The sequence below is a fragment of the Thalassospira sp. CH_XMU1448-2 genome (assembly GCF_037027285.1).
In the GTDB taxonomy this organism is placed as follows: Bacteria; Pseudomonadota; Alphaproteobacteria; order Rhodospirillales; family Thalassospiraceae; genus Thalassospira; species Thalassospira profundimaris_C.
Genome location: NZ_JAYMEA010000002.1, coordinates 170,591 through 391,365, shown reverse-complemented (window position 1 = coordinate 391,365; position 220,775 = coordinate 170,591). Strand labels below are relative to the sequence as shown.

195 protein-coding genes, 9 tRNA genes, 1 other RNA gene and 1 pseudogene (1 of these 206 cut by a window edge) are annotated in these 220,775 nt (G+C 53.9%); 87 read left to right on the top strand and 119 right to left on the bottom strand.

Features of this window, described 5'->3' with window-relative positions; translation table 11 throughout:
- Position 1: 1 nt before the first annotated feature.
- The 7 genes from WA318_RS09155 to WA318_RS09125 all read right to left on the bottom strand — a co-directional run bounded on the left by WA318_RS09155 (position 2) and on the right by WA318_RS09125 (position 4,424).
- Positions 2-77: transfer RNA gene (locus WA318_RS09155), tRNA-Glu, on the bottom strand.
- Positions 78-116: 39 nt separating this feature from the next.
- Positions 117-192, bottom strand: a tRNA-Glu gene (locus WA318_RS09150).
- Positions 193-224: 32 nt separating this feature from the next.
- Positions 225-300 (bottom strand) — tRNA-Glu (locus WA318_RS09145).
- Positions 301-332: 32 nt separating this feature from the next.
- Positions 333-408: transfer RNA gene (locus WA318_RS09140), tRNA-Glu, on the bottom strand.
- A 236-nt stretch (positions 409-644) separates the two neighbouring features.
- A complete protein-coding gene (locus WA318_RS09135) occupies positions 645-1,895 on the bottom strand; it encodes an MFS transporter (protein ID WP_114097765.1) in 1,251 nt (416 codons plus the stop codon).
- Between the two features lie 119 nt (positions 1,896-2,014).
- Complete coding sequence (gene recJ / locus WA318_RS09130) at positions 2,015-3,775, bottom strand: single-stranded-DNA-specific exonuclease RecJ (protein WP_336080664.1); 1,761 nt, start codon at positions 3,773-3,775, stop codon at positions 2,015-2,017.
- Positions 3,776-3,887: 112 nt separating this feature from the next.
- Complete coding sequence (locus WA318_RS09125; protein ID WP_336080663.1) at positions 3,888-4,424, bottom strand: peroxiredoxin; 537 nt, start codon at positions 4,422-4,424, stop codon at positions 3,888-3,890.
- A gap of 203 nt (positions 4,425-4,627) precedes the next feature.
- Between WA318_RS09125 and WA318_RS09120 the strand changes: the two genes are divergently transcribed.
- Positions 4,628-4,945 carry a hypothetical protein gene (locus WA318_RS09120; protein ID WP_258548652.1) on the top strand — a complete coding sequence of 106 codons (318 nt, stop codon included), beginning with the start codon at positions 4,628-4,630 and terminating at the stop codon, positions 4,943-4,945.
- Here WA318_RS09120 and WA318_RS09115 read toward each other — a convergent pair whose 3' ends face one another.
- From WA318_RS09115 to WA318_RS09090, 6 genes are all read right to left on the bottom strand, one after another.
- Positions 4,946-6,238: an Hsp70 family protein gene (locus tag WA318_RS09115; protein ID WP_114097762.1), complete on the bottom strand. Its 1,293-nt coding sequence runs from the start codon at positions 6,236-6,238 to the stop codon at positions 4,946-4,948.
- 79 nt (positions 6,239-6,317) lie between these two features.
- A complete protein-coding gene (locus WA318_RS09110) occupies positions 6,318-6,710 on the bottom strand; it encodes a hypothetical protein (protein ID WP_336080662.1) in 393 nt (130 codons plus the stop codon).
- 86 nt (positions 6,711-6,796) lie between these two features.
- Positions 6,797-7,756 carry a class II fructose-bisphosphatase gene (gene glpX / locus WA318_RS09105; RefSeq protein ID WP_336080661.1) on the bottom strand — a complete coding sequence of 320 codons (960 nt, stop codon included), beginning with the start codon at positions 7,754-7,756 and terminating at the stop codon, positions 6,797-6,799.
- 145 nt (positions 7,757-7,901) lie between these two features.
- Positions 7,902-9,206 carry a homoserine dehydrogenase gene (locus WA318_RS09100; RefSeq protein WP_336080660.1) on the bottom strand — a complete coding sequence of 435 codons (1,305 nt, stop codon included), beginning with the start codon at positions 9,204-9,206 and terminating at the stop codon, positions 7,902-7,904.
- Between the two features lie 123 nt (positions 9,207-9,329).
- Positions 9,330-10,571: an LL-diaminopimelate aminotransferase gene (locus WA318_RS09095; protein WP_114097574.1), complete on the bottom strand. Its 1,242-nt coding sequence runs from the start codon at positions 10,569-10,571 to the stop codon at positions 9,330-9,332.
- Positions 10,572-10,947: 376 nt separating this feature from the next.
- Positions 10,948-12,246, bottom strand: coding sequence for an OmpA family protein (locus tag WA318_RS09090; protein ID WP_258548651.1), 1,299 nt, complete (start codon positions 12,244-12,246; stop codon positions 10,948-10,950).
- Positions 12,247-12,573: 327 nt separating this feature from the next.
- Here WA318_RS09090 and WA318_RS09085 point away from each other — a divergent pair, with 327 nt between their 5' ends.
- Positions 12,574-14,376 (top strand): PHA/PHB synthase family protein, encoded by a 1,803-nt coding sequence (locus WA318_RS09085; protein WP_114097572.1) that lies wholly within the window; start codon positions 12,574-12,576, stop codon positions 14,374-14,376.
- A gap of 40 nt (positions 14,377-14,416) precedes the next feature.
- On the opposite strand, the gene WA318_RS09080 is transcribed toward WA318_RS09085, so the two are convergent.
- Positions 14,417-15,040: a hypothetical protein gene (locus WA318_RS09080; RefSeq protein WP_336080659.1), complete on the bottom strand. Its 624-nt coding sequence runs from the start codon at positions 15,038-15,040 to the stop codon at positions 14,417-14,419.
- A gap of 289 nt (positions 15,041-15,329) precedes the next feature.
- Between WA318_RS09080 and WA318_RS09075 the strand changes: the two genes are divergently transcribed.
- The gene (locus WA318_RS09075; RefSeq protein WP_336080658.1) at positions 15,330-16,202 is read left to right on the top strand and encodes an NAD(P)-dependent oxidoreductase; all 873 of its coding nucleotides are present in this window, start codon (positions 15,330-15,332) and stop codon (positions 16,200-16,202) included.
- Here WA318_RS09075 and WA318_RS09070 read toward each other — a convergent pair.
- From WA318_RS09070 to WA318_RS09055, 4 genes are all read right to left on the bottom strand, one after another.
- On the bottom strand, positions 16,199-17,458 hold the full coding sequence (locus WA318_RS09070) for a cytochrome-c peroxidase (RefSeq protein ID WP_336080657.1): 1,260 nt from the start codon (positions 17,456-17,458) through the stop codon (positions 16,199-16,201). The genes WA318_RS09075 and WA318_RS09070 overlap by 4 nt on opposite strands.
- Positions 17,459-17,632: 174 nt before the next feature.
- Positions 17,633-18,532 (bottom strand): DMT family transporter, encoded by a 900-nt coding sequence (locus WA318_RS09065; RefSeq protein WP_336080656.1) that lies wholly within the window; start codon positions 18,530-18,532, stop codon positions 17,633-17,635.
- 152 nt (positions 18,533-18,684) lie between these two features.
- Positions 18,685-19,473, bottom strand: coding sequence for a substrate-binding periplasmic protein (locus tag WA318_RS09060; RefSeq protein WP_336080655.1), 789 nt, complete (start codon positions 19,471-19,473; stop codon positions 18,685-18,687).
- Between the two features lie 211 nt (positions 19,474-19,684).
- On the bottom strand, positions 19,685-20,212 hold the full coding sequence (locus WA318_RS09055; protein ID WP_114097567.1) for a gamma carbonic anhydrase family protein: 528 nt from the start codon (positions 20,210-20,212) through the stop codon (positions 19,685-19,687).
- Positions 20,213-20,363: 151 nt separating this feature from the next.
- On the opposite strand from WA318_RS09055, the gene WA318_RS09050 reads away from it, so the two are divergent.
- Entirely contained in the window at positions 20,364-21,239 is an 876-nt protein-coding gene (locus WA318_RS09050) for a substrate-binding periplasmic protein (protein WP_181850182.1), read from the top strand.
- 12 nt (positions 21,240-21,251) lie between these two features.
- On the opposite strand, the gene WA318_RS09045 is transcribed toward WA318_RS09050, so the two are convergent.
- Positions 21,252-22,124, bottom strand: coding sequence for a DMT family transporter (locus tag WA318_RS09045; protein WP_336080654.1), 873 nt, complete (start codon positions 22,122-22,124; stop codon positions 21,252-21,254).
- Between the two features lie 109 nt (positions 22,125-22,233).
- On the opposite strand from WA318_RS09045, the gene WA318_RS09040 reads away from it, so the two are divergent.
- Positions 22,234-23,649 carry an aminotransferase-like domain-containing protein gene (locus tag WA318_RS09040; RefSeq protein ID WP_443082637.1) on the top strand — a complete coding sequence of 472 codons (1,416 nt, stop codon included), beginning with the start codon at positions 22,234-22,236 and terminating at the stop codon, positions 23,647-23,649.
- A gap of 69 nt (positions 23,650-23,718) precedes the next feature.
- On the opposite strand, the gene argC is transcribed toward WA318_RS09040, so the two are convergent.
- The 8 genes from argC to WA318_RS09000 form a co-directional block, all read right to left on the bottom strand.
- On the bottom strand, positions 23,719-24,765 hold the full coding sequence (gene argC / locus WA318_RS09035) for an N-acetyl-gamma-glutamyl-phosphate reductase (protein WP_336080653.1): 1,047 nt from the start codon (positions 24,763-24,765) through the stop codon (positions 23,719-23,721).
- Between the two features lie 186 nt (positions 24,766-24,951).
- Positions 24,952-26,244: a hypothetical protein gene (locus WA318_RS09030; protein ID WP_336080652.1), complete on the bottom strand. Its 1,293-nt coding sequence runs from the start codon at positions 26,242-26,244 to the stop codon at positions 24,952-24,954.
- Between the two features lie 77 nt (positions 26,245-26,321).
- On the bottom strand, positions 26,322-27,221 hold the full coding sequence (locus WA318_RS09025) for a GNAT family N-acetyltransferase (protein WP_336080651.1): 900 nt from the start codon (positions 27,219-27,221) through the stop codon (positions 26,322-26,324).
- Between the two features lie 131 nt (positions 27,222-27,352).
- A complete protein-coding gene (rpsI, locus tag WA318_RS09020) occupies positions 27,353-27,838 on the bottom strand; it encodes a 30S ribosomal protein S9 (protein WP_114097560.1) in 486 nt (161 codons plus the stop codon).
- A complete protein-coding gene (gene rplM, locus WA318_RS09015) occupies positions 27,838-28,305 on the bottom strand; it encodes a 50S ribosomal protein L13 (RefSeq protein ID WP_114097559.1) in 468 nt (155 codons plus the stop codon). Before rplM ends, rpsI begins: the two co-directional genes overlap by 1 nt.
- Positions 28,306-28,460: 155 nt before the next feature.
- Entirely contained in the window at positions 28,461-28,901 is a 441-nt protein-coding gene (locus tag WA318_RS09010) for a PaaI family thioesterase (protein ID WP_114097558.1), read from the bottom strand.
- A gap of 170 nt (positions 28,902-29,071) precedes the next feature.
- The gene (locus WA318_RS09005) at positions 29,072-29,359 is read right to left on the bottom strand and encodes a hypothetical protein (RefSeq protein ID WP_114097557.1); all 288 of its coding nucleotides are present in this window, start codon (positions 29,357-29,359) and stop codon (positions 29,072-29,074) included.
- Positions 29,360-29,612: 253 nt separating this feature from the next.
- Positions 29,613-30,389, bottom strand: coding sequence for a hypothetical protein (locus WA318_RS09000; protein WP_336080650.1), 777 nt, complete (start codon positions 30,387-30,389; stop codon positions 29,613-29,615).
- A 301-nt stretch (positions 30,390-30,690) separates the two neighbouring features.
- Between WA318_RS09000 and WA318_RS08995 the strand changes: the two genes are divergently transcribed.
- Together WA318_RS08995 and WA318_RS08990 are read left to right on the top strand one after the other, a co-directional pair.
- A complete protein-coding gene (locus tag WA318_RS08995) occupies positions 30,691-31,485 on the top strand; it encodes an enoyl-CoA hydratase (RefSeq protein ID WP_336080649.1) in 795 nt (264 codons plus the stop codon).
- 96 nt (positions 31,486-31,581) lie between these two features.
- Positions 31,582-32,217 (top strand): LysE family translocator, encoded by a 636-nt coding sequence (locus WA318_RS08990; RefSeq protein ID WP_114097554.1) that lies wholly within the window; start codon positions 31,582-31,584, stop codon positions 32,215-32,217.
- Here WA318_RS08990 and WA318_RS08985 read toward each other — a convergent pair.
- Positions 32,189-33,070 (bottom strand): sulfite oxidase heme-binding subunit YedZ, encoded by an 882-nt coding sequence (locus WA318_RS08985; RefSeq protein WP_336080648.1) that lies wholly within the window; start codon positions 33,068-33,070, stop codon positions 32,189-32,191. The genes WA318_RS08990 and WA318_RS08985 overlap by 29 nt on opposite strands.
- 196 nt (positions 33,071-33,266) lie before the next feature.
- Between WA318_RS08985 and WA318_RS08980 the strand changes: the two genes are divergently transcribed.
- Positions 33,267-33,689: a CoA-binding protein gene (locus WA318_RS08980; protein ID WP_336080647.1), complete on the top strand. Its 423-nt coding sequence runs from the start codon at positions 33,267-33,269 to the stop codon at positions 33,687-33,689.
- A gap of 95 nt (positions 33,690-33,784) precedes the next feature.
- On the opposite strand, the gene WA318_RS08975 is transcribed toward WA318_RS08980, so the two are convergent.
- Positions 33,785-34,429: a hypothetical protein gene (locus tag WA318_RS08975; protein ID WP_336080646.1), complete on the bottom strand. Its 645-nt coding sequence runs from the start codon at positions 34,427-34,429 to the stop codon at positions 33,785-33,787.
- Positions 34,430-34,602: 173 nt separating this feature from the next.
- Positions 34,603-35,502 carry an OmpA family protein gene (locus tag WA318_RS08970; protein ID WP_336080645.1) on the bottom strand — a complete coding sequence of 300 codons (900 nt, stop codon included), beginning with the start codon at positions 35,500-35,502 and terminating at the stop codon, positions 34,603-34,605.
- A 226-nt stretch (positions 35,503-35,728) separates the two neighbouring features.
- Here WA318_RS08970 and WA318_RS08965 point away from each other — a divergent pair, with 226 nt between their 5' ends.
- The 3 genes from WA318_RS08965 to WA318_RS08955 all read left to right on the top strand — a co-directional run bounded on the left by WA318_RS08965 (position 35,729) and on the right by WA318_RS08955 (position 37,947).
- On the top strand, positions 35,729-36,697 hold the full coding sequence (locus tag WA318_RS08965) for a mechanosensitive ion channel family protein (protein ID WP_336080644.1): 969 nt from the start codon (positions 35,729-35,731) through the stop codon (positions 36,695-36,697).
- Between the two features lie 193 nt (positions 36,698-36,890).
- A complete protein-coding gene (locus WA318_RS08960; protein ID WP_114097549.1) occupies positions 36,891-37,472 on the top strand; it encodes a DJ-1/PfpI family protein in 582 nt (193 codons plus the stop codon).
- Positions 37,473-37,632: 160 nt separating this feature from the next.
- Positions 37,633-37,947, top strand: a complete 315-nt coding sequence (locus WA318_RS08955) for a ribbon-helix-helix domain-containing protein (protein WP_114097548.1) — start codon at positions 37,633-37,635, stop codon at positions 37,945-37,947.
- A 37-nt stretch (positions 37,948-37,984) separates the two neighbouring features.
- Here WA318_RS08955 and WA318_RS08950 read toward each other — a convergent pair whose 3' ends face one another.
- The 3 genes from WA318_RS08950 to pyk form a co-directional block, all read right to left on the bottom strand.
- Positions 37,985-38,941: a hypothetical protein gene (locus WA318_RS08950; RefSeq protein ID WP_336080643.1), complete on the bottom strand. Its 957-nt coding sequence runs from the start codon at positions 38,939-38,941 to the stop codon at positions 37,985-37,987.
- Between the two features lie 5 nt (positions 38,942-38,946).
- The gene (locus WA318_RS08945; protein ID WP_336080642.1) at positions 38,947-40,461 is read right to left on the bottom strand and encodes a DUF2336 domain-containing protein; all 1,515 of its coding nucleotides are present in this window, start codon (positions 40,459-40,461) and stop codon (positions 38,947-38,949) included.
- A 420-nt stretch (positions 40,462-40,881) separates the two neighbouring features.
- Positions 40,882-42,300 (bottom strand): pyruvate kinase, encoded by a 1,419-nt coding sequence (gene pyk, locus WA318_RS08940; protein ID WP_114097545.1) that lies wholly within the window; start codon positions 42,298-42,300, stop codon positions 40,882-40,884.
- A gap of 276 nt (positions 42,301-42,576) precedes the next feature.
- On the opposite strand from pyk, the gene WA318_RS08935 reads away from it, so the two are divergent.
- The 12 genes from WA318_RS08935 (at position 42,577) to WA318_RS08880 (ending at position 52,085) form a co-directional block, all read left to right on the top strand.
- On the top strand, positions 42,577-43,050 hold the full coding sequence (locus WA318_RS08935; RefSeq protein ID WP_114097758.1) for a deoxycytidylate deaminase: 474 nt from the start codon (positions 42,577-42,579) through the stop codon (positions 43,048-43,050).
- Between the two features lie 280 nt (positions 43,051-43,330).
- Positions 43,331-43,825, top strand: coding sequence for a response regulator (locus WA318_RS08930; RefSeq protein WP_068519226.1), 495 nt, complete (start codon positions 43,331-43,333; stop codon positions 43,823-43,825).
- Positions 43,822-44,376 (top strand): transcriptional regulator, encoded by a 555-nt coding sequence (locus tag WA318_RS08925; RefSeq protein ID WP_114097544.1) that lies wholly within the window; start codon positions 43,822-43,824, stop codon positions 44,374-44,376. The genes WA318_RS08930 and WA318_RS08925 overlap by 4 nt, the downstream gene beginning before the upstream one ends.
- A 287-nt stretch (positions 44,377-44,663) precedes the next feature.
- A tRNA-Asp gene (locus WA318_RS08920) sits at positions 44,664-44,740 on the top strand.
- Positions 44,741-45,064: 324 nt separating this feature from the next.
- Positions 45,065-45,141 (top strand) — tRNA-Asp (locus WA318_RS08915).
- Positions 45,142-45,324: 183 nt separating this feature from the next.
- Positions 45,325-45,401 (top strand) — tRNA-Asp (locus WA318_RS08910).
- 423 nt (positions 45,402-45,824) lie between these two features.
- Positions 45,825-47,414, top strand: coding sequence for an ABC transporter substrate-binding protein (locus WA318_RS08905; RefSeq protein WP_336080641.1), 1,590 nt, complete (start codon positions 45,825-45,827; stop codon positions 47,412-47,414).
- A gap of 16 nt (positions 47,415-47,430) precedes the next feature.
- The gene (locus WA318_RS08900; protein ID WP_114099992.1) at positions 47,431-48,498 is read left to right on the top strand and encodes an ABC transporter permease; all 1,068 of its coding nucleotides are present in this window, start codon (positions 47,431-47,433) and stop codon (positions 48,496-48,498) included.
- Between the two features lie 2 nt (positions 48,499-48,500).
- Positions 48,501-49,424: a nickel transporter permease gene (gene nikC / locus WA318_RS08895; RefSeq protein ID WP_336080640.1), complete on the top strand. Its 924-nt coding sequence runs from the start codon at positions 48,501-48,503 to the stop codon at positions 49,422-49,424.
- A gap of 2 nt (positions 49,425-49,426) precedes the next feature.
- Positions 49,427-50,269, top strand: a complete 843-nt coding sequence (locus WA318_RS08890; RefSeq protein ID WP_114099994.1) for an ABC transporter ATP-binding protein — start codon at positions 49,427-49,429, stop codon at positions 50,267-50,269.
- Positions 50,270-50,273: 4 nt separating this feature from the next.
- Positions 50,274-51,038, top strand: a complete 765-nt coding sequence (locus WA318_RS08885) for an ABC transporter ATP-binding protein (protein ID WP_114099995.1) — start codon at positions 50,274-50,276, stop codon at positions 51,036-51,038.
- 39 nt (positions 51,039-51,077) lie between these two features.
- Positions 51,078-52,085 (top strand): dipeptidase, encoded by a 1,008-nt coding sequence (locus WA318_RS08880; protein WP_336080639.1) that lies wholly within the window; start codon positions 51,078-51,080, stop codon positions 52,083-52,085.
- 81 nt (positions 52,086-52,166) lie between these two features.
- Here the strand turns inward: WA318_RS08880 and WA318_RS08875 are convergent, their stop codons facing one another.
- Together WA318_RS08875 and WA318_RS08870 are read right to left on the bottom strand one after the other, a co-directional pair.
- Complete coding sequence (locus tag WA318_RS08875; RefSeq protein ID WP_336080638.1) at positions 52,167-52,568, bottom strand: hypothetical protein; 402 nt, start codon at positions 52,566-52,568, stop codon at positions 52,167-52,169.
- Positions 52,569-52,606: 38 nt separating this feature from the next.
- Positions 52,607-53,032 carry an acyl-CoA thioesterase gene (locus WA318_RS08870; protein ID WP_336080637.1) on the bottom strand — a complete coding sequence of 142 codons (426 nt, stop codon included), beginning with the start codon at positions 53,030-53,032 and terminating at the stop codon, positions 52,607-52,609.
- Positions 53,033-53,325: 293 nt separating this feature from the next.
- Between WA318_RS08870 and parE the strand changes: the two genes are divergently transcribed.
- Together parE and WA318_RS08860 are read left to right on the top strand one after the other, a co-directional pair.
- Positions 53,326-55,308, top strand: a complete 1,983-nt coding sequence (gene parE / locus WA318_RS08865; RefSeq protein WP_114100007.1) for a DNA topoisomerase IV subunit B — start codon at positions 53,326-53,328, stop codon at positions 55,306-55,308.
- Between the two features lie 203 nt (positions 55,309-55,511).
- Positions 55,512-56,096, top strand: coding sequence for a hypothetical protein (locus tag WA318_RS08860; RefSeq protein WP_336080636.1), 585 nt, complete (start codon positions 55,512-55,514; stop codon positions 56,094-56,096).
- 86 nt (positions 56,097-56,182) lie between these two features.
- Here WA318_RS08860 and WA318_RS08855 read toward each other — a convergent pair.
- Positions 56,183-56,662: pseudogene (locus WA318_RS08855) on the bottom strand (dihydrofolate reductase family protein); the annotation flags it as partial.
- A 48-nt stretch (positions 56,663-56,710) separates the two neighbouring features.
- Here WA318_RS08855 and WA318_RS08850 point away from each other — a divergent pair.
- The gene (locus WA318_RS08850) at positions 56,711-57,268 is read left to right on the top strand and encodes a hypothetical protein (protein ID WP_336080634.1); all 558 of its coding nucleotides are present in this window, start codon (positions 56,711-56,713) and stop codon (positions 57,266-57,268) included.
- 11 nt (positions 57,269-57,279) lie between these two features.
- On the opposite strand, the gene WA318_RS08845 is transcribed toward WA318_RS08850, so the two are convergent.
- Complete coding sequence (locus WA318_RS08845; protein ID WP_336080633.1) at positions 57,280-58,041, bottom strand: alpha/beta fold hydrolase; 762 nt, start codon at positions 58,039-58,041, stop codon at positions 57,280-57,282.
- Positions 58,038-58,598 carry a hydrolase gene (locus WA318_RS08840; protein ID WP_114100013.1) on the bottom strand — a complete coding sequence of 187 codons (561 nt, stop codon included), beginning with the start codon at positions 58,596-58,598 and terminating at the stop codon, positions 58,038-58,040. Before WA318_RS08840 ends, WA318_RS08845 begins: the two co-directional genes overlap by 4 nt.
- A gap of 211 nt (positions 58,599-58,809) precedes the next feature.
- On the opposite strand from WA318_RS08840, the gene WA318_RS08835 reads away from it, so the two are divergent.
- A complete protein-coding gene (locus WA318_RS08835) occupies positions 58,810-60,654 on the top strand; it encodes a DEAD/DEAH box helicase (protein ID WP_114100014.1) in 1,845 nt (614 codons plus the stop codon).
- Between the two features lie 93 nt (positions 60,655-60,747).
- On the opposite strand, the gene WA318_RS08830 is transcribed toward WA318_RS08835, so the two are convergent.
- Together WA318_RS08830 and WA318_RS08825 are read right to left on the bottom strand one after the other, a co-directional pair.
- Positions 60,748-61,194, bottom strand: a complete 447-nt coding sequence (locus tag WA318_RS08830; protein WP_114100015.1) for an Rrf2 family transcriptional regulator — start codon at positions 61,192-61,194, stop codon at positions 60,748-60,750.
- 3 nt (positions 61,195-61,197) lie between these two features.
- Entirely contained in the window at positions 61,198-61,695 is a 498-nt protein-coding gene (locus tag WA318_RS08825) for a GNAT family N-acetyltransferase (RefSeq protein WP_114100016.1), read from the bottom strand.
- A gap of 455 nt (positions 61,696-62,150) precedes the next feature.
- On the opposite strand from WA318_RS08825, the gene WA318_RS08820 reads away from it, so the two are divergent.
- Positions 62,151-62,630 carry an Lrp/AsnC family transcriptional regulator gene (locus tag WA318_RS08820; protein WP_114100017.1) on the top strand — a complete coding sequence of 160 codons (480 nt, stop codon included), beginning with the start codon at positions 62,151-62,153 and terminating at the stop codon, positions 62,628-62,630.
- Between the two features lie 245 nt (positions 62,631-62,875).
- Here WA318_RS08820 and WA318_RS08815 read toward each other — a convergent pair whose 3' ends face one another.
- Complete coding sequence (locus WA318_RS08815) at positions 62,876-64,213, bottom strand: MATE family efflux transporter (RefSeq protein WP_336080632.1); 1,338 nt, start codon at positions 64,211-64,213, stop codon at positions 62,876-62,878.
- A gap of 537 nt (positions 64,214-64,750) precedes the next feature.
- Here WA318_RS08815 and WA318_RS08810 point away from each other — a divergent pair.
- The 4 genes from WA318_RS08810 (at position 64,751) to WA318_RS08795 (ending at position 70,267) form a co-directional block, all read left to right on the top strand.
- Positions 64,751-65,449 carry an alpha/beta hydrolase gene (locus WA318_RS08810; RefSeq protein WP_336080631.1) on the top strand — a complete coding sequence of 233 codons (699 nt, stop codon included), beginning with the start codon at positions 64,751-64,753 and terminating at the stop codon, positions 65,447-65,449.
- A gap of 322 nt (positions 65,450-65,771) precedes the next feature.
- Positions 65,772-67,472 carry a methyl-accepting chemotaxis protein gene (locus WA318_RS08805; RefSeq protein WP_336080630.1) on the top strand — a complete coding sequence of 567 codons (1,701 nt, stop codon included), beginning with the start codon at positions 65,772-65,774 and terminating at the stop codon, positions 67,470-67,472.
- Between the two features lie 258 nt (positions 67,473-67,730).
- Entirely contained in the window at positions 67,731-69,437 is a 1,707-nt protein-coding gene (locus tag WA318_RS08800; RefSeq protein ID WP_336080629.1) for a methyl-accepting chemotaxis protein, read from the top strand.
- Between the two features lie 107 nt (positions 69,438-69,544).
- On the top strand, positions 69,545-70,267 hold the full coding sequence (locus tag WA318_RS08795) for a glycoside hydrolase family 25 protein (RefSeq protein WP_336080628.1): 723 nt from the start codon (positions 69,545-69,547) through the stop codon (positions 70,265-70,267).
- A gap of 81 nt (positions 70,268-70,348) precedes the next feature.
- Here the strand turns inward: WA318_RS08795 and WA318_RS08790 are convergent, their stop codons facing one another.
- The 7 genes from WA318_RS08790 to WA318_RS08760 form a co-directional block, all read right to left on the bottom strand.
- Positions 70,349-70,930: a YceI family protein gene (locus WA318_RS08790; RefSeq protein ID WP_336080627.1), complete on the bottom strand. Its 582-nt coding sequence runs from the start codon at positions 70,928-70,930 to the stop codon at positions 70,349-70,351.
- A complete protein-coding gene (locus WA318_RS08785) occupies positions 70,930-71,523 on the bottom strand; it encodes a cytochrome b (RefSeq protein WP_336080626.1) in 594 nt (197 codons plus the stop codon). The genes WA318_RS08790 and WA318_RS08785 overlap by 1 nt, the downstream gene beginning before the upstream one ends.
- Before the next feature lie 80 nt (positions 71,524-71,603).
- Entirely contained in the window at positions 71,604-72,197 is a 594-nt protein-coding gene (locus WA318_RS08780; RefSeq protein ID WP_114100025.1) for a YceI family protein, read from the bottom strand.
- A 341-nt stretch (positions 72,198-72,538) separates the two neighbouring features.
- Positions 72,539-72,985 (bottom strand): DUF2155 domain-containing protein, encoded by a 447-nt coding sequence (locus tag WA318_RS08775; protein ID WP_336080625.1) that lies wholly within the window; start codon positions 72,983-72,985, stop codon positions 72,539-72,541.
- Between the two features lie 8 nt (positions 72,986-72,993).
- Positions 72,994-73,236 (bottom strand): hypothetical protein, encoded by a 243-nt coding sequence (locus tag WA318_RS08770; protein WP_114100027.1) that lies wholly within the window; start codon positions 73,234-73,236, stop codon positions 72,994-72,996.
- 149 nt (positions 73,237-73,385) lie between these two features.
- Positions 73,386-73,838, bottom strand: a complete 453-nt coding sequence (gene mlaD, locus WA318_RS08765; RefSeq protein WP_114100028.1) for an outer membrane lipid asymmetry maintenance protein MlaD — start codon at positions 73,836-73,838, stop codon at positions 73,386-73,388.
- A gap of 155 nt (positions 73,839-73,993) precedes the next feature.
- Positions 73,994-74,356, bottom strand: a complete 363-nt coding sequence (locus tag WA318_RS08760) for an NADH:ubiquinone oxidoreductase subunit NDUFA12 (protein WP_114100029.1) — start codon at positions 74,354-74,356, stop codon at positions 73,994-73,996.
- Between the two features lie 938 nt (positions 74,357-75,294).
- Between WA318_RS08760 and WA318_RS08755 the strand changes: the two genes are divergently transcribed.
- From WA318_RS08755 to WA318_RS08730, 6 genes are all read left to right on the top strand, one after another.
- Positions 75,295-79,008, top strand: a complete 3,714-nt coding sequence (locus tag WA318_RS08755; protein ID WP_336080624.1) for a vitamin B12-dependent ribonucleotide reductase — start codon at positions 75,295-75,297, stop codon at positions 79,006-79,008.
- A 109-nt stretch (positions 79,009-79,117) separates the two neighbouring features.
- Positions 79,118-79,510 (top strand): DUF3010 family protein, encoded by a 393-nt coding sequence (locus tag WA318_RS08750; RefSeq protein WP_336080623.1) that lies wholly within the window; start codon positions 79,118-79,120, stop codon positions 79,508-79,510.
- Positions 79,511-79,513: 3 nt separating this feature from the next.
- Entirely contained in the window at positions 79,514-80,590 is a 1,077-nt protein-coding gene (locus WA318_RS08745; RefSeq protein WP_336080622.1) for a protein kinase domain-containing protein, read from the top strand.
- Positions 80,591-80,607: 17 nt separating this feature from the next.
- Positions 80,608-81,162 carry an isochorismatase family protein gene (locus WA318_RS08740; RefSeq protein WP_336080621.1) on the top strand — a complete coding sequence of 185 codons (555 nt, stop codon included), beginning with the start codon at positions 80,608-80,610 and terminating at the stop codon, positions 81,160-81,162.
- A gap of 372 nt (positions 81,163-81,534) precedes the next feature.
- The gene (locus WA318_RS08735) at positions 81,535-83,226 is read left to right on the top strand and encodes an autotransporter outer membrane beta-barrel domain-containing protein (RefSeq protein ID WP_336080620.1); all 1,692 of its coding nucleotides are present in this window, start codon (positions 81,535-81,537) and stop codon (positions 83,224-83,226) included.
- Between the two features lie 324 nt (positions 83,227-83,550).
- A complete protein-coding gene (locus WA318_RS08730; RefSeq protein WP_336080619.1) occupies positions 83,551-84,378 on the top strand; it encodes a DODA-type extradiol aromatic ring-opening family dioxygenase in 828 nt (275 codons plus the stop codon).
- Between the two features lie 62 nt (positions 84,379-84,440).
- On the opposite strand, the gene WA318_RS08725 is transcribed toward WA318_RS08730, so the two are convergent.
- From WA318_RS08725 to WA318_RS08710, 4 genes are all read right to left on the bottom strand, one after another.
- Positions 84,441-85,163 carry a copper resistance protein B gene (locus tag WA318_RS08725; protein WP_114100035.1) on the bottom strand — a complete coding sequence of 241 codons (723 nt, stop codon included), beginning with the start codon at positions 85,161-85,163 and terminating at the stop codon, positions 84,441-84,443.
- Positions 85,164-85,169: 6 nt separating this feature from the next.
- Complete coding sequence (locus tag WA318_RS08720; RefSeq protein ID WP_336080618.1) at positions 85,170-86,879, bottom strand: copper resistance system multicopper oxidase; 1,710 nt, start codon at positions 86,877-86,879, stop codon at positions 85,170-85,172.
- A 78-nt stretch (positions 86,880-86,957) separates the two neighbouring features.
- Complete coding sequence (locus tag WA318_RS08715) at positions 86,958-87,515, bottom strand: cupredoxin domain-containing protein (RefSeq protein ID WP_336080617.1); 558 nt, start codon at positions 87,513-87,515, stop codon at positions 86,958-86,960.
- 126 nt (positions 87,516-87,641) lie between these two features.
- Positions 87,642-87,962 carry a hypothetical protein gene (locus tag WA318_RS08710; protein WP_336080616.1) on the bottom strand — a complete coding sequence of 107 codons (321 nt, stop codon included), beginning with the start codon at positions 87,960-87,962 and terminating at the stop codon, positions 87,642-87,644.
- Between the two features lie 202 nt (positions 87,963-88,164).
- On the opposite strand from WA318_RS08710, the gene WA318_RS08705 reads away from it, so the two are divergent.
- Positions 88,165-88,587: a secondary thiamine-phosphate synthase enzyme YjbQ gene (locus tag WA318_RS08705; protein ID WP_336080615.1), complete on the top strand. Its 423-nt coding sequence runs from the start codon at positions 88,165-88,167 to the stop codon at positions 88,585-88,587.
- Between the two features lie 9 nt (positions 88,588-88,596).
- On the opposite strand, the gene WA318_RS08700 is transcribed toward WA318_RS08705, so the two are convergent.
- The 3 genes from WA318_RS08700 to WA318_RS08690 form a co-directional block, all read right to left on the bottom strand.
- Positions 88,597-89,217 carry a TetR/AcrR family transcriptional regulator gene (locus tag WA318_RS08700; RefSeq protein ID WP_114099906.1) on the bottom strand — a complete coding sequence of 207 codons (621 nt, stop codon included), beginning with the start codon at positions 89,215-89,217 and terminating at the stop codon, positions 88,597-88,599.
- Positions 89,218-89,283: 66 nt separating this feature from the next.
- Complete coding sequence (locus WA318_RS08695; protein ID WP_336080614.1) at positions 89,284-90,975, bottom strand: phosphoethanolamine transferase; 1,692 nt, start codon at positions 90,973-90,975, stop codon at positions 89,284-89,286.
- A gap of 171 nt (positions 90,976-91,146) precedes the next feature.
- Positions 91,147-92,046 carry a DMT family transporter gene (locus tag WA318_RS08690; protein ID WP_336080613.1) on the bottom strand — a complete coding sequence of 300 codons (900 nt, stop codon included), beginning with the start codon at positions 92,044-92,046 and terminating at the stop codon, positions 91,147-91,149.
- Between the two features lie 295 nt (positions 92,047-92,341).
- On the opposite strand from WA318_RS08690, the gene WA318_RS08685 reads away from it, so the two are divergent.
- Positions 92,342-92,806: a RidA family protein gene (locus tag WA318_RS08685; protein WP_336080612.1), complete on the top strand. Its 465-nt coding sequence runs from the start codon at positions 92,342-92,344 to the stop codon at positions 92,804-92,806.
- 136 nt (positions 92,807-92,942) lie between these two features.
- Complete coding sequence (locus tag WA318_RS08680; RefSeq protein WP_336080611.1) at positions 92,943-93,863, top strand: NAD-dependent epimerase/dehydratase family protein; 921 nt, start codon at positions 92,943-92,945, stop codon at positions 93,861-93,863.
- Here the strand turns inward: WA318_RS08680 and WA318_RS08675 are convergent.
- On the bottom strand, positions 93,860-94,186 hold the full coding sequence (locus tag WA318_RS08675) for a DMT family transporter (protein WP_114099902.1): 327 nt from the start codon (positions 94,184-94,186) through the stop codon (positions 93,860-93,862). The genes WA318_RS08680 and WA318_RS08675 overlap by 4 nt on opposite strands.
- A gap of 292 nt (positions 94,187-94,478) precedes the next feature.
- Between WA318_RS08675 and WA318_RS08670 the strand changes: the two genes are divergently transcribed.
- Positions 94,479-95,669, top strand: coding sequence for an FAD-dependent oxidoreductase (locus WA318_RS08670; protein ID WP_336080610.1), 1,191 nt, complete (start codon positions 94,479-94,481; stop codon positions 95,667-95,669).
- An 81-nt stretch (positions 95,670-95,750) separates the two neighbouring features.
- On the opposite strand, the gene WA318_RS08665 is transcribed toward WA318_RS08670, so the two are convergent.
- Together WA318_RS08665 and WA318_RS08660 are read right to left on the bottom strand one after the other, a co-directional pair.
- Positions 95,751-97,130, bottom strand: a complete 1,380-nt coding sequence (locus WA318_RS08665) for a HAMP domain-containing sensor histidine kinase (RefSeq protein ID WP_336080609.1) — start codon at positions 97,128-97,130, stop codon at positions 95,751-95,753.
- A gap of 67 nt (positions 97,131-97,197) precedes the next feature.
- Entirely contained in the window at positions 97,198-97,857 is a 660-nt protein-coding gene (locus WA318_RS08660) for a response regulator (protein ID WP_114099900.1), read from the bottom strand.
- Positions 97,858-98,065: 208 nt separating this feature from the next.
- Between WA318_RS08660 and WA318_RS08655 the strand changes: the two genes are divergently transcribed.
- The 3 genes from WA318_RS08655 (at position 98,066) to WA318_RS08645 (ending at position 99,868) form a co-directional block, all read left to right on the top strand.
- Positions 98,066-98,386 carry a PepSY domain-containing protein gene (locus WA318_RS08655; protein WP_336080608.1) on the top strand — a complete coding sequence of 107 codons (321 nt, stop codon included), beginning with the start codon at positions 98,066-98,068 and terminating at the stop codon, positions 98,384-98,386.
- A gap of 93 nt (positions 98,387-98,479) precedes the next feature.
- On the top strand, positions 98,480-99,013 hold the full coding sequence (locus WA318_RS08650; protein WP_336080607.1) for a cytochrome b/b6 domain-containing protein: 534 nt from the start codon (positions 98,480-98,482) through the stop codon (positions 99,011-99,013).
- Positions 99,014-99,256: 243 nt separating this feature from the next.
- Positions 99,257-99,868, top strand: coding sequence for a hypothetical protein (locus WA318_RS08645; protein WP_336080606.1), 612 nt, complete (start codon positions 99,257-99,259; stop codon positions 99,866-99,868).
- A 138-nt stretch (positions 99,869-100,006) separates the two neighbouring features.
- Here the strand turns inward: WA318_RS08645 and WA318_RS08640 are convergent, their stop codons facing one another.
- The 8 genes from WA318_RS08640 to WA318_RS08605 form a co-directional block, all read right to left on the bottom strand.
- Positions 100,007-100,561 (bottom strand): sugar O-acetyltransferase, encoded by a 555-nt coding sequence (locus WA318_RS08640; protein ID WP_336080605.1) that lies wholly within the window; start codon positions 100,559-100,561, stop codon positions 100,007-100,009.
- 88 nt (positions 100,562-100,649) lie between these two features.
- Positions 100,650-101,750 (bottom strand): patatin-like phospholipase family protein, encoded by a 1,101-nt coding sequence (locus WA318_RS08635; RefSeq protein WP_336080604.1) that lies wholly within the window; start codon positions 101,748-101,750, stop codon positions 100,650-100,652.
- Positions 101,751-101,861: 111 nt separating this feature from the next.
- Entirely contained in the window at positions 101,862-102,692 is an 831-nt protein-coding gene (locus WA318_RS08630) for a phosphodiesterase (protein WP_336080603.1), read from the bottom strand.
- Positions 102,693-102,731: 39 nt separating this feature from the next.
- On the bottom strand, positions 102,732-103,913 hold the full coding sequence (locus WA318_RS08625) for an ABC transporter ATP-binding protein (protein ID WP_336080602.1): 1,182 nt from the start codon (positions 103,911-103,913) through the stop codon (positions 102,732-102,734).
- Positions 103,913-104,728, bottom strand: coding sequence for an ABC transporter permease (locus WA318_RS08620; protein ID WP_336080601.1), 816 nt, complete (start codon positions 104,726-104,728; stop codon positions 103,913-103,915). Before WA318_RS08620 ends, WA318_RS08625 begins: the two co-directional genes overlap by 1 nt.
- On the bottom strand, positions 104,725-105,552 hold the full coding sequence (locus tag WA318_RS08615; protein WP_114099894.1) for an ABC transporter permease: 828 nt from the start codon (positions 105,550-105,552) through the stop codon (positions 104,725-104,727). The genes WA318_RS08620 and WA318_RS08615 overlap by 4 nt, the downstream gene beginning before the upstream one ends.
- A 76-nt stretch (positions 105,553-105,628) precedes the next feature.
- Positions 105,629-106,633, bottom strand: a complete 1,005-nt coding sequence (locus WA318_RS08610; protein ID WP_114099893.1) for an ABC transporter substrate-binding protein — start codon at positions 106,631-106,633, stop codon at positions 105,629-105,631.
- 11 nt (positions 106,634-106,644) lie between these two features.
- Positions 106,645-107,676 carry a LacI family DNA-binding transcriptional regulator gene (locus tag WA318_RS08605; protein WP_336080600.1) on the bottom strand — a complete coding sequence of 344 codons (1,032 nt, stop codon included), beginning with the start codon at positions 107,674-107,676 and terminating at the stop codon, positions 106,645-106,647.
- Positions 107,677-108,097: 421 nt separating this feature from the next.
- On the opposite strand from WA318_RS08605, the gene WA318_RS08600 reads away from it, so the two are divergent.
- Positions 108,098-109,669 (top strand): hypothetical protein, encoded by a 1,572-nt coding sequence (locus tag WA318_RS08600; protein ID WP_336080599.1) that lies wholly within the window; start codon positions 108,098-108,100, stop codon positions 109,667-109,669.
- A gap of 34 nt (positions 109,670-109,703) precedes the next feature.
- Here the strand turns inward: WA318_RS08600 and WA318_RS08595 are convergent, their stop codons facing one another.
- Complete coding sequence (locus WA318_RS08595; RefSeq protein WP_336080598.1) at positions 109,704-110,693, bottom strand: alpha/beta hydrolase family protein; 990 nt, start codon at positions 110,691-110,693, stop codon at positions 109,704-109,706.
- A gap of 214 nt (positions 110,694-110,907) precedes the next feature.
- Between WA318_RS08595 and WA318_RS08590 the strand changes: the two genes are divergently transcribed.
- Positions 110,908-111,495 carry a TetR/AcrR family transcriptional regulator gene (locus tag WA318_RS08590; protein WP_336080597.1) on the top strand — a complete coding sequence of 196 codons (588 nt, stop codon included), beginning with the start codon at positions 110,908-110,910 and terminating at the stop codon, positions 111,493-111,495.
- A 105-nt stretch (positions 111,496-111,600) separates the two neighbouring features.
- Here the strand turns inward: WA318_RS08590 and WA318_RS08585 are convergent, their stop codons facing one another.
- Together WA318_RS08585 and WA318_RS08580 are read right to left on the bottom strand one after the other, a co-directional pair.
- Positions 111,601-112,818, bottom strand: a complete 1,218-nt coding sequence (locus WA318_RS08585) for a hypothetical protein (RefSeq protein WP_336080596.1) — start codon at positions 112,816-112,818, stop codon at positions 111,601-111,603.
- A gap of 37 nt (positions 112,819-112,855) precedes the next feature.
- Positions 112,856-114,004: a LysR family transcriptional regulator gene (locus WA318_RS08580; protein WP_336080595.1), complete on the bottom strand. Its 1,149-nt coding sequence runs from the start codon at positions 114,002-114,004 to the stop codon at positions 112,856-112,858.
- A gap of 578 nt (positions 114,005-114,582) precedes the next feature.
- Here WA318_RS08580 and WA318_RS08575 point away from each other — a divergent pair.
- Entirely contained in the window at positions 114,583-117,630 is a 3,048-nt protein-coding gene (locus WA318_RS08575) for an FAD-binding and (Fe-S)-binding domain-containing protein (protein WP_336080594.1), read from the top strand.
- Between the two features lie 8 nt (positions 117,631-117,638).
- Positions 117,639-117,959: a Dabb family protein gene (locus WA318_RS08570; RefSeq protein ID WP_336080593.1), complete on the top strand. Its 321-nt coding sequence runs from the start codon at positions 117,639-117,641 to the stop codon at positions 117,957-117,959.
- 148 nt (positions 117,960-118,107) lie between these two features.
- Here WA318_RS08570 and WA318_RS08565 read toward each other — a convergent pair whose 3' ends face one another.
- The 7 genes from WA318_RS08565 to WA318_RS08535 all read right to left on the bottom strand — a co-directional run bounded on the left by WA318_RS08565 (position 118,108) and on the right by WA318_RS08535 (position 127,597).
- Positions 118,108-120,180 (bottom strand): ATP-dependent helicase, encoded by a 2,073-nt coding sequence (locus tag WA318_RS08565; RefSeq protein ID WP_336080592.1) that lies wholly within the window; start codon positions 120,178-120,180, stop codon positions 118,108-118,110.
- Positions 120,162-122,210, bottom strand: coding sequence for an ATP-dependent nuclease (locus WA318_RS08560; RefSeq protein WP_336080591.1), 2,049 nt, complete (start codon positions 122,208-122,210; stop codon positions 120,162-120,164). The genes WA318_RS08565 and WA318_RS08560 overlap by 19 nt, the downstream gene beginning before the upstream one ends.
- 364 nt (positions 122,211-122,574) lie before the next feature.
- Positions 122,575-123,990, bottom strand: coding sequence for a dihydropyrimidinase (hydA, locus tag WA318_RS08555; RefSeq protein ID WP_336080590.1), 1,416 nt, complete (start codon positions 123,988-123,990; stop codon positions 122,575-122,577).
- 17 nt (positions 123,991-124,007) lie between these two features.
- Positions 124,008-125,258 carry a cysteine desulfurase-like protein gene (locus WA318_RS08550; protein ID WP_336080589.1) on the bottom strand — a complete coding sequence of 417 codons (1,251 nt, stop codon included), beginning with the start codon at positions 125,256-125,258 and terminating at the stop codon, positions 124,008-124,010.
- Between the two features lie 33 nt (positions 125,259-125,291).
- Positions 125,292-126,032 (bottom strand): amino acid ABC transporter ATP-binding protein, encoded by a 741-nt coding sequence (locus tag WA318_RS08545; protein WP_114099913.1) that lies wholly within the window; start codon positions 126,030-126,032, stop codon positions 125,292-125,294.
- Complete coding sequence (locus WA318_RS08540; RefSeq protein ID WP_114099880.1) at positions 126,032-126,703, bottom strand: amino acid ABC transporter permease; 672 nt, start codon at positions 126,701-126,703, stop codon at positions 126,032-126,034. The genes WA318_RS08545 and WA318_RS08540 overlap by 1 nt, the downstream gene beginning before the upstream one ends.
- 96 nt (positions 126,704-126,799) lie before the next feature.
- The gene (locus WA318_RS08535; protein WP_336080588.1) at positions 126,800-127,597 is read right to left on the bottom strand and encodes an ABC transporter substrate-binding protein; all 798 of its coding nucleotides are present in this window, start codon (positions 127,595-127,597) and stop codon (positions 126,800-126,802) included.
- A gap of 175 nt (positions 127,598-127,772) precedes the next feature.
- On the opposite strand from WA318_RS08535, the gene WA318_RS08530 reads away from it, so the two are divergent.
- Complete coding sequence (locus WA318_RS08530; RefSeq protein ID WP_114099878.1) at positions 127,773-128,462, top strand: FadR/GntR family transcriptional regulator; 690 nt, start codon at positions 127,773-127,775, stop codon at positions 128,460-128,462.
- An 11-nt stretch (positions 128,463-128,473) separates the two neighbouring features.
- Here WA318_RS08530 and WA318_RS08525 read toward each other — a convergent pair whose 3' ends face one another.
- Positions 128,474-129,388: a LysR family transcriptional regulator gene (locus WA318_RS08525; protein ID WP_336080587.1), complete on the bottom strand. Its 915-nt coding sequence runs from the start codon at positions 129,386-129,388 to the stop codon at positions 128,474-128,476.
- A 120-nt stretch (positions 129,389-129,508) separates the two neighbouring features.
- Between WA318_RS08525 and WA318_RS08520 the strand changes: the two genes are divergently transcribed.
- The 6 genes from WA318_RS08520 to WA318_RS08495 all read left to right on the top strand — a co-directional run bounded on the left by WA318_RS08520 (position 129,509) and on the right by WA318_RS08495 (position 137,059).
- On the top strand, positions 129,509-130,813 hold the full coding sequence (locus WA318_RS08520; protein ID WP_336080586.1) for an aspartate aminotransferase family protein: 1,305 nt from the start codon (positions 129,509-129,511) through the stop codon (positions 130,811-130,813).
- 36 nt (positions 130,814-130,849) lie between these two features.
- Positions 130,850-131,206 carry a Dabb family protein gene (locus WA318_RS08515; RefSeq protein ID WP_336080585.1) on the top strand — a complete coding sequence of 119 codons (357 nt, stop codon included), beginning with the start codon at positions 130,850-130,852 and terminating at the stop codon, positions 131,204-131,206.
- Between the two features lie 92 nt (positions 131,207-131,298).
- A complete protein-coding gene (locus tag WA318_RS08510; RefSeq protein ID WP_336080584.1) occupies positions 131,299-131,925 on the top strand; it encodes a hypothetical protein in 627 nt (208 codons plus the stop codon).
- Between the two features lie 205 nt (positions 131,926-132,130).
- The gene (locus WA318_RS08505) at positions 132,131-133,141 is read left to right on the top strand and encodes an HlyD family secretion protein (protein WP_336080583.1); all 1,011 of its coding nucleotides are present in this window, start codon (positions 132,131-132,133) and stop codon (positions 133,139-133,141) included.
- Positions 133,141-135,912 carry a ribosome-associated ATPase/putative transporter RbbA gene (rbbA, locus tag WA318_RS08500; protein ID WP_336080582.1) on the top strand — a complete coding sequence of 924 codons (2,772 nt, stop codon included), beginning with the start codon at positions 133,141-133,143 and terminating at the stop codon, positions 135,910-135,912. Before WA318_RS08505 ends, rbbA begins: the two co-directional genes overlap by 1 nt.
- Positions 135,913-135,916: 4 nt before the next feature.
- Entirely contained in the window at positions 135,917-137,059 is a 1,143-nt protein-coding gene (locus WA318_RS08495) for an ABC transporter permease (protein ID WP_336080581.1), read from the top strand.
- Between the two features lie 85 nt (positions 137,060-137,144).
- Here WA318_RS08495 and WA318_RS08490 read toward each other — a convergent pair whose 3' ends face one another.
- The 3 genes from WA318_RS08490 to WA318_RS08480 all read right to left on the bottom strand — a co-directional run bounded on the left by WA318_RS08490 (position 137,145) and on the right by WA318_RS08480 (position 138,667).
- Positions 137,145-138,323 (bottom strand): hypothetical protein, encoded by a 1,179-nt coding sequence (locus WA318_RS08490; RefSeq protein ID WP_336080580.1) that lies wholly within the window; start codon positions 138,321-138,323, stop codon positions 137,145-137,147.
- Between the two features lie 174 nt (positions 138,324-138,497).
- Positions 138,498-138,574, bottom strand: a tRNA-Val gene (locus tag WA318_RS08485).
- 16 nt (positions 138,575-138,590) lie between these two features.
- A tRNA-Val gene (locus WA318_RS08480) sits at positions 138,591-138,667 on the bottom strand.
- A 259-nt stretch (positions 138,668-138,926) separates the two neighbouring features.
- Here WA318_RS08480 and WA318_RS08475 point away from each other — a divergent pair.
- Both WA318_RS08475 and WA318_RS08470 read left to right on the top strand, forming a co-directional pair.
- Positions 138,927-139,793, top strand: a complete 867-nt coding sequence (locus WA318_RS08475) for an N-formylglutamate amidohydrolase (protein WP_336080579.1) — start codon at positions 138,927-138,929, stop codon at positions 139,791-139,793.
- Positions 139,793-140,368, top strand: coding sequence for a GNAT family N-acetyltransferase (locus tag WA318_RS08470; protein WP_114099872.1), 576 nt, complete (start codon positions 139,793-139,795; stop codon positions 140,366-140,368). Before WA318_RS08475 ends, WA318_RS08470 begins: the two co-directional genes overlap by 1 nt.
- A gap of 807 nt (positions 140,369-141,175) precedes the next feature.
- Here WA318_RS08470 and WA318_RS08465 read toward each other — a convergent pair.
- From WA318_RS08465 to dgcN, 3 genes are all read right to left on the bottom strand, one after another.
- Positions 141,176-142,147: a GGDEF domain-containing protein gene (locus tag WA318_RS08465; protein WP_258548805.1), complete on the bottom strand. Its 972-nt coding sequence runs from the start codon at positions 142,145-142,147 to the stop codon at positions 141,176-141,178.
- A gap of 601 nt (positions 142,148-142,748) precedes the next feature.
- Positions 142,749-143,729, bottom strand: a complete 981-nt coding sequence (dgcA, locus tag WA318_RS08460) for an N-acetyl-D-Glu racemase DgcA (RefSeq protein WP_336080578.1) — start codon at positions 143,727-143,729, stop codon at positions 142,749-142,751.
- A 1-nt stretch (position 143,730) separates the two neighbouring features.
- Positions 143,731-144,735 (bottom strand): N-acetyltransferase DgcN, encoded by a 1,005-nt coding sequence (gene dgcN / locus WA318_RS08455; RefSeq protein WP_114099869.1) that lies wholly within the window; start codon positions 144,733-144,735, stop codon positions 143,731-143,733.
- A 270-nt stretch (positions 144,736-145,005) separates the two neighbouring features.
- On the opposite strand from dgcN, the gene WA318_RS08450 reads away from it, so the two are divergent.
- The 5 genes from WA318_RS08450 to WA318_RS08430 all read left to right on the top strand — a co-directional run bounded on the left by WA318_RS08450 (position 145,006) and on the right by WA318_RS08430 (position 151,002).
- Positions 145,006-146,355, top strand: coding sequence for a glutamine synthetase family protein (locus WA318_RS08450; protein ID WP_114099910.1), 1,350 nt, complete (start codon positions 145,006-145,008; stop codon positions 146,353-146,355).
- 224 nt (positions 146,356-146,579) lie between these two features.
- Positions 146,580-147,680 carry a polyamine ABC transporter substrate-binding protein gene (locus WA318_RS08445; RefSeq protein WP_336080577.1) on the top strand — a complete coding sequence of 367 codons (1,101 nt, stop codon included), beginning with the start codon at positions 146,580-146,582 and terminating at the stop codon, positions 147,678-147,680.
- Between the two features lie 399 nt (positions 147,681-148,079).
- Positions 148,080-149,246, top strand: a complete 1,167-nt coding sequence (locus WA318_RS08440; protein ID WP_114099867.1) for an ABC transporter ATP-binding protein — start codon at positions 148,080-148,082, stop codon at positions 149,244-149,246.
- Positions 149,243-150,172, top strand: coding sequence for an ABC transporter permease subunit (locus WA318_RS08435; protein ID WP_336080576.1), 930 nt, complete (start codon positions 149,243-149,245; stop codon positions 150,170-150,172). The genes WA318_RS08440 and WA318_RS08435 overlap by 4 nt, the downstream gene beginning before the upstream one ends.
- Positions 150,169-151,002, top strand: coding sequence for an ABC transporter permease subunit (locus WA318_RS08430; protein WP_114099865.1), 834 nt, complete (start codon positions 150,169-150,171; stop codon positions 151,000-151,002). Before WA318_RS08435 ends, WA318_RS08430 begins: the two co-directional genes overlap by 4 nt.
- Before the next feature lie 98 nt (positions 151,003-151,100).
- Here the strand turns inward: WA318_RS08430 and WA318_RS08425 are convergent, their stop codons facing one another.
- Both WA318_RS08425 and WA318_RS08420 read right to left on the bottom strand, forming a co-directional pair.
- A complete protein-coding gene (locus tag WA318_RS08425; protein WP_114099864.1) occupies positions 151,101-151,814 on the bottom strand; it encodes a TetR family transcriptional regulator in 714 nt (237 codons plus the stop codon).
- Between the two features lie 351 nt (positions 151,815-152,165).
- Positions 152,166-152,624, bottom strand: coding sequence for an Lrp/AsnC family transcriptional regulator (locus WA318_RS08420; protein WP_114099863.1), 459 nt, complete (start codon positions 152,622-152,624; stop codon positions 152,166-152,168).
- Positions 152,625-152,828: 204 nt separating this feature from the next.
- Between WA318_RS08420 and ald the strand changes: the two genes are divergently transcribed.
- A complete protein-coding gene (ald, locus tag WA318_RS08415; protein WP_336080575.1) occupies positions 152,829-153,944 on the top strand; it encodes an alanine dehydrogenase in 1,116 nt (371 codons plus the stop codon).
- Positions 153,945-154,019: 75 nt separating this feature from the next.
- Here ald and ilvD read toward each other — a convergent pair whose 3' ends face one another.
- Positions 154,020-155,873, bottom strand: coding sequence for a dihydroxy-acid dehydratase (gene ilvD / locus WA318_RS08410; RefSeq protein ID WP_114099861.1), 1,854 nt, complete (start codon positions 155,871-155,873; stop codon positions 154,020-154,022).
- 503 nt (positions 155,874-156,376) lie between these two features.
- On the opposite strand from ilvD, the gene WA318_RS08405 reads away from it, so the two are divergent.
- Positions 156,377-158,449, top strand: coding sequence for an O-linked N-acetylglucosamine transferase, SPINDLY family protein (locus WA318_RS08405; protein ID WP_336080574.1), 2,073 nt, complete (start codon positions 156,377-156,379; stop codon positions 158,447-158,449).
- Between the two features lie 19 nt (positions 158,450-158,468).
- Here the strand turns inward: WA318_RS08405 and WA318_RS08400 are convergent, their stop codons facing one another.
- The gene (locus WA318_RS08400; RefSeq protein ID WP_114099859.1) at positions 158,469-159,110 is read right to left on the bottom strand and encodes a D-glycero-alpha-D-manno-heptose-1,7-bisphosphate 7-phosphatase; all 642 of its coding nucleotides are present in this window, start codon (positions 159,108-159,110) and stop codon (positions 158,469-158,471) included.
- Between the two features lie 193 nt (positions 159,111-159,303).
- Between WA318_RS08400 and WA318_RS08395 the strand changes: the two genes are divergently transcribed.
- Entirely contained in the window at positions 159,304-160,179 is an 876-nt protein-coding gene (locus WA318_RS08395; protein WP_114099858.1) for an AEC family transporter, read from the top strand.
- 3 nt (positions 160,180-160,182) lie between these two features.
- On the opposite strand, the gene WA318_RS08390 is transcribed toward WA318_RS08395, so the two are convergent.
- From WA318_RS08390 to glmM, 4 genes are all read right to left on the bottom strand, one after another.
- Positions 160,183-160,530 carry a hypothetical protein gene (locus WA318_RS08390; protein ID WP_336080573.1) on the bottom strand — a complete coding sequence of 116 codons (348 nt, stop codon included), beginning with the start codon at positions 160,528-160,530 and terminating at the stop codon, positions 160,183-160,185.
- A gap of 21 nt (positions 160,531-160,551) precedes the next feature.
- Positions 160,552-161,094 (bottom strand): DinB family protein, encoded by a 543-nt coding sequence (locus WA318_RS08385; RefSeq protein ID WP_336080572.1) that lies wholly within the window; start codon positions 161,092-161,094, stop codon positions 160,552-160,554.
- A 49-nt stretch (positions 161,095-161,143) separates the two neighbouring features.
- Complete coding sequence (thiD, locus tag WA318_RS08380) at positions 161,144-161,941, bottom strand: bifunctional hydroxymethylpyrimidine kinase/phosphomethylpyrimidine kinase (protein ID WP_336080571.1); 798 nt, start codon at positions 161,939-161,941, stop codon at positions 161,144-161,146.
- Between the two features lie 63 nt (positions 161,942-162,004).
- Entirely contained in the window at positions 162,005-163,354 is a 1,350-nt protein-coding gene (gene glmM, locus WA318_RS08375; RefSeq protein ID WP_336080570.1) for a phosphoglucosamine mutase, read from the bottom strand.
- A gap of 245 nt (positions 163,355-163,599) precedes the next feature.
- On the opposite strand from glmM, the gene WA318_RS08370 reads away from it, so the two are divergent.
- Together WA318_RS08370 and WA318_RS08365 are read left to right on the top strand one after the other, a co-directional pair.
- Positions 163,600-165,639, top strand: a complete 2,040-nt coding sequence (locus WA318_RS08370; protein ID WP_336080569.1) for a sensor histidine kinase — start codon at positions 163,600-163,602, stop codon at positions 165,637-165,639.
- Positions 165,640-165,697: 58 nt separating this feature from the next.
- Positions 165,698-167,650 (top strand): sensor histidine kinase, encoded by a 1,953-nt coding sequence (locus tag WA318_RS08365; protein WP_336080568.1) that lies wholly within the window; start codon positions 165,698-165,700, stop codon positions 167,648-167,650.
- 36 nt (positions 167,651-167,686) lie between these two features.
- On the opposite strand, the gene WA318_RS08360 is transcribed toward WA318_RS08365, so the two are convergent.
- The 15 genes from WA318_RS08360 to WA318_RS08290 all read right to left on the bottom strand — a co-directional run bounded on the left by WA318_RS08360 (position 167,687) and on the right by WA318_RS08290 (position 182,468).
- The gene (locus WA318_RS08360) at positions 167,687-168,391 is read right to left on the bottom strand and encodes a response regulator transcription factor (RefSeq protein WP_336080567.1); all 705 of its coding nucleotides are present in this window, start codon (positions 168,389-168,391) and stop codon (positions 167,687-167,689) included.
- Between the two features lie 350 nt (positions 168,392-168,741).
- Positions 168,742-169,857: a dihydropteroate synthase gene (gene folP, locus WA318_RS08355; RefSeq protein ID WP_336080566.1), complete on the bottom strand. Its 1,116-nt coding sequence runs from the start codon at positions 169,855-169,857 to the stop codon at positions 168,742-168,744.
- A 12-nt stretch (positions 169,858-169,869) separates the two neighbouring features.
- On the bottom strand, positions 169,870-171,813 hold the full coding sequence (gene ftsH, locus WA318_RS08350) for an ATP-dependent zinc metalloprotease FtsH (protein ID WP_114099850.1): 1,944 nt from the start codon (positions 171,811-171,813) through the stop codon (positions 169,870-169,872).
- Positions 171,814-171,897: 84 nt separating this feature from the next.
- Complete coding sequence (gene tilS / locus WA318_RS08345) at positions 171,898-173,349, bottom strand: tRNA lysidine(34) synthetase TilS (RefSeq protein ID WP_336080565.1); 1,452 nt, start codon at positions 173,347-173,349, stop codon at positions 171,898-171,900.
- A 21-nt stretch (positions 173,350-173,370) separates the two neighbouring features.
- Positions 173,371-174,501 (bottom strand): tol-pal system protein YbgF, encoded by a 1,131-nt coding sequence (gene ybgF, locus WA318_RS08340; protein ID WP_336080564.1) that lies wholly within the window; start codon positions 174,499-174,501, stop codon positions 173,371-173,373.
- A 153-nt stretch (positions 174,502-174,654) separates the two neighbouring features.
- Positions 174,655-175,149, bottom strand: coding sequence for a peptidoglycan-associated lipoprotein Pal (pal, locus tag WA318_RS08335; RefSeq protein ID WP_068518111.1), 495 nt, complete (start codon positions 175,147-175,149; stop codon positions 174,655-174,657).
- 129 nt (positions 175,150-175,278) lie between these two features.
- On the bottom strand, positions 175,279-176,649 hold the full coding sequence (gene tolB, locus WA318_RS08330) for a Tol-Pal system beta propeller repeat protein TolB (RefSeq protein ID WP_114099847.1): 1,371 nt from the start codon (positions 176,647-176,649) through the stop codon (positions 175,279-175,281).
- Between the two features lie 40 nt (positions 176,650-176,689).
- Positions 176,690-177,646: an energy transducer TonB gene (locus WA318_RS08325; protein WP_336080563.1), complete on the bottom strand. Its 957-nt coding sequence runs from the start codon at positions 177,644-177,646 to the stop codon at positions 176,690-176,692.
- A 6-nt stretch (positions 177,647-177,652) separates the two neighbouring features.
- A complete protein-coding gene (gene tolR, locus WA318_RS08320; protein ID WP_114099845.1) occupies positions 177,653-178,105 on the bottom strand; it encodes a protein TolR in 453 nt (150 codons plus the stop codon).
- A 2-nt stretch (positions 178,106-178,107) separates the two neighbouring features.
- Positions 178,108-178,839, bottom strand: coding sequence for a protein TolQ (tolQ, locus tag WA318_RS08315; RefSeq protein ID WP_114099844.1), 732 nt, complete (start codon positions 178,837-178,839; stop codon positions 178,108-178,110).
- 7 nt (positions 178,840-178,846) lie between these two features.
- Positions 178,847-179,308, bottom strand: a complete 462-nt coding sequence (locus WA318_RS08310) for a YbgC/FadM family acyl-CoA thioesterase (protein ID WP_336080562.1) — start codon at positions 179,306-179,308, stop codon at positions 178,847-178,849.
- Positions 179,308-180,381 (bottom strand): Holliday junction branch migration DNA helicase RuvB, encoded by a 1,074-nt coding sequence (ruvB, locus tag WA318_RS08305; protein ID WP_114099842.1) that lies wholly within the window; start codon positions 180,379-180,381, stop codon positions 179,308-179,310. Before ruvB ends, WA318_RS08310 begins: the two co-directional genes overlap by 1 nt.
- Positions 180,378-181,064, bottom strand: coding sequence for a Holliday junction branch migration protein RuvA (ruvA, locus tag WA318_RS08300; protein ID WP_336080561.1), 687 nt, complete (start codon positions 181,062-181,064; stop codon positions 180,378-180,380). The genes ruvB and ruvA overlap by 4 nt, the downstream gene beginning before the upstream one ends.
- Positions 181,061-181,591, bottom strand: coding sequence for a crossover junction endodeoxyribonuclease RuvC (gene ruvC / locus WA318_RS08295; protein ID WP_114099840.1), 531 nt, complete (start codon positions 181,589-181,591; stop codon positions 181,061-181,063). The genes ruvA and ruvC overlap by 4 nt, the downstream gene beginning before the upstream one ends.
- Before the next feature lie 130 nt (positions 181,592-181,721).
- Positions 181,722-182,468, bottom strand: coding sequence for a YebC/PmpR family DNA-binding transcriptional regulator (locus WA318_RS08290; protein WP_114099839.1), 747 nt, complete (start codon positions 182,466-182,468; stop codon positions 181,722-181,724).
- A 485-nt stretch (positions 182,469-182,953) separates the two neighbouring features.
- Between WA318_RS08290 and WA318_RS08285 the strand changes: the two genes are divergently transcribed.
- From WA318_RS08285 to WA318_RS08275, 3 genes are all read left to right on the top strand, one after another.
- Positions 182,954-185,128 (top strand): HAMP domain-containing methyl-accepting chemotaxis protein, encoded by a 2,175-nt coding sequence (locus WA318_RS08285; RefSeq protein ID WP_336080560.1) that lies wholly within the window; start codon positions 182,954-182,956, stop codon positions 185,126-185,128.
- A 362-nt stretch (positions 185,129-185,490) separates the two neighbouring features.
- The gene (locus WA318_RS08280) at positions 185,491-187,713 is read left to right on the top strand and encodes a methyl-accepting chemotaxis protein (RefSeq protein ID WP_336080559.1); all 2,223 of its coding nucleotides are present in this window, start codon (positions 185,491-185,493) and stop codon (positions 187,711-187,713) included.
- 369 nt (positions 187,714-188,082) lie between these two features.
- Complete coding sequence (locus WA318_RS08275) at positions 188,083-190,305, top strand: methyl-accepting chemotaxis protein (protein ID WP_336080558.1); 2,223 nt, start codon at positions 188,083-188,085, stop codon at positions 190,303-190,305.
- Between the two features lie 81 nt (positions 190,306-190,386).
- On the opposite strand, the gene WA318_RS08270 is transcribed toward WA318_RS08275, so the two are convergent.
- The 4 genes from WA318_RS08270 to WA318_RS08255 form a co-directional block, all read right to left on the bottom strand.
- Complete coding sequence (locus WA318_RS08270) at positions 190,387-191,202, bottom strand: TIGR00282 family metallophosphoesterase (RefSeq protein ID WP_336080557.1); 816 nt, start codon at positions 191,200-191,202, stop codon at positions 190,387-190,389.
- 133 nt (positions 191,203-191,335) lie between these two features.
- Positions 191,336-191,496: non-coding RNA, 6S RNA (gene ssrS / locus WA318_RS08265), on the bottom strand.
- A gap of 167 nt (positions 191,497-191,663) precedes the next feature.
- Positions 191,664-192,002 carry a cell division protein ZapA gene (locus WA318_RS08260; RefSeq protein ID WP_336080556.1) on the bottom strand — a complete coding sequence of 113 codons (339 nt, stop codon included), beginning with the start codon at positions 192,000-192,002 and terminating at the stop codon, positions 191,664-191,666.
- A 3-nt stretch (positions 192,003-192,005) separates the two neighbouring features.
- Positions 192,006-192,272 carry a hypothetical protein gene (locus WA318_RS08255; RefSeq protein WP_114098693.1) on the bottom strand — a complete coding sequence of 89 codons (267 nt, stop codon included), beginning with the start codon at positions 192,270-192,272 and terminating at the stop codon, positions 192,006-192,008.
- Between the two features lie 424 nt (positions 192,273-192,696).
- Here WA318_RS08255 and tkt point away from each other — a divergent pair, with 424 nt between their 5' ends.
- From tkt to WA318_RS08200, 11 genes are all read left to right on the top strand, one after another.
- Entirely contained in the window at positions 192,697-194,679 is a 1,983-nt protein-coding gene (gene tkt / locus WA318_RS08250; RefSeq protein ID WP_114098695.1) for a transketolase, read from the top strand.
- 113 nt (positions 194,680-194,792) lie between these two features.
- Positions 194,793-195,800, top strand: coding sequence for a type I glyceraldehyde-3-phosphate dehydrogenase (gene gap / locus WA318_RS08245; RefSeq protein WP_114098696.1), 1,008 nt, complete (start codon positions 194,793-194,795; stop codon positions 195,798-195,800).
- Positions 195,801-195,924: 124 nt separating this feature from the next.
- Positions 195,925-196,647, top strand: a complete 723-nt coding sequence (locus WA318_RS08240) for a spermidine synthase (RefSeq protein ID WP_336080555.1) — start codon at positions 195,925-195,927, stop codon at positions 196,645-196,647.
- 12 nt (positions 196,648-196,659) lie between these two features.
- Positions 196,660-197,088, top strand: coding sequence for a hypothetical protein (locus WA318_RS08235; RefSeq protein WP_336080554.1), 429 nt, complete (start codon positions 196,660-196,662; stop codon positions 197,086-197,088).
- Positions 197,089-197,165: 77 nt separating this feature from the next.
- The gene (thiE, locus tag WA318_RS08230) at positions 197,166-197,807 is read left to right on the top strand and encodes a thiamine phosphate synthase (RefSeq protein WP_114098700.1); all 642 of its coding nucleotides are present in this window, start codon (positions 197,166-197,168) and stop codon (positions 197,805-197,807) included.
- A 196-nt stretch (positions 197,808-198,003) separates the two neighbouring features.
- A complete protein-coding gene (gene efp, locus WA318_RS08225; RefSeq protein ID WP_114098701.1) occupies positions 198,004-198,570 on the top strand; it encodes an elongation factor P in 567 nt (188 codons plus the stop codon).
- A gap of 67 nt (positions 198,571-198,637) precedes the next feature.
- Positions 198,638-199,447 (top strand): inositol monophosphatase family protein, encoded by an 810-nt coding sequence (locus WA318_RS08220; RefSeq protein WP_220150324.1) that lies wholly within the window; start codon positions 198,638-198,640, stop codon positions 199,445-199,447.
- A gap of 267 nt (positions 199,448-199,714) precedes the next feature.
- A complete protein-coding gene (locus WA318_RS08215; protein ID WP_336080553.1) occupies positions 199,715-200,926 on the top strand; it encodes an OmpA family protein in 1,212 nt (403 codons plus the stop codon).
- A 12-nt stretch (positions 200,927-200,938) separates the two neighbouring features.
- A complete protein-coding gene (locus tag WA318_RS08210) occupies positions 200,939-202,123 on the top strand; it encodes a flagellar motor protein MotA (RefSeq protein ID WP_336080552.1) in 1,185 nt (394 codons plus the stop codon).
- A gap of 4 nt (positions 202,124-202,127) precedes the next feature.
- Complete coding sequence (locus WA318_RS08205; RefSeq protein ID WP_114098705.1) at positions 202,128-203,291, top strand: peptidoglycan -binding protein; 1,164 nt, start codon at positions 202,128-202,130, stop codon at positions 203,289-203,291.
- 140 nt (positions 203,292-203,431) lie between these two features.
- Positions 203,432-204,613, top strand: coding sequence for a benzoate/H(+) symporter BenE family transporter (locus tag WA318_RS08200; protein WP_336080551.1), 1,182 nt, complete (start codon positions 203,432-203,434; stop codon positions 204,611-204,613).
- 59 nt (positions 204,614-204,672) lie between these two features.
- Here the strand turns inward: WA318_RS08200 and WA318_RS08195 are convergent, their stop codons facing one another.
- From WA318_RS08195 to WA318_RS08175, 5 genes are all read right to left on the bottom strand, one after another.
- Positions 204,673-206,457, bottom strand: a complete 1,785-nt coding sequence (locus WA318_RS08195) for a SulP family inorganic anion transporter (protein WP_336080550.1) — start codon at positions 206,455-206,457, stop codon at positions 204,673-204,675.
- 58 nt (positions 206,458-206,515) lie between these two features.
- The gene (locus tag WA318_RS08190) at positions 206,516-208,189 is read right to left on the bottom strand and encodes a TIGR01244 family sulfur transferase (RefSeq protein WP_336080549.1); all 1,674 of its coding nucleotides are present in this window, start codon (positions 208,187-208,189) and stop codon (positions 206,516-206,518) included.
- 18 nt (positions 208,190-208,207) lie between these two features.
- Positions 208,208-209,092 (bottom strand): MBL fold metallo-hydrolase, encoded by an 885-nt coding sequence (locus WA318_RS08185; RefSeq protein ID WP_336080548.1) that lies wholly within the window; start codon positions 209,090-209,092, stop codon positions 208,208-208,210.
- A 219-nt stretch (positions 209,093-209,311) separates the two neighbouring features.
- A complete protein-coding gene (locus WA318_RS08180) occupies positions 209,312-209,965 on the bottom strand; it encodes a Crp/Fnr family transcriptional regulator (RefSeq protein ID WP_336080547.1) in 654 nt (217 codons plus the stop codon).
- 201 nt (positions 209,966-210,166) lie between these two features.
- The gene (locus WA318_RS08175) at positions 210,167-210,613 is read right to left on the bottom strand and encodes a VOC family protein (protein WP_336080546.1); all 447 of its coding nucleotides are present in this window, start codon (positions 210,611-210,613) and stop codon (positions 210,167-210,169) included.
- 396 nt (positions 210,614-211,009) lie between these two features.
- Here WA318_RS08175 and WA318_RS08170 point away from each other — a divergent pair, with 396 nt between their 5' ends.
- Entirely contained in the window at positions 211,010-214,492 is a 3,483-nt protein-coding gene (locus WA318_RS08170) for an indolepyruvate ferredoxin oxidoreductase family protein (RefSeq protein ID WP_336080545.1), read from the top strand.
- Between the two features lie 57 nt (positions 214,493-214,549).
- Here the strand turns inward: WA318_RS08170 and WA318_RS08165 are convergent, their stop codons facing one another.
- The gene (locus WA318_RS08165; protein ID WP_336080544.1) at positions 214,550-214,990 is read right to left on the bottom strand and encodes an MmcB family DNA repair protein; all 441 of its coding nucleotides are present in this window, start codon (positions 214,988-214,990) and stop codon (positions 214,550-214,552) included.
- A gap of 107 nt (positions 214,991-215,097) precedes the next feature.
- Here WA318_RS08165 and WA318_RS08160 point away from each other — a divergent pair, with 107 nt between their 5' ends.
- Genes WA318_RS08160 through WA318_RS08150 form a run of 3 tightly spaced genes read left to right on the top strand, consistent with a single transcriptional unit; the run spans position 215,098 to position 217,921 of the window.
- Positions 215,098-216,522 carry a hypothetical protein gene (locus WA318_RS08160; protein WP_336080543.1) on the top strand — a complete coding sequence of 475 codons (1,425 nt, stop codon included), beginning with the start codon at positions 215,098-215,100 and terminating at the stop codon, positions 216,520-216,522.
- A 1-nt stretch (position 216,523) separates the two neighbouring features.
- The gene (locus tag WA318_RS08155) at positions 216,524-217,522 is read left to right on the top strand and encodes a glycosyltransferase (protein ID WP_336080542.1); all 999 of its coding nucleotides are present in this window, start codon (positions 216,524-216,526) and stop codon (positions 217,520-217,522) included.
- On the top strand, positions 217,523-217,921 hold the full coding sequence (locus tag WA318_RS08150) for a GtrA family protein (protein WP_336080541.1): 399 nt from the start codon (positions 217,523-217,525) through the stop codon (positions 217,919-217,921).
- A 41-nt stretch (positions 217,922-217,962) separates the two neighbouring features.
- Here the strand turns inward: WA318_RS08150 and WA318_RS08145 are convergent, their stop codons facing one another.
- The 3 genes from WA318_RS08145 to WA318_RS08135 all read right to left on the bottom strand — a co-directional run bounded on the left by WA318_RS08145 (position 217,963) and on the right by WA318_RS08135 (position 220,280).
- On the bottom strand, positions 217,963-218,208 hold the full coding sequence (locus tag WA318_RS08145) for a DUF2312 domain-containing protein (RefSeq protein ID WP_007090950.1): 246 nt from the start codon (positions 218,206-218,208) through the stop codon (positions 217,963-217,965).
- A 100-nt stretch (positions 218,209-218,308) separates the two neighbouring features.
- On the bottom strand, positions 218,309-219,478 hold the full coding sequence (locus WA318_RS08140) for a carboxylate-amine ligase (protein ID WP_114098714.1): 1,170 nt from the start codon (positions 219,476-219,478) through the stop codon (positions 218,309-218,311).
- A gap of 1 nt (position 219,479) precedes the next feature.
- Complete coding sequence (locus tag WA318_RS08135; RefSeq protein WP_114098715.1) at positions 219,480-220,280, bottom strand: N-formylglutamate amidohydrolase; 801 nt, start codon at positions 220,278-220,280, stop codon at positions 219,480-219,482.
- 285 nt (positions 220,281-220,565) lie between these two features.
- On the opposite strand from WA318_RS08135, the gene WA318_RS08130 reads away from it, so the two are divergent.
- Positions 220,566-220,775, top strand: partial view of a FadR/GntR family transcriptional regulator gene (locus WA318_RS08130; protein WP_114098716.1) — the start only. 540 nt of this gene lie beyond the right edge of the window; only the first 210 of its 750 coding nucleotides appear in the window; it begins with the start codon at positions 220,566-220,568; the stop codon falls past the right edge of the window.

The following is a 220,775-nucleotide window of genomic DNA, read 5'->3' as shown; positions in this document are numbered from 1 at the left end:
ATGGCGTCCCCTAGGGGATTCGAACCCCTGTTGCCGCCGTGAAAGGGCAGTGTCCTAGGCCTCTAGACGAAGGGGACACAAGCACGATGTGCCAATGTCAAATGACTTTCGGTTGGTGGCGTCCCCTAGGGGATTCGAACCCCTGTTGCCGCCGTGAAAGGGCAGTGTCCTAGGCCTCTAGACGAAGGGGACATAGCACCAATCGAAGTCATCATGTTAACGAGTGGCGTCCCCTAGGGGATTCGAACCCCTGTTGCCGCCGTGAAAGGGCAGTGTCCTAGGCCTCTAGACGAAGGGGACATAGCACCAATCGAAGTCATCATGTTAACGAGTGGCGTCCCCTAGGGGATTCGAACCCCTGTTGCCGCCGTGAAAGGGCAGTGTCCTAGGCCTCTAGACGAAGGGGACGCAGCGCGTTAACGAGGCCGGTTTTTAGCGATTGGGTCGGGTCAGGTCAAGCGGCTTTTTCGCCCTTATGCCGTTTTTTTTAATCCCCCACCGAAAATAGGGCGATATCCCGCCCAATCCCGAAAAAACCAGGCCTTGATGTTTAACCTGATGGTTCATTTTTTCCATCCACCTGCCAGATGAGAATGAATTCATCCCCCGTCAAGGTCGATATGGATGGAAAAAATATTTCCAGATCAGTCCTTTTTGCGTTTTGCACCGAACCAGAAGGTAATCCCCGCAACGCCAAGACCGATTCCCAAAAACACAAACATTGACTGATATGCTTCCGGTGCACCGGCCTCAAACTGCCCGATGATCAGACCGGCAACGCCCTGCAACACAAAAAGCCCGGCAAAGGTCGCCAGATTGACAGTGGTAAGCGCACGGCCAATCTGATGTTCCGGGACAGCCTGCCGGGAAGCAGCATAGCTCAGCGTTGCACTGGACCCGATAAAGCCATGAATCAGCATCAGAACAGCCGCCACGCCAACGCCCCAGGGCCCGAGAAAGGCCTGAAGCAAACAGGCCCCTGCCCCGACCAGAACGGCAAAGACAATCAGTCCCTGGGTCTTGGCCGGAAATTTGCGTGAAAGCTGTCCATAGGCTGGCGGCCCAAGGATCATGCCGATTGTCATGATCAGCAACACATTGCCAACTTCGACCGGGCCAAGTGCGAAGACATCATGCAAATACGGCCCGCCCCACAATCCGCGTACTGTCAGGATTGCCGGATAGCTAAAGAATGCGACACCCGACAACAGCCAGACCTGACGATTCTTCCAGACAGACACCATGCCCTTAAGGGCATCAAGGACCGTTTCGCCCTTGCGATCAACAACCGCATGACCGGGAGGCGTATCGCGCACGAACAAAAGATCAAGCACCACCGAAACCAAACTGATCGCGGCCAGACCAAAATAAACTGTTCGCCAGCCATGAGTTTCGACAAGGGCTGCCAGTGGCGTTGCCGAGGCCAGAACACCCAGCAGACTAAAGGAGACAATAAGTCCCGATGCGGCTGCGAATTTTTCGGGTGCAGTCCAGCGCGCGGCAAGAACAAGCGCGGCCATGAAAGCAGCTGAACAGCCAAGCCCGATCACCGCCTGCCCGATCATCAGACCGATGACGCTATGAGCATTGGCAAAGATGATCACGCCCGCCACAGTACCAAGCATCAGGATGCCATTGGTAAGGCGCGGCCCATAGCGGTCAAGCATCACGCCAACCGGTATCTGCATCAGGGCAAAAGCGAAGTGGAAGCTGCCGGAAACCAGCCCAAGCTGTTCCGGGGTGACGGCAAGTTCAACACGCAAGGGTTCGGCCAAAAGAGCCTGGGCCGAACGGAAAAACTGGCTGAGCGAGAAAGCCAGAAGGATCGGCGCGAGCACCAGAATGAAATGACTGGTCCGCGCAATGGGGGGCGAGTGTTTTGTGTGTTCTGTCATGATGTTATCTGGGATAATCCCATCATCACGGAACGGCAAGCCTTTGCATTACATGGCAGATGCCAGAATTTTTGACACCGCTCTGGAACCGGTGCCCGCCATCCAAAACCGCTGATAGATCAAACAGGCAATGCAACGTCGTCAATAATCAGCTGCACACCCTCATTGCCCTGCCAGGTGTCACGACGCAGATGTCCGAGAATATGCAACGGACGCCCGCCATGCTTGATCAGGGTCTGCCCCATATCGTTATCAAGGCATCTGAAAGCAATTGCCTTAAGCCGTCCCTTGCCATTGGCCCCGGTCAGGATACAACGTACATGGTCGGCGCCGACCACATCGGCCTTGATCGCACGACAATCAACAAACACGAACCGCGGCTCGGCATTGCCTGCCCCGAACGGGCCAAGCTTTTCGAGCGCATTGATCAGCTCAATCGTTGCCCCATGGGCGTGAAGCGCGCCATCCACCGTGATGGTCGGGCGAATATCATTTTCTTCGATGATTTTGGCAAACCGTTCTTCAAGAAAGGCCTCAAATGCATCGCGCTTTTCGGGATCAAGTGTAAAGCCCGCCGCCATGCCATGGCCACCGCCATTGATCAGAAGCCCGGCCTGCCGCGCTGCAATGATCGCCGCCCCAAGATCTATACCGCGCACAGAACGGCCCGACCCCTTATAAACGCCATCCACAAGCCCCATCACAAGCGACGGCACGTGATAGCGATCCTTAAGCCTGCTGGCGACGATGCCGATCACACCGGGATGCCAGTCATCCCCGCCGACCAGCACCATTGACGCGACCTTTGACTGTCCTTCGACCGCGCTGATCGCCTGATCAAGGACGATATCCTCGATTGCCTTGCGTTCGCGGTTATATTCATCAAGCTTGCGCGCGATATCTTGCGCCTGGGCGGGGTTATCCCCTGAAAGCAGGGTGGTACCCAGAAAACTCTCACCAACGCGCCCACCGGCATTCACACGCGGCCCCAGCACATATCCAAGGTGATAGGCACTTGGCGTTTCATTCACCCCCGCCACATCGGCAAGGGATGTCATGCCGACATTTGAACGATGCTTCATGACCTTAAGCCCCTGTGTGACAAAGGCGCGGTTCAGTCCGCGCAACGGCACCACGTCACACACGGTCCCAAGCGCCACCAGATCAAGCCAGTTGCGCAAATCCGGGGCACGAATACCGGCCTTTTCAAGCCAGCCGCGATTGCGCAATTCACGCAGCATCGCCACACACAGCAAAAACGCCACGCCAGCGGCACATAAATGCCCAAGGCCGCTTTCATCATCAAGTCGATTGGGGTTAACCACCGCAACGGCGGGCGGCAATTCAGGCTCGGCAGCATGGTGATCGACAACAATGATCTCGATCCCGGCATCTTTGGCTTCCTGCAACGGGGCATAGGCCGTCACCCCGCAATCCACGGTCAGAATCAGGTTGGCCCCATTGCGTTGCAAGGCCAGAAGTGCGGGGGCATTCGGGCCGTACCCCTCGGTCATGCGATCAGGAATATGGACCGGAACATCCGCGCCCAGCGCAGCAAAGAAACGCTTTAACAGTGCCGTACTGGTTGCGCCATCAACATCATAGTCGCCGAAAACGGCGATTTTCTCGCCCTTTTCAATCGCATCGGCAATGCGCGATGCGGCCTTGTCCATATCCTGCAAGGATGACGGATCAGGCATCAGATCGCGCAAGGTCGGCGACAGGAAACTTTCGGCATCATCAAGACCAATGCCCCGATTTGCCATCACCCTGCCAACGATTTCCGGCACGCCAAAGCGTTGCGAAATCGTGGTTGCCAATCGTTCATCGCTTGCGCGTTCGCGCCACCATTTGCCGGTGACGGAACGTTCGATACCCATGAATGTCGTTTCTTGTGCGTGATCTTTCATGCCCTATGAAATAGCGCAATCTCGGGCACGCTTAAACCGGATAATTTGAAGTTCGGCAAACTTCGTCACCGGCCATGCGATTTCACCCGCGCGGGTTGTCACCACACCATTTAAGGACATTCTCGGCATCGGCTGCCGGATCATCGACGGGATAGAAAACCTTGGTGATTTTGCCATCATCAATGACCATGGTCAGCCGTTTGAACAGGCGCATGCCATCGGCTTCGAAATCGGGCATTGCCATGGCTTCCTTGAAGCGGTGATCGGCATCGGACAACAGCGCGAATGGCAGATGAAGGCGTTCAGCTGCCTCTTTCTGATAGTCTGTGGTCTGGCTTGAAAGCCCGTAAAGGTTTTCCACCCCGACTGCCCGCAATTCGGCCGCATGGTCGCGGAACGAACAGGATTGCGGCGTGCAGCCCTTGGCACCGGGGATTTCATCCCAGCCTTCAGGCGACGGAACACCCGGTTCGGCTGTGCGCGGATAGGCATAAACGACGGAGCGCCCCGCAAGACTAGAGATATCAACCATCTGATCATTGGTCGCGCCAAGCGGCAAGGCTGGCAGGTTTTGGCCGGTCAACCGTTCGATCACATGTGCGTCACTTTCGCTATTCATTTGCGTTCCTCCCTGAACACCATTTCTCCGATCCTGTTTCAACAGGTCGGGCTTATTGAGATTCAAGATAGGTGTGATTTCTCAAACCGAAAAGAAGATGCGTTTGCGCATTGTGGAAAAGTTCACAATGTCACGATGACTTGCAGACAACTCAAAGCTGTGCAGACTGTGACAACAATCAATAAAACAAACGGATACGAGCAATGAACCAGAAAAAGGGCCTGCGGATCGGATTGACCGTCCTTTCCGTGCTTGGTGCTGTGATGTCGATGCCTTTGGTGATGTTCTCACCCATGATGTTCGACGCCCCGGGGTCAGAGGAAAACATCCTTACCCAGTTCCTGTTTTTCAGCGTCCTCGCCTTCCCGGTGCTTTGCCTTGCCGGTGGCATTCTGCCATGGGTGTTTCGACGTCATCAGCTTGGCATCTGGCTTTATGCCCTGAGCGGCCTTGCCATCGGGCTACTTGTCAGCGCCTTTGTATTGCTTGATGTCATGTGCAGCGGGGATTTCAGCTGCTGATCAAACGATGCCTTCGTCAGCAGCAATAAGCGCCAGACCATGCGCAACCGACAGGAACGGCTGGCCGATTTCGATCCGATCCTTGCCAAAGCCGTCTTCAAAGATTTTCCGAACGGCCGGGACATAGGATGTGCCGCCGGTCATGAAGACTTTTGACACATCGCGGGCATCAAGACCGGATTGCTCAAGGCAGTTTTTCGCCGCCTGTTCAATATCGGCAAGGTCGGGTGCAATCGCGGTTTCGAAATCGGCACGGGTCAGTTTTTCTTCGATCTCGACCCCGCCATGGGAGAATTGCAGGATCGTGCTATCGCGATCTGACAGTTCTGCCTTGGCCTTGGACACCGTCTGATAAAGGTGGAAGCCCATTTCATCCTCGATGATCGCCACCAGATCCTCGATATCATCCGGGCGCGTTGCCGAACGGATCAGGCTTTTGATTTCGTTGATGGTTTTGGGCTGGTTCATCATGGCAAGTTCATGCCAGCGCGAAAAGGCCGTGTAATATTGACGCGGCACCGGCAACGTCGCGCCCATCGACTTATATTCCGAGCCAAAGCCAAGGCGCGGCCAGACGGCCTTTTGAATGATGCGATAGTCAAACCGGTCGCCTGCAATGCCAAGACCGGTATGGGCCAAGGGTTGCACGCCGCGAATGCCAAGACCGGGCGTAAAGCGGATCAGAGAAAAGTCACTGGTCCCCCCGCCAAAGTCGGCCACCAGAACGGTTTCGGGTTTATCAAGCTCGCGCCCGTAATAATAGGAAGCTGCGAGCGGTTCAAACACCATGGCTTCAACATCGAAACCGGCCTGTTCATAAGCCCCGCGCAGGCGCATTTCGGCAAAATCATTATCGGGATTGCTCCCCGCAAAGGCGACAGGACGCCCGGAAATCACCCGCTGCCCCAACCAGCCAAGGCTGTGCTGCGCGAAGTGATGGATTTGCGTCAGGAACGTGCCAATCAGGTCTTCAATCGAATAGGTCGTTCCGAAAATTTCGGTGCCCTCAAAATCCTTGGCCGCAAGGTAGGATTTCATCGACTGGATCAGACGGCAGTCGTGGCTTTCCTTAAGATATTCGGCAATCGCGAACGGGCCGGAACAGCTTCTGGAATGGGTCGGCGCGCCGGGCGCTGTCAGCTCCTGCTCCTCCCAGAAATAGAGGATGGTGCGATAGGTATCAAAGCTGTTGGCACCGACTTCAAACTTTGCCGACTGGACATTTCCTGCACTGTCTGCGACCGCAAGAACAGAATTGGTCGTACCGAAATCAAGGGCAATAATTTCAGACATCAGGCAGGCTCCAGAACTTCATCAACGGAATTGGGCCGGAGGGTTTAGCGCAAGCCAGGCGGACACACAAGACGCAAACTTAAATCGCCTTCGACAAACGCAAAAACCTGCGCATAACAAACATCGCGCCCAGTCCCGAAATATATAACAGGACCCAGTATCCGATTACATTGAAGTAGTACATCGAAAAGGATGTCGACATCAGTGTCTTGGTGACAACCAAGCTCAGACCGAACATCAAAGCCAAATCCGCGGCGATAAAGAGCACGGTACTTATTGCAAACAGCCAAAAATCCAGAACAGAGATAACTACCAAAGCTATCGAAACATAGGAAATCGCCAACATGACGCCTGTTGGCACATCTGCACCGGCTAGTCCCCAAGCATAATGCGCGAAAATGATAACGCTGGGCAGGAACCTAACCGCATGCAATGCAGACATTCCAAGATATGTTGCAATCTTCGCAGTCATTTCTGCCCCAATGAAAAAGTCCCCGACTGAGCGGGGACTTTAAACGCAGAATATATATCTGCAACCTAAACCTTTGGCTGCAGAGATTACTTGTACCAGATTTTCCGGCTGAAATCGTGAACAGCACGGACGTAGCGCACGGTACCGGACTGCGAACGCATCACGATGCTTTCGGTTTCAGCACCGTTGGCAAAACGGCGCACACCGCGCAGCATCGCACCATCGGTCACGCCGGTTGCGGCAAACATCACATTGCCCTTGGCAAGTTCACCCAGCTTGTATTTGCGGGTCAGGTCTTCAATGCCCCATTTCTTCGCACGCGCGATTTCATCGTCGTTGCGGAAAACAAGACGACCCTGGAACTGGCCACCAATGCAACGAAGGGCTGCTGCAGCAAGAACGCCTTCCGGTGCGCCGCCAGTCCCCATGTAAAGATCAATGCCCGAGGTTTTCTGCGAGGTCGCGATCACACCGGCAACGTCACCATCACCAATCAGCATGATGCGCGCACCTGCTTCGCGGGTTTTGGCTATGATTTCCTGATGGCGCGGGCGATCAAGAATGCACACAACCAGATCGGCAACATCGCAACCCTTCGCCAGTGCAAGGCTTTTGAGGTTTTCATGCGGGGTCGCGTCAAGATCGACAACATCCTCGGGAAGACCGCCACCAACGGCGATTTTGTCCATATAGGTATCAGGCGCATTCAGGAAGCCGCCCTTTTCTGCCATCGCGACAACGGCCAAAGAGTTCGGGCCACCGGTTGCGCAGATGGTCGTACCTTCAAGCGGATCAAGCGCAATGTCGATTTCCGGGCCATTGCCCGAACCGACTTCTTCGCCAATGAACAGCATCGGGGCTTCGTCGCGTTCGCCTTCGCCGATCACGACCGTGCCTTTGATATCCATGCTGTTAAGCGCGTTACGCATCGCGTCAACGGCGGCCTGGTCGGCTGCCTTTTCGTCGCCACGTCCCATCAGGCCCGAGCACGCAAGTGCTGCAGCCTCGGTCACGCGAACCGTTTCAAGCGCTAGATTTCGATCCATATTATCTTCCTCGTAGTGTGATGCAGGGTCTGGGGGCCCCGTCTCGTTGTTGTTTTCTATTTCTTGATTTTGTTATTTTTGCGTCGAAACTTTACAACAGCGCCCCGCATCTTGACAGGTACGAGGCGCTTTGAGCTTTAAAGTTTTAAGATGCGAAGCTTTCGATCCGCATCAGAACCGGCGGCTGCGAATTGCTTTCGAAGGCTGCGATATCATGCACTGCACCCGACATCGCCGCTTCGGTCGTTTCGTGGGCGACGATCACAACCGGCACAACACCGCCTTCGGTTTCGGCCCGGCCATGCTGGATCATCGATGCCATCGACACTCCATGCTTGGCAAGGGTCGCGGTGACTTCGGCCATGACACCCGGACGATCCCATACCATCAGGCGCAGGTAATAGGCGCCGGTATGCTTTTCGAGTGACGCACGCACATTCTTCTTAAGACGTTCGGCAGGAACACCGAATACAGGGGCATTGCGGCCCGCAGCAATATCAACGATATCGGCCACCACCGCCGATGCAGTCGGACGTTCCCCCGCCCCGCGGCCCTGAAGAACCACCGGACCAACATAGTCACCTTCAAGGGCAACGGCGTTAAACACGCCCTCGACCTTGGAAATCTGGGTTGAACGGCTGACCATGACCGGGGAAACGCGCTGTTCGATGCCTTCGGCAGTCTGTTTGGCAATACCAAGCAGTTTGATGCGATAGCCAAGTTCTTCGGCAAGCTGGATATCAAGGGCCGACACACTGCGAATGCCTTCGACAGCAACCGCGTCAAAATCAACTTCGACCCCGAATGCCAGGCTGGCAAGAATCGCAAGTTTGTGCGCGGCATCAATGCCATCAACGTCAAAGGTCGGATCGGCCTCGGCATAGCCAAGTTTCTGTGCCTCGGACAGAACATCGGCAAAGTCGCGCCCCTGTTCACGCATGGTGGTCAGGATATAGTTGCACGTGCCGTTCAGAATGCCGGTAACGCGAGAAATCGCATTCCCTGCCAGACCTTCACGCATCGCCTTGATCACCGGAATACCACCGGCAACTGCTGCTTCATAGGCGATGGTGACATTGTTGGCATCGGCAATCTGGGCCAGTTCAACGCCCTTGAGTGCGATCAACGCCTTGTTGGCGGTCACGACATGCTTGCCGTTTTCAAGGGCGGTCTTGCAGACATCATAGGCGATGCCTTCGGAGCCACCGATCAGTTCGACCAGAATGTCGATTTCCTTGTCCGCAGCAAGATCGCGGGCGTCGTCGTACCAGGTCAGGCCTTCTGTCGAAAAACCACGATCACGAGTTCGATCACGCGCCGATACCGCTGTAACGACGATCTGACGACCCGAACGGTCGGCCAGAATGTCGCGATGTTCACTCAGCAGCTTAACGGTTCCGGCACCGACCGTACCCAGGCCTGCCACACCGATTTTTACGACGTCTTTCACGATAACTCCTTAAGCACGTGGTTCGTTTCGCAAGCGCGCAGATAACCGAAACCGGTTATCGCGTCCTGATAAAATAACGCCCGGGACATGTCCCGGGCGAAACACAGAATGCTTTATCGGATATCAGAAAGATTTCTTCAACAGTTCACGTGCAGATTCTGCATCAGGACATTTGGCAAAGAACTGTTTGATGTTGCGGTTGGCCTGACGGATGCGGTGTTTGTTCTCGACCAGTGCAATGCGCACATGACGATCACCATATTCACCAAAGCCAAGACCCGGTGCCACAGCCACCCCGGCTTCCTGCAAAAGAAGCTTTGAGAAATCAAGCGATCCCAGTTCTACGAACGGTTCGGGGATCGGTGCCCATGCAAACATGGTTGCTGCCGGACTCGGAATGTTCCAACCCGCACTTTGCGCACCTTCGATAAAGATATCACGACGTTCACGATACAGATTACGGAACCCTTCGACGCAATCCTGCGGGCCATTAAGTGCCGCCGTTGCCGCGACCTGAACCGGGGTAAAGGCACCGTAATCGAGATAGGATTTGATACGGGTCAGCGCATTGATCAGCTTCTTGTTGCCGGTGGCAAAACCGATACGCCAGCCTGCCATCGAATAGGTTTTCGACAGCGAATAGAATTCAACAGCAATATCCTTTGCCCCCTTGCATTGCAGGATCGAGGGCGGCGGGTTCCCATCAAAATAAATCTCGGCATAGGCGATATCAGACAGGACATAGATTTCATGCTTGCGGCAGAAATCAACCACCTCCTGATAGAAGGCCAGATCAACCACCAGTGCAGTCGGGTTTGCCGGGAAGTTCAGAACGACCGCGCTTGGTTTCGGGACCGAATGTTTCACCGCGCGATGGAGCTGCTCCATAAAGCTTTCGGTGTTAAACGTTCCCTGATCATCATGCCCGATCGGAATATGGCGCAAAGCCGCACCGGCAATGATAAAACCGAAGGCATGGATCGGATAGGACGGGTTTGGCACCAAAAAGATATCACCCGGGCTGGTGATCGCCGCAGCAAGGTTCGCAAGACCTTCCTTGGAACCAATGGTGACAACGGTTTCGGTTTCCGGATCGATATCAACACCAAAACGGCGATCATAATAGGCCGCAAGCGCCTTGCGCAGGCCGGGGATCCCGCGCGACATCGAATAACCATGGGTGCGCGGGTTCTGAACAGTCTCGACCAGTTTGTCGACAATGTGTTGCGGCGTGGCCGGATCCGGATTGCCCATGCCGAAATCGATAATGTCCTCACCCGCTCGCCGCGCCGCCGCCTTCATCGCATTTACTTCTGCGAATACATAGGGCGGGAGACGTTTTATGCGGTGGAAGTCTTGGGACATTATCCTACATCCTCATCAAATTGCCGAATTTCGAATTTTATGCGAAAAGCACATCTTCGAATTCACGAAAATTGCGTTTGAGCCATCAAAACAGGCCCGAAGCAGCGTACAATTCGAAGGATGTACCTTTTATGGAAATCATACTCAACGAATTAATGCGCCCGATCCATGGTTAATTCGCGTTTGCGGCAAACCGACGGCGCAAATTCGGCAATATTTCCGAAATTCAGGATTAATCGCGCCCTTGCAGGCGTCATAGCCAAAACCGTCTTGAAACGACAACAGCGCGAAAGGATTTCTCCCTTCGCGCTGCCAAAAGCGTCACCCGGCAAGTCTGCCAGACACCATGTTCAATCGATCACCTTGCCAGTGGCGATCAGTAATCCAGATAGATTTCGACACGACGGTTCCCGGCTTCACCTGCCGGAACACCTTCGTAATAACGCGGATCAGCTGAGCCGTCGGCACCGACAAAAATGGCATTCGGGCTGACACCCATCGCCAACAGGCGTGAGACGACCGAGGATGCACGACCTTCGGACACACGACGGTTCACCGCCTGATGCTGTTCAAGCGACATATTGCCGGTGCGCATCGACGCGTGACCGATGATGCGCAGAACTCCACCCGTCTGCTGCCAGGTGCTTGCAACCTGTTGCAGGACGGCATTGTCGGTTCCGCCAAGATTGGTCGAACCATGGGCGAACTGGATCTGGGCGATCTGCATGCCGTTAATGGCCGGCGGCAACTGGTCTACGGAACCGACACCAAGACGCGCGGCAAGCGCATCATTGGTCACGGTCATATCGACCATGCCGGATTCGCCATAGACCGGGGCACTGCCGCCAAGCTGGCTTTCATCGACAATGACCGACCCGTTATCGGAATAAAGCGAATAGTCAAATCCCTGACCGGAATCGACCGCAACACCGGGTTCATCGGCAAAAACGCCCTGACCTTCGGCAAGGCGACGCTGATACTGATCCATCACCGGATCACCTGACGACTTCTGGGCAGCCTCATAGGCAGCAAGCTGCTGGGCGCGCGCATCAGCGGCAGAACCGCCCGATGCCCCTGCAACTGCGGCACCACCGGCGGCGGCACCGGCAATCACTGCCGGGCGTTCAGGTGCCGGTTCCGGGGTTGGAACCGGACCGGACACAGGCGACTTGGCATTCCATTCATCGGCGATTGACGAGCCGGTCGGTGCCGAAGTAACGGCACTGGTTGTTGCAGCGGTCGTCGCAGCAGAAGCCGACGTTGTCGAAGCCATAGCACTGGTCGTAACCGGGGTGGTCGGCGCCGGAGCAATAACCGGCTGGGCAGCGGTTACTTGCGGGGCGGCTTCAAGAGCATTGACCGGCGGGCTGCTTTGACGGCGGCCAGACTGGGAATATTGTGCATTGGCGCGATCAGCAGCAAGACCAGCGATCAGCGCATCGCGTTCGGCATCACCAGTAACAATCGGCTTGTTCGGGGTATCGGAAAGATTCGGATATTCGCCATCTTCACCGGGAATCGCTTCCCCGGATTTGGCACCGGCGGTTTCGTCATCGCCGTCAAACATGTCCCCGACCGACTTCCCCCATTCGACCGGATTGATGGCATCAGGAACAGAGGAACAGGCGCCCAAAGTCAGCACCACCGCCAGCGCAGAGCCTGTCTGCAGAACCATCCGCAGCTTCCCCCTTGCAGTTTCCTGCCACGACCACTGCCCTGTCGTCGATTTCAGAACGCCCATTTGTTTTCGCTGCTCCAAATTCAGTTGGATGACCCTTGCGTTAAAATATCCGCAGAAACGTCACCTTATAATTCTTGTACTACCCCTTGGCGACGCGCTAGGCTAAGACCATGATAAGCTTGGGATCAAGCAGAGTTTCAACCCGGAGCGCCTTTCAGATACCGAACACATAAAACGCTAAAAGTCTTGCGATATTGCAAAGAAGCCCAAAACGTTTTGAAGTCACCGAGTATCTGCGGCGGTATCATAAGGGAATGCCCCATGAGCGATCAACAGGCCATCGAAACCGAAATCACGCACCCGGATCCCGAAAAACTGTCTGCAGCAATGGCAGAAATTGCCGAGAGAAGTCAACGACTTGTGTCTGAATTTCTTGCAAAACAGGCAGAAGACCCGGAAATCTCGGACCCGGACCCGCTCAATATCGGGTCGGCATTTGCCGAACTGACCACCCATATCATGCAAAATCCGGCCAAGCTGGTCGAAGCCCAGATGGAACTTTGGCAGCAATATTATACGCTGTGGCACAACACCACCTTGCGCATGCTGGGCGAAGAATCCGAACCGGTCGTCACACCCCAAAAGGGTGACCGTCGCTTCCGGGACGAGGCATGGGAAAACAACGAACTGTTTGATTACATCAAGCAGTCCTATTTGCTTTCGTCGCAATGGATGCAGAATCTGGTCCATGATGTTGACGGGCTGGACGACAAGACCGCCCAGAAAGTCGAATTCTATACCCGTCAGTTTGTCGATGCGATTTCGCCAACCAACTTCCTGATGACCAATCCGGAAGTTCTGCGCACCACCATCGAAACCGGTGGCGAAAACCTGCTCAAGGGTTTGCAGAATCTTTTGGGCGATCTTGAACGTGGCAAGGGCAAGTTACAAATCCGCATGACGGATCTTGATGCCTTCAAGATCGGGGAAAATGTTGCCACCAGCAAGGGATCGGTGATCGGCAGAACGCCCTTGATGGAATTGCTGCAATACAGTCCCAGCACCGATCAGGTCGCCAAACGCCCGCTGATGATCGTTCCACCATGGATCAACAAATATTACATCCTTGATCTGCGCCCGGAAAATTCCTTCATCAAATGGGCGGTTGATCAGGGGCATACCGTATTTGTCCTGTCATGGGTCAATCCTGACAGCAAACTTGCCGAAAAGTCGTTCGAAGATTACGCCAAGGAAGGCGTGCTTGCGGCGCTCGACATGATCGAACAGGCCACCGGTGAAACTGAGATCAACGCCATTGGCTATTGTCTGGGCGGCACACTTCTTAGCTCCACCCTTGCCTATATGGCCAAGACCGGTGACGAGCGGATCAAATCGGCGACGTTCTTTACAACACTCACCGATTTTGAAAAGCCGGGTGAACTTTCGGTCTTTGTAGATGACGAACAGATCGAAAGCCTTGAACGCAACATGTCCAAGGAGGGCTATCTCGATGGCCGGGATATGTCGATGTCGTTTAATATGCTGCGTGCCAATGACCTGATCTGGTCCTTTGTCGTATCAAATTACATGCTGGGCAAGGATCCCTTCCCGTTTGACCTGCTGTACTGGAATTCCGATTCCACCCGCATGCCCAAGGCCATGCACAGCTTCTATCTGCGCAACATGTATAACAAGAACCTGTTGCGCGAACCGGGCGGCATCTCGATTCTCGGTCAGCCGATTGACCTGCGCGATATCAAGATCCCGGTTTACTTCCTGTCGACCCGCGAAGACCATATCGCGCCCTGGCAGGCGACCTATGCCGGAACGCAATTGATGTCCGGACAGGTGAAATTTGTCCTGTCCGCGTCGGGCCATATTGCCGGCGTGGTCAATCCCCCTGCGGCCAAGAAATATTGCTACTGGACCTATAACCGTACGCCCGCCAACCCCGATGACTGGATGGCCAAGGCCACCCAGCACGAAGGGTCATGGTGGACGGACTGGCAGAACTGGATCAGCCGCCGCTCCGGCGGCAAGGTCCCGGCGCGCAAGGAAGGTGACGGCAAGCTCAAGGTGCTTGGCCCGGCACCGGGTGAATATGTAAAAGTCACCCTGTCATAATCCAAAAGCAGCACACGCCCCGGCGACGGCTATTTACCCCCTAAGGCATCAGATAGTCGTCGCAGTCGGGCAACCGCACATCCGGTTCATAACGCCCGTTTGCGACATCAAACCGAAAGATACGGTCAAAACTGCATCTTTCATCGACCCTTTCCACAAGGTCTTCATCTCGCAAGCTTGGCAACTGCGTTGAATCCTGATCAAGCGATGCGGTCGCGGGAAATGCCGTTGCCCTGCTTGCATATTCGATCTCTGGCAAACCAACCACCCCGTGGTGGCTCAAACGAATATCGGCCGCAAACCGATATTCGTCGTGGCAGACATCCCGGCGCTTCTGGATGTCGGCTTCGCTAAAACAGGCCCGGATCATTTTCACCGCACCAATTGGCACCGACAGGACAACCGGGTTTGTCGATAACGACGGACCGTCACCTGCATCCAACCTGATCACGTCAAGGAAATGCGCCTCGGTCCCGCCACCGGAATAGCCAACATTGACGGTACTGATCACCCCGACAAGAACATCGGCTGACCTGTCGGAATCCGTGATCAGAAACGGCCAAACTTCGCGATCTGTCGCGCCGAAGGAATCGGCATCAGTCAGGATATCATAAGCCAGTGTCCGTTCGCGGCCCGGTTTACCATCCCGTATGACGGAAACCATAACGCCTCCCGTGTCGGCATCCTGGGCAAGCTGCACGCACCATTTTTGATCCTGTGAACAATGCTTTTCTCCGTCCGGATCAGGCACAAGCGGGATCATGCGATAAGACGCAGTATCAGAACTGTTTGCCCCCCAGCCACATCCGCACATCAGAAGTGTACCTAGGACGGCGATTACATTTAAACAGGTGGTGTTTCTTTGCACTTCAGCTTCCCGCCGGGTAATCAATTGACTGCGCACGATCTTTGCGAAACCATCGGAAAACATTTACCAGTTAAAAGCAACGCACATGACACAGAAAATCGGTTTTCTCGGCGCAGGTCGTATGGCCGCCGCCATGATCAAACGCCTTATTTCCAAAGGATATCAGATACAGGTCTGGAACCGCAGCCCGGACAAGCTTGAACCGCTGGTCGCACTGGGTGCAGTTGCATGCGCCACCCCTGCGCTTGCCGCCACCGGCGTCGACACCATCATTTCATTCATGGCAGACGACAAAGCCGCAAAAGCCGTGTGGCTTGGTGATGACGGCGCGCTTGAGGCAATGAGCCCCGGGACAATCGCCATTGAATGCTCCACCCTTTCGCATGCCTTTGTGCTTGATCTTGCCAGGACGGTTTCAAATGCCGGACATACCTATATCGACGCACCTGTCACGGGTATTCCCGCCGACATCGAAGCAGGCAACACAATATTTTTGATCGGCGCAGAACCGGCCGATCTTGACCGCATCCGGCCGATCCTTGAGGACACAGGCAAACGGATCGTGCATTTCGGCCCGGTAGGGTCAGGAACGGTTTACAAACTGATGCATAATTTGCTGGGCGCAGTTCATATTGCCGCTGCGGCTGAATTGGTGGCGGTTGCCCAGAAGGCCGGATTGGACGGTGCAACCGTGGCCGAAACATTTTCAATTGGCGCGAATGCCAGCGGGTCGGGACTTGTAACCGTACCGGGCATGATTAGCGGAAACCACCATGAGGGGATCCATTTCACCACGGCACTTCGGGCAAAGGATGCATCCTATGCGCTTGCCATGACCAAAGAATATGGCATTTCTGTCCCGGTCGGACAGGCAGCATACGATGTCTTCGAAACTGCCAGCCGGGCCGGTTTTGGCGACCTTGCGCAAAGTGCGGTGATCGAAACGCTCAAGCCCTAATTGGCGGCTGCTTTTTCGTGTCCGACCAAAAGCGGTTCATATCGTGCATCAGTCAAGGTCTTGAGGAAGGCAACAACAGCCTTGATGCGCTGGTCATCAAGAGCATCACCCTGCTCTAGCTCCTTAATCGAGATGGTATCGGAAACTTCGGGCTCGCCCCACGGCTTGCCGGTTTCCGGGTTGGTCTGGTTGGCTTTGGCCTTGCTGTTATATTTGTTATAGAACCGCACCACGGTTTCCAGATCCGCAAACACACCGTTATGCATATAAGGCCCCGTGATTGCGACATTACGCAGTGACGGGGTTTTGTATTTGCCGCGATAGGCCGGATCATCAATCGCCGGATTGTCCAGAAGCCCGTTATCGGTAAAGGCGGTATCCTTTCCAAGGGCCTTGCGCGTGGCAATGTTGCGCGGCACGCCGATATTGTGGAACTGATAATTGGTGAATGTCTCCCCCTCGGCGGTCGGGCTGGTCTTGAGCATATGACAGGTATTGCAATTGGTGAACTGCTGCGAGAAGAACAGAACCCGTCCCAGTTCTTCCTCCGGAGTCATTTTATATTCACCGCGCAGGAACCGGTCATATTTGCTGTCAAACGGCGCAAAGTCATCGCCTTGCTCAAAGGCCGCAATCGCCTGGGTCATGGCACCATAGGCCTTGTCACTATCTGACCAGATATCATCGCCAAACAGCGCCTTGAAACCGGCGACATAGTCGTCATTCTCCAAAAGGCGCGCCACCACGCCTGCCTTGTCACTCATGCCCATTTCGATGGGGTTAAGCGGCGGGCCACCCGCCTGTTCGGCAAGATCACTTGCACGCCCGTCCCAGAACTGGCCACCGACGGCAATGCCGTCGTCACCCACGTGGAATTTCGGTGAAAATTTCGCATAGGCTGCCATCGGCGCATTTCGATCACCAAGGCTTTTTCCATCGTCCCCCAGAGAAAAGGCACCATTGGCCACATTCATGCGTGGATCCTTGAACGCCATCGAAGGTTCATGACAGGTCGCACAGGCCTGTGTACGGTTGGCCGACAGATTGGTATCGAAATAAAGCGCCTCGCCCAGCGCTGCTTTATCGGCAAAGGACGCGTTCCCCGCACTCGCCACTTCCACCATATCCGGCGCTTGTCCGGCAAGACGATGCAGGAAGGTTTCCGGGCTTTCAGCCCGTGCTGACGCGACAAAGCCGACAGTCATCGCCGACGCGATCAGTGCGAAACGGAATGGGTGGGTGTTCTGATGACGCATAAAAGATACTTCGATCTGATCACAGGATTTGATGGAGGCGCGGCAGGAAGCTCAATCGCGAACGCAACGCATTTACACCCACAGACTTGAACCCTGCTTTGATAAAAGTCAATGGCAGGCCAATTAAGTGACCTGCCATTTCATGTATCAATTCAATCGTTCGGATATTCCCAATCAGATCGCAATCGACGGTCGACGCCGCATCAATGGCAACAATTGAACAGCAATGATCGCAGCAAGGATCACCCCGCAGCCTGCATATTCCTCTGGCGCCAGACGTTCGCCAAGGAACCATGCCCCGGCAATCGCGGCAAAGACCGCCTCGGCGCTCATGATAATGGCGGCATCGGATGCCTCGGTATAATTCTGGGCAACAGCCTGAAGGGTAAAGGCCACCGCGGCTGACATGATCCCGGCATACAGGATTTCAAACCCGGCATTCTGAATGTCGGCGATGCTGAATGTTTCAGTCATTGCCCCCATCGCCATACCAAGGAGACCGGTAATAAAGAACTGGGTCGCAGCAACAGTCGCGGGCGCATTGGTGCGCGTGACCATCACCCCGATCAAAACCACCTGGACTGCCCAGAACAGGGCACTGGCCAAGACCCACAAGTCGCCGCTTCCAAGTCCGCTTAGATCGCCGCCGCTCAGCAAATAGGTACCATAAACGCACATCGCCCCGCCCGGCCAGACCGACCAGTGCGGACGACTGCGAAACACGACATAGGCCAGAACCGGCACGGTCGGCACATAAAATGCGGTCAGAAACGCCGCATTGGTCACCGTGGTGCTCATGATGCCGATCTGCTGGAAAATACTGGCAAGATACATCGAAATACCCGTTGCGATCATGCCAAGGATATCTACACGATCAGGCGAACGACCGGCCCGACCAAGTTTGCGCAACTCACGAAGTGCAAATGGCAACACTGCAAGTGTTCCAAGCAGAAAACGCACCCCCGTAAAATATTGCGGGCCGATATTTTCCATACTTGTGTGCTGAACGACAAAAGTCGTGCCCCAAATCAGGGCCACAAAGACGATAACGGCATTTGCCTGCCAACGCGTCATATTCCCGGTCCATTTCCTGTGCCCGGGCGTGGTGGCGCACGGCACGTTAAGTGTCGAAGATCGAAACTTGCTAAACCAAGTCGGCTTACTTCGCAACCGGGATCAACCGGTGACCATCTGCTTTCACAAGACAGCATAGATCTATGTGTCAGCTAATTGGTGCTAACACTCTGATTTCCAAAAAGACTGTGATAGCTGTCGGTGAATGTTTCACGCGTAATGGCGTTTGATAATCTCCGGGCCAGCTGCGGCGAAATGGTTTTGGACGAGAACATCAACCGCACTGGCGCTTTGGCCAGAATGAACGGATGCTCTTCAACCCCGCCACTAAAACCAAGCGCCTCGGCCTGCGCAAGATATGCCGCCGGAAGCCCCAACAAGAGGTCAATACGCTTTGCCATCAAAAGCTGCGTGCCATGGGGTGCCATCGATACGTCTGCGATATAGGGGGCATTTTCCGGGTTTTCGCTGAATGCCTTGAATGCCTCGCCGCGATAGGCGCCGCGCACATATCCGATCACAAGTTGCTGGCGCACCACATCTTCAAGACTGCTCATCTTGATGCGTCGCGCGTCCCCCTTGCGCACCACAAACCCGAAGATGTCATTGCGATAGGGAACCGAAAACAATCCATATCTGGCACGTTCCTCGGTAAAGGATGCCGATGGCAGAATATCGATATCGCCATGTTCGATCGCATAAAGGGCCCGTTTCCAGGGCATGAAAACAAACCGGAATTCGCACCCCGTGGCGCGCATAACCCGTGCGATGAACTGGTTGTCAATGCCCGCAGCCATGCCGTTCGCATCTTTGATACTAAACGGGCTATAGGTCTCGGATGCACGGATCACCAACGGGCGCGTACAGTCACTGATCGGTTCAGCAAAGCTTGTTTGCATCCCCACGAACAACAAGACAAACAGCATTGCGATGCCTGGCATAAAATGCCGAGCCGCCATATTTTCCCACGCCTTCTTTACGCCTTGGCATACCGTTTTGTTTTTATGATCGGTTATGCCTGATTATGTGAGAGCGAACGCATCCCCTTTTCGCACCCGGGCTGAATGATGCAGAAAATCCTTGCGCCGTCAAACCACTTTGCAACTTAACCGCGCAAGAAAATACCTAGCACCGCCCCTTGTCCCGCAGTCTTTATTTCAGATCTTCCGGAATGGATTTTACATATTCCTGCGCCAAATCGGCATAGCGATCAGCAGATACCTTGAAGAACTCGATCTCTTCCTGTGTCAGATCGCGCACCTTGCGCGCCGGAACACCTGCCCACAATTCCCCGGCCGGAATACGCTTGCCCGGTGCAAGTAGTGCATTGGCACCAAGCATGCCGCCCTGCTCGATCACACAACCATCCATCACAGTGGCCCCCATCCCGACAAAGCTTCGGTCTTCAAGTGTGCAGGCATGAATAATCGCAGCATGGCCGATGGTCACATCATCACCGATATAGGTCCCGAACTTGCCTTTCGCGACATGTACCATCGTCAGGTCCTGAATATTGGTACGTGATCCAATGCGGATTTCATGCACGTCACCACGAATAACACAGCCAAACCAGATGCCGGTCTCTGCCCCGATTTCAACATCCCCGATAATTGTCGCATTCGGGGCAATAAACGCAGTTTCATCAATGGTGGGCATTACCCCGCGATAGGACAGACGCATGGTCAGATGACCTTTCGTAACTTGTGTTCAGACATCGCCACCTTGTGAAATCGTAAATCTCGCGGTGCGGTCTCTCTTGATTTGGCAGTTTAAATTCTAACATGAAAAGATGGAAACCCTGTCGCAACAAATCTTGCTCATGATCATATCCATGCCATCCAGCCTTGTCCTTACAACTGCCACGCGTTTTTTGACCCGTGCTATCGGCGCAGCTGTGGCCGGAATTTTTGCAGGTTTGTTTTTCGCAGGCCCGACAGATGCGCACGAACCATCCTTTAACCGGACCGACAACGGATTGCTAATTGCAGCATTTTCCGTCTGGGAACCGTTTGTGATTGAGGATGAAGATGGCTCCCGGCACGGGATTGATGTTGCGCTACTCACCGAAATTGCCCGTCGCCTCGGACTGGAACTTGATTTGCACCCCTGCCCCTGGCGGCGTTGTCTGAAAACACTTGAAGACGGACAAATAGATGTCCTTACGAGCTTTGCCTTCACCAAAGAACGCGCGGAATTTGCCCATTACGTCACCCCGCCCTACAGCCAGGTGACACCGGTCTTTTACTATAATCGTGAAAACCCGGTTTCGATCACCGATTACGGCGATCTGCGCAATCTGACCATTGGGGCTGTGGTCGATTCACGGTATTTTGAACCGTTTGATAGCGACACGTCCCTTGATAAGTTCGAAGCTGGCAGCGAGATCATTTTGCTTCGGATGCTTAATGCCAAACGGCTTGATGCCATCGTTGGATCGGATTCCAACGCCGATTTCGAAATTCGTCGCGATCATCTGGAAGACACAATCGTCAAGGCCCCGTTCCGGTCAGGGCATCACAACGACATCCATATGGCCGTTTCGCGCAAATCCCCCCTGATGGCGCGCACCGAACAGATATCTCAGATCATGCAAGACCTGCTTGATGAAGGCTTCATTGACCGCCTTCACGAGCAATATTGGCCCGACAAGGGGCCGAGCCAGCATTCCCGGGACGACAATCCCGACGCAACGCAGCCGATCCAGTGACGATATCGCCATTCAGGCAAATTTTTTGGCCCCTGCAACACACAACACAACCGCAAGCGTGACGACAATCATCGCCCAGCTGACCGGCTCGGCCAAAATCATTGAAGCCAGCATCAATCCCATGAAGGGTTGTAAAAGCTGCAATTGACCGACCGTGGCGATCCCGCCCAATGCCAGTCCGCGATACCAGAAGAAAAACCCTATCAGCATGCTAAACAGTGACACGTAACCAAGCCCAAGCCATGCCGATAGTCCAATCGCGTCGGTACTGTCCGGCAGTGTTGCCCCGCACAGGATTACCATCGGAACAAGCGATATCACCAGCGCCCAGCAGATCACCTGCCACCCGCCAAGATGCCGCGAAAGCTTCCCGCCTTCGGCATAGCCAAGACCACAGACAATGACAGCGCCCAGCATATAAAGGTCACCTGAAAGCGCACCGGGTTCACTGCCAATCGCAGCAAACCCGGCCACCAGCACACTCCCCAAGACCGAGAACAGCCAGAAAACCGGGCGTGGTCGTTCGCCTCCACGCAGCATCCCGAAAATCGCCGTGGCAAGCGGCAACAATCCGATAAACACAATCGATCTTGCTGAACTGATATGTTCAAGCGCAAGAGCGGTCAGCAACGGAAAGCCTACAACCACGCCGCCCGCCACCACCAAAAGCGATGTCCATTGCGATTTCTGCGGTCGTACAGGCTTTGATACCAGAAGGATCGCAAGTGCCAGACACCCGGCAATCGCAGCACGGGCCACAGTCAGGAATACCGGATCGAAATCCATCACCGCCAGTCTGGTCGCAGGCAAGGAACCACTGAAAATAACAATTCCCATCATGCCGCTCAGCCAGCCTGCGCGTGCTTGATAAGTAACCCGTGCCATGAATACCTCCATCACAATGACAGAGATATCTTTGACTTGCCCAAGTGCACGTCACCAGACACAATACAATACAAATATAGCAAACTGTACTGAGACAAAGGGCAATACAGTGACCTTTCACCAGCCCGCGAACAACAGCACCACCGGCAAGGATGGCACCCTTGTTTCTCAAGTCATGGCAACCATCCGTGACCGGATCGCAACGCGCAACCTGCTATCGGGTGACAAACTACCGTCAATCCGCGCCTGCGCACGTCAGATGGCTGTGTCGAACTCTACCGTGGTCGAGGCCTATGACCGGCTGGTTGCCGACGGCACCATACAGTCACGGCGCGGATCGGGCTTTTATGTATCGGGTCACACTGCGCCGCTGTCGATTGCCCAGATCGGCCCGAAACTTGACCGGGCGATTGATCCGTTCTGGGTGTCGCGCCAGTCGCTTGATGCCAGACCCGACATGCTCAAACCCGGTTGCGGCTGGTTGCCACCCGACTGGATGCCCGAAACATCGATCAGGCGCGCCTTGCGCAATCTTTCGCGTGCAACTGACACCGTTCTGACCGAATATGGTACGCCGCTTGGCCTTGCGCCCTTGCGACAATTGTTGTCACGACGCCTGGCGACTTTCGGGATCGAAGCCGGTCCCGATCAGATCCTTTTGACGGAATCGGGTACGCAGGCGATTGATATGCTCTGCCGGTTTCTGATCGAACCGGGTGACACCGTCCTGATTGACGATCCCTGCTATTTCAATTTCTGTGCGCTTTTGCGGGCGCACCGCGCCAATATCGTCAGTGTGCCCTTTGGCCCGAACGGCCCGGATATTGATGCCTTTGCAGACATCCTCGCCACCCACAAGCCCCGCCTTTACATCACCAATTCCGGCCTTCACAACCCGACCGGTGCGTCTTTGTCACCACAGCTCGCCCACAAGGTTCTGAAAATTGCGGATCAGCATGATCTGATCATCATCGAAGATGACATCTTTGCCGATTTTGAAAACCAGCCGTCCCCGCGTCTGGCTGCCATGGGCGGGATGGAACGGGTTATTCACATCGGAAGCTTTTCCAAAACGCTTTCCGCCTCAATACGTTGCGGCTATATCGCTACCCGGCCTGAATGGGTTGACGGCCTGATTGACCTTAAGGTCGCCACCGGCTTTTCAAGCAGCAATCTTGCCCCGGAACTGGTCCATGCCGTGCTTAAGGATGGCACCTATCGCAAACATATGGACGGGCTGCGAGACCGGCTTTCGCACACCATGACCCAGACGGCAAAACGTCTTGCATCACTTGGTATCTATCCCGTTGTTACGCCAAATGCCGGACTGTTTTTATGGTGTGCGTTACCCGACGGGATCGATGCCGCGCAAGTAGCCCGCAATGCCCTTGGCGATGGTGTGGTCCTTGCACCGGGCAATGTCTTTAGCTTCTCGCAATCAGCAGGCAATCTGATGCGCTTTAACGTGGCGCAATGTCAGAACCCCAAAATATTCGACGTGCTTGAACGCGCCATGCGCCCATGACCGGCCCCAAAAGCAAAAGGCGCAACCAACTGGATGCGCCTTTTGTCATTTTGTCTGACTTCGGATCGCTTACGGGAACAGCGGCTCAATCTCGAGCCCCATGGTTTCCGGTAGGCCCAGCATCACATTCATGTTCTGAACCGCCTGTCCCGATGCGCCTTTGACCAGATTGTCCTCAACCGCAACAATGATCACACGGCCCGGTACGCGATCCTTGACCACGCCCATCAGGACGTAGTTCGAACCACGCACATGGCGGGTCTGCGGGGTCACACCGAATGGCAGGACACGGACGAACGGCTCGCCCTCGAAACGCTTTTCGAGTGCTGCCTGAATGTCTTCGGCCGTGGTGCCATCGGTCATTTTGACATAGATGGATTCAAGGATACCTCGGCTCATCGGCATCAGATGCGGCGAAAAATTCACAACCACATCCTGACCGCACGCCCATGCAAGGCCCTGCTCGATTTCAGGCGCATGACGATGCCCACCGGTGCCATAGGCATGAATGCCCTCGGTCACCTCGGCATAAAGCGTGCCTTCCTTCGGCGAACGGCCCGCACCGGTCACACCGGATTTGGCATCAATGATGATGTCATCAGCATGAACCAGTTTGCTTTCAAGAAGCGGGGTCAGTGCCAGCTGTACCGGGGTCGGATAGCAACCCGGATTGGCAACAACACGTGCATTCTTGATCTTTTCACGGTGCAGTTCGGTCAGGCCATAGACGACTTCTTTCTGCAAATCCTGTGCGGCATGTTCTGCGCCATACCATTCCTTGTAGGTTGCCGGATCAAACAGGCGGAAGTCCGCCGATAAATCGACGACCTTTACATGCGCGGGCAGACCGGCAATGACTTCCTGCGTGGTGCCATGGGGCAGTGCGCAGAAAATCATGTCAACCGTTGACCAGTCGGCCTCGGCAATCGAGATCATGGTTGGCAATTTGATATGGGCAAGATGCGGGAAAACTTCCCCGAACGGACGCCCGGCTCGTCGGTCGGCGGTCAGCAGGGTGATTTCCGCGGCAGCATGATGCGCAAGAATGCGAACCAGCTCTGCCCCGGTATAGCCACTGGCACCGAGAATTCCGACTTTGACCTTGACGTCACTCATTTCAAATCTTGCTCCAAGTTAGGCACCCGTGATGAACGGGTATTGATAACGTGCGGATGTTGGCAAACAAGCCCACCAGATGCAAGCAATTAGGCCGCAAATATCCCTGATAAACCGCAATATCCCCATGCAAATTAAGCATGATGCTCAAATGCTTGTAGATGAGGTGCTTGTATATGAGGCCGGTTATTTCTTGCGTGCCCGGCGTACTGTTGACGGACAGGCACGTTTGTCCTGTGGTAGTACGGTATAGAATTTCTCGATCTGCTCATATCCGGTCGGTGCCGCGACCGGGTAGCTTGCGACATATTGTCGATCCGACAAGCCAAAATCACTGGCTTTAAGACCTGATCGCTGCAACCACATGCGACGGTGCGCGTCCGACACCACGACGTCGGGATCGTCGACCAGAAAGATAGCATCGCGCGCCAGCCGGTCATTATATTTGTGATGGCTCGGAAGCCAGGCGGCAAGCTGTTTGCGCAGATTGCCCGGGCTTGGCAAATTGCGCGTGCGGGTGACAAATTTGGTCATCTGGCTGACCAGCTGGCTGATGTCGCTTGGCGGCACCGAACCATGTGTTGCGCGGTCGATGAAAAATGCCAGATCAATCTCGGTCGGATCACGCCTGATAAGTGGTTTTATTGACGAATACAATTTGAAGAATCGCGCAATCTTGCCGCCATCGGCATTGGCCGCATCATAAACCCGGCGATAGGATTCCTGCACCTCGGCACGCGCGCCATAGGCGGCAAAACGCCGGGTAAAATCAGCACGTTCGCGGTCATTTACCCAGATCGCACACAACAAATCAAAGGCCGCATCATTATTACCAAGGGCAAGTCTGTGCATATCTTCGGTAAAGGGGCCAAATACATCACGCAGCAATCCGGGATTGGCGCGCTCGGCCGCAAACAGGATTTGCTGGATTTCAGCTCCTGCCCCGGCGGTTGCCCCGCGCGGCCCCCATGTCAGATAGGCGCGCGGATCATTGGTAAAGCAATATGGATCGCCTTCAAGATACCGCTTGCCGCTGCGCGGATTGGCGGACTGGCAGAAATTGAACTGGATCACGTCGTAATCTGTTCCTTCAAGTGCGAAGGTCAGTTGATTGGCCCGCTCGATTGCATCGGGTGGCGGCAATTGCGGCGGCATCAAAAGTCGCCAAAGACCCGTCGTGATCGCCCCGTAACTTTCCGCACCGACCGCAGCACGTACTGCCGAATTCAGACATGGCTGAAGATCAATGATCGCCTGACGGGTATTGGCCCCCACCACGCCATCGGCCTTGCCATAGCTATTGGCAGGCTTGCCGGCACAATTGGCGGCTTGCGCAAAAAGCCGCTGCTGGAATGTCGCAACCGCCCCGTAGCGTCCAAGCGTCAAAGCCCGGTTCTCAAAACGATACAGAACCTGCACAAGATCCTGTGCCTGCACCTTGCTGCCGGACCAAAGCAAAACGAAGACACCTGCCAGCAAGATTAAAACTGCTGGCAGGAGCAATTTGGCTGTTCGATATGACACCAGGCTGCGTTTCAGAGCAGACCTCAATCCGGTTAAGGTTGGCTTTCTAATGCTGCAGAGAGCTTAACCGGGCTTTTAAGCAGCGCCAAGCGATAGCGCCCGATCTTCTGGAAACCAAGCGCCTCATAGGCCCTGGCAGCAGCTTCGCTGTCGGTTGACAGGATCGCTCGGGTAACCCCGCGCGCGCGCGCTGCCAGTAGTGTCTTGGCAACCAGAATGCGGGCATAACCGTTGGATCGGAATTCCGGCGGGGTCCAGACCGGCCCGACCTGTACCATATCGGGCATCTGGGCATTGAATCCGGAAAGACTGACCGCCTTGCCATCAACAATCAGCGCCCACATGTTGCGTGCATCAAGGGCATGAACAAGACGTGATGCGATCTTGCTATCCAGAACCGGGGTATCTTCGGCCCCCAGTGCCTCGATCTCATAAGCGCGCAACCAGCTCAGAAGCGTGCTGCGTTCCACCTTTTCCGCATCGACCATCTGAAAATCATCGGCCCGCGCATTGACCGGCACAATCAGCTTGGCAAGATCGAGGTCATAAAGAAAATCTGACGCATTGATCGCAAAATCCGCATCCGAAAGCCCAAGCTGATCGAGAAGATCAGCCGCCTGATCCGCATCTCCGAACACACCTGCAACCGGACCCGTCATTTCGGTGCGAAACACATCAACCAACCCCGACGGCGCGCCTGCTTCATTGCCCGACTGGACAAAAACATTGCCATTGCCAAACTGCGCAATGACAGCACTGATCGCACCGCTTGCATCCACCGCACCAAAATACGTTCCAGAAAGCGGATGACGGCGTCGCTCGATACCGGCAGTTCGCAGGTTCCCGCGCAGAACCATGCTGGTCGCTGCATGATTGGCAAGGAATGCGTTTGCGGCATCGAGGTCGGCGTCGTGCAGCTTTCTGTACTGCATAATGGTGGTCCCTTTCAAATCAGGGGTTTAAAGGCTGCTTTTCCACAATTGCCGTGAAAAAAGCACAAAAAAAGAAGGCCCGCTGAACCAGCGGGCCTTCTTGAAATCGCGTATCGCGTAAGCGTGCCGGTTTAGCGCTTCGAGAACTGGAAGCTACGACGGGCTTTGGCGCGACCGTATTTTTTACGTTCAACTGCACGCGAGTCACGGGTAAGGAACCCGCCAGCCTTGAGCGAACCACGCAGTGCCGGTTCGAACAGGGTCAGCGCACGGGAGATACCGTGACGAACTGCGCCAGCCTGGCCCGAAAGACCACCACCGGAAACGGTGCAAACGACGTCGAACTGATCTTTACGATCGGTAACGCCGAACGGCTGGTTGATCACCATGCGCAGAACCGGACGTGCGAAGTAGTCTTCGAATTCACGGCCATTGACGGTGACTTTACCCGAGCCCGGCTTGATCCAGACACGTGCAATTGCGTTTTTACGACGGCCAGTTGCATAGGAACGGCCCTGTGCGTCGATCTTCGGCTCCGGCAGGGTGCCTTCGGCAGCTGCGGTTTCACCGCCCTGTGCCAGATCCTTGAGATCTTCAAGAGTTTTGGTGTCGGCCATTATTTAGCACTCCGCTTGTTCTTTTCGTTCATAGCCGCAACGTCGAGGACTTCCGGCTTCTGAGCTTCATGCGGATGCTCGGTACCAGCATAAACGTGCAGTTTGGAAAGAACCTGGCTGCGCAGCGGACCACGGGACATCATACGCTCAACAGCTTTGATGATCACACGTTCCGGATGCTCACCGTTCAGGAGCTTGTCCATGGTGCGTTCTTTAATGCCGCCCGGGTAACCGGTGTGCCAGTAGAACTTCTTGTTCTGAAGTTTACGGCCAGTCAGTTTGACTTTTTCGGCATTGACGATGACGATGTGATCGCCACAATCCATGTGCGGGGTAAACATTGCTTTGTGTTTACCACGAAGACGGTTGGCAACAACAGCAGCAAGGCGGCCAAGGACGACGTCTTCAGCGTCGACCACGAACCATTTGCGCTCGATGTCGCTCGGTGTCGCAGTGAAGGTTTTCATTATATCTATACTCGAAAACTGGGTTCCACGGAGGGAAACGTCCCTCGTTGAAAGTCGGCGCATTATGCCAGCATTCAACAGGAAAACAACAGGAATATTTCGTTTATAATCAACAACTTAAATAGATAGGTATTATTTTACCACACGATTTCAGGCTATTTTTGATCCGGTGGCATCGCATATGTCCCGATCACATGCGCACACAGACTGTTATCAACGTCTGATCGAATATGGCATTCGGCAATCAAAAGCCGCCTGCCCGCCTTGAGGATCTTGGCTTCGGCAATCAGGTCTCCGGGCTTTGCCCCCGACAGGAAATGCACCGTAGCCTCGGTCGTGACCGCCAGATCAGCCTGCGGCACCACAAGCCAGGCCACCGCATAAAGCGCAATATCGGCCAGCGCAAAGATCGCAGGCCCCGTTACCACATTGCCCGGACGCAGATAGCGTTCCGAAAAAGGTAATCTCAGAATGGCGGTATCATGTTCAAGGCTTTCGGTGCGGACCCCCATGTCACCGACAAACGGAACCTTTTCACGCATGATCGCGTCAAAATCCGCCGGTGTGATCCCGGTCCGGGTTCGGGAATTATTCATGAATGCGGGCCTCCCCAGATTGCCAGTTTTGTCTTGGCTTTATTGATAAAGACACCACAGCCTGACATAACGTTTACGTTAACGTCAATATTTTAGACAAAAAGCAACCCGCATCAGGCAGGCGACAGACTGCCCCTGCACGCCAGATTGGCAATGGAATGTGAACCGGATTAACGCAGAACGATGCCCGCCACATCGGTATAGATCGCCACCACCACACAGCCAATCACAATGGCAACAATGGCGGTCGCCCCGATTTGCGGCAAATTCTCGCGCATCCATTCGCCGGGCGATAATGTCGGGGAAGAACCGGTCTTACGCTTGAAACGCGCTCTGACAGGACCGCGCGACAAATCGACAACAGGCTTAGTGACCTCATCATTGGACGCCCAATGATACCGGTTCTCGGGCAGATAAACAGGGCGGCGGCCTTCCTGACCAGTCTCGTCATTCATCATGGCGATATCACAGCGTCATTCGCTGGCTCCTGCAACAAGGGTAAACGCAAATTTCCGGTCATTTCCATGATGCAATTCCGTGCATCACGATCCTGACGGCCCCCTTATTGATGGTCTATCACTCACGCCCCGCGTCTATATCAGCCTTGTGTTCTTTTCGATCTGCATATGAACTGCCCCAAAACAGTTCATTTGAAAGCTTGTTTCCATTTTCTATATATGGGGATTACGGCAACTATTCGACAATAGCGGTCTATTTCCCGATAATTGCCGAGAATTCATTAACCGTCAGCACCAGTACATAGCCGACCGCAACCGCCGCGATCATGTAAGCCGCCACACGCGGCAGGAACTTGTCCCATGTCATCGGCTTTCGGTTGGACCGGCGCGACTTGCCGCGCGCCATTTCCTGCTTTGCAAGGATTTCCATCCGTTTGCGATCAAGTTCATCGCGCGCAGCCCAACTTGCTGTGTTGTCGGGCAGATCAATACGCGACTGACGGACTTCCTTTTCCTTGAGGTCATCCACCCGCCCCTGAATGTCTTCCGCCCCGACCAAGTCACCTGAATTGTCCTTTTCTCGGACCCGATCCAGCAAGGTCGCACCGCCATTCAGGCTTTCGACATAGTCGTCATAAGCCGTTTTTTCCTGTGCGATGGCGGCGGCTTGTTCGGCTTCACGGGCGGCATTGTTCGCCACCGGACCATTCATCCCTCCATGCAAGGCCGCCGCCCCGGAAAACTTGTTCTGGACATGCACATGCCGGTTCGGCTTGGGCCGGACCGGATTTCGGACCGGCTCGGGTCTGGTCTCGGCAATTTTCTTGTCGTTGACCATAGGGGCGGGTTTCGGGCCCATCATCACTGGTGGGCGATAGTCATGGAAATCAGTATCGGATGACTGGGGTGTTTCCCCCTCGTCTTCGTCAAGAGCCTTGGGTTTGGGCATCAGGAAGGCCGGGATATCAAACCCTTTTTGAAGCAGGCGCGCGCGTGCCTCGGCGCGATATCGTTCAAGATCGCGCTCCATTACGTCCTTCCGATCAAACCGTTTAATCGGCGTTTCACGGACGGGTTTCTGCGTTCTTAGTGCCTCCTGCCTTTTCTGGCGGGACACAAAACGGCTCGGCGCCCGGCTGGGACGCCGCGTATCACTATCACTCATCCACAACCTTACGGTTTTTTTGACCGTTTGACTTATTATCCTGGCGACAATCAATGCGATGCGCCTAAAGGGTTTTATTGATGACCCATTGCGTGCAATTCTACTACGATCACCTGTGGAAGAAAAACTAAAAACGACACCACCAACAGGCATCACGGAGGAACCCATGACCACAGAAACAGCCCCGTCCCCACTCGTCATCCGGCATGATCATGATGGATATGTCACCCTTGTCATGTCCAATCCTGCCCGGCGCAATGCCCTGTCGGGCGCGATGATGACGGCCCTTCAGGATGCGTTTGACCAGATCGCAAATTCCCCTGACATCCGGTGTGTCATTCTTGCGGCTGAGGGCCCGGTGTTCTGTGCCGGTCATGACCTTAAGGAAATGGGTGGCATATCGGAATGCGATCAGCATGCCAGTCTGTTTGCACAATGCAGCCGGTTGATGATGCGCATCGTGTCCCTGCCCCAGCCGGTTATTGCGCGGGTTCGCGGCATGGCAACAGCAGCAGGGTGTCAGCTGGTTGCGAGTTGCGATCTGGCGGTTGCGGCATCCACGGCGAAATTCGCAACGCCGGGCGTGAATATCGGGCTGTTCTGTTCGACCCCGATGGTCGCATTAAGCCGCAATATCGCTCGTAAACATGCCATGCGGATGTTGCTGACAGGTGATCCGGTTCCCGCCGAACTTGCCTTTAGCATGGGGCTTGTTTCCGATGTGGTTGACGAGGCCGACCTTGAAGCTGCCACTGCGGCCCTTGCCGCCGGAATTGCCGCACGTTCCGGCATGACGGTAAGACTTGGCAAACAGGCATTCTACAAACAGATCGAAATGCCGCTTTCCGATGCCTATGGCTATGCTTCCGACGTCATGACCGCCAATATGCAAAAACATGATGCGCGCGAAGGGATCGATGCCTTTGTTGAAAAGCGCCATCCGCAATGGCGTCACGAATAGCCGGAAGCGAACCGCTATGCATGGTTGCAGGAGGCTTGACACAATCATGCCGACGGTTCTTTGTGAATGGATAATATGTTCCTAGGAGTTACAACCATGCCGTTTGAAATTTGGCTCGCCTTTGTTGTTGCATGCACCGTCATCCTGATTATTCCCGGGCCGACCATCATGCTTGTCGTCAGCTACGCGCTGAGCAAAGGTCGTCAAACCGCATGGGCAACGGTTCCCGGTGTTGCCCTGGGTGATCTGACTGCAATGACTGTGTCTCTTGCCGGTGCCGGTGCACTGCTTGCAACCTCGGCAGATGCCTTCACCGTGCTGAAACTGTGCGGGGCGGGATATCTGATTTATCTTGGGATCAAGATGTGGCGCGAAAAACCCGATATTCTGCAAGACAATCCTGATGCCAAACGCAACCGTCCGTCGCGCATGTTCCTTCAGGCTTATGTGGTCACCGCCCTTAATCCCAAGGGCATTGTCTTTTTCATCGCCTTTGTGCCGCAATTCATCACAGCAGGCAGTCCGGTCCTGCCGCAATTTATTGTCATGACGGCAACCTTCGTGACGCTTGCCGCAGTCAATGTCGCCATCTGGGCCATCATGGCCGGTGCATTGCGTGAACGGTTCCGCAAACCCGAAGCCATGCGGCGTCTGACCCGTGTCGGGGGTGGTGTGATGATCGGGGCTGGCCTTCTGACCGCCCTTACCCGCCGCGCGAGTGCTGCGGCTTAAGACGCAAACTGCCTGCAAGGTTTGACATGATTGCCCGCCCGGCACCGTCCCGGCCAAACGGGTAAATCACCACCATCACAAGCGATACCAGCAACACATTCCATGCCGGGCGTAGCGGCCACATCCATTCAAGATTGGCCGCTGCCACCCGATCTGCCGGGATACCGGTAGCCAGTGCGTACCAGGCATATTCAATCCCCGCCGTTGTCAGCCCGGAAACCAGCGCAATGACAATCAGTGTGCTGGCAGACCGCAAGGCCCAGCCGCGCCAGTGCACAAACCGGTACAGCATCAGGGCAACAAACAATCCCGCCATCAGGGTCGCCTCACTGACATCGACCTTGGACTGCAAAAAGAAATGGATCACGCCCAGAACGGCAATGGGATAGACCAGCTTGTGCAACCGGCCCCATTTCGCCCCAAGCTTGCGCATGGCGGCCTTGGTCGAGGTCGCAGCAAGAACCGCAAGACCAAGCACCGCAACAAAGCCAATGGTCAGATAGATCCGCAAGACGATCTCGCTTGCTATGCGGCCAAGATCAAGATTCTGGCTGATCGCATACAGGCAAAGATGCATAATCGCATAGCAAAATGCCCCGACCCCGATTTGACGGCGCACCTGCACAAGCTTCGAAAACCGGGTTATGCGGCGCAACGGCGTGATCAAAAGCGAAATCAGCAATATGCGGATCGTCCAGTCACCGCTTTGAAGGATCGCGTCCTTGACCGGAATCGTTGCCCCGCCCTGCGCGATCACCGGCCAGAGTAACAAGGCACCGGGCACAAGCAACGCAATAAAAACAGCCAGTTTGAAAACGGAAAAACGTCCGGACGGGTCAAGCCATGGATACATGCAGTCAAAGCCTGTTCTAGTGTGTCTGTCTGTTACTCAAAGCGCATTTAACCGGCCACGTCATTTAAACTTGTCATCAACTTTCCGCGAGAACCGGCTTCCCGTCTTTGCCTGCCCGCACTTGACCGCAAACAGTTGCACCGCAATCGCAAACATATAACTATCACATCATCACCCCTGATGATGGATGGATCAAATGCCCCAGTTTGAAAACCCGAGTGACCAGAATATCAAAGCCTTGCTCGAAACCACAAAAACGATTGCGCTGGTTGGTGCCAGCCCCAAGGCCGAACGGCCATCCAATCGGGTGATGAAATTCCTGCTTGATCGCGGCTATCACGTCATCCCGGTCAATCCGGGTCAGGCTGGCGGACAAATCCACGGACAGACGGTTGTTGCCACTCTTGCCGACATCGCCGAACCGGTCGATATGGTCGATATTTTCCGCAATAGTGAAGATGCGCCCGGTGTGATTGACGAGGCCATCGCAATCGGCGCCAAAGCGGTGTGGATGCAGCTTGGCGTTCTGGCCCCGGATGCCGCAATTAAGGCGCAGAAACATGGTATGACGGCCGTGATGGATCGCTGCCCGGCTATTGAAATTCCCCGCTTGTTCTGAGCTGCCATTTCAGATCAATCCCCGATCAACCGGCAAAACAAAAGGCACCGGAAACCGGTGCCTTTATATATTCGATCATAGGGATGGTTATCAGCCTAACCGCGTCCGCATTTTGCCATCAATTCGGGTACCAAGCCCTGATTGCCGATAAAGACCGGCTGAACCGCACTGGTCACATTGTAGGTCGTGGTGTGCTCATCCATGATCTGGTCATAAAGACCCGATGTTTCGAGCACCAGCGACACTACCCCGTCAGGCTTGATGCGAAGGGCCGCAAACCCGTTAGCATATTCGGTGCGTGCGCATTCACGCCCCAGGATCGTATCGAAACGTTCAACCAGGGCATAGCGGGGGTTTTCAGTAAGATGTTCGCGTTTGGATATCGAGCCGGGCTGGACACTGGACGTGGGGATATATTTTCCAAACCGCACCTGGGACTGAACGATATATCCATCCGGGAAATAGACCGCGACATCTTCGGAAAGAAGAATACGGTCGCCAATCACCTGACCGGAACGCAAAAGCGCCTTGATGCGTTTCCCCGGAATTTCGCCTGAGAAGGCATTAAATCGCAGGTATTTTCCATCCCCGCGCTGATCAGCATAATATTTTTCAAAAGGCACGACTGGGGTGATATCGGCGGCTATTGCTGCCGGTGTGGTTGCCGCTGACGCCATGGCCAGTGCAAGTATTACGCCCCCCGAGCGTCGCGAAAAGACCGCCTTGATGGCCTTTATCATATGTCCCCGCCTCTCACTCTTACGCATCGAAATCTTTCGCAGAGATTATGCAGATTAATCCGAATTTCAACTGTAATTCCCACGAAAGTGTCCGGCACGGAAAAAAGCACATAAAAAAACAACGAGGTGGCATGATGCCACCTCGTTGCCAAAGATTTGGTAAATGACGGAAATCAGTCGACCGAAATCGTCACACGACGGTTGCGCGGTTCGCGAACACCATCCGGAGTCGGAATCAGAAGATCACCTTCACCAACGGCATCACTGTCGATCTGGTCGGCTTTAATGCCACGACCAGTCAACTGGTCAAGGGCGGCTTGCGCTCGACGCTCGGACAGTTTCAGGTTGTAGGCAGCAGAACCCGAAGCATCGGCGTGACCGACGATTGCAACATTGCCCATCGAGGATGCCCACTGTTCCGCAGCCGCATCAAGAACACGCTCGGAAACCGGGGTGATCGCAACACTGTCAAAATCGAAGAAGATCGTGAACAGACGTGCTTCCTTGGCAGCAACCGGTGCAGCCATCGGTGCCGGTTCAACCGCACGAAGCTCGGCCATTGCTGCTTCGAAATCTTTCCAGCACTGGCTAATCAGGTCATCCTGCCAGCCTTCCTCGCTTTCCTCGATCCAGCAATCGAATCGTGCCTGCGCAACGGCAGCGGTATCAGGCTTTTCTTCGCGCTTGCCATCATCAAGAAGCGCAATCAGTTCATCGCGAACAGCGCGTTTCTGTGCAACTTCCTCTGCCGAGAAACGCCAGTTTGCCGGATCTTCCGGCAGAATGTTTTCATCTTCGACGACCTTGCCAGCTTTCTTGGCAAAGAAATCAGCATCAAAGAAGTCGTACCATTCATCAGCTTCACGCTGCGCATAGGCAATATATTCAGCCTTCAGCGCCTTGCCGAATGCGGTTGTGGGTTCGGTACCGGAAATCGCGGAAGATACGGAACTGCTGTATGTCAGTGGGTTACCGCCATACATAGCTGCAGTACCGGAATTATCTACGCTGCTACATGCACTCAGAAGCGCTACACCACCAAGTGCACAAAGAATAGTCGGACGAAGCTGCATGTCTTACCCCTGTCGTGAAGGTTGTTATTCAGCGGATACTTTATCACCAAAGATGGTAATATTATGTCTCAAAACGACCGAAAACGCGATTTGTTCCATACCCGTAGAAAGAAATGGGTGTCGGTACACACTTTTCAAGAACACATAAACCTGTAATGCTTATTCTCTCATACCGTCGTATGAGTATCAACCAATACAACCAAGACACAGAGCGGACGAGGGTCAAATGATCGAAACCGATGTATCCAAGATCACAGTAATGCTAAAGGAGTTTGCGCTCGGCTTTGGCATGGATCTTCTAGGCGCAATTGTCATACTTGCTGTCGGCTGGTGGTTCGCCGGTCGCGCCTCGGCACTTGTGCGCCATTCGCTGAAAAATGCGAAGTTTGTTGATGCAACACTCAAACCTTTGGCAGCAAGCATTGTCCGCTACGCCGTGCTGGTTTTTGTCATCATCGCTGTCCTGTCGAATTTCGGCGTTGAAACCACCAGCATCATCGCGGTTCTCGGCGCCGCCGGTCTGGCAATCGGTCTGGCCCTGCAGGGCACCTTGTCCAACATTGCCGCTGGCGTAATGATCCTGATCCTGCGCCCGCTCAAGATTGACGAGTTTATTGAAGCAGGATCGGTCTCGGGCACCGTGGTTGAAATCTCGTTGTTCACCACCCTGCTCAAGACGCCGGACGGTGTGTTCATTTCTGCGCCGAACTCGCAAATCTGGAACAGCGCGATCAAAAACTATTCGCGCAACCCGACCCGCCGCCTCGACATCAAGGTTGGCATTTCCTATGACGACGATGTTGATGCCGGACTTGAGTTCCTTAAAAACCTCGTTGCGTCCGATCCCCGCGTTCTCAAAGACCCCGAACCGATGAGCTTTGTCGCCACCCTCGGCGAAAGCTCGGTCGATCTGACCGCACGCGGCTGGGTAGCGACGGCTGACTTCTGGCCGGCCTTCTTTGATCTGACCCGCAAATCGAAAACCGAACTGGAAGCCGCCGGCTTCTCGATCCCGTTCCCGCAACGCGATCTGCACGTCATCGAATCACCGGAAACGGCGAGTGCGACCAAAACTGTTGCCAAACCGGCAGGAAAGGCACCAGCCAAGAAACCGGCGACCCGTTCGCGCGCAACAACGGCCAAAACCGCAACCAAAACCACAGCTGCGAAAAAGCCGACCGAAAGCAAAAGCTGATCCGCGCAAATCACAACCATTAAAAGAGGCCCGAACGGGCCTCTTTTTTTGTGTCCGTGTCGTGCCAGTTCCTGACGAAAGCTACTTGCTGTCAGTGTAGTAGCCCGCTGTTACCCGCATGCCACCTTACAGGCGTATGATTTCTGACCGTGAAGGACAAAACAAACCACAACATCCCCCGGGAGGATATCAAATGTCTGCCAAAAAAATTCTGATGATCACAGGTGATTTCGCCGAGGATTACGAAACCATGGTCCCGTTTCAGACCCTGCTTGCGGTCGGCCACAAGGTCGATGCGGTCTGCCCGGACAAGAAAGCTGGTGATACGGTCGCAACCGCAATCCATGACTTCGAAGGCGATCAAACCTATAGCGAAAAACGCGGTCACAATTTTGCACTGAATGCGGATTTTGCCTCTGCGCGCGCGGAAAACTATGACGCGCTTCTGATCCCCGGCGGTCGCGCCCCGGAATATCTGCGCCTGAACGAGGACGTCATTCGTCTGGTGCGTGACTTCAATGACGCTGGTAAACCGATTGCTGCGGTCTGCCACGGCGCACAGCTTCTGGCAGCAGCCGACATCATCAAGGGACGCACGGTTTCGGCCTATCCGGCTTGCGCGCCCGAAGTCAAACTGGGCGGCGGCATTTATGCCGACATCGCCATTGATGACGCCTGCACCGATGGCAATCTTGTCACCGCTCCGGCATGGCCTGCGCATCCGAAATGGCTTGCCGCCTTCCTTGCTGTTCTTGGCACTGAAATCAACTTGTAACCGGATATCGCCCAATCGTGAGTTGCGTTTGGGCGATTTTTCCCTGACCATGGACCTCTGGTGTTAAACACTCTGCAGGGTCTGCCTTTGGACTGGTTACGGGCCCTGAAAAAAGCGGTCGGAATACAAAACCGGCCGCATCACAGGAAAGGCCGTCCTCATGTGTCAAATCTATTCAGGTGCCGAACCCGAACTTTATCAATGTGTCAGCCGTTCTGTACGGATCAATGGCGTGGTAACCAGCCTGCGTCTTGAACTGCGATTCTGGCAAATCCTTGATGAAATCTCGTCGGGTGAAGGTTTCACCACCCCGCAATTCCTGGGCAAGATTTATGACGAAGTTGTCGCACAACGTGGCGACATTCCAAACTTCGCATCGCTGTTACGCGTAATTTGCACAATTTATCTGGAAAAACAGATCGGGCTTCATACCCCGCTTGGCAAAGCTGAAACCGCGTCCCGTCTGGTCAGTTGACCCTGCCCGATATTTGTCGGGCACTGTCGGGCGAGTTCTAGTTCAGCCAGGAAGACAGTTCGCGCGTGCTGAACCCACCGCTTCGCATGATCGAAGGGTTGGCATTACGTGCAAGCTGCGGCTCGGCCGGTTTGATGATGGCATTGCGCCGATGCATCCCGGCTGCCGCCCCGAAGTCAATCTGTGAACGCGCCACCAGTTCGGCCGCCGTTGGCTGCTGCTTGCTGGCATTGATCGGGGTTTGCGGTGCCTGTTGCTTTTGCTTGGTCTCGTAGATCCAGCGCAATTCCTGCTTCAGGGTCTGATATTCCGGTGTATCGGGCGCAGAGTTAACCTCGTTAACAATCTGAAGCTTCACCATCTGCGGGAACCGGTCCAGCCGTTCGAGCAGCATGAATTTCACGCTTGGCCGCACCGCGTCTGATCGCATCAGCTTCATCACCAGACGGCGATAGATGTCAATTCGCAGATTTCCGTTTGATGCCAGCTCGATGAATTCTTCGACAAACTCGCGCGCCGCCATCTTGCCATCCAGAAGTGCGCGCAAATTATCGGCCATCGCCCGCCGATATGCCTCGCGGATTTCAACAACATGGTTGGATGCGCGCGTGCGCACCAGATGGAATGCTTCGGGGCTAAAGGCGTTCTTTGTCAGAAGCTTGGCACAATCGGCAACCAGCTCATGCTTGGTCGCATCGGAAACGACTTCAAACACGCCGGTAATCAGTTCCTTGCATTTGGCATGCGGTCCCATGCGGATCGCAGCCGCCAGCGCCATCGGGCTTTCCGGGTCACGGGTCGCAATCACGGCAAGTGCCAAAGGATCATCATATTGCATCAATGCCAGATCATTGCTTAGCAAATGCTCCGGCATCAAAAGACGCTGCTGCTTTGCTGCGCCGGTTACGGTCAATGGTTCGCCGCTTTGATAACTTTCCTTGATATTGAGCGCATATTTCAACGCGTCATACGAGATGCCGTGATTGCTGCTCATGGCACTCAGTCTCCTTTTGGACCCTTGGTGAGTCGCTTGTCAGAGACCAAGCCTTCAAGGCCACCGCTGTTGCGTCCCGTTCTCGGCCGGATATTCGGGTTCAAACCGGGGTTCCGCTTGGCGTTTACAGCCGGTGCAACCGTATCCTTTTCGACACGTGTACGCGCTGTGGCGGGCTTGGTGTCGTTGAAGAAATCGATATACCAATCCATATCGGTTGAGGCCATCGCATACCGTCCCCCCGCTGCCGGGCTTTCGATATTGGCTTCGGGAATGCCGTTGCTGATTTGCAGCACCACCGATGACGGTGCAGTCATGCCCGCACGCCATGCAAGGGCAGTAATCGCACGCGCGCTTCCGGAATCAAGGATTTTCGAAACTGCACTGACCGGTATCTGTGCGTAATGCGCAAGGGACTGCACGACAAGTGCGTCCTCGTTGCGCGATACCGCATCAAGAATATACTGATCAATCGTCATTTTCTGGTTTGATGCGGCTTCCTGTTCGTGATCAAGCATCACGTCATCGGTCACATCCATCGCCATTGTGCTATCGGCTGCATAAAGCGGCATGCGGTTTTCAAACCGCGCCTTTTCAATACGCTGGCGCACGGACTGGCGAAGGGCACGTGCGACTTCGGTGCGCATGCGTCCCTGCTCGACCAGCGTATCAAACAGCGATGCCATGATGAAATGCGCGACACGACGCTGGGCCTGACGCGAAATGCGGCTTTGCCCACCCATAAGGTCGTTGCCCGATGTTGTCGGGGCATTTGTCTTGCGTTCTGCGAAATGCGGGGTCATGGACACTACATTGCGCGGCGCATCGTCAGATGACAGCAACCGGTTCAGAAGACTGCTTTTTTCTTTCTCGGCTTTCTGTTCGATCAGGCGTGCTCTTGCCGCGGCTTCCTGTTCTTCACGCGCACGTTCGGCAGCGGTCTGAACAAACTCGCCGCGTCCGCGCATGATATCAAGGAAATCGGAATCGCTCAGAAGTTCGATATATTCACCGATCGACACCCGACCAATAGCCTGAATGTCCTGGCGCAGGCGGCTTGCAGCCTGACGGGTCATATAAGGCGTATGGCCCAGTTCCTGCTCAATCAGATTGATCACCTGCGGGCGATAGCATTCACCCATATTGGCAATGGCCGCGACGAATTCCTCGACCATCTCAAGGCGCTCGGACGGACTGACATCATGCAGGTGACGGCGCAAACGGCGCGCAACATCCATACGGACATCGCTGTCAAAATCCGGAGCATCATCGTCATCATCAGCATGCGCCATTTCCGTTGAAAGGCGTGCCGCATGTTCAAGCGCGCTTTGTTCTGAAATCTCTTCGCTGGAGCTTTTGCGGGGGATCGACCGCCCACGCGCATTGCCGGCATCGGCAGAAAATGCATCAGGTGCGACTGTACGGACAGTTTCAGCAAGATCACGAAGCTTGGCAGTGGCTTTGTCATCAAGCCCCGCGTCACCCGTATTTTTCTGCCGATTGAACATCCAACTCAGCATTATCGCAGCTATTCCCCTGGTCCCTTGCCTGGCGGCATATCAGGCATCAAACAATGCAGATACCTATGTTTTTTATGTTTTGTCAGAACAGTTTAACCAGAACCGACAGTGATACACAACCAGACTAGACGTATAAATTCATTACCCCAACATCAAAGGCCGAAACCATCAGGCACAGCCTTGATTACCAATAGACTATCGACGCAAAGACTCAAAAAAACATTAACAATACAGCGCACTATACAAACCGGTGATATTCACCGCGAAAGTTGGGCGAACCTGCTCGCTTTTCCCGCACCGAAATTCACCGATACCTGCCCTCTCCCCTGCCCGCATCCGGCCTTTGGGCACAAAAAAGCGGGCGACCGATCCGGCCGCCCGCTTGTTAAATCTGTTATCCGGATATCTTGATGATCCCGATCAGTTGCTTACCCATGCAATGCGCAGGATATTGGTCGCACCGGGCGTTCCGAACGGAACACCTGCGGTGATCACCAGTGAATCACCCGGACCGGCAAATTCTTCGCGCTGGGCGACTTCACAGGCAATGCCGACCATTTCGGCAAAGTTGGTCGCATCCCGGGTAAAGACCGGATGCACACCCCAGCATAGCGCCAGACGACGTGCAGTCTGAATGCGCGGGGTCAGGCCAAGAATCTGAACTTCCGGACGTTCACGCGCGGCACGGAATGCCGTGGAACCGGACGTGGTATAGTTGACCACGGCTTTGGAGCCGATCGTGGCAGCAACCTGACGGGCTGCGGCACTGATCGCGTCCGGTGCGTTATGTTCCGGATCCGGGCGGTTGGCATCACGCATGCGGTAGTAAAGCTCGTCCTGCTCAACACGGACCAGAATGCGGTCCATGATCGAAACGGTTTCAAGCGGATACTTGCCAACAGCACTTTCTGCCGACAGCATCACGGCATCGGCACCGTCATAGATCGCAGTCGCGACGTCAGATGCTTCTGCACGGGTCGGTGCCGGGTTCGATACCATGGAATCAAGCATCTGGGTTGCCACGATCACCGGCTTGCCAGCTTCACGGCAGGCTTTGATGATCCGTTTCTGAAGAATCGGAACATCTTCCGGCGGGCATTCCACACCAAGATCACCACGGGCAACCATCACCATGTCAGACAGCTCGACGATCTCGTCGAGATGCTCGATTGCCTGCGGCTTTTCCAGTTTGGAAACGATGGCTGCACGGCCCTGGATAAGCTTGCGGGCTTCGGCGACATCTTCGGGACGCTGAACAAACGACAGCGCGACGAAATCGACGCCCATTTCCAGACCGTAAACCAGATCGGCACGGTCTTTGTCCGTCAGCGGCGACAGCGGCAACATGACGTCAGGAAGGTTAACACCCTTGCGGTTTGACAGCGGACCACCGGTGATGACCGTACATTCAGCCGACTTGTCATCGCATTTCTCAACACGCATGCGCAGCTTGCCATCATCAAGCAAAAGGTTCGCACCCGGTTTCAGGGCTGCGTAGACTTCCGGATGCGGCAAGGAAACGCGCTTGTTGTCACCCGGCGTCTTGTCCATGTCGAACTTGAAGGTGTCACCAGCTTCGAGTTCGACCTTCTCGTCGGCAAAGGTGCCAACACGGATTTTCGGCCCCTGAAGGTCCATCAAAATCCCGATCGGACGACCAAGCTTTGCTTCGACAGCACGGATAGCTTCAAAACGGGCCAGATGTTCTGAGTGTTCCCCATGCGAGAAATTCAGGCGAAATACATCGACGCCTGTTTTCACGATTTTCTCGAGGATTTCTGGCTTTGAACTCGCCGGCCCCAGGGTCGCGATGATTTTCGCCTTACGTTGACGGCGCATCAGCTACTACCTCTTGTTATTTGGTTTACACGTGAGCCCTACCGCTTCGGCCTGCATCTGCGGCGAGGCGTCAGGGCGTCCTGATATTTTTCTGGGGGTACCCCCTTAATAGTCAATCAGCCCCTATTTGAACAGGGACTTTTCTTTAAATGCCTTTACAAAAATGTGATTTTTCACTGGACAATTACAAGAAGCACCCTCTTAAAAGAGGTGAAAAGCCGCATTCGCCGCACGCGAAATGCCCCGATCACATTGACGCAAACAGGGCTTCATTCGATGAATAAATGGCACCACCGCTTTCTTGGTCTTGCAGCCCATATCGCAGACTGGTCAAAGGATCGCAGCACGCAGGTCGGCGCGGTTGTCATCGGCCCGAAAAAGGAAATCCGTGCGGTTGGCTATAACGGCTTCCCGCGTGGTGTGGATGACGCTGTCGAAAGCCGCCACCAACGCCCGGAAAAATACGCCTATACCGAACATGCCGAACGCAATGCCATCTACAATGCCAGCTATACCGGCACATCTCTTGATGGTTGCGCGCTTTATGTTACCCACTTCCCGTGCTGTGACTGCGCGCGCGCCATCATTCAGGCCGGAATCGCCGAGGTCTTCGTGGATAAAACCAAACTTACCGCGGATTTTCTTGAACGCTGGGAACAGGATATGAAGATTTCGACCGAAATGTTTGACGAATCCGGGGTCATTGTTCAGGTGATCGACAATGACGGCACCACAAAGCCGATGAAATAATCTATCACCCTCTTTACAAATGACCGCCACCTCCAATATGGGTGGGTTCGGACCGGATACGAGCATTCAAAAAACAAGACGTAAACGTCGCAAGTTCAGGCCTGCTGCTGATCTCAGGTCAGTATTTGTCAGATTCTCCAGCATAATCAGGGGCGGTTAGACCTTGCTGGAAACCAGACAAAGGTATAAGGGTTTATACAACAGCAACCGAGATGAATTGCTGCTGTTAGTCCCTGAACAGCGACGCATATTCGTGATGATGCTCAGGAAACGAGGCCGGATGAACGCGAAAATCGACTTTAGTAAAATCAGTTTTCTGATCGTTGACGGGGACAAGATTTCAGCTCAAGTAGTCTACGACACACTGGCCTATCTCGGTGCCAGTCACATTCAGCGCGTAAAAACGCCGAATGATGCCTTTGATGTCTTGCGCAGTGAAAAGATTGATATCGTTGTGTGTGAATGGCGACTCCGTGGCATGGATGGTCTTGAATTTCTTGACGTCATGCGCAATTCGACCAACTCGCCCAACCGGTTCATTCCTGTGATCATGCTGACTGCGCATTCGGAACACCGTTACGTAACAACCGCACGCGACCTTGGTATTACGGAATTTCTTGCCAAACCATTCAATGCCAAGGCACTTTATAGTCGATTGGTATCGGTCATTGCTCGACCACGACGTTTCATCAATACCGGAACGTATTTTGGTCCAGACCGACGCCGCAGGCAGGTCCAGTTTGATGGTCCTGACCGAAGGAGCCTTGACGAATGACCCATTATGACTGGGGAAGCGGAGCAATCGTGAAGCCGGACGCGCCAAAGAAAAAGAAGAATGTACAGATCATTCCCGCCCAAACCGATTTGAAGCGGCGAGCTGTCAACTTCATCAAGGGATTTGATATCAATCTGTCCCCCGAACAGCTCGAAGAGCTTGAACAGGTTGTGCAACGCAGTTCCGAAACCTTTGTCCGCGACGTCGGCAAGGACCTGATGGATTGCCGCCGCCAGATCATCCAGGCACTGGGCGACAAGACAAAACGCAGCGATGCCGTGGCCAGCAGCTCAGACCTTGCCTATTCGGTCAAGGCACTTGGCGGTACGTTCCAGTACCCGCTGATGACCCAGATTGCAAAATCGCTGGAAACTTTCGTTGCGGACCGTACCACCGCCAATGAAAAACAGCTGCTTGTCATCCAGCTTCATATTGATTCGCTTTATGTCATTCTCGCAGGCCGCGTTACCGGCTTTGGCTCGACGGTCGAACAGGCCACCGTCGCAGCCCTGACCAAACTTGCCGAACGCCACGAGTTACCCCGCGAATAGCATTGAGAAACGCAACAGTCTGATGTTGCGTTTCCTCTTGTCATCCCCCATTTCCGAGACGATCTGTCTTCTGCATCCGGGTAGGCGCACCGCTTTCTTGACCAACCTGTTTCCGTGTCTTCTGTGCTTTGCAATGACATTGTCAAACATGCCCGAAGAGAACCTTGACGCTTCAGAATAACGGGTGGTTTCTACTCACAGAGGAAACCGGGAAGAAATTTCGAATTCAGATCAAAAACCGCTTGCGCCCCCAATGACCGACTGTTAAAAACCGCGCCACACACCATGCGGGTGTAGCTCAGTTGGTTAGAGCGCCGGCCTGTCACGCCGGAGGCCGCGGGTTCAAGTCCCGTCACTCGCGCCATTCCCTCCCAATGGGAATGAAACAAAAAAGCACCACGGTTTATCCGATGGTGCTTTTTTGTTTTTATCCCCGTTCAGAACGCACATTCACCCGAATTGATTATTGCTGGTCGGACCAGTGTCAGCGCTTTCTGTGCCTGATCAAATGCCTTCGAATTGATGTGCGTCCCGCTGCCATGGCCAGCACTGCGCGATCTGGTCTACAACATTGAAAACAGGCACAATTTTCCACGGATACTGCCATAAAAAACGGCCCTGTCCTTTTTTTGTAAAAAAGCCCTTGCCAGAGTGCACTACCCCTTATATAAACCGCGCCACACATCATGCGGGTGTAGCTCAGTTGGTTAGAGCGCCGGCCTGTCACGCCGGAGGCCGCGGGTTCAAGTCCCGTCACTCGCGCCATTCCCTCCCAATGGGAATGAAACAAAAAAGCACCACGGTTTATCCGATGGTGCTTTTTTGTTTTTCACCCCGAAATCCGGTCAAAACTGCCCCGATTGAGATGGTTTCATTTTTCTTTGAAAATCGGTCAGAAAACACTTGCCTCCGTCCGGTGGGCTTTATATAAACCGCGCCACACACCATGCGGGTGTAGCTCAGTTGGTTAGAGCGCCGGCCTGTCACGCCGGAGGCCGCGGGTTCAAGTCCCGTCACTCGCGCCATTCCCTCCCAATGGGAATGAAACAAAAAAGCACCACGGTTTATCCGATGGTGCTTTTTTGTTTTTGCCCCCGAAGCCCCTCCCTTCCCGCCTCGCAGAATCAGATTTCGACCAACAACAATGCCTGCGCACATGACACCGTCGAAAAATCAACCATTTGCACGGTGAATTCTGGTGAAATCTGTCATTTGTTCAGTTTTGCGGCAATCCTGACCGTCTGGTCATTGATTAATCGTATAAATTATGCTCAGCTTTGCGGGCATTAAGCGAAATACTTGCAGGCCGCCCCACTTTCGGGCTTGTAGGCATTGACCGCGATCTGCCTGCCGTGCGCCGACCGCTGCACAGCCCCGGATTGTTGTTTGATTGTCTATCGGTCTTCGCCTTGGCCTGCAGTCCCACAACAACAAACGGGAGGCGCATCATGCGCAAATTAATCGCAGGGCTGGTCATGGGGACCGCGCTCGCTACCATGCCGCTGGCGGCACAGGCTGAAACGCCGAAAAACGTGCTTGTCATGGCGAATGCCATTGATGACATGATCACCCTTGATCCTGCTGGCATGTTCGAGTTTTCCGCCCTTGAGTATGAAGGCAATACATATGATCGCCTGATTACCTTTGATAACGACGATGTCTCAAAGATCTCCGGTCAGGCTGCCGAGAGCTGGGATATCTCCGAAGATGGCAAGACCTTCACCTTCCATATCCGTAAAGGTATCAAATTCGCCTCCGGCAATGATCTGACCGCTGAAGATGCGGCCTTCTCGCTGCAGCGCGTGATCCTGATTGACGGTTCTCCTGCATTCATCCTTGGTCAGTTCGGTCTGACCCCGGAGAACGTCAAAGAAAAAATCCGTGTTATCGACGACTACACCTTCTCGATGGAAGTTGATCAGCCTTACGCACCAAGCTTTGTGCTGTATTGCCTGACCGCTGGTGTTGGTGCTGTTGTTGACAAAAAGGTTGTCCTTGAAAACGAAGTAAATGGCGACCTTGGCGCAGAATGGATGAAAACCAACTACGCCGGTTCCGGTCCGTTCAAACTGAACAAATGGACCCCGGGCGAAACCCTTAGCCTGACCGCGAACGAAGACTACTGGGATGGTGCACCCGCAATGAAGCGCGTGATCATTCGTAATGTCAAAGAAGCCGCATCGCAGCAGCTGCTTCTGGAAAAAGGCGATATCGATATCGCCCGTAACCTTGAAGCAGACCAGATCGCAGCCATTTCCGGCAATGACGACCTGAAAGTCATGCCGAAGGGCAAAGGCGCTCTGTGGTATCTTGGTCTGTCCCAGAAAAATGAATATCTCTCGAACCCGAAAGTTCGCGAGGCTCTGAAATACCTTGTCGATTACAAAGGTATTTCCGAAACCATCATGGCCGGTCGTGCACAGACCCATCAGGCATTCCTGCCCGAAGGCTTCCTTGGTGCCTATAACGAAAATCCGTACAGCCTTGATGTCGAGAAAGCAAAAGCGCTTCTTGCCGAAGCAGGCCTTGCTGACGGTTTCTCCGTAACCATGGATACCCGCAACACCACCGCCGTCATGGCAATGGCACAGTCGATTCAGGCAACCTGGTCGCAGGCAGGTATCAACCTGGAAATCATTCCGGGTGACAACAAACAGACCCTGACCAAATATCGTGCCCGTCAGCACGACATCTATATCGGTCGTTGGGGCCCGGATTATCAGGATCCGCACACCAACGCTTCGACCTTTGCCTGGAACCCGGACAACTCCGACGATGCATCGGCAAAGCCGCTTGCATGGCGTAACTCCTGGAACCCGGGCAGCATGACCGAAGAAACCGATGCTGCGATCCTCGAGCGTGACAATGCGAAACGCGAAGCAATGTATATCGAACTTCAGAAAAAAGTTCTGGCTGATGGTCCGTTCGTGATCATGTTCCAGGAAACTGAAATTGCTTCGATGCGCGGTAACGTGAACAACTTCGTTCTCGGCCCGTCATTCGACACCAACTACTATCGCTTTGTCACCAAAGACTAAGGAGACAACGGTCGTAATGTCCGCTGTTACACGCAAAAACCGGGACGGGCGCACACGCGCCCGTCTCATTTCCGGCAAGGCAGGAAGCTTCCTGCGCATTGCCTTCTCGCTCGCCATCACATTCTTTGGCCTGCTGCTTGTTACCTTCCTGATCGGTCGCGTTTTGCCGATTGATCCGGTTCTGGCCGCAGTCGGCGACCATGCTTCACAAAGCACCTATGACCGCGTTCGCGAAGAAATGGGGCTTAACCTGCCACTTTGGCAGCAATTCTTTATTTATGTTTCCAACGTCCTGCAGGGTAATTTCGGCCAGTCGGTTCTGACCTCGAACGCTGTGCTTGACGACATCAAACGTGTCTTCCCCGCGACCTTGGAACTGGCGACCATCGCCACCATAATTGGCGTTGTTCTTGGCATTCCCGCTGGCGTATTTGCTGCGATCAACAAAGGGAAATGGCCTGACCACGTCGTGCGTGTGATTGGTCTTGCCGGATATTCGATGCCGATTTTCTGGCTCGGCCTGATGGGACTTCTGGTCTTCTATATGAAACTGGACTGGGTTGCCGGGCCGGGACGCCTTGATGCCTTCTATATCGATTTTATCGAGCCGACCACGGGCCTGATGCTGATCGACACATTGATCGAAGGCGACATGGATCTGTTCTGGAATGCGGTATCGCATATCATTCTGCCCGCTTCGATCCTTGCCTATTTCTCACTGGCCTATATCGCCCGCATGACCCGTTCCTTCATGCTTGAACAGCTTAGCCAGGAATACATTCTGACTGCACGGGTCAAAGGCATTTCCGAACATCGCATCATCTGGCGTCATGCGCTGGGCAACGTGATGGTTCCGCTGGTTACGGTAATTGCCCTGTCTTACGCCAACCTGCTCGAAGGATCGGTTCTGACTGAAATTATCTTCGCATGGCCGGGACTTGGTCTTTACATCACCAACTCGTTGCTCAATGCCGACATGAATGCTGTTCTTGGCGGAACGGTTGTCGTTGGTGCGGTCTTTATTGGCGTGAACATGCTTTCTGACGTGCTTTACCGCCTGCTCGATCCAAGAGCGCGGAGATAATCATGAATACACAAGCTCACATCTCCAAACCGGGCCTGAAACAATGGCTGACTTCTGACACGCCAAAATCACGCTTTCAGGCCAAATGTGGCCGTGCCTGGCTCGGCTGGATCAAGTTTTCCGAAAACAAGCTGGCCATGATCGGCCTTTCGATTGTGATCGGCCTGATCCTTGTCACCATTTTCGCACCGCTTCTGGCCCCCTATGATCCGCTGGCTGCCGATCTGACCAACCGTATCCAGTCGCCCGGTGCACAACACTGGTTTGGCACCGACCAGCTTGGTCGAGATATTCTGTCGCGCCTGATCTATGGCGCGCAATACACCCTTCTGATTGTCGGTCTTGTGGCCATTACTGCCGCCCCGCTTGGCCTTCTGGTTGGCACGGCTGCCGGTTTCTTCGGGGGCTGGGTCGATGCCACCCTGATGCGCATCACCGATATCTTTCTGGCCTTCCCGAAACTGATCCTGGCACTGGCTTTTGTCTCGGCACTTGGTCCGGGACTTGAAAACGCCATCCTTGCAATTGCCATCACCGCATGGCCGCCCTATGCGCGTATTGCACGTGCTGAAACCATCACGGTGCGCAAATCCGACTTTATCGAAGCTGCCCGCTTGCAGGGCACATCGAATATGGGGCTGATCGTCGGCCATATCATGCCGATGTGCATGAGCTCGCTGGTCGTGCGTGTCACCCTTGACATGGCGGGCATGATCCTGATTGCAGCGGGTCTTGGTTTCCTTGGTCTTGGCGCACAGCCGCCGATGCCCGAATGGGGTGCCATGGTGTCTGACGGTCGCCAGTTCCTGCTTGAACAATGGTGGGTTGCGACCGTTCCCGGTATTGCCATCTTCATCGTCAGTCTTGGCTTCAACCTTCTGGGTGATGGCTTGCGCGATGTTCTTGATCCGCGTGGAGGGGATTGATCATGAGTAACGAACCCCTTCTGACGGTCAAGAACCTCGAAGTCACCTTCAACACCCCGAAGGGTGAAGTGAATGCCGTACGCGGTGTTTCCTTTAACCTTGGGCGAGAACGTCTTGGCATTGTGGGTGAGTCAGGATCTGGAAAATCCCAGACCGGGCGTGCGATCTTGGGACTTACCGCAGCCAATGGCCGCATTACCGCCGATCAGCTGACCTTCCACGATGTTGATCTGGCCAACCTCACGCCCAAGCAATGGCGCAAGGTGCGCGGTGCACGTATTTCCATGATCATGCAGGATCCGAAATATTCGCTGAACCCGGTCATGACCATTGGTGACCAGATCATCGAGGCCTATCGCGAACATCACAAGGTCAACGCCAAGGAAGCCCGTCATCGCGCGATTGACATGCTCGAAGCCGTCAAGATCCGCGACCCGGAACGCGTTTTCAATTCCTACCCGCATGAAGTATCGGGCGGGATGGGGCAACGCGTGATGATCGCGATGATGCTGATCCCTGATCCCGAACTGATCATCGCCGATGAACCGACATCGGCCCTTGATGTCACGGTTCAGCTTCAGGTGATGGCAATTCTTGACGATCTGGTACGCGATCGCGGCATGGCACTTATTTTCATCAGCCATGACCTTCAACTGGTTTCAAGCTTCTGCGACCGGGTTCTGGTGATGTATCAGGGACATGTGGTCGAAGAACTTGCGGCCTCTGCCCTGCACGAAGCCAAACATCCCTATACCAAGGGCCTTTTGAACTGCTTGCCGAAAATGGATGGCGATCATGGCGATCTGCCGATCCTTGAACGCGAAGCAAGCTGGGCAGAAGGATAAGAACATGATCGAGATTTCAAAACTCAATGCCTGGTTCGATGATCATCACGTTCTGAAAGACGTCGATATCTCTGTACCTGCAAACGGCTCGTTCGGTCTGGTTGGTGAATCCGGATCGGGCAAATCGACGGTCCTTCGCACCATCACCGGCCTTGTTGATGACTGGGAAGGCAACATTCTGGTCAACAGCAAGGAACTGGGTGCCAAGCGCGACAAGGCGTTTTACCGTCTTGCCCAGATGGTGTTTCAGGACCCGTTCGGATCGCTTCATCCACGTCACACCATCGACCGTATTCTGACCGAACCGGTCAATATTCACGGTCTTGGCAATTCCGATGCCCGTGTGGTCGAGGCGCTCAATCAGGTCGGTCTGGATAATTCGTTCCGGTTCCGTTACCCGCACCAGCTTTCCGGTGGTCAGCGTCAGCGCGTGGCTATTGCCCGTGCACTGATCCTTGAACCCAAGATATTGCTGCTTGATGAACCGACATCGGCCCTTGATGTCTCCATTCAGGCCGAGGTGCTTAACCTTCTCAGCCGCCTTCGGCGCGAGCTTGGCCTGACCTATATCATGGTCAGTCACGATCTCGCCGTTGTTGCGCATATGTGCGACGATATCGCCATCATGAACCATGGCCGCATTGTCGAACGTGCCACCGCAGAACAGCTTGCCGAAGGCAAACTTGAACATCCCTATTCCCAGCAGCTTTACAAGGCCGCCGGGGGCTATGACCGTGCTGTCGTTGACAGCTTTGTCGACTGGGATTGATCTGATCTGTGCAATACCTGAATACGGGAACCTGATTGAATGACGATTGCCACCAATCCCTCACGCCCGGCAAGCTATCGCCCCAGCTTCACCTGGGATGCCCATGCCTGTCTGCCGCTTGATGAAAAGACGCCCGAAAGCCTGCTTGATGAGTATGTGAAGGGCAATGTGGATTATGTCTGTGTCAATGTCGGCATGGATATGAACACCATCCCCCACATCATGCGTGTGATTGCCGCCTTCCGGGCCAAGATCGCAGCCCACCCTGACAAATACATGCAGATCGAAAAGTTTGACGATCTTGCCATCGCCAAATCCAAAGGCCTGCTGGGTGTCGGCTTTGATCTTGAAGGATCGGTCATGCTCCAAGACATGCCCGAAATGATCCCGGTTTTTGCCAAACTGGGCGTCAAGCAAATCCACTTTGCCTATAACCGCAACAATTCGGTCGCGGGCGGCTGTCACGATGTAGATATGCCACTCACCGACCTTGGTGTGGAAATGGTCAAATCGGTCAATGCCAGCGGCATGATCATGGATTGCTCGCATACCGGTCGGCAAAGCTCGCTTGATATCATGCGCGTTTCATCAAAGCCCGTGGTGTTCAGCCACGCCAATCCCAAGGTCCTTGGTGGTCATGAACGCTGCGTCGATGATGAACAGATCAAAGCATGTGCTGATACCGGCGGTGTGATCGGCATTTGCGGTTTCCAGCGTTTCATCAAATCGCCCAACGAACCCGAAGTCCCGGACATGGTCCGCCATATCAAATATGCGGTTGATCTCGTCGGTATCGACCATGTCGGCATCGGCCTTGATACCATGCCCGAAGTCGCCGGATGTAACGACTTCCCCGACGGTGTTGACCGTTCATATTACTGGCCGGTCACCAGCGGCTATGGCCCCGGCGCAGGTGGTGCAGCGGTGTTTGATCCCAAAAAGCTCCCTGCCCTTGCCGACGCCCTGATTGGCATCGGCTATTCGACCGATGACGTCGACAAAATCATGGGTGAAAACTTCATCCGGGTTGCGAAGGCAAGCTGGTAACTCAGGCTTCGCAAAACGTCAAAACAGGCAGGGCAACTCCACACGAGTTGCCCTGTTTTCGTTTCATTTGCTCACAGATGTCTACTGCCCGGTTTCCATCGGCAGTTGAAGTTTTACTTCTGCCCCGCCCCATCCATGCACAATATCTCTCGCCCGGATAATAACATTATGAACATCATCCGGGATTTTGACGCCCGATAGGCCTCGTGTGAAAGGTTGTTCATTGACGTGAGGGTGCAATAATTCGCGCTCGGCAAGCACTGCGCCATCCGGTCCAATCACTTCCCACATATTTGCATAGTGATCCCAACCACTATCGGCGTGGGCAAGTGTCGCCGTGAATTGATATGTTCCATCTGCTGATCGGGTGGCTGTTGCCGCAATCACATCGGCCTGTCCCGCCGTTACCACACCACCTGAAAACAAAGCCCCGCCCGCGACAACCAGACTGACCAGCAAAAGTGTTCTAAACCGGTTTTGCATGGCGGAGCTCCTTCAATTTTTTTTCAGAAGATCAAGCCTTAAACCGCAACCTCATCCTTACGCACCGGACGCGGGCGGCCTTCGGCGTCGATGGCGACAAAGGTAAAGGTTGCCTCGGTGACCTTGATGCGTGGCGGCTGGTTGCGGCGAAGCACCCAGGCTTCAAGATGCAGCACGATGGATGTATTGCCGATCCGTTCGATATCGCCATAGACGCAAACCGTATCGCCGACATAAACCGGGCGCAGGAAGGTCATGCCGTCAACAGAAACCGTCGCAATACGGCCCTCGGCAACCTGGCTGGCCAGAACACCACCGGCAATATCCATCTGTGACATCAGCCAGCCACCGAAAATATCCCCGCTCGGGTTGGTATCGGCGGGCATGGCAAGGGTGCGGGTACAAAGATCGCCCCGTGGCATGGTGTTTTCACTCATCAAGTTCTGCTCATTTGCTGTCGCCATCAGGCTCACTCCTGTTTCGGGCCTGTCGATAAAGACGGGCCAATTTTTTTATTGGACCTCCCGGTCTCGATTTTCTGCGCCAATGCCGCAAAAATGTGATCTATGGTCAAGACCACTACTTGCATTGAACCTGAAAACACATTTTTATGGGCTGTGCGAACCGACATATGGCACAGACCAGTGGACATATGGTACTCGTTTAGCGCCGAGGCATCCAACGCTCAATATCGAGAAACAGATATGCGTTGTTGGACCTTGTTTTAACACAATTAAAAGAAGTTGCGTTCCGGGGCATGACCGACCTTTTTGAAGATTCAAACCAATCAACAGACAAAGCCTATTCCGCCAAGGATATTGAGGTTCTCGAAGGCCTGGAGCCTGTTCGCAGACGCCCCGGTATGTATATCGGTGGCACGGATGATGCAGCCTTGCACCATCTGGTCGCAGAGATTCTTGATAACTCGATGGACGAAGCGGTCGCAGGCCATGCTGACTGGATCGAACTGGAACTCAGACAGGACAACACAGTCCTTGTCCGCGACAACGGTCGTGGTATTCCGACCGATCCGCATCCGAAGTTTCCGGATAAATCAGCCCTCGAAGTCATTCTGACCACCCTGCATTCGGGTGGCAAGTTTTCGGGCAAGGCCTATGAAACATCCGGCGGTCTGCACGGTGTCGGCATGTCGGTGGTGAACGCCCTGACTGAAAAATTCCGTGTCGAGGTCTGCCGTGACCGCAAGATGGTGTTTCAGGAATATTCGCGCGGTGTACCGCAAATGCCGCTTCAGGATGGCGGCGCGATCAGCAACCGTCGCGGCACCACGGTCATCTTCAAACCCGATCCCGAGATTTTCGGTGCACGGGCGAAGCTCAAGGCCGCAACCATCTTCCGCATGGCGCGATCAAAGGCCTATCTTTACAAGGGCGTTGAAATCCGCTGGTCGGTTGACCCGCTGCTTCTGACAAGTGACGACCCGACCCCGCAGCAGGAAGTCCTGAAATTCCCGAACGGTATTCTCGACTATCTGGAAATGACGCTTGAGGGTCGCGACCTTGTGACCGAACGTCCCTTTGCAGGCGAAGCCAAGTTTTCCGATAGCCCCGGTCGTGTTGAATGGGCAATCGGCTGGCCCGAAAGCGGCGAAGGCTATTTCCATTCCTACTGTAACACCGTCCCGACCCCGCTTGGCGGGACGCACGAAGCGGGCTTCCGCTATGCCCTGACCAAGGCAATCAAGTCCTATGGTGATATGACCGGCCAAAAAAAGGCCGCCGCCATCACCGCCGAGGACGTCTTTGGTGGCGGCTGTGTGATGCTTTCGGTCTTTATCCCCGACCCGCAATTCCAGGGCCAGACCAAGGAAAAGCTGGGCACACAGGGCGCGACCAAGCTGGTTGAAACCGCGGTCCGTGACCATTTTGACCACTGGCTGACCGGGGATACCGAAAACGCCAAGCGTCTGCTTGAACGCATCATCCTGCGCGCCGAGGAACGTCAGCGCCGCAAGGAGAAAAAGGAAACCAAGCGTCAGTCGGCAACGCGCCGCCTGCGTCTGCCGGGTAAACTTGCCGACTGTTCGCGTTCAATTGCCGCTGGCACTGAAATCTTCCTGGTCGAGGGTGACTCGGCAGGTGGTTCTGCCAAGCAGGCCCGTGACCGCGAAACGCAGGCTGTCCTGCCGCTGCGCGGTAAAATCCTGAACGTTGCGTCGGCGACCTATGAAAAGATGATGGCCAACCAGGAAATCAAGGACATGATCGAAGCCTTTGGCTGCGGTTCTGGTAATGATTTCCGTTTGAACGACCTGCGCTACGAGCGCATCATCATCATGACCGATGCTGACGTCGACGGCGCGCATATCGCGTCGCTTCTGATGACCTTCTTCTATCAGGAAATGCCTGGTCTGATCGAAAGCGGCCACCTCTATCTGGCCATGCCGCCGCTTTATCGTCTGACCCAGGGTGGTAAATCGATCTATGCGATGGATGACGCCGAGAAGGAAGTCATCCTCAATACCGAGTTCAAGAACCCGAACAAGGTCGAGATTTCCCGATTTAAAGGTCTGGGTGAAATGCCGCCGCAGCAGCTGCGTGAAACCACAATGGCGCATAAAAAGCGTACATTGCTGCGTGTCACCCTGCCCGATGCGGCCGAACCCGATGAACGCGGACAGACCAAGGATCTGGTCAATCGTCTGATGGGGAAAAAACCGGAACTGCGCTTCCAGTTCATTCAGGAACATGCCCGCTTCGTCGAGGATATCGACGTCTGATTGCACCATATCGAGTATGTCAAAACCCGGCCTTTGAGCCGGGTTTTTTCATGGATATAATCGCCATCACATCGCCGTAAATTTTTCAAACAATGCGGCTTTCACTGTGATCGCAACCTTGTGCACCCGGCCGTTTGTGATCGGATATGCCAGACCTTGCCGTATAGTAGATTGCACCGGAACGCTTCCAAAGGACTTGTCCAATGAACACGCGCAAACATTCCAGACTCTCCGTTGCCGCCATCACAACGACTGCAATGTTGCTTGGCGGATGTGGTGCCGCCTTGATAGAAGCGCCGAACTACAAGGTCTCAGAAGTGTGGAGCTTCAAGACCGCCGGCGCACCAAGCAACGTCATGCTGCTTGAGGTCGTTGATCCCGCCAACGCCCTTCCGGCAAAAACATGGACAGATGCCTTGTCCAATCACGGCTATGCGCCGCGTCTGCGTTTTGTGACCGATCCCGCCGATATCGCCGCCAATGAAACCATCAAACCGGAAAACCGTCTGGTTGCCGTGGTCAATCCGTCCCAGAACACCTTTGGCAATGCGATTTGCACCGATCCACAAACCGGCGGGATGGAAGACATTTCGGATCGCCTGATTGTCCGGTTCGGCTTTTGTGCCGGAGACAGTGTAATTTCCGAAACCCGTGCGCGCTTTGTGAAGGAAAACTTCGAGGAACAGCTGTTTAACAATGCAGCCGTGCTCAGTTTCCAACTGTTCCCGCGCCAGATCCGCAGCAACGATGATGACCGCCGTTGCAGCCCGTTCATCACGAACTGCTAGCCCGCGCAGCCGAAACGATCAGTCCCCGATCAGCCTGCTGGCGAGAACCGGTAATGCAAACGCACGCATCCGCGATCAAGCATTTGCGTGCTGATCAATGTCGGACTGCAGCGAAAACCTGTCTGGGGGAAAAGCGGTTTTCCCCCACCCAGTATTTCCGGCATGACGTAAATTTCAATTTCGTCGAGTGCGCCTCGTTCGATGAATGCCATTTGCAGCTTTCCACCGCCCAGCATCCAGACATCCCCATCATCAAAAGAACGAAGCTCGGAGATCAATGCGTCAACGTCACTTCGCACGTCAATATCCGCGACGGGATTATCAATCGGACGGGATGTGACCACAATTACCCGCTTTCCGTGATAAGGCCATTCCGACGGTTGGCTTGCAACAAAGTCATAGGTTGCCCGCCCCATCACCAGGGTTTGAATGCGCTTGATGAACTTGTTGTAATCGTATGCACCAAGATCCATCCCGTCATATGCAAACAACCAATCGAGATTGTCATTTCTGTCCGCGATCATCCCGTCAAGACTGGTTGCGATATACCCAAGAATTCTTGCCATGACAAAATCTCCGTTGTTTTATAAATGAATATACGTTTATAAATAATCATGGCAAGAAACAAGACAATTCCCGACAATCAGGTGCTCGACACCATCTTTGAAACCGTGCTTGAAACCGGACCGTCAAACCTGACATTTGCCCGGGCATCAAAAGCCTGCGGCCTTTCACCAGCGACACTTGTGCAACGCTACGGCACGCGTGATGCTCTGCTCCTTGCGACATTGCTCCGCGCTTGGGACCGGCTTGATGCTGAAACGCATGCAGCGGATCAGGAAGAACCACCAGGTCCGAATGGTGCAATCGAAATTCTGCTGCGCCTGATGCCGCCGGAAACAGCAGACCGGGACACCAGCAACGGCTTGCTGGTTCTGCATGAAGACATCCGCAACCCGCAACTTCGCGCACGCGGGGCTGCCTGGGGACATCACCTTGCCGCAATACTTGGCCGCCGCCTGTCGAAGCAGCCCGAAGAAGGAAAAAAGCTTGGCTGGCAAATGGCCAGCATATGGCAAGGGGCACACATATGGTGGGCTTTCACCCGTGAGCAACCTGCCGATCAGACAATCAGGGAAATGCTCGAAGAATGGGTTGCCCGCAACATATAAAAAATCCCGCCCTACCGCACGAGAAGATCAAGCAACGCACTGGCGAAAATTTCCGGCTGTTCAAGCGGTATATAATGTCCGGCCCCGGCAATTTCGTGATAGGTCGCACCGGGAATAGCATCCGCCATCTCCCGGTGGCTTTCCGGACTGATGATCCGGTCGCGGGTCCCGACAACTACGCTACAGGGCACAATAACATCGCCAAGATCCGCCATGCTGTCCGGGCGCATGGCTACCGCATGGTTCTGGCGTTCAAACACACCGACCCCGCAGGCGTCACCCATTGCGGTCAACAGTGAAACCAGCGTCTCATCATTGCGATTATCAGGATGCAGCATCTCGTCAAGCATCCCTTCATTGACCGCGACAAACGGTTGCCTGGCTGTCACGAAACGCGATAGCAACAATCGTCGGCGTCGTACCGCCTCGCTGTCGGCTGTTGCCCGGGTATTGACCAGCATCAGGTGACTGACCCGCTCCGGGGCCTGGCGCATGATTTCAAAGGCGGCATATCCGCCCATCGACATACCCACCAGCGCAAACCGTTCGGGTACGGCTTCCAGCACCGCACGTGCCATATCCGATACCGTATCCTGATCAAACAATTCGCAAAATACCGGTACAATGGCGGGCTTTCTGACGTCGCGAAGATCATCATAAGCCGTCAGCGCCTGATGCCACATGCGCTGATCGGCCAGCATGCCCGATAAAAACACAACGGGCACGCCATCGGCTGATGCGTGCCCGATATTCTGATCCGGTCGGGATATCATTTGATCAGCGCACTCAATTCCTTGAATTCCGGGGTACCCGCCACGCGCAGCCATTCAAACATCACGCTTTCGCGCGTCACGATCTTTGCACCGGCATCGCGCATGCGTTCAAGGCCGAAAATCTTGTCTGACATGCTGCGCGATGTTACCGCATCGGCAACCACATAAACCTCGCGGCCACGCTCGATCAGTTCCATCACGGTCTGCAACACACAAACATGGGTTTCCATGCCGATGACCACCACCTGATCACGGCCCGGACTTTCTTCCATTTTCTCGATAAAGCCATCGGCGGGGATGGCTGAAAACGCCACTTTGGAAACCACATTTCCGCCTTCTGACGCATCGCTTGGCTTTTCGATCAGATCAAGAATGGGTTTTGCCGTATGCCCAAGGCCCTTGGGATATTGTTCGGTGACAATCACCGGAACACCCAGCCGATTGGCGCATTTCACAAGAAAGCAGCAATTGGCGATGATCTGTTCAGGCTCCTGACAGGCCGGATAGAGTTTTTCCTGAACATCGATAACCAGCAAACTTGCACGCGTTGCATCCATCAGCACGGCTTTTCTCCCCTGTGCATTATCTATTTAGACAGGTTACGCCGCCAAATTGTTGCAAACAAGCCTCTCAACAAGGTGTTTATCGGTTTTCGAAGCGAATTTTGCGGCGTTTTTCTTGACTTAATTAAGGGTTAGCTTTACGACGCAAACAGATTTTTGCATATCCGCTTAACTTAACGCATTCTATTGCGGGAAAACGAACCATATGAATTTCGCCGATCTCGGTCTGAGCGAAGATATCCTCAAAGCCGTCGCAGACGCCGGCTACGACACCCCCACCCCGATCCAGGCTCAAGCTATTCCGTCGGTGCTGATGGCGCGCGACATTCTGGGCTGTGCGCAGACGGGTACGGGTAAAACTGCCAGCTTCACCCTGCCGATGCTTGATATCCTGCATCATGGCCGCGCGCGTATGCGTATGCCGCGTTCCATCATTCTGGAACCGACCCGCGAGCTTGCAACACAGGTAGCGGCAAACTTCGACACCTATGGCAAATACATGTCTTTGTCGAAGGCATTGATCATCGGCGGCGAGTCTGCTGTCGAACAGGGCAAGATCCTGGAAAAAGGCGCTGATGTGATCATCGCGACGCCGGGCCGCCTGATTGATACCTTTGAACGTGGCAAACTGCTTCTTTCCGATTGCAAATTGCTTGTGATCGACGAAGCCGACCGCATGCTCGACATGGGCTTCATCCCCGACATCGAAAAGATCGTCAATATGCTGCCCAAGCAGCGCCAGACGCTTTTCTTCTCGGCGACCATGCCCACTGAGATCCGTCGTCTTGCCGACAAATTCCTGTCCAATCCAAAGGAAATCACCGTTGCCCGCCCATCCAGCATGGCATCAACGGTTGAACACAAACTTGTGGTCATGGATGACATGGACAAGCGCGAAGCACTTCGCCGTTTGATCCGTGCCGAAGACGTCAAGAACGCCTTCGTATTCTGTAACCGCAAAAAGGATGTCGACATCCTTTTCAAATCTCTGACCAAGCACGGCTTTAATGCCGGACGCATGCATGGCGATCTGGCACAAAGCGAACGTACCGAAACGCTTGCGAAATTCAAAACCGGCGAGATCACTTTGCTGGTCTGCTCGGATGTTGCCGCACGCGGTATTGACGTAGCCGATGTATCGCACGTCTTTAACTTCGACGTTCCTTTCAACTCCGAAGATTACGTCCACCGTACCGGCCGTACCGGTCGTGCAGGCCGCGACGGCAAGGCCTTTACCCTTGCCGTGCCTGAAGACGGCAAGCTGGTCGCGGCAATCCAGAAGACGATCAATATCGACATTCCGCTGACCGACCTTGAAGGCATTGAAACGCTTGAGCTGGACTTCACCGGCAAGAAGCGTCGCAACAAGAAAAGCCGCAAGTCATCAAACACCCGCGATGACAAACCGGCCCGTTCGGCAAAATCGAATGAGCGTGCAAAACCGGAAGCCCCGGCAAAGTCCCAGACGGAAGCCCCGGCTGTCGCCAAGGAAGAAGAAGCTCCCAAGGCACCGGCACGCGAAGCCAGAACCAATCATGACCGCCACGAACGTCATGACCGGACCGAACGCGCGGATCGTAACGACCGCAATGATCGCAACAACCGCAATCATCGCCGTGATCGTGACGACCGTGATGACAAACCGGTTGTCGGCTTTGGCGATCACGTTCCGTCTTTCCTGCTAACAGCAGTTCCGGCATCAAGCCTTGGTCGCAAGTCAACCGACGACGAAGACGTGAAAGAGGAGCCGAAAAAGGCCCCTGCACGCAAGGCGGCGGCAAAATCGACAAAGACGGGCAAGACCACGCGCGCCAAAACGCCGCGTCGCGCGCCTAAAAAGGCCGCTGACGAAGCACCGGCAGCCGATGCAAGCCCGGCGACCGAGGCACCTGTTTCGGCCAGCACAGAAACAGAAGCAGCGCCGGTTGCAGAAAAGCCTGCTGAGAAAAAACGCGCTCCGCGTCGTCCGCGCAAAAAAGCAGCCCCAAAGGCCGCAGCTGCGGAAAGCGCCGAAGCTGCTGATACGGCACCGACCCCAAGCGAAGGCTAGGCCGGACAGTCCGTCCAAAGAAAACCTGTTAAAGACAAAAGGCCGTCAGAACAGTCTGACGGCCTTTTTCTATTGTGCGATATGCAACCTGATTTAAACGGCGCGGAACAATCCGGTAGAACTCGGCTTTTCGGGGCGGCGCTTGCGCATCAGTTTGAGCATGGTTTCAATCGTGATTGAAAGCAGCGTCGCATGGGTGATCTCCTCGATCTCGTCCATGACAAGCGAAAGCGCATTTCCGGCATTGGTATTCTGGACAATGCTGTTGGACGGGCCGGTACCGACCTCCTCAAACAGTTGCACCACATCCAGAAGCGTCGTGCGCTTGGCATTCCCACAGAAACGATAGCCGCCCCCCGCACCACGCACGGACTCAACAAGTCCCGCGCGGCCAAGATCACGCAGAACCTTTGCCAGATGATTGGTCGAGATATTATACCGCTCGGCGATTTCCGATGCCGACAGCTGACGGTCGGTATCTTCGGCCAGTTCAAGCACGGCATAGAGGGCAAACAGGGTTGCCTTTTGCAAGGACATCATGGCTTAAGCCCCCTCTTCCATATCGGTTTCAAGCTGGATGAACGGGCCGGCCATCATGCCCTGTGACCGGAAGAACGACATAAGGTCGGTGGCATCGCGCGGGATCATGGTACGGACCTTGGTCACCCCGGCATTGCGGAAACAGCGGCAGATTTCGTTATACAGAATGGTGCCGATCCCGCCCATGCGCAGATCCGGCTCGACACTGACCGTCCCGACCCAGCCACACGGTACGGAATTGAATTCCCAGGACCGGACTTCCCCAAAGATACAGCCAAGCAGCGTGCCCTCTTCCTCTGCCACCAGAAAAAAGCGGGAATCCTTGCGGTTGCCATAACGGGTAAACAGATCGTCCCAATATTCGGGTTTACGCAAACCTGTGGTGCGGTCATCAAGACCGACAACATTTGGCAGGTCTTCCAGAACCGCCGGACGAATATTGATTTTATGCTCGCCAATCGTAACCAGGTTATATCCCGGCGTATTTTGCGCAGCGTCCACCTTATATGCCTTTCTGTAACGTGGTTGGCCTTGCCAACCTCCCCCGGCTTCCGATCAGGAGAATAACCACAATCAAAATAAGTAAATTGGTACGATTATACTACACTGCACAGATGGCACGCGGCAATGATAAGTTCCGCTGCAGGTGCGAGGGAAATTACACTAAACCCAAGCATTCCAAGGAATTGAAGGACATACTGTTATTCATTAGTTCTTGCAAGACCCAAGCAGGCATCAAAGCACGCGCTATGACTTCATTCATATACAGTCCCGCACCGTAAAAAATGCTGCGTTCGACTACGCAAAGATTGACAGAAACCCGAAGTCATGGCTTATCGCGCAGCAGAAAATACTTACAGCCAGTTCGAAATTTGGCAAAATCTGCCAACGCAATTCGATCCTTAATGGACCGAATGCTATCTGGCTATCTATGACCCAAAGGAGTGTGGCACGCTATGGCGCGCAACGGATTCGACGCAATTGATCGCAAAATTCTTCGTGAAATTCAGGAAGACGGGCGAATCTCCATGGTCGAATTGGCGGACAAGGTCGGCCTGTCTGTTTCGCCCTGCCTGCGGCGACTTCGCAAACTCGAAGAAAGCGGCGTCATTCGCAAATATGTCGCCCTGCTTGATCCGGCCCATCTGCATCTCGGCGTGAATGTCTTTGTCACTGTGTCCCTGACCCAGCATGACGAACCGTCGCTTCGCCGGTTCGAAACCGCCGTTCAGGCTCATCCGGAAATCGTTGATTGCTATGCCATGGTCGGCAATCAGGATTACATGATGCGTATTGTCGTGCCAGACCCGGCTTCCTATCAGCGCTTCCTGTCCGAAGTGATGATGAAGCTTCCGGGTGTTGCCAACATGAAATCAAGCTTCACCCTGCACGAAGTCAAGAACAGCACCACCCTTCCGGTTTCCGACATCGACTGATCAATGACGGCCTGCCATCGCAGGCCTGACGCCAGAACATGGAACGCGCCATCTGGCACCATCTGGCACCGTCATCCCCGCGCAGGCGGGGACTTCGAACCACATGTTCAAGACACTCTATCTCTGCTCCGGCTCCAGTTACGTCCTGGCTCTGCTCTGACTCTGGCGTTGCACTGACACTGCTCCGAGGCCTGCCCCAGACCCCGGCCCCCACACCGCACCTCGCATCCGAACACAGTCCAGCCTTACACCGCTGCCGCACGCCTGTCGGGAATAATGGTCGGAAACAGGATGGCAAGCGTCACCCCGCGCAGCAGGAAGAAGGCGTTAAACGACGCCCATAGCAAATGATTACTGCCCATCGCAACGGCTCCCCACGCCATCAGGCCGTAAATCCCCACAGACACCAGCATCATATTGCGCCAGTGCTTGGTTTGCATCGCGCCCAGAAACACCCCGTCAAACTGAAATCCCAGAACACCGGTTACTGGCAATATCACCGCCCATAACAGGTACTCATAGGACGCATCGCGTACTTCGGGAATACTTGTCAGCGCATCAATGATCCATGGTCCGACGGCGGCAAATACAATTACCATCGCAACGGCGGAAACAAGGCCCCAGATCGTGGTCTTGCGCACTGCCCACAGAAACTGTTTGCGCCGCTCTGCCCCATACGCCTGCCCGACAAGGGTTTCAGCCGCATGGGCAAAGCCATCAAGGGCGAATGATCCGAACATCAGGAAATTCTGCAACACGGCATTGGCAGCAAGCGTCACCTCGCCAAACCGGGCCGAGAAACTGGTGAACAGCGCAAAGGCCGATGTCAGCGCCATGGTCCGGATAAAGATATCGCCATTGATCTTCATCAGCCTGGCAATCTGGCTACGGTCCAGAATACCGATCCCCCGCCATGTGCCGCCAAGACGTTTGAGATGCGGCTGCATCAAAAACCAGCCCAGCACCACGCCGGAATAATCGGCAATAACGGTCGCCCCGGCCACCCCTTTGACGTCCCAGCCGAACCCCTGCACAAACAGGATATCCAGAATGATGTTCAGCGAATTGAGCACCACCTGAAAAATGAACACTGCCCGGCTGTCCCGCATCGCCAATAACCAGCCCAGCATGCAATATTGCATCAGGGTCGCGGGTGACGCCCAGATCCGGACATGGAAATAATCCCGTGCTGCGGCCTCGACTGCTTGTGTCGGCGCAATCAGCGACATCGACAGTTCAATGATCGGCCATTGCAGCACCATCACGGCAAGCCCGACGACAATCGCAATCAGGGCGGCTCGGGCAAAGACCGCACGCACGCCACCGGGATCACGCCGGCCATAAGCCTGTGCCGCAAGCCCGGTGGTCGCCATGCGCAAGAAGCCGAAACTCCAGAACACATAGGAAAAGACAAGCGCCCCGACGGCAACCGCCCCGATATAGTGCGGGCTGTCAAGATGACCGACCACGGCAGTATCAACCGCTCCAAGTAACGGCACAGTCGCATTGGACAGAATAATCGGCAGGGTCAACGACAGAACGCGTCGATCCCCTTTACCGAACCAGCGGCGCGGGCGGTTCATACGGGCCTCTAGATTTATCTTGATACGGGGCGCTCCGGCGAACCGGAAGATTTCTTGTGGCACAGAAAAGCCAACGGCAAAAGGCAGGTTTTTTGATTATACCAGCTCAAAAAATCCACATCGTTGAATGTGACCGGGAGTCATACCTATCATTTCGCGCATGATGATTTTCATTTTGGGGAATTTTCGACAATTTTTCGGAATACCAAAAACTGAAACTTCACCAGAAGCCAACGCAGATCACTGTTTTTAAACAGAAAATAATATTTCACAAACCCGACCAACCGCATAAGGTCATTTTCTGAAAACCGATACCAACGGATAGATATCGGCGCGTTCAGACGATAATTCGGCGGCAAATTTGGTAAATTTCGCCTATACGCCCCTTTCCATCCACAAACTTATCCACAGGATGGCCTTGCAAATTGCAATTCCCGAAGAACCAAAAGCTGACCGACAGTCGATATGACAAAAATGACTGGTCGTCTGACCGCTCCGTTGCTAATCAGGGGGAAAGGTTTATTCAGGAAAATTATAATGAGCACCGACACTTTATTATCTGGTCCGACCCTGCCTGCTGCATCTGGCACAACCAAAAACATTGTGGTCCTGCTGCATGGTTACGGGGCTGACGGAAATGACCTGATTGGTCTGGCGCCACATCTCGCACGTGCCCTGCCCGATACCAGCTTCTATTCCCCCAATGCACCCTACCCGTGCGAAATGTCGCCATTTGGCCGTCAATGGTTCAGTCTCGCCGAATATGATCCGGAATTTCTCCGCCGCACGCCAGAAACCATGTCCGGTGCCCTTGCTGCCATGGCCGAAGGTGCCGATAAAAGTGCATCCTTTGTCGACGGCTTTATTGATCACCTGATGAAAACCCATGGCCTGACCGAGGACAAGGTCGCACTTGTCGGGTTCTCGCAAGGGACCATGATGTCGCTTCAGACCGCCCCGCGCCGTGCCAAACAGCTTGCCGGTGTTGTCGGTTTCTCGGGCGCCCTTCTTGGCGATGCAGCCTTTGGCGCAGAACTGAAGTCACGCCCGCCGGTTCTTCTGGTTCACGGCACTGCCGATCCGGTCGTCCCGATCGAGGCATCTCGGATTGCAAAGACAACCCTTGCCGCAAACGGCATTGATGTTGCCCTTCATGAACGCCCGAACCTGCAACATGGCATTGACGAGGAAGGTCTCGGACTGGCGCTTGAATTCCTGCGCAAAAATCTGGGCTGATCACCCGCTTTCCAGACCGCACGCACTGCCTGCACAGACAAAACACCCGCCGGTTCCGGCGGGTGTTTTTTATTTCCCCGACCGCCAGAACATATTTGCATGCGATTAGCGGTCTGCGTGCGCCAGATCGCCCGAGCACAACAGAATAGAAACATTACAATCAGATATTAAACCAAGCGTTTCAAATAGTTGATGAAATTTAGCAAGGAACATGCCTATACTTTTTAACAGGCCGAACCACTCATTTAGACAAATAACAATGCTTTGGTATAGACACCTGTACCTTGGCTAGGACGGAACAGCAGGAAAACGGGTACAGAACATGCTCCAAAACATCCGGATTGGCAAAAAGGTCGCCAGCCTTTCAATATTATCCCTGATCGCGCTATTGGCGATTTCCGCCTTCGAGCTTGTCGCCCTGCGCGACGCTCTTCTGGAAGACCGCAAAGACAAGATTCAGGCCACGACAGCAATGCTGCTCAGTTCAGCAAAGGCATATCAGGCCCGCGTTGACAGCGGCGAGCTGAGTCAGGAAGACGCCCAGACCGCCTTCTATTTCGCAGCGGCTGCATCGAAATTTGATGAGGGCACCGGGTATTTCTTTGCCTATGACAGCAAGGGTATCTCGACAATGCATGGCGCGAATGCCGCCCTTGTCGGCACGGATATGAGCAAGGTTCAGGATCCGACAGGATCCTATATCATCCAGGACATGCTGAAAGTTGGCCAGCAACCCGGTGGCGGATTCTTTTCCTATTGGTGGCCAAAGCCCAACATGCCCAAGGAAGAATTGTTTGAAAAGCTGTCCTACGCAGCAACCCTGCCCTGGGGGCATATCATCGGCACCGGGATCTATATTGACGATGTCGATACCGCCTTCTGGGAACAGGCAATTCTGGTACTTGTTATGATTGCGATCATCCTCGCCATCATGAGCTTCGTATCCATTGCGATCGGCCGCAATATCACGGTTGGTTTGAAAAAGCTGTCTGCCCGCATGGCCCGGATTGCCAGTGGCGACCTGAGCGGCGAAATCGAAGGCCAGAATCGTGGTGACGAAGTTGGCGACATGGCGCGTACGGTGGTTTCCTTCCGGCAACAGGCCGTCGAAAACCTCGAACTGCAGGAACGTCAGAAACAACTTGAAATACAGGCTGACAAGCAACGCCGTCAGGACATCACCGACATGGCCGACAGTCTTGAACAGCGGGTCAAGGTTCTGATCAATGCCATTTCGGGTTCCATTACGGAAATGAAACTGGCCACCTCGACCATGGAAGAAGCCAGCAGCACCAACAGCCAGCTTTCAGCAGCTGTTGCTTCTGCCACGACCCAGACATCGACCAACGTGCAAACTGTTTCGGCCGCGACCGAGGAACTTACAGCTTCCTCTGATGAAATCGCCCATCAGATCGCCCAGTCCGCCGACATTGCCAATCAGGCCAATGATCAGGCCACCCGCACCAATCAGACCGTGACCGGACTTGCCGAAGCAGCCCAGAAAATCGGTGACGTTGCCCAGTTGATCGGCGACATTGCCGAACAGACCAACCTGCTCGCACTCAACGCCACCATCGAGGCCGCGCGTGCCGGTGATGCCGGCAAGGGCTTTGCCGTTGTCGCAAGCGAGGTCAAAAACCTTGCCAACCAGACTGCCAAGGCAACCGAGGAAATCAATCAGCAGATCCTGTCTGTTCAGAATGAAACCGGCGAAGCGGTCGAGGCGATCCGCCTGATCTCCGAAACCATCGCCCGCGTTGCCGATAGCTCGACCGCCATTGCTGCGGCGGTCGAAGAACAGCACGCTGCCATCGGTGAAATTTCACGCAACGTCCAGCAAGCGGCTGATGGCACCGCCGAGGTTTCACAGCGTATCGAAACAGTGAACCAGAATGCCGGTCGCGTGTCTTCGGGCACCACCCAGTTGGCCCATTCTGCGGAAAAACTGGTCGAAGAAGCCCAGTCACTTGATGAAGCGGTCGAACACTTCCTCGCCGATTTACGTAAGCGGGCAATCGACTGATATATAGGGACTTTTCATCACATCACAGGAGCCGCAAACACTGGTTTGCGGCTCCTTTTTCATGTGCATCCTTGATAAAATTTGCACAATGAATTGATCCCGGCATCCGGCGTTCCCATATCAAAATCAGCTCATATGAAATTCCACAATGCGAAATTGATTGTGTAATGCGGAGGATAATACTGGCATTACATCAATACATGATAATATTAAAATAATAATAAATAGACCTTGCTGCCAAATTCGTCGGAGGAAACAATGCTCGGCAACATAAAGATCGGTCTCAAGATCACCGCACTGTCTGTCATTGCCTTGCTGGCAGTTGTCGCCATTGCAGCCATACAGCTTCTTGAATTGCGCAACTCCCTGCTTGAGGACCGAAAGGAAAAAATTCGCGCGACGACCGAATATATCGTCACAATCGCCCAGCACTATCAGGACAAGGTAACGTCCGGTGTCTTAACCCAGCAAGAAGCCATCGCACAGTTCCACGAGATCGCCGGGTCCGGAAAATATGATGGCGATATTGGTTACTTCTTTGTCTTTGCCAAAGATGGCATGACGGAAATGCACGGTGCAAACCCTGCTTTGGTCGGCAAGAATTTGGGGACACTTCAGGATTCCGCAGGCAATTATTTCATCCGTGACCTGATCAAGGCCGGCGACAATCCCAAAGGTGGTTTCTCGTCCTACTACTGGCCAAAACCTGGCGAGGACAAGGACAAGACATTTGAAAAAATGTCCTATGCACATCCCCTGCCCTGGGGAACCATTATCGGTACCGGCATCTATATTGATGACGTCGATGCGGTATTCAGGGAACAGGCCATCTATGTCATCCTGATTGGCGGCATTATTCTGGCGATCATGGCAATTGCCGGTCTGCTCATCGGTCGTGACATTACAACCGGACTTCACAAACTGGCTTCGCGCATGCGCGTCATCTCTTCTGGCAATCTCGAAGGCCAGATCGAAGGACAACAACGCAAGGACGAAGTCGGTGAAATGGCCCGGACCGTGGTTTCGTTCCGCGAACAGGCCCGCGAAAATGTCAAACTTCAGGAAAACCAGCGCGCCATGGAACAAAAGGCCGATGCCGACCGGCGTCAGGCCCTGCTTGATATGGCAGACTCCCTCGATCAGCAGGTCAAAGGTCTGATCAGATCCATCTCGACCTCGATCAAGGACATGCAGGCGGCAACTGATGAAATGCGCGATGCCACCAACATGAACAGCGAACTTTCCAACGCGGTTGCGGCCGCCACCACCCAGACATCGACCAATGTCCAGACTGTCTCGGCCGCGACCGAGGAACTCACGGCATCTTCGGACGAAATCGCCCAGCAAATCGCCAACTCTGCCGACATTGCCAATCGTGCGAACGAAGAAGCTTCCAAAACCAATGAAACCGTCACCGGCCTGGCCGATGCCGCCCAGCGTATCGGCGATGTCGCCAAACTGATCGGTGACATTGCTGAACAAACCAACCTGCTGGCCCTGAATGCCACGATTGAGGCCGCGCGTGCCGGTGATGCTGGCAAGGGCTTTGCCGTCGTCGCAAGCGAGGTCAAAAACCTTGCCAACCAGACCGCCAAGGCAACTGAGGAAATCAACCAGCAGATCCTTGCCGTTCAAAATGAAACCAGCGAAGCGGTTAATGCCATCCGTCGCATTTCCGAAACCATTGCGTCGGTCGCGGACAGTTCAAGCGCGATTGCCGCTGCCGTAGAGGAACAGCACGCCGCAATCGGCGAGATCTCTCGCAACGTCCAGCAAGCTGCTGACGGTACACAGGAAGTCTCCGAGCGGATCGAAACCGTCAACCAGAATGCCGAAAAGGTGTCCTCTGGCACCACCCACCTTGCCGGTTCGGCACAGAAACTGGTCACCGAAGCTGTGGAACTTGATGAAGCGGTCGAAGCATTTCTCGAAAATCTGCGCAACAACGCCCGCATACCGGCCTAGCCTGAATGCCAAGCCGGCATTAAACTGTCTTTGCCGGCTTGGCTCACTACCGTTCCGAAACGAGCAGTGACAGGCTGCTCGTTCTGGTATGCGGATGGTGATTTGAAATGACGTCTGTTCTGGATCTTAAGCACATTTTCTTGCAACTGTCGGGCTGTCTGATGCTTGGCTCGGCGCTGCTTCTGGCCAATAGCTGTGATGCCAGTGCCGATGGAACCAGCCTTGCCCTGCATGGCATTGATACATCCCACCATAATGGCGACATCAACTGGCAACAGGTCCAAAATAGCGGCATTGCCTTTACCTTCGTCAAGGCAACTGACGGGCTGGATTATCTTGATCCGACCTTCACCGATCACTTTGCCGCAGCACGCAAGGCCGGACTTTTGCGCGGGGCCTATCATTTTTATGAAACCAATGATGACGGTGCTGCACAGGCGGCATGGTTCATCAAGAATGTGACGCTTGAACCTGGCGATCTTCCGCCCGTGGTTGATATCGAACGCATCAAGGCCCCGATCAAAGGTAACCTTCACCAGCAATTCGAAACCTTTCTCTCCTTGCTTGAACAGCATTACCATCGCCGCCCGATCATCTATACCGGACGTAAATTCTGGGAACACGCCATGAAGGAACATTTTCCGGGTAATCAGCTCTGGATTGCCGAATATGGTGTTGACCAACCCACCATTCCGGTCGAATGGGCCAGTTGGAGCTTCTGGCAATATACCGAGGAACTGACTGTTCCCGGAGTTCCCACCAAAGTTGATGGCACCTATTTTAATGGTGATTCCAGACGCCTTGGCGAAATCCTTATTCCCGTCCGGTAAGTTCGGATCCCTTAAAGACAAAGGGCGGAAAGTTATCTTCCGCCCCGTCCTCGACAATTCATATGACGCTGCTGATCAGCGTTATTTAGATGCCTTGATAGTAATGCTGATCGTCACATCATCGCCGACCTGACTGACATCGGCCCATTGACCCTGCCCGACACCAAAATCCGTCCGCTTGATGGTAACACCGCCCGTTGCTTCTGCTTCATTGCCATTGATCACCAGATCGAATGGCAGGGTCACTTCCCTGGTCACATCTCGGATCGTCAGATCGGCAACCGCCTGATAGGAACCCGGGGCAACTTCGGAAAACGACTTGGTGACAAATTTGGCCGTCGGCCATTCACCGGCATTAAACCAGTCAGCAGAAACAATCTGGCTATCGCGGTCGGCATTCTGGGTATTGACCGATGCAATATCAATCAGCACCTCGACCGACGATCCTGCAAGATCATCTGGCGAAAAGGCAATTGATGCACTGAAATCTTCAAACGCCCCATTGAATTCCGCGCCAAGCTGCGTGCCGGTAAAGGCAATCGCGCTGTCACCGCTCTCGACATTCCACTGATCAGCCGCCTGTGCAGGCGCGCTCAGTGCCAGCATTGATGCCACCAGACCCGCGGCAAGCGGGCGAAGGGATGTTTTGAAATTCATGCTCATCAGGAATTCTCCTTGGCTGTGTTGGATGCAGGGATATCCCCATCCTGATCACCCGACGCGGGCAACATCCGGCGCAATGTGGCGTCACGGTCAATAAAATGATGCTTGAGCGCTGCGGCAACATGTCCAAGCACCAGTACAACAATCGCCCAGGACAAAATGAAATGCGCAGTCCGCAGTGTCTCGAACAGGCCCTGATCCGGCGCCACCAGATTGGGCAGTGTAAACAGACCAAACACACTGACCGGGAAATTTGCTGCCGACGACATTATCCAGCCGGTCAGCGGCATGGCGATCATCACCGCATAAAGCCCGAGATGTCCAAGCTTGGCCGCCAGCCGCTCAATCGAATGTTTGCCAAGGGCGGCCGGGGTTGGTTCATACAACCGCCACAGAATGCGCAGAACCGCAAGCATCAGAACCGTCACCCCAAGCGACTTGTGGCGCGACATCCATTCAAGTTTGGCCATGCCCAGCGGCAGGAAATCCATATACCAGCCAACAGCAAACACACTGATAAACAGGGCTGCCATCACCCAGTGCAAGCTTTTGGTGATACTGCCGAATCCGGTATTGTCACTACGCAGCGCCATATCGCACACCTTCCACGCAAAAGAAGAAAATGGCGGGCTTGCTGAAACGCAGGACCCGCCATATTCAGGAAACCTGTGGCTTATTTCTGCTTCAGGAATTCCGAAGAGATCTGCAACTTGACGTCATCGCCAACGCCCGGAACCAGGAAATTCATGCCATATTCCGAACGGGTCACGGTACCGGTTGCACCGAAACCAAGAACATGGTCGCCGGTCATCGGGTGATCGCCTTCACCGGTCAGCTTGACATCAAGAACCAGCGGCTTGGTTTCACCCAGAAGGGTCAGATCGCCGGTGATTTTCGCCCCATTCTCACCAACCAGTTCAACTGCGGTGCTTTTGAAGGTCGCGGTCGGGAATTTTTCAACATTCAGGAAGTCAGCCGTTTTCATGTGCGCGTTCAGCGCATCGACACCGCTATCAACCTGATTGAGATCAATCGAAATTTCAGCAGACGACGCTGCCGGATTTTCGCGATCAAGGGTCAGTTCACCCGTTACACCGGCAAAACGGCCCTGGAAATCGGAAAAACCAAGATGGTTTACAATAAAGATCACGCTGGTATGCGTCGGATCGAGTTTATAGCTCTCGGCTGCCTGCGCTGCAAAAGATGCCCCCGAAAGACCTGCGGCAACCGCCATTACCAGACCGGCTTTTTTCATCACTTTAAACATTGTCTATTCCCTCATGTTCGACTTACGACCAGTCATGCTGCATCGCAATTTGTGATCCGAGAATGACAGCCCCCACACCTGCTCTCAAGCCGGTGCTGCGGCAACATATATTTTCCATTGCGGAAACAATAATTGGCAACATCGCCCTATTTAGGACAATATCCGAACAGTTAAATATAACGTGACAAGGAAATAATTCCGCCATAAACGGCAGAAAACCGGGACATATGGCCTGACCACAGCCGCAAACCGGTTTCAGAATTTTCTGTGAGTTGAAGGCAATGGCCCGGATCGTTGGCCCGGATCGGTGAACGATCCCGATAGCGGCACCCGACAGGCTGTTACGGGTCTTCCGGTGCCGGTTTGCCCTGCGGCGCAGTCGGTGTGGTTTCCTTGGCATCTGCCGGATCAAGGCAGTCCTTCAACCAGACATCATAGACCGGATGTTCAAGGCCCGACAGCCCGGGGCTTGATGCAAACATCCAGCCCGAAAACAGCTGTTCACGGGTCGCCTGACCATCGTCACGCACATCTGCGATTTCAAGGAAACTCGCACTTTCCGGGCGCTCTTCCGGCGGGGTGCGATAGCAGGCATCAACCCGGATCGAAAGCGTACCGAACGAGGCAACCTGCCCGACCGGCACTTCAAAGGTCGAAATGCGGGCCGTAATTTTATCAAGCCCCTGAAGCTGGGCTACCGGTGCAGGACGATAATCAAGGGCGGCATAGGCCGTACCGATCATTGCACATGTCGAACAGATCGCGGCAATCGCAAAAGATCGTTTCATCTTGGAATTCAGTCCTGTTTGTCACTTGTATCATAGGGATTGTGCAGCTCGGCCACGAGATCACGCATCACCTTGCGAAACTGTTCCTCGTCGCAGCCCATCAGAAGCGCATCTTCAAGCGCATCCTGCATCATTTCGCGCAGTTCGCCGAAATTGTCGTTCAAAACCTTGATCTTTTCCACGCAAGATAGCGGCGAACCATCGGTCGCCTGCCATGTCGGGAAATGTTCCATCTGTTCGGTTTTCTTCATCGACCGCTCCGACTTGTCCTTGCAGGGCTTCTCTTCCTGCCTGCGCTGCATATGTTCACCGCAAAAACCGGCAAAATCATGACCGTCTGTTGCCCCCCGAACCGGTTATCCGCAACGGGCATCATGCCACGATATAGTATCCGAACCTGTTAATCGCTGCTGTTGGTCGAAGAATAAATGACCTGACCAATCAGGTCCTCAAGATTGACCGAGCCTTGCGTGTATTCAATTTCACCACCGGCCTGGATCATGTCGATATCGCCCCCCGGTTCAAGGGCAACAAACTTGCCGCCCAGCAACCCGTCTGACGCAATCTTGGCCGAACTGTCCATCGGCAAGGACAAATCCGAGCGCAGCGACATTTTGACAACCGCCATATAGGTATCAGGATCAAGTTCCTGTGCCGTCACGCTGCCGACCGTGACTCCGGAGATACGGACATCATTGCCGACAACCAGACCGTCAATGCGGTTAAAGCTGGCTTTGATCTCATATCCCTCAACCGTATTGATGCCTGCACGGCTGTATGAATAGGCCGCAAATCCAACCGCGACGGCAATCACCGCAGCACCAGCAAGGGTTTCAATCAGTCTGTTGCTCATGGACCTTATCCGATCTGTATCTCATTGACTGGCATATTGTCTTGCACAGCGCCAAAACACAACCGCCCAAAACACAACCACTTAATACAATCACGTAAATACAAACGGGCGCGAGTTACCCCGCGCCCGCTGAAATTTTCAATTCTTCCGGCAGATCAGCCTTCCGGCGACCATGCCTGATAGTCACCGGTCGCTTTCGCGCGCTTGCCACCATTATATTCATGGCCCTGCGGACGATATGCATGCTTGGTCCCGGTCAGGTTCGGCAGATGCTCTTTCTGCCACTCGTAACGGTCTTCGGCTTTTTCAGAAAGCGGCGCATCAACGGTGTAATGCAGCCAGGCATGCCATTCAGCCGGAACTTTCGATCCCTCGACCACACCTTTGTAAACGACCCAACGTTTGGTGCGACGGCCCTTGGCCGGAGTCTTTTCGGTGTAATAGACATTGCCGAAACGGTCTTCGCCAACGCGCTTGCCAAACAGCGCAGTAAAAATACGGGTGCCGACGGTGGCCATGTTGGGTCTCTCTCCAGATCTGGTTTGTCCGCCCGAACTGACAAGGCGGAACAGGGAACATGCGGTCTGCCCCCTGTCGAACAAGAGACTTATATGTCGTGATGTTGTTTGAAAGTCAATGTTTCAAGGACATTGACCGGCGCGATATCACAACATTTGGTCACACGGCACATCAGGTGCACAAATCGCCTCACCCCAAACGGGAACTGAAACCCTGTCACAATGATATTTACCGCTTCAAAACAACCCACAACTGCTTGTAGTGCGACGACTCTTTGATCTGCGTATATCTGGGGCGTCTATCCACCCGGTTATCCACAATCACACACATATATGTAGTATGTGCCATCGCTTGATATGCTTTGTTTTGCGCGCATGCTGAAATCAATACTTTCATATAAATATCAAACTGTTATCATGACGACATGTGCTAACAAGGCCAATGAAACAGCACATTTTCAGCTTCATGCTGGAAATGGAACGCAAACAGCGGTAGCTTTGGTCTGTGTTGTGGGGAACCAACCGTCCCGACACTACATCTAGTCCGAGTCTTATGACCGGCATACAATCTCGCGGGGACAGAAACCGCAGTTTTCCGGGCCTCCCGGCCTGATTCAGAGATTGTTAACGAGAATCCCGTCAGCATCGAATCAGCAAGACAGCAACCGACCCACTACATGTTGTGGTAAAAATTGATGTCAACCACAAAGATTAGTGGACTGTGGCGAAATTTTGCCATTATAGTCTTTCCCACGGACCGGATGGTTCCAAGGGGGGACCACACCACCGACTTCAAATAGATGCGACGCGCCAAAAAAGCCGGAAAATAACGGCCCTTGGGGCAGCGCAATAGCGATGAGCAAACTATATAGAATCAGGCGATGTTGGCGCATTACCAGATAGCGCCCCCTTACGTCTGATCAGAACCGGAGCAGACCATGCGGATTACCAGAAAGTTCACTCAGGACGGTGTCAGCCCGTACGCCGACATCGAATTTCGTAAGTCATCTTCTGTCATCAAAAACCCGGATGGTTCCGTTGTTTTTGCGATGAATGACATCGACATGCCCGCTTCCTGGTCACAGGTGGCGAGTGACGTTCTGGCTCAGAAATACTTCCGCAAGGCCGGTGTTCCGGTTGCGCTCAAACCGGTCAAGGAAAAGGACGTCCCGTCCTGGCTGTGGCGTCAGACCGCTGACACCGCCAAACTTGACAAGATGCCTGCTGAAAAACGCTACACCAGCGAAACCAGCGCGACCCAGGTCTTTGACCGTCTCGCAGGTACCTGGACCTATTGGGGCTGGAAAGGCGGCTATTTTGACGCCGAATCTGATGCGCAGGCTTTCTTTGATGAAATGCGCTATCAGCTTTCCCACCAGATGGGCGCGCCGAACTCTCCGCAGTGGTTCAACACCGGTCTGCATTGGGCTTATGGCATTGATGGCCCGGCACAGGGTCACTCCTATGTTGATTTCAAAACCGGCGAACTGACCAAATCGGCAAGCGCATATGAACACCCGCAGCCGCATGCCTGCTTCATTCAGTCCGTTGCTGACGATCTGGTCAACGAAGGCGGCATCATGGATCTCTGGACCCGTGAAGCCCGTCTGTTCAAATTCGGCTCCGGTACCGGTTCGAACTTCTCCAACGTTCGTGGCGGCGGCGAGACCCTTTCGGGTGGCGGTCGTTCCTCGGGCCTGATGAGCTTCCTGAAAATCGGTGACCGCGCAGCTGGCGCCATCAAGTCGGGTGGCACCACCCGTCGTGCGGCGAAAATGGTCGTGGTTGATATCGATCACCCGGACATCGAAGAATATATTGATTGGAAAGTTGTCGAAGAGCAGAAAGTTGCTGCCCTTGTTGCCGGTTCCAAACTTGCTGAAAAACACCTGACTGCTGTTCTTGCAGCCTGCACCAACTGGGACGGTGCGGCGGATTCCGAAGACCGCTTCGTTCCGCGCCAGAACCCGCAGCTCAAAGAAGCTGTTCTGGCTGCACGCGCCGTGATGATCCCGGATTCCTATATCAACAAGATCATCGAGTTCGCGCGTCAGGGCTTCACCGAAATCAGCTTCAAGACCTATGACACCGACTGGGATTCCGAGGCATATCTGACCGTATCGGGTCAGAACTCGAACAACTCTGTTCGTGTATCGAATGACTTCCTGCAGGCAGTTCTCGACAATTCCGACTGGAACCTGACCCGCCGTACCGATGGCAAGATTTCCAAGACCGTTAATGCACGTGATCTTTGGGACAAGGTTGGTGAAGCAGCCTGGGCTTGTGCCGATCCGGGCATCCAGTACGACACTACGATTAACGAATGGCACACCTGCCCGAATTCGGGTCGCATCAATGCGTCCAACCCGTGCTCGGAATATATGTTCCTTGATGACACCGCATGTAACCTTGCATCGCTCAACCTGATGAACTTCCGTTCTGACGATGGCGGCGTGGACATCGCGGCTTACGAACATGCCGTTCGTCTGTGGACTGTGGTTCTTGAAATCTCGGTTCTGATGGCACAGTTCCCGTCTGACCGTATCGCAGAACTCTCCTATCGTTACCGTACCCTTGGCCTTGGCTATGCCAACATTGGCGGCCTGCTGATGAGCATGGGTATCTCGTACGACAGCGACGAAGGCCGTGCGATTGGCGCGTCCCTGACCGCGATCATGTGTGGCGTATCCTATGCGACCTCGGCCGAAATGGCTGGCGAACAGGGTCCGTTCCCGGGTTATGCCGATAACGCCGATGAAATGCTGCGTGTCATGCGCAACCATCGTCGTGCGGCTTACGGCGAACAGGAAGGCTACGAAGGTCTTTCGATCAATCCGGTTCCGCTGGTTGCTGCTGACAGCCCCTATGCCGATCTTCCGGTAGCAGCGCGTGCTGCTTGGGACAAGGCACTGGAACTTGGCGAAAAGCACGGTTACCGCAACGCCCAGACCACTGTTATTGCCCCGACCGGCACCATCGGTCTGGTCATGGATTGCGACACCACCGGTATCGAGCCTGACTTCGCACTCGTGAAGTTCAAAAAGCTTGCTGGCGGCGGTTACTTCAAAATCATCAACCGTACCGTTCCGGTTGCGCTTGCAACGCTCGGCTATACCGAAAACCAGATCCGCGACATTGAAAAATACGCGGTTGGTCATGGCACCCTGGTTGGTTCGCCGGCGATCTCGCATGACGATCTGCGCGCCAAAGGTTTCGATGACGACGCAATTGCCAAGGTCGAAGGCGCGCTTAAAAACGCATTCGACGTCAAATTCGTCTTCAACAAATACACCTTTGGTGATGATTTCTGCATCAACACCCTTGGCCTCGATGCCAAAGCCATCAATTCGATGGACTTTGACATGCTCGCAGCCCTTGGGTTCGACAAGAAACAGATCGAAGCAGCAAACACCTATGTTTGCGGTTCGATGACCCTTGAAGGTGCACCGCATCTGCGTGACGAAGACCTTCCGGTCTTTGATTGTGCAAATCCGTGCGGCCGTATCGGCAAGCGTTACCTGTCGGCAGAAAGCCACATCCGCATGATGGCAGCGGCCCAGCCGTTCATCTCGGGTGCGATTTCCAAAACCATCAACATGCCGAGCAGCGCCAACATTCAGGATTGCAAGGACGCCTACATGCTGTCCTGGCGTCTGGGTCTTAAGGCAAACGCCCTGTACCGTGATGGTTCGAAACTCAGCCAGCCGCTCAACTCTGCTCTGGTTGAAGAAGACGATTACGCAGATCAGCCGACTGCCGCCAAGGCAACCGCTGCTTCTGAACAGATCGTCGAGAAAATCATCGAACGCGTCATCCGTGGCGACCGTCGTTCGCTTCCGGGTCGCCGCAAGGGTTACACCCAGAAGGCCACCGTTGGCGGTCACAAGGTTTACCTGCGCACTGGTGAATATGAAGACGGCAAGCTTGGCGAAATCTTCATCGACATGCACAAGGAAGGCGCTGCTTTCCGCTCGTTGATGAACAACTTCGCCATCGCAGTTTCCATCGGCCTTCAGTATGGCGTGCCGCTGGAAGAATATGTCGAAGCCTTCACCTTCACCCGGTTCGAGCCGTCAGGCATGGTTTCGGGCAACGATGCGATCAAGATGGCAACCTCCATCCTTGATTACATGTTCCGCGAACTGGCCATCTCCTATCTTGGCCGTAACGACCTTGCCCATGTTCAGCCGTCCGACATCCTTCCCGATGCGGTTGGCGAAGGTGTCGCCGAAGGCGATCTTGGTGAAGAAGGCAAAAGAACCGGCGATCAGGCGATCGAAACCATCCGCAAGGTGGCATCAAGCGGCTTCGTGCGTCGCAACCTCTATGTGGTTGACGGCGGTGCCCAGACCGAAGAACGCGTGATCGAGGTAAAGTCCACCGGTACGGACGGTCATGGCCATAATCACAGCCATGAAACCACCACAAGTGCTGTGACCACCGCTGCACCGTCAGCACCGCAGAACAATGCGATCCTGACCGCCAGCGAAGAAGTCATCGCCAAAACCGATGCCAAAATGGACAAGATCCGCGAAGCCCGCATGAAGGGTTACGAAGGCGACGGTTGCCCCGATTGCGGTAACTTCACCCTGGTCCGTAACGGCACCTGCCTGAAATGCGACTCTTGTGGCGCGACCACCGGTTGCTCCTAAGGCAGCGCCAGTTAAAGTTGAATACCCGGGACACTATACTAGTATATAGTTTCAATTAATGTAATAATGGCTCCAGTCAAGACTGGGGCCATTATTATTTGGAGCATTTATGAAGGTACTTGGGGTCGAGTTCGCTGGAAAAGAGATGCGTTACATTTTAACTCATCAAAATGATGATGAAATAACTTGGGACGAGATTTATGAGAAACTTTCTTTGTCTGAAACGAGATCTCACGAACATTTGCGCACATTCAACACCGCAGTTGGAACTCTCCTTGCCGAAATCGAACCAGATCTAATAGGCATCAAAAAGTTTCAGGAGAATGGCTCTATGAGTTCTGGCGGTGCAGCCATTAAGATGGAAGCAATTCTCCTACTGAATGCAACCTGCGAAGTTAAATTCATCTCAAGTCAAAAGATAAAGAAGTGCTCAGTAAATGATCCACCGAAGAAGTACATCGCCAATGCTCTCAAGGCTGCAATACTTGCTGGCGAGCAGTAAGATATGGAAATGTTGACCGACCTTCCTGAGGAACTAAAACAATACGTTTTAGACGAGATTTCTCAACACTATGAGATTATGGACCGCCACTACGGTGGCCAGAATGGTTACCTAATATTTGCCAAAAACAGAACTACTGGCAGAGAGTATGCTATTAAATTCTACTCCGGTGAACCAGGCGATGGCCAACACGATGAGCCTTCCCTCCTCGCCAAAGTTGAGTCGAAGTCCATACTACCAATTTTTGATGCCCGACAGGTCGACGACGATTGGGCATATTTTATTACGCCTAGACGATTTGAAGGAAACCTTGACGAAGTAATCGCTACAGGTGTTTCTCCACGCGAAGCAATTCGTTTAACTCAAGACATTTTGCAAGGCCTTGGTGTAATACATCAGAACTCAATGGTTCACCGTGACCTCAAACCAGCAAACATCGTAATTCATGAATCTGTGCCACAGATTGCAGATTTTGGAAGCCTTAAGTTAGTCAATTCCGATGACGAAAAAGTAACCGCATCCAAGCACTCTGTTCTGTATCGACCTCCAGAATCCTTCGATACAAATGAATACGACAAAAAAGGCGATATCTATCAAGTTGGTTGCATATTGTATCAACTATGTGGCGGATATTTTCCTTACGACGCTATAGAGCACTTCAACTCTAAAGATATATCTAAATACAAGAAGATCACTGACGCATGTGATCAAAGCTTATTTCAAGATCAAGTGATACAACGCAGGGCTCAAAGTGGAAAACTAATTGACCTTAACAGCTTACCACCATGGATCCCCAAACAGTTGAAAACTGTTATTCGGCAAATGACAAATGCTAACCCTGAAAAACGGTTCCATGGAGTTTCCGCGGCAACAGTTGCGCTTACTAAGGCCTTTGCATCTACAAATGATTTCAGCATGACAACTGACGGCTTGAAGCTTCGCCTTAGTGACCGGTCTGTTCTGTTCCAAGAGGTAGATAAAGATCGATTTGTAGCTCTACAGGATAAAGGCTCTGGTTTTAGACGAATTCCGGGAACAGAAGAACAGCCACTCGAGGTGTTGCTGATACCCTACTTATGAATTTCCAGAGAGTTCAAATGGAGAATACCGCACTCATCGTCCTTGATGTGCAAAAGGCGATGGATGATCCGCGCTGGAATGCCAAAAACAATCCCGGTTATGCCGATGTGATTGCCAAACTGCTGGCGGCCTTTCGGGCGGCAAAGCTTCCGATCATTCATATCCGCCACGAAGAAGCCAATCCGGCCTCAAGCTTCTATGTCAACGGTCCCGGACAACCGTTCAAGGATGAAGTCAAACCACACGATGGCGAAACCATCATCACCAAGTCTGTTAATTGCGCCTTTATCGGAACTGATTTGGAAAAACATCTGCGCGACCGCGGCATTACGCGCCTGATCTTTACCGGTGTGGTCATTCATAACTCGATGGATGTCTCGATCCGTGCCGCCCACTGCCTTGGCTTTGAATGCCATTTACCGCTCGATGCCACCACCGCGATTGATGTCACGGATGCCAACGGCAAACGGTTCGATGCCCAAACCGTGTTTGATCTTTATGCCGCCGTGCTGGCTTCGGAATATTGCAGCCTGACCCAAAGCACCGATGTGATTGCCAACCTGTCCGCATAACGATATGCGGCCCACAAACCGGCCCTCCTATCCACATTTGCGCAATATCTATCCACTTAGTGTCAAAAATCGACATCATCCTCCCTTTAAGAATAGCCCTTCCCATGCACCACCCCTAAAGCTCTTGCAACGGGACCGATCCGTCGGCACCGATCAAAAAGGACATGGGCATGGCGAACAATGCATAAGAACAGAATCACCTTCAAACCGGGACGATCTGATCGTTCGCCACTCAACGCGTGCAAATCTTTCTTTAAAAAAGGGCTTTATGCGCTGGCCCTGACCGGACTATCCCTGCCCTTTGCCAACAGCGCTTTCGCCCTGAGCACGGGGTGTACTGTTTGGAACACTTCAACCACCAGCAACGGCGTAGTGGCCAGCAACCAAGCGTTTGGCGCTTGGGAGGTGGCCAAGGTCACCTTCAAACACAACGACGCAGGCGGTGCATCGCCAGTTAACTATACCTATACCTATACGGATAATGTAAACGCCGCCAATTCCCGCGCCGCCACGGCGGGCAGCATTAGCCTCGGCGAAACAGTCACCCTCACCATTCAGATTCCGGGCGATACAACAAACGGCAGGCTTTTCATGTCTGGCCCCGGTGCGGAGTACAACATAACGGTAAGCTGCGTTGCCGGAACAGAACCGGTCGCGGAAGAAGAGGAGGCTGAAAAAATAAAATCCTCCGCAAGCACGTCATCCGCTGTTATCGGTGCTGTCTCGCGATCCCAAACCACGGTTGTTCAACAAAATATCGCATCGCGCGTCTCATCGGTAATCAGTATTGCCAACACTTCCAATACGGACAATGTGGCGGGCCTTACCACCTCTGTGCGCGAAACAACCGTCCCCCATCGTGCCAGCCTGATCGACACCACCGCTGGTCATGATGATCGCAACAACAACGGCAACAGCATCACCGACCGCAATGATGCGCTGCGTCGCATGGCGATGATGGGCAGTTTTGACAGTTCCACCGGTCAGGGCATGCAAATGCTGGGCCTTGGCCCGACCGATCAAGGCGATGTGGGCGGCGCCAGCGGCATTGATGGCCGTGCGGCCTTTGCCACCACCACGCCCTTTACCGTGTGGGGGCATGGCTCCTTTACCTCGGTTGATAGTGACTATGTCAATGGCGGTACGGACAACCGCTATGACGGCGATGTCTGGGGCTATAATGTCGGGCTCGATTACAAATTCGCCGATGCGCTGATTGCGGGCCTGTCGCTGGGCTATAACGATACCGACCTGACCACCGCCTTTAACAGTGGCAGCTATCAGGAAACCGGCTGGGTCGCATCGCCCTATGTTATTTATCGCCCGATGGCCAATCTCAACATCGTCGCCGAGGCCGGATATGGCATGGGTGATATTGATGTCACCCGCGACAACAATACGGTGTCGGGAAATACAGACTCAGACATGTGGTATGCCGCGATGACCACATCCTATCGGATTCAGCCATATGACACCCTACCGGTGTCCCTGACCCCTTCCGTGGCCTTTATGGCCGCCCGTAAAACCGTCGATGGCTATACCGAAAGTGACGGCACAAACAATGCCACCACCCGGTCGAACACCCGGCAGATCAAACCGGCGATCGAGGCCGCCTATGATTTCGCGCCCACTCAAAGCCTGACCATAACGCCATTCCTTGAAACCGGCCTGATCTATGATTTCACCGATGAAATCAACAATGACAAAACCGCGTTCAATATTGGTGGCGGTGTGCGACTGTCTGACCGCAATACGGGGCTCAATGCCGCCCTTGAAGGCGACTATCTTGCCGGGCGCGCTGATTACACCGAGTACACCATCGGGGGCACGGTGACCTATGGCTTTGCCCTGCTCGATCAGGATGGACGCCAAATCGGGATTGTCACACCGTTCTTTACCAGCAAGCTCAATGAATATGGCAATCAGCGCGTCCGTACCGGCCTTGGCTTTGATGCCGGACGCCTGACCAGTGAACTCGCATTCAGCCACATGATGTCGGTGGCCAATGACGATGACAACAGTGATACCAGTGCGGTTGAAGTTACCATGTCAGTGCCTTTCTGATCGCAGTCTCCGGGAATAGGATAGATCACCGGCTTCAGACTTCTGATCTTTACCGGTCTGGTGATCCATACCCTGATGGATCACCATCCGCGGGGCCGAACATTCCCGGTACAGGCTGACATGTGTCTGATCTCCATGCCGCTACTCTTGCATCGGAATATTGCCATCTGACGGACAGCAAAGCCGTCATTTACACCCTGACAATGTTTCCGATTGACCGACAAAACAAGTCAATATCAACACACTGTTGACCAAACGTGACTAGTCAACCGTTCGACCAGAGCGCATATTCACCTCAGATGATTTCATGATCGAGGTAGTTTCATGACCGAGATGTCACATAATTCCGGAAGCACTGCCAAAAGCCTTGCGCCGATATTTATCTCTCACGGCTCGCCGATGCTGGTTGCCCGTCAAAGCACGCCCGCCTTTGATTTCTTTGTTGGCCAGCTTGGCCCTCAGACCGACGGGGTCCGTGCCATTCTGATGGTTTCGGCACACTGGCAAACAGCTGAACCGACCATCTCGACCTCCGCCCGTCAGGAAACCATTCATGACTTTTACGGTTTCCCGCAACCGCTTTATCAGTTGCATTACGACGTTGCCGGCGACCCGGCACTGGCACAGCAAATCGCCGATCAGATCGGCCTCGCGACGGATCGCACCCGCGGCCTTGATCACGGTGCATGGATGCCAATGATCCTTGCCCGCCCCGATGCCGATATCCCGGTATTTCAGCTTTCCATGCTCGGCCATGGCGGTCCCAAGGAGCATTACGAGCTGGGGCAGAAACTGCGCGGGTTGCGTGACCTTGGTGTTCTTGTCGTCGCAAGTGGTGCCATGACCCATAACCTTCGCGTCCTTGATCGGAACGAAGGTGCGATTGATCCCTGGGCGGTTGAATTCACCAACTGGATGATTGAGCGGGTCAGGGCTCGCGATATCGACGCCCTTCTCAATTATCGCAGCCTCGCACCGCATGCCGTCATGGCCCATCCCGAGGATGATCACCTGATGCCGCTTTATGTAGCGCTGGGTGCCGCATCCGATGACTTCGAACCCGATCTTCTGCATGACAGTTACGAGTTCGGCAATCTCGCCATGACCGCATTGCGTTTTTATGATCAGGGCGAAGCCAGGATCGCGGCCTAACCCGCTGGCGTAAATTCAACAGAATCAAAAAGGCCGGAAGAACTCATCTCCCGGCCTTTTGTCTAGAACATCATGCGAATGCCCGTGACCACATAGGTGGCCTCGTAATCCTCGCCGTCATGTTTGGCGAAATCGGCGGTATCCCCGAACTTCCGTTCATAGGCAACCCCCACATAGGGCACAACCGCACGATCAATCAGATCGTAGCTCAGTCGCAAGCCGAACTCGGCACTTGAAATACCCTTGCCGACTTCGATTTCACGATCTTCCGAGAACGCCGCATTGATTTCGAACGATGGCGTCAGGATCAACCGGTTGGTCAGAAGCCCTTCATATTCGACATCAAGCCGCGCAGAACCATCGCCCGTCTCGCTGACGAAAAGATCGGCATCGACTTCAAACCATTGCGGCGCAAGCCCGACGACACCAACCGTGCCGTACCAGCGATCCGCGCCCTCGGGGGTGTCAATCCGCACACCGCCCTTGGCATCGAAAAAGTCACTGATCGGGGTTTGCAGGACAAACCGGTTTTCCAGCTTCTCGTAGTTATCCGCATCAAGGTCACGTTCGCCCTCTCCCTGCCAGCGCAGTTTCAGTTCGTCCGTGCCGACAAAGGCGTCCGTATCCCAGACAAGGCGTTTTTCGCTTTCGTCACCGACGCGGTATTCAAACTGTTCGGCCTGAAACCCGTAATAAATCCGGGCGTCCATCGCCATACCGGCACTCGAAAACGAACCCAGCGCCAGTGCGACACCGCCGCCAATCATCAGATCAAATCTTTTCATGATGGATCAATTCCCGTTCTCAAGTTTGGCGACCGTTGGTCCGCCTTCGACAATGACCTTGCGGAACATCCCGGTCGCCATGTGATAGCTCAGATGGCAATGGAATGCCCATTCACCGGGCTCATCGACTTCGGTTTCCGAATAGACCGTGGTGCCGGGATTGATGCTGATCGTGTGTTTGACCGGGTTCCACTTGCCCTGCCCGGTATCAAGGATCGACCACATGCCATGCAGATGCATCGGATGGGTCATCATGGTTTCATTGACAAACTTGAACCGTACCCGTTCACCGTATTTCAGGCGGATCGGTTCGGCATCCTCGTATTTCACGCCATTGATCGACCAGCTATAGCGTTCCATATTCCCGGTCAGGCGCAATTCGATCTCGCGGGTGGCCGGACGTTCGGCATAAAGCGGCTTCTGTGCTTTCAGATCTGCGTATGACAGGAACTTTCCGCCATTCGCCGCTTCGGGGATCAGGCCACTGCCCGCCGCATAAAACGGGTCAGCCTTGTCAGCCATACCCATCATCGAATGATCCATTCCGGCCATGTTCGAATGGTCCATCCCCGGCATGGTATCCTGTGCGTTGCTATCCATTTCCTCCGTTGCCGCCGTCGCCATTGCACCATGATCCATTCCGGCCATGTCACCGTGGCTCATGCCCATATCAGCCATGGTCAGAAGCGGTGCCTCGGTTCTGAGTTCCGGCATTTCGGCGCGCATGCCTTCCCGCGGGGCCAGCGTGGCAAAGGCAAATCCCGACCGCCCCATGGACTCGGCCATGATCGGATAGGCCTTTTCTTCCTTGGGCTGAACAATCACGTCATAGGTTTCGGCAACCGAAATACGGAACTCGTCAACCTTGACCGGCTGCACATTATTGCCGTCGGCCTGCACCACCGTCATCTCAAGCCCCGGTATCCGCACATCGAAATAGGTCATGGCCGACGCATTGATAAACCGAAGCCGCACCCGTTCATCGGGCTTGAACAAGCCGGTCCAGTTCTGATCGGGCGACATGCCATTGATCAGGCCAACAAAGCCCTGCACATCCTCGATATCGGTTGGCATCATCCGCATCGAACCCCAGTCGCCGCGTTCCGAAAGCGTCGCGCCCAGACCGTTTTTCGACACATCACCGATAAAATCGGCAAGGGTACGCTGATTGCGGTTGTAATAGTCCGGCATCATTTTCAGGTTACGCAGAATGCGGTCACCCGAATGCGGATGCTTGTCTTTCAGAACCACCACATATTCGCGGTCAAACTTGAACGGTTCGCGCTTTTGCGGCTCGATAATGATCGAACCATAGGCCCCGTCGGGCTCCTGAAAACCGGAATGGCTATGGAACCAGTAGGTGCCGCTTTGTTTGACCGGAATGCGATAGGTAAATGTCTCGCCCGGTTCAATTCCGGGGAAACTGATGCCCGGCACCCCGTCCATCTGATAGGGCAGGATCAAGCCATGCCAATGGATCGATGTTGCCTCATCAAGATTGTTGGTGACCTTGATCACCGCTTCTTCGCCTTCCTTGAACCGCAAGGTCGGACCGGGGGATGACCCGTTATAGCCAATCCCCGTTGTTTTCATCTCGCCGGTATCAATCGTGACGTAATCGACCGACAGGTCATAGCTCGCAGCCTGACTGCCCGAGGACAGGACAAGTGCTGCCAACGTGCCCCAAAGGGCACCTTTGACATAGTGATTTTTCATTTCTTGAATTCCCAAAAACTCGGAAACGCCAGAGGCAGCGGGATTTTCCCCGGCCCCTGGCATCGCAAACCGGTTGGCCTATGACTGCAGACGGACCTTGCCCATCATGCCGCTTTCATAGTGGCCCGGCACATTGCAGGCGAACTCAAGCTCGGTATCGTTCGGAAATGTCCAGATGATCTCGGCCGTTTTTCCGGGTTCAAGAAGCACACTGTTGGGATCGTTATGCTCCATGGTCATGCCGTTCCCCATGTCCATTTTCATCATGTCCATGTGGATTTTGTCGGCATCAAGCGCACCATGCTCCATCATCATCATCATTTCTTTCTGATGGCTGGCATGCATGGCCGCAGTACCGATATTGAATTCATGAACGAATTCACCCTTGTTCACGATCTCGAACCGCACGGTTTCACCGGCGCGCACCTCGATGGTTTCCATATCAAAGAAATTGTCTTCCATCGTAACCTGGATGGTCCGGGTTACATCGGCTACCTTGCCCGGCGCACCGATATTGGTGGTCTGCGCACCATGACCGGGGCTGGCAAAACTCGCCACCGGTACACTCATCAGGGACCCGATAATCGCGGTTGAAAGAACAATACGGGCAAGGAAAGTCGATTTAGAGTTGGGCATATCATGCTCCTGAAAATAATCATCGAACTGATAGCCGCCGTTGCACAAACACATGCGCAAGTTTTGCTGTTTCACCCTGAACGGATCAAACAAACGACGGCATTTATCAAAAAGAAGGGATTATTTTCAGGCGCGGGGCGGTTTGTAGCTGCCATCCGCCTCGGCGGAAACAACGGTCCGTTCCCTGACCCAGAAGGTCACAGTCGAAACCACCGGCATGAACAATGCCTTGCTGATCTGTTCATCGACATAGGGGCCACAAACCGTCATGCCGCAAATATCGGCATGCGATCCGTGGGGATCGAATGAAGCCGGTTGCGCGGCATCGACCATCACGGCGTGATGCGCTTGACCCGCATGGCCGGATGCTGCCTGCACTGTATCATGCCCCGACAGCAGAACTGTCAGACTGATCAGGATCACAAGCATGCAGGAAACGAAACGCAACAGATTTATTCCAGTTTAAAGTTAACGGCCAAATCGTTATGCGCACACCGCGATTTGGTCAAGTGGCAATATTGTGGCACGCCATAACACATTGTAAAATTGTGATTTTAACCGAATTTCTGCACATCAGATTTACCGGCCTTGTCATCGCATCACCGGCCTTTTACGATCAGGCCGCCCCATCATCACCGGACAAAATGCCATGCTGCGTCAGGAACAAGTCACCTTCGAAGTCAAAACCAGTGCTCAGGGTCTGATCGAAATCACCGATCAGGTGCAGTCATGGATTGGCCAGACCGGCATCATGCGCGGCCAACTGACCGTCTTTGTCCGACACACATCGGCAAGCCTGACCATTCAGGAAAATGCCGATCCCGATGTCCGCCTTGATCTGGAAACATTTTTTGACCGGCTGGTTCAGGAAAATCCGAGCCTTTATCGCCATACCTGCGAAGGCCCGGACGATATGCCTGCCCATATCAAATCGGCGCTCACCGACGTGTCCCTGACCATTCCGGTTGATAATGGCTATGCGATGCTCGGCACCTGGCAGGGGATTTACCTGTTTGAACATCGTCACGCACCGCATCGGCGGAACGTGATCCTGCATCTGATCGGGGAATAAACCGATATATCAGACAGCAAGTTCCGGCTTGCGCGCCCAAAGACCGATCGTCTGGACTTCGATCAGTTCACGCAATGTCGCGCACATGTCTTCGCAGTCAAAATTCTGCGTGCTCATATGCTCGTGAACCGTAAACAGAAACAGCGCCATCAAAGTTTTGCGGATCAGATCCGGTGAAAGATCGGGATTGAGTTCGCCACAAAGCTGGGCTTCCTCAATCAGGTCGCGCGTCGCCTTGAGCAGTCCGCTACGATCAAGCATTTCATTGACCGCCCCCTTGCGCGGGGAAAAGGCCACCTGTTGCATGATCATGGACCAAAGCCCCGGATGCAAGCCGATCTGCGTAAAGCGATAGGAGGCCACATGCATCATCTTGTCCACAAAGCACCATTCCGGGTCCATGGTATGCAGACCCTTTTCAATGGCTTCGGCCAGTTGCGTGCAGACACAACTGATGATCAGTTCTTCCTTGGTCGGGAAGTGATGAAAAATGGTGCCTTCGGCCACCCCGGCCCGTTTGGCGATTTCGCGCGTCGATGCGCCTTCAAAATCACCTTCTTCAAGACAGCTGCGCGCAGCCTCAAGAATCTTCTGACGGGTTTCCTCGCGTCTGGTTGCCCGGATGCTCATCGGGGCCCTCCAATTGGTCAAGTGAACTCACTGAGTAAACTCAATTAATACGAAGAGCCCTTTCTGTCAATTCCTCTGAATCGTCCCTGACATGTCGAGTGCCGCTTCAAGAACCGGTTTGCTGCAACTGGCCAGAATGTCTTTTTTCTGCTGATAAAGGCTCGTGGAAACATGCATTGCCCCCAGAACCGTCGAAAACAGATTGTCATGTGAAAATGCCGCATCCCGGGCCGCAGATGACAGGCAATCGCCTTCGATTTCACGTGATGCCTGATAGTCCTCGGACATCCACATCATCATCGGAACATGGGTCTGCTCTTCCGGGGCGAACATATAGGGCGCACCATGCAGATAAAGCCCGCCCCCGCCCAGAGACTCCCCATGATCGGAAACATAAAGCAGCACCGTGTTATAGCGATCCTGATAGCTTTTCAGCTTCGCGATCAGCTGGGCGACAACATAATCGGTATAGCGGATCGTGTTGTCATAGGTATTGACCAGTTCCTGTGTGCTGCAATTCTCAATATCACTGCGCGGGCAATCCGGGGCAAAGGCACGCTGGGTATCGGGATAGCGTTTGTAATAGGTCGGCCCGTGGCTTCCCATCAGATGAAACGCAATCAGCTGGTTCTCGGCCTTGTCTGAAACCTGCTGATCAAGCTGGCGCAGCATGACCTCGTCAAAGCAGGTGCCAAGGGCACATTCTTCGGGGAAGTCCTTGGGCGAAATCTCGATGGTTGGCACACGGTCGCAAACGCCCTTGCATCCCTCGTCATTGTCTTTCCAAAGAACCCTGATCCCCGCATGGCTCAGAACATCCATCAGGCTTTCGCTATGGCGTGCCGCCTCGCCGTCATAAACGGCGTGATCCATCGGCGAGAACATGCAGGGCACCGATACCGCCGTTGCGGTCCCGCAGGATTGCACATTCTGGAATGCCACCAGCCCGTCAATCTTGCTGGTAAAGGGCGATGTCGCACGCCCATAGCCATTCGCGGCAACACTTTGCGCGCGCGCCGTTTCCCCGATCACAAGGAACATCAAAGTCGGTTTGTCGTCGCCCGGTTTGGCAACAAGGCGGGCATCCTCGCCAATCTTGCGAAATGGCATATCGGCATAAAGATAGCGCCGCTTCACATACTGGATGGTCCCGGCAATGTAGTTTGACGGAACGATCTCCTTGCCAAGGACCTTGTGATTGCGCCCGACCGATGCGTAATCCTTGAAATAAAGTGCCCCCATCCCGCCCATCATCACCAGCGGCACCGCAATCATCGCAAAGCGCTGCGCCAGTCCGCGCAAAACGGTTTGCGGAAAACGGATCGGCACCAGTATCAGGACCAAGGCCGGGACAAGGCCCGTCACCACAAACCACAGAACCGACGACAGGTTCAGATAGGAAAAGGCTTCTGTCTGATTGGTTTCGACCACGTTCTCGATCATGCTGCGGTCAAAAACGATGCCGTATTTGACCATCGCATAATGCGCCAATGATCCGGTCAAAATCAGAAAAACAAAGAACGGCTTGAACAGATAGCGGAAAGTAAATGGCGTGAACACCACCGTCGTTGCGATAAAAACCACAATCGGCGCACTGATCGCAAAGCCAATGTCATATTCGCCCAGGTCGCTCAAAATCTGATAAAAATGACCAAGCAACTTGCTATTCAGAATAAAGGCGAAATACGCAACCAGCACCATCAGGACGATGCGATAATCAATTGGCTTAAGGGTCGGCAAGAACCGGAAACGGGGCATGAAGGCCTACCTGCTACGTGGACATATCCATCCCACAACAGGTTGAACCGCAAGGCCGACACAGGGTCACAAAGCTGCAATTCAACAGGTGGGACGCCCGACCCAAAGGCCGGATGTTCCACCCATACCCAGCAAAGCTGACACGAACCTGAACAGTCCGAAAAAGACAGATTAAAGCGACGCACCTGCCCGCATGCGGCGGACTTCACGGATGCCAAGAAAGCTGTGAACAACCAATGTTGCAATCACCACCGTCCCGCAGATCAATGTGGTCTGGCTTGGCACTTCACCGATAAACACCCAGACCAGAAATGACCCGAATATTGCTTCATTAAGCATGATCAGTCCGACCTCGGCGGCGGGGATTTTGCGCGCCCCGGCCGAGATAAACAAAAATGACACCGGCAACACCCAGAAGCCCAGCAACACCAGCCACAACCAGTCAAGCCCGGTCACCGTAAACGGATCGGCACTCGGCAACAGGATCAACGCCCCCAAAAACGCGCCCAGCAACATCGCCTTGACTTCATTGGTGTGCGGACGTGCGCCAATGACGTTAAAGAACCCGGCCATGCAGGTCGCGGTTCCCAGCGCCAGAATATCCCCAAGCGCATTCTTGCCGCCAAACCCGGCCCCGACAATCATTGCAAGGGCGACCAGAACCACAAGCGACGCGATCCAGGTCCGCATCGGTTGTGACCGTTTGAAAACAAAGACCCCCATCAAACCGGCAATCAGCGGCGCTGCGGCAATGATCACCAAGGTATTGGCGGCATCGGTATTGCGTACCGACAGGATGAAAAAGATCGTCGTGCCACAGAAAAACAGCGCGGCCGGGATTTCGGTTTTGCTCGGGGTGATGGATTGCAAGACACCCTCGCCGCGACGATGCCCCTTCCACAGTGCCATCAGAAGCGATGCCACACAAAGCAGCGTCACCCGCCAGAACGATGCCGTCATGTCATCAACCTTGATCAACCGGATCAAAAGCGCATCCGGGCAAATGACCAGCACCCCGATCAGGGCAAGCCACGCACCGTGCAAATTTTCCATCCGTTGACGAAGTGACATATGCTGCAACCTTCAAATAACTGGTTTCATTATAAAAACACGCCCGAAACTTGATCTCTGACATCAATTTTCTGCACATAGTTGTGGGGCGCTTTGACGCCGATGGCAATTTGATTTTTCTCAACTGTCGGTGAAACGATCCTTTTGGCGGTCCCGGTGCTGAACCGGCCGCAGGTTTTGGCACCGTCAGTCTGCAATGATGCAGCGCATCCAAAAGAAACTGTTTTGTTCGGCCCGCAAGGTCGCTAAGTTTGCGTCAAACTACACGTCCCCACAGTTAAAAGGATGGATCTTCATGGCTGGTAAAATTGACGCACGCCTTGCCGAACTTGGCATCACCCTGCCACAGGCCACCGCACCGGTTGCGAATTATGTGCCCTATGTCGTCTCGAACAATCTGGTTCACATTTCCGGTCAGATCACCATGGAAAATGGCGAACTGAAATTTGTCGGTAAACTTGGCAAGGACTATCAGGTCGAAGACGGTCAGAAAGCCGCCCGCCTCTGTGCACTTAACCTTGTCGCACAGCTCAAGGCCGCCATTGGCGATCTTGATAAGGTCACCCGTGTGGTCAAACTCAATGCCTTTGTCAATTCCGCCCCGGAATTCACCGATCAGCCCAAAGTCGTCAATGGTGCGTCTGACACCATGGTCGAAGTCTTTGGCGATATGGGCAAACATGCCCGCTCGGCTGTTGGCGTTGCCTCCCTTCCGCTTGGTGTGGCGGTCGAGATTGATGGCATCTTTGAATTTGCCTGATCTGCTCAGCAATAAGCGCATCAAAGCCGGGCACCTGCCCGGCTTTTTTCATGTCTGTCTTTATGACAAAATTCCTTGACCTCAACCATACTTGAGGCCCGATAACAGGGCGCATCGACGCATTTAAGGAACTCCAATGCGCATTTTTATCACCGGTGGCACCGGCCTGATCGGATCGGCCATCATTCGCAATCTGATTGCCCGTCATCACAAAGTTTTTGCCCTTGGCCGATCAGAAACCAGCCGCAACAAACTGATCGCGCTTGGTGCCACCCCGGTCACCGGTGACATTCATGCACCGCAAGACTGGTGTGATAATCTGCCCGAGATTGACGGGGTCATTCATGCCGCCTGCGATTTTTCCGACGCCATGGCGCAAGTCGATCAAGCCCTGCTTGACCATCTGATCCCCGTCCTGCATCGCATGCCTGATCGCGTAAGGTTCCTCTATACCGGTGGCAGCTGGTTATTTGGCGCAAACAGCCCCGATCAGTTGATTGATGAAGCAGCACCCTTTGATCCGCTTCCGGAATTTCGCTGGATGATCGACGGCATCAACCGGGTTCTTGACGATGACAGGCTTGATGGAATGGTCATTCATCCGGCCTGCGTCTATGGCACCGACCCGCACGGGCACACCGGTCTTCTGGCCACCAATATCGAGACGGCGCGTACCCGCAATTACGTTCATGCAGTTGGGGGCAACATGGTTCATCTGCCAATGGTTCATAACGATGACCTTGCCGATCTGTATCGTCTGATGCTTGAACATGCGAAACCCGGTGCCGCCTATTTTGGCGTTGGCATCAACGGCGTTTCAAACCGGGAAGTTGCCGAACGGATTGCCAATCATTTTGGCCGCGCAGACTGCGATATCAGGGACATGACGCCTGCCGCCGCCATGAAGGAATATGGCAACTGGGCGCGCGGGCTTGGTCACAACCAGTTTCTTTCGGGCAGGCGTGCGGCGGCTGACCTTGGCTGGAAGCCGCGTCACACCGATCTTGAAACCGATATTGCCAGCATCGCAAAGTCACTCGATGCGGTGCAGGACTAGCTGTTGCTGCCGACCGTCTTGAGGCCAACCACGCCGCCGATAATCATCAACAGAAAAACACCCTTAAGGGCGGTCATCGGTTCCTTGAAAAATACAAGCCCGATGATCGCAATCGCCGCCGTCCCAAGCCCCGACCACACCGCATAGGCCGTGCCGATCGGGATCACCCGCAGACACAGCGAAAGTGTCCAGAAACTCAGTCCGTAAACCGTCAGGCTCAGGACGGTAAAGCGCCAGTCGGTAAATCCGTTTGAAAATTTAAGCGACACCGTCCCGACAATTTCAAGACAGATCGCAACAAGCAGATACCCCCAGGCAAGCATGGCAAATTTCCAATGACAACAATCAATTGATGATCAAAACTGGCTCCAAAATGGCCGATCCGGTCATTTGGCGCAATCCCGGGATTATCCCCCTCTGTTTTTGTCATCTCGTCGTCACGATCAGATATGATCCGGTATGGTTATGGCTCTCGTGCCCGATCTGTATCAAATCCGCCCCTAAAACATTTGCGTATGATCCCCCAAACGGGCAGATTGCCCGATAGAAAGACAAGACCCGTCACATATGGCCAAATCGCCTTGCCGTGACGCGCGACGACAGGAAAGAACGATCATGATCGAAACCGATATTCTGATTGCAGGCGGCGGGATCGCCGGAATGAGTGCCGCGGCACGCTTTGCCGCTGACGGACATCAGATCGTGATTGTCGACCCGGCCCCGGCTGATATTGGCGAGGGGACTGATCTTCGCACCACCGCCTTCCTTGAACCGGGCATTGAAACCCTTAAAAAGGCTGGCGTCTGGGATGCGATCAAACCGACCGGTGCGGAACTGCGCGTCATGCGGATTGTCGATGCGGGTGGCGACGAATTCCGCCCGCGCGAAACGGCTGATTTTGACGGTGCTGAAACCACGCAAGGGTTCTTTGGCTGGAACGTATCAAACAAGGCAGCCCGCGTTGCCCTGATGGCCAAGCTTGCCGAACTGGACAATGTTGATTTCCGGTTCTCGACCACGGTGACGGGCTTTAAAAATACCGCGCGCTTTGCCGATGTTACGCTGTCAGATGGCGAAACCGTGCGCGCCAAAATCGTCATTGCCGCCGATGGTCGCAATTCATCGCTCCGCGAACTGGCCGGAATCAAACATAAACGCTGGGCCTACGATCAAAGTGCGATTGTCTTTGTCGTCACCCATGACAAACCGCATGACAATATCTCGACCGAAATTCATCGCACCGGCGGCCCGCTGACCCTTGTGCCGATGCCGGATCTGAATGGCAAGCCCTGCTCGTCCGTGGTCTGGATGACGCCTGCTGCCCGTGCCGATGAACTCAACGCCATGAGTGACGATGCCCTCTCGGCCGAAATCACCCATGACACCATGAACCTGTTCGGCCCCCTCACCGTCGCATCGCCGCGCGCGGTATGGCCGATGATTGCACAGGTTCCCAATCGCCTGATTGCAGCGCGCCTTGCCCTGATCGCCGAGGCCGCCCATGTTGTCCCGCCAATCGGTGCGCAGGGACTTAATATGAGCCTGCATGACATTGAGACGCTGGCCGAACTGATGGCAAAGGCCAAACTGCATGGCAAGGATATCGGCGAAACCCCGCTTCTGAAATCCTATGAACGCCGCCAGCTTCCCAAAACGCTGGCCCGTGTTGGCGGCATTGATCTGCTCAACCGTGCCTCCATGTTGGAGCCCAAACCGCTCCGCGATCTGCGCTATGCTGGATTATCCGCGATCAACCGCATCGGCCCGCTGCGCAAACTCGCCATCAAGGTCGGGGTTGGCAAATAATCCACACCAATTGCCCGAAACGCTCGGAAACACAAAAGGCCGCCCCGTAAAGGCGGCCTTTTTTAATGCATGACTGTTGCCTTAACTCCGATGCAATCGCAGTTCGGCCATAAAGCCGTCCGTCTTGCCCGGACGCGGAGAATAAAGGTTCAGTTCGGATTTGGTGTTGCGGGCAATCGCATCGACAATCGCCAATCCAAGCCCCGATCCATCCCCGCCATTATGGGATCGCTTGAACCGGGTTTTCAGATCATCAAGATTGCCGGTCGCGACCACCGGCCCGCCATTGCTGACCTGAATGATATGGCGATCCACCACCCTGATCTCGACGGGTTCATCCGTCCCGCCATATTTAAGGGCATTCTCGATCAGGTTGCGCAGGCAAATTGCAAAGGCATCCAGATCGATATTGGCTTCAAGCCCGTCGATATCTTCGCCATCAAACCGGATCGCCCCGCCATCGGCCCCGGAACGGACCAGATCATCCACCACCAGCGCCAGTGTCGATCCAAGCTTCTGATTATGGCCGGTCGGGCTGAACCCGCCGCCCGCTTCGGCCCGCGCCAGCTGCAACAGCTTTTCGGCAAGTCGCGACAAGCGTTTCAAAGACGCCTCGGTCTGAAGCGCACGCTTGCGGCTTTCATGGCCTTCGGGCAGCTCAAGAACCAGTCGCTGGGTCTGCGCCAGCGCAACCGCAATCGGGGTTCGCAATTCATGGGCACTGTTGGCGGTAAAGCTGCGCTCGACATTAAGGGCCGCCTCAAGCTTGCCCATCAGACTGTTGACCGCCAAAACAATCGTGGTGATTTCCTCGGGCGCTTCTTCCTGTTCAATCGGGGTCAGGTTACCCTCCCCGCGGGCCTCGATTTCATCGCGGACCCGTTGCACCGGCACCAACCCCTGCCGGACACCAAGGATAATCCCGATAATCACCGCCGGGATCAAAAGTGCGATGGGCAGGAACTGCGCAACCACGCTCTCAAACAGCGCCTCGCGCCGATGCTCAAGAGGCTCTGCCACCTGTATGATACGCTGTCCGCCCAAAAGCTCGGCGGTATAAATGCGATAGTCCTCGTCATCGTAAAATCCCTCGACAAGGGGAACGGTAAACGGATGTTCGCGCGCATTAAATGACCGCAGCAAAAGCCGCCCTCCACCGTCAAGCACGTGATACATCAGATAGTCTTCGCCAAGTTCCTCATCCCCGTCCCCGTCACCACGATCATCACCATGATCATCTGCATGATCATCTGCATCGTCATCCTTCCGGATTTCGCCCTTGGCCGGGCTTGGCAGCACTTCCCTGGCACCGCCGCCCTTGTGACCCTTCAGATAATCGTCAATAAGCGGTGCATAGCGGTAGGCTGTCGAAACAAGACTGTTGTCAAAGGCTTCCTCCATCTCGTGATACATGGTGAACCCCGCCAGAACCGATCCCGCCAGCCAGAAAAGGCTCAGCATCAAAGTCAATCGTCGCGTCAGGATTGACTGAAGACTTCTATTGGCCTTTTTGCGCATCACCGTCACCTCATGCCCCAACCCGATAGCCAACGCCGCGTACGGTTTTGATGACATCCTTGCCAAGCTTGCGGCGCAATCGGCTTATATAGACCTCGACCGTGTTGCTTTCGATCTCCGCACCAAATTCATATAACGCTTCTTCAAGCTGCCGTTTTGAAAGCGTCTGACCGGGCCTGCGTACCATCTGGTCAAACAGTGCCCATTCCCGCGATGTCAGATCGGTCTGCACCCCGTCAATCAGGATGGTGCGCCCGGCAAGGTCGACCTCAACCCCGCCATCAAGACTTATGAACGGATTGGGATTGCCGCTATAACGCCGTGCAACTGCGGCAAGCCGGGCCGAAAGCTCGTTCAGATCAAACGGCTTGACCAGATAATCATCGGCCCCGGCATTAAGCCCCTCGATCCGGTCGGAAATCTGGTCCTGTGCGGTCAGAATGATGCAGGGCGTTGTCGATCCGCTGCGCCGAAGGCCACGCAAAAGATCAATCCCCTTGCCGTCGGGCAAATTGAGATCAAGCAACAGCACATCGTAATTCGTGCCACGCATCATGATCTCGGCATCGACCACACTGTCGCTATGGTCCACCGCCTCGCCTGCGGCCAGCAAATGGTCCCTGACCGCATCAGCCAGCATCAATTCATCTTCAACCAGAAGAATGCGCACAAGCGCCCCCTCATAACAGCGGTTCCAAACCCAACCGAATATTTCCCGATCCTGACATTCAGCTGAACGGCATCAAGCAGCCTTTTCAGTTAACTGTCAGGAAACAGCGGCAATCTTGGTCCTGTCCGACGCATCCCACGTCACGTTGCCCCGCGTCTTGTCGCTCTCATCCATGACACCCTGACGCTAGTTATGAAGGAATATGACCATGAAAAGAACTGTTTTCCCGAAAGTCATTGCTGGTGTTTTTGCCAGTGCATTTGCCGTTACCCTGCTGGCTGGTGGCAGCCTCGCCCTGACCTCCGGCGCTGCCCGCGCCGACGATGATTATTGCAACGTTCCGAAGTCGGAATGGAAAACCACCGACGCGCTCAAGGCAAAACTGATCGCCGATGGCTGGGACGTGCGCAAGATCAAGGAAGACGAAGGCTGCTTCGAAGTTTACGCCATCACCCCCGATGGCAAGAAAATCGAAGCCTATTTCAACCCGGCCTCGTTTGAAATCGTCAAGCAGGACAAGGAAGACTAGTCCCGACTGCCTCTGATCAAGGACCTGGGGTCTCTGGCGGCGATACTGCCCCATCCCCGCCAGAACCGAAACCCGCCATCCAGGAGAATTAAAATGTCCGTCAAGGTCTGGGACCCGTTTATCCGTCTGTTTCATTGGGGATTGGCCGCAAGCTTCGTGATCGCATGGATCACCGCCGATGAATGGGATACCCTTCATCACTGGGCTGGCTATGCTGCCGGAAGCCTGATTGCGCTTCGCCTTGTCTGGGGGCTGGTCGGAACGCGCTATGCCCGCTTTACCCAGTTCATCAAAAGCCCTGCGGCGACAATTGGCTATTTGCGCGATATCATGCGCGGCCGTGAACAGCGCTATCTCGGGCATAACCCGGCCGGGGCTGCGATGATTGTCGCCTTGATGCTTGCCATGGCGGGCTGCGCCTTTACCGGCTGGCTTTCGACCACCAATGCCTTCTGGGGGGCTGACTGGCTCGAAGAAATCCATGAATTCCTCGCCAATGGCCTGCTGATCCTTGTGCTTTTGCATGTTGGCGGCGTGCTGCTGGCAAGCCTGCGCCATCACGAAAATCTGGTCCGTTCCATGGTGAACGGTCGCAAACGCCGTCCGGTGTCTGATGATATCGCCTGAACCAGCCTGACGCGAACCTGCTGACCTGATCCGTCCCGATCAGAACCGAACCTTCTGCTCTGAACTCCCTCATACTTGCAACCTTGCGGCAGCCGTCCTGACCCCCTTACGGCTGCCGTTTTTTATGCCCGGCCCGAACCGGTCCGGACATTTTTGCTGATTGCTTTTTGCTTATTGTTTTTTATCCGGCGTGTTTTCGGGTTAAGCTTTGCCATCGTGAATTGAAACCGGATCGGATATTTCATGCGCCCTGTTGCCCTTGTCACCGCCCTTGGTCTGACCCTTGCCACTCTTGCCGGCTGCACCGGCAAAACCGGCGAATATGCAGGACAAGGGGCCGGAATCGGCGCGATATCAGGTGCTGTTGGCGGCTTTGTCACGGCGGCGATCTTTGGCGGTAATCCGGTGGAATCTGCGGCCCGTTCGGCGGCCTTCGGGGCGGCGGCGGGCGGAACCGCCGGGGCGATTTCCGGCGCATCGGCCGATGCCGCCACCAAGGAGGCCTATGAAGCTGCCCAAAAGGAAAAGCGCGACCGCATCCAGGCCAAGATCGGCGATGATGCCTTTGCCGGGCTGACCGCCCTTGCCAAATGCGACCATGCCACCGCCACCAGCAAGGCCGGTGTCGCGCAAGCCTCGACCAACAGCGATTTCGTCATTGCCGGATTATGGCTTGAAGCCCTTGCCTATTCCGATCAGGGTCAGGAAGACCGCGCACGCGCCATGTATGGCGACATCATCGCCAGGGACCCCAATATTTCCGATGAAACCGCCGCCGAACTGCGGCGCCGCGAACTGGCCGACGGCCTGTCTGAAATTCGCGGCGAATATGACCTGCCAAAGGTTTGCGGCTGATCATTGACGCCCCCTCTGGATGCGCCTTGCACATCCACCGTCATTGCCGCAAATTTTCCCGGTCATTCCCGCGAAGGCGGGAATCCAGCCTGCTCCAGTCCATACCAATCAACGCGGATCGCCCCGAACCGGCATCAGCTATCGCGGCAATATTCGCGCCGGATTACCGACAACCGTGGTGCCCGGCGCAACATCGCGCGTCACCACCGATCCTGCGCCGACAATCGCATCATCGCCAATGGTGATGCCGGGCAGAATAATCGCCCCGCCGCCGATCCAGACATTGCTTCCGATTGTCACCGGCTTTGCGACTTCCAGATGCTGTTTGCGAAGCTCCGGGTCGCGATGATGATCGGCACAGTAAATCTGCACATTCGGACCCAGCATTGAGTGATCGCCAATCCGCACGGGTGCGGTATCAAGGATCACGCAGCCGACATTCAAAAACACGTCCCGGCCCAAATGGATATTGATGCCATAGGCACAATGAAACCGCGCCTCGATCCGCACATCCTCGGCGCACTCGGCAAACAGCGCGCGCAGGCGCGGCCCGATATTGCCGCGTTCTGACGGATAGAGGTGACTATGTTCGTGGCTGGCCTCAAGTGCGCGACGGCGCAACACAGTCAGTTCGGGATCAAGGCAGCTATACCATTCCCCCGCCTGCATTTTTTCAAATTCGGTTTTCGACATTTCCGGTGGCGCTTTGCTGTTTGTTCTTATGACGCGGGTGAAATCCTACGCCTTTGCCCGCAAACGCGCAATCACACCAGATCGACTGTTAGGTATAATCCGGTGCAAACAAATCAAGATCCAGCGACGGCCGCACACCAATATCTTTTCGGTGCTTTGTCAAAAATGCACTGGCCGCATCGCGCCCAATATCACGCAGCATGGTCATAAAGCTCCATTCCGCATTGAGCTTGGATGACTGGTCAAGATCGAGCATATCGTCGCTGGCAATACAATGCATGCGCATGGCCCCCCATCTGCTGGCTTCGCAGACATGCTCGGGCGCATCCTTGCGCAGGATCGAAATCATCCGCAATTCCTTCATCAGGCTGCTATTGAACGACACTTCATTCAGACGATTGGCGATCTCGCGCGATGATTTCGGCACACCGGGCCGTCTGACCGGATTGATCTGCACCAGAACCGTGTCATCGGACCCGCATTCGCGCACCAGCGGGCCAAGGCTCGGATTGCCGGAATATCCGCCATCCCAATAAGGCACGCCGTCAATTTCGACCGCCTTGTAGATCGTTGGCAAGCAGGCCGATGCCAGCAATACCTCAATGCAGATATCAGGATTGCGAAATATCCGCGCCTGTCCGGTTTCAACATTGGTCGCCGTGATGAAAAGCTTGGCCGGACTGCTGTTAAGCGCCTTGAAATCGACCACATCACGCAGGATCGCAGCCAGCGGATTATCCCCTGCCGGATTAAGGTCATAGGGCGAAAACATCTTGGCACTCATATCCAGCCACATATAGGCCAGCGAGTTTTCAAGCGACCAGTTCCCAAACAGGATATCTATCGGGCTGCGCTGAAGCGGACTAAAGCGGGCTGCTTCGGACACCGCCCGCCAGAAGGTCTCAAGATCGGCCCGCGCGCCTTCATATCCGCCCTTGGCAAAGCCCGACGTCACCACGGCGGCATTCATCGCACCCGCCGAGGTACCCGAAATCGCCTCGATGGTGATTTCCTCATCCTCAAGCAACCGGTCAAGCACGCCCCAGGTAAACGCCCCGTGCGACCCGCCGCCCTGAAGCGCCAGACTGATTGTCTTGCCGGGTTTCTTTGATCCGTTGCTGGCTGCCGGCTTCTTTGCCGTCTTGCCGGTTCTGCTCCCGGCGCTGCTCCCGGTTTCGTCCGCGCTCATATCCGCTCCTGCGTCACATCATCAAAGTCACCAACAAAACTCTACCCTGATGATATGTCGCAGGATTTACGGATTACCAGCTTGAAACAGTCAAAAGCCGCAAACGGCTGCCTAGACGATCAGTTTGCCATTGGCATCAAAGAACGGATACGGGCCGTCATAGCGCTCAATATAAGCCAGATGGGTCAATAAACATCCCTGTGCCGGGTCCCAGACATGCAAATGCATCGCCGGTGGCTCCATCACAAAGGCCGATGGTCCTGCCGGATCAAGATCAAGCGCAACCTGATGGGCAACCGATGGCCCGACAATCAGCGGCACCCCGGCCCAAACCGTATGGATCGGGCGATGCACATGCCCGCAAATAATCGCCTTGATGCGGTCCTTGTGTGCTTCGACGATCCGGGCCAGTCGCGCCGCCCCGTCGCCAAGATTCTGAACATCCATATGCGTGATCCCGACCGTGATCGGCGGATGATGCATGAACAGCAAACAGGGCTTTTCAGAGCCGTCTGACAAGGCCTTCTCAAGCCAGTCCAGGGTCTCTGGCGCAAGCTTGCCCTCCGGGCGGCCTTCATCAAGCGTATCAATGCCGATCAGACGGATCGGGTACCCCTCAATCACGTAATTGACGTATGTCTGATCCGACCCAATCGGGGTGGCGGCGGGAAATGCCTTTCGCATCGGCATGCGCTGGTCATGATTGCCCGGCACCATGAAATATGGCACCTCAAGGGCGCTCAATATCTCTGCGACAAGGCCATATTCCGCATCAACGCCAAGATCACCGATATCACCGCTAAACAGAACAATATCGGGGCGCGGCACCATATGATTGACGCGTTCCACCGCCTTTTCCAATGCCCCGGCCGTATCAACCTTGCGATAGGCAAGACGTCGACCTGCCCCGATATGCAGGTCGGTCAGTTGTGCAATTATCATGCTTTTTGATCTTTCTTGTTTCGTCGCATTCAAACGCCGTCAGACCGCTTTTTCACGGCAGTCAGCGCCCATATTTCGTGTAAAAACCGTCAGGCGTTCCGGGTTGAAACAGCAATGGATGTCATCCCCGACAGCGATCTGATAATCGGGATCGACATCAAGGGTGACCGGGCTTTCCCCAATGCCCGAAACCGTCAGACGCGATTTCTCGCCAAGATAGGAAACAGCCTCGACCCGACCGCGTAGCTGCGCCTGTTCCGGGTCACAAATCGCAAGCCCGTCGGCCCTGAAGAAAACCTCTGCCGGAATATCCCCGTCATCTCCTTTGCCATGCTGGCTGCCACCGGTCGAAATCGCATGACCGATCTGATCAAGGGCGATTTTCACATCGCCAAGCACAAGGCTGTCCTGTTCAATCCGGCCTTCAAGCCGGTTACTGGCCCCGACAAAATCCGCCACAAACGGCGAAACCGGTGCGCGGTAAATCTCGCGCGGGGTGCCAATCTGGGCAATTGCGCCCTTTTGCATGACGACAATCCGGTCCCCCAGCGCCATCGCTTCTTCCTGATCGTGGGTGACATAGATCGCCGTGATGCCCAGCTTGCGTAACAGCCCGTTAATTTCCGAACGCAACCTGACCCGCAATTTGGCATCAAGGGCCGTCAACGGTTCATCCAGAAGCAACACCCGCGGGCGCAAGGCAATGGCACGCGCAAGCGCAACACGCTGGCGCTGCCCGCCCGAAAGCTGATCAATCCGGCGATCGGCCAGCATATCGATATGCATCATTTCAAGCATCGCACGCACCCGCTCGTCGCGTTCGCGCCGCTCGACTTTCTGCACCTTAAGTCCATAGGCGACATTTTCGGCCACCGTCATGTTCGGAAACAGGGCATAGGACTGAAACACCATGCCGACCCGGCGTTTTTCAATCGACTGACGGGTCACATCATCGTCGCCAAACGTGATCTTTCCGCCCGCATCGGGAAATTCCAGACCGGCAATCAGGCGCAAAATCGTGGTTTTGCCACAGCCCGACGGGCCGAGCAGAACAAGCGTCTCTCCGCCATTGATCGTCAAGTCAAACGGCAAAAGCGCGCGCGTGCCATCGGGAAAGGTCTTGGTGCATCCGGCAAGCTCGATACGGGTACTTGCCCTGTTTTCATTCCGGGCATACTGGTTATTCTGGTCGGCGGGTTGCGCCATTTCGGTCGCATTCATTACTCGTCCTCCGCCAGTTGCGATGCCGTGTGACGTTTCTTGCCCGGTCGGGCAAGCATCTGCATGGCGATCAGCAACGGCATGATCAATACAAAGAAAATAAGCGTATAGGCGCTGCCGATCTCAAGACGCATCGACGCATAGGAATCCGCCAGTCCGACCGGCAATGTCTTGGTCAGCGGGGTATGGAGCATCCAGGTCAGATTGAATTCGCCAATCGAAAGGGTGACCACCATCAACGCCCCGGCAAGAATGCCCGGCATCGCATTTGGCACAATCACATGCAGGAACCGGTGCCAGAACCCGGCACCAAGGCTTGCCGCCCCTTCTTCAAGCGTCTTCATATCCATGGCCGACATGACAGCTGCGACCGAGCGCACCATGAAAGGCAGGGTAAACAGAACATGCCCGATCAGGATAAACACCCAGCTGCTTCTGAAACTGCCAAACCCGCCATAGGTAATCAGCAACGCCAAAGCCAGTGCCAGCCCCGGAATGGCAACCGGCAAGGTCAGGATTTCCTCAAACATCCGGGTCAGCCTGTTTGGCCGCCGCACCAGAACATAGGCCAGAGGCACACCGGCAAGCGTCGTCACCACAAGACACGCCACCGCAAGCCAAAGCGACAACAGAATGCTTTGCGCATACAGGTCCCAGACCTCAAGGATCCAGCGCAATGTCAGGCCCGATGACACCCCCTTGAAGATATTGACCGTCACCCCCGCCAAAGCCGACATCACAATCGGAACCACAATGAACAGACACAGCAAAACCGTCAGGCCAAGCTGCGCATAAAACGAATAACCGCGTCTCATGCGCCCCCCCGTGTCGTTACATCGGCGGACTCACCAACAAAGAACCGCACCGCACTCAGGCACATCCACGTGATCGCACCAAGTGCTATGCTCAGCGCGGCCGCCACGGCGATATTGGCGTTTCGGGTAAATTCGGTATAGATCACCATCGGCAGAACATCGATATCGGTCGCCAGCGTAAAGGCGGTGCCAAAGGCCCCCATCGCGGTTGCAAAACAGATCGCACCCGATGAAATCAGACCGGGCATCAATCCCGGAAGGATCACATCGCGCACCACCCGCCATCGCGGCGCGCCAAGCGACCGCGCGGCTTCTTCAAGCTGCGGATCAAGCTTTTCAGCCGATGCCATCACGGCAAGGATCACCCGCGGAATGGAAAAATACAGATAGCCGATAAACAGCCCGGCAATGTCATAGGCAAAAACAATCTTCTCGCCGGTCAGTGCGTTGCTGATACCGCCAATCACCCCTTGCCGACCGGCCAGCATGATCACCATGAAACCGACAACCGTTCCGGGAAAGGATAATGGCAGGGTCAGCAACCCGATCAGGATACTGCGCCCGGCAAACTGGTTGCGCACCAGAAACATCCCGACAACCCCGCACAATATCAGGGCAACAACCGTCACCCCTGCGGACATCACCAATGTCTGGATCAGACTTTCAAGATAGCGGCCATTGGTCAGGATCACCAGATAGGTCGCCCAGCCATCCGGGCCGTCGGTGACCTTGATCGCCACCAGAAAAAGCGGGATCAGGAAAAAGGCCGCGATAATCGCAACACCGGGCGTCATCAACGCCAGAAACGTCGCCGGACTGGCCATCGCCGAACGCGATGCCCCGAACGATTGGAAAAAAGAAGGGCGCGAACGCCCTTCTCCAGGATGTTGCAAACCCACCTTAACGTACCTCGGACAGGTAACGCTCGGCGAAACCGCCCTGTGCGGTTGCCATTTTGGCGTAATCAACCGGATTGGAACGCGCATAATCCGCAGCAGGAAGGAATTTCGCAGCCGCGTCTTCGGACATTGCACTTGCAATCACCGGGCGCAGGAAGGCATTTGCCCAATGGGCCTGACCTTTGTCCGACATCACGTAATCAAGGATCTTCTTGCCGTTGTCGGCATGCGGGCCGTTTTTAACAAGGCTCATGACATAGGGAACGGCAACCGTCCCTTCGGCCGGAATGACGAATTCAACATTCGCGCCGTCCTTGTATTTCGCGCGATAGGCATTGAAATCATAATCAATCAGGATCGGAATTTCGCCCGACAGAACACGCGCATAGGCGGTCTGTTTCGGCACGATCGGATCGTTTTCCTTAAGCTTTTTAAAGAACTCGATCCCCGGGGTGAAATCATCAAGCGACCCGCCCATCGCACGGTTGATCGCAACCGCACCGGCATAACCGACAAAGGCGCTCGACGGATCAAGATACCCGACCATGCCCTTGTATTCCGGCTTCAAAAGATCGGCCCAGCTTTGCGGAACAGCCGCACCTTCAAGGGCATCTGCATTGACAAACAGGCCAATCGTGCCCGAATGGATGGCAAACCAGCTGCCATTCGGGTCTTTCAGACCATCGGGAATGGCATCGAAATTGACCGGCTTGTAGGCGCTGACAACGTCGGCTTCCTTGGCCTTGATCCCGAAAGAAACGCCATAATAGGCAACGTCGGCAACCGGGTTTTCCTTTTCAGCCAGAAGCTGCGACAGGGTCTGGCCGGAATTCTTGTTGTCCTGCGGGACATCAATACCAAGGTCTTTGGAGAAGTTCTTAAGCTGTCCGCCCCAGTCTGCCCATTCTGGCGGGCAGTTATAGCAAATGGCAACATCTTCGGCGAAAGCAGGCTGCGACGCGGCAACAGCCAGTCCCAGACCCAGTACAAGTTGTTTGAAACGCACTTTTGATCTCCCTATAATCGGGGTGATGACGAATGCCGGGCGGGCCCGATTGACTCACCCGTGCTAAGTTGATGAGGCAGGATCAAACTTTGCGGGTTTGCCTGCCCCCTTATCAGGCCACGCAGGAATGCAAGCGCCTGCTGGCCCATCTCCTGGGTGGGTTGAATGGCCGAACACAGTTTCGGTGAAATCAGCCCACCCACCGCAATTCCATCAATCCCGCCCACAGACACATCACCGGGAACACTCAAACCGTGGTCACGGCATGCGCTGATCGCGGCAATTGCCAGCATGTCGGTGGAACAAACCAGACCGGTCACCGCATCCGGGCCGGTCAGAAAACTTTCTAACGGGGTAAACAGCTCGGTTTCGCCAAACCCGACCTGACACAGGCGCGCCGCACCCAGTCCGGCATCGGACAATGCCTGACCAAATCCGTCAAAACGCTGCTTGGAACGGTCCGAACTTTCAAACCGGCCGGCCACCATCGCAAGGGATGTGTGCCCTTGGGCAATCATCGCCTGTGTCATGTCATAGGCCGATCTGGCGTTATCGACACTGATCGATGCGACATCCGTGCGGGCGGGCTGGTTAAACAGCAAAACAAACGGAATGTTCTCTGCCTTCAACAGATCAATCACCGGATTGTCATCGGCATTGGCAAGCGTCAGGATCAACCCGTCAACCCGGTTATTGAGCAAGGTCGACACCGCCCCCAATTCGCGTTGCGGGTCATAATTCGATGATGTCAGCAAAACCGTCAGGCCGTCTTCATGCGCAGCCTGTTCGATCCCCTGGACCGAGGTCGCAAAGACCGGGTTGGCCATGGTCGGCACCAGAACCCCGACGGATCGTGTTTGCGCCATCTTGAGACGGCGGCCATTGATGTTGGGACGATAATTCAGATAACGCATGGCGGCACGGACCCGCTCGACCGTTTCGGTCGGCACTTCTTCGGGGCTGTTGATCACCCGTGAAACGGTGGCAATCGACACACCGGCCTTGCCCGCAACTTCGCGCATGGTTGACTTCGACGTCATCATCCAATCTCCTCTGACGGCCAACACCATAGCCGACAAAAAAGACAGTTCGATAACGTCTGCGTTTCAGTTTTATGAACATTTGAAACGTTTACATTGGCAGTTTTCCGCCATTTATTTTGTTATTAAACCGCAACAAAACCGACACCCGCCCGCCCCGCTGCGCAAATATTCAATCCACCACAGGGGCCGGAGAGTGGACAACAGAACACCGATGAGTTCTTTACTGCCGTCTCCTTCCGCCCGTGCTCATACCCGTTCCCGCGTCACCTCATCAAGGCCACCCTGATGATGTGCAACCCAATTCAAGACTTGCCAGTTTGGAGCCTCTGATACACGCACAAAAACAATCTACAGTTGATAAACTGATAATTAAAAGTTACTAATATAGAAATCACGATCTTCGGCCAAAGGGGGATGCACCATGGGTCGACAGTATTTTAAATACATACTACCGGCATTTCTTGGCGTCGCGTCCCTTGGGGGGTGCACAGAGCTGCAATCAAGTCTGGTCGGCAACGAAGGAAAAGAAGCACTGCAAGGAGGCATTCTTTATAGCCTCCCCATGGCGCAATATCAGCTTGAGACAAGCTTTCGCTTAACAAGCTGCCCGGATCTGTCCATTGCCGGAATTCCCGTTGAAGCAGGAAAAATACTGCTCGCCCCGGATTTCGAAATCAAACAAACCGCCGAAGAAAAGATCGTTCCCGATCCGGACAATCTCTATGTCCTGAATTATGAAGAAATGTCAGGCCCGACCAAAACCTCGACATTGAAAGTGGACTTGCACGAAAACGGGACAATCAAAAACATCAATGCCGGGGTCTCGGATCGCACCACCGAAGTTGCAAAGGCTGCCATCAAAACCGGCTTCAAAGTCGTTCAGTTGGCCTCTGGTCTTCCGACCATTGCGACATTTGACAAAGCCACCGGCGTAATGTCGGCCGGTGTCATTTGCACTCCGTACGCTGAACAATTGATCATCAAGCGGGGTGCTACCGACAACAAACAAAGGACCGAAACGGCAACATTGCTTGGAAAGACACAGGCACTCGAACGGGCGCGCGCGGTTGTAGAAGCATCGGGCACCCCCAGCGATCAGGCAATCGCAGCACTTGAGGCCGCCCTGCAGGAAAGTCTGGCCGCGGAAAAGGCACTGGCCGGGACTCAAAAACTGCTGGCAAAAATAGACGCGGCCCTGACCGTAAAGGTGTCTGACATCTGGCCCAAAAAAGGCACAGAAAAAACAACCCGAACCCGCATGCCTGCGCCACCGATTGCCAAACTTTTGATGGATGGTTCATTCACGCTGGCAAGCGACGATTTGAAGGCACAAGTGATCACAACATCCCTTGCTGAACTGCCTGCACAGCTTGCTGTCCTGACCGAAATATCAAAGGCAACAAACACCGGCGCAAGGACGGGAAATTGCAGTGACGGCAATTGGGATTGCAGCACTGACAGACAGGGCGTCTATTATCGTGTCCCGGCAAAGGCCTATCTGCGTTCTTGCATGACAGGTTCCGATTTGAGCACAACCTGTCTGGGCATTCCCGAAGAAAGCCTGCTTTTGAACGAATATCTTGATGTTCCGCAACTTGGCGTCCTTGCAGTCTTGCCCCTCAAGAATGGCGTCGGACAGGATAATGTTCTGGCCGCAACATTCTCCGACAAGGGCATGCTTGAAACATTCAGCTATGACGAAAAAAGCGCATCCCTTGAAAAAATCGCCGGTGTTCTTGATGACGCTGCCGACAACGCTCTGGCCTTCAAGGAACTTCGCCGTACCGCCGAACTTGAAGACCTGAAACTCGAACAGCAAAAGGTCGAGGCCCGCAACGCATTACAGGCGGCAATCGCCGAAGGCCAGCCCGACCCGACAACCGAAAGCATCGCGCAAATCAACAGCGAGACAGAGTTGCTGAACGCCCTTCTCGCACGCATGAGCGCCCAAAAGGCACTGGACGAGGCCAAAGCCGCCCAAACACCCCAGTAATCCTGCTAAACCCGCCACCGGGTATCAGCGCGGATCAGGCTGTTTGTAATGTGACTTGCTTCCCCTCGACATACGCCAATCCGCGCCCATGGGTCGCAAGGCCCGTGCGCGCGCTTTCCCATGCAAGATCATCATCATAAAGGGCAGATCGCAGATAGGCCCATGTCATGCGCTGGGTGATGGCAAGGCGGTCCGGGTCTTCGTCGTCGGTTTCCTTGGCATCATATCCGGCAATCCCGCCCAGCCCGTGCTTGCCGCCGATCAGGGTCAGCAAATATTCCCCGCCCGGCGCATAATGGAACGGATCGGTGTGCCAGGCCGCCCCGCATGTCGTCAGGTGCGGGTTGATGTCCTGATCGCCCGCCACCACCAGCGTTCGGGTCGTCATATGCGAAAAGTCCGGATTAAGCGCCGTATAGTTCTTGCGCGCATGTTCGCTCAGGCTATCCCCACCCCGGCCCGGTGCGGCCAAAAGAACACCGGCCCTGATCCGCGGTTCGATCAGATTGACATCCTGTGCATCCGGGTCCGCACTATCACTCAGGCGCGCGCCCAGCAACATGCCGACCGTCTGCCCGCCCAGCGAATGTCCGACCGCCGCCACCCGGCCATGGTCCAGCCGCCCGTCCAGTACCGGGCTGGCGCGTTCGATCTCGCCCAGATGATCGAGAATGGTTTTGAAATCCTCGACCCTTGATCGCCAGAAAAACGGTGCACCGGGGGCATCCGCACCAAACCCGGCCACCTTGGAATTTCCGTGGGTTGGCTGGATCACGACAAATCCGTGCTCGGCATAGAAATTGGCCAGCGGCCCATACCCGTCCTTGGACGGGATATAAAGCGATGGCCCATGCCCGTGCGACAGCAAAATGATCGGCAAATCCCGGCCCTGTGCCGGGGTGGTGACCCGCATTTCAATCGGTTTGGCCCGTCCGGGCGCGGCAAGGATCACCGGACAGACCGAAATGGTCGAAACTGCGTCATTGACCGGAATGTGCCGGGCCTTGTCGATCAGGTTATTCATGTCTGCAATCCTTTTCCGATTGGCGAAACCGGGTGTTTCACCTATATATCTGGAAACGGAACATTGATCCGATACGCTTGGCATCATAAGTGGATCATCGTTCCGCTTACAGGAATGCAGATATGGAACAATGTTCCGTTTAGCAAGTGAAAAATTTGACGGGCGGATTCTGTCTGCACGTCTGAAACTGAATTTGTTTTTGGAAAACAACAGGATGACCGACGACACCACCGGCACAAAAAAAAGCATCCGTGCCGATGCCCTGCGCAATGAGGACGCCCTTCTTGAAGCCGCCAAGGAGATTTTTGCGACCTCTGGTGTCGATGCACCGGTGCGTGAAATTGCCGCCAGGGCCGGGGTCGGGGTCGGCACGCTTTATCGCCGTTTTCCCAAACGCAGCGACCTTGTGGTCGGTGTGTATAAGCGTGAAGTCGATGCCTGTGTCGCCGCTGCCAGGGATTTCACAGCGCAATTCGGCCCGGGCGACGCCCTGAGCCACTGGCTCAAACGCTATTGCCAGTTCATCCTGACCAAAAAGGGACTGGCCGCCGCCCTTTATTCCGGCGACCCGGCCTTTGACGCCCTGCCCGGCTATTTCCGGTCCAACTTCGAACCGACCCTGCAATCGCTTTTGAAATCCGCCGCCAAGGCCGGTGAAATCCGGGGCGATATTGATGCCTATGACCTTCTGCGCGCCATCGGCAATCTGGCCTCCATGGGCGGATCAGAGGGCGCAGAGCACACGCACCGCATGCTCGAACTGATGATTGATGGGCTGCGGTTTGGGGCTGCGAACCGTTGAGATATCGGGCACTTTTAATCAAGCCCACCAACCCGATGGCATTTTACATTTGGGAAGACCTGAAAAAGATATGCAGGCTTTACAGTCAACACAACTCAAAGAAGACTACTTATGGAGGGTTTCAGCAACACCTATTTTTTTTTGGAATTCAGTCAACATCTGATCCAATTTATCAGCCAGATTTACTCTGCCGATGCGTCTAACCCCGCGACTAAATTCTTGCAGAAAATTTGTTTTTTCCAAAACATGCGCCAAACGCTCTCTCGGACCACTCCGGGCTTTTAACTTAGTTTGAAATCTATCTTCGTAATACTCAACGTATTCATGGTCTCGAGCCATATAGAAAATAGTTTCGACATCTACTGCTTCATTCAGGTCAAAATCATCAGATATTTTCGAAATACTTTTCTCAAAAATATCCGCAGATACAAATGCTTTACGCATTGATTCCTTATCTGAAAAATTCACAGAAGTGCACGGATCACGCTCGACTTCCGAATGAGCCCCACACCAGCCTTCGCATAATCTGAAGGCCTTATCATCTGTAATAAATTTTGCCTTAGTCTCTATTCCAATAATTGAGCCAAGTTCTCTTTGGCTCTCGATAACATCAATAGCTTTTGAAAACTGACGATTACTTAAGTTAAATCTAACCTTAATTTTTTCCTTCACCTTATCGAAATCGGAATTGTCCCAATTCGATCTCAAAGGCAATAATTTCGCTATCTTGTAGAGGTCTTCCCTAGATAAGCGCGACGTATTTGTCCCTGTCTTAAACTCAGAAACATACGAATCAGAACGATACTTTAATTCGTCTAATATCGTTTTTAACTTCAACAGCCCATCATACAAAACTTTGATGTTTATCAGACTTTTGCCATCAAGACTGCGTTCTCCGTCCCTTGTCTCGTGATATCTAAATTGCTGTCCATCATCATCAACCTGCGACAGGCTTTCCAAATAAGGTCGCAAGCTCTCTAAAATCCCCCTTAAGCATTCGTCTTCAATCTGCGCATCAATCAAAAACTCAAAATGAGACTTAATATCATGATTTTTATCGTGCTTAGATTTCACGACACCAGCTTCCGTAAATGAGCCTATGACTATTTTCAGATGAAGTTCAATTGAATGCCTAGCATTATACAATATGGGCAAGCACAACGTATCGCGCTGACCAAACTTCTTTTGTTCGATAATCCCTTTAGACAGATCAACAGCAGCCTCTATATACCCATCCGCATAATTAAACTTATTCCCTTGCCGACCAATTAGTGCGTTCCAGGTTGAATCTTCACTCAACGTAAAGAACGGGTCTTTTTTCATAGCTTATCCCACCATAAGAAGATTAATGATTACAACCTCAATACCACTCCAGCGCCGCAGGCAGGTCAAGGCTGGCGGCCTGATCCCGGACCTCGCTTAAAAACAGGCTGGCAATCGGCGACAGGCTTTTGCTTTTGCGCGTGATGATGCCGATATGGCGCTGGCGCACCGGGGCGGACAGCGGCACGAAAACCAGTCCCTTGTCGCGGGTCATGTCCGAAACCCGTGCGGCCAGTTCCGGAAGCACCGTGATCCCCACCCCTTGGGCGACCATGGCGGCCAGCGTGAGGGTGTTTGATGTTTCCACCGTCGGGCGTGGCAGGGTTATGGGGGTGTCATTACCCGCCAGGGACCGGGATTTGGCGGATTTCCCTGCATTGCTGGCGCGTATATCGGCCAGTTTGTTCTGGGCTGCGGCCAGTTTTTCGGCCTGTTGCATTACGTCCCGGGCCTCGGCAATGCCAAGGGCGGCGGCATCCTTGATGGCGGAACTGGTGAAATCTGATCCGCTTTGTTTGCTCTGACGGGTCTGATTGCTGCTTGTCGCACCGCCAACCCCGGCCATCATCGCCGATGTCCCGGATTCCGGGCCCAGCCCGACAAACGGCTGATCAGAAAGCTCCGCCCAGGTCACGAAAGTCTGACTGGCAAAGGCATGATCGACCCGGCACAGCACCCCGAACCGGTCGGAAAACAGCGGGCGAAACGCGATATCGGGCAATGGCTCCCACTCCCCGGCAATGCCGAAATCGGCCGCACTCGCGGCCACCGCCTCATGGACTTCACCGGCATTCATTTCATCAAGACGCAGGCGCGCATCGGGGTGATCGACCACAAAGCGCGAAATCACCGCGGGCAATATCCGGGTCAAAACCGACGGGGCGGCGGCAATGGTGATTTTCCCGCCAATCCCCCTGGACAGTGCATCAAGATCGCCGAGCGCCTCTTCAAAATCCCCGATCAGGCGGCGGGCGACGGGCAAGAACCGCTCCCCGGTGTCGGTCAGGGTGACCTGCCGTGTCGTGCGATCAAAAAGCGCCGCCCCCGTCACATCCTCAAACTGGCGGATGGTGGTGGTCAGACTGGGCGGCGTAATTCCAAGCTCCGCCGCCGCCGCGGTAAAGGACCCGTGATCAGCCACCGCGACAAAGGACCGCATATGGCGCATATTCAGTGATGAAAACATCCAAACTCCCCCATAATTTCCAGCCGGTATTCCGGACTTATATTTCCCAAAGGGCATTCTCGAACCGGCACTCTCGAACGGACCCGACACAGGTCCTCTGCCTTTCGGCAGCACGGCCTCGGGACCATGCCCGTATCGGTTCAGATCAGATCAGATCAGATCAACTCGAACACCACCACCGGGCGACGTCAGCCTGGAATGACGAACAACTGACCGACGCCGCCACTGTAAACTTTTCTTTACACTCGCGTTGTGTCGACCTCGCCGTTTCGATGCCATCCCCCAAAGCCACATCACCGGGAAAACCAATCCTCATACCATTAAGACCCGGAACGATCGGAAATGGTGCCCGATTTTTACATTTGTCGTCGATGATCCGGAATTTCTGTCAGCAGATGTCAGTAGCCGGGCTTTGTAACCTCGATCTGGCGACCTTCGATTATTAGGCTCAAACTAATAATCATTCGGAATTTTCAATTTGTCCAATTAATCCTGATAGGGTCAAATAGGGTAAATTAACCCCAAAATCCGATCCGGAACCGGAAGCCAATCCGGGGATCGCAGACAGAGAGATCACCATGCCCGCCGCGACCGCCGCCAAAAGCGTTATTGCCAAATTGCCCCGCCTGACCCCGGACCGGTCGCTGGACAGTTTGACGCTGAGTTTCCTTAAAACCCTTGAATCCGAAGGAAAATTTAGCGGCGAGATCCATGCAGATTTCCCAACCCGCCTGATCCATGCCACCGATAACAGTGTCTATCAGGTGATGCCGCGTGCCGTGTTGCAGCCGCGTTCGCGCGATGACATCAATATCGTCATGGAAATGGCCGGTCGCGACAAATTCAGCGAGGTCAAAATCACCCCGCGCGGGGGTGGTACGGGCACCAATGGCCAGTCGCTTAACAACACCATCATTCTCGATACTTCCAAATATCTCAATAACATACTGGGTTTTGATAAGGAAAAGGCACTGGTTCATGTCGAACCGGGCGTGGTGCTGGATCAGCTTAATGCCTGGCTCAAACCCCATGGCTATTTCTTCCCGCCCGCCGTCTCGACCGCAAGCCGCGCCACCGTGGGCGGCATGATCGGATCGGACAGTTCGGGCAAGGGTTCGCGGATTTATGGCAAAACCAGCCACTATATCCATGACATGACCACGGTCCTGATTGATGGCACCGATTTCCGCACATCGGCCCTAAGTGCCTCAGAAGCCAGGGAAATCATGGATCGAGACGACCGCACCGGTCGGCTTTATCGCAAGGTCCATGATGAAATATTCCCGCGTCGCGATCAGATCGATGCCACCTTCCCGGAAATGAACCGGGGATTGACCGGCTATAACCTCAAGGAAGCCGTTTCTGATCAGGGGGATATGAACCTTTCCTTCCTGATTGCCGGGGCCGAGGGCAGCCTTGGCATGGTCAAGGAAATCACCTTCCGGGTTATTCCACTACCAAAGCACAAGGCCATCACCGTTGTCCGGTATGACAGCTTTGATAGCGCCCTTCGTCACGTGCAAGCCCTTGTAAAGTTTGATCCTGTTGCGATTGAAAGCATCGATGACAAGGTCATGAAACTGGCCGAACAGGATGAAAGCTGGCACATGCTGGGCAAGTTGCTGGGCACGGAAAACAGTACTGTTGCCACACGCGGCTTTAACGTCGTTGAATTTGTGGGTGAAACCCCCGAAGAAGTCGCCGCCAAACAGGACGAGCTGCGCGCATACCTTGATGGCAATCCCGACACGGATTACGCCCCCATCGGCTTTGTGCAGGCCACCGATCCCGGCCAGATTGCCGCGATCTGGTCAATCCGGGCCAAATCGGTGGGCTTGCTCGGCAATCTTGAAGGCAAACGCCGCGCGACACCATTCGTCGAAGATACCGCCGTCCCGCCCGAAAACCTTGCCGATTTCATCGCCGAATTCCGCGCCCTCCTTGATGCCGAAGGCCTTGATTACGGCATGTTTGGCCATGTCGATGTCGGGTGCCTGCATGTGCGCCCGCTTCTTGATATGTGCGATGAAGAAGACGAAGCGCGCCTGCGCCGGGTATCGGACGCAGTGGCGGAACTGACCAAGCGCTATAACGGCCTGATCTGGGGCGAACATGGCAAGGGATTCCGCGGCGAATACAGCCCGATCTATTTCGGGCCGGAGCTTTATGATGTTCTACGTCGCATCAAGGAAGCCTTTGACCCGGAAGGGCAATTAAACCCTGGCAAGATCGCATCGCCCTATTCCAAAAACATTCCGATCACCAAAATCGACGAAGCCCCGATGCGCGGGCAGATTGACCGTCAGATCGAAGATGCCCTTCGCGATGAATACCTTAATGCGACGCGGTGTAACGGCAACGGGGCCTGCTTTAACTGGGATCTGATGGATGCCATGTGCCCGTCCTATAAGGTCACGCGATCACGTGTGCATTCGCCCAAGGGCCGCGCGGGAATGCTGCGCGAATGGATCCGGCAGCTTTCGGTCGGCACCGATCCGATGAACCAGGATCTGGCGGTGATCAACGGGCGCGATTTCTCGCACGATGTCTATGAATCCATGGCCGGTTGCCTGTCGTGTAAGGCCTGCACGGGGCAATGCCCGGTCAAGGTCGATATCCCTGAAATGAAATCCCGGTTCCTCGAGACCTATCACACCCGCTACAAGCGCCCGGTGAAGGATTATGTCATTGCGAAACTTGAATATATGGCCCCGCTTCTGGCAAGCGCGCCCGGCCTGTTCAATGCCCTGCAATCGATCCCGCCGATGCCGTGGATTTTCAAACGTTTCATCGGCCTGACCGATTTGCCGAAGCTTCATAGCCAAGGCCTTAAATCGGGCCTGCGCGCGCGCGGCATTGGCAAATTCCGGCAGGCTGATCTTGATGGCTTGAGCCCCGATGAAAAGGCCAGGTCGGTCATTATCCTGCAAGATTGCTTTACCACGCATTATGACACCGACGTATTCCTTGCCCATGTGGATTTGCTGCAACGCCTTGGATACCGGGTGTTTGTGCCGCCCTATCGCCCCAATGGCAAGGCGATGCATGTGAAGGGGTTCCTCAAACGCTTTGATTATCAGGCCAAGCAAAACGATATCGTTTATGGCCGCATCGCCAAATCCGGTGTCGCCATGGTCGGGATCGAGGCCAGCGTGACGCTCACCTATCGTCAGGAATATGCCCAGCGCCTTTCAGACCGCCCGGATTATCGCGTGCATCTGTTCCATGAATGGCTGGCCACCGAAATCAGTGACGGCCGCCTGATCGCACCCAAAATTGATAACGCCGTTAACATGGATACCCCGGCAAGCCTGTTCCCCCATTGCACGGAAAAAACATCGATCCCCGATGTCGGCGTGAAATGGCAGAAAATCTTTGAGGCGTTCGGGCTTAAACTGACAGCCGAGAAAACCGGATGTTGTGGCATGGCGGGCGTTTACGGCCACGAAACCCGCCATCAGGAAACCTCGCGCGAGCTTTATGACCTGAGCTGGAAAAAGAAAGTCGATGCCACGGGGGCGCAAAACATGCTGGTGACCGGCTATTCCTGCCGCTGTCAGGTCGATCGCTATGAAGGGGTCAAGCCGCAGCATCCGGTCGAATACCTCGCCAAACTTATTGCATAGGAAACCCCATGATCCGTCACATCGTTCTGACCAAATTCAAGGCCGAGGTTACCAAAGCCGAAATCGACAGCCTGTTTGCCAAGCTGGCAGACCTCAAAAGCCACCTCCCCGGCATGCGCGGCTTTGACGGCGGCGTTTCGGTCAGCCCGGAGGGGCTTGAACAAGGTTTCCGGCACGGATTTTCAATTGATTTTGACGATGCGGCGGCACGTGATGCCTATCTGGAACACCCAGAGCACAAGGCCTTGGGTGGGCAGTTGGTTGGGCTGCTGGAAGGTGGTGTCGCCGGGTTGGTGGTGTTTGATTTGGTTATTGACGGAACTTCGTAAAAGCGAGATCTCGCCCTCTCCCACCTATTACGGATTGCGACGAAACAAAACAAATGTTCAGAAAAGGGATTCCGTTCCCCTTTTCCAGCCTTTACAGGCTTGGGTCAACAGAGCCTAACTCGCCAACGGCTCGACCAAACCAGAACTCTCACTGGACACGAAATGCCTCTGGAAAATACGGAGACATGCGGTCGACTTCGGCCTGATCATTCATCAATCTTACGCAAACCAAGTTCTTTTTCGTCCGCGAAGCGGCAACATATAAAAGCTTCCTCGAAGCGATGTCTCTTTTCGTTTCTGGTATCTCGCCTGAGAAACAATTTAGAAAGTCGTATTCTGTCGTCCATCCATACTCGTCTATCACTAGAAGAACGTTCTCTATTCCAGTTCCTTTCGTCTTATGCATGGTGGCGAATCCGACATCATTTTCATCATAATCATAGAAAGACAATACTTCAGAAAACGGGAGTTTTTCTGAAAAAAATTCGTCGTAAAAGATTTTTTGCTTTAGTTCTTTGTCTCTGTCTTTGAATTCCGCTTCAATTAGGTTCGCATCGAGATCCCCTCTTGGCGCGATCTCGATTTCCTTGAGCATCTGCACTTTGGTTCGATAGCCACTTGCGTGAAGAGCTTCAAAAGCTGCGAAGACGGGATCATCCTGAAGTCTCTCCAACAGCTCTTTCCGTCGAACCAAAAAAGCCTTGTGGCTCTCTGAGATTTTAATCAGCCCTGCTTTCGCGGCGAATTCGACTGCCTTGTACGCGGAAAGGTGTTCGGCAGTGAATGTGCGCAGCATCTCATCAAGCTTCGCTTTGTCAGAGACCGAGACAATCCCAAACCCCCGCTTCCGAAGGCTAGTGATCAAGCGATTGTATGCACGTCTATCCCCAGGCAAGCTCCGATGCAATGTAGTCAAATTGACTATTTCATCAAACTGCAATCGATCGAGCGTTTTTCTCATTTGATCTCGGGGTTCCTGGTACCGATCATCAAATATCTGATAGAGCTGTCCAAAACCCACATCGTTGGCAATCGATTTGTTCGTTAGCTTTAGTTGGACATAGCCCGGATAATCTTGACTAACCCTTCCAACGAGCTTATCGAGTGCTTTACGAAACGACGCGGCATTAGTTTTACGATCTTGTCTACTATCGCCCGTGTCTACTTTTTCAGGAGCAAAATCGTATAGCAGCTTTACGCTACCTTTCCGGCTCTCAAGGGTTTCAATCGTGCCGTCATCGAGCCTTTTTAGCGCTACATCTTGCTCTAATCCGTCTGTGCGAAATTTATTGGCGAAGGTTATGACCTCTGGGGAGCAACGGTAATTGTCATCTTTTTCAACAAGAACGACTTCCGCTGCATCAATGTGCTCTTGAGCGCTCCCTATACCGTCTGAGTAAATTGCCTGCTCGGAATCTCCAAACAAACCTATGATTGTTCTTGATGCTTTAGGCAGGCAGCGGAGCAAAACCCGAATAACATCCGGGTTGGTATCCTGATACTCATCAATGAAAATGCAATCATGCCGGTCCGAAACAATTTTCCCCAATATCGGGAACTCGTCGAACATCTTGCAGGCTATTTCGATTAAGCCGTCATGCCCGAATGATGGCTCATTGAAACTATCAAATTTTGTTTCATTGTAGAAAAATTCATCAGGGTTTCGATCTGTCAGTTTTGCACGAACTTCTTCGTTCAGCTCATCGATCAGTTTGTTCATCTGCGCGATGTACGCCTCCGGCTCCTTATCGTATTCGCTCTTCCTGGTCACCTTCGGCGTTAACTCGCCTAAGACAGTTTGGCGGCGTTTCTCCAATTTTTCGTAGGCCTTCTTGTAACGCTTATGTTCTTCAGACTTCCTGAGTATTTCGTCTCCACCATAGTGCTCATCACCCCAGCCTTCAAAAGGGGGAAGTTCGAACAGGATCGGGAAGACATGCTGAATGTTCCGCTTAAACGGCGAAATAATCCCGCTCAGAAACGAGTGGATGGTTGAGACCTCAATGTCAGCTGAAATACGGTCGGCAATCTCGTCAGCGGCTTTGTTCGTATGCGTGATGCATGCGATTTTGAGATTCTGATCGACAGAGAGCACTTTCTGCACAACCCTTTTCAAGCTCTCGGTTTTGCCGCTTCCCGCGCCGCCTTGAAGGAGAAAGTTCTCACCTCCAAGAACGAGTTCCGCAATCCGATCTACCGGATTCAATTTTTGTGAATCCATTTCAGGCCATCCATTATATATTTGGGCGTTTCCCAAGTTTCGCCACCAACCAGCGCCGCATAAAGAATCGCACCAGCAAAATCAGATTTTTTACTTATAATTTTTTCCGTTAAACCGTAATAGTCGCTCCCATCAAAATTATCGATTTCCTGAGTATTTGTTAGTCCTTCTAAATTGTCCTTTGTAGCCTTTATTTTTTCAAAGTTCTTTGAAATGAACGCGTCTTCGAAGGTTCGTGCGTGGTAGCCATTCTCTTCCAATTGGTAGGCAAGCTTGATTTGCCCTTCATCGGATGCAGCTTCGCCACTCAGCAGACACTCATGCCATTCTTTGTACGCGTCGACTTCGTCAATTGCCGGGGCCTCAAGGAAGTGCTTGAGAGTTTCATTTGATGTGTGCGAAGAGCCTTCTACTGGCCATTTTTTGTAGCTCGTCTTGCCGGTCTTTTCATTGAGCTCGGGCTTGGTCGTATCGATATCTGTAATGATAAGAGTACGGACACCGATGAACTCAAGGAATGGCGCAAACGCCCGCGCGTTCGCACCTACCTCAAGCACAGAGATGTTCTGAGAGGATAGGCCGCCTGTCTTGGCTGCCTCTTCATTCTCCTTATCGTGCATCTCAATAAATAATGGGAGAAGGACGCGTTCTGTTGTGCCTTCGATAAAAATTGCCTTACTGGCAAAAAATAGCTCTGCCGAATTGATGGTGAGATATTGCTTCAGGAATTTGAATAGCGCTTTGCCGTCTTCGCCATACTTATCGTATTCCTTGCTGAGATCAGTGTGGAAATTCTTGATAGAGACTGGCTCAGTTACGGACGGTCTCGATAGATAGCGAATATCCTCGAAGTCAGATTTCGATACGATATGAGAGGAGTGTGTGGTTATGAGGGCCTGTAAGCTTGGTATGTCAGATACCAAAACGTGGATTTTGTCTGCAAACACATATTGCATCTGCGGGTGGGTATGCGCCTCGGGTTCCTCTATCAACAGGAGGTTAAGTGGCGCATTTCGCCTTGAAATGTCGTCACGACAAAGTTCGATTTGGAGGAGAAGATAAAGAATATTCAGATAGCCAAGCCCGCTGTAGTTCTCTGGAAGGAAGTTATCGGTATCACCGTAGATGACCCGCGACGAGTTCTCGATAAGAGACTGGGACTGGATATTGGAAACGACTTTCAAGTCGCCGATGTCGAGAAAGTCGCGTGAGTTTTTTAAGAAACTGCCAAAAACCTCTTTGTATTGCTCACCCAGTTGCGTGTCGATATCTGCTAAAATCGATCTAAGCTTCTCTATGCTCCCGGCACCGGGCTTATCGGCGCTGGTATCGGCTTCACCCTCATTGTCAGCATCTGCCTCAATATTTCTTTCACGGAAGAATTTGGTTGATATGGCAGAAAGCGGCTTTGAACCGCGACCAGCATCCTCTGAGCTTGCAACGTTTCTGCGGGCATGGATGACTTGAAAGTTGAGAAGGGCATGAAGGCTAGCACGCTCTTTCTCCTCAAGCTGATTGCGATGTGACATGTAGTATGGTTGTTCGCCGTCATGCTCGAAATCATCAAATGCATAAACTCTTACATCGAGAAATTTTCCTGAAAGGTTGTTTTCGATAAACTTCTTTCGTTCTTCTGCGTCATCAGGGAGAACACGCAGGAGTTTGAACTTATCAATGGTGCATTCGAAGAGGATACTCGTGTGCCGCCGTTCTGGATCGAGGTCTAGCATAAATTCGGACAGAACTCCCAAATCATCTGCCTCGGTATAAGCGATGCGAAGAACCATTCTTATCGCGAGTTCATCGACGTTAGTATCGTCGTCTATTTTAAAAATGGCTCCGCGCAAGCTAAGCGGGAAATCAGTGAATGAAAACGTGTCCGGTCGCTCGAGGAATTTCTCTAACAACACTGCCAAAGATGTCTTGCCTGTATTGTTCTTCCCTACGAGCAAAGTCGTTTTTTCTCGCATATCAACGCAGCATTCCTGCAATAACCGGAAATTCTCAATTTTAATCTGCTCGATATGCATGTCTTTATCGCAATGTCTTTGGTTGCTGAGGCGCTTGGGTACATATAATTCAACTAATGTTATCATCCCGGTGGCATCGGAACAAAGAAATTTACATCTTTGAGTTGTGCGAGCGCCAATAGTTAAGCCCTTATCTGAGTAACTTCTCAGATAAGTTCACTTTTTAGCCACAGCCTAAACGCCGGATGGACAGCGAATTATTCAAGCCTTGATCGTGTTTCCAAAGACGGCGTTCATAATTGGCAACAAAAACAAAGGCAGCACCGATTTCAGGAGCTGCCTTTTAGTTTTGATGCGTATATCTCCAGCTTCCCGCGTGCGCGGGAATGACGGTGTGGGGTGATGGTGGGTGTCGCCGGTCTGATCAGACCGGCGTTGTTGTCACCAGATTTGATTTCTGTCGGGCCAAGTATTTGCCGTCGCCCTTTTGGCCGGTGACTTCGCCGTCCTTGACCACGGTTTTGCCGCGCACGATGGTGTGGACGGGCCAGCCTTTGACCTCCAAGCCTTCATAGGGGCTGTAGTCGCAGCCCTGTTGCAGGATGTCGTTGGTGATGGTGACGTTTTTATTGGGGTCCCAAAGGGCCAGATCGGCGTCGGAGCCAATCGCAATCGTTCCCTTTTGCGGGTACATGCCATAGAGTTTGGCGTGGTTGGTGGATGTCAGGGCAACAAAGCGGTTGAGGTCGATCCGGCCCTTTTGCACGCCTTCGGAAAACAGGATCGGCAAACGCGTTGCCACACCGGGGATGCCATTGGGTATCCAGCGGAAGCTTTTCTTGCCCTTTTCATTGAGCTTGCCTTCCGGGTCGTTAAAGCGGAACGGGCAATGATCCGATGAGAACAGGTCAAATACACCGCGTTCCAGACCATCCCAACAGGCGTCCTGACTTTCCTTGTCGCGTGGCGGCGGGGAGCAGACGAATTTCGCGCCTTCGAGTTCATTCTGATCAAGATCATCGGCGGTCAGCATGAGATATTGCGGGCAGGTTTCGCCCACCACCTTGCTGCCGCGCACGCGGGCGCGTTCGATTTCTTCCATGGCCTGTTTGTTTGAGACATGGACGATGACAATCGGGGTATCGACGATTTCGGCCAATGACAATGCGCGATGGGTGGCTTCGCGTTCTGCGGCAATCGGACGGGTTGTGGCGTGGGATTTGGCAGAGAATTCACCGGCTGCCTCGTGCTGGCCGATCAGGAAGCGAATGGCGTCCTCGTTCTCGCAATGCACCAGAACGAGTGCGCCGGTATTGCGCGCAGCATCAAGGGTATCGAGGATTTCATCATCGCGCAGACGCAGGTTTTCATAGGTCATGAAGACCTTGAACGAGGTATAGCCGTCCTCGACCAGGGCCGGGAGTTCCTGCCCCAAAACCGAGGGCGTCGGGTCGGTGACGATCAGGTGGAAGGCCACATCAATATGGCAATTGCCATCCGCCTTGGCGTGATAGACATCCAGGGAATGGCGCAGGCTGTCGCCCTTTTCCTGCATGCAGAAGGCAAGGATCGAGGTATTGCCACCAATGGCGGCCGAACGTGTGCCACTTTCGAAATCATCGGCCATGACGATGCCATCGCCGGATGGCTGATCAATATGGACGTGGCTATCGATCCCGCCCGGCATGACATAAAGCCCGGTGGCATCGATAATGTCATCCGCCCCGTCAAGGGATGCGGCGATGGCAGAAATCCTGCCATCCTTGATGCCAAGATCGGCGACATAAATGTCGCTGGCGGTAACGATGGTGCCGTTTTTGATGATGCGGTCAAACTGCATGATGTGGCCTGCCCCCTTTATTGATCGGTTGTATCAAGCAGACGGTCAAAGGCCGCGGTCAGACGGTCCACCTGTTCGATGGTGTTATAATGCACCATCGAAACACGAACTGCGCCGCCATTATCAGACAGGCCCAAAAATTCGACCAGACGGCGGGAATGGAAATCCCCAAAGCGGATGGCGATTTTTTCGCGGTCAATGATCTTGCAGACTTCCTCGGCGTTGCGATTATCGAACCGGAAACTGATGGTTGGGATGCGCGTGCCGTCGCGATTGTCGGCCTGCCCGATCACGACGCAATCATTGCGCCCGCGCAGGTATGACAGCAACCGGTCGGTCAGGGCATTTTCCTGATTTGTGATGGCCTCATAGGCGGCAACGATTTTGTCACGCACCGATCCGGTTTCCCCGGCCCGTTCGCCCAGTTCGCACAGGTAATCGACAATACCGCACACCGAATAGGCCATTTCATAGCTTGGATTGCCGGGCTCGAGCTTTCCGGGGACTTTATCCTTGCCATAGAAGTAATGATAAAGCGTATCAAGTTCGAGAAGCAGGTCATACTTCCCGTACATCATCGCCCCGTGCGGACCATAGGTTTTATAGAGGCTAAAGACATAATAGTCGGCGTCAAAGGCCTGCACATCAATTGCGCGGTGTGGCGCATAGGCCACCGCATCAATGCAGATTTTCGCACCATTGGCATGGGCATAATCGGCGAACTGACGCACCGGATTGATTTCACCAACAATGTTTGACACATGGGTGACACAGACCAGTTTGGTCTTGTCGGTCATCACGGCCTTAAGCCCGTCCAGATGCAGTCGCCCGGTCTTGGCATCGGGTTCCCAGAAGCGGATTTTCACGCCGAATTCTTCCAGTGCCACCCACGGCCCGATATTGGATTCATGATCGCCGATGGTAACAACGATTTCATCGCCAGCGGAAAACTGGCTGCGCATGGCGCGGGCAAGATTTTGCACAAGAACGGTGGTCGACGCACCGAAAATGATTTCCTCGGGGCGCGATGCATTGACCAGCTGAGCCGCACTTTTGCGGGCATCAAGAAGGGCCTCGGCTGCGCGTTTGGAAACCTCGTAAGACCCGCCGATCTGCACATTACGATTGATCAGGAAGCTGTTGATGCGATCGAGCGCCTTGGTCAGGATCTGCGATCCCCCGGCATTGTCAAAGAACGTCCAGCCATTTGAAAGTGCAGGAAACTGGCTGTGGACATAATCCATATCAAGGGTGCGTGTGTTTGCCATGAAAGGCATCCTCCGGGTGTATGGTTTCTATTTTTAATGATCGAGAACGGCGTGGAGGAAATTCCGCGTGCGTTCTTCTTTGGGGGCGTCGAATATTTCGGTGGGCGTGCCGGCCTCGATGATGTTGCCACCATCCATGAACAGCACCCGGTCGGCGACCTGACGGGCAAAGCCCATTTCATGGGTAACGACGACCATGGTCACACCAGTCCCGGCGAGCTTTTTCATCACGTCAAGCACCTCGCCGACCATTTCCGGATCAAGGGCCGATGTGGGTTCATCAAACAAAAGCACCTTGGGTTCCATGGCAAGCGCACGGGCAATGGCGACGCGCTGTTGCTGACCGCCGGAAAGCTGACCGGGATATTTATCGGCCTGCACCGAAATGCCCACACGTTCAAGCAGATCGCGCGCGCGTTTTTCGGCATCGGCTTCGTTCATTTTGCGGACCCGGATAGGGGCCAGCATGACATTGCGCAAGACGGTCATGTGCGGGAACAGGTTGAAAGACTGAAACACCATGCCGACTTCGGCCCGAACATCGGCAAGATCGCGACCGGGGCGCACCGGAATGCCATCAACGATGATTTCGCCATCATCCTCGAACGGTTCGAGATGGTTGATGCAGCGGATCAGCGTTGATTTGCCAGATCCCGAAGGCCCGACGACGCAAACCACCTCGCCCTGCGAAATTTCAAGATCGATGCCGTGCAGGACAGTGAAATTGCCATAGGCCTTGCGGAGGTTTTTGATTTTGATCAGGGGCGCTTTCATCATGTTCTCCCGCGGCTAAAACGTTTTTCAAGACGGGCGACGAAACGCACCATCGGCAACAGCAAGATCAGATAGATCACAGCCGCCCCGATCAGTGGCGTCGGGTTGGCAGAAAGGGCCTGTGCCTGTGTTGCCTGTTTGAGCAGGTCGGGCATGGCAACAACCGATGCCAGTGCGGTGTCCTTGAGAACGTTGATGCAGTTATTGGTCAGTGGCGGGATAACGATGCGGATCGCCTGGGGCAGAATCACATCGGTCATGGTATAGCGGTTGGAAAGACCAAGGGCGGCGGATGCCTCGAACTGACCTTTGGGGATGGCTTCGATCCCGGCGCGGAAGATTTCTGCGGTATAGGCCGCCGAAACCAGTGTCAGCGCCGTCACCGCCGAAAAGAACGGCGACAGACGAATGCCCACAAAAGGCAGCGCGTAATAAACAATGATCAAAAGCACCAGAAGCGGGATCGAGCGGAAAACATCAATATATCCGCGCACCAGCGCATTGGTCACCGGCCCGGCATAAAGCCGCAAAACCGCCAGAAAAAGACCGCCGATCAGACCGGCAATAATACTTGTGATACCAATCCCGATGGTCACAAGCAGGCCGTTTAGCAATTGCGGCAGGCTGGCAACCAGTACGGGGATGTTAAAGAAAGTCGAAAATAAATCCATTTCACCACCAGTTCAAATTCACCCTGCCGACAATGCCGGGAGCCGCATGCCAATATCGGGGGCATCACCGGCAGGGTTGATGTGCGATATGCGCGATTATTTCAGGGTCGGCATATCGAGCACTTTGACCGTCGAGGTGGTGTCTTCGGGAACGGCACCGAACCAGGTTTCATGCAGACCGGCGATGAAGCCTTCTTTTTTCAGTTCGGTGATCACGTCATTGACCTCGGTTGCCAGCGCGGCATCCTTGTTGAACATGATCGAGTATTTTTCACCCGTGGTGATGCGCTCAACAACCTTGAGGCTCGGCTTGTCCTTGACGTAGTAAAGCAGTGCCGGAATGTCGCTGATATAGCCGTCAATACGGCCTGCGGTCAGATCAAGCATCGCAGGCGAAAGGCCTTCGTAGCGACGGACATCTTCGATGCCATATTCGCCACCGTTTTTGGTGACCCACATATCCCCCGTGGAGCCGGTATCAACACCGACAACCTTGCCCTTCATGGCATCGAGACCGGTGACACCGCCTGCTGCGGTCGCGGTCAGGGACTGGTCACTATCGTAATATGGCTGTGCGAAGGTCACAGACTCAAGCCGCTTGTCGGTGATGGTGATCGAGGAAACTGCCATGTCGATACGGCCCGATTGCACCGCCGGGAACAGACCGTTGAACGGAATGTTGACGAATTCGACGCTTTTGCCCAGACGCTTGGCGATTTCATTGACCAGATCGACTTCAAAGCCAACCACGGTGCCGTCTGCGGTTTCGAATTCCCACGGAACGTTGCCGATATTCGCCCCGACCGTCAGATCGGCGGCATTGGCCGAGCTTGCGACACCCATCGCAAGAACCCCACCGACAACGGAAGCCGCAACATATGAAAAGAGCTTCATTTTATTATCCTTGTGTTTTTCGATATCCCTGATAACTACTGGTCTAACTGGTCAGACCAGTTAGACCACAACGAAACATAAATCCGGAACCGTTGCAAGTGGGTTGGAGAAAAATCGTGACAAGCACACAACCAGCGCGGTATTCGCTTTAAGAACAAGGAACGAGGGAAGAGCAATGTTCAACAGGACCCTTTTGCCACAATCAGTGGCACGGGAAATTCAGGGGATGATTCAGGACGGCACCCTGAAGCCCGGCGAAAAGATTCCCTCGCAGCGCGAATTTGCTCAGAAATTCGGGGTAAGTCGCGCGTCGCTTCGCGAAGCCCTTTTAACGCTCGAGACCCTTGGCCTGATCAAGACCGAAGCCGGACGTGGCACCTTTGTTACCGCCGGTGGCACAAAATCAGAAGGCGATATGGCGCCCTGGCGCTATTCGGAAACCCATAGCGTTTTTGACGTTTTCCAGACCCGTCTGATCCTCGAAGGTGAAATCACGGCACTGGCCTGCGGCCGGTTGGCAGCAACCCAGTTTGAAGCCATGGAAGATGCCACCAACCGCATGGAAAAATGCTGGGCCGATCAGGACCTTATTGCCAATGTCGAGGCCGACCTTGAGTTCCACGGCACCATCGTGGCGGCATGCAGCAACAGCATGTTGCGTGATCTTTACAAAACCGTGCGCGATCAGATCACCGAAACCCAGCGCCAGCCGATTCCGATCACCGACCCGGAACGCATGCGCGAATCCATTGGCGAACATCGCAAAATCATGGCGGCCCTGCGCGACAATGACGCGGACCGTGCCCGCAAGGAAATGCAGGCCCATGTGCGCAATACCGCACGCTGTGCGGGTTTGCAGGCCTAGCACCCCTCCCCTTACAAAAACGGCAGCATGTTTTTGACGTGATCGGCAAAGGCGGCTGAGGCGGGGTTTTGGGTGCCCTCGCCTGCCATCACCTTAAGGCCCAACTTGGGCAAGGCCGGTAGCGGCGCTTTGAGGATGTAAAGGTCATTGGGCACCGCCTTTTGCATCATCACACTGATGGCAAGCCCCGAACGGGCCACCGCGATCAGGCCGGTCAGGCTGCTGCTGGCATAGGAAATCTTGTAGGGGATAAGGGCTGCGTCCATGGCATCACACGCCGCCTTGTGATCAAGGGCGTTTGATGCCGGAAGGGCAAGCGGGATGGTGCGGCCGCTTGATGTTGTGGTGTCGCCTGCCCCTTCTCCGATCCCGGTTCCAATCCCTGTGCCGAAATCATGCAGATCAAGGGTCGGCTTTGCCCCGACCCAGGCCAGTTGTTCGGTCCTTGCGATATCGGGTTCCCCGTCCGGGTTGGCGACCGAGACCAATGCCAGATCAATCTGGCGCGCCCGCAGCATCTTATGCAGCTCCGGCGTCGGGGCCGAAACCACCTTGATCTCCACATCCGGATAGATCGTCCCGAAGCTTTTAAGCAGGGCCGGGAAAAAGGCGATCAGGTAATCCTCTGGACAGCCAAACACCATCGAACCGCGCAGGCCCCGGTCGGAAAAGGCAAAGACTGCCTCGTCATGGAGTTTTAATATCCGTTCGGCATAGCCAAGGAACCGCTCCCCACTGCCGGTCAGGGTAACGCCGCTGCCACTGCGATGAAAAAGCGTCTGGCCCAGCGCGTCTTCAAGACGTTGAATTTGCATGGTGACGGTTGATTGCGTGCGCCCGACCTGAAGGGCGGTGGCGCTCAGCGTCCCGGAATGGGCGGCGCGCACAAAGGTCGTCAGCAGTTTGAGATCAAGCAAGGTTTGCATGGCTTTGCCACCGCATATCAATTTTTCCAATACCGGAATGCCATCATTATCAATTTTACGATGATATCAACAGCCGATACCCTGCATCCATCAAAGACACATGCTGACGGGGAGCCGATCATGTCAAACAATGCCGATCCGAAATTCTGGGATGCTGCCCAAAAACACCTGATCCGCTATGGCGGAACGTTTGAGCCCGCGATCATTGAACGTGCCAAGGGATCGTTTGTCTATGACACCGATAACCGTGCGATCCTTGATTTCACATCCGGGCAGATGAGTGCGGTTTTGGGGCATGGGCACCCGAAAATCGTCGAAACCGTGCAGCGGCAGGTCGAAACCGTCGCCCATCTGTTTAGCGGCATGCTGAGCCGCCCGGTGGTGACCTTGGCCGAACGGTTGGCCGCCCTTGCGCCGGGGCTGGATCGGGTTTTACTGCTTTCGACGGGGGCAGAAAGCAACGAAGCGGCCATTCGCATGGCAAAGCTTGTCACCGGCAAACATGAGATTGTGGCGTTTTCCAAAAGCTGGCACGGGATGACCGGGGTTGCGGCATCGGCGACCTATAGTGCCGGGCGCAAGGGATATGGCCCGGCCGCGGTCGGATCGCTTGCCATCCCCGCCCCCAATGCGTTTCGCCCGCGTTTCAGGAATGCCGACGGGTCGCTTGACTGGCAGACCGAGCTTGATGACGCCTTCACCCTGATTGATGCCCAATCGACCGGCAATCTGGCGGCATTCGTCGCCGAACCGATCCTGTCAAGCGGCGGGATGCTGGAGCTTCCAAAAGGCTACCTCGCAGCCCTTAAGCAGAAATGCCAGGAACGCGGGATGCTGCTTATTCTGGACGAAGCCCAGACCGGTATTGGCCGCACCGGCACCATGTTTGCCTTTGAACGCGATGGCGTGATGCCCGATATCATGACGCTTTCAAAAACCATCGGGGCGGGATTGCCGCTTTCGGCCGTGATGACCACGCCCGAAATCGAGGATGCCGCCCATGAAAAGGGGTATCTTTTCTATACCACCCATGTGTCCGATCCCCTGCCCGCCGCCGTGGGTGTCACGGTGCTTGATGTGGTGGCCGAAGAAAACCTTGTGGCGCGGGCGGGTATCCTGGGCAAGCGGCTGTTTGACGGGTTGGCCGCGCTGAAAGGTCAGTATTCATGTGTCGGCGATGTGCGTGGACGCGGGCTTATGCTGGGTATGGAAATCGTCAAGGATGGTGGTGCGCCTGATCATGATCTGGGGGCTGCGATTGCGCGTGAGGCGTTTAAACGCGGGCTTAGCATGAATATCGTCAAGCTTCCGGGCATGGGCGGCGTGTTCCGCATTGCCCCGCCCCTGACCATTTCCGAGGACGAACTTGATCTTGGCATTTCGATCATTGGCGACAGCATTGCCGCAAGCCTTAATGGTCGCTGATTGTGGGACCTTATTGACAGACCAGACGAAACAAAGGTGAAATCAGGCAAAGTCAACCTTCACAAAGGCACTGTCATGATCCGCCATATCGTTCTGGTCAAATTCCAACCCGGCATCAAACAGGATGAAATCAACAGCCTGTTTGATGCCCTTGCCAATCTTGGCACGCTTATTCCCGGCATGCGGGGATTTGACGGCGGCATTTCCGTCAGCCCGGAAAAGCTTGAACAGGGTTTCCGTCATGGTTTCTGCATTGATTTCGACGATGCCACCGCACGCGACGCCTATCTTGAACATCCCGAACATCAGAAACTCGGCGGGCAACTGGTCGGGATGCTTGACGGTGGATTGTCGGGGTTGGTGGTGTTTGATCTGAGTCTCAACTCACATTAAACAGAGGCATTCATTATAGATAATTGAAGTAATATGCTTATTGTGACAGATATCTAATTTAAAGAAAAACAACCGGAATCAAAGCAAGATAGATGGAGAAGGAACTTCTACAAGCCTTAGCGAGTTTAGATTTTCTAGGAATCGATAACTTACAAGACGCAAAGAACTTTGCTGTTTCAGTCAGCTCATCGATTGCTGCAACTGCAATGCTATTCATTGTCTCGCCTTTCCGGAGATTGATATCTGCTATATTCCTGTTTTTACCTAACAAAATAAAAGAATATCGAGACATCAAACCTGACACAGGAAAATTCATATTCTACAGACTGATCAATGATACAGATGAAGTGGTGAAAGGAACGCTTGAAATCGGATTTTTATTCCCACGTATATATGCGAAATTCCGATCCCCTTACATCACCAAGACAATATCGAATTTGGGGAAGATTGAGCAAACACCAAACTTCTTGGTAGTTCGGTTCAAGACAAGCCCATCGTTCTATATTTCCATAAACAGAGCCTCTTCAAAGATATTCGAAGACGTCCGAATTGGCATGATTTTGGGTGTAAGCGCAGAAACCGGCAGTCAGTACGCTGGTCCTGTTTTGCTCGTAAAGAACGAGCTTCCTATTGAGACCGTCAAGGCTTTGCTCGAGAACCGACAAACTTACTATAATGATCTAACAAGCTTCAGAAAGCTTGTTAGAGAACAGCTATAGGAACAAGGTTTTCTCAGACACACAGTGAACACTGCAAATTTGCGCAACATCAAAGAATGCAGTGCGGCAACCTATTAGGATCATTCCAGAAAATCGGACATTGCAAGCGTAAGCGAACTCTGGTCAGATAATACGATCCGAGATTGTAAATTCCTTGCCGACATGTTCGAGGGTCAGAACCCTAGCCCCGTTTCCGGAGGATGGAATGAAGAACCTGCGTTCTTTGATGATTGTTCTTGTGGTGATTGTTGCAGCGGCCGGTGGCGGCTTTGCCTATTGGAAATCGCAACAATCCGAACTTCCATCCTATATCGCATCGGGCAATGGCCGCATTGAAGCCGAAGAAATCCGGGTGGCGACCAAATATGCCGGGCGGATTGATGAAGTCCTTGTCGATGAGGGCGATACAGTCACGACCGGTCAGGTTCTTGCACGCATGGATACCGCCGAACTGATGGCCAGTCAGGCGCGTGCACGAGCCGAAGTTGCCGGTGCCGAACAGGGTATCGCCGAGGCCGAGGCCCTGATTGTCCAGCGCCAAAGCGAGCTTTCCTTTGCCCAGCAGCAATTGGTGCGCGCCAATGAACTGGTCAAAAACAACAACATTTCGCGTGAACAGGTCGATCAACGCCGCGCAGACCGCGATGTGGCACAGGCCGCGCTCAGTGCTGCCAAGGCCCGGCTGGTCAGCGCCCGGCGCAATGTCGAGGCGACCGAGGCCGAACTCAGACGCATCCAGGTCCAGATTGATGATTCTGTCCTGAAAGCCCCGCGTGACGGGCGTGTGCAATATCGCCTTGCCGAACCGGGCGAGGTTTTATCGGGTGGCGGACCGGTCATCACGTTGATTGATCTGACCGATGTTTACATGAATGTGTTCCTGCCGACCCGTCAGGCAGGCCTTGCCTTTGTCGGTAACGAGGCGCGCATCATTCTGGATGCGGCACAGGGCTTTGTGATCCCGGCCAGGGTATCGTTTGTCGCCGATGACGCGCAATTCACCCCGCGCGAAGTCGAAACGCGGTCGGAACGCGACAAGCTGATGTTCCGGGTCAAGATCCGTATTGATCGGGAATTGCTTTCTGAACATATCAAACGGGTCAAAACCGGCCTTCCGGGTGAGGCCTATATCATGCTGGCCGATCATAATGACTGGCCGGCCGAATTCACACCCAATGTGCCCGATGACGCCACCCTTCGCCAGAGCCTGCAATAATGGCGGGCGTGGCGGCGCATTCTGATCCCGGCACTGATTTTGCCGTGCGGCTTCGTGATGTTTGCCATCGCTATGGCAAGGTCACAGCCCTTGATCATATCCATCTGGAGATTCCGACCGGACAGACTGTGGGCTTTATCGGCCCCGATGGTGTGGGGAAATCATCGGCCCTTGCCCTGATATCCGGGGCGCGTAAAGGTCAGGACGGGCTGGTCGAGACACTGGGCGGATCCATGAGCGACAGCGCGCATCGCAATGCTGTCCTGCCCCGGATTGCCTATATGCCCCAGGGACTTGGCAAGAACCTTTATATGGACCTGACGATCCGTGAGAACCTTGATTTCTTTGGGCGTCTGTTCGGTCAGGGCAAACGCGAGCGCAATGAACGCATTGCGTCGCTGACCAGGGCAACCGGACTGGCGCCGTTTACCGAGCGCCCGGCGGGCAAGCTTTCGGGCGGGATGAAACAGAAGCTGGGGCTTTGCTGCGCGCTTATTCATGATCCCGATATCCTGATCCTTGATGAACCGACCACCGGGGTTGATCCCCTGTCGCGTCGGCAGTTCTGGCAACTGATTGATGCCATCCGCGAAACCCGAAGCGAAATGACGGTTCTGGTGGCCACCGCCTATATGGATGAAGCCGCCCGGTTTGATCATCTGATTGCGATGAATGACGGCAAGGTATTGGCGACCGGTAGTGCCGACGAGATTTTAAGCCGGACAGGGACCGAGAGCCTTGAAGCAGCCTTCATCGCGCTTTTACCCGAAGAAGAACGCAGCGGGCATCATGAGCTGATCATTCCGCCCCGCACGGAAAATGGCGACATACCGGCCATCGTTGCCGAAAACCTGACCCAGAGATTTGGCAATTTTACCGCCGTCGACAATGTCAGTTTCCGGATCGAAAAAGGCGAGATTTTCGGGTTCCTCGGATCAAATGGCTGTGGCAAGACCACGACCATGAAGATGCTGACCGGGCTTTTGGCAGCGACCGAAGGCACGGCAGAACTTTTTGGCAAACCGGTTGACGGGCAGGATATCGAACTGCGCCGTCGGGTTGGCTATATGAGTCAGGCCTTTTCACTTTATTCCGAACTGACCGTACTTCAGAACCTTGAGCTGCATGCAAGACTGTTTCACCTCCCCGATGATCAGATCAAACCGCGGATTGCCGAACTTTCAGACCGGTTCGGGCTCAGTGAATATCACGACGATCTGTCCGAACGCCTGCCACTTGGTGTGCGACAGCGCCTGTCGCTTGCGGTTGCGATCATTCATGACCCGGAAATCCTGATCCTTGATGAACCGACATCGGGTGTGGATCCGGTGGCACGTGACGGGTTCTGGGAATTGCTGGTCGAGCTTTCACGCAAACAGGGCGTGACGATCTTTATTTCCACCCATTTCATGAATGAGGCCGAGCGATGTGATCGCATATCGCTGATGCATGCGGGCAAGGTTCTGATCAGCGATACGCCAGATGCAATCACCAAGGGCCGCGGTTTTGCGACACTAGAAGAAGCCTTTATCAGCTATCTGGTTGAGGCCAGCGGCGAACAGGAAAGCGCACCTGAACCGGACCCCGATCAGATTGCAGGCGATGATATCCAGTCTGATCACTGGAAACCGGCAAAGGCATGGATCTTCAGCCCAAGGCGGTTATGGGCCTATTCACTGCGCGAGACCATGGAACTGATCCGTGATCCGATCCGGTTGATGTTTGCCCTGATCGGGACGGCAATCCTGATGCCGGTCTTTGGTTATGGCATTACCTTTGACGTTGAAAACCTGACCTATGCGGTTTTGGATCGCGATCAGACGCCCGAAAGCCGGACCTATATCGAAAATCTGTCGGGATCGCGCTATTTCGAAGAGCAACCCGCACTGATCAGCAATAACGATCTTGAGGCGCGGTTGTTATCAGGCGACATATCGCTGGCGATTGAAATTCCGCCCGGTTTCGGACGGGATGTCGGCCGGGGGGCAAGCCCGGAAATCGGGGCGTTCATTGACGGCACCATGCCATTTCGGGCCGAGACGATTCACGGCTATGTCGAAGGCATTCATCAACGTTATCTGGCCGAAAGTGCACGTCGCGCGCAAGGCAGCGCATCATCCCCCCTGCCGATCCGGATCGAAACCCGGTATCGCTATAATCAGGATTTCAAAAGCATCTATGCCATGGTGCCATCGGTGATTGCCCTGCTTCTGATGTTTATTCCTGCCGTCCTCATGGCGGTAGGCGTGGTGCGCGAAAAGGAACTGGGATCGATCACCAATCTTTATGTGACGCCGGTCTCGAAACTTGAATTCCTGCTGGGCAAACAGTTGCCCTATATCGGGCTTGGGCTGATCAACTTTGTTCTGATGACAGCGATGGCGCTGTTCTGGTTCGAGGTACCGTTGCGTGGCAACGGATTGACGCTTTTGGTCGGTGCAACCCTGTTTGTGATTGCGACCACCGGGCTCGGACTTTTGATTTCGTCCTTTACCAGCACCCAGATCGCCGCCCTGTTCGGCACAGCGATCATCACCATGGTGCCATCGGTGATGTTTTCAGGGATGATGCAGCCGATCTCGTCGCTTGAGGGCGCGCCTGCGGTGCTTTCGACCATCATCCCGACATCGCATTTCATGTCGATCAGTGTCGGCACCTTTACCAAGGCGCTGGGCTTTGCCGAGCTTTATCCCGAACTGATCAAGCTTGCGATATTCTTCCCGGCCCTAAGTGTGATTTCGATGCTGCTTTTGAAAAAGCAGGAGGTGTAAGGCGATGTTTTCAAGACGGATTGGCAATATCTATCGCCTTGGTATCAAGGAGCTTTACAGTCTCAGGCGCGATGTCGTTTTGATGGCCCTGATCGTCTGGGCGTTTTCATTTGCGATCTATAACGCGGCGACCGGTTTTTCGCATGACCTGAATAATGCATCGATTGCAATTTCCGATCAGGACGGATCGGCCATATCGCTTCGCATTCGGGATGCTTTCCTGCCGCCATTTTTCCAGACACCGGTGCAGATTGCCGAGCGTGATCTGGATGCGGCAATGAATAGCGGTGCCTTCACCTTTGTCCTTGTTATCCCGCCACGGTTTGAGCGCGATCTGATTGGCGGGCGCAATCCGGAAGTGCAGCTTAATATCGATGCCACCGCCATGATGCAGGCCGGGATCGGTCAGGGCTATGTCAGCAACATCATCGCACAGGAAGTTTCAAGCTGGCTGGGGGGCAAATCGGCCTATGCGGGGGCCAAGACGGATAGCGCGGCACAGATCGTCACACGCTATGCCTATAACCAGAATGCGACGAGTTCCTGGTTTACGGCGACCATGGAAATCATCAATGCCATCACGATGCTGTCGATCATTCTTTCGGGGGCGGCCCTTATTCGGGAACGCGAACATGGCACGATTGAACATCTTCTGGTGATGCCGCTTGATCCGTTTGAAATCATGATGGCAAAGGTCTGGGCCAACGGCCTTGTGATCCTGATTGCCAGTATGCTGTCACTGATCTTCGTGGTTCAGCTGGTGCTTGGCGTGCCGGTGATCGGATCAAAGCTTTTATTCATGGCCGGGACGGTCTTGTATCTGTTCTTTGCCACCGCACTTGGCATTTTCCTTGCGACCATGACCCGATCAATGCCGCAATTCGGATTGCTGTTTATCCTTGTCGTCCTGCCGCTTCGCATGCTGTCGGGGGGAACGACCCCGCTTGAAAGCATGCCCGAAACCCTTCAGAACATCATGCAATTCTCCCCCGCGACCCACTTCGTCAAATACGCGCAGGCGATCCTGTTTCGCGGGGCCGGGATTGAGGTGGTCTGGCCGGAATTCCTGCTGGTGTTTGCAATCGGGGTTGGCTTCGTTGCGTTTAGTGCGCTTCGGTTTAGAAAGAGTATTGCTCAGATGCGGTAAAGCTGCAAAAAAGTCGTTTAAGTTTAAATAAAGAAAAGATTTTTGGATTATCTATTTAAAATCAAACATTTCCTTCAATTGGCTCTCATTTAAATAACATATCTTTTTGCAAAACGAACCGTAGGCGAGGATCATCAAAACAATCTTCCATTACTTCTCCACCGGAGGATGCCTCTGATACATATATAATTAATAGAGAAGTACTGGAAATTTTCTCTAACAAATTCCGAATTGCCTTCACAATATCACTAAAACCATAGTACCCAGATGGCAGCACGAAGTGATAGACATCACAACCGTCTGGTATAACCAAATTATCCCTCAAAAAGTATCGATCAACGATGTCGGATGGGGCACGTATTTCACAACGACTATCAAAATCAATTTCCGAAATATCTAACGAGAACGACAGAAGTATATTATTCTTTCCGTCATACTTGTAAGACAAATTCAAAACAGAGGAGAATTTTTCCTTTATCCTATGAAGTAATTTTAGACCGACTCCGTCAGATTTACTTAAAAATTCACCATCTAAACTATTAAATTCTCTCCCGTTATCGGAAATTGCAAATGAACTTGCCGAAACTTGGATTGTGGCCTTAGTGGCCCTACCATGCTCAAAAGCATTTCTTACAATCTCATGCGATAAAGCACCCAAGTCCGTCCTCATTAAACCACTAACCACACTTAAAACTTCTGGCGTACAAAACACCTCTTTCAGATCGGCTTGGTAGCCGTTGGGATATAGATCAAACTCAAAACTCCCGTCTTCAATTGTTCTAACCTTACTTCTTATGTTGGGAGGGCAATGCTGAGGGTAATGCTTGTAAAGAATATCCTCATTTCCCAGTATGATATCCCGAATATCGTCCCAGAACCAAACATAGACCTTTGGGCCGCCATTACACTGTGAAAGAGTAGATAACTCTAGGACCTGCCGTTGTAAAACCGCGTCTCTCGGAGCTGTAGTTGCGACCGTAAATTCTCTAAGGTTACCTATGAGATCCCGAGCTTTTTTAAGCTCGCTTTCCACTTCTTTTAGAGTCAGTGTTTTCTGGAGAAAGTTATCTTTACCCTTACACTGAACCCCATAAAAGCCAGACCTATTCCCACTACTTATTATATCAATGCCGTTTTGCGATTGACCTTTTCGTCCGTTTTTTTGAGCGAAATCATCCCTCCATCGCTCTCTCCAGACGTCAAGACAAATACTCTCAAACGCTTCCCAGTCGCCCGGTGGCAGTAGTTGGAGGTTGTTTGCCATATTGAAAATCACCGAAATTGTGAGCGAGCAGCACCAGACTACAGCAGAAGAAGTTCAATCAAAAGATTTAAACTTTCTACAATTCACTCCTAAAAAGCGCAATCCTAATAGAATGCTAAATCGGTCAAGGATTTTAAACACAAAACCCCGCGCGGGAACCCGGCGGGGTGGGAATGGTGGGCCTAACAAGACTCGAACTTGTGACCTCTCGCATGTCAAGCGAACGCTCTAACCAACTGAGCTATAGGCCCCTATGGGTGTGAAAGATGGTGGGCCTAACAAGACTCGAACTTGTGACCTCTCGCATGTCAAGCGAACGCTCTAACCAACTGAGCTATAGGCCCGCAAATCCATCTTTCAGAAGACCGCCCCGATCATATCGAAAGGATTGGTCTGTGCCGTTTGCGTCGGCGAGGCGGTATTTAGCCCAAGGCAGACAAAGGCGCAACCCCAGAAATGGTTTTTTGACAAAAAATCTTCATCAATTCTGCTCCAATTACCATATGCTAGAGGAACATATTGCCCCTGATCAGGTGCAATATGATTTTTGGGGACCGCGGGACATTCAACACACCCATTCAGGGATGGACATTACGAAAGACAATGAACCAGTTGCCTTCGGAAATTGCCTCTAGCGGGCCTGCTACTGTTATCCTGCCGCCACGGCAGACCTTGCCTGTGGTCTTTGCATCCCCGCATTCGGGGCGCCAATACCCGCAGGATCTGATTGAAAGTGCACGGATCGGATCGTTTGAATTACGCGCATCGGAAGATGCCTTTGTCGATCAGCTGTTCAACGCGGCCCCGAAACTCGGCGCACCGCTGCTGTGCGCGACCTTCCCGCGGGCCTATGTAGATGTGAACCGGGCGGCGATGGAACTTGATCCGCGCATGTTCGAGGGTGACCTGCCCCATGATGCGGAAATCAATTCGATGCGCGCGCTTTCGGGACTTGGGTCGATTCCACGTGTGGTCAGTGGCGGGGTCGAGATTTATAAAGGCCGCCTGCCCGTCGAAGAAGCATTCGAACGCATCGATACCTATTACCGTCCCTATCACCGGGCCTTGCAGAAGCTGATTGAGCAGACGCGCGATACATTTGGCTATTGCATCCTGATTGATTGCCATTCGATGCCCGGCGATTCCACCGACAGCACAAAAAACCGCGTTGATCTGGTGCTTGGCGATTGCTATGGAACATCATGCCACCCGTCACTGACGCGGTTTGTGGATGATTGTCTTCGCGATATGGGATTTGGTCCGGCGCACAATGACCCCTATGCCGGGGGATATTGCACCCGTCATTACGGCCGCCCCGAGGAGCATGTGCACAGTCTTCAGATCGAGCTGTCGCGCGCGCTTTACATGGATGAAGCCACAATCACCCCGCATCGCGGATTTGACGTTTTGCGCGACCAGATGACCAATCTGATTGCGTCCTTCCATGATCTCGACGGGAACCCGCTTTAATGACCGATACCGCGACCAGTGTTGTTTTGCACGATCTGGTGATCCGTGACGCAGAACCCGAAGATTTCGAGCGCATCACTGAAATCTATGGCCATCATGTCTTGCATGGGCTGGCTTCGTTTGAGGAACGCGCCCCGGAAATCGCCGAACTGACATCGCGCTGGCAACATGTGCGCGAGCGCGGCCTGCCCTATCTGGTCGCAGAGCTTGACGGCCGGGTTGAGGGATTTGCCTATGCCGGGTCCTATCGTACGCGCCCGGCCTATCGTTTTACGGTCGAAGACACGATATATATCGCACCCGATGTCGTCGGCAAGGGTGCGGGTCGCGCGTTGCTTTCAGAGCTGATTAAACGGTGCACAGCGCTTGGTTATCGCCAGATGGTCGCGGTGATCGGTGACAGCGCCAACGTAGCCTCTATCGGCCTGCATGCGCGTCTGGGCTTCCGGGTTGCCGGAACCCTGCAATCAGCCGGTTTCAAACTGGGCCGCTGGGTCGATAGCGTGATCATGCAGCGCGGGCTTGGGGATGGTGACGGCACGATTCCCGAAGGCAACCCGACCCGAGAGAAGTAATCTCAGAACATTCGAAACCGCGAATTCCAGGGCGCCACTGCAGAAACAACTGTGATGGCGCCCTTTTTAACACTTGAACCGAATCAACAGGGCGCGATGTTCGGTAAAAGCATCCTGCGGCACACAAGAGTTCACACATACAAAAGACACAGCCACATCAGCAAAACCGGAAATTGATTTGCAGCGCACAATTATATTTTCAAAGCAGGGGAATTTTGGACCAATCGGTTAGTTTCAAGCTCAACCATCAACCGAAACGGCAGAATTCAGGCAAAAAAGAAGGCCGCCTGTGACAGCGGCCCAAGTCTAGGGAGGAAACGTCCAAGAAACGAGCGACAAGTCGCTCGCCGGAATGCACTGCGTCCTACCGCAGCGCACAAATGAACATTACCGATTTGCCGGGGAGGACGCAACAGCTTTTTGACTATTTTTTCGCCAAAAATATTACTGCACGTTTTTTGATCACAATTTTATGACAATGCCCGTCAATCGCCCTGAAAATCCCCAGTCAGAGATTATTTTTTGATCACTGAAGAAAAGCGTATTTTCACAATCGGAAAGAGAATCGGCGCGAATCTGGCTTCAGGCAGGACCAAAAATCGCCTGTCCCCCACCATCATTTCCCGTTGAACGGTTATTTTGGCCTCTAATTGCACCGGAAATGATCCAAGGGATTCGCAAATCCGCAGCCCAAGCGATCACAATGATGACTTTGGCCGCGCCTAAAACACGTTCCTGTTGTCACAATCCAGCAAGACTGGTGTTTTAATACAAGGATCAAAATAAAATCAGGAAAGCTCTGAAAGCCTAGTTCAGCGTCCGGTCAACAGGCTGAACCTTGGCACTGCAGGGAGCACCGGGATTGCGCGCCACAGCGTTGCGACGCCCCGAGAGGCTATTGGCGATCATATCATCATGATCGCGACGCTTCTTGGCCTCATACATGCGACGATCAGCCAGCTCGATCAGGTTTTGCGGCAGGGCAATCGCATCTTCGATCCGCTCTGACAGGCCAACACTGGCCCTTTGAACCTGACCGTTTTCGAGTGCCGCCAGCCCCGGCGCCATAACACGGTCCAGCACTTCGGCTGCACGCGCATGATCAAGCTCGGGCAGCAGAACAAGGAATTCCTCCCCGCCCCAGCGGACAACAAGGTCGGATCGCCGGAACCGGGTTACCAGATTTTCCCCGACCTCGCCCAGAATGCGATCCCCGTAATCATGACCATAGCGGTCATTGATCTGCTTGAAGTCATCAAGATCGATAAAGGCCACGGTGTAAGGGGCGCGCTTGCGAAGCGCACCATCGAAGCTGACCTTGATCATTTCCATGCCAAAAGCCCGGGTATAACAGCCCGTAAGCGGGTCGATCGCAATTTCCTGGGCAGCCATGATCGTCCGGTAAAGCTGCACAAGGGCCGAAAAAACGGCAAGCGGCAGCAAGACCGACAACAGCATTTCAAGCGGGATGACCCCGGTTGCCAGATCGACATAACTGCCAACGATCAAAAGCGCGATGATGGGAAGCGATAGCAAAATCGCCTCGACCAGGGTCACAGGCATGATCGCAATCATCAGCACAAGGCCAAGCATCAAACAGCTATGGGCGGAATGCATCAAGATAGTGGATTCGGGATCATTGCCGGAAAAGATGCTGAGCAAACAGGCCGCAACGATCAGCATCAACATCGGCAAATAGGGAAACCGGCGTCGCAACCGCGCACTGACAGCCCGATTGGTAATGACCGCCAAGGCAACCAAACCAACCAGCAATCGCATTATAACAGTCTGTGACGACCAGATATCGGTGGAAAAACTGTGATCCCAGAAAGGGGCCGCCAGCAGAAGAACGAGAACAAAAAGAGCGGCAAAACGTGCGGAAAGCTGAATCGACTCCTTGCGCCGCAAATGCATCAATTCTGCATGCCTTGGCGTATAGAGGAAGTCACGATAGCAACACCGCAAAGATCCGGCAGTGCGTCTACTATCTTTAAAGGGATCAGATAGCACGCAGTACAGCTCCAGCTTCAGTTTTTTAAAGGGCCCTACCTGTCCCCTCATATGAGCATCATGGTTCCCTTATTTAACCCAAGATACAACTATCCATTAGAGGTGGAAGTACCCGACCGGGGAGTATTTCGATACTTTTCCGTTGGAAATCTATACGTAAGCACCTGAAAATAAATAACAATTTGTTAACTAATATTTTCAGCGCCGCTTTAAGAAAAATGCAACTTTCTTGATCGGCACCCGTGGGTCATCGGCCTGCCAACGACCTTTCCCGAACGAACAAGGCCGCACCGGATCTTTCGGTGCGGCCTTGTATATCGTAACAGGGATCAGAATTGCCCGATCTCGGGCAATTTCCGGTACATGATGATCAGCCCCAAAGAGCACGATCAGGAAGCCCCATGACCCCATTGTTAAAGGTCAGGGCATTTTCCCGGTCCTTGGCCATCCAGATCGGGCCATCGAGATCGACAATGCGTGACATTGCCCCGGTGATCATGGCCGGTGCCATCGCAAGCGAGGTCCCCACCATACACCCGGTCATCAGCTGCATTCCGGCCTTGGAAGCGGCTTCTGCCAGTTCCAGCGCACCGGTAAGACCGCCGGTCTTGTCGAGCTTGATATTGATCATGTCATAGAGATTGGCCAGACGCGGAATGTCGGCAACCGTGTGAACCGACTCATCGGCACACAACAGAACCGGACAGTCGATATCGATCAGACCATCATCCTGCCCCGCAGGAAGCGGCTGTTCGATCATTTCAACGCCAAGCCCGTCAAGTTCCGAGCCGATATCGGCAAGCAGATCCAGCGTCCATGCCTCGTTGGCATCAACAATGATACGGGCCCTGGGTGAACCTTCGCGAACCGCACGCACGGATTCGAGAACATTTTCACCATTCAGCTTGACCTTCAACAAAGGCGCATGGGCAATTTTGCGTGCCGCTTCGCGCATGTTGTCAGGCGTATCGATGCTGAGCGTTTCGGCCGTCACCAACCCTTCGGGGGCCTTGTGACCGATCATTTCCCAAACGCGGCGTCCGGTGCGCTTGGCTTCGAGATCCCAATAGGCACAGTCGACAGCATTGCGCGCTGCGCCGGCTTTCATGGCATCCTGAAGCTCGAGACGCGTCATGCCACGTGACAGCGCATCAGCCTGTGCATTGATGTCAGCAATGACACCTTCCACAGTTTCGCCGTAACGGGCATAGGGAACGCATTCCCCATAGCCCGTATGCGTGCCGTCCGTCAGGGTCACCTTGACCACATGTGCCTCGGTCCGCGCCCCGCGCGAGATTTTGAAAACCTGCGCCAGAGGAAAGACTTCGGAAATCACACTAAGCTGGGGCAACTTAAATCTCCTGGAGCTTGTCGACGATCGGACCGACGCCGATGCGAACCGGATCAACCGCCGGCAGACCGAATTCCGCTTCGATCTCTGCCAGAAGTTTCTTGGCAGCGGCATCGTCAAGCGCCTTGGTGTTGATTGCAAAACCGACGACCACACAATCGGGGTTGGTCAGTTTGGCATGCATCAGGTTGACATCCATGCAGGTCTTGAGATCGGGCAGTTTGTAGCCCGGAAGACCGCGCATATGCGCACGGGTCGGTTCGTGGCAAATCACAAGCGCGTCAGCCTGCGAACCGTGGATGAGGCCCATGGTTACACCCGAGAAGGATGCATGGAACAGGCTGCCCTGCCCTTCGATGACGTCCCAGTGGTCTGCATCATTTGCCGGTGCTATGGTTTCAACAGCACCCGAAATGAAGTCAGAGATCACCGCATCAACCGAGATGCCTTCACCCGCGATGAAGATGCCGGTCTGACCGGTCGCGCGGAAGTCGGACTTCATGCCGCGTTTTTTCATCTCTGCATCAATGGCAAGCGTGGTGTACATTTTACCAACCGAGCAATCGGTACCGACGGCCAGAACACGCTTGCCGGAACGTTTTTCACCGTTACCGACCGGAACCTTGCCATCGAAGTGACGCACGTCAAACAGGTTCACGCCCTTGGCAGCGGCAGCTTCAACCAGTTCGGGAATGGTCGAAAGGCGGGTATGCAGACCGTTGGCGATATCCATGCCGGCATCGATTGCTGCCAGAAGGGTTTCCATCCATGCCGGACCGATAATGCCGCCACGGTTGGCAACGCCAAGTACCAGAGTCTTAACACCTGCTGCCTTTGCTTCGGCAATGGACATTTCCGGAAGACCCAGATCGGCCTGACAGCCCGGAAGGCTGAGCTGACCGACGCACCATTCCGGACGCCACTGTTTGATGCCGATTGCGGTTTTTGCTGCCAGTTCGTCCGGCGCGTCACCAAGAAACATAAGATAGGGATGTTCGATTTTCATAATACCTCCTTGACCAGCGTCCAAACGCTGCCCTTATAATCTGGAGCACTTATAGCGCAATATGGTGGAAGCGTTCCAGAGATATGAATTGATATCTTCGACGATAACACCAATATTTCGACTATAATTCGAAAAACAAAGACAATAAGAAAATTAAATACAAAACTCTTCGAAGACCAACATTCTTTCTTGTGAATTTTGTCGGGAATGGCCCGAAAAACGCAAGAAAATGCAATTTTGAAGGACTGGCGTGAAAGCGCCCGACTACATATGAGCACCGATCTCAAGAAGTGGCTATCTGAGCGTAAAATCGAAGAAGTCGAATGCATCGTCCCGGATATGTCAGGGGTCGCAAGGGGCAAGGTCCTGCCGACGCAGAAATTCCTGCGCGGTCTGGAGGCCAAAAGCCTTGCCATCCCGGAGGCAATTTTCTGCCTGACTGTGACTGGCGGCTATCCCGAAGAAACCGATGCATTCCTTGATCCCGCCGAGAAAGACGTTGTGATGGTTCCTGACCCGAAGACCATCCGCGTTGTGCCCTGGTACGAGGAGCCGACTGCTCAGATCATCTGCGACTGTTATCATTTCTCGGGCGAGGAAGTTTCGACCTCGCCGCGCGGGGTTCTCAAACGTGTTCTCAAGGCTTTTGAGGAACGCGGCATGACACCGGTCATTGCCCCTGAACTTGAATTTTATCTGGTGGCAAAAAACACCGACCCGGACAACCCGCTTGAGCCGCCGATCGGACGTTCCGGGCGCCCGGAACGGGCATCGAACGCGTTTGGAATCGACGCGATCAACGAATTCGATCCGCTGATCGAAGACCTGTATGACTATTGCGAGGCCATGGATATCGATGCCGATACCATGAGCCACGAATCCGGTCCGGCCCAGCTTGAAATGAACTTCAACCATGGCGAGCCGCTTGAACTGGCCGACCAGTCGTTCCTGTTCAAACGCACCCTGCGCGAAACTGCACTCAAACACGGAGTCTACGGAACTTTCATGGCAAAGCCGATGGGCAACCATCCGGGCAGCGCCATGCATATCCATCAAAGTCTGATCGACATCAACACTGGCAAGAACCTGTTTGCCGATGATGATGGCGAGAACTCCAAGATGTTCCTGAACTATATTGGCGGCCTGCAGCGTTACCTGCCCGCGGCCATGCCGCTTCTGGCTCCGAACATGAACAGCTATCGCCGTTTGCAGCCCTGGTCGGATGCGCCGATCAACATGCACTGGTCCCTTGATAACCGTACCGTCGGCCTGCGTCAGCCCAATGGGCCGGCTGCGGCACGTCGTATCGAAAACCGGATCCCGGGCGCGGATGCAAACCCGTATCTGGCGGTTGCCGCATCACTTGCCTGTGGCTTGCTTGGCATCATTGAAGAAATCGAGCCAACCGCACCGATCGAGGGTTCGGGCTATGACCGCGCCCATTCCCTGCCCCGCCATATCCATGAAGCATTGGCGAAGTTCCAGCGTTGCAAGCCGCTTAAAGAGCTGCTTGGCGAGGAATTCTCGGCAGCGGTTCTGGCGGTCAAGGAAGCCGAGTGGGATGCCTATCAGACCGTGATCAGTGCATGGGAACGCGAGCATCTTCTGCTGAACGTTTAAAACTGCGGGTCGAATTTTGCGCCGGGTGTGAAGTCCCGGCGCAAGATTATTGCATCGAAAATGCCTAATTTTTTACTTGATGCGAAAAATGCACAATTTTCCATCTTGTGTTTGACAATATCCTGATGCATTCGAAGGATATTGGACGTGTCCTCGGGTCCTAGAGGAAGCAAACAACAGGATCACCAAACTTTCAAACGCTGCCACATGGGAGGCTCAGCGAAATGAAATCTCTTCTTAAATCTTCAAGCCTTGTCGTGCTTGCCTCGATCGGCTTTGCCGGTGCAGCGCAGGCCGAAGATGTTCTGAACATCTACAACTGGTCTGACTATATCGGCGAAGAAACCATTGCCAATTTCGAAAAAGAAACCGGCATCAAGGTTAACTACGACGTCTATGACAGCAACCAGGTTGTCGAGGCAAAGCTTCTTGCCGGCAATTCCGGTTACGACATTGTTGTCCCGACCCTGGCCGATGCCCAGCGCCTGATCCAGGCGGGCATTTTCCAGAAAGTCGACAAGACCAAACTGACCAATTTCGGCAACCTTGATCCGGTCATTCTGGCCCAGACCGCAAAATACGATCCGAACAACGATTTCGCTGTTCCGTATCTTTGGGGCACCAACGGTTTTGGTTATAACGTTGCCAAGGTCAAGGAACTCCTTGGGGATGACGCGCCGCTTGACAGCTGGTCGCTGATTTTCGATCCGAAATATGCCGAAGCCCTGTCCAAATGTGGCCTGACGCTTCTGGATGATCCGGGCGAGATCGTCCCGCTTGTGAACTTCTATCTTGGTAATATGCCGGAAGGCGCACCGACCGCAGAAAGCATCGAAAGTGCGATGGCCGAGCTGGAGAAAATCCGCCCGTACATCACCTATTTCCACAGCTCGCAATACATTAACGACCTTGCCAACGGCAATGTCTGCGTATCTGTGGGCTGGTCGGGTGACGTTGGTCAGGCAGCAGCCCGCGCAGAAGAAGCCGGCAACGGCAACGAGATCAAATACGTGATCCCGAATGAAGGTACCCTGATCTGGTTTGACGTGATGATGATCCCGGCCGATGCACCGCATGCCGAGCTCGCACACAAATTCATCGATTATGTCCTGCGTGCCGATGTTGAAGCCGACATTGCAAACTATGTCGCCTATGCAACACCGAACCTTGCAGCCATGCCGATGATCGACGAAGCGCTGAAATCTGATCCGGGCGTTTACCCGTCTCAGGAAGTCAAGGAACGTCTGCGTTCGAAAATCGAACCGGGTCCCCGCGAATTGCGCACCCGTACCCGTCTGTGGACCAAACTTAAAACCGGTCAGTAAGAAATCTGTTGCGACCATCGCTTGATGGTCGGACCTTCTGAACGTCAAAGGGCGCGATTTTGATCGCGCCCTTTTTGATGTGCAGCCGGGCCGTGATGTGACTCGCGATCCTGTGATGATATTCACACCTGCCCGACCAACAGCCCGCATCCGGAGGCCTGTTGAATAATGCACATTTTCTGAACACCCCAAGGTCATTTCCTGCCATTTTTGGCGGCATATACGGGTTGTTGTTCAAAATATCGCACACCCCTCTTTACAGATTGTAGAATTGCTTCATCCTGTTATCAGAGCGAACCGACATACCGGCGCCGACGCAACATTCAAAGATTGCGCAGCAGATCATCAGGGACTGTCGTCTGGAATTATCGGTTCATCATGAATTTGAAACAGGGGAGAATGCTGGTGCCTGAGGCGGTTTTGGATCGCGCGCATGAGGACGTGCATAAGACGCAACCTTGGAACAACCCGGATGCGGTTCCCTATATCCGCTTTGAGAATGTGACCAAGAAATTCGGTGACTTCTACGCCGTTGATGATGTTTCCCTTGATATTTATCGCCACGAGCTGTTTGCCCTTCTGGGCGGTTCGGGCTGCGGGAAAACAACGCTTCTGCGCATGCTGGCCGGGTTCGAGGAACCGACATCGGGAAAAATCTATATTGATGGCGTCGATATGGACGGTGTTCCGGCCTATGAACGCCCGACCAACATGATGTTCCAGTCCTATGCCCTGTTCCCGCATATGAGCGTCGAGCAGAATGTGGCATTCGGCCTTGTGCAGGACGGGGTTTCGCGCAGCGAGATCAGGGAACTGGTGGCCGAGATGCTTGGCCTTGTTCAGATGAGCAAGTTTGCCAAACGCAAACCCCATCAGCTTTCGGGCGGACAGCGCCAGCGCGTTGCCCTTGCCCGCTCACTGATCAAGCGCCCCAAGGTTCTGTTGCTTGATGAACCGCTTGGCGCACTTGACAAGAAGCTTCGCGAACAGACCCAGTTCGAACTGGTCAATATTCAGGAAAAAGTCGGCACGACCTTTGTCATGGTGACCCATGACCAGGAAGAAGCCATGACGATGGCATCACGTATCGCCGTGATGAATGAAGGCGTGATCAACCAGATCGGAACGCCGTTCGAACTTTATGAATATCCCAACAGCCGCTACACGGCGAACTTCCTTGGTCAGGTCAACCTGATCGAAGGCGTTCTGGTTGATGATGACGAGAAATACGCCGTCATCAAATCCGACGAAGCCGGTTGCGAAATCTACATTGATCACGCGGTTCAGGGCCACGAGGGCATGACATTCTGGGCCGCCATTCGCCCCGAACGCCTGCGTCTGACCAAAGAGGCACCGGAAGACACCAAATATAACTGTGTGTCGGGCAAGGTTGAAGAGATCGGCTATCTTGGCGGCATTTCGACCTATCACGTGCGCCTTGCAAGCGGCAAACGCATCAAGGTGACCGAACCGAATTCCACCCGCCAGATCGAACCGCGTTACACGTGGGAAGACAGCGTCTGGGTATCGTGGGAGGCCGGGGCTGCTTCGGTTCTGAACCAATGAGCAGTGACAAGCTAACCCTGAAACAACGTTTTGATCGCTGGATGATCAAGCATGGCCGGGTACTGGTCATAGGTATTCCGTATTTCTGGCTTTTCCTGTTCTTCCTTGTGCCGTTTCTGATCGTTCTGAAGATCAGTTTTTCCATGGCCGAATATGCGCAGCCGCCTTATAGCGCGCTGTTCGCCTGGATTGATGAAGGTGTAACGATAACGCTTAATTTCGGGAACTACCTGTTCCTGTTATCAGACAGCCTTTATGCGACGGCCTATCTGAATTCGATCCGGATTGCCGCGATCTCCACCGTCATCACCCTGCTGATCGGCTATCCGATGGCCTACGGGATTGCCCGTGCGCGCGGATCGATGCGCAGTGTGCTTCTGATGCTTGTGATCCTACCATTCTGGACCAGCTTTCTGATCCGTGTGTATGCGTGGATCGGGATTCTGGATCGCGAAGGCCTGATCAATGCATTCCTGCTGTGGACCGGCATCATTTCCGAACCACTGATCATGCGCCAGACCGAGTTCGCGGTCTATGTCGGGATTGTCTACACCTACCTGCCCTTCATGATCCTGCCGCTTTACTCGACACTTGAGAAAATGGATGTCAGCCTGATCGAGGCAGCCCTTGATCTTGGCTGCAAGCCCTGGCAGGCCTTTGTCAAAGTCACCCTGCCGCTGTCACTTCCGGGGATTCTGGCGGGATCGCTTCTGGTCTTTATTCCGGCTGTGGGCGAATTCGTTATTCCGGAACTTCTGGGCGGTCCGAACACCCTTATGATCGGTCGAACGCTTTGGAACGAATTCTTTGCCAACCGTGACTGGCCGATTGCTTCGGCAGTGGCGATTGCGATGCTGGTCTTCCTGGTTGTTCCGATCATGTGGTTCCAGCATATCCAGACCAAGCAGGAGGAAGGCCAGCAATGAGTGGTAAACGTTCAACCTTCCTGATTTCGGCACTGGCCTTTGGCTTTGCCTTTCTTTATGTGCCGATCCTGCTTGTCATCATCTATTCGTTTAACGAAGGCAAGCTGGTGACCGTATGGTCGGGCTTTTCGACCAAATGGTACGTGTCGCTGTTTAACAATGACGGCATGATTGATGCCGCCTGGAACAGCCTTCGGATCGGTGTGATGTCGGCAACCCTTGCACTGGCACTTGGCACGCCAGCCGGGCTTGTCATGTCACGCTTTGGCCGGTTCAAGGGACGCACCCTGTTTTCAGGCATGATCGCAGCCCCGCTTGTGATGCCCGAAGTCATTACCGGTCTGTCGCTTTTGCTGTTGTTTGTAACCCTCGAACAAATTGTCGGCTGGCCGGCAGGACGCGGGATTTCAACAATCACAATCGCGCATTCGACTTTCTGCGCGGCTTATGTCGCGGTTGTTGTGCAGTCGCGCCTGTCGGGGATGGATATCTCGGTCGAGGAAGCCGCGATGGATCTGGGCGCAAAGCCCGGAAAGATCTTTTTCGTCATCACGCTTCCGATGATCCTTCCGGCCCTTCTGGCGGGCTGGCTTCTGTCCTTTACGCTGTCGCTTGATGATCTGGTGATTGCAAGCTTTGTCGCCGGACCGGGGTCAACCACCCTTCCGATGAAGGTCTTCTCGTCCGTGCGTCTTGGGGTATCGCCAGAGATCAACGCATTAGCCACACTGATCATTCTTGCCGTGTCGATCTTGATTGTGATCGCAAGCATCATGATCCTGCGGTCTGAACGAATGCGCAACCGCACAGCAAACGCGAGCGACATATAGACCCGATTTCCTGAACCAAAATGCTCAGACAAAAACAGCGCCGAAAGAAATCTTTCGGCGCTGTTTTCATGTAATCAGATGATCTGAAAACCTGTTGCTCAGGAACATTCACCTGCTGCGGCACGTCGCATCATCTCGCGACATTTCATGCCCGGTGCAGCAACCTGCCAATAAGACACCACGGCCTCTTCGGCAGCTTCTCCAAAATCGATGATAAGGCTGTTCAGGGCGTTCTGTTCCATCAGGCGCTTCACCCGTTCCGGAAGCTGTGACATCTGCCACAACCCAAGCACCAGCGCATAGGAAGACCGCATCAGCTTGCTGGCCTCGTCCGGCGTGATCGCATAAAGCTCTGCCAGGGCATCAGCCGTACGTTTGACCATAGAGGCCAGAAAACGGCGCTGACCGACGACCATTTCGTCGTCTGAACCTGATTCCAGAACGCCTTGCGCCAAGGATGCGAGACAGAGAAACTTCTCGTTCTTCACCAGATATTGCACGAATTCGCGCGCCACACGGGTAGAGTCCCGCTCTTCGGGGCGACGCAATGCTTCCTGATCAATGATATCAAGATTGTTCTCAAACCAGCCCTTCTGGAAATGGCGCAGCACTTCAAGAAACAGGGCTTCCTTGCTTGAGAAATAGAGATAAAGGGTTCCCTTGGCCAGATTGGCCTTTCGAGCAACCTCGGCTGCCGATGGCAAGGTTCCATCGCCTTCAAGATACAGCGCACGTGCAGCCTCAAGGATATCAGCACGACGCTTCAGTTTCTGTTCGTGGCTTCGCGCACGAACAAGATTTTCTTGTTCCATATTTATTAGCTTCCCCCAGCGTTTTTCCCCGCAATATTATTGCATTGTAATTCACCTAAAAGTCAAACCGTGGAACGAGAATAAATAGACAAAACTTATGACACCTTGAAAAAACAGGGATTTTATCCGTGACACATCCTCTCCGGTAGATGAATAACGGTCACATAAAATCAACCAGCACCAAATTTCCGAACAAATCTTGCGAATCTGTACATTTCCCTGACGAGTCGCAGATACCGAAACCGGCTTTATCCCGCCGCGCGACTTTTAAAAGATCAAGGCAAGGTACCATGTCAGATAACGGGCCTTGTATTCGCATCAGAGATGCACACGTTCAGTATTTCAGGGGTTCTAGACCGGCAATTCGGTGGTGCGTTTGACTTCACGAAGCGTGATCACGGTTTGAACGCGCTCGACACCGGGAAGCTGGGTCAGGACTTCGCTGTGGATGCGCTCGTAATCGGCGGTGTCACTATAGACAACATGCACCAGATAATCGCTTTGTCCGGCCAGAAGATAGCATTCGACAACCTCGGGCACCTTCTGGACTTCTCGTTCAAAGGTCTCAAGTGCTTCGCGGGTCTGACGGGTAATTGCGATATTGACGAACGCATTGCCCGGTTTGCCAATCCGGGCCGGATTGAGCAGCATCGTGTAATGATCAATAAAGCCCGCCTCTTCGAGCAGGCGCACACGCCGCAAACAGGCCGAAGCCGACAGGTTGACCTTTTCAGCAAGGTCCGCGTTGCTGATGCGACCATCTTTCTGCAACAAACGCAGGATCATGCGGTCACGTTCGTCCATCTGCATTAGAATAATCCTCCGAGATTTAGGTCATTCTTTTAAATTATCTAGCAATGATATCACCAAACGGGTCTGGAATTGAAGATTAATTGCCCCATTTTTAGGGTATCATGCACAAACAATCAAAAATGGGCGCGAAATGCCCGGGAGTCCCCGGTCAAAGCCGGGAGATAACCCGATTACCACCTGAATTCGTCGGGAGAAAACGAAATGCTGATTGGTGTTCCAAAGGAAATCAAAAACAACGAGTACCGTGTCGGACTGACGCCAAGTTCAGTCCGGGAGCTGACCATTCATGGTCACAAGGTAAAAATCGAAACCATGGCAGGTGCCGGGATCGGTTGCAGTGATGAAGATTATGTGGCTGCGGGTGCGGAAATTGTCGGAACCGCAGCCGAAATTTTTGCCACCGCTGAAATGGTTATTAAGGTCAAGGAGCCGCAGAAGGTTGAATATGAACAGCTACGCGAAGGTCAGTTGCTGTTTACCTATCTCCATCTTGCCCCGGACCCGGACCAGACCGCAGGCCTGATCAAATCTGGCGCAACAGCAATTGCCTATGAAACCGTGACGGACCGGAATGGCGGCTTGCCACTTCTGGCACCGATGTCCGAGGTGGCAGGACGCATGGCCCCGCAGGTCGGTGCAACCGCCCTTCAGAAAGCAAATGGCGGACGCGGGGTCTTGCTTGGCGGTGTTCCCGGTGTGGCACCAGCAAAGGTTGTCGTGATCGGTGGCGGTGTTGTCGGCACCAATGCCGCAAGGATCGCTGCCGGCATGGGGGCTGATGTCACCATTCTCGATAAGAATGTCAAACGTCTGACCTATATTGATGACGTTTTCGGTCCCCGTATCAAAACCCAATATGCAACGATTGACGACACCGAAGCCCTGGTCTTTGATGCCGACATGGTTGTTGGCGCGGTTCTTATCCCCGGTGCTGCGGCCCCCAAACTGATCCGCAAGGAACAGCTTTCAAAGATGAAACCCGGATCGGTGATTGTCGATGTCGCCATTGATCAGGGTGGCTGCTTTGAAACATCCAAAGCCACCACCCATGCTGATCCGACCTATATCATTGATGATGTCGTGCATTACTGCGTTGCCAATATGCCCGGTGCCGTTGCACGCACATCAACCTTTGCACTGAACAACGCCACCCTGCCCTTTGCCCTTGCACTGGCCAACAAGGGGTGGAAACAGGCCTGCAAGGATGATCTGCATCTGGCAGCGGGCCTTAATATTCATAGTGGCAAGGTGACCTATCAGGCGGTTGCAGATGCGCTCGGATATGACAATTTACCGCTGGAACAGGCCCTGTCCTGAATGCGGGCATTCCAAAACAAAAAAAAGGGCACCCAAAGGTGCCCTTTTTCATAACTGTTGTTGGTGCAGGACCGATCAGAACTCGACCTGACTGACATCACGAACTGCCCCCTGATCGGCACTGGTTGCCATGGCGGCATAGGCGCGAAGGGCGGTCGAGACTTTACGCTTGCGCGGCTTGGCCGGACGCCATGCCTCGGGCCCCTTGGCCTCCATCGCCTTGCGGCGTTCGGCGAGAACAGCGTCGTCCACAGCGATTTTGATCGAACGGTTCGGAATATCGATTTCGATCATATCGCCCGGCTCGATCAGGCCGATATCGCCACCAGCAGCGGCTTCCGGAGATACGTGACCGATCGACAGGCCCGAAGACCCCCCCGAGAAACGACCATCCGTGATCAGAGCACAGGCCTTGCCCAGCCCCATCGATTTCAGATAGCTGGTCGGATAGAGCATTTCCTGCATGCCCGGTCCGCCTTTCGGTCCTTCGTAACGGACGATGACAACGTCACCTTCCTTGACTTCACCACCAAGAACCTTGGCAACAGCCTCGTCCTGGCTTTCACAGATCACGGCCGGACCGGAGAATTTCAGGATGCTTTCATCCACACCACCGGTTTTAACAATGCAGCCATTGACCGCAAGGTTGCCAAACAGAACCGCAAGACCGCCATCCTGACTGTAGGCGTGCGCCACATCACGAACGCAGCCCTCTTTTTCATCAAGATCGAGATCGTCCCAGTAGCGTTCCTGAGAAAAGGCCGTCTGGCTCGGAACGCCGCCTGGCATCGCACGATAGAATTTGTGGACAGCTTCGTTGGTGGTGCGTTTGATGTCCCATTTTTCAAGGGCATCGGCCATGGTTTTGGTATGCACGGTCGAAACATCGGTGTGCAACAGACCGGCACGATCAAGTTCACCCAGAATACGCATGATGCCACCGGCACGATGGACGTCTTCCATGTGGAATTTCGGGTGGTTTGGCGCAACCTTGGAAAGATACGGGATCTTGCGTGACAGGCGATCCATATCGGCCATGGTAAAATCGACCTCGGCTTCCTTGGCAATCGCCAGAAGATGCAGAACCGTGTTGGTCGAGCCACCCATTGCGATATCAAGCGCCATGGCGTTTTCAAAGGCCTCGAACGTGGCAATGCCACGCGGGGTCGCAGTCACGTCTTCTTCTTCGTAATAGCGACGTGCGAGCTTGACCGAGGTCCGTGCAGCTTCAAGGAACAGTTCCTTGCGCGCAGCATGCGTTGCCAGCACAGATCCATTACCCGGAAGCGCAAGACCAAGCGCCTCGGCCAGACAGTTCATCGAGTTCGCGGTAAACATGCCCGAGCAAGACCCGCAAGTCGGGCATGCAGAACGCTCGACCACCTTGGCCTGTTCATCGGAAACATTCGGATCGGCAGCCTGGATCATCGCATCAATCAGATCAAGGTGATGCTCTTCGCCGTTCAGAATGACCTTGCCTGCTTCCATCGGGCCACCCGAAACGAACACAGCCGGGATATTAAGGCGCATTGCAGCCATCAACATACCCGGGGTAATCTTGTCACAGTTGGAAATGCAGACCATCGCATCGGCGCAATGGGCATTGACCATATATTCGACAGAATCGGCAATGATTTCGCGCGAAGGCAAACTATAGAGCATGCCGTCATGGCCCATCGCGATGCCGTCATCAACGGCAATGGTGTTGAATTCCTTGGCCACACCGCCAGCAGCCTCGATCTCGCGGGCGACCATCTGGCCCAGATCCTTGAGATGGACGTGACCGGGCACAAACTGGGTGAAACTGTTGACGACGGCGATGATCGGCTTGTCGAAATCTTCGTCAGTCATACCAGTGGCGCGCCAAAGGCCGCGCGCACCAGCCATATTGCGGCCATGGGTTGTTGTACGGGACCGATATTCCGGCATGGAAGGAACCTCTCTAAATCTTCGCGGGGTCTGTTTCTTTAATATAGTCGCGTTCTAGCACAGTATTCGCGCTTTTTGACAGTTTTTTGCCTGAAAATTTCGCACGGACCGATCATTGGGTATGATTGCTACGCGACCATCCACTTTGCACATGATAATCAGACAAGATAACAGACCATTGCGGAAATAAGTGAACCACTTCACATCTTTTATTCCATTATCCTGAAATACCTACCCCAAATACCAAAGCCACTATCCCCTTGGATAGGCGATCTTCATCCAAACAATCCATATCTTAACAAGTGATTATCGCCGCCAGGCGATTCTCCCACTCCCATTCTCGCCCCGGACCCGTAACGGTTCGGGGTTCTTTTTTTTCCGATTTGGCAACCGTCTGCCCGCCTGTCACAACTGACCACTTTAAAGGTTCCCCCAAACCCTTTAATGTCTTGAGACCAATTGCAGAATTCAGAAATGATGATCCGGCGGAGAAACGCACCCCCATGTCCGACCAACTCAAGACATTGTTGCGACGCGGACTTAGTGCGCATGAGGGCAATCGCCCCGAAGAAGCCGAGAAGATTTACCGTCAGGTTCTTGATATCGCGCCCAATAATGCAGAGGCCGAGCATCTTCTGGCAACACTTCTGACCGGACTTGGACGCCACGGCGAGGCGATTGATCTTTTTGAAAGCTGCCTTTCAAGTTTCGGGGCCAATCCGGCCGCCAGATGCAACTATGCCATCGCGCTTGAGAGTTCAGGCCAGATTGAAAAGGCAATTGATCAGTTCAAACAGGCCATCAGCTATCACGGCGACTTCCCCACAGCCCTTTATCATCTGGCGCGTCTTGAAATGCCGCGCGGGCATCTGGGACAGGCGGTTGATCTTCTGGGGCGCTTGCTGGGGTTAAAACCGGATCATTACGAAGGCTTGTTGCTGTTTGGTAATGCGCTGCATGCGCTGGGTCAGGAAGAAGCGGCTTTGACTTCGCTTGAACATGCGGCCCGGACGGCGGGGATTTCACCGGAATATATCTGTCGTGTTGGTGGCGCTTATTTGCGGCTTGGGTATCCTGAGCTGGCGCAAGGCCTGTTTCAGCGCGCGCTCAGCATCAATCCGAAATTCGTTCCCGGATTGCGCGGCCTTGGACAGGCACTTGCCCATCAGGGGCAATATGCCAAGGCAATTGCGCTTTTGAAAACCGCCCGGCAGCTTACCAAGGATACAGCCGATATTGATCTGGTTCTGGCAGACATCACGTTGAAATGCGGTGATATCGCAGCAACCATCGAAACCCTTGAAGCGATCCTTAAAAAGCATCCTGACCATGCGACTGCCGACGCCCTTTTGCTGCGCACCAAGGTCAAACTGGCATCCGCAAACACCTCGGACCATGCCAAGGCCGCGAAGAACTGGGCAAAGCACCATATGCCGATTGCAGCAAAACCGGTATTTGCCAATAGCAGACAGGCCGACAAGCGTCTGCGCATCGGGTGGCTGTCACCATTTTTCTGCGAGCATCCGTCGCATGCTCTTTTGGGGACGCTGGCGCGCCACCTGAACCGGCATGAGATCGAGCTGTTCCTGTATTCGGCAACACCGCGACCTGATGATGTCACACGGTCCTGGCAAGTCATGGCTGATGGCTGGCGCGAGGTATTTGGTCAGGACCCGATGCAGATTGCCGATCGTATTCGCAAGGACAAGATCGATATCCTGATTGATATTTGCGGCGCGCACCCGACCCAGCCGATTGAGGTCTTTGCCCTTTACGCCGCACCGGTTCAGGCCAGCCTTTCACCGGCAACAACCGGGATTGCGCAGATTGACTATCTGATCGGGCACAAGGAAGTGTTCAGTAGCAGCCTTGCCGATAACAAACAGTTTTCCGAACGCCCCCAGAGACTGGAGATGGGACCGTATCTTCCGGCTGAACGAGATGATGCTTTACCTGTCAGCCCGCTTCCGGCGGCATTCGGTGACGAAATTATCCGGTTTGGCTGTATTGACCGGGTTGCCAATATCAGTGACAAAACGCTGATTTGTTTTGCCCGCATCCTCAATAAAGTCAAAAACAGCCGCATCGTCATTCAGGACGACGTTCTTGAGGATTCATATGCCGCCAAGACGTTCCTGGACCGCATCCGTCAGGCCGGGATCAATCGTGACCGACTGGATCTTGCCGGTGCTGTTGCCAAAGAAGATCGCCCCGCTCTGTTTGCCCAGATTGATATCGGTCTTGCGCCGTTTCCCGCCATGTCGCTTGAAAACTATTTCGAGATGCTGTGGTCTGGCGTGCCGTTTGTATCGCTTGCCAATGACCTTCCAGGGTCTCGACTGGGGTTGGGATTACTGAGTGATATCGGGCTTGAGGCATTATGCGCGCAAACCGAAAAAGGGTATGTCGATAAATGCATCATGCTGAGTTCCGACCTTACCGCCCTTGCCAGCATCCGCGAAAACATGCGTGAACGCATCCGCAACAGCAAGGCGTTTCACCCACCAGCCATTGCCCGCGAATTCGAAGAGGCCTGCCGCGAGATGTGGCAGAACTGGTGCCTTCAACGGGGTTAGTCCCTGACAACTCACCGCCTTATCGGGCGATCATTGAATCCAGAATGATATCAATCGCAGCGGCGAGATCATCGGCAATCACGTCTGCTTCGGCTGCTTCGGGCAGTTGCGTTTCCTTGGCCCCATGCCCGGTTCGCACCATGACCGCACGCGCCCCCGCGCCATGTCCTGCGCGGACATCATTGATACGATCACCAACCAGCACACTGTCCGGTAATGAAATGGCAAACTCGTCCGCCGCAGCCAGCAACATGCCTGGTTGCGGTTTGCGGCAGGTTGTTTCACGCCGATAATCCCCCTCGCCCTTTTCATGATAGGGGGAATAGAAGATGCCCTGCAACGAGGCTTTTTGTTCGGCCAGCATGGCCACAAGTGCCTTATGAATATCCAGAAGCTGATCTTCCGAGATATAGCCACGGGCAACCGCCGACTGGTTGGTGACAACAATCACCGGAATCCCGGCCTCGTTCAAACGACGGATGGCGCTTGCAACACCGTCAATCAGACGCAAATCCTCGACACGTGACAGATAATGGACTTCTTCATTGATCACGCCGTCACGATCCAGAAAGACCGCAGGAAGCAAATGCCGCCGATCCCGAAATCGGGGTGCAGGATCAATCAGATGACGTTTGACGGAATCATGGGACGGGCTTTGCATCAGCAACCTTTTACGCAATCAGTTTCGGGCAACAATGCCGCAAGCTTTGCCAATATGGCAAGTTCGCGAGCAAAAGGCACCCCACATTCCGCAGCGCGAAAAACAAAGTGGTATTACCATTATTCGCTTGCAGAAATATGGCCCGCCGTGACAGGTTCTGGTTAAAAGAACCTGATCAGAGAAAGCGTATTCAATGTTTGCCGATATTCTAGCCATTCTGGCACCGGTCTTTATTACCGCAGGACTTGGCTATTTCTGGGCCCGTGCCGGCAAGCATTTTGATACCAACCTTGTGACATCCATTGTCACCTATTTCGCGACACCCTGTTTGACCTTTGCCGCCCTTGCCACGGTCGAACTTGGGGGGGATGCCCTGATTTTAATGGGAACGGCTGCCCTTGCGGCGAACATTCTGTTTGCGCTGATCGGCTGGCCGATCCTTAAGGTTTTCAATCTGTCTCCGCGCACCTATTTGCAATCGCTGACCTGGCCGAATGTCGGCAATGTCGGCTTGCCGCTTTGCATGCTGGCTTATGGCAAGGAAGGTCTGGCTTTGTCGGTGGCGTTTTTTGCCACCTATGTTGTTTTGCAACTGACCATCGGGGTTGCTTTTGTCTCGGGCAGTTTCTCGATCCGATCACTGGCCAAGATGCCGATCATTCCGGCAACCCTGATTGCGACGGTTTTCCTTGCGACCGACACCGACGTTCCGGCATGGCTTTACAACACCACCAACCTGATCGGGCAGCTGACCATTCCACTGATGCTGTTCACGCTTGGTGTGTCACTGGCCAAGCTACGTCCGGTCAGCCTTGCGCGCAGCACAGCGCTTAGCCTGTTGCGCCTTGGCATGGGGTTCGGGGTTGGTCTGGGTCTTTCGGAAGTCATGGGGCTGGAGGGCATCGAACGCGGCGTTGTGATCTTGCAATGTTCTATGCCGGTTGCGGTGTTCTGCTATCTGTTTGCGCAGCTTTATAACCGCGAACCAGAAGAAGTCGCAGGCGTAGTCATCAGCTCAAGCTTCCTTGCCGCCATCGCCCTGCCCGCCCTTCTTTGGTATGTGCTTTAGGGCCTAGCGGACAATCAGCCGATAGTCGCCGGTCACGGTCTTTTTTTCCGCATCCCTTTGCGGGTAAAAGCCGACTGCACATTCAAAACTGCCTTTTTGAAGGTCAGGATCGCCACGCTCGGCCGCCAATTCCATGACATGGTCACGGCAGGCAGCAACATCGGCAAACACGGCTTCGCTGATTTCGATCTTGCGAGGCTCCGCAGCATCAGGCGTATAGACCGCTGTTACCTTTTCCCAGGGGGCGGCATCATTCTTCCAGATCAGATCGGCGATATGGCGTTCGGGATCGCCATAGCTTGCCGCGGCAAGAACAGCAATCCCGCCCACCAAAATTGCACGACGTAGCATTCGTTTATTCATCGGTATCCTTCAGGCACCTTTACCGCCGGGAATTTCAAACCCCGTTCCGGGAAAAGGCGCATCATATTCAAGATGATAGTCATCAAGTGGTGGCGGTGACTGTGTGGTCTGGCCCAGCAAAACATGGACCTGCCCACGATGATGGGTTTGATAGACAAACAGATGAGACAGAATATCGGCGACGGTTTCGTGTGTAACCCCGTTATTCTGACGTTCGAGTTTCACGTCACGCATGGCATCCTTTTCTCCCAGCTGTTCACAGAAGGTCATCAGTTTATGATCTGTGTCGCGCTGGGCAGCGGCCAGTTTGGCGATATCGCGAAACGGCATTTCATTGATCAGGCAATCAGCCCCCCGTCCCCCGTTGGTAAGAACGTCGAGATAATACCAGTCAACGGTCAGCATATGGTTCAGGGATTCAAGAATTGAGGGCGAAAAATTTGTTCGTTTGGCATCAAGTTCGTGCGCTGTCAGCTTCTGACAGACCCCGAACAGACGGTGATTGGACCAGGCATTATTACGCGCCTGATGAAAAAACGAAGTTCCCGGCATACCGCAAGTGTCCCAACTTTTGGCGCCCTGTGACATTTCGTTAAGTGACTTACCCGGTCACAGGATGCGCATGGTTTAGCGGACCGTTTCCTTTGCCGTAATTTGGTGCGGTTCGGATGGCTTCACGGACATAAGCCCGTGCGCGAGCAACAGAATCACTCAATCCCATGCCCTGTGCCAGCCCGGTTGCAATCGAACTTGCTAACGAGCAGCCCGTACCATGATTATTTTCAGACGGAATACGAGTTCCTTCAAAGCCCTCGATATCGCCATCCCGGCGCCACAGGATATCGACGATTTTATCACCCTCGGCGTGACCACCTTTTATCAGGACTGCCTCGGCACCGAGATCGCCAATTTTGTGCGCCGCAGCAATCATATCACCTTCGTCGGTAATTTTCATGCCTGACAATGCTTCCGCTTCGGGAATATTTGGTGTCAGAACGGTAGCCAGCGGGATCATCTTGCCAATCAGGGCCGAAACAGCGTCTTCCTGCAACAAGGGAGATCCGCTTTGCGATACCATCACAGGATCAACAACAACCGGAATACCGGCTGCCTTTTGCTTGATGAATTCCGCCACAGCTTCGATCACCGGCACGCTGTGGAGCATCCCGGTCTTGATGGCATCAGCACCGATATCATCAATCGTCACAGTCGCCTGATGAACGATCATCTCCGGGGCGATGCCCAGAACGTCGAAGACTCCGGTCGTGTTTTGCACCGTCAAGGCGGTAATCGCCGTTGCAGCATAGCCACCAAGAGCAGTTACCGACTTGATATCGGCCTGAATACCTGCCCCGCCCGAACAGTCGGATCCGGCTATTATCAAGACACGACCTTTCATGATCGACTTCCTTTATGCATGCAAAGTGTTGTTATGACGTCAGTAAACGGCGTTTAACCGGCATCAGCCTGCCACTGCGGTAATTTGTGCGACAATGCGGTCAACGATCTGTTCGACCTTGACCGCGTCATCGCCCTCGGCCATGACGCGGATCAGTGGTTCGGTACCCGATTTACGAATCAGGACACGACCGTCGCCGTCAAATGACTTTTCAGCTGTCGCAATAGCCTCGATCACGCTGCTATCGGAAAGCGGATCAGAACCGGCAGAATAGCGCACGTTTTTAAGGATTTGCGGCAGCGGATCAAACACGCGACTCATTTCCGACACCCGCCCCTCGCGGCTGGCAAGGACGGCAAGCACCTGAAGGGCTGCCAGAAGGCCATCACCAGTCGATGCGAAGTCGGATAGTACGATATGCCCGGACTGTTCCCCGCCAACATTGCAATCAAGAGCGCGCATCTGTTCAACCACATAGCGGTCACCGACCTTGGTGCGGATCAGGCGCACATCATTGCGTTCAAGGTATCGTTCAAGCCCAAGGTTTGACATGACCGTCGCCACCAGCGCGTTGCCACGCAGCTGACCGGTTCGTTTCCAGTGGGTGGTCACAAGCCCCATCAACTGATCACCATCGATCAACTGACCTTTTTCATCACACATCTGAACACGGTCGGCATCCCCGTCCAGCGCAATACCGACATCAGCCTTTTCGGCCAGAACGCGATCGCACATGGTTTTGGTATAGGTCGAACCGCATTTGTCATTGATGTTCAAGCCATTCGGGCTAGTGCCGATTTCGATCACATCGGCACCGAGTTCACGCAGAACCTTGGGCGCAACCGAATATCCGGCACCATGGGCACAATCGAGAACGATGCGCATGCCTTCAAGGGTGACCGAACCGGGCAAGGAGGATTTGACAGCCTCGATATAGCGACCGGGCGCATCATCAATGCGTTTTGCCCGTCCAAGTGCATTGGCCGGGACCAGCTTGCCGGAAAGGTCGCTTTCCATCAGGGCTTCGAGTTCCAGTTCGACTTCGTCAGACAGTTTGAAGCCGTCCGGACCGAACAGCTTGATGCCGTTATCCTGAAACGGGTTGTGCGAAGCAGAGATCATGACACCGATATCGGCACGCATCGATTTGGTCAGCATGGCAACAGCGGGGGTCGGCATTGGCCCGACCAGCATCACATCCATCCCCATGGAGGTGAAGCCGGCAACCAGTGCCGGTTCAAGCATATAGCCCGACAGACGGGTATCCTTGCCGATGACGACCTTGTGCCGATGGTTCCCGCGCGTGAAATAATGCCCGGCAGCCATCCCGACCTTCAACGCAACCTCGGCGGTCATCGGGGCCGTATTGGCCGTTCCACGAATTCCATCGGTACCAAAATATTTGCGGCTCATGTTCTTTTCTCTGCTTACGTGACGGACAGTGATGACCGCCTCATGAATTCTGACTGCCGGTTATATCAAAGTGACGCTTCAATGCTACTCTTCAATCATCCTGACAAGGGCTAGATTTTACGCCCAGTCTGCCATCAATACGTTAACGCGATTACATGCTTACCTTCTGATAAAAGCAATGACCTGCTTTCAAAAACCCGCTATCAAAAAGGTCATCGTTTTAAAGGATTGAAACCGGGGGAATTTTGCGCGTTTTTCGCTCAAACATGGCGGTGATTGTGCTTTGGGCAATCATTATCGCTGTTTTCATTGAAATGTTCCCGGCGACATCCCGCGCCCATGACAGGCAGCAACATTTCGTAATCGGAAACAACGGTCCGGCCAGTGATATCACCCTTGATCATTTTCTGACCCGTCTGACGACAAGCCGGGAAATATCGATCCCGGCCGACGTCATAAACATTCCCGAAACCGAATTTGAAACGATTTATAACAGGCCCGGCCCCGGATATACCGACCAGCCGGTCTGGTATCGCGCTCCGTTTATCGTTGAAAGTCGATTTGACAGCCCGGGAACCAATGCTTTTATCGAGCTGGGAGCAGCTTATCTCAACGATATTTTATTAACTGTTCTTTCCCGGGAAACAGGAAAGGTGCTTTGGGAAGACCGGGTTGGTGACAGGGTTCCCAACGATCCAGGCGCCCCGGCCAACCTTAAATATATAAGTCTTTGGCCCGAACTTGCCCCCGGTCACTACTGGCTTGTCATCCGGGTTGTCACAAACAGCGCACATGTCCTTGAAGCCAAGCTTCAGACTCAGGAAACATTCATTGCAGAAACCGGTTCGCAAAGTTACCGCAACGGCAGTTATCTTGGGGTTTTGCTTGTTGTTTTTGCCCTTTATATGACGTTTGGCGTGTTTTCGCGCGATGCATCTGTGAGCTGGTATGCGATATATATTCTGGGGTTGTTCCTGCTTAATCTCGGAACCACAGGATATGCCCAGCTGTTATTCAAGGATGTCTCGTTATATGCAAACGACCTGATTACCGGGACCGGCACGGCGATTTCTATCGGGTCATCTGTCGCAATGTGGGCCCATATTATTCGCCTAGACAAGCATAACCCGTTCCTGTTCCGTGTGATGATGGGCCTTGCCGGTCTCATGATTTTGGGGGCTCTCACGTCCACATCGGACCTTTATATCTATTATGCCAAGCTGTTCTTCATTCCCCATACATTCCTGCTTTTCATCTTGCTTGGCTATCTGATCGCGACCGGGTACCGGGAAAACAATACACTGATGTATTGGTTCTTCCTTCTTGCTCTGGGCTTTCCGACGCTGTCGGCGTGTATTCATCTTTTGATGCTGATTGGCAGCCTGCCAATCAACAGCCTAACGTCCAACATCTACAAGGCCAGCTCGACAATCCATCTGGTCATGGTTGCGATTGCCATGGGTGTTCGTGTCTATCGACTTGCACACAAGCGCATCCATGCCTATCAGAGCAATCAGCGCGCATCCCAGCTTGCCGGAGAACAACGTACATTCATCACCATGCTGTCGCATGAGTTCCGCACACCGCTTGCAATCATACAGCGCTCTTCAGAAATTCTGGGATTGCATATGCGTGATGAAGATGAATCCGTTCATAACCGACTGACGACAATCCGCCGAAATGCCGGACAGCTATCAGCTCTTGTTGATGCCTTTCTGACCAAGGAAACCCTTGATAGTGCGACCTTCACGACATCGCGTGAACAGGTTGCCATCGACCAGTTTCTGACGGATCTGATTGCACGGCGGTCCATAGAAGTTCAGGAGCAGAATGTCAGCCTGATCAATGCAGATTTCGCGATCGTCAATATTGATCGCATTCTGCTGGAACGTGCCATCATCAATATTATCGAAAATGCCCGTAAATATGCACCGGGCGCCCCGGTATGGATTGCCTGCAACCGGTCTGCCAACGGCTATGTCTATATCCGCATTGTCGATGAAGGCCCCGGCATCGCGCCGGATGAACTGGGCAAGGTCCAGAATGCGTTTTATCGCGGCCGGGAATCTTCGGTGACACAGGGTGTGGGACTGGGTCTGCATATTACCAACCGGATCATTGAAGCCCATAAAGGCAGCATGTCACTTAGTGTCGGCGAACATGGCGGGACAACGGTATTGCTTAAGCTGCCCTACAACCTTCAAGCAACAGCCGGGAAAACCAACGAAATCCAGTTCGGCCTTTCGGGGAAGCTGCCCTTGATACCCTCAGACAAAAGGCGCTGAACCAATGTTATCAGCGTTAGCATCCATCAGAAAAAAGCTTGGCCATTTGGTGGTCACAATGACTGTGGTCACGGGTTTGGCCGTCATCGCCCTTATTGTCACGACAATTCAATCAGCGCAGGCGCAACAAGCCCCTGAGCCCAGTGAATATTCCAGACTGAAACTATCAAGCTTTATTCCCGGACCGATTGAAATTACGCCCTACCTTCGATGGTATGTCGACAAGACTCGCCGTATGGTATTAAGCGATATCAGGGAGATTCCTGACAGCGCCTTTGTCATGACCACCGGCATCCCGTCCTTTGGCTATAGCCGGGATGCAATATGGTACAGGCTGGACATCACAGTTCAGGACAAACTGACCACAAAGCCGCTCATTGAACTTAATCCCACCTACCTGAACTTCATTGATGTGATGATTGTCGCAGACGGCACACGCGACCCTGTCTGGCAAGAGCATCTCGGAGATCACGTTCCGGCAAGTAAACGGACCTATGCGGGATCAACCCAAGTGGCCGCCCTGCCATTGCTTGACACTGGCGACTACAAGATGTTCATCCGGGTAAAAAGCAACAGTGCGAATTTTCTGCGGGCAAAATTGTGGCCTGCGGGTGATCTGATCTCGTCGCTAACCTATCGGAACATTGCGACCAATGTGTTCTTCGGGATAATCGCAACACTTGGCTTTGCCTATCTGGCGCTTGGCGTTATGGCGCGCGACCCTATTGTGGTTCTGTATGGAATCTGGGTAGCCAGCGTCGGGGGTGTTGTCGCAATTGTAAACGGTGTTGTATTAAGCGATATCCGGCCGGAAACGCCCTGGATGAATGATCTTCTTCTAGGGCAACTAAATGTCATCTCGCATGCCGCCACGGCGTTCCTGTGGTTACATATTACCGGGATCAGGAAACGACATCCCCTGATGTTCAAAATCTATTGCGGCTATAGCGCAATGATTTTGTTTTTCCTTTTTGGAGCAACCAACGATCTGTATACGGTCTTTGGCACCTATATTATTCCGAGCCATTCAGTATTCATGGCCCTGATGTGCCTTCACATCATCAGACGACTGTTCAAAAATGTTCGCAACAAGATGAGCTGGGCATTTCTGATCGTTCTGGTGATGCCGACAGGCCCTGCCATCATGCTGCAACTTGCCCATGTCGGACTGATAGAGGCAACACCGATGCGTCTGGGACTGCATCAATTCACATTGCTGTTCCACATCATCGCTATGAGTATCCTGATGGGCTTTCGTCTGGCGTCTATGGATCGAGAACGTATCTCTGTTGCAATGAAGGCAGCTGAGACCACCACACTGGTTGAAGAACAGCGCAAACTGATTTCGATGCTGTCGCATGAGTTTCGTACACCACTTGCGGTAATCCAGAGGTCGGCTGAAATGCTGATGCTGCGCCTGAAAAACCATAAGGGCGATGTCATGGATCGACTGCAACGGATCCAGCTTCAGGCGCGCAAACTTGCCCGCCTGGTCGATATATTCCTGAGCAAGGATGGCATTGATAATCAGGAACTTTCACTGGCTCGCGAAGTGGTTTCCGTTGATCGTTTCATGGAAGAATTCGTTGCCAACACCACCCGTGAAGGTGCCGAAATTTTCCTGACCATCCACCATGCCGAAGGTGTCGAGGCCTACATTGATGAAACGCTGATTGGCCTTGCTATTACCAACCTGATTGAAACATCCCGACGTTTTGCCCATGGCAATCCATTGCATCTGGTATTGCAGCGGCAAAGCAAATGGCTAGTCGAAATTGCTATTCCCTGTAGCGGTCCGGAACTTGATGATGAGGAAATCCGCCTGATCGGGGCAGCCTTGTTCCGCAAGGACGTTGAGTCCGGTTCGCAACGCAGTGCGCTTGGCCTTCATATTTCGCAACGCATTGTCGATGCCCACGGAGGATCAATCAAATTGCGTGACCGCGGACAGTCCGGGATAGAACTGTGCTTGCTTTTGCCCATCAAAGAGCCCGCTATCAAGACACCCTGAAAGAAGATCGACAGGAAAACGGATCGTAACGCCGCGTTATGATGCGTCGGCAGCGCCCAGAACAACCCCGGTCGAAGTAAAGGCATAACCACGACCATAGGCCGTTCGAACCGGCAGTTCTTCACCAATTTCCTTAAGGATTTTCTGGCGAACACGGCGGATGGCCGTATCGAGGTTGCGACAGTTTTCTGCGGTATCGGCCTTGCCAAGTTCCATAACGATTTCCGGGCGGGTCAGCCAAGCACCATTGGCTTCGATCAGCAATCTGATGATCGTGCGTTCCGTTGCAGTAAGGCTCGCCTCGTTCCCGTTTGGATTACGCAGGGTCCAGTTCAGCAGATCCAGTACCCAGCCATCATCAGGCACAACCTGTTCCTGGCCTGTGTCCATGTCACTGCGTGTCGTGCGGCGCATCAGCGGTTTCAGGGCGGCTTCAATGACCGAAAGCGGGCTGTCCTTGGTCAGATAGACATCCGCACCGGACTTGTAGCCGGTCAGATGATTATCCATGCCCGAAAGCGACGTCAGCATCATGATCCCGCAATCAATATTCTTGCGGACATGTTGCGCCAGTTCATAACCGTCCGCATCCGGAAGCATGATATCAAGAATGACAGCATCCGGTTTTCCGGTTTTGAGCGCACGATAAAATGCCGCACCGGTTTCGCATCCGACGACATCGAAACCGCACATATCAAGATATTCGCACAGATCCTTGTTCAGGTCTGTGTTGTCTTCCACGACGAACACACAGTGTTTCATAGCATCCCGGCCGGAAGTGGCACCGTCGAATACGGACTGCGCCAGACCCTCAAATCCGTTCATACAAAGACCTTCGCATTTGCTTTTGCGCCAACCAACAGTTGTGACTTTTGAGTCACTTTTATTCATTCACTGTTTGGTATGTGACGATGTGTCCCAATGTGCAAGCCCCAACCTTCAAAGGTCAGAAAATGCCAGAATCCCGACAAAAAAAAGCAAGACCAACTCAGGTTGAGAATATCTTTCTTCAACAACCTGACTGATCTTGCTTTTAATCAAACCGTCAAAAATCACAAGCTATACAGCCAGTGATATATCGACCTGTCTTGCTATACGATTGAGGTGGAACTGGCCACGGAAAGCGCCTGTACGGTTTCCTGAACGTCATGCACGCGGATCATCTGAACCCCGTGACGCCATCCATTAACCGCCGATGCAATCGAACCACCCAAACGCTGTTTGGGTTCTGCCTTGGGATCGATTTTGCCGATAAAGGATTTACGCGACGTTCCAAGAAGGATCGGACATCCCAAGCCGTGGAAAATCGCCAACCGCGACAGAAGTTCCAGATTGTGCGACAGCGTCTTGCCAAATCCGATGCCCGGATCAATGCAAATGCGATCACGTGAAATCCCTGCCCGTTCGCAGCTTTCGATGCGATCAAGCAAATAGTCATAAACATCGAGAACAGCGCAATCATATTGCGGATCTGTCTGCATCGTGCCCGGTTCACCCTGCATATGCATCAGCATGACCGGCTTGCCCGATGCAGCCGCAACTTCCATCGCGCGTTCATCACCCTCAAGTCCGGTAACGTCATTAATGATGGCAGCACCGGCCTCAATCGCAGCCTCCATTACCGAAGCATGGCGGGTATCAATTGAAATCACATGACCGTCGGCAGCAAGGTCACGGATGACCGGTACAACGCGGTTGATTTCTTCTTGTTCAGAGACTTCATCCGCACCCGGTCGGGTCGATTCGCCGCCGACATCAAGAATGGATGCCCCCATCTCGACCATCTTGCGACCACGAGCAACCGCGTCAGCAGTCGTGTTGTAGTCCCCGCCATCGGAAAAACTGTCGGGCGTGACATTGATGATGCCCATGACGTGACAGGAAGCCATATCAAGCCCGGCATATTCCGGACGCTTGGCCATCAGCCGGTCAAGGACATTGTTGATTTCATCCACGCGCCCGCTGTTCTGAACCCAGCCTTCGAGGGCCAGAAGCGGCAGGATCATGCTTTCAGCACCACCACCTTCGCGACGACGAATGATTTCAAGGGCAGAAAACCCGCGCCGTGATCCCGCAAGCGGCAGCGTATTGGGATCATCGGCATGATCAATGAAACCCGTGGGTGCGTAGTAAAGCGGTCCATCAAAATCAGCAAAGCCCCGCACATCGGCGGGGCTTCGCAGGACCGATCTTTTGATCTCGTCCATCAGTCTCTTTCGTTAGCTTCCCGGTTGCGGTTCGGGAGAAAGATCTCCGCCACCTTCACCAGGGTTATCCTTGCGGGCACCACCGGTGCTCGGCACGGTGGAACGGCGTCCACCACCGGCATCCTTGCCACCACCAGTCGAATGGCCCGAACGGTTGAGTTCCTCGCCGCGCAGCAGCGCGTTGATTTCATCACCCGAAAGGGTTTCATATTCCAGAAGCCCCTTGGCCAGAATATGCAGATCATCAAGATGTTCGGTCAGAACACGCTTGGCGAAAGTATAGGCCTCGTCAGAATAACGACGCACTTCCTCATCGATCAGCTGTGCAGTTTTCTCGGAAACATTCTTGTGCTGTGCCACGCTGTGACCAAGGAACACTTCTTCCTGGTTATCAACGTATTTGACATTGCCAAGTTTGTCCGAGAAGCCCCATTCCGTGACCATCTTGCGGGCATACTGGGTCACCATATTGATGTCCGAGGATGCACCCGTGGTGACCTTGTCCTTGCCAAAGATGATTTCCTCGGCAACACGACCACCCATTGCAACTGCAAGATCAGAGATCAGTTGTTCATAGGATTTCGAAACCTGATCACGTTCCGGCAGACGCATCACCATACCCAGCGCACGACCGCGCGGAATGATGGTCGCCTTGTGGATCGGATCAGATGCCGGGGTGTGAATAGCAACCAGCGCGTGACCACCTTCGTGATAGGCCGTCAGCTTTTTCTCGTCATCGGTCATGATCATGGAACGACGTTCCGCGCCCATCATGACCTTGTCCTTGGCGTTTTCGAAATCGGCCATGGTAACGACACGCTTGCCAAGACGGGCTGCAAGAAGAGCTGCTTCGTTGACAAGGTTTGCCAGATCAGCACCCGAGAAGCCCGGCGTACCACGTGCGACCGTACGCAGATCAACATCCGGCCCCAGCGGCACCTTGCGGGCATGGACACCAAGAATGTGTTCACGGCCTTCAAGATCAGGGTTCGGAACAACAATCTGACGGTCAAAACGGCCCGGACGCAGCAATGCGGGGTCCAGAACGTCCGGGCGGTTGGTCGCAGCCACAAGGATCACGCCTTCGTTGGCTTCGAAACCATCCATCTCGACGAGGAGCTGGTTAAGTGTCTGTTCGCGTTCATCGTTACCGCCGCCAAGACCGGCACCACGATGGCGACCAACAGCGTCGATTTCATCGATGAAGATGATGCAAGGAGCGTTTTTCTTGCCCTGTTCGAACATGTCGCGCACACGCGATGCACCGACACCAACAAACATTTCAACAAAGTCCGAACCCGAAATGGTGAAGAACGGAACGTTTGCCTCGCCTGCAATCGCACGTGCCAGAAGCGTCTTACCAGTACCCGGAGGACCAACAAGCAGCATACCTTTGGGGATTTTACCGCCAAGGCGCTGGAATTTCTGGGGATCACGCAGGAAGTCGACGACTTCTTCAAGCTCGCCCTTGGCTTCCTCGATGCCTGCGACATCATCAAAGGTCACGCGACCGGATTTTTCGGTCAGCATTTTGGCCTTGGATTTGCCAAAGCCCATGGCTTTGCCGCCGCCGCCCTGCATCTGGCGCATGAAGAAAATCCACACACCGATAATCAGCAGCATCGGGAACCAGCTGATCAGCGCGCTCATGAGCGGCGAAAGGCTTTCTTCCGGCTGTGCAATGATGCGCACACCCTTGTCATTCAGTTTTTCGACAAGGTTCGGGTAATTCGGGGTGTAAACATTAACAGAGCGACCGTCGCGCGTTTCTGCAATCAGAGTATTGCCCTGGATGGTGACTTCCGAAATCTGGCCGCTATCAACTTCGGCAAGGAAGTCCGAGAACGCCAGCGACGACTGGCCGGACCGTCCGGAGGGCGACTGAAACAGGTTAAACAAGGCCACCAAAAGGATGGCAATGATAACCCACAGTGCGAGATTTTTTCCCATATTCATTCCAAGCTACTGGTCGCAATTATGTGTGCCGTGACGCAAAACTTCCTGCGCAAGGCTTGAACATCAGATAGTCACAAGCCCTGCTTACGCAAGTAGGTTGCCGGGTTTCGGCGACGATTTGAAACCACTTTCCCACAAAGGTACCGGTGGTGCAAACCGCCATCGCCCGCCAAATGAAAATTTCCCCCTGCCCGGGGGCCATTCGCAGTCGGCGGCGGATAATACGTCGGAAAGCTCCGAAACCTCAAGCCCGCCAACGGATCGCAAGCCTTCTTTATCGTAGAGTGCAGGCATTGATGCAAGGGCTGCGCGTGGCAAATCACCAATAAATGGTACAATTTCGCGTAATGCAGCACGAAATGCTTTCGTGTGACACACATCACAACGATCCAAAGGCGCAATCCACATGTGATCCTGTGGCGTTAATGTCTGCCGATCAAAGACCAATTCGAACCGGTTATCCCACCTTATAAAACTGTCCCGACCAACAATGTCCCGTGCAACACGAACCGGCTCCCGGTCCATGCGACCAAGTTCCCGATAAACGCAAATCTTGCCTTTGCGACCATGCAAGACGCAGCCCCCAAGACTGACACGCGCAGACGGGGCTGCTGCCAATCTGGCAAGTACAGCAGCCAAACCGTCAATGGCCGGCATATAGGCGGCCCCGCCAACGGTGCGCACCACCTGCCCCAGCGCATAGACCCGCACAGCTTCGGGGATTTGGGTGTCGGTCAACAGATCGCGGGCGCATTGCACCACACCATTGCCATGCAACGTGACCGCCTGTGCCAGCAATCGGCCGATAGCGGCTTCAAACCTGATGCGCTCCGAAGCATCATCAAAAGATACCAAACCCGCACCTTGTGTTTGCAGCTCGCTGCGAACCCGCACGCGTTCAAATTTTTCGTTGCAGTTTGACGGGTCTTCCACCCATTCCTGACCCGATTGCCGAAGCGTTGCGATCAGATCGGTTTTCGGAACCGACAGCAACGGACGCAAGACACGTCCATTGCGCAGGAAACGCCGGGCAGACATGCCCGCCTGCCCCATAATCCCGGCCCCCCGGGCATCGCGCATGGCAATGGTTTCGGCCTGATCTCCACCATGATGGGCAACCAGCAAATGGAAAATGCCGCGATCAGCCATGAACCGATCAATCAGATCATAGCGTGCCTGGCGGGCGCGTTCCTGCACCGCACTGGCGGGTTTTGTCCCCTCCCAGCGCAGGATGACATGCTCGATCCCGTATCTGGAAAGCTGATCACCGACCCATCGGGCTTCGGCAGCAGAACCGGATCGCAGCCCGTGATCAACCGTGAGCGCAACGACCGAACCGCCACGCGCCTGACACCATTGATGCGCCAAAAGGGCAAGCGCCATGCTGTCCGCGCCCCCCGAAACGCCAACGACCATTTTCGGGGCAGCTTCGAACGGAGCGAAGCTCATCATCAGACGATCAAAGACAACGGCGTCCAATGGAGTTCCACTGGACGCCGCCGAAAGATCGGAATTTGTCGGGACGCTGTCGGTCATGACATGCCTTTTACAGTCGGCTTACTGCGCGCATCCGCGATTTTTGCGTTCCTGACGGGCGCGATCAAGCACAACATTCGACGCATTCGGGAAGTTATCAATCAGATGACTGAATGCAGTGCAGGCATCTTCATTCTTGCCAAGATTGGCAAGCGACATGCCAAGCTTCAGCAGATTGTCCGGTGCCTTGGTGCTATCGGGATATGTCTGGAAACCTTCGGTAAAGGCGATGGCAGCGTTTTCAAATTCCCCGCGCACATAATAGGTTTCGCCCAGCCAGTATTGCGCATTGCCCGCCAGCGGATCATTCGGATGTGCGGAGACAAAGCTGCTAAGAGCCTTCTCCGCGGCAGGGAAATCCTGTTTGCGCAGCAGGCCGAATGCTTCGCGATACTGTTCTTCGGGTGTGCCACCAGACAGGGCAGCAGACTGGGTCTGTGCACCGGCAGTTGCAGCGGCGCCTGACGGAATTTTCGGCGGCTGACCTTCGCTTTCGATCACGCCAAACAGTTTGGTTCCGCGATCATTAAGCGGTTCGCCAGTACCGGCACCCCCGCCAAGATCACCCGATGAAACCGCGTTACCGGTCGGGGTCGCTGTATTTGCCTGCCCGGCTGCAAGCGGGGCTGTGCCAGTTGCACCACCCGAAACGGCAGCGCCGCCTTCAAGCTGCCCAAGGCGAAAATCAATATCAGCCACCAGCCGTTCAAGCCGTTCTTCGATCTTGCGGATGCGGAAATCGAACTGCTCAAGCTGTCCGGTCAGTTGGGAAGAATTGCGTTGAAGTTCGTTAATCTGGACCTGCTGACGCGCCGCAGCCGGGGTCGAGGCGTCTGCACCGCTTACCGCACTCCCCGCAGCAGCGGCTGCACCATTGGTGCCCTCGCGATAGACATAGCGCTGTAAAAGATCAAGATCCTTGCGCAGCTGTTCGACCTGCCGGGACATGTTCGCATCCTGTGCATGCACAGGAACAGCCCCAAGTGACGTCACGCCAAGCACTGTACCAATGGCAAGTGCGACAAGAAAGTTGCGGCCTTTGCGCGAAGTTGCGGCCCCTGTTACGCGTGAAGCTGTGATATTGGCCCAAACAGAAGGGGCGTGATCACAGGCAATAATTTGCGATTCAGTCGTGGGTCGAACTCGGATCATTATCAGGTCCTTTGTCGTCAATGCGGTCTTCGATGCGTCACTATGAACAGGACAGCATGACATTTTCAACATTTTCAGGCGGCAAAAATAAGGCGCCTGCCCCGGATGGGACAGGCGCCTTGATATTCAAGTCAGGCTTTCACCTGCACGCGCTTAACGGATAACCGATACAGCGCGGCGGTTTTTCGCCCAGCTTTCTTCGTCATGGCCAAGAGCAACCGGGCGCTCTTTACCATAAGAAATGGTCTCAACGCGCGACGGGTCGATACCCAGAGCGATCAGGTAATCTTTAACCGAGTTCGCGCGGCGTTCGCCGAGTGCAAGGTTGTATTCACGGGTGCCGCGCTCGTCGGCATGACCTTCAACAACAACTTTGTACTGCGGGTATTTTTTCAGCCAAGCGGCCTGCAGTTCGAGGGTGCGACGTGCTTCACCGGCCAGATCGTATTTATCGAAACCAAAGAAGACGCGGTCACCAACGTTAACAGCGAACCACTCTGGGCTGCTTTCCGACAGCGACGTGCTGGTGGACGGCTGGTTTACAGTCGATACACCCTCGCCACCAGTGGTCGCAGAGCTATCAGGTGCAGTTTCACATGCAGCCAGAAGAGCGGCAGCAGCAAAAACGCTGAGAATACGAAGTTTCATTTAAGTTTTCCCCTTAACACCGGACGCATTCGCCCGAGGTTGGTGTTTTCCATGTCTCGCGACACCGAAAATGCCCGCGATTAAAGCGAATCGCATTCAGTGCTTCGCGATGACTATACTCTTGAGATATCAGGGAATCAAGGGTGACCATGCTGGGTCCGACCCATCCGCAGGTGTAACGATCTCTCGTTCGTTATAACCTGTGAGATCGATCGAATACAGACGATAGCGATCCTTGGTCCCGTCCCTGGACGGGTGCTGGCGGTGATACATCAACACTCTTCCGTTCGGAGCCCATGTTGGTCCCTCGACGAGGAACCCTTCGGCCAACAGCCTTTCACCACTGCCGTCTGGCCGCATGACACCGATATAGAACCGACCTCCTTGTGATTTGGTGAATGCAATCAGGTCTCCGCGAGGCGACCAGACCGGGGTGGCATAAAGACCGCCCCCAAAGCTGATACGCTGTACGCCCCCACCATCTGCATTCATCACGTAAATTTGTTGTGACCCACTGCGATCAGAGTTGAACGCAATGCGCGAACCGTCAGGCGAGTAGGAAGGCGAGGTATCCACGGCCGGATGTCGCGTCAGCTGGTGCTTTTCGCGCGTGCGCAGGTCCAGTTGATAAATTTCACTGTTCCCGTCAAGCGCTTGCGACATGACAACCGAGTTCCCGTCTGGCGCGAATCGGGGTGCAAAGGTCATCCCCGGAAAATCGCCCAGCAATTCCAACTCGCCGGTATCAATGTCCAAAACATAAACGCGTGGCTTGTCGTTGAAGTACGACATATAGACCACTTCCTGTGCTGTCGGCGAGAAGCGCGGGTTCAGCACAAGGAACCGACCGTCCGACAGGAACCGGTGGTTTGCACCATCCTGATCCATGATCGCCAAACGTTTCACACGTTTGTCGGCCGGGCCTGTTTCAGACACATACACAATTCTGGTATCGAAATATCCGCTTTCGCCGGTGATGCGCTTATAGATCTCGTCGGCGATCTTGTGCGCAATCCGGCGCCAGTTATTGGGCTGTGTACGATAGGCAACCCCTGACATCTGGGTTTCTGCCAACACATCCCAAAGACGGAATTCGACACGAAGCAATCCGTTTGGTTCCGTAACAACGCGACCATTGACCAATGCCTGGGCATTGATGGCGCGCCATTCGGCAAAGTTCGGGTTGACCGCCAGCGAAGCAGCACTCTGGATGAATGCCTTTTCATTGATCGGTGCAAACAGCCCCGAACGTTCGAGGTCGGCGGCAATCACCTGTGTCAGGTTTTGCCCGATCTCGGTCTCGGCAACACCGTCGCCCGGGAAACGGGTGACAGCAATTGGCATCGGCTTGAGTTCACCCCGGGTGATGTCAATCCGGAGTTCCGCCTTTGCCGGTGACATGAAACCGACATTCAGGCCAGCGACAACGGCAAGGGCACACAGTGTGGCAACACCGCTTCTTACCCAAAATCGTTTTCCTGCGTTGGTCTTGATCGTCATCCTGCCTCGCTATTTTCCACGCGTGTTCAAGAACTTATCACTAAAGGCCCAGCATTTCACGCATGTCGAAATTAAACGTGAATGTGCGCCACATTTCGTATTTATCCAGCGGCAGTTTTAGAGGACTGCATTGCGGATTTAGCACTGCTCGCAAAGCACTTTCTGCAATCGTACGGCGAGAAGAATCGCCCTGAATGTCATTCAGATTACTGATGCGTGCCTGTCGAACAGTTCCGTCGGGATTTGCGCTGACATGAATTTCAACAGCAAAGTTCCCTGCTTCCTTTGCACCCGCCGGCGGGCTCCAGCAGCGTTCAATCTGACGTTTGACCGCATCAAGCTCGCTCATGGTCAGATTGGCATCCAGTCTGGTTGCAACAACCTCGCTGGCATTTTCCTCTGGAACGTCATCGGGTTGCGTATCCGGTGTTGCCTGTGCCGTCTCCTTTAGCTTGCTCACATCCTTGAGAACGCTCATGAGGTCGCGTTTCTTCGGTTCTTCCTTTTTCGGTTCCGTTTTTTTCACCGGCTCCGGTTTGGGAGGCTGTGGTTTGCTATCGGGTTTGACCGCAGCCAGTTCTTTTGGCTTTGGTTCAGGTTTTGGTTCAGGCTCTTTTTTTACCTCGGGCACGGGCACCGGTTCCGGTTTTGGTTCGGGCTTCGGCTCCGGTTTCGGTTCCGGCTTGGGTTCCGGTTTCGGCTCAGGCTTTGGCTCGGGTTTCGGTTCCGGTTTTGGTTCGGGCTTCGGCTCCGGCTTGGGTGTCGGTTTGGGCTCCGGTTTCGGCTCAGGCTTGGGTGCAGGTTTGGGTTCCTTTTTCGGTTCGGGCTTTGGCAAAGCCTTGGTCGGGGCAGCAGAAAACTCGTCCACTGTCACGACTTCGACCGAAATGGACTGCAATTCCAGCGGCGTTTCATCAAACAGGTCAGGCAAACCCAGCCATGCGACCAGAAACAGCGCAAGATGCAAACCAAGCGATATGAGAGCGTAACGCAGCATCGTCTGTTACGAGCCCTTTTTGGGCAGTTCGGCGATCAGGGCGACCTTGGTAAAGCCGGCATCCTTGATCAGCCCCATGACTTCCATCACGCGTCCATAATCAATGGCCTTGTCCCCACGGACAAAAATGCGTGTGTCAGCCTTGTTGTCGGTAATCGCGGCAAGCTTTTCGCTCAGGGTGTCCTGGGCGATCTCGCTATCCATAATATAGATGGTGCCTTCGCGTGATACCGAGACAACAAGCGGTTCGTCCTGCCCGGTCATCGGGGCAGCACTGGTTTCAGGCAGATCAACCTCGACACCGACCGTCATCAGCGGGGCTGCGACCATGAAGATCACAAGCAGCACCAGCATGACGTCAACCATCGGTGTGACGTTGATATCGCTCATTGCGGCACGCCGGTTATTGCGACGTCCGCGGCGACCTCCGCCAGATCGGGATGCGAGTTGTGCGCCCATGATCAGTCTCTCGAATCGTCAAGTTGGCGCGAGAGGATCGAGCTGAACTCGTCCACGAAAGCTTCCAGACGATTATTGTAACGATTAAGGTCGCTGGAAATCTTGTTATAGGCAACAACCGCCGGAATAGCGGCAACAAGGCCCATGGCGGTTGCAAACAATGCCTCGGCAATACCCGGTGCAACCACAGCCAGCGACGTGTTTTTCGAAGCCGCAATCGACTGGAACGATACCATGATGCCCCAGACCGTCCCGAACAGACCAACGAACGGTGCGGTTGAGCCGACCGATGCCAGGAAGGTCATGTAACGTTCAACCCGGTCCATTTCACGGCCCAGCGTAATTTCCATCGACTTTTCAAGGCGCTGCTGCAAACGGGCACGCATGGTGTCCCCATGGACGCCGCGTGCGTTCGAACGACGCCATTCGCGCATTGCCGATACAAAGATCGCCGACATCGGATCACGCGGCTTGTCTGCAATCCGGTCATACAGGTCTTCAAGCGAACCGCCCGACCAGAAGGCTTCTTCAAAGGTATTTGCCTGCGCGCGCAGTTTGCGAAGGCGCAAAATCTTTTCGATTACGATCGCCCATACCCAGACAGAAGCCATCAAAAGCCCGATCATCACAGTTTTGACGACCAGTCCAGCCTGCATGAAAAGTCCCCACAGAGACATGTCATGTGCCATGACCGACTGCCCCAGCGTTACCGCGTCGACCACTTGATTTTCCATATTCCCGTCAGTCCTTGTTCACATCCAGATATCGACTAAATATCGTTCTTAATTCATCGGGCAGTCTTTGTGCCCGAAGTTCTTCCAGCGACATGCAGGCGAGATAAATCTCGATCACCACAAGTATTTCCCCGTCGCGCATGACTTTCTGTTCGAAACCAAGCGATGCGCCCCCTAGCTTAATCACCCGGCTTTCCACCGTCAGGCGGTCTTCCAACTGGGCAGCGCGACGAAAATCGACGGTACAGTGTCGAACCGCTATGGCAACTTTGTGGCGTTCTGCAACATTTCGATTGGTAAAGCCCAACAGGTTAAGCATCGCTGAACGCGCACGTTCGGCAAATGCAAGATAGTTGGCATGATAGACAATTCCGCCCGCATCAGTGTCCTCATAGAAGACAACAAGCGGATAGACATGCCGGGTGCCATCCATATAACCCAGCAACGCATCGTGATGATTGTGTGACATCAGGAATCGCCCCCGGACGACCCGTTAATCTGCCGGTCAAACAGGTCCGATATCGGCATCCCGCCCGCCTCGCGCGGCGGTGTCAGACCAAGATGCTGGAACCCCTTGATGCCCAGCATACGCCCGCGCGGGGTGCGCTGAATCAGGCCCTGTTGGAGCAAATAGGGTTCAATCACGTCTTCGATGGTATCGCGTTCTTCTGACAGGGCCGCCGCCAGCGTATCAACACCAACCGGCCCGCCGCCATAGTTCCCGGCAATACAGTTCAGATACCGGCGGTCCTGACTGTCCAGACCAAGATTATCGACTTCAAGCCGGGTCAGTGCGGCATCGGCAATAAATTTATCAACCGGTGACTTTTCGGCCACAGCGGCAAAATCGCGCACACGACGCAGCAACCGTCCGGCAATACGCGGCGTTCCGCGCGACCGGCGGGCAATTTCCATCGCGCCTTCTTCGGTCATATCGAAATGCAAAAGCCGCGCCCCACGCGAAACGATGCTAACCAGCTCTTCGGGTTCATAGAACCTAAGACGCAACGGAATCCCGAAACGGTCACGCAACGGCGTGGTCAGAAGCCCGGACCGGGTGGTTGCACCAACAAGGGTAAAGGGCGGCAGATCAATCCGCACAGAGCGGGCAGCAGGCCCCTCGCCGATGATCAGATCAAGCTGGAAATCTTCCATCGCCGGATAAAGGATTTCCTCCACCGCCGGGTTCAGACGATGAATTTCATCAATGAACAGAACGTCACGCGGCTGAAGGTTGGTCAGAAGTGCGGCCAGATCACCAGCCTTGGCGATCACAGGACCGGAAGTTGCGCGGAAACCGACACCAAGTTCGCTGGCAACGATTTGCGACAATGTGGTTTTGCCCAAGCCCGGAGGCCCGAAGAACAGGACATGGTCCATGGCTTCTTCACGGGCCCGCGCGGCCTGAATGAACACATCAAGATTTTCGCGCACTTCTTTCTGCCCGGTGAAATCATCCAACCGGCGCGGACGCAGCGATCCATCCTGATGGTCTTCTTCGCGACGCTCACCACTGAGCAGGCGATCTTCTTCTTCGCTCACGCGCTAAGCTCCTTTAGTCCCAGACGGATCAGGGTATCAATCGATTTGTCTTCACCCGCCTGCTGGGCTGCTTTGCCCACCGCCCCGAAGGCCTCGGAGCGGCCATATCCAAGATTAACCAGTGCCGAGACGGCATCAGCCATCACCACACTATCATCGACAACCGGTTCGACCGGGGCTGTGTCCACGCTCACATCGGCTGATGATTTGTCAGATTTCTTTGACTTCGTCGGCTTTGCCGGTTCCGGGGCCGCTGGTGCTGCCACCGGGCCAAGATTGAGCTTGGCGGCCTTGTCTTTAAGTTCGCCAACGATACGGGTCGCAACTTTCGGGCCGATGCCCGGTGCGCGACACAGGGCTGTTGTATCCTGGGCGGCAAGCGCGCGCAGAAGATCGGTCGGGCTGAGAACAGACAAAAGTGCCAGTGCGACCTTGGCCCCGACACCCTGTACGGTGGTCAGCAAGGAAAACCACTGCTTTTCCGCATTATCGGCAAAACCATACAGATGAATGTGATCTTCGCGGACATGGGTTTCGATCATCAGACCGGCATCCCCGCCCTTTTGGGGCAGCATGGATAAAGTCCGGCGCGAGGCAAAAACCAGATAGCCGACACCATTCACATCAATGATGACACTGTCTTCGCCAATGAAATCGACAATTCCGCGCAGTTTCGCGATCACCTGTATCGTCTCCCGTTTCCTGTTGGTTTGGCCGCCATGCTTGCCGCAAGCGATCTGTTTCCGGCATGTTGCGCGTGACAAATGGCAACTGCAAGCGCATCAGCCGCGTCCGCCCCGGCAATTTCACATCCCGGAAGCAAGGTCGAAACCATCATTTCCACCTGCTGTTTGGCAGCATGACCCGCACCCACAACAGTCTTTTTGACTGCATTGGGTGTATATTCCGTTACCGGAATACCATTCCGTGCGGGTGCCAACAATGCGACACCACGGGCCTGACCAAGTTTAAGGGTGGATACCGGGTTTTTATTGACGAAGGTTTCTTCGACTGCGGCTTCGTCAGGTGTCCAGATCCGGATCACTTCGATCAGTCCGGAATGGAGCTGATCAAGGCGTTCTGCCAGGGTCAAAGACTGGGTCGAGGTAACAATACCGTTGGCCACATGGCGCATGCGGTTGTCCTGAAGGTCAATGATCCCCCAGCCCGTACGTTGAAGACCGGGGTCGATTCCGAGAACTCTGACCACAGTGTCACCCTAAAATTCAGAAACCAGATACAAAACACCCGCCATTCACAAAATGAAGGGCGGGCATAGAACCGTCCCCGAATATGATGGCCTTGGCAACCATATTCGGGGGAGAGGTTTTTAAACAAGTCTAGTTATCGAGACCGGCAACGATTTCGTCGGTCCAGGCAACGTTGGTCCAGACGTTCTGGACGTCATCGTTGTCTTCAAGCACATCAACAAGTTTCATGATGCTCTGTGCCTGATCGACATTGATTTCGGCTTCGGTTACCGCACGGAAGACCATTTTTGCACTTTCCGGATCGCCGAACTTTTCAGTCAGCGCTTCGCGCACAGCGTTAAGGTCTTCAAGTTCGGTATCGACAACGTGGCTGTTTTCATCAGATTCAACATTCGCCGCACCCGCTTCGAGGGCTGCTTCGAAGATTTCGTCTGCATCCGCAGCATCGGCCGGATAAACGATTTCACCAAGACGGTTGAACATGAAGCCGACCGAGCCGGTTTCGCCAAGGTTACCACCGCTTTTTGCAAAGGCAGCACGCACTTCCGACGCCGTACGGTTACGGTTATCGGTCAGGGCTTCGACGATTACGGCAACACCTGCGGTGCCATAGCCCTCGTAACGAACTTCTTCGTAATTGTCGCCGTCGCCAGCACCGGTCGCCTTTTTGATCGCGCGATCGATGTTGTCCTTGGGCATGTTCTGCCCGCGCGCCGCTGCAATTGCCGCACGCAGACGCGGGTTGCTGTTGATGTCGTCACTGATCTTTGCCGACACGGTGATTTCGCGGGCAAGCTTGGTGAAAATCTTGGCGCGCTTTTTATCCTGCGCACCTTTACGGTGCATGATGTTCTTAAATTGGGAATGGCCGGCCATAACCTGTAACCTGTATTCATTGAACTCGATGTGGAACGGTATCGGCTGATACCACGCCGGTCATGCGGGAGTTCCCTGTCAGACCAGCCCGCTCGGGCATCCGCAAGACTGTTTTATGTCATCTGCAGCAGACACGAACGAAAAATTCGACCGCTCCTATAGCGTGTTTACCTGTGAAGGTCCAGCGATGCTTGGCATTCCGAACACGATCTCGTCGATGACACTCCCCGCCAGCCCGACGCCAGCCCTTTGCAACACCGTAATTTTCTTGCAATTCGTGGCACCTGTTTGGTTTGATGTTGCAGATGTAAGGATATTCTTTCATTAATAACAAGAAGGGTACTTATTAAACTAAAGAAGAATACTCTCAGGGATCCAAGAAACCGGCTATCAGCAAAGGGAGCAATGCCCTTTCAAGCGGTCGAGTTAACCCGAATGGACAAAGAAGCCATACGGGAACAGTCAGGAAACAAAGGTTAGATAGAATGGGAACTAAATTCGGGGTCCAAAGCAAATTACTGATTTCATTTGCTCTGGTTGGACTGATGGCGGTTATTTCCGCTGTCGTCGGCGCGGTTTCTTTCAACAAGTTCGGTGATGCTCTTACGACCATCACAGAAGAAAAGCTTCCGCCAATTGCAGCAGCCCAGGCACTGGCAACAGAAAGTGCCGAGATCGTCGCCATTGCACCGCGCATTGTTGCCTCTGCGAATACCGACGAAGAAAATGCGATTAATGATGAACTCGCCTTGCGTCTTCAGGAACTCGTCTCGAAAATCAACGAGATCGAAGCCACCGGTTTCATGCCCGAGGTTATTGCCAGCATCAATAACAATCGCGGACTTTTGCAGGACAACCTGGAAAAGCTCCACACGGTCACGCAGGAACGTTTCCAGATTTCTGACCAAAAATCCGAGAAACTCGCAGAATTCCAGAATTTGGCAAAACGTTATGCCGATACGCTGAAACCGGTTCTGTCCTATACGCAAAACGATATCTCGCAGGGCGGACAGTTCGCCGCATCGCTGAAAGATGATCCGGCAAAGCAGTTCAGCACTGACAAAGAAGAAATTCTGGAGACCTTCCAGAAATACGCCTCGGCAATTGATGTCCGCACCCCGATCCTTGATATCGAGCGTCTGGGTTCTGCTGCGGCCAACATGATTATTTCGAGCACCACGGAAACGCAGGCCGTTCGCCTTTCGATCATCCCTGTGCGAATTCGGGGCACCTATACCGACGCACTCAGCAAGCTTGACTCTCTTGGCAATGAACGGCTTAAGGCGTTCTATGTCGATCTGATCGAAAAGATGCAAGCCCTTTCGATCGGCGAAGGCAGCCTGCCCGAATTGCGTAAACGTGAACTTGAAGCCAGCGAACAAAGCCAGGCACTTGTGGTTCAGAGTGGCGAATATGCCAACGCCATGCGCGCAAGCGTGAATGAACTGGTTGCCGGCCTCAATCAGGAAGTTAACGATGCCGCGGCCCAGGCAAAGGTTGTTGAAAAACAGAGTTTGACGGCCCTTGTTGTCGTTGCAGCCATTGGCGTTGTGATTTCACTTCTGATCTATGTTCTGTATGTCCGGGGTAACGTTCTGCGTCGCCTTGGCAGCTTGCAGAAAACCATGGTTCAGCTTGCCGATGGAAATCTGGAAGTTATCGTTCCGGCCAAAGGTAATGACGAAATCAGTGCCATGGGCCGTGCAGTCGAGGTCTTTAAGGACAATGCCCTTAAGGTTCGTGAGATGCAGGCCGAGGAAGAACGCCTTAATCGCGAACGCAACGAGGCACTGCGCGACGAACTTCTTGCCCTTGCCGACACCTTGCAGGGTGAAGTCGAAACTGCCGTGAATGAAATTGCCGCACTGGGCGAGCAGCTTCAGGGCGTTTCGGGTCAGATGACATCAAGTGCCGAACTGGTTTCCGGCCAAACCGAAGATGTTGCCAATTCTGCGCAGGAAGCCACCGGCAATGTTGAGACGGTCGCAGCTGCAACCGAACAGCTTTCGGCATCGAATGCGGAGATCAATCGTCAGATGGCGGAATCCACCCGCATTTCCGGCGAGGCATCAACCCGTGCCCAGCAGACCAACGAACTGGTGGTCAGCCTGTCACAATCGGCTGATCGCATTGGCGAGGTTATCGCACTGATCACCGACATTGCCGAGCAGACCAACCTTCTGGCACTGAACGCCACCATTGAGGCGGCCCGTGCTGGCGATGCAGGCAAGGGCTTTGCGGTTGTTGCCGCCGAGGTCAAAAACCTTGCCAACCAGACCGAAAAAGCAACCGAGGAAATCTCGGGCCAGATTGCCGGCATTCAGAAAGCAACCGGTGAGTCTGTCAACGCGATTGGCGACATTGGCCGCATCATTGAAAATATCAATGAGATTGCCACCACCATTTCGGCGGCGGTCGAGGAACAGGGTGCTGCAACCGACGAGATCACGCGTAACGTGCGCGGTGCGGCGGATCGGACCCGGTCTGTCTCGGCCTCAATCACGGAAGTCGCCAGTGAAACCGGCAAAACTGGCGAACTGTCCGGCCAGGTTCTTGCAACCGCACAGGATGCGTCCGAGAAGGTCGAAAACCTGCGGTCACGGATCAACGGTATTCTTGATGATCTGCGCAAACAGGCACATGACCGGGCAGCGTCCTGATCGAAGCCTGAACACTCCTGACTTCAAGGGTCCGCCACATGGCGGGCCCTTTTTCGTTTCTGTCACCTCTGCTTGCCAAGACAGTCCACCTGTCAGCGTTAGCCACAATATACGCAAAAGCAACACAACCTATACGTCTGGTTGAGCATAAAAACTCATGCCTAGTTTGTACTCTGTGTGCTATATGAGCGGTAACTATAAATGATAAGTCACTTTTTCCGGTCATGCCGCCCCACGATCTGGCTGATCGGCCTTCCTTAAGTGACGCCTCCGGGAAGCTACATCTGAGAGACCCGTAATTAGTGTGTCGATGCAGTTCTGCGTCGATACTCGACTTATTCGTCTATGGGGTATCAAGAACTATGGGACTTAACTTTAAGCGCGGCACCTCCCCGTCGTCATCCAGTAAAACAAAAAAGTCAGGACTGGGGGTTCGCGAAAAACTTGCTGGCGCGTTCTTTCTCGTCGGTCTGATTGCCATCCTTGCTGCAAGTGTATCGGTATTCTCGTTCAACAAGTTTGGCGGGCAACTTGACGACATTACCTATGAACAGCTTCCTCCAATGTTCACAGCCCAGCAACTGGCAACCGACAGTGTGAAAGTTGTAGCAGCAGCACCGCGCATCGTCGCGGCGACCTCGCCCGAGGAAGAACAGGTTGTAAAAATCAAACTTGATATTCTGCTCGACAGTCTGCGCGAGAAACTTGACGTACTGGCAAGTTCGGGATTGCCCACATCTGCCCTGTCGCAAATCGAGGTAGATGGCAAACAGCTTGCCCAGAATCTTGAAACCCTGCACGAAACGACACTTCGCCGCTTCGACGCCGCAAATAAACTTGCGGAAGGCATCGGCAAGTTTCAGGACCTGAACAGCAAATATAACTCGATGCTCAAGCCGTTGCTGGCAATGTCGCAGAACCAGATCAACAATATCGGCAATCAGGTTGAAGAAATCCGCAAGGATGTTTCATATCTGACATTTGAACAGAAAACCCAAGGCACAGAACTTCTGATCAAACTTGACGATGCCATTGCCGAACGCGAACCGGTTCTTGAGCTGTCCAAGCTTGGTGGCGAAATCGCAAACACCGTGCTTGGCGCAGCATCCAGCAACGACGAGACACGCCTCAAGATCACAGGCGTACAGGTCAATGCCGCGATCGGTGCAGTTGAGACCCTGATCGAAGGCCTGAAGAACAAAAAACTCCAGAAATACTATTCCGACCTTATGAGCGAGATCAAACCGCTTGCCGTTGGCGATAACAGCATCCCGGCCATGCGCCTGTCCGAACTTGCGCTGATCAAGGAACAGGCGGATGTTGTTGCGGAAAGTGGTGAATTTGCAACGGCGATGGAAAGCGGCGTTGATGCGCTGGTTCAGTCCCTGCAAACCGGCGTTGACCGTTCTGCCGGAGCAGCAAAGACCCTGAACACCCAAAGCACCTACGTGATGTATGCAGTCGGTGCCTTGGCGATTGTTCTGCCTCTTATGATCTTTGTTTTCTATGTCCGTGGCAGCCTTTTGCGTCGCCTTGCCGGTATGCAGAAAACCATGGTGTCGTTGGCCGAAGGGGATCTTGAAGTTGATGTCCCGTCAAGCGGCAGTGACGAGATTGCAGCAATGGGCCGTGCGGTTGACGTGTTCAAGGAAAACGCCATCAAGGTCCGCGACATGCAGGCCGAGGAAGAGCGCCTTAACCGTGAACGCAATGAAGCCCTGCGTGACGAGTTGCTCAGCCTTGCCGATACGCTTCAGGGTGAAGTCGAAAGTGCGGTTAACGAGATCGCTGCCCTCGGGGAACAGCTTCAGGGCGTTTCGGGTCAGATGACCCAAAGTGCCGAACTGGTTTCCAGCCAGAGCGAAGATGTCTCATCCTCGGCTCAGGAAGCAACCGGCAACGTTGAAACGGTTGCCGCGGCTACCGAGCAGCTTTCAAGCTCGAATGCGGAAATCAACCGTCAGATGGCGGAAACCACCCGCATTTCCAACGAAGCCGCCCAGCGTGCCCAGCACACCAACGAACTGGTGGTCAGCCTGTCCCAGTCGGCAGGTCGCATTGGCGAAGTGATTGCACTCATCACGGATATTGCCGAACAGACCAACCTTCTGGCCCTGAACGCCACCATCGAGGCGGCCCGCGCCGGTGATGCCGGCAAGGGCTTTGCCGTGGTTGCCGCCGAGGTCAAAAACCTGGCCAACCAGACCGAAAAGGCGACCGAGGAAATTGCCGGGCAGATTTCCGGTATTCAGAAGGCAACCGGTGAGTCCGTGACTGCAATCGGTGAAATTGGTGCGATCATTGATAATCTCAATGAAATTGCCACCACGATTTCGGCGGCTGTCGAGGAACAGGGCGCTGCAACCGACGAGATCAGCCGCAATGTTCGCGGGGCTGCTGATCGCACCCGTGCGGTTTCGGCATCGATCACCGAGGTTGCAAATGAAACCGGTCGCACCGGTCAGTTGTCGGGCGAAGTTCTTACGACTTCCCGTGCGGCATCCGAGAAGGTCAATGAAATGCGCAACCGCATTGCAACCATTCTTGAGGACCTGCGCCAACAGGCACATGATCGCGCAGCATAGGCGTTGAACGCCCTGCCCGACCAGATCAACAAAGGCCCGCCATCCGGCGGGCCTTTTTCTTTTACCGGAAAATTGGGGACGTATTCTTCGCACGATTACGGCATCTCTTTGCCTCAGTACAAAAACCTATACCGGTGCATAGATCAAAAGGAAAATCCTGCGAATACAACGAATAACGTGCTATCGATTATTCTAATAAATATAAAAGCAAGCCGTGCCTTTCTATTCCCGCAACACCGCCTCCGGGCGATATGCGGGTCTCCCCGAAGTGGCTTGACCAGGAAACAAAGTCCAAGAAACACGCATCTTTTGCGTCGACGCTTTGCCGTGTCGGCTTTTGGCTTTTTGGTCTACGGGGTTACTAGAAATATGGGTTTGAACATAAAGCACGGCGTAAAGCCGTCATCGTCTAACAAGACGAACAAATCAGGGTTCGGCGTTCGTGAAAAGCTTGCTGCGGCTTTCTTTTTGACCGGATTGATTGCCATCCTTGCCGCCGCAGTTGCGGTTTTCTCATTCACAAAATTCGGCACCCAGCTTGGCAAGATTGCCCACGAGCAACTGCCACCCATGTTTGCTGCACAGCAACTGGCTGCGACCAGTTCGAAGATCGTAGCGTCCGCACCGCGCATTGTTGCGGCAACCAGTCCGGAAGAGGAACTTCTGTTCAAGTCCGAGCTTGATGGATTGCTGGCCAATCTGAACGACTATCTCGGGCAACTGGAGCAATCAGGTCTTCCCGAAGACTCCCTGACCCTGATTGAACAGAATGGCAAAGACCTTGCCAACGCCCTTGCAGAACTGCATCAAACCACCATTGACCGGTTCGCAATTGCCAAGGAACTCGCCACATCGCTCGGCAAGTTTCAGCAATTGACCGGACGGTTCAACTCAATGATCCAGCCGGTTCTGTCTGCTTCCCAGACCCAGCTGACCGGGGTTACCAGTCAGATCAAGGAACTCCGCCTGAGCGGAGCCTTCATGACCGCCGAACAGAATGCATCAACCAAGGGGCTTTTGTTCAAGCTTGATGAAATCATGACATCACGCGCACCGGTTCTTGAGCTTGCAAATCGCGGCTCTGAAATCAGCAATACCATCCTGTCAGCTGCATCTTCAAACGATCCGATGCAGCTCAAACTGATGGGGGTTCAGGTCCGAGGGTCTGTTGGAGTGGTCAATAGTACCGTCGATACCCTTGAGAACGAGAAACTCAAAAAGTTCTACAAGGGTCTGATGGAAGACATCACCGATCTTGCCACCGGAGAGCGCAGCATTCCGACCCTTCGAACAACCGAGCTTGAACTCTCGGCACGGCAAATTGATATTGTCAGTCACAGTGCAGAATATGCATCGGCCATGGAAGACGGCGTGAATGCCCTTGTCGATACGTTGCAAACCGGTGTTGATAATGCGACGGAATCGGCAAACACCCTGACCCAGCAAAGTACGGTCGTGATGTATGCCGTGGGTGCCGCTGCAATCCTGATCCCGCTTCTGATCTATGTGTTTTATGTGCATGGCAGTTTGCTGCGCCGTCTGGCAGGCCTTCAGAAGTCGATGGTTTCCCTTGCCGATGGCAATCTTGAAGTTGCGATCCCCTCCAGGGGCAGTGACGAGATTTCCGCCATGGGCCGTGCGGTTGACGTGTTCAAGGAAAACGCCATCAAGGTCCGCGACATGCAGGCCGAGGAAGAACGCCTTAACCGTGAACGCAATGAAGCCCTTCGTGACGAGTTGCTCAGCCTTGCCGATACGCTTCAGGGTGAAGTCGAAAGTGCGGTTAACGAGATCGCTGCCCTTGGGGAACAGCTGCAGGGCGTTTCGGGTCAGATGACCCAGAGTGCCGAACTGGTTTCCAACCAGAGCGAAGATGTCTCATCCTCGGCTCAGGAAGCCACCGGCAACGTTGAAACCGTTGCCGCCGCAACCGAGCAGCTTTCAAGCTCGAATGCGGAAATCAACCGTCAGATGGCGGAAACCACCCGCATTTCCAACGAAGCCGCCCAACGTGCCCAGCACACCAACGAACTGGTGGTCAGCCTGTCCCAGTCGGCAGGTCGCATTGGCGAAGTGATTGCACTCATCACGGATATTGCCGAACAGACCAACCTTCTGGCCCTGAACGCCACCATTGAGGCGGCCCGCGCCGGTGATGCCGGCAAGGGCTTTGCCGTGGTTGCTGCCGAGGTCAAAAACCTGGCCAACCAGACCGAAAAGGCGACCGAGGAAATTGCCGGGCAGATTTCCGGTATTCAGAAGGCAACCGATGAATCAGTTTCCGCGATCGGCGAGATCGGTTCAATCATCGAAAGCCTTAACCAGATTGCCACCACGATTTCGGCGGCCGTCGAGGAACAGGGTGCTGCAACCGACGAGATCAGCCGCAATGTTCGCGGGGCCGCTGATCGCACCCGTGCAGTTTCGGCATCGATCACCGAGGTTGCCAATGAAACCGGTCGCACCGGTCAGTTGTCGGGCGAAGTTCTTACGACTTCCCGGGCTGCATCTGAAAAGGTCGGTGAAATGCGCAACCGCATTACCACCATTCTTGATGCATTGCGTCAGCAGGCCAGAGACCGCGCAGCGTAATTATCCTGCCCGACCTTAACAAACGAAGGCCCGCCATTTGGCGGGCCTTTTACATTGGTGATCCGATAATGGATTTCGCAATCAGGCGCTTGGCCAACTGCCCTTAAGGCGTCCGCCAATCCGCACTGATTCAATACGTTTTGCCAAACCGGTCTTATCATCGGTTTCGACAAAGACGCCACAAACTGTTGCAGGCCCCTCGGCCGGTTCAAAACGCCCCGCCGGCATCTTGGTCAGGAATTTACGGACCGAGTTTTCCTTTTTCATGCCGATGACGGAATCAAAGTCACCACACATGCCGACATCCGTCTGATAGGCCGTGCCATTGGGAAGAATTTGCGCATCTGCCGTCGGGACATGGGTATGCGTTCCCAGAACCAGCGATGCACGACCGTCACAGTGATGCCCGAAGGCCATTTTTTCCGACGTGGTTTCCGCATGGAAATCAAGAATGATCGCATCAACATTCTTGCCAAGCTTATGCTTGGAAAACAGCTTGTCCGCGCCCTGGAACGGACAGGAAAGCGGATCCATGAACAGGCGACCCATCATGTTGATCACACAAACTTTCTTGCCTGATCTGGTTTTGAAAACATAATCGCCATTGCCCGGCGTCCCATCAGGGAAGTTCCATGGCCGCAAAAGTTTTTCGTCTTCATCGATATAGGCAATGATTTCGCGCTGATCCCAGACATGGTTGCCTGTGGTCAGGACATCGGCCCCGGCAGTGTAGAATTCCTTGCAGATCTTTGCCGTTACCCCGAAGCCGTGCGCGGCGTTTTCAACATTCACCACTGCGACGTCGACTGACAAACGATCGCGGAGCATCGGCAATGCCTCAAGTGCTGCCTTGCGACCGGTTTGGCCCAGAACGTCGCCAAGATGAAGTAAACGCATATTCTTTCCTGTGTCTTTTCCATGTCCGAGTATTTGGCATGGCTTTTTTATCAATGCACCCTATCCGGGACGCACAGCATATTGCACTACGCAAAGGAGAAGGGAAATGTCCGGATCAAAATCCGGGAGATAAGCGGGAGCCACCGCTGCCGTTGGCCATGTGGTAATTCCTCGTGACCTGCAGGTGCAGGTGGGCGCCGTATAACCAGACCACGGCCTGGAAAGGGACAGCTCCCTAGAGAAATGAGCATCGGCCCCGGGAATTAGCGAACCTGACGAACAGGGCAGCCCCCTTATGCTGGGTTCTTGATCGCCGCGAACGACGCATCGCAAACTGTCAGCGCCCGGAACTTAGTCCCCGGACGGCTGAATTTCAAGTAGATTGCATCGATATGCCCGCTGCGCGTTAGGCGCAACGCTTTGCCAGACCAAGCCCGGCTAACCGATATGCATCGGGATAATCAGTTTTGGGCAAGCTTTTCGGCGATTGCTTCGACGCGCGCGGCCATGGTTTCGATATTGTCAGCCAGGGCATCACTTTCCGCATCCGACAACCCGGTCACCTGAGCCGACTGCTGCGTACCGTTTTCAAGCTTTTCCTGGGTGTTCCCAAGTTCATCGGCAATCAGAAGACTTGCCATGACCAGCAAACGCTGCTCGCCGATCTGGCCGACGGCCTCGGCGATTTCCCTGACCCGTTCGTTGACATAACCGGCAAGGGCGTTAATGCGATCTTCCTGCCCGTCATCACATGCGATGTCGTAGCTGCGACCGTTAATGCGAATGGATACCTGTGCCATGGGTTATGCCTGTTTCTTTACGGGATCTTCGGAAAGAACGAATTTAAGCTGATCAACCGCCCCGTCAAGACGGGCAGAAACCGTCTCGGTCGCCTCGGTCAGACGGTCGTAATCAGCGCGCATTGCCGAAAGCTGGGCACGCAGTGCCTCAACTTCCTGTGTATCTGAAACTGCAGACTGGTCTTTTTGAGCGATAGCCGACTCCGCGACCATTTCAAGACGGTCCAATGCTGTTTTCAGCCGATCACTTGCCTGTTGCAACCGCGACATTGATCACTACCCGATTGTTTGCTGTTTTACCCAAGACCACAGAACGAACTGAACTGTGACGAATCACCAAAGGCGACATCAAGCCCGGCGAAGATGTCATGATAATGGCTGATTTAGCATCCAGTATCCCGATCAACAACATTTTTGCCCGATTGAACAAGAAATCTGTGAATTGTTTGAAGACCGGTAAAGCAATGAAAACACTGTATGACAATTGCAGGCAGATCAGCAAGCACGTCACCAGCCATGCACTATTGGCACATCTGTTAGCCAGAATCCGGGTAACAGGTACAGTTTTTCGACAGAAGCGGTTGACGTATGCCCCCTGTAAGGGCATCTTCCGCGCGAATTCCGTTAATTCTGGAATAACCGTATTTAAAGTGTTTTGATCGCCCGACCGCGAAACCCCCAGGAACCGCATCACATGACGACGCAAGTAGAACACAACCGCATGGCCAATGCCATCCGCTTCCTCTCGGCAGACGCTGTTGAGAAGGCCAATTCCGGCCACCCCGGCATGCCGATGGGCATGGCAGACGTTGCGACTGTTCTTTACACCAAATTCTTGAAATTCGATCCGAAGCATCCGAACTGGCCGGACCGCGACCGTTTCATCCTGTCCGCAGGTCACGGTTCGATGCTTCTTTATTCGCTTCTGCACCTGACCGGGTACGAAGATTTCGATCTTGATCAGATCAAGAATTTCCGTCAGATGGGCTTCCGCACCGCCGGTCACCCGGAATTCGGCCACGGTGCCGGTATCGAAACCACCACCGGCCCGCTGGGTCAGGGTATTGCGACCTCGGTCGGTTTCGCACTTGGCGAACGCATCATGAATGCGCGCTTTGGCAACGACGTTGTTGATCACTTCACCTATGTGATCGCAGGCGACGGTTGCCTTATGGAAGGCATCTCGCAGGAAGCCATTTCGCTGGCCGGTCACCTGAAACTGTCGAAACTGATCGTTCTGTTTGACGATAACGGCATTTCGATTGATGGCCCGACCTCGCTTTCGACTTCTGAAGATCACACCAAGCGCTTTGAAGCAGCTGGCTGGGACGTTCAGGAAATTGACGGCCATGATCCGGTCGCCATCGAAGCCGCCATTGCCAAGGCAAAAACCACCAACACCCCGTCGATGATTGCTTGCAAAACCGAAATCGGTTTTGGCGCACCGACCAAAGGTGGTACCTCGGCAACGCACGGATCCCCGCTTGGTGCATCCGAACTTGCCGGCATGCGCGAGAAACTCGGCTGGACTTCCGAGCCGTTCGATATCCCGGCAGACATTCGTGATGCATGGCTTGCAGCAGGTTCGCGTGGTGCAGAAGACTTCAACGCCTGGGGTGGTCGTTTCGAAAACCTCGAAGCTGCCCTGAAAGACGAATTCGAGCGCCGGGTTGAAGGCAAGCTTCCGGAAAACTGGATCGAAGCATTCAACGACTATAAAAAGCAGATCACCGCTGATCAGCCGAAAGTCGCAACCCGCAAGGCTTCGGAAAACGTTCTTGAAGTTCTGACCAAAGCCATTCCGGAAATGATCGGTGGTTCTGCCGACCTGACCGGCTCGAACAACACCAAGACCAGCGTTCAGGCACCGATTACCGCCGCAGGCGGCTATGAAGGTGCGTATATCTATTACGGTATCCGTGAACACGGCATGGCAGCAGCCATGAATGGTCTGGCGCTGCATGGTGGTGTTCTGCCTTATGGCGGCACCTTCCTGGTCTTTACCGATTACTGCCGTCCGTCGATCCGTCTTTCGGCTTTGATGAACCAGCGCGTTGTTTATGTCATGACCCATGATTCCATCGGTCTTGGCGAAGACGGCCCGACCCATCAGCCGGTTGAACATGTTGCTTCGCTGCGTGCGATGCCGAATGTCACCGTGATCCGCCCGGCGGACGCAGTCGAGACGGCAGAAGCATGGGCAATGGCAATCACCAATGAAAGCGGCCCGACCGTTCTGGCCCTGACCCGTCAGAACCTGCCGACGCTTCGTACCGACTATCGTGAAGACAACCTCGTCGCACGTGGCGGTTATGTGATTTCCGATTGCGACGGCGACCGTCAGGTCACCCTGATCGCGACCGGTTCCGAAGTTGAAATCGCAGTTGCCGCACAGGCCAAGCTGAAAGCAGACGGCATCAACGCCGTTGTTGTTTCGCTGCCAAGCTGGGAACTGTTCGACGCCCAGTCACCGGAATACCGCAAAGACGTTCTGGGCAGCGCACCGCGCGTTGCCATCGAAGCTCTTTCGGTCTTCGGTTGGGAAAAATATGTTGGCGATAACGGCAAGGTTATCGGCATGCACGGTTTCGGTGCTTCGGCACCTGCCCCGGTCCTTTACGAGCATTTCGGCATCACCGCCGATGCGCTGGTCAAAGCGGCCAAGGAACTGGTTTAATTTACAGGGCCGGATCGGTAACATGCCGATCCGGCCTTTTTTCTATGGGTTTGAAACCCTAAGCCGTGATTGATACTCCCCAGGTAGCAATCATTATAATTTTGGAGGGATGAATGGCTATTCGCGTAGCGATTAATGGTTTCGGTCGTATCGGCCGTCTTGTTCTGCGTTCTATCGTTGAAAGCGGTCGTACCGACGTCGAAGTTGTTGCCATCAACGACCTGGGTGACGTTGCCACCAACGCGCATCTTCTGAAATATGATTCAGTTCATGGCGTTCTGGCCAATGACGTCAAAGCCGAAGGCGAAAATCTGGTCATTGACGGCAAAGCCATCAAAGTTTGCTCCGAGCGCGACCCGGCGAACCTGCCGTGGGCGGCCCTGAATGTTGATATCGCATTCGAGTGCACCGGTATCTTCCTTGACGAAGCGGGTGCCGGCAAACATCTGACGGCTGGCGCAAAACGCGTTCTGATCTCTGCCCCGGCAAAGGGCGACATCAAGACCGTTGTTTACGGTGTTAACTCCGACACCCTGACGGCTGATGACGTGATCGTTTCGAACGCATCTTGCACCACCAACTGCCTTGCACCGGTTGCAGACGTCCTGAACAAAACCGTTGGCATTACCAAAGGCTTCATGACCACCGTTCACGCCTTCACCGGCGACCAGAACACCGTGGACAGCCTGCACAAAGATCTGCGCCGTGCGCGTTCGGCATCGCTTTCGATGATCCCGACCTCGACCGGTGCAGCAAAGGCTGTTGGTCTTGTTCTTCCGGAACTCAAGGGCAAACTCGATGGTACCGCCATCCGCGTTCCGACCCCGAACGTTTCCATGGTTGACCTGACCTTCGTTGCTGGTCGTGACACCACTGTCGAAGAAGTCAACGCCGCAATCAAGGAAGCAGCAAACGGCCCGCTTAAAGGCGTTCTTGGCGTTTGCGAAGCACCGCTGGTTTCGGTTGACTTCAACCACAACCCGAACAGCTCGACCTTTGATGCGACCCAGACCCAGGTTATGGACGGCAACTTCGTTCGTATTCTGTCCTGGTACGACAACGAATGGGGCTTCTCCAACCGTATGAGCGACACCGCTGTCGCCATGGCGAAATTCCTCTAAGCATCGCTTGGATCAAATTTCAAAAGTGCCCGAAGTATTCTGCTTCGGGCACTTTTCTTTTGCAGACCAATCGGTCAGTCTGTCTGATCAGACTTTCGCCCATTAAAAACACAGGAGCCCGGACGTGAGCCTTTTATTCAAGGAACTCGATTACCGGCCTACCCCGATGGGCGTTCTTAGCCTGCGTCGTCGGCGCGAACTTAGTCTCGATATCAACGTCTACGAGATCAAGCTTGATGACGAATATCTGATGTCGAGCCTGTTCACCGACGCCGAGATTGCCCTTGCCGATCTGGGACTGACAGAACTTGACCGTGATAACCTTGATGTTGTGGTAGGCGGATTGGGACTTGGCTATACCGCCAAGGCAGCCCTTGATAATCCCAAAACCGGAAAGCTGACCGTGCTTGATACCTTGCCCGAGGTCATCGAATGGCATCAGCAAGGCTTGCTACCGCTTGGCGCGCAACTTTCGAGCGATCCGCGTTGCGCGCTGGTGCATGGGGATTTCTTTGGCGCAGCCCTTTCGGAAACGGCCGGAATGAACCCGGATGCCCCCGCAACAAAACATGATGCCATCCTGCTTGATGTTGACCATTCACCGGGCAATGTTTTGCATGATGATCATAAACGCCTTTATACCAAGGATGGCCTCCAGAAACTTGCACAGCACCTTGTCCCCGGTGGTGTTTTTGCCCTGTGGTCAACCGAGTTGCCCGAACCGTGGTTTGAAGAAAACCTGTCAGCTGCCTTTGACAATATTCGTGCAGAGGTAATTACATTCCGGCATCCGTTGATTGATCGCGAAGACATCAACACAGTCTATGTTGCCCGCACCCCTTCATAACGATACGCACCCATGACGTCAGAGCTTGATCCCATCATCCGAATTCAGGGCATTTCCGGTGCAAGATCGGCATGCCGCGTTATGGGAAACCGGTCCTTCGTCCTGCTCTCACCTGAAAATGCGGCCCTTTCGCATGGTGCGCAGTGGTTCGGTGATCTGGTCACGCTGATCCGCAGCGAATTCCCCGACGCCCGGTTCAAGGCAACGCTTGATTGTCGTGGACGCCTGTCGGGGGCATTGGCCGCAATCGAGATCGGCATTGATTGTGTTATCATTGATCCCCTTGACGAGGTGCAAGTCCAAAGCCTGCGCGATCTGGGGCAGCAAGCCGCATGCGCGATCATGACTGCACATCCGGCGGCAATCGCAATTTATGAGATGGAAGATGACCGCTTGCCCGACCATGAACTTGACCGGCGTTTGAAAACCAGTCTTCGATAGACCCCTTCCCCAAGGCAATTGCCAAAAGCACCGCCAAGGGTTACATAACACGCAGGAAATCATCAGGAATTATCATTGTGAATACTGACGAACTTGCCGGTCTTTATCTTCTGACCCCGCCGAAAATCGAACTTTCTTCCTTTGGCGAGAAGCTGAAGTCCGTTCTTGATACCGGTGCGGTTGATTGCCTGCAGCTCCGCCTCAAAGACGTCAGCGACGATGAAATCCGCAAGGCGATTGATACCATCCTTCCGATGTGTAACGACCGTGACATTCCGCTGATCCTTAATGACCGTCCGGATCTTGCCAAAAAATCGGGCTGCGACGGCGTTCATGTTGGCGAGGAAGATGCCAGCTATGACGAGGCGCGCGCGATTATGGGCGAAGAGCATATTGTCGGTGTTTCCTGCTATGACAGCCGCCACCGCGCGATGATCCTTGGCGACAAGGGTGCTGACTACGTTGCATTTGGTGCGTTCTATCCGACCGAAACCAAAGAAGCCAAAACCAGCGTCACGCCGGAAATCCTTGAAATCTGGACGACCTTTACCACCGTCCCTTGCGTTGCAATTGGCGGAATAACCGCCGAAAACCTTGGCCCTATTGTGTTGGCCGGGGCTGATTTCATCGCAGTGACCGGTGGTGTCTGGAACCATCCCGACGGGCCCGAGGCCGGGGCAAAGGCGATCAAGGCAGCGATTGCGGCCACTGCAATCTGATTGCGCAATCCGTCATAAAGATATTGGGTGACAACCGGTTGGCCTCAGCCATGCGGGAATGACAGGCTGTCATGCACGACAACCCTGATCAATCTGCTTGCAGCAAAAACGCCAAACTGGTACTTAACGCACCTTAAATGGGGCAAGTGCCCCTTATTGCATTGTGAATCTGTGATCTGAAAGAACGGTTGGTGCCATGAAAATCAACGGCAACGAAATCCGTCCGGGTAACCTTATCGAACATAAAGGTGCCCTGTGGCGTGCAGTAAAATGCCAGGCTGTGAAGCCGGGTAAAGGCGGTGCTTTTAACCAGGTTGAACTTAAAGACATTCGTACCGGCACCAAGCTGAACGAACGTTTCCGTGCATCGGAAACTGTCGAAAAGGTTCGCCTTGAGCAGAAAGAATACACCTACCTGTTTGCCGATGGTGACATGATCACCTTCATGGACAGCGAAACCTACGATCAGATCACGATTAATGCTGACCTTGTTGGCGAACCGGCTGTTTATCTTCAGGATGGCATGGTTGTTACCATCGAATCCTTCGAAGGCGAGCCGCTTGGCGTGACCCTTCCGGAACATGTTGTCTTCCAGATTGTTGAAGCCGACGCCGTTGTCAAAGGTCAGACCCAGTCTTCTTCTTTCAAACCAGCCGTTCTTGAAAACGGTGTTCGTGTGATGGTGCCCCCGCATATTGAATCGGGTACCCGCATCGTCGTGAACACGGTTGAAGGCACCTATATCGAGCGTGCCAAGGACTAAGGGCGTTATCCGCTCTCTGGTTTAGGGTTTTTGCCCTCCCTTTAATTCAAACACCGGGAGATATGCCGTGCGAGGCGCCGCCCGTCGTTCTGCGAATATCAACGTTATGTACAAGGCTGTTGAAAAAGCAGCCTATGGACTGAAACGCGACTTCGGTGAAGTCGAAAACCTTCAGGTGTCGATGAAAGGCCCGGCAGATTTCGTATCTGCGGCTGATCACCGTGCCGAGAAACGCCTGCGTGAAGAGCTGGAACGTTCCCGTCCGGGTTACGGCTTCCTGCTTGAAGAAGGCGGTGAGGTCAAGGGATCCGATCCGGAACATCGCTGGATCATCGACCCGCTTGATGGCACCACCAACTTCCTGCATGGCATTCCGCATTTTGCCATTTCGGTTGCCCTTCAGAAAGGGGACGAAATCATCGCTGGCATGATCTATGACGTTGCCAAGGATGAGTGCTTCTGGGCGGAAAAAGGCCTTGGTGCGTTTCTTGACAACCGTCGCCTGCGTGTTTCCGGCCGCCGTCGTATGAACGAATGCGTTCTGGCTTGTGGCGTTCCCCATCTTGGCCATGGCGATCATGCTGCCTTTGAAAAACAGCTGCATTCGGTCATGGATCGTTGTGCAGGTGTTCGTCGCATGGGTGCTGCATCTCTTGATCTGGCTTATGTCGCAGCAGGCCGTTACGACGGTTACTGGGAGTCCCACATCAATGCGTGGGATATCGCAGCAGGCCTTCTGATCGTGACCGAAGCTGGTGGCTATGTCCGCGATATTAACGGTGGTACCAACATGCTTGGCACCGGTAGCGTCGTTGCTGCCAACGACTATATCCAGCCGGTTCTGGCTAAAACGCTGAAGAAAGCGATCACGGACTAACATCCCGCTTTTATTACCGTTTTTTGAAAGGGGCACTTCGGAAAATACCGAAGTGCCCCTTTTGCTTTATCGGTCAAAGCGGTTGTCCATTACCTGTCTCTAAGCTATGGTGCTTGGTACTGAGTGGCCTTTGAACGGGCTGCCAGACAACAGGGGCGGCATTCGGTAAATTTTTGCGGGTGCCTAACGATCGACACAAAACTGTGTGAAAAAGAAAAACGTTATAAAACGATTTCAAACACAGGGTATTAAGGGGCCTGCGATTTGATGAAGGGGTATTCCAATATTTCCGTGCTTGCGATGGCAGCTGCACTGGGAACCGGCGTGTTCTATGGCAGTGACGCATCCGCACAGCAATACTCCCCCGTCTCGGTTGATAATAGCGTACAGGTAAACTGGGATGTCGCAGACGGGTTTGGCGATCAGCCGACCGTCCCGCAATATCTTTCGCCAACCGTTTCGCGCGAACATATCGTGATGCCCGGTGGAGATCTGATTTACCCGGAAACCAGACCGAAATCCGAGTTCCTTGCAGGCGACCAGTTCGCCGGTGCCTCTGCATCGGGCAGCTATGACAGTGGTTATGAAACCGTTGTTATTGATGGTGCAGGCAGTGGCAACGCATTTCCAAGCCGATCCGAATTTTATGGAGTTCCGGGCGTGAGTGCATCGGCGGCAATGGATGATGGTGCAAACCAGACCATTGCCCTGCAACAGCCTGAACCGACGTCTGCGCCACGCAGCAAACCGGCCGCACCGGTTATGGCAGAAAGCAGCGCATCAAATACGCCAACGCCCTTGACCAAACCGGCGCCGGAACCTGCACCTGCGGCACCGACCATGGCAGCAGCACCGGTTGCAGCACCAACTGCAGCGCCGGCGGCCGAAACAGCCGAAGTTATTGAACCGCCAAAGGCCCCGCCGCTTCTGTCCGAGGACAGCCCAGCACCCGCTGCACCAAGTGCGCCAGTGGTTGAACCGATCGCCAAAAGCACCGAAGTTCCGCCTGCACCGGCACCCTCACCTGATACGACCCAGTCTGCACCGGCGATGGCAGAAGCCGCACCGAAAGCCGAACCGGCACCGGCACCGGCACCGCAACCAGTTGCTGAGGAAGCCGCTATTCCGCCCGCAAGCACTGCACCGGCACCGATGCCTGCAAGTGGTGGCGATGAATACAGCCTGGGCTTTGCCGCCGACAGCTTTGAGCTCAGCAGTCAGGCAAGAAGCGAGCTTGATCAGGTGATCGCCGCCATGAACAAAGATGACAGCCTTCGCATTCAGCTTCAGGCCTATGCGCAGGGTGACGGGGCGAATGCGTCAAAGGCGCGTCGACTGTCGCTTTCGCGTGCACTTCAGGTCCGTTCCTATCTGATCGATCAGGGCGTGCGCTCCACGCGCATTGATGTTCGTGCCCTTGGCTCGAACGTTCCATCCGGCCCTGCTGATCGCGTCGATATCAAAACCGTTCAACGCTAGGATTAATCCGTCATGAGCAGTCATTCGGCCAATGGTGCAGGCACGGTCCTGCCCATTACCAAACCCGGAAGTTATCTGACACGTATGGCAATCTTTGTTGCCATTATCGTCGGGGTCGGCGCATTGCTGTTCCCTACATTGTCTGATGCCTTTATGGCCAATGCTGTTCTCAATGGTCTGATCCTTGGCGTGTTTGTGGTCGGGGTTGTTTATACCTTCCGCATGGCGGCAAGCCTGTCACCGGAAGTAACCTGGATCGAGGATTTCCGTCGGTCACGTCCGGGCCTGACATCACAGGTTCCGCCGAAACTTCTGGCCCCGATGGCCAGCATGATGGCCGAACAGCGCCGCGATCGTCCGCAGCTTTCGACCACATCGACCCGGACGATCCTTGATTCCATTCGTTCGCGCCTTGATGAGAGCCGCGAATTGTCGCGCTATGTGGTGGGACTTCTGGTGTTCCTTGGCCTGCTCGGCACGTTCTGGGGCCTGCTTCAGACCGTCAACTCGGTTGCGAACGTCATCGGGAATGTCAATGTCGGCAGCGGGTCGAACCTTGATCTCTGGTTCTCCGATCTTAAGGAAGGCCTGTCTGAACCGCTAAGTGGTATGGGCACAGCGTTTTCGTCATCACTGTTTGGTCTGGCAGGGTCGCTTGCCCTTGGCCTTCTTGATATGCAGGCCGGTCAGGCACAGAACCGTTTCTTCAATGATCTTGAAGAATGGCTTTCAAGCTTTACCCGTCTGGGTTCGGGCAGCGCACTTTCGGATGGCGAACAATCGGTTCCGGCCTATCTTTCGGCCCTGATCGAACAGATGGCTGACAATATGGAAGGCTTGCAGAACTCGATCCAGCGTTCTGAAAGCTCGCAGATCAAGTCGCATAACACCCTGATTGATCTTGCTGACAAATTGTCGACCCTCACCGATCAGATGAAAGCCGAGCAGCAATTGATGGTCAAGCTGGCCGAAAACCAGATGCATCTGAAACCGGTTCTTGATCAGCTTGCAGACTCCATGAAAATGGGCAGCTTTGGCATTGATGACAACACGCGTGCGCATATCCGTTCGCTTGACAACCAGTTGAGCCGTGTCGCCGAAGAACTGACCATCGGCCGCCAGCAATCCACACAGGAAATCAGAAGCGAAATCAAACTTCTGGCCCGTACCATCGCCGCCATCGCCGAGGAGGGCTGATCGCATGATCGGGCTTTCGCGCCGTCGTAACCGCGATGTAAATACCTGGCCGGGCTTTGTTGACGCGCTGGCAACATTGTTGATGGTGATCATCTTTCTTTTGATGATCTTCGTGATTGCGCAGGTCTATCTTGGCGCGGCTCTTTCGGGTCGTGATGAAGCGCTGAGTGATTTGACTGCACAGGTCAATGAATTGACCAATCTTTTGTCGCTTGAACGTGGAAATAACCAGCGGATGGAACTGGAACTAACCCAGTTGACCACTGAACTTTCCAACACCAGTGACCAGCGTGATGATCTTAAGGCGCGCGCGGCTGCATTGGCGACGCAGCTTTCTGATGCCAAGCTTTCGGCTGACGAGATCGAGAAAAAGCTTCTGGCTGCCCTTGCATCACTTGAAGACAAGGAAACCGAGCTTTCCGAACTGCGCAGCAACAGCGAAGAAAAAATATCGGATCAGGATGCCCGTATCGAAGAACTTTCTGCCCTTCTGGCATCGCGTGCGGCCGAACTGGAAACCCAGAAAAACCTGAGCACCGAGGCACAGGCACAGGTTGCCGCGCTGAACCAGCAGATGCTGGCACTGCGCCAGCAATTGCAGAAAATCGAAGCAGCCCTTGAAGCATCCGAACGTGAAAATGCCGACAAGCAAGCCCAGATCGTCAATCTGGGGCAGCGCCTGAACGCGGCATTGGCAACCAAGGTCGCGGAATTGCAGCGATACCGGTCGGAATTCTTTGGCCGCCTGCGCGAGGTCCTTGGCGACCGTCAGGATATCCGTGTGGTTGGCGATCGCTTTGTCTTCCAGTCAGAAGTCCTGTTTGCATCGGGTTCTGCGGATCTGGGCGAAGGCGGTCAGGAACAGCTCGCCAAACTTGGCGAGACGCTTAAAACCATTGCGGCGGATATCCCCGACGATATTGACTGGGTCATGCGCGTTGACGGCCACACCGACAAGGTGCCGATCCGGAACCTGAAATTCGCATCGAACTGGGAACTTTCAGCCGCGCGCGCCATCTCGGTGGTCAAGTTCCTGATTGATCAGGGTGTTCCGCCAAATCGTCTGGTTGCAGCGGGCTTTGGTGAATATCAGCCCCTTGATAACCGCGATGATGAAATCGCCTATCGCCGAAACCGGCGTATCGAGTTCAAAATCACGGAACGCTGATCAAAAAAACATAACCACGTATGAAGGTCCCGAGCCAAGAGCTTCGGGACCTTTATTTTTGTGGTGAAATCAAGAACTTCCCGCTAGGTTCGAAAACCGCGCCATCGCGCAACTCAGAATAGTCAGATGTCGGAGCCATCATGCTGCGGGATATTTCGCCTCAAAGTATTTTCATGGGCCTTTTGGCCGGTTTTGTCGGGTTTGCCAGTTCATTTGCTGTTGTCTTACAGGGATTGACTGCCGTCGGGGCATCGCCCGAACAGGCGGCGTCCGGGCTTATGGCGCTTTCGGTTTCGATGGGTCTATGTGCGATCGTCCTGTCACTCAAAACCCGCATGCCGATCAGCATTGCATGGTCAACGCCCGGAGCAGCACTTTTGGCGACGTCCGGAGCAGTTGACGGGGGATTTGCTGTTGCGGTCGGGGCTTTCATCGTTTGTGCCATCCTGATCGTTATAAGCGGTGTCTGGCGTCCATTGGGTCGCGCGGTCGCGGGCATCCCTGCCCCGCTGGCCAATGCGATGCTGGCCGGTGTTCTGCTGGGACTTTGCCTTGCGCCGGTCAAGGCCGTTGCCTTTAATCCATTGCTTGGTCTGCCAATTGCCGTTGCCTGGCTGGTCGTCGGGCGTTTCAATCGTCTATTGGCGGTTCCTGCGGCTCTTCTGGCCTTTATTGCCGTCATGATCTTTGGCGTGGAATTTCCGGAAAGCGCCCTTGCCGATCTTGGTAACTCAATCGCCCCGCCGGTCGAGTTTGTCATACCGGAATTCACGTTAAGCGGCCTGATCGGTATTGCCCTGCCGCTGTTCATTGTCACCATGGCGTCGCAGAATATTCCGGGGACGGCTGTTTTGCGGGCCAATGATTATGATACACCGCCGGGTCCTCTTTTCACCGTAACCGGTATCTTTTCACTATTGTCCGCACCATTTGGCGGACATGCGGTTAACCTTGCTGCAATTACGGCGGCCCTTTGTGCAGGCAAGGACGCCCATCCTGACCCATCAAAACGCTACTGGGCAACAATTTCGGGCGGTGTTTTCTATATCGTCTTCGGATTGCTTGCCGGCCTGGTCACCGCCTTTGTCAGTCTGGCACCAAGCATCCTTATCGAAGCAGTTGCCGGGCTTGCCCTGATCGGGGCTTTTGCCGGATCAACCGTTGCAGCCTTCAAGGAAGAAGATGGCCGCGAAGCTGCGGCTGTGACCTTTATCGTTACGGCCGCCGGACTGACATTCTACGGGATTTCAGGTGCGTTCTGGGGGCTGCTCGCTGGGGGGCTGATTTATCTGCTGACCCACCTTGGGAAACGAAAGGCCTGACCCAAAAAACAAAAGCCCGGTATACGCAATGCCGGGCTTTTGTCGTTTTATCGTGGCGATCAAACAGCCTTTGACGCAGGCTTTTCATCGCCATCTTCTTGCGTGACTGAGGCGACGGAGACCAGCGGCGCCTTATACAGATCACTCATCGCGTCATATTGCGACAGGAAGACTTTCCCGGTCAGTTCATCAAGAAAATGGGCACATTTCAGGCGATCCATCACCGGGCCCTTGACCTCGGACAGATGAAGGGTGATCCCCATTTCATCCAGTCTGTGATTGATCGCTTCAAGCGATTCAAGGGCACTCAGATCAATCTCGTTGATCGCCGAACACATTAGAATGACATGCTTGAGCCGGTCATCACCGACTACACGATCAAGGATGTAATCTTCAAGGAAACGGGCATTGGCGAAATACAGGCTTTCGTCAATCCGGATTGTCAGAACCGAGGGATCAGTGATCACTTTGTGGCGTTTGATATTGCGGAAATGCTGGGTACTCGGAACCAGACCAACCTCCGCAATATGTGGACGCGATGTCTTGTAAAGGAACAAACCAATCGACAGCACCACCCCGGACGTCACACCGACCTCAACCCCGAAACCAAGGGTCAGAAGAATGGTTGCCAGAACAGCAACGAAATCCGCCTTGGAATAGCGCCAGCTGGTTTTAAGGATCGAGAAATCCACAAGCGATAGCACCGCCACAATGATGGTCGCAGCCAGAGTTGCCTTTGGCAGGAAATAAACCAGCGGGGTCAGCGCAATCGCGGCAATCGCAAGACCAACTGCGGTAAAGGCCCCGGCAGCAGGCGTTTGGGCACCGGCATCAAAATTCACGACAGAGCGCGCAAAGCCCCCGGTTACCGGATAGCCACCGGTAAAAGCGGCACCAAGGTTTGCCGCGCCAAGACCGATCAGTTCCTGATCCGGATTGATCCGCTGACGACGTTTTGCAGCCAGCGTCTGGGCCACAGAGATCGATTCAACAAAACCGATCACCGAAATCAGAAGTGCCGGAATCAGAAGATCGGAAACCAGACCAATCGAAAAATCCGGCATGGTCAGTGGTGGCAGGCTTTGCGGTACATCTCCAACGATTTTCACCCCGGCATCCGCAAGCTGGAATTTCCAGACTGCCAATGTCGTCACCACGACGGCAGCAACCGGACCCGCCTTTGTTATGACATCTGCAAGACGTGCACCAACGCCGATCTTGCGCAAGGCAGGTTTGAGCCCCTTGCGAACCCAGAACAGAAATACGGTCGCCATCCCGCCGATCAGCAACGTGATCAGGTTGGTCGATGGCAGATGGTCGACCAGCGACATCACCATTTCCCAAAGGTTATGACCACCGGCATTCACACCCAGAATATGCTTGAGCTGACTTGCGGCAATGAGGATGCCCGATGCCGTGATAAAACCCGCGATTACCGGATGAGACAGAAAGTTCGCAAGGAAACCAAGCTTGAACACCCCCATCGTCAGCAAAATGGCACCAGATAAAGCCGCCAGTGTCAGGGCAGCAACGGCATAGCCCATGGTTCCCGTCTGGGCGACATTGCCGATGGCGGCCGCCGTCATCAGGGACACGACGGCAACCGGCCCGACGGCAAGCGCGCGGCTGGTTCCGAAGATCGCATAGAGAATGATCGGTACAATCGATGCATATAACCCAGCCTCGGGTGGCAAGCCTGCCAGAAGCGCATAGGCCAGCGATTGCGGGATCAGCATGATCGTCACAATGATGGCAGCGACCATGTCATTCCCGAACGCGGTCCGATCATAGCGCCGCCCCCAATCCAGGACGGGAATATATTTTACAAACGACTTCAAAAGCATCGATTGATCTCTTCGATCAGAGTTAATCGGGGGCGACAAGCGCCCCCGACATCATTGGTCAGTTGGCAGAAATCTTTTCCGGCTTTGCCATCCATTCCTTGCCGCGCAGCATCGCTTTCCAATAAATCGGAGGCAGGATCTTTTCCTTAAGCAACCATGCAAGGCGTGACGGATGCGTGCCATCAATCAGCCATTTCGGGAAGGATGGTCGCAGTGCGCCGCCATATCCGAACTCGGCCAGAACGATCCGGCCACGCTCGACCGTAAGCGGACAGGAACCGTAACCGTCATATTGTGCTATCGGTGATTTGCCATCGATATCGGCGACAACATTTTCCGCAACGACAGGTGCCTGCTTGCGCGCAGCGGCGGCCGTTTTGGCGTTGGGTGCATTCATCACATCGCCAAGCGACCAGATATTGGCAAAGGTTTTATGACGCAGCGTTGACTGATCAACATCGACCCATCCTGCAGCATCCGCCAGCGGTGACACCCGGATAAAGTCCGGTGCGACTTGCGGCGGGCAGACATGGATCATATCAAAGGATTTCTCGACCCGTTGGACCGCGCTATCTGGTTTGACCACATCAAACCAGGCCTTTTTCGCAACACCGTCAATCGCCACAAGATTGTGGAAGAAATTCAGTTCTGCGCCATAACGGTCGATGTATTTCTCAAGTGCCGGGACATAGTCCTTTACGCCGAACAACACGCCACCGGCGTTATAAAACCCGATATTGATGTTGTTGATCGCACCATTGCGATACCAGTGATCGCCCGACAGATAGAGCGCCTTTTGCGGGGCACCGGCGCATTTGATCGGCATCGGGGGCTGTGTAAACACCGCCTCGCCTTCGTGCATCGACGATACCAGTTCCCACGTGTAAGGCGCCAGATCATAGCGATAGTTCGACGTCACACCATTGCGGCCCAATGTCTCGACCAGACCTTCAATACGATGCCAGTCAAGTTTCAGCCCGGGACAGACGATCAGACGGCCATACTTAACCACCCGGCAACCATCAAGAACGATGGCATCATCCTTTGGCTCGAATGCAGCAACAGCCGCCTTGATCCAGTGAACACCCTTCGGGATCAGTGATCCCATCGTCTGTGCCGTGGTGCTTGCATCAAAGACACCACCGCCCACCATCGTCCAGCCCGGCTGATAATAATGGATGTCGGCCGGATCAATGATTGCAATTTCAAGCCCCGAACGGCGGGCCTGCAAACTTGACGCAACGGAAATCCCCGCAGCCCCGCCACCGACAATAACGACATCGTAGCGGGCATCGCCATTATCGGTCGGAGTTTTGCCGCCATTAACGATACGGCGAACAACGCCGCCCATGTCATAGCCTGCGGCCTTGGTTGCGCGCAGAATTTCACTGGCACCAAGACGGGTCGCCTGACTTAGCGACCAGAGCGTTGCCGATCTGGTTCCGGTCCGGCAATAGGCAAATACCGGTTTTGGCAATGCATCAAGCGCCTGACCAAAATCATCGGCATCACGATCACTTACCTTTCCCGACACAATCGGAAGATAGCGTGCTTCCAGTCCTGCCTTGACAGCGGCTCTGGCAACTTCGTCGAAGGTCGGCTGATCCGCGCCTTCGCCATCCGGCCGGTTACAAATGATCGACCGAAAGCCAAGTTTGGCGATCTCGCTGACATCATCTGGCGTGATTTGCGGACTGACCGAAATCCCGTCACTGATCTTTCTGGTATCCATGGGTGATCCTCCCGACAATTACAGGCCGTTGACCGGCACTTTAAGAACCTGATGACCGCTTTCATCGGTTGGCAGTCGTCCCGCACGCATATTGACCTGAAGAGACGGAATGATCAGACGCGGCATATCAAGCTGCGCGTCGCGCTCGGTACGGAAGGCGATGAACTCTTCGCGGGTTTTGTTGTTACCAACATGAATGTTGTTCTGCTTTTCCTCGCCGACCGTTGTTTCCCAACGGATTTCCCGGCCATTCGGACCATAGTCATGGCACATGAACAAACGCATATCGTCTGGCAGCGCGAGCAATTTCTGAATGCTGTCATAGAGAGTTCCCGCATCCCCGCCGGGGAAGTCAGCACGTGCTGAACCACCGTCCGGCATGAACAATGTATCGCCCACAAAGGCGGCATTACCCATGACATGGACCATGCATGCCGGCGTGTGTCCCGGCGTGTAGATCGCAAAGCAGGTCATCGAACCGACCTGATAGGTGTCGCCATCTTCGAACAGACGATCGAACTGGCTGCCATCACGCTGGAACTCGGTGCCTTCGTTGAACACCTTGCCAAAGGTGTCCTGCACAACGGTGATTTGTGAACCAATGCCAAGCTTGCCACCCAGCTTTTCCTGAATATATGGCGCTGCCGAGAGGTGATCGGCATGAACATGGGTCTCGATAATCCATTCAAGCTTGAGATCATTTTCCCTGATGAAGGCAATGATCTTGTCAGCATGGTCGAAGCTGATCCGGCCTGCCGCATAGTCAATGTCCATCACGGAATCAACAACAGCACAGGCGTTGCTTTCCGGGTCCTTGACCACATAGCTGATCGTGTTGGTATCAGGATCAAAGAATGCTGATACGACTGGATTTACAGACATGTTTACCGGGTAATCAGACATAATTCCTCCTAAACAGTACGGCCTGCAAGTTGCGGTTCACAGCGCAGGACAGACAAGGTTGGGATGAGTCCTGTTCGGTGCTTTTCCGAACAAATCATCATGTTATGCCGTTCATTTTATGCATTCTGGCCTAGGTGTTCAGTGACCTTGTCACCAAACAACGAAACATCATGATGTATTAATAAAAATATCCTGCAAAAGCCGGAAAACATTGCGACATCAGCTTTTTGCAAGCTTGCCGATCTCGTTACGGTCGATCAGTTTTATTGTGCCACGGGTCTGCTCAATCCAGCCGCGCCGCTGGAATTCCTGTAATTGCCGCGACACGACTTCGCGGGCTGTTCCCAGTTCGACTGCCAGCTTCTGGTGGGTTGAAAGTACTGTGTCCTCAGCCCCACAAAGTTCAATCAGCTTCTGTGCCAGTCGGATATCAAGTCTGCGAAAGGCAATTTCCTCGATCACAACAAACAGGTCGGTGATGCGTTTGGAATAGGCGGTGAACACAAACTGGCGAAACTCGATGGAATCAGACACCAGTTTGTCAAAGGCTGCTCTGGGTATTGCGACGGCGCGGGTCTGTGTCTCGGCGATACCCTCTGCGGAATAGTCCTCATAGGCCAGAAGGCAGGCGGTGGTCAGGACGCAACTTTCCCCGGCATGCACCCGATATAAAACAATTTCGCGTCCGGCATCTGACGTTTGCTGTACCCGAACGGTTCCTTCGAGCAATAACAACAAATTTTCTGGCGACTTTCCCGGGCCAAAAATGACCGTATTGGCCGGAACCGTAACGATCTTGCTTTCTTCAAGGAGATAGTTTCGAATGGCGTCAGGCAAACGCGAAAGACCCTGAAACTGGTCGATCCAACTCACGATCCTGATCCCCCTGTTTAGCGTACAACTATTGATCGCTCATTTTAATGCGACCAATAATACATCCAAGTTGTGTAAAACGAATTTCCCGCTGATGCAACCTTGCAGTCCATTCCCCCATGCCATTTGACGCAATCCGGACATAAAAAAGGGCAGCACCCACGCACTGCCCTCTTTCGCATCCTCTATCCCTGGCAAGTGCTATTCCGCCTTGCTGGGAGGAATGATCAAATTCCCTGCAGGATCAATTTCCCAAAACGGGTTAAAGGCAATCTCCCAAGCATGTCCGTCAAGATCACGGAAATAGCCGGAATAACCACCCCAGAAAACTTTCTCGGCCGGTTTCTGAATTTTTGCTCCGGCCTTCTCTGCATCGGCCATGACCAGATCGACTTCTTCTTCGCTGCGCGCGTTATAGGCCAGGGTCAGCCCGGCAAATGTCGCACCGGTATCATCATCAAAATGCCCATCCTTTTTCAGGTCTTCGCGACCGAAAAGACCAAGTGCCAGGCCATTGGACAACTGATAGAAAACCACCTGGCCTTCGACCATCTCGGTCATTTTCCAGCCAAGGCCGTCCTCGTAAAAGCGACGTGACCGGTCCAGATCGGCCACCCCCAAAGTAATCAGCGATACACGCTGTTCCATATTATGCTCCTCGGTATCAGAGCACCCAAAACCCGTACCACTTTAACACGGTCCTTTTGCGTATCCGAGCCCGGACTCGACATGCCGTGAAGTTTCGCATCGCAACAGAGACGCAATTATATTGCGCGCAAATCGGTACTGAAATAAGTAAATAATAAGTTGACCCAACGTCAACCGATGCAATCAGGCGTTTTACGCATTGCGATGCGAGTTCACTTTGAAAAAAGGTCAGTATTCATTACCATTCTTGTATCCGGTATCTGCCCCGCAAGCTGTCACCGGATGAAAGACAAACAGGTCATACCGAAACACTGCAATAACACCCATATCAATAAATGCAGTGCGAACGGCCCGAAATGACCCCGCATATCAGAGAGATCCCAAGGGAGACCGGTCATGGCACAATTGGCGGCAATCAGCCTGGACGACAAATATACGCTCGAAGAAGGTCGTGTTTACCTGACGGGTATTCAGGCGCTGGTACGCTTGCCCCTGATGCAGCGCCAATTGGATGCGCGCGCGGGGTTGAATACTGCTGGCTGCATTTCAGGCTATCGCGGATCGCCGCTGGGTGGCCTTGATCAACAGCTTTGGCGTGCCAAGAAATTCCTGACCAAACAGCAAATCGAATTTCAGCCCGGAGTGAATGAAGACCTGGCTGCAACTGTCGTCTGGGGCAGCCAACAGGTCAATATGTATAAAGATGCCAAATATGATGGCGTCTTTGGCATGTGGTATGGCAAGGGCCCCGGTGTTGACCGGTCGGGTGACGTGTTCAAGCATGCCAACCATGCTGGCACCTCAAAACATGGTGGTGTTCTGGTTCTGGCCGGGGATGACCACAGTTGCAAATCATCCACCCTGCCCCATCAGACCGAATATGCCTTTATCGATGCGCAGATCCCGGTTCTGAACCCGTCAGGTGTGCAGGATATTCTTGATTTCGGTCTTCATGGCTGGGCGATGAGCCGCTATTCCGGCTGCTGGGTGGCAATGAAAACCATCGCAGAAACGGTCGAAAGTTCGGCCGCTGCAGATGTTGCGCCAGATCGCATCACCCCGATCATTCCCGAAGATTTTGCGATGCCCGAAGGTGGTCTTCACATCCGTTGGCCTGATACGCCAAAGGAACAGGAACACCGCCTGATGAAATACAAGCTATATGCCGCACTGGCATATGCGCGCGCCAACAAGCTCAATAAAACCGTGATCGACAGCCCGAATGCCCGTATCGGCATTATTACTGCGGGCAAGGCTTATCTTGATGTCATGCAGGCCTTTGACGATCTCGGCATTTCCGAAGCCGATGCTGCCAAGATCGGTATTCGCGTTTTGAAAGTCGGCATGAGCTGGCCACTTAACCGCGATGACGTTCGCGAATTTGCCATGGGGCTGGAGGAAATCATCGTCGTCGAGGAAAAACGCGCGGTGATGGAAAACCAGGTCAAGGAACAGCTTTATAACTGGCGCGAAGATGTGCGCCCGACGGTGATCGGCAAGTTCGACGAAAAAGGCGAATGGATCCTGCCATCCATGGATGAACTGACCCCGGCCCGGATTGCTGTGGTTCTGGCCGAACGCATCAAGCGTTTCTATGACAGCCCGGCCATCCATGAACGCATCAACTGGCTTGCTGAAAAAGAAAAGGAAATCGCCGAACCGCGCCCGGATGTCGCGCGTATTCCATGGTTCTGCCCGGGGTGCCCGCATAACAGTTCAACCAAGGTGCCCGAAGGCAGCCGCGCCATGGCCGGTATCGGTTGCCATTACATGGTCAACTGGATGGATCGATCCACCGAAACCTTTACCCATATGGGCGGCGAAGGTGCGACATGGATCGGCCAAGCCCCGTTCACCCACACAAAGCACGTTTTCCAGAACCTTGGCGATGGCACCTACTATCACTCCGGCTCGCTTGCTGTGCGGGCAGCCGTCGCGTCAGGCGTCAATATCACTTACAAAATCCTGTTTAACGACGCAGTTGCCATGACCGGCGGGCAGCCGGTTGATGGTCCGCTTACGGTTCCGCAGATCACCCGTCAGATGTTTGACGAAGGTGCCAAACGCATCATCGTCTTGTCAGACGAGCCTGAAAAATATCCGATGGGCGCGGACTTTGCGCCGGGTGTCGACATCCGTCATCGTGACGAGCTTGATAATACGCAGAAAGAGCTTCGTGAAATCGAAGGCGTTACGATCCTGATCTTTGATCAGACCTGTGCGGCCGAAAAACGCCGTCGCCGGAAGCGCAAACTGATGGTTGATCCGCCCAAGCGCGTGTTCATCAACGATCTGGTGTGCGAGGGCTGTGGCGATTGCGGTGAAAAATCCAACTGTCTTGCCGTTGTCCCGGTTGAAACCGAGTTTGGCCGTAAACGTGCGATTGACCAGTCCGCATGTAACAAGGATTTCTCTTGCCTGAATGGCTTCTGCCCGAGCTTTGTGACCATCGAAGGCGGTTCGCTCCGCAAGCCTGAAGCAGCCGCAAAGGGCGACAAAACAGGTGATGCCGTTTTTGCCAGCCTGCCACGTCCGACCTTGCCGGATATCAATGATCCATGGTCCGTGCTGATCACCGGTGTTGGTGGTACGGGCGTTGTCACCATTGGCGCATTACTTGGCATGGCCGCCCACATCGAAGGCAAAGGCATTGTCGGCCTTGATATGGCCGGTCTTGCCCAGAAAGGTGGTGCTGTGGTCAGCCATATCCGTTTTGCCAATGACCAGAGCAAACTGCATGCCGCGCGTATTCCGGCGGGTGAAGCAAACGTGGTTCTGGGCTGTGATCTTTTGGTGGCGGCAAGTTTTGAGGGCCTTGCCAAGATGCGCCGCAACTTCACCCAGGCAGTAATTAATACCCATGAAACCGTCACCGGTGCCTTTACCCGCAATCCGGACTTCCAGCTCAGAACCAACGAGCATATGAAAGTCATCAACGATGCCTGCGGGGCGGATGCGGTTCATTTCGTTGAGGGCAGCGACATTGCCACCCGTCTGATGGGCAACTCGATTGCAACCAACCTGTTCATGCTTGGTGTTGCCTGGCAGCGTGGCCTGATCCCGATCAGCGAAGAAGCCCTGATGCAAGCGATTGAACTTAACGCCGTTGCTGTGGACATGAACAAGCAGTCCTTCCATTGGGGCCGCCTTTATGCCCATGATCCCAAACGCGTCATCGAAGTCGTCGGTCCGAACGAAACCGAAGCCCATCCGATTGCAACCGACCTTTCCGAAATCGTTGCCAAACGCCGGTCCTTCCTGACCGATTATCAGAACGCGGCCTATGCCGATCGTTTTGTTGCATTGGTCGATAAAGTCAGAGCTGCGGAAAAACGGCTTGGGGACGGAGACGAACTGTCGCGGACGGTAGCCAAATATTACTTCAAACTGCTGGCCTATAAGGACGAATACGAAGTTGCCCGTCTTTACACGGACCCGGCGTTCCTGAAGAAAGTGGCAAAGAATTTTGCAGGCGATTACAAAATCCACTTCCATCTTGCACCGCCTGCCATTGCCACACAGGACCCGGAAAGCGGTCAGCTTAAAAAGTCCACCTATGGTCCCTGGATGATGAGTGCGTTTCGTGTTCTTGCGAAATTCAAGTTCCTGCGCGGAACCGCACTTGATCCGTTCGGACGCACCCATGAACGCAAGATGGAACGCCAGCTGATTGCCGATTACGAGAAACTCGTGACCGAGGTCATTGATGGCCTGAATGCGGATAATGCCCGTATTGCCAATGCCCTGCTTGCCCTGCCCGAACAGATCCGTGGCTATGGCCACATCAAGGATGGCAATATCGACAAGGTCAAAAAGCGCGAGGCAGAATTGATCGAACAATTCCGCAACCCGCCAGAACACCTTAAGGCGGCGGAATAACCCCGTTGATCAACAAAGGCCCTGAACATATTTCAGGGCCTTTTGTTTTGAACCCGATCAGGTGATGAACACCGCATCACCTCCCCCACCCTGAAGACGGGTAGCGGCGGTTTGACCAAACGAAATCAGAAGCTTTTTGCGCCTTGCGGCCGAAAGTGAGCATTCCTCACATTGACGAATGATCGCGGCTTCATATCGATCTGCAACGATCAAACCAACATTTCCAGGGATCAGTTCCTTTGGAAATTCCATCGGCACGGCAAAGAAAAATCGGTCGCAATAATCAAGATAGCTTTCCCATTTCTGATCGACCCGGAAATCCTCCACAGAAGATTTGACCTCAACCGCCCACAACTCCCCCTTGGCCCCCAATGCCAAAACATCCAGCCGCCGACCATTACCCAGACGCAGCTCTGTCAAACAGGCCATCTGGTGATGATACAAGAGCCGACAGACGCCAGCTGTGACTTCAGATGTGATTTGCGGACGGGGGACCATTCAAAAAGCCCGTAGCTATAAAAATCAGAATATCCACACTAAAAAATTTACCTCTAAATTCAATCCCACTATGCTGCCCGCACCGAACTTTGGGGGGAACAAACTTTATGATCGGCAATGTTCTTGCAACATTGAAACCTTTGGGGAAATCCCAAGTTTTCTGGTGCGCCATTGGTGCCATTGTCAGTCTGATATGGATGGGGACGCTAAAACAGGCGCAACACCCCGATTATGCAGACGCCAAACAGTATATCGGCATCGCTGTTAATCTCGCCAAATTTGGAACTGTGAGTGAAAACATTAATGCAACGGCAGATACAATTGCCCCTGCAATTTCACGAGAACCCGGTTACCCCCTGCTACTTGCTCAGGTTTTGAAACTTGATGGCAGTATCGAAAAGATTACCGGTGATTGCCTTAATGAGCAGGGGTGCGGGATAGAACCTTATATTCTTGCCAAATGGACAAACCGTCTACTGATCGTCGCGGCCGGCTTTGTCATGTTTTTTGCTGTGCGCGGTATTACAGGCAGTCCTTTTGCCGCAATCATGGGTGGCATGCACATATGGTTAAATCATCAGGCCCACAAAAACCATGATTATGTAATTTCCGATCCTCTGGCGCTTTTTCTGGCCAGCCTCTTGGTCTTCTCCATTGTTTGGGCCTGGAAACGCAAGAATCCACTGTTCTGGATTTTCCCCGGACTAACATTCGTCTGGCTGGCATTTACCAAAGCCATTTACATTTATTTCATTCCGATCGCTCTTCTTTTCGGGTTCGTATTTGTCATTTCCAGCAGAAATCAGTGGAAGTCCTCGTTAGCAAAGCTAGTTATTTTTGCTATTGTTGTGACTATTCCGATTGGTATGTGGATGGAGCGGAATCACGACATCACAGGGCGCTATCAATTCACGGATAACCGCGGCGGAATTGCGCTCAGTACGCGCGTTGTTTTCAATGACATGGGCCTTATCGACGGTTTCGCCGCCCTCACCTACTGGACCCGAGGGGCCGGAGACGGCTGGGCCGAAAAACTTTTCCCGGCTGAAGTAGTACAACCATTCTCCTGGTATGACGAGGACGGCTATTACTTGCGCGGCCAACTCGGCTTTGGCAAGCGCATCGACGAAATCATTGCAACAACAAATTTGGCAAGCCAAGAAGCAACCCAGTTAGCAGAAAAAGAATTAAAAGACGCTATTCTGTCACGTCCGGCAAAACACATCGTGACGACCTTACCTTTGATTTATCGCGGTATATGGATTGATGAATTTGCTGTTATTACATTTCCGGCTTTCCTCATTCTTCTGATCAGCACAATACGACGCCGACAGGGACTACTAATAGCTGCCCTGCTACCGTCATTGTTCTCATTGGTGTTCTATGCTGCATTTAGTCTGAACCTTGCGCGCTACCAGATGACAGCACTTCCCGGTTTTGCGATTGCCTTCGCCTACTTTTCCATGTGGCTTTGCGCAACAATCCAACGCTGGCATGATCGCAAAAAATCATCAGCGATCGTAGGAAACTAAAATGACCGAAAACAAGATGCCTTTGCACCCATGTCTATACGAGAAGGCCAAGATCGCCGTATTGCTGCCTTGTCACAATGAGGGCAAGGCTATCGCCCATGTCGTAAAGTCATTCCGCGATGTTATCCCCTCAGCAGAAATCGTTGTTATTGATAACGCGTCCAATGATGACACTGCAGAAAAGGCGCATATAGCCGGTGCAATAGTTGTTTCGGAACCCCTTCCGGGAAAAGGAAACGCCGTACGACGAGGATTCTCGGAAGTCGAAGCGGACATTTACGTCATGGCGGATGGTGACGGTACATATGACGCGACAGCACTTCCCCTTCTTATCAATTGCCTTGTCTCCGAACGCCTTGATATGGTCGTTGGTACCAGAGCAGAAAAGGAAGAGGCGGCCTATCGCAGTGGACATCGCGTGGGGAACCGACTTTTCAACACGTTTTTTTCAAAGCTGTTTGGAGCGCGCTTCACAGATATTTTTTCAGGATATCGCGTTTTTTCGAGGCGCTTTGTTAAAACTTTCCCTGCAATATCGACCGGTTTCGAAATTGAAACAGAGATATCTGTTCATGCAATCATGCTACGTGCACCTGTTGCAGAACTTCCCACTTCCTATGGTGCTCGTCATGAAGGCACGGAGAGCAAACTGCGAACGTACCGTGACGGTGCACGCATCCTGAGCAGAATTTTGCTCTTCACCGCCACCCACAAACCTTTTGTATTTTATGGTTTGATTGCTGCATTTCTGGCGACGATGTCTGTATTGCTCGGCTTACCGTTGATCTACGAATATATCGAAACTGGGCTGGTTTCGCGATTACCAACTGCCGTACTGACAGTCGGCATGATGCTCTCAGCGGCATTGAGTTTTGTGACCGGTGCCATTCTTTCAAACATTGGCATTGGTCAGTGGGAGGTAAAAAGGCTTTCGTATCTGCTACATTCAGATCAACTTGATACACTACGATCTGCAATCAAAGACGCTAGAAAAATCTAAATGCTTCACAGCGACTTGATCAAAAAAGGACTACGTTTTCTTATTGTCGGATCAGTTGGTTTTGTGACCGATGCAGCCACTCTTTTGCTGGCCACGCACAAGCTCAACTTGGATCCATACAGTGGACGCTTGCTATCATTTTCCATTGCCCTGTTAGTAACTTGGTTATTGAACAGCACTTTCACATTCAAAAGCGGAGCAAAGCGTAACAAGCGACATTTCGCGTCTTACGTTGCTGTTCAGGTAAGTTCGTTTGGGCTCAACTACGCGATATACAGTCTCTTGGTCTGGCAAATTATGATCTTGCCAATTGTCGCACTGACCATCGCATCAGTCATTGCAATGTTCTACAGCTTCACAGCAATGAACATGTGGGTTTTCAAAGACCGACACCAATAAAAAGGGCCCAGAAAGGGCCCTTTTCTTTACACGACCAGCTATCAGCTCATACCCAGTGCGCGTTTGTAAACCTCGAGGATTTCTTCCTGTTCGGTGCGCTCGTGGTCTTCCATTTTGCGCAGGCGGATGATCTGGCGCAGGATTTTCACGTCATAGCCCAATGCCTTGGCTTCGCCATAGACTTCCTTGATATCAGCCATCAGGTTGGCTTTTTCTTCCTCAAGGCGTTCGATACGCTCTACATAGCTCGCAAGCTGATCGGCTGCGATACCACCGACTTCGGTCATCAATTCTTCTCCGATGATGGATTGCACAGCGGATATCCGGTGCGCGAAATTTTTAATGCGGCGCGACGATACTCAATGGATTGCCCGCTGACAAGTGTCGTTAGGAAGCAATTCCCGATCCGGGCACTGTTCGTTCAATCAGACGGTCTGCCACGGCAAGCAATGCGTCGTTCGGGCTTGCCCCCTGCTCGATTGCGGCATTGTAAATCTCGCGCTGGCGCCGGGCACTTGTACCACGATGGATGATTTCGCGGGCATGTTCGACTTCGGCCACACACCCAAAGAATTCTGCATCAGGCCGGATCAGCTCGAGGATTTCCTCAACCAGATCGGCATAAGGGACAATCTCTGCGCGACCAAAATCAATAAGCCCTGCCTTGTCACCCGGATCACTGCCATAGCGGCAGGCCCGCCAGCGGTTTTCGCGCACCAGCATGTTGGAATAAATCCGCCAGCGCTGATTGTTACGCCGCAGCCGATAAAGCATCCGCATCACGCAACGCGTAATGGATGCGACACAAATCGCATCTTCAAGATCCGTACAAACATCAGCAATACGCATTTCAAGCGTTGGCCAACGGTCACTCGGACGCAGATCCCACCAGAGCTTGGTGCCGTCTTCAATCACCCCTGCCTGAATAAGCATATCGACATGGCGGCGATATTCCGCCCATGAACCAAACACTTCGGGTAAACCGGTGCGTGGCAGATTATCAAACACCGAAAGCCGGAAGGTCTGAAGTCCCGTGTCCCTGCCCCGCCAGAATGGCGAGCTTGTCGTCAATGCAAGCAAATGCGGCAGGAAGTAACTCGCCTGTGCCATCAGTTCGATCCGAAGATCATTATCCTCGATCCCGATATGGACATGCATCCCGCAGATCAACAGCCGATCAACCACAGTGCGCAAATCCCGCGCAATCGTGTTGTAGCGTTCGCCATCGGTATGTTTCTGATTATCCCACTGCGCGAACGGATGGGTAGATGCGGCAAGCAGTGCCATATCATACTTCCCAGCGACCTCGCACAAGGTCGAGCGCATATGCGTCAGTTCCTGCCTAGCCTCGGCGGCGCTGTTACAAACCTTGCTTCCGATCTCGATCTGGCAACGCATGAATTCGCTTGAAACCTGATCGCCAAGCTTTGCCTTCGCATCTTTCAGGAAATCGGCGGGCGGGTCCTTGGCAAGATCGCGGCTGTGGCGATCAACAAGCCAGAATTCTTCTTCGATGCCGATGGAAAATCCCGGTTCCTGTGCACTGGACCCAACCAAATCAGTCTCTCCGGATTTTATAAAGGTTCGGGTCGGCAAGGATATCGACAAAGGCATCGCCAAGGATCTTTGCCCATTTCTCGCAACCTTCATCAGTATCAATCAGATCCTGGCGAATTTCAATCGACACACAGGGCAATCCCCCTGCTTCGCCATGATGATCAATAGTGTAGTCGGCCATATGCTGCCCGGAATAGGGTTCATTATCGCCAATGGTCAGGTCCGGGTTCTGTTCACGCAATTTCGCAAGCAATGGCACCGGAATACGATCATCCTGATCCCAAAGAACACCAATTTCCCATGGGCGTTCAAAGCCCTGGAACACGGGTGTAAAGCTGTGGATTGCAATCAGGGCCGGGACGATTTTATGCGCATGGAAATTGGCAATGCGTTCTTCGATCGCACCGTGATAAGGCAGGAAAATCTCGCGGATGCGCTTCATATGTTCGGTCGGCGAGATATTCTTGTTGCCCGGAACTACCGTTTGATCGGCAATTTCAGGCATTCCGGTCGGGTCCCAAAGCTGACGGTTGCAATCGATCACCAGACGGGAATATCCCCCCAGAACCGCCGGACAATCAAAACGGTCAACCAGAATCTCTGTCACCTTGCGTGCGCCGATATCCCAGCCGATATGGCGTTTGCGTTCTTCTTCGGGCAGACCGAGGGTACCGAGACTTTTGGGAATAACGCGCGATGCGTGATCACAGACAAAAAGCGAATGCCCCTTGCCTGCTTCATTCAAAATTTCGAACGGGGCCGGATCATCCTGACCCAACAAGGTCCCTGCATGGTGAGACACGCGTATTCTCCTGAAAGTCGGTATTTGCTGTGTGGTGGCGGGTTCTGTCGACAGGTCACTGTCCCGATAGAAGCGGTGCCTGTGATCCGTCCGACATCTGTTGAACTATCAATTTATCGATCCCGAGACAAGATTGCCCTGCATTATGCCATCACTTCGCGCATCGACGCTTTGCGTCCATAGCAAACATCCCGTAAAGTGGTATGACCATTACGTTCAGGATCACGTTGCAACCGCTTGAGCAACCGCGTTGGCATAGAAGAAAACGATTGGAGTAAACCCAACATGCCGTCTGCCAAACCAGCAGCCGTAAACGACGATCAGGAAGGCAAACGCCCCAAAAGGATTGCCGATCAGGTCGCCGATCAGATTCTTGAAAAGATTTCGGACGGCATTTTCCTGCCCGGTGACCGACTGCCCGGCGAGCGTCAGCTTGCCGAAAGCATGAAAGTCAGCCGGGTTTCGGTTCGCGCAGCATTGCAAAAGCTCAAGACG

Bases quoted from the DNA above. Each gene is read 5' to 3' on its own strand.
- WA318_RS08760 (WP_114100029.1), bottom strand. From the start codon at position 74,356: ATGGCCACCGTCGGCACCCGTATTTTTACTGCGCTGTTTGGCAAGCGC.
- WA318_RS08550 (WP_336080589.1), bottom strand. From the start codon at position 125,258: ATGGCAAACACACGCACCCTTGATATGGATTATGTCCACAGCCAGTTT.
- WA318_RS08685 (WP_336080612.1), top strand. From the start codon at position 92,342: ATGGCTGGTAAAATTGACGCACGCCTTGCCGAACTTGGCATCACCCTG.
- WA318_RS08490 (WP_336080580.1), bottom strand. From the start codon at position 138,323: ATGGCAAACAACCTCCAACTACTGCCACCGGGCGACTGGGAAGCGTTT.
- WA318_RS08150 (WP_336080541.1), top strand. From the start codon at position 217,523: ATGCTTCACAGCGACTTGATCAAAAAAGGACTACGTTTTCTTATTGTC.
- WA318_RS08900 (WP_114099992.1), top strand. From the start codon at position 47,431: ATGTCCGCTGTTACACGCAAAAACCGGGACGGGCGCACACGCGCCCGT.
- tkt (WP_114098695.1), top strand. From the start codon at position 192,697: ATGACGACGCAAGTAGAACACAACCGCATGGCCAATGCCATCCGCTTC.
- rbbA (WP_336080582.1), top strand. From the start codon at position 133,141: ATGGCGGGCGTGGCGGCGCATTCTGATCCCGGCACTGATTTTGCCGTG.
- WA318_RS08625 (WP_336080602.1), bottom strand. From the start codon at position 103,913: ATGAATGCGACCGAAATGGCGCAACCCGCCGACCAGAATAACCAGTAT.
- tilS (WP_336080565.1), bottom strand. From the start codon at position 173,349: ATGACCGACAGCGTCCCGACAAATTCCGATCTTTCGGCGGCGTCCAGT.
- WA318_RS08605 (WP_336080600.1), bottom strand. From the start codon at position 107,676: ATGATGACGTCGAAGTCAACCATGCGCGAAGTTGCGGGCAAGGCCGGT.
- WA318_RS08630 (WP_336080603.1), bottom strand. From the start codon at position 102,692: ATGATAATTGCACAACTGACCGACCTGCATATCGGGGCAGGTCGACGT.
- nikC (WP_336080640.1), top strand. From the start codon at position 48,501: ATGAATACACAAGCTCACATCTCCAAACCGGGCCTGAAACAATGGCTG.
- WA318_RS08655 (WP_336080608.1), top strand. From the start codon at position 98,066: ATGAAAAGAACTGTTTTCCCGAAAGTCATTGCTGGTGTTTTTGCCAGT.
- WA318_RS08280 (WP_336080559.1), top strand. From the start codon at position 185,491: ATGGGACTTAACTTTAAGCGCGGCACCTCCCCGTCGTCATCCAGTAAA.
- WA318_RS08840 (WP_114100013.1), bottom strand. From the start codon at position 58,598: ATGGATGCAACGCGTGCAAGTTTGCTGGTTATCGATGTTCAGGAAAAA.
- WA318_RS08880 (WP_336080639.1), top strand. From the start codon at position 51,078: ATGACGATTGCCACCAATCCCTCACGCCCGGCAAGCTATCGCCCCAGC.
- WA318_RS08160 (WP_336080543.1), top strand. From the start codon at position 215,098: ATGATCGGCAATGTTCTTGCAACATTGAAACCTTTGGGGAAATCCCAA.
- mlaD (WP_114100028.1), bottom strand. From the start codon at position 73,838: ATGAGCAACAGACTGATTGAAACCCTTGCTGGTGCTGCGGTGATTGCC.
- WA318_RS09085 (WP_114097572.1), top strand. From the start codon at position 12,574: ATGAGCGATCAACAGGCCATCGAAACCGAAATCACGCACCCGGATCCC.
- WA318_RS08275 (WP_336080558.1), top strand. From the start codon at position 188,083: ATGGGTTTGAACATAAAGCACGGCGTAAAGCCGTCATCGTCTAACAAG.
- WA318_RS08595 (WP_336080598.1), bottom strand. From the start codon at position 110,693: ATGAATAACCTGATCGACAAGGCCCGGCACATTCCGGTCAATGACGCA.
- gap (WP_114098696.1), top strand. From the start codon at position 194,793: ATGGCTATTCGCGTAGCGATTAATGGTTTCGGTCGTATCGGCCGTCTT.
- WA318_RS08955 (WP_114097548.1), top strand. From the start codon at position 37,633: ATGTGTCAAATCTATTCAGGTGCCGAACCCGAACTTTATCAATGTGTC.
- WA318_RS08795 (WP_336080628.1), top strand. From the start codon at position 69,545: ATGACGTCTGTTCTGGATCTTAAGCACATTTTCTTGCAACTGTCGGGC.
- WA318_RS08450 (WP_114099910.1), top strand. From the start codon at position 145,006: ATGAGCACCGATCTCAAGAAGTGGCTATCTGAGCGTAAAATCGAAGAA.
- WA318_RS08960 (WP_114097549.1), top strand. From the start codon at position 36,891: ATGTCTGCCAAAAAAATTCTGATGATCACAGGTGATTTCGCCGAGGAT.
- hydA (WP_336080590.1), bottom strand. From the start codon at position 123,990: ATGCAGTTTGACCGCATCATCAAAAACGGCACCATCGTTACCGCCAGC.
- WA318_RS09120 (WP_258548652.1), top strand. From the start codon at position 4,628: ATGAACCAGAAAAAGGGCCTGCGGATCGGATTGACCGTCCTTTCCGTG.
- WA318_RS08190 (WP_336080549.1), bottom strand. From the start codon at position 208,189: ATGGATACCAGAAAGATCAGTGACGGGATTTCGGTCAGTCCGCAAATC.
- WA318_RS08235 (WP_336080554.1), top strand. From the start codon at position 196,660: ATGACGTCAGAGCTTGATCCCATCATCCGAATTCAGGGCATTTCCGGT.
- WA318_RS08475 (WP_336080579.1), top strand. From the start codon at position 138,927: ATGAACCAGTTGCCTTCGGAAATTGCCTCTAGCGGGCCTGCTACTGTT.
- WA318_RS08585 (WP_336080596.1), bottom strand. From the start codon at position 112,818: ATGAAAAAAGACCCGTTCTTTACGTTGAGTGAAGATTCAACCTGGAAC.
- efp (WP_114098701.1), top strand. From the start codon at position 198,004: ATGAAAATCAACGGCAACGAAATCCGTCCGGGTAACCTTATCGAACAT.
- WA318_RS08420 (WP_114099863.1), bottom strand. From the start codon at position 152,624: ATGCAGATGGACGAACGTGACCGCATGATCCTGCGTTTGTTGCAGAAA.
- glpX (WP_336080661.1), bottom strand. From the start codon at position 7,756: ATGGATCGAAATCTAGCGCTTGAAACGGTTCGCGTGACCGAGGCTGCA.
- WA318_RS08400 (WP_114099859.1), bottom strand. From the start codon at position 159,110: ATGCAAAGCCCGTCCCATGATTCCGTCAAACGTCATCTGATTGATCCT.
- ybgF (WP_336080564.1), bottom strand. From the start codon at position 174,501: ATGATCCGAGTTCGACCCACGACTGAATCGCAAATTATTGCCTGTGAT.
- WA318_RS08255 (WP_114098693.1), bottom strand. From the start codon at position 192,272: ATGTCGCGGTTGCAACAGGCAAGTGATCGGCTGAAAACAGCATTGGAC.
- WA318_RS08575 (WP_336080594.1), top strand. From the start codon at position 114,583: ATGCCCGCCGCGACCGCCGCCAAAAGCGTTATTGCCAAATTGCCCCGC.
- WA318_RS08905 (WP_336080641.1), top strand. From the start codon at position 45,825: ATGCGCAAATTAATCGCAGGGCTGGTCATGGGGACCGCGCTCGCTACC.
- WA318_RS08260 (WP_336080556.1), bottom strand. From the start codon at position 192,002: ATGGCACAGGTATCCATTCGCATTAACGGTCGCAGCTACGACATCGCA.
- WA318_RS08560 (WP_336080591.1), bottom strand. From the start codon at position 122,210: ATGCATATCGAGCAGATTAAAATTGAGAATTTCCGGTTATTGCAGGAA.
- WA318_RS08725 (WP_114100035.1), bottom strand. From the start codon at position 85,163: ATGAAAAGATTTGATCTGATGATTGGCGGCGGTGTCGCACTGGCGCTG.
- WA318_RS09025 (WP_336080651.1), bottom strand. From the start codon at position 27,221: ATGCAGTACAGAAAGCTGCACGACGCCGACCTCGATGCCGCAAACGCA.
- tolQ (WP_114099844.1), bottom strand. From the start codon at position 178,839: ATGGAAAATCAAGTGGTCGACGCGGTAACGCTGGGGCAGTCGGTCATG.
- WA318_RS09095 (WP_114097574.1), bottom strand. From the start codon at position 10,571: ATGTCCCAAGACTTCCACCGCATAAAACGTCTCCCGCCCTATGTATTC.
- WA318_RS08520 (WP_336080586.1), top strand. From the start codon at position 129,509: ATGTCAAACAATGCCGATCCGAAATTCTGGGATGCTGCCCAAAAACAC.
- WA318_RS08720 (WP_336080618.1), bottom strand. From the start codon at position 86,879: ATGAAAAATCACTATGTCAAAGGTGCCCTTTGGGGCACGTTGGCAGCA.
- WA318_RS08430 (WP_114099865.1), top strand. From the start codon at position 150,169: ATGAGTGGTAAACGTTCAACCTTCCTGATTTCGGCACTGGCCTTTGGC.
- WA318_RS08175 (WP_336080546.1), bottom strand. From the start codon at position 210,613: ATGGAACAGCGTGTATCGCTGATTACTTTGGGGGTGGCCGATCTGGAC.
- WA318_RS08885 (WP_114099995.1), top strand. From the start codon at position 50,274: ATGATCGAGATTTCAAAACTCAATGCCTGGTTCGATGATCATCACGTT.
- WA318_RS08850 (WP_336080634.1), top strand. From the start codon at position 56,711: ATGGCAAGAAACAAGACAATTCCCGACAATCAGGTGCTCGACACCATC.
- WA318_RS08770 (WP_114100027.1), bottom strand. From the start codon at position 73,236: ATGAAGAAAACCGAACAGATGGAACATTTCCCGACATGGCAGGCGACC.
- WA318_RS08495 (WP_336080581.1), top strand. From the start codon at position 135,917: ATGTTTTCAAGACGGATTGGCAATATCTATCGCCTTGGTATCAAGGAG.
- WA318_RS08470 (WP_114099872.1), top strand. From the start codon at position 139,793: ATGACCGATACCGCGACCAGTGTTGTTTTGCACGATCTGGTGATCCGT.
- WA318_RS08750 (WP_336080623.1), top strand. From the start codon at position 79,118: ATGAAGGTACTTGGGGTCGAGTTCGCTGGAAAAGAGATGCGTTACATT.
- WA318_RS08690 (WP_336080613.1), bottom strand. From the start codon at position 92,046: ATGTCACTTCGTCAACGGATGGAAAATTTGCACGGTGCGTGGCTTGCC.
- WA318_RS08590 (WP_336080597.1), top strand. From the start codon at position 110,908: ATGACCGACGACACCACCGGCACAAAAAAAAGCATCCGTGCCGATGCC.
- WA318_RS08510 (WP_336080584.1), top strand. From the start codon at position 131,299: ATGGAGAAGGAACTTCTACAAGCCTTAGCGAGTTTAGATTTTCTAGGA.
- WA318_RS08780 (WP_114100025.1), bottom strand. From the start codon at position 72,197: ATGTTTAAAGTGATGAAAAAAGCCGGTCTGGTAATGGCGGTTGCCGCA.
- WA318_RS08540 (WP_114099880.1), bottom strand. From the start codon at position 126,703: ATGGATTTATTTTCGACTTTCTTTAACATCCCCGTACTGGTTGCCAGC.
- WA318_RS08695 (WP_336080614.1), bottom strand. From the start codon at position 90,975: ATGCCCCGTTTCCGGTTCTTGCCGACCCTTAAGCCAATTGATTATCGC.
- WA318_RS08170 (WP_336080545.1), top strand. From the start codon at position 211,010: ATGGCACAATTGGCGGCAATCAGCCTGGACGACAAATATACGCTCGAA.
- ald (WP_336080575.1), top strand. From the start codon at position 152,829: ATGCTGATTGGTGTTCCAAAGGAAATCAAAAACAACGAGTACCGTGTC.
- WA318_RS08530 (WP_114099878.1), top strand. From the start codon at position 127,773: ATGTTCAACAGGACCCTTTTGCCACAATCAGTGGCACGGGAAATTCAG.
- WA318_RS09060 (WP_336080655.1), bottom strand. From the start codon at position 19,473: ATGCCAGGCATCGCAATGCTGTTTGTCTTGTTGTTCGTGGGGATGCAA.
- WA318_RS09050 (WP_181850182.1), top strand. From the start codon at position 20,364: ATGCCATCCAGCCTTGTCCTTACAACTGCCACGCGTTTTTTGACCCGT.
- WA318_RS08155 (WP_336080542.1), top strand. From the start codon at position 216,524: ATGACCGAAAACAAGATGCCTTTGCACCCATGTCTATACGAGAAGGCC.
- WA318_RS08665 (WP_336080609.1), bottom strand. From the start codon at position 97,130: ATGCTGAGCCTTTTCTGGCTGGCGGGATCGGTTCTGGCGGGGTTCACC.
- tolR (WP_114099845.1), bottom strand. From the start codon at position 178,105: ATGGGCGCACAACTCGCATCCCGATCTGGCGGAGGTCGCCGCGGACGT.
- WA318_RS08860 (WP_336080636.1), top strand. From the start codon at position 55,512: ATGAACACGCGCAAACATTCCAGACTCTCCGTTGCCGCCATCACAACG.
- WA318_RS08800 (WP_336080629.1), top strand. From the start codon at position 67,731: ATGCTCGGCAACATAAAGATCGGTCTCAAGATCACCGCACTGTCTGTC.
- WA318_RS08215 (WP_336080553.1), top strand. From the start codon at position 199,715: ATGAAGGGGTATTCCAATATTTCCGTGCTTGCGATGGCAGCTGCACTG.
- WA318_RS08965 (WP_336080644.1), top strand. From the start codon at position 35,729: ATGATCGAAACCGATGTATCCAAGATCACAGTAATGCTAAAGGAGTTT.
- WA318_RS08290 (WP_114099839.1), bottom strand. From the start codon at position 182,468: ATGGCCGGCCATTCCCAATTTAAGAACATCATGCACCGTAAAGGTGCG.
- WA318_RS09115 (WP_114097762.1), bottom strand. From the start codon at position 6,238: ATGTCTGAAATTATTGCCCTTGATTTCGGTACGACCAATTCTGTTCTT.
- WA318_RS09125 (WP_336080663.1), bottom strand. From the start codon at position 4,424: ATGAATAGCGAAAGTGACGCACATGTGATCGAACGGTTGACCGGCCAA.
- WA318_RS08985 (WP_336080648.1), bottom strand. From the start codon at position 33,070: ATGTATCCATGGCTTGACCCGTCCGGACGTTTTTCCGTTTTCAAACTG.
- folP (WP_336080566.1), bottom strand. From the start codon at position 169,857: ATGGACGAGATCAAAAGATCGGTCCTGCGAAGCCCCGCCGATGTGCGG.
- WA318_RS08990 (WP_114097554.1), top strand. From the start codon at position 31,582: ATGCCGTTTGAAATTTGGCTCGCCTTTGTTGTTGCATGCACCGTCATC.
- WA318_RS08810 (WP_336080631.1), top strand. From the start codon at position 64,751: ATGAGCACCGACACTTTATTATCTGGTCCGACCCTGCCTGCTGCATCT.
- WA318_RS08980 (WP_336080647.1), top strand. From the start codon at position 33,267: ATGCCCCAGTTTGAAAACCCGAGTGACCAGAATATCAAAGCCTTGCTC.
- WA318_RS08600 (WP_336080599.1), top strand. From the start codon at position 108,098: ATGGGTCGACAGTATTTTAAATACATACTACCGGCATTTCTTGGCGTC.
- WA318_RS08205 (WP_114098705.1), top strand. From the start codon at position 202,128: ATGATCGGGCTTTCGCGCCGTCGTAACCGCGATGTAAATACCTGGCCG.
- WA318_RS08445 (WP_336080577.1), top strand. From the start codon at position 146,580: ATGAAATCTCTTCTTAAATCTTCAAGCCTTGTCGTGCTTGCCTCGATC.
- rplM (WP_114097559.1), bottom strand. From the start codon at position 28,305: ATGAAAACCTTCACTGCGACACCGAGCGACATCGAGCGCAAATGGTTC.
- WA318_RS08310 (WP_336080562.1), bottom strand. From the start codon at position 179,308: ATGTCACACAATCATCACGATGCGTTGCTGGGTTATATGGATGGCACC.
- WA318_RS08615 (WP_114099894.1), bottom strand. From the start codon at position 105,552: ATGGCCAGTCCGGCGACGTTTCTGGCGTTGATGACGCCCGGTGTTGCG.
- WA318_RS08775 (WP_336080625.1), bottom strand. From the start codon at position 72,985: ATGAAACGATCTTTTGCGATTGCCGCGATCTGTTCGACATGTGCAATG.
- WA318_RS09000 (WP_336080650.1), bottom strand. From the start codon at position 30,389: ATGGAGCGCGATCTTGAACGATATCGCGCCGAGGCACGCGCGCGCCTG.
- WA318_RS08890 (WP_114099994.1), top strand. From the start codon at position 49,427: ATGAGTAACGAACCCCTTCTGACGGTCAAGAACCTCGAAGTCACCTTC.
- recJ (WP_336080664.1), bottom strand. From the start codon at position 3,775: ATGGGTATCGAACGTTCCGTCACCGGCAAATGGTGGCGCGAACGCGCA.
- WA318_RS08835 (WP_114100014.1), top strand. From the start codon at position 58,810: ATGAATTTCGCCGATCTCGGTCTGAGCGAAGATATCCTCAAAGCCGTC.
- WA318_RS08580 (WP_336080595.1), bottom strand. From the start codon at position 114,004: ATGTTTTCATCACTGAATATGCGCCATATGCGGTCCTTTGTCGCGGTG.
- WA318_RS08195 (WP_336080550.1), bottom strand. From the start codon at position 206,457: ATGCTTTTGAAGTCGTTTGTAAAATATATTCCCGTCCTGGATTGGGGG.
- WA318_RS08870 (WP_336080637.1), bottom strand. From the start codon at position 53,032: ATGGCGACAGCAAATGAGCAGAACTTGATGAGTGAAAACACCATGCCA.
- WA318_RS08740 (WP_336080621.1), top strand. From the start codon at position 80,608: ATGGAGAATACCGCACTCATCGTCCTTGATGTGCAAAAGGCGATGGAT.
- WA318_RS08830 (WP_114100015.1), bottom strand. From the start codon at position 61,194: ATGATGTCCTTGCAAAAGGCAACCCTGTTTGCCCTCTATGCCGTGCTT.
- WA318_RS08950 (WP_336080643.1), bottom strand. From the start codon at position 38,941: ATGAGCAGCAATCACGGCATCTCGTATGACGCGTTGAAATATGCGCTC.
- WA318_RS09110 (WP_336080662.1), bottom strand. From the start codon at position 6,710: ATGACTGCGAAGATTGCAACATATCTTGGAATGTCTGCATTGCATGCG.
- parE (WP_114100007.1), top strand. From the start codon at position 53,326: ATGACCGACCTTTTTGAAGATTCAAACCAATCAACAGACAAAGCCTAT.
- WA318_RS09070 (WP_336080657.1), bottom strand. From the start codon at position 17,458: ATGCGTCATCAGAACACCCACCCATTCCGTTTCGCACTGATCGCGTCG.
- WA318_RS09055 (WP_114097567.1), bottom strand. From the start codon at position 20,212: ATGCGTCTGTCCTATCGCGGGGTAATGCCCACCATTGATGAAACTGCG.
- WA318_RS08925 (WP_114097544.1), top strand. From the start codon at position 43,822: ATGACCCATTATGACTGGGGAAGCGGAGCAATCGTGAAGCCGGACGCG.
- WA318_RS08675 (WP_114099902.1), bottom strand. From the start codon at position 94,186: ATGCTTGCCTGGGGGTATCTGCTTGTTGCGATCTGTCTTGAAATTGTC.
- WA318_RS08820 (WP_114100017.1), top strand. From the start codon at position 62,151: ATGGCGCGCAACGGATTCGACGCAATTGATCGCAAAATTCTTCGTGAA.
- WA318_RS08970 (WP_336080645.1), bottom strand. From the start codon at position 35,502: ATGCAGCTTCGTCCGACTATTCTTTGTGCACTTGGTGGTGTAGCGCTT.
- tolB (WP_114099847.1), bottom strand. From the start codon at position 176,649: ATGACGATCAAGACCAACGCAGGAAAACGATTTTGGGTAAGAAGCGGT.
- WA318_RS08785 (WP_336080626.1), bottom strand. From the start codon at position 71,523: ATGGCGCTGCGTAGTGACAATACCGGATTCGGCAGTATCACCAAAAGC.
- WA318_RS08405 (WP_336080574.1), top strand. From the start codon at position 156,377: ATGTCCGACCAACTCAAGACATTGTTGCGACGCGGACTTAGTGCGCAT.
- WA318_RS08845 (WP_336080633.1), bottom strand. From the start codon at position 58,041: ATGATATCCCGACCGGATCAGAATATCGGGCACGCATCAGCCGATGGC.
- WA318_RS08755 (WP_336080624.1), top strand. From the start codon at position 75,295: ATGCGGATTACCAGAAAGTTCACTCAGGACGGTGTCAGCCCGTACGCC.
- WA318_RS08650 (WP_336080607.1), top strand. From the start codon at position 98,480: ATGTCCGTCAAGGTCTGGGACCCGTTTATCCGTCTGTTTCATTGGGGA.
- dgcN (WP_114099869.1), bottom strand. From the start codon at position 144,735: ATGAAAATCGAACATCCCTATCTTATGTTTCTTGGTGACGCGCCGGAC.
- WA318_RS09080 (WP_336080659.1), bottom strand. From the start codon at position 15,040: ATGGTTTCCGTCATACGGGATGGTAAACCGGGCCGCGAACGGACACTG.
- WA318_RS08505 (WP_336080583.1), top strand. From the start codon at position 132,131: ATGAAGAACCTGCGTTCTTTGATGATTGTTCTTGTGGTGATTGTTGCA.
- WA318_RS08945 (WP_336080642.1), bottom strand. From the start codon at position 40,461: ATGCTGAGTTGGATGTTCAATCGGCAGAAAAATACGGGTGACGCGGGG.
- ilvD (WP_114099861.1), bottom strand. From the start codon at position 155,873: ATGCCGGAATATCGGTCCCGTACAACAACCCATGGCCGCAATATGGCT.
- WA318_RS08875 (WP_336080638.1), bottom strand. From the start codon at position 52,568: ATGCAAAACCGGTTTAGAACACTTTTGCTGGTCAGTCTGGTTGTCGCG.
- WA318_RS09075 (WP_336080658.1), top strand. From the start codon at position 15,330: ATGACACAGAAAATCGGTTTTCTCGGCGCAGGTCGTATGGCCGCCGCC.
- WA318_RS08525 (WP_336080587.1), bottom strand. From the start codon at position 129,388: ATGCAAACCTTGCTTGATCTCAAACTGCTGACGACCTTTGTGCGCGCC.
- WA318_RS08645 (WP_336080606.1), top strand. From the start codon at position 99,257: ATGCGCCCTGTTGCCCTTGTCACCGCCCTTGGTCTGACCCTTGCCACT.
- WA318_RS08365 (WP_336080568.1), top strand. From the start codon at position 165,698: ATGACTGTGGTCACGGGTTTGGCCGTCATCGCCCTTATTGTCACGACA.
- WA318_RS08930 (WP_068519226.1), top strand. From the start codon at position 43,331: ATGAACGCGAAAATCGACTTTAGTAAAATCAGTTTTCTGATCGTTGAC.
- WA318_RS08425 (WP_114099864.1), bottom strand. From the start codon at position 151,814: ATGGAACAAGAAAATCTTGTTCGTGCGCGAAGCCACGAACAGAAACTG.
- WA318_RS08730 (WP_336080619.1), top strand. From the start codon at position 83,551: ATGACCGAGATGTCACATAATTCCGGAAGCACTGCCAAAAGCCTTGCG.
- WA318_RS08670 (WP_336080610.1), top strand. From the start codon at position 94,479: ATGATCGAAACCGATATTCTGATTGCAGGCGGCGGGATCGCCGGAATG.
- WA318_RS08545 (WP_114099913.1), bottom strand. From the start codon at position 126,032: ATGAAAGCGCCCCTGATCAAAATCAAAAACCTCCGCAAGGCCTATGGC.
- WA318_RS08440 (WP_114099867.1), top strand. From the start codon at position 148,080: ATGCTGGTGCCTGAGGCGGTTTTGGATCGCGCGCATGAGGACGTGCAT.
- WA318_RS08325 (WP_336080563.1), bottom strand. From the start codon at position 177,646: ATGCTGCGTTACGCTCTCATATCGCTTGGTTTGCATCTTGCGCTGTTT.
- WA318_RS08790 (WP_336080627.1), bottom strand. From the start codon at position 70,930: ATGAGCATGAATTTCAAAACATCCCTTCGCCCGCTTGCCGCGGGTCTG.
- WA318_RS08700 (WP_114099906.1), bottom strand. From the start codon at position 89,217: ATGAGCATCCGGGCAACCAGACGCGAGGAAACCCGTCAGAAGATTCTT.
- WA318_RS09005 (WP_114097557.1), bottom strand. From the start codon at position 29,359: ATGATGAATGACGAGACTGGTCAGGAAGGCCGCCGCCCTGTTTATCTG.
- WA318_RS08620 (WP_336080601.1), bottom strand. From the start codon at position 104,728: ATGAGACGCGGTTATTCGTTTTATGCGCAGCTTGGCCTGACGGTTTTG.
- WA318_RS08165 (WP_336080544.1), bottom strand. From the start codon at position 214,990: ATGGTCCCCCGTCCGCAAATCACATCTGAAGTCACAGCTGGCGTCTGT.
- pyk (WP_114097545.1), bottom strand. From the start codon at position 42,300: ATGCGCCGTCAACGTAAGGCGAAAATCATCGCGACCCTGGGGCCGGCG.
- WA318_RS08705 (WP_336080615.1), top strand. From the start codon at position 88,165: ATGCTGCGTCAGGAACAAGTCACCTTCGAAGTCAAAACCAGTGCTCAG.
- WA318_RS08570 (WP_336080593.1), top strand. From the start codon at position 117,639: ATGATCCGTCACATCGTTCTGACCAAATTCAAGGCCGAGGTTACCAAA.
- WA318_RS08680 (WP_336080611.1), top strand. From the start codon at position 92,943: ATGCGCATTTTTATCACCGGTGGCACCGGCCTGATCGGATCGGCCATC.
- pal (WP_068518111.1), bottom strand. From the start codon at position 175,149: ATGAAACTTCGTATTCTCAGCGTTTTTGCTGCTGCCGCTCTTCTGGCT.
- WA318_RS08805 (WP_336080630.1), top strand. From the start codon at position 65,772: ATGCTCCAAAACATCCGGATTGGCAAAAAGGTCGCCAGCCTTTCAATA.
- WA318_RS08210 (WP_336080552.1), top strand. From the start codon at position 200,939: ATGAGCAGTCATTCGGCCAATGGTGCAGGCACGGTCCTGCCCATTACC.
- glmM (WP_336080570.1), bottom strand. From the start codon at position 163,354: ATGAGCCGCAAATATTTTGGTACCGATGGAATTCGTGGAACGGCCAAT.
- WA318_RS09045 (WP_336080654.1), bottom strand. From the start codon at position 22,124: ATGGCACGGGTTACTTATCAAGCACGCGCAGGCTGGCTGAGCGGCATG.
- WA318_RS08395 (WP_114099858.1), top strand. From the start codon at position 159,304: ATGTTTGCCGATATTCTAGCCATTCTGGCACCGGTCTTTATTACCGCA.
- WA318_RS09135 (WP_114097765.1), bottom strand. From the start codon at position 1,895: ATGACAGAACACACAAAACACTCGCCCCCCATTGCGCGGACCAGTCAT.
- ftsH (WP_114099850.1), bottom strand. From the start codon at position 171,813: ATGAATATGGGAAAAAATCTCGCACTGTGGGTTATCATTGCCATCCTT.
- WA318_RS08390 (WP_336080573.1), bottom strand. From the start codon at position 160,530: ATGCTACGTCGTGCAATTTTGGTGGGCGGGATTGCTGTTCTTGCCGCG.
- WA318_RS09065 (WP_336080656.1), bottom strand. From the start codon at position 18,532: ATGACGCGTTGGCAGGCAAATGCCGTTATCGTCTTTGTGGCCCTGATT.
- WA318_RS09010 (WP_114097558.1), bottom strand. From the start codon at position 28,901: ATGAATAATTCCCGAACCCGGACCGGGATCACACCGGCGGATTTTGAC.
- WA318_RS08635 (WP_336080604.1), bottom strand. From the start codon at position 101,750: ATGAGCGCGGACGAAACCGGGAGCAGCGCCGGGAGCAGAACCGGCAAG.
- WA318_RS08465 (WP_258548805.1), bottom strand. From the start codon at position 142,147: ATGCGATTGCTGGTTGGTTTGGTTGCCTTGGCGGTCATTACCAATCGG.
- WA318_RS08185 (WP_336080548.1), bottom strand. From the start codon at position 209,092: ATGTCTGATTACCCGGTAAACATGTCTGTAAATCCAGTCGTATCAGCA.
- WA318_RS08270 (WP_336080557.1), bottom strand. From the start codon at position 191,202: ATGCGTTTACTTCATCTTGGCGACGTTCTGGGCCAAACCGGTCGCAAG.
- WA318_RS08435 (WP_336080576.1), top strand. From the start codon at position 149,243: ATGAGCAGTGACAAGCTAACCCTGAAACAACGTTTTGATCGCTGGATG.
- WA318_RS08535 (WP_336080588.1), bottom strand. From the start codon at position 127,597: ATGAAGCTCTTTTCATATGTTGCGGCTTCCGTTGTCGGTGGGGTTCTT.
- WA318_RS08745 (WP_336080622.1), top strand. From the start codon at position 79,514: ATGGAAATGTTGACCGACCTTCCTGAGGAACTAAAACAATACGTTTTA.
- thiD (WP_336080571.1), bottom strand. From the start codon at position 161,941: ATGAAAGGTCGTGTCTTGATAATAGCCGGATCCGACTGTTCGGGCGGG.
- WA318_RS08715 (WP_336080617.1), bottom strand. From the start codon at position 87,515: ATGCCCAACTCTAAATCGACTTTCCTTGCCCGTATTGTTCTTTCAACC.
- rpsI (WP_114097560.1), bottom strand. From the start codon at position 27,838: ATGGCCGACACCAAAACTCTTGAAGATCTCAAGGATCTGGCACAGGGC.
- WA318_RS08995 (WP_336080649.1), top strand. From the start codon at position 30,691: ATGACCACAGAAACAGCCCCGTCCCCACTCGTCATCCGGCATGATCAT.
- WA318_RS08815 (WP_336080632.1), bottom strand. From the start codon at position 64,213: ATGAACCGCCCGCGCCGCTGGTTCGGTAAAGGGGATCGACGCGTTCTG.
- argC (WP_336080653.1), bottom strand. From the start codon at position 24,765: ATGAGTGACGTCAAGGTCAAAGTCGGAATTCTCGGTGCCAGTGGCTAT.
- WA318_RS08200 (WP_336080551.1), top strand. From the start codon at position 203,432: ATGCTGCGGGATATTTCGCCTCAAAGTATTTTCATGGGCCTTTTGGCC.
- WA318_RS08285 (WP_336080560.1), top strand. From the start codon at position 182,954: ATGGGAACTAAATTCGGGGTCCAAAGCAAATTACTGATTTCATTTGCT.
- WA318_RS08935 (WP_114097758.1), top strand. From the start codon at position 42,577: ATGAATAAATGGCACCACCGCTTTCTTGGTCTTGCAGCCCATATCGCA.
- WA318_RS08145 (WP_007090950.1), bottom strand. From the start codon at position 218,208: ATGACCGAAGTCGGTGGTATCGCAGCCGATCAGCTTGCGAGCTATGTA.
- WA318_RS08385 (WP_336080572.1), bottom strand. From the start codon at position 161,094: ATGCCGGGAACTTCGTTTTTTCATCAGGCGCGTAATAATGCCTGGTCC.
- WA318_RS08640 (WP_336080605.1), bottom strand. From the start codon at position 100,561: ATGTCGAAAACCGAATTTGAAAAAATGCAGGCGGGGGAATGGTATAGC.
- WA318_RS08565 (WP_336080592.1), bottom strand. From the start codon at position 120,180: ATGGATTCACAAAAATTGAATCCGGTAGATCGGATTGCGGAACTCGTT.
- WA318_RS08975 (WP_336080646.1), bottom strand. From the start codon at position 34,429: ATGATAAAGGCCATCAAGGCGGTCTTTTCGCGACGCTCGGGGGGCGTA.
- WA318_RS09090 (WP_258548651.1), bottom strand. From the start codon at position 12,246: ATGGTTCTGCAGACAGGCTCTGCGCTGGCGGTGGTGCTGACTTTGGGC.